The 230,686-nt window shown below is 32.2% G+C and carries 206 protein-coding genes (1 of these 206 cut by a window edge); 92 read left to right on the forward strand and 114 right to left on the reverse strand.

The annotated features are described in order from the left end of the window. Positions 1-184: 184 nt before the first annotated feature. The 9 genes from HNP35_RS15095 to HNP35_RS15135 all read right to left on the reverse strand — a co-directional run bounded on the left by HNP35_RS15095 (position 185) and on the right by HNP35_RS15135 (position 9,722). The gene (locus tag HNP35_RS15095) at positions 185-973 is read right to left on the reverse strand and encodes a TrmH family RNA methyltransferase (protein ID WP_184163753.1); all 789 of its coding nucleotides are present in this window, start codon (positions 971-973) and stop codon (positions 185-187) included. Positions 974-1,136: 163 nt separating this feature from the next. Next, entirely contained in the window at positions 1,137-2,066 is a 930-nt protein-coding gene (locus HNP35_RS15100; protein ID WP_184163756.1) for a DUF2167 domain-containing protein, read from the reverse strand. A gap of 30 nt (positions 2,067-2,096) precedes the next feature. After that, positions 2,097-3,194: a phosphoglyceromutase gene (locus tag HNP35_RS15105; RefSeq protein ID WP_184163759.1), complete on the reverse strand. Its 1,098-nt coding sequence runs from the start codon at positions 3,192-3,194 to the stop codon at positions 2,097-2,099. A 116-nt stretch (positions 3,195-3,310) separates the two neighbouring features. Continuing rightward, entirely contained in the window at positions 3,311-4,261 is a 951-nt protein-coding gene (locus HNP35_RS15110; protein WP_184163761.1) for a hypothetical protein, read from the reverse strand. Positions 4,262-4,313: 52 nt separating this feature from the next. Beyond that, entirely contained in the window at positions 4,314-5,645 is a 1,332-nt protein-coding gene (locus HNP35_RS15115) for a DUF58 domain-containing protein (protein WP_184163764.1), read from the reverse strand. Between the two features lie 78 nt (positions 5,646-5,723). Continuing rightward, positions 5,724-6,737, reverse strand: a complete 1,014-nt coding sequence (locus HNP35_RS15120; RefSeq protein WP_184163767.1) for an AAA family ATPase — start codon at positions 6,735-6,737, stop codon at positions 5,724-5,726. A gap of 26 nt (positions 6,738-6,763) precedes the next feature. Continuing rightward, the gene (locus HNP35_RS15125) at positions 6,764-7,966 is read right to left on the reverse strand and encodes a DUF4350 domain-containing protein (protein WP_184163770.1); all 1,203 of its coding nucleotides are present in this window, start codon (positions 7,964-7,966) and stop codon (positions 6,764-6,766) included. After that, positions 7,959-8,732, reverse strand: a complete 774-nt coding sequence (locus HNP35_RS15130; protein ID WP_184163772.1) for a DUF4129 domain-containing protein — start codon at positions 8,730-8,732, stop codon at positions 7,959-7,961. Before HNP35_RS15130 ends, HNP35_RS15125 begins: the two co-directional genes overlap by 8 nt. A 9-nt stretch (positions 8,733-8,741) precedes the next feature. Continuing rightward, complete coding sequence (locus tag HNP35_RS15135; protein WP_184163775.1) at positions 8,742-9,722, reverse strand: stage II sporulation protein M; 981 nt, start codon at positions 9,720-9,722, stop codon at positions 8,742-8,744. 20 nt (positions 9,723-9,742) lie between these two features. Here HNP35_RS15135 and HNP35_RS15140 point away from each other — a divergent pair, with 20 nt between their 5' ends. From HNP35_RS15140 to HNP35_RS15170, 7 genes are all read left to right on the forward strand, one after another. After that, complete coding sequence (locus tag HNP35_RS15140) at positions 9,743-10,486, forward strand: RDD family protein (RefSeq protein WP_184163777.1); 744 nt, start codon at positions 9,743-9,745, stop codon at positions 10,484-10,486. Positions 10,487-10,563: 77 nt separating this feature from the next. After that, complete coding sequence (locus HNP35_RS15145; RefSeq protein ID WP_184163779.1) at positions 10,564-11,409, forward strand: hypothetical protein; 846 nt, start codon at positions 10,564-10,566, stop codon at positions 11,407-11,409. Continuing rightward, the gene (locus tag HNP35_RS15150) at positions 11,410-11,829 is read left to right on the forward strand and encodes a PH domain-containing protein (protein WP_184163782.1); all 420 of its coding nucleotides are present in this window, start codon (positions 11,410-11,412) and stop codon (positions 11,827-11,829) included. It begins immediately after the preceding gene. A 59-nt stretch (positions 11,830-11,888) separates the two neighbouring features. Continuing rightward, the gene (locus HNP35_RS15155; RefSeq protein WP_184163785.1) at positions 11,889-12,491 is read left to right on the forward strand and encodes a trimeric intracellular cation channel family protein; all 603 of its coding nucleotides are present in this window, start codon (positions 11,889-11,891) and stop codon (positions 12,489-12,491) included. A 7-nt stretch (positions 12,492-12,498) separates the two neighbouring features. Beyond that, on the forward strand, positions 12,499-13,437 hold the full coding sequence (locus HNP35_RS15160) for a FemAB family protein (protein WP_184163788.1): 939 nt from the start codon (positions 12,499-12,501) through the stop codon (positions 13,435-13,437). Between the two features lie 361 nt (positions 13,438-13,798). Continuing rightward, the gene (locus HNP35_RS15165) at positions 13,799-14,941 is read left to right on the forward strand and encodes a DegT/DnrJ/EryC1/StrS family aminotransferase (protein WP_184164916.1); all 1,143 of its coding nucleotides are present in this window, start codon (positions 13,799-13,801) and stop codon (positions 14,939-14,941) included. Next, a complete protein-coding gene (locus HNP35_RS15170; protein ID WP_246453551.1) occupies positions 14,942-16,216 on the forward strand; it encodes an O-antigen translocase in 1,275 nt (424 codons plus the stop codon). Here HNP35_RS15170 and HNP35_RS15175 read toward each other — a convergent pair. Continuing rightward, the gene (locus tag HNP35_RS15175; protein WP_184163794.1) at positions 16,213-17,349 is read right to left on the reverse strand and encodes a glycosyltransferase family protein; all 1,137 of its coding nucleotides are present in this window, start codon (positions 17,347-17,349) and stop codon (positions 16,213-16,215) included. The two genes, HNP35_RS15170 and HNP35_RS15175, sit on opposite strands and share 4 nt — an antisense overlap. 44 nt (positions 17,350-17,393) lie before the next feature. Between HNP35_RS15175 and HNP35_RS15180 the strand changes: the two genes are divergently transcribed. After that, a complete protein-coding gene (locus HNP35_RS15180; protein ID WP_184163797.1) occupies positions 17,394-18,476 on the forward strand; it encodes a glycosyltransferase in 1,083 nt (360 codons plus the stop codon). Further along, on the forward strand, positions 18,446-18,901 hold the full coding sequence (locus HNP35_RS15185; protein ID WP_184163800.1) for a sugar 3,4-ketoisomerase: 456 nt from the start codon (positions 18,446-18,448) through the stop codon (positions 18,899-18,901). The genes HNP35_RS15180 and HNP35_RS15185 overlap by 31 nt, the downstream gene beginning before the upstream one ends. On the opposite strand, the gene HNP35_RS15190 is transcribed toward HNP35_RS15185, so the two are convergent. From HNP35_RS15190 to HNP35_RS15200, 3 genes are read right to left on the reverse strand one after another with little or no spacing between them, the layout of a single operon-like run. Further along, positions 18,863-19,792, reverse strand: a complete 930-nt coding sequence (locus HNP35_RS15190) for a glycosyltransferase family 2 protein (RefSeq protein ID WP_184163803.1) — start codon at positions 19,790-19,792, stop codon at positions 18,863-18,865. The two genes, HNP35_RS15185 and HNP35_RS15190, sit on opposite strands and share 39 nt — an antisense overlap. Before the next feature lies 1 nt (position 19,793). Beyond that, positions 19,794-20,681 carry a glycosyltransferase family 2 protein gene (locus HNP35_RS15195; RefSeq protein ID WP_184163806.1) on the reverse strand — a complete coding sequence of 296 codons (888 nt, stop codon included), beginning with the start codon at positions 20,679-20,681 and terminating at the stop codon, positions 19,794-19,796. Next, a complete protein-coding gene (locus tag HNP35_RS15200) occupies positions 20,681-21,364 on the reverse strand; it encodes a cell division ATP-binding protein FtsE (RefSeq protein ID WP_184163809.1) in 684 nt (227 codons plus the stop codon). Before HNP35_RS15200 ends, HNP35_RS15195 begins: the two co-directional genes overlap by 1 nt. A 239-nt stretch (positions 21,365-21,603) precedes the next feature. On the opposite strand from HNP35_RS15200, the gene HNP35_RS15205 reads away from it, so the two are divergent. The 11 genes from HNP35_RS15205 to HNP35_RS15255 all read left to right on the forward strand — a co-directional run bounded on the left by HNP35_RS15205 (position 21,604) and on the right by HNP35_RS15255 (position 39,965). Beyond that, positions 21,604-24,618, forward strand: coding sequence for a tetratricopeptide repeat protein (locus HNP35_RS15205; RefSeq protein ID WP_184163812.1), 3,015 nt, complete (start codon positions 21,604-21,606; stop codon positions 24,616-24,618). An 86-nt stretch (positions 24,619-24,704) separates the two neighbouring features. Next, entirely contained in the window at positions 24,705-25,568 is an 864-nt protein-coding gene (locus tag HNP35_RS15210) for a PhzF family phenazine biosynthesis protein (RefSeq protein WP_184163815.1), read from the forward strand. 129 nt (positions 25,569-25,697) lie between these two features. Next, positions 25,698-27,452 (forward strand): TonB-dependent receptor, encoded by a 1,755-nt coding sequence (locus HNP35_RS15215; RefSeq protein ID WP_184163818.1) that lies wholly within the window; start codon positions 25,698-25,700, stop codon positions 27,450-27,452. A gap of 133 nt (positions 27,453-27,585) precedes the next feature. After that, positions 27,586-28,116 carry a GNAT family N-acetyltransferase gene (locus HNP35_RS15220; RefSeq protein ID WP_184163821.1) on the forward strand — a complete coding sequence of 177 codons (531 nt, stop codon included), beginning with the start codon at positions 27,586-27,588 and terminating at the stop codon, positions 28,114-28,116. Positions 28,117-28,181: 65 nt separating this feature from the next. Next, complete coding sequence (locus tag HNP35_RS15225; protein ID WP_184163823.1) at positions 28,182-28,631, forward strand: hypothetical protein; 450 nt, start codon at positions 28,182-28,184, stop codon at positions 28,629-28,631. A 550-nt stretch (positions 28,632-29,181) separates the two neighbouring features. Further along, positions 29,182-30,858 carry an asparagine synthase B gene (asnB, locus tag HNP35_RS15230; protein ID WP_184163826.1) on the forward strand — a complete coding sequence of 559 codons (1,677 nt, stop codon included), beginning with the start codon at positions 29,182-29,184 and terminating at the stop codon, positions 30,856-30,858. 316 nt (positions 30,859-31,174) lie between these two features. After that, positions 31,175-32,791 carry an asparagine synthase B gene (gene asnB, locus HNP35_RS15235; RefSeq protein WP_184163829.1) on the forward strand — a complete coding sequence of 539 codons (1,617 nt, stop codon included), beginning with the start codon at positions 31,175-31,177 and terminating at the stop codon, positions 32,789-32,791. Positions 32,792-33,070: 279 nt separating this feature from the next. Continuing rightward, the gene (gene gyrB, locus HNP35_RS15240; protein ID WP_184163832.1) at positions 33,071-35,011 is read left to right on the forward strand and encodes a DNA topoisomerase (ATP-hydrolyzing) subunit B; all 1,941 of its coding nucleotides are present in this window, start codon (positions 33,071-33,073) and stop codon (positions 35,009-35,011) included. 110 nt (positions 35,012-35,121) lie between these two features. Then, entirely contained in the window at positions 35,122-36,057 is a 936-nt protein-coding gene (gene mdh / locus HNP35_RS15245) for a malate dehydrogenase (RefSeq protein ID WP_184163835.1), read from the forward strand. A gap of 225 nt (positions 36,058-36,282) precedes the next feature. Next, complete coding sequence (gene secDF / locus HNP35_RS15250) at positions 36,283-39,273, forward strand: protein translocase subunit SecDF (RefSeq protein WP_184163838.1); 2,991 nt, start codon at positions 36,283-36,285, stop codon at positions 39,271-39,273. Between the two features lie 83 nt (positions 39,274-39,356). Then, positions 39,357-39,965 (forward strand): acyloxyacyl hydrolase, encoded by a 609-nt coding sequence (locus HNP35_RS15255; RefSeq protein ID WP_184163841.1) that lies wholly within the window; start codon positions 39,357-39,359, stop codon positions 39,963-39,965. A 57-nt stretch (positions 39,966-40,022) separates the two neighbouring features. On the opposite strand, the gene lgt is transcribed toward HNP35_RS15255, so the two are convergent. The 6 genes from lgt to HNP35_RS15285 all read right to left on the reverse strand — a co-directional run bounded on the left by lgt (position 40,023) and on the right by HNP35_RS15285 (position 45,423). Continuing rightward, positions 40,023-40,955: a prolipoprotein diacylglyceryl transferase gene (lgt, locus tag HNP35_RS15260; RefSeq protein WP_184163845.1), complete on the reverse strand. Its 933-nt coding sequence runs from the start codon at positions 40,953-40,955 to the stop codon at positions 40,023-40,025. A gap of 64 nt (positions 40,956-41,019) precedes the next feature. Then, entirely contained in the window at positions 41,020-41,268 is a 249-nt protein-coding gene (gene yidD / locus HNP35_RS15265; RefSeq protein WP_184163848.1) for a membrane protein insertion efficiency factor YidD, read from the reverse strand. Positions 41,269-41,356: 88 nt separating this feature from the next. Continuing rightward, a complete protein-coding gene (gene cysS, locus HNP35_RS15270) occupies positions 41,357-42,838 on the reverse strand; it encodes a cysteine--tRNA ligase (protein WP_184163851.1) in 1,482 nt (493 codons plus the stop codon). A gap of 63 nt (positions 42,839-42,901) precedes the next feature. Further along, entirely contained in the window at positions 42,902-43,267 is a 366-nt protein-coding gene (locus HNP35_RS15275) for a four helix bundle protein (protein ID WP_184163854.1), read from the reverse strand. An 85-nt stretch (positions 43,268-43,352) separates the two neighbouring features. Continuing rightward, positions 43,353-44,024, reverse strand: coding sequence for a GTP cyclohydrolase I FolE (gene folE, locus HNP35_RS15280; protein WP_184163857.1), 672 nt, complete (start codon positions 44,022-44,024; stop codon positions 43,353-43,355). Positions 44,025-44,226: 202 nt separating this feature from the next. Continuing rightward, entirely contained in the window at positions 44,227-45,423 is a 1,197-nt protein-coding gene (locus HNP35_RS15285) for a pyridoxal phosphate-dependent aminotransferase (RefSeq protein ID WP_184163860.1), read from the reverse strand. 123 nt (positions 45,424-45,546) lie between these two features. On the opposite strand from HNP35_RS15285, the gene HNP35_RS15290 reads away from it, so the two are divergent. From HNP35_RS15290 to HNP35_RS15310, 5 genes are all read left to right on the forward strand, one after another. Then, a complete protein-coding gene (locus HNP35_RS15290; protein ID WP_184163863.1) occupies positions 45,547-46,866 on the forward strand; it encodes a PDZ domain-containing protein in 1,320 nt (439 codons plus the stop codon). A 122-nt stretch (positions 46,867-46,988) separates the two neighbouring features. After that, positions 46,989-49,619: a gliding motility-associated C-terminal domain-containing protein gene (locus HNP35_RS15295; RefSeq protein WP_184163866.1), complete on the forward strand. Its 2,631-nt coding sequence runs from the start codon at positions 46,989-46,991 to the stop codon at positions 49,617-49,619. A 31-nt stretch (positions 49,620-49,650) separates the two neighbouring features. After that, complete coding sequence (locus tag HNP35_RS15300) at positions 49,651-50,577, forward strand: PorP/SprF family type IX secretion system membrane protein (protein WP_184163868.1); 927 nt, start codon at positions 49,651-49,653, stop codon at positions 50,575-50,577. Positions 50,578-50,587: 10 nt separating this feature from the next. Continuing rightward, positions 50,588-52,717, forward strand: a complete 2,130-nt coding sequence (locus HNP35_RS15305) for an OmpA family protein (protein WP_184163871.1) — start codon at positions 50,588-50,590, stop codon at positions 52,715-52,717. A gap of 143 nt (positions 52,718-52,860) precedes the next feature. Further along, complete coding sequence (locus HNP35_RS15310) at positions 52,861-53,343, forward strand: hypothetical protein (RefSeq protein ID WP_184163874.1); 483 nt, start codon at positions 52,861-52,863, stop codon at positions 53,341-53,343. 100 nt (positions 53,344-53,443) lie between these two features. On the opposite strand, the gene HNP35_RS15315 is transcribed toward HNP35_RS15310, so the two are convergent. Further along, entirely contained in the window at positions 53,444-53,824 is a 381-nt protein-coding gene (locus tag HNP35_RS15315) for a DUF1573 domain-containing protein (RefSeq protein ID WP_184163877.1), read from the reverse strand. A gap of 288 nt (positions 53,825-54,112) precedes the next feature. On the opposite strand from HNP35_RS15315, the gene HNP35_RS15320 reads away from it, so the two are divergent. The 3 genes from HNP35_RS15320 to HNP35_RS15330 all read left to right on the forward strand — a co-directional run bounded on the left by HNP35_RS15320 (position 54,113) and on the right by HNP35_RS15330 (position 60,254). Further along, on the forward strand, positions 54,113-56,746 hold the full coding sequence (locus HNP35_RS15320; RefSeq protein ID WP_184163891.1) for a valine--tRNA ligase: 2,634 nt from the start codon (positions 54,113-54,115) through the stop codon (positions 56,744-56,746). A 294-nt stretch (positions 56,747-57,040) separates the two neighbouring features. Further along, on the forward strand, positions 57,041-57,949 hold the full coding sequence (locus HNP35_RS15325; RefSeq protein ID WP_184710815.1) for a hypothetical protein: 909 nt from the start codon (positions 57,041-57,043) through the stop codon (positions 57,947-57,949). Continuing rightward, positions 57,909-60,254, forward strand: coding sequence for a hypothetical protein (locus tag HNP35_RS15330; protein WP_184163897.1), 2,346 nt, complete (start codon positions 57,909-57,911; stop codon positions 60,252-60,254). Before HNP35_RS15325 ends, HNP35_RS15330 begins: the two co-directional genes overlap by 41 nt. 118 nt (positions 60,255-60,372) lie before the next feature. Here the strand turns inward: HNP35_RS15330 and HNP35_RS15335 are convergent, their stop codons facing one another. The 6 genes from HNP35_RS15335 to HNP35_RS15360 all read right to left on the reverse strand — a co-directional run bounded on the left by HNP35_RS15335 (position 60,373) and on the right by HNP35_RS15360 (position 71,289). Next, entirely contained in the window at positions 60,373-61,686 is a 1,314-nt protein-coding gene (locus tag HNP35_RS15335) for an APC family permease (RefSeq protein WP_184163900.1), read from the reverse strand. A gap of 146 nt (positions 61,687-61,832) precedes the next feature. Further along, positions 61,833-64,061: a TonB-dependent siderophore receptor gene (locus HNP35_RS15340; RefSeq protein WP_184163902.1), complete on the reverse strand. Its 2,229-nt coding sequence runs from the start codon at positions 64,059-64,061 to the stop codon at positions 61,833-61,835. A 243-nt stretch (positions 64,062-64,304) separates the two neighbouring features. After that, the gene (locus HNP35_RS15345) at positions 64,305-65,030 is read right to left on the reverse strand and encodes a DUF4198 domain-containing protein (RefSeq protein WP_184163905.1); all 726 of its coding nucleotides are present in this window, start codon (positions 65,028-65,030) and stop codon (positions 64,305-64,307) included. A gap of 143 nt (positions 65,031-65,173) precedes the next feature. Continuing rightward, positions 65,174-67,603 carry a TonB-dependent receptor gene (locus HNP35_RS15350; RefSeq protein ID WP_184163908.1) on the reverse strand — a complete coding sequence of 810 codons (2,430 nt, stop codon included), beginning with the start codon at positions 67,601-67,603 and terminating at the stop codon, positions 65,174-65,176. 135 nt (positions 67,604-67,738) lie between these two features. Continuing rightward, the gene (locus HNP35_RS15355) at positions 67,739-68,902 is read right to left on the reverse strand and encodes a PepSY-associated TM helix domain-containing protein (protein WP_184163911.1); all 1,164 of its coding nucleotides are present in this window, start codon (positions 68,900-68,902) and stop codon (positions 67,739-67,741) included. Positions 68,903-68,982: 80 nt separating this feature from the next. Continuing rightward, the gene (locus HNP35_RS15360) at positions 68,983-71,289 is read right to left on the reverse strand and encodes a TonB-dependent receptor (protein ID WP_184163914.1); all 2,307 of its coding nucleotides are present in this window, start codon (positions 71,287-71,289) and stop codon (positions 68,983-68,985) included. Positions 71,290-71,544: 255 nt separating this feature from the next. Here HNP35_RS15360 and HNP35_RS15365 point away from each other — a divergent pair, with 255 nt between their 5' ends. Further along, positions 71,545-72,705 carry an MFS transporter gene (locus HNP35_RS15365; RefSeq protein WP_184163917.1) on the forward strand — a complete coding sequence of 387 codons (1,161 nt, stop codon included), beginning with the start codon at positions 71,545-71,547 and terminating at the stop codon, positions 72,703-72,705. A 157-nt stretch (positions 72,706-72,862) separates the two neighbouring features. On the opposite strand, the gene HNP35_RS15370 is transcribed toward HNP35_RS15365, so the two are convergent. The 18 genes from HNP35_RS15370 to HNP35_RS15455 all read right to left on the reverse strand — a co-directional run bounded on the left by HNP35_RS15370 (position 72,863) and on the right by HNP35_RS15455 (position 84,770). After that, positions 72,863-73,345, reverse strand: coding sequence for a hypothetical protein (locus HNP35_RS15370; protein ID WP_184163919.1), 483 nt, complete (start codon positions 73,343-73,345; stop codon positions 72,863-72,865). Continuing rightward, positions 73,332-73,631, reverse strand: a complete 300-nt coding sequence (locus HNP35_RS15375; RefSeq protein WP_184163922.1) for a hypothetical protein — start codon at positions 73,629-73,631, stop codon at positions 73,332-73,334. The genes HNP35_RS15370 and HNP35_RS15375 overlap by 14 nt, the downstream gene beginning before the upstream one ends. 10 nt (positions 73,632-73,641) lie before the next feature. Next, positions 73,642-74,154, reverse strand: coding sequence for a hypothetical protein (locus tag HNP35_RS15380; protein ID WP_184163926.1), 513 nt, complete (start codon positions 74,152-74,154; stop codon positions 73,642-73,644). A 5-nt stretch (positions 74,155-74,159) separates the two neighbouring features. After that, on the reverse strand, positions 74,160-74,636 hold the full coding sequence (locus HNP35_RS15385) for a DUF6265 family protein (RefSeq protein WP_184163929.1): 477 nt from the start codon (positions 74,634-74,636) through the stop codon (positions 74,160-74,162). Positions 74,637-74,918: 282 nt separating this feature from the next. Next, the gene (locus HNP35_RS15390) at positions 74,919-77,234 is read right to left on the reverse strand and encodes a DNA topoisomerase 3 (RefSeq protein ID WP_184163932.1); all 2,316 of its coding nucleotides are present in this window, start codon (positions 77,232-77,234) and stop codon (positions 74,919-74,921) included. A gap of 162 nt (positions 77,235-77,396) precedes the next feature. Then, the gene (locus tag HNP35_RS15395; RefSeq protein ID WP_184163935.1) at positions 77,397-77,879 is read right to left on the reverse strand and encodes a hypothetical protein; all 483 of its coding nucleotides are present in this window, start codon (positions 77,877-77,879) and stop codon (positions 77,397-77,399) included. A 64-nt stretch (positions 77,880-77,943) separates the two neighbouring features. After that, positions 77,944-78,375, reverse strand: coding sequence for a copper resistance protein NlpE N-terminal domain-containing protein (locus tag HNP35_RS15400; protein WP_184163937.1), 432 nt, complete (start codon positions 78,373-78,375; stop codon positions 77,944-77,946). 109 nt (positions 78,376-78,484) lie between these two features. Continuing rightward, a complete protein-coding gene (locus HNP35_RS15405) occupies positions 78,485-79,015 on the reverse strand; it encodes a DUF3592 domain-containing protein (RefSeq protein ID WP_184163940.1) in 531 nt (176 codons plus the stop codon). Between the two features lie 42 nt (positions 79,016-79,057). Further along, entirely contained in the window at positions 79,058-79,552 is a 495-nt protein-coding gene (locus HNP35_RS15410; protein ID WP_184163943.1) for an SRPBCC family protein, read from the reverse strand. A gap of 59 nt (positions 79,553-79,611) precedes the next feature. After that, the gene (locus HNP35_RS15415) at positions 79,612-79,977 is read right to left on the reverse strand and encodes a lysozyme inhibitor LprI family protein (protein WP_184163946.1); all 366 of its coding nucleotides are present in this window, start codon (positions 79,975-79,977) and stop codon (positions 79,612-79,614) included. 143 nt (positions 79,978-80,120) lie between these two features. Next, positions 80,121-80,342 carry a hypothetical protein gene (locus tag HNP35_RS15420; RefSeq protein WP_184163949.1) on the reverse strand — a complete coding sequence of 74 codons (222 nt, stop codon included), beginning with the start codon at positions 80,340-80,342 and terminating at the stop codon, positions 80,121-80,123. Continuing rightward, complete coding sequence (locus HNP35_RS15425) at positions 80,323-80,853, reverse strand: hypothetical protein (protein WP_184163952.1); 531 nt, start codon at positions 80,851-80,853, stop codon at positions 80,323-80,325. Before HNP35_RS15425 ends, HNP35_RS15420 begins: the two co-directional genes overlap by 20 nt. A 50-nt stretch (positions 80,854-80,903) precedes the next feature. Next, positions 80,904-81,404, reverse strand: a complete 501-nt coding sequence (locus HNP35_RS15430) for a DUF3859 domain-containing protein (protein ID WP_184163955.1) — start codon at positions 81,402-81,404, stop codon at positions 80,904-80,906. Positions 81,405-81,434: 30 nt separating this feature from the next. Next, positions 81,435-82,013 (reverse strand): tetratricopeptide repeat protein, encoded by a 579-nt coding sequence (locus HNP35_RS15435; RefSeq protein ID WP_184163958.1) that lies wholly within the window; start codon positions 82,011-82,013, stop codon positions 81,435-81,437. Between the two features lie 81 nt (positions 82,014-82,094). Then, positions 82,095-82,997, reverse strand: a complete 903-nt coding sequence (lepB, locus tag HNP35_RS15440; protein ID WP_184163961.1) for a signal peptidase I — start codon at positions 82,995-82,997, stop codon at positions 82,095-82,097. Positions 82,998-83,070: 73 nt separating this feature from the next. Next, on the reverse strand, positions 83,071-83,274 hold the full coding sequence (locus HNP35_RS15445; protein WP_221433464.1) for a YqaE/Pmp3 family membrane protein: 204 nt from the start codon (positions 83,272-83,274) through the stop codon (positions 83,071-83,073). Positions 83,275-83,920: 646 nt separating this feature from the next. Further along, entirely contained in the window at positions 83,921-84,448 is a 528-nt protein-coding gene (locus HNP35_RS15450; RefSeq protein ID WP_184163965.1) for a hypothetical protein, read from the reverse strand. A gap of 85 nt (positions 84,449-84,533) precedes the next feature. Next, positions 84,534-84,770, reverse strand: a complete 237-nt coding sequence (locus HNP35_RS15455; protein ID WP_184163968.1) for a helix-turn-helix domain-containing protein — start codon at positions 84,768-84,770, stop codon at positions 84,534-84,536. Between the two features lie 112 nt (positions 84,771-84,882). Here HNP35_RS15455 and HNP35_RS15460 point away from each other — a divergent pair, with 112 nt between their 5' ends. Then, complete coding sequence (locus HNP35_RS15460; protein ID WP_184163971.1) at positions 84,883-85,212, forward strand: hypothetical protein; 330 nt, start codon at positions 84,883-84,885, stop codon at positions 85,210-85,212. A 122-nt stretch (positions 85,213-85,334) separates the two neighbouring features. Here HNP35_RS15460 and HNP35_RS15465 read toward each other — a convergent pair whose 3' ends face one another. From HNP35_RS15465 to HNP35_RS15485, 5 genes are all read right to left on the reverse strand, one after another. Then, the gene (locus HNP35_RS15465; RefSeq protein WP_184163974.1) at positions 85,335-85,646 is read right to left on the reverse strand and encodes a hypothetical protein; all 312 of its coding nucleotides are present in this window, start codon (positions 85,644-85,646) and stop codon (positions 85,335-85,337) included. 211 nt (positions 85,647-85,857) lie between these two features. Beyond that, positions 85,858-86,049, reverse strand: a complete 192-nt coding sequence (locus tag HNP35_RS15470; protein ID WP_184163977.1) for a hypothetical protein — start codon at positions 86,047-86,049, stop codon at positions 85,858-85,860. Positions 86,050-86,129: 80 nt separating this feature from the next. Next, positions 86,130-86,678: an REP-associated tyrosine transposase gene (locus HNP35_RS15475; RefSeq protein ID WP_184163980.1), complete on the reverse strand. Its 549-nt coding sequence runs from the start codon at positions 86,676-86,678 to the stop codon at positions 86,130-86,132. Positions 86,679-87,075: 397 nt separating this feature from the next. Further along, positions 87,076-88,515: a P-loop ATPase, Sll1717 family gene (locus HNP35_RS15480; protein ID WP_184163983.1), complete on the reverse strand. Its 1,440-nt coding sequence runs from the start codon at positions 88,513-88,515 to the stop codon at positions 87,076-87,078. Between the two features lie 145 nt (positions 88,516-88,660). Next, positions 88,661-89,209: a hypothetical protein gene (locus HNP35_RS15485; protein ID WP_184163986.1), complete on the reverse strand. Its 549-nt coding sequence runs from the start codon at positions 89,207-89,209 to the stop codon at positions 88,661-88,663. Between the two features lie 315 nt (positions 89,210-89,524). Between HNP35_RS15485 and prfA the strand changes: the two genes are divergently transcribed. Next, entirely contained in the window at positions 89,525-90,601 is a 1,077-nt protein-coding gene (gene prfA / locus HNP35_RS15490; RefSeq protein ID WP_091495846.1) for a peptide chain release factor 1, read from the forward strand. Between the two features lie 574 nt (positions 90,602-91,175). Continuing rightward, the gene (locus tag HNP35_RS15495; protein ID WP_184163989.1) at positions 91,176-92,507 is read left to right on the forward strand and encodes a DUF5723 family protein; all 1,332 of its coding nucleotides are present in this window, start codon (positions 91,176-91,178) and stop codon (positions 92,505-92,507) included. Positions 92,508-92,912: 405 nt separating this feature from the next. Here the strand turns inward: HNP35_RS15495 and HNP35_RS15500 are convergent, their stop codons facing one another. From HNP35_RS15500 to HNP35_RS15550, 11 genes are all read right to left on the reverse strand, one after another. Next, entirely contained in the window at positions 92,913-93,287 is a 375-nt protein-coding gene (locus tag HNP35_RS15500) for a hypothetical protein (RefSeq protein ID WP_184163992.1), read from the reverse strand. 36 nt (positions 93,288-93,323) lie between these two features. Then, on the reverse strand, positions 93,324-93,683 hold the full coding sequence (locus HNP35_RS15505) for a hypothetical protein (RefSeq protein WP_184163995.1): 360 nt from the start codon (positions 93,681-93,683) through the stop codon (positions 93,324-93,326). 47 nt (positions 93,684-93,730) lie between these two features. Further along, entirely contained in the window at positions 93,731-94,015 is a 285-nt protein-coding gene (locus HNP35_RS15510) for a YtxH domain-containing protein (RefSeq protein ID WP_184163998.1), read from the reverse strand. A gap of 59 nt (positions 94,016-94,074) precedes the next feature. Beyond that, positions 94,075-94,227: a lmo0937 family membrane protein gene (locus tag HNP35_RS15515; RefSeq protein WP_143102046.1), complete on the reverse strand. Its 153-nt coding sequence runs from the start codon at positions 94,225-94,227 to the stop codon at positions 94,075-94,077. 34 nt (positions 94,228-94,261) lie between these two features. After that, positions 94,262-94,909: a porin family protein gene (locus HNP35_RS15520; RefSeq protein ID WP_184164001.1), complete on the reverse strand. Its 648-nt coding sequence runs from the start codon at positions 94,907-94,909 to the stop codon at positions 94,262-94,264. 37 nt (positions 94,910-94,946) lie between these two features. Beyond that, positions 94,947-95,516 carry a DUF4142 domain-containing protein gene (locus HNP35_RS15525; protein ID WP_184164004.1) on the reverse strand — a complete coding sequence of 190 codons (570 nt, stop codon included), beginning with the start codon at positions 95,514-95,516 and terminating at the stop codon, positions 94,947-94,949. 134 nt (positions 95,517-95,650) lie between these two features. Next, entirely contained in the window at positions 95,651-97,435 is a 1,785-nt protein-coding gene (locus HNP35_RS15530) for a sensor histidine kinase (protein WP_184164007.1), read from the reverse strand. Between the two features lie 10 nt (positions 97,436-97,445). Further along, a complete protein-coding gene (locus HNP35_RS15535; RefSeq protein ID WP_184164010.1) occupies positions 97,446-97,895 on the reverse strand; it encodes a response regulator in 450 nt (149 codons plus the stop codon). A gap of 21 nt (positions 97,896-97,916) precedes the next feature. Continuing rightward, the gene (locus HNP35_RS15540) at positions 97,917-98,468 is read right to left on the reverse strand and encodes a helix-turn-helix domain-containing protein (RefSeq protein WP_184164013.1); all 552 of its coding nucleotides are present in this window, start codon (positions 98,466-98,468) and stop codon (positions 97,917-97,919) included. Positions 98,469-98,632: 164 nt separating this feature from the next. Then, complete coding sequence (locus HNP35_RS15545; protein WP_184164016.1) at positions 98,633-98,818, reverse strand: CsbD family protein; 186 nt, start codon at positions 98,816-98,818, stop codon at positions 98,633-98,635. A gap of 145 nt (positions 98,819-98,963) precedes the next feature. After that, positions 98,964-99,437 (reverse strand): Dps family protein, encoded by a 474-nt coding sequence (locus HNP35_RS15550; protein ID WP_184164019.1) that lies wholly within the window; start codon positions 99,435-99,437, stop codon positions 98,964-98,966. A gap of 272 nt (positions 99,438-99,709) precedes the next feature. Here HNP35_RS15550 and pyrF point away from each other — a divergent pair, with 272 nt between their 5' ends. From pyrF to HNP35_RS15565, 3 genes are all read left to right on the forward strand, one after another. Next, positions 99,710-100,531 (forward strand): orotidine-5'-phosphate decarboxylase, encoded by an 822-nt coding sequence (pyrF, locus tag HNP35_RS15555; protein ID WP_184164021.1) that lies wholly within the window; start codon positions 99,710-99,712, stop codon positions 100,529-100,531. Positions 100,532-100,775: 244 nt separating this feature from the next. Continuing rightward, entirely contained in the window at positions 100,776-101,576 is an 801-nt protein-coding gene (locus HNP35_RS15560) for an ABC transporter substrate-binding protein (RefSeq protein ID WP_184164024.1), read from the forward strand. A gap of 930 nt (positions 101,577-102,506) precedes the next feature. Continuing rightward, positions 102,507-104,000, forward strand: coding sequence for a catalase (locus tag HNP35_RS15565; RefSeq protein WP_184164027.1), 1,494 nt, complete (start codon positions 102,507-102,509; stop codon positions 103,998-104,000). A gap of 137 nt (positions 104,001-104,137) precedes the next feature. Here the strand turns inward: HNP35_RS15565 and purU are convergent, their stop codons facing one another. The 5 genes from purU to HNP35_RS15590 all read right to left on the reverse strand — a co-directional run bounded on the left by purU (position 104,138) and on the right by HNP35_RS15590 (position 109,188). Beyond that, complete coding sequence (purU, locus tag HNP35_RS15570; RefSeq protein WP_184164030.1) at positions 104,138-104,992, reverse strand: formyltetrahydrofolate deformylase; 855 nt, start codon at positions 104,990-104,992, stop codon at positions 104,138-104,140. Positions 104,993-105,094: 102 nt separating this feature from the next. Next, positions 105,095-105,811: a DUF4197 domain-containing protein gene (locus HNP35_RS15575; protein ID WP_184164033.1), complete on the reverse strand. Its 717-nt coding sequence runs from the start codon at positions 105,809-105,811 to the stop codon at positions 105,095-105,097. A 278-nt stretch (positions 105,812-106,089) separates the two neighbouring features. Further along, entirely contained in the window at positions 106,090-106,965 is an 876-nt protein-coding gene (locus HNP35_RS15580; RefSeq protein ID WP_184164036.1) for a hypothetical protein, read from the reverse strand. Between the two features lie 117 nt (positions 106,966-107,082). Next, complete coding sequence (locus HNP35_RS15585) at positions 107,083-107,433, reverse strand: hypothetical protein (RefSeq protein ID WP_184164039.1); 351 nt, start codon at positions 107,431-107,433, stop codon at positions 107,083-107,085. A gap of 183 nt (positions 107,434-107,616) precedes the next feature. After that, positions 107,617-109,188: a L,D-transpeptidase family protein gene (locus HNP35_RS15590; RefSeq protein ID WP_184164042.1), complete on the reverse strand. Its 1,572-nt coding sequence runs from the start codon at positions 109,186-109,188 to the stop codon at positions 107,617-107,619. Between the two features lie 291 nt (positions 109,189-109,479). Here HNP35_RS15590 and HNP35_RS15595 point away from each other — a divergent pair, with 291 nt between their 5' ends. Together HNP35_RS15595 and HNP35_RS15600 are read left to right on the forward strand one after the other, a co-directional pair. Next, a complete protein-coding gene (locus tag HNP35_RS15595) occupies positions 109,480-112,920 on the forward strand; it encodes a methylmalonyl-CoA mutase family protein (RefSeq protein ID WP_184164045.1) in 3,441 nt (1,146 codons plus the stop codon). Positions 112,921-113,089: 169 nt separating this feature from the next. Continuing rightward, positions 113,090-114,664, forward strand: coding sequence for a T9SS type A sorting domain-containing protein (locus HNP35_RS15600; protein WP_184164048.1), 1,575 nt, complete (start codon positions 113,090-113,092; stop codon positions 114,662-114,664). An 88-nt stretch (positions 114,665-114,752) separates the two neighbouring features. Here HNP35_RS15600 and HNP35_RS15605 read toward each other — a convergent pair whose 3' ends face one another. The 4 genes from HNP35_RS15605 to HNP35_RS15620 form a co-directional block, all read right to left on the reverse strand. Continuing rightward, on the reverse strand, positions 114,753-115,139 hold the full coding sequence (locus HNP35_RS15605) for a secretion protein (protein WP_184164051.1): 387 nt from the start codon (positions 115,137-115,139) through the stop codon (positions 114,753-114,755). Between the two features lie 379 nt (positions 115,140-115,518). Further along, positions 115,519-115,923, reverse strand: coding sequence for a secretion protein (locus HNP35_RS15610; protein WP_184164054.1), 405 nt, complete (start codon positions 115,921-115,923; stop codon positions 115,519-115,521). Between the two features lie 516 nt (positions 115,924-116,439). Next, positions 116,440-116,844 carry a DUF3244 domain-containing protein gene (locus HNP35_RS15615; protein WP_184164056.1) on the reverse strand — a complete coding sequence of 135 codons (405 nt, stop codon included), beginning with the start codon at positions 116,842-116,844 and terminating at the stop codon, positions 116,440-116,442. A 615-nt stretch (positions 116,845-117,459) separates the two neighbouring features. Continuing rightward, positions 117,460-117,825 carry a DUF3244 domain-containing protein gene (locus tag HNP35_RS15620; RefSeq protein ID WP_184164059.1) on the reverse strand — a complete coding sequence of 122 codons (366 nt, stop codon included), beginning with the start codon at positions 117,823-117,825 and terminating at the stop codon, positions 117,460-117,462. A 450-nt stretch (positions 117,826-118,275) separates the two neighbouring features. Here HNP35_RS15620 and HNP35_RS15625 point away from each other — a divergent pair, with 450 nt between their 5' ends. From HNP35_RS15625 to HNP35_RS15635, 3 genes are all read left to right on the forward strand, one after another. Next, positions 118,276-119,148 carry an AraC family transcriptional regulator gene (locus tag HNP35_RS15625; RefSeq protein WP_184164062.1) on the forward strand — a complete coding sequence of 291 codons (873 nt, stop codon included), beginning with the start codon at positions 118,276-118,278 and terminating at the stop codon, positions 119,146-119,148. A gap of 163 nt (positions 119,149-119,311) precedes the next feature. Next, complete coding sequence (locus HNP35_RS15630; RefSeq protein WP_184164065.1) at positions 119,312-120,181, forward strand: alpha/beta hydrolase; 870 nt, start codon at positions 119,312-119,314, stop codon at positions 120,179-120,181. A gap of 91 nt (positions 120,182-120,272) precedes the next feature. Then, positions 120,273-120,788 (forward strand): hypothetical protein, encoded by a 516-nt coding sequence (locus HNP35_RS15635; protein ID WP_184710818.1) that lies wholly within the window; start codon positions 120,273-120,275, stop codon positions 120,786-120,788. A 70-nt stretch (positions 120,789-120,858) separates the two neighbouring features. Here HNP35_RS15635 and HNP35_RS15640 read toward each other — a convergent pair whose 3' ends face one another. Together HNP35_RS15640 and HNP35_RS15645 are read right to left on the reverse strand one after the other, a co-directional pair. Continuing rightward, positions 120,859-121,830 carry a TerC family protein gene (locus HNP35_RS15640; RefSeq protein WP_184164071.1) on the reverse strand — a complete coding sequence of 324 codons (972 nt, stop codon included), beginning with the start codon at positions 121,828-121,830 and terminating at the stop codon, positions 120,859-120,861. A gap of 252 nt (positions 121,831-122,082) precedes the next feature. After that, on the reverse strand, positions 122,083-123,099 hold the full coding sequence (locus tag HNP35_RS15645; protein WP_184164074.1) for a glutamine synthetase beta-grasp domain-containing protein: 1,017 nt from the start codon (positions 123,097-123,099) through the stop codon (positions 122,083-122,085). A 429-nt stretch (positions 123,100-123,528) separates the two neighbouring features. Between HNP35_RS15645 and HNP35_RS15650 the strand changes: the two genes are divergently transcribed. The 4 genes from HNP35_RS15650 (at position 123,529) to HNP35_RS15665 (ending at position 128,275) form a co-directional block, all read left to right on the forward strand. Then, complete coding sequence (locus HNP35_RS15650; protein ID WP_184164078.1) at positions 123,529-125,718, forward strand: glutamine synthetase III; 2,190 nt, start codon at positions 123,529-123,531, stop codon at positions 125,716-125,718. 386 nt (positions 125,719-126,104) lie between these two features. Beyond that, positions 126,105-127,283: an AIR synthase related protein gene (locus HNP35_RS15655; protein ID WP_184164081.1), complete on the forward strand. Its 1,179-nt coding sequence runs from the start codon at positions 126,105-126,107 to the stop codon at positions 127,281-127,283. Positions 127,284-127,377: 94 nt separating this feature from the next. Beyond that, a complete protein-coding gene (locus HNP35_RS15660) occupies positions 127,378-127,734 on the forward strand; it encodes a hypothetical protein (protein WP_184164084.1) in 357 nt (118 codons plus the stop codon). Positions 127,735-127,759: 25 nt separating this feature from the next. After that, complete coding sequence (locus HNP35_RS15665) at positions 127,760-128,275, forward strand: hypothetical protein (protein ID WP_184164087.1); 516 nt, start codon at positions 127,760-127,762, stop codon at positions 128,273-128,275. A gap of 74 nt (positions 128,276-128,349) precedes the next feature. Here the strand turns inward: HNP35_RS15665 and HNP35_RS15670 are convergent, their stop codons facing one another. Beyond that, complete coding sequence (locus HNP35_RS15670) at positions 128,350-128,973, reverse strand: M949_RS01915 family surface polysaccharide biosynthesis protein (protein ID WP_184164090.1); 624 nt, start codon at positions 128,971-128,973, stop codon at positions 128,350-128,352. A gap of 128 nt (positions 128,974-129,101) precedes the next feature. Here HNP35_RS15670 and HNP35_RS15675 point away from each other — a divergent pair, with 128 nt between their 5' ends. Next, entirely contained in the window at positions 129,102-131,435 is a 2,334-nt protein-coding gene (locus HNP35_RS15675) for a GH92 family glycosyl hydrolase (RefSeq protein WP_184164092.1), read from the forward strand. Positions 131,436-131,672: 237 nt separating this feature from the next. After that, complete coding sequence (locus HNP35_RS15680) at positions 131,673-132,116, forward strand: hypothetical protein (protein ID WP_184164095.1); 444 nt, start codon at positions 131,673-131,675, stop codon at positions 132,114-132,116. A gap of 158 nt (positions 132,117-132,274) precedes the next feature. On the opposite strand, the gene HNP35_RS15685 is transcribed toward HNP35_RS15680, so the two are convergent. From HNP35_RS15685 to HNP35_RS15755, 15 genes are all read right to left on the reverse strand, one after another. Beyond that, a complete protein-coding gene (locus HNP35_RS15685; RefSeq protein WP_184164097.1) occupies positions 132,275-134,131 on the reverse strand; it encodes a peptidase M61 in 1,857 nt (618 codons plus the stop codon). 109 nt (positions 134,132-134,240) lie between these two features. Further along, positions 134,241-134,519: a DUF2805 domain-containing protein gene (locus HNP35_RS15690; RefSeq protein WP_184164100.1), complete on the reverse strand. Its 279-nt coding sequence runs from the start codon at positions 134,517-134,519 to the stop codon at positions 134,241-134,243. 121 nt (positions 134,520-134,640) lie between these two features. Next, positions 134,641-135,468: a sterol desaturase family protein gene (locus tag HNP35_RS15695; RefSeq protein WP_184164103.1), complete on the reverse strand. Its 828-nt coding sequence runs from the start codon at positions 135,466-135,468 to the stop codon at positions 134,641-134,643. Between the two features lie 124 nt (positions 135,469-135,592). Next, entirely contained in the window at positions 135,593-135,832 is a 240-nt protein-coding gene (locus tag HNP35_RS15700) for a GlsB/YeaQ/YmgE family stress response membrane protein (protein WP_111286841.1), read from the reverse strand. A gap of 33 nt (positions 135,833-135,865) precedes the next feature. Continuing rightward, the gene (aqpZ, locus tag HNP35_RS15705; protein ID WP_184164106.1) at positions 135,866-136,573 is read right to left on the reverse strand and encodes an aquaporin Z; all 708 of its coding nucleotides are present in this window, start codon (positions 136,571-136,573) and stop codon (positions 135,866-135,868) included. 28 nt (positions 136,574-136,601) lie between these two features. Beyond that, complete coding sequence (locus HNP35_RS15710) at positions 136,602-136,958, reverse strand: DoxX family protein (protein WP_184164110.1); 357 nt, start codon at positions 136,956-136,958, stop codon at positions 136,602-136,604. Between the two features lie 87 nt (positions 136,959-137,045). After that, positions 137,046-137,942, reverse strand: a complete 897-nt coding sequence (locus HNP35_RS15715; RefSeq protein WP_184164922.1) for an EamA family transporter — start codon at positions 137,940-137,942, stop codon at positions 137,046-137,048. A gap of 219 nt (positions 137,943-138,161) precedes the next feature. Beyond that, complete coding sequence (locus HNP35_RS15720; protein ID WP_184164113.1) at positions 138,162-139,268, reverse strand: peptidylprolyl isomerase; 1,107 nt, start codon at positions 139,266-139,268, stop codon at positions 138,162-138,164. Between the two features lie 35 nt (positions 139,269-139,303). Next, entirely contained in the window at positions 139,304-140,380 is a 1,077-nt protein-coding gene (locus HNP35_RS15725) for a peptidylprolyl isomerase (protein WP_184164116.1), read from the reverse strand. 14 nt (positions 140,381-140,394) lie between these two features. Then, positions 140,395-141,045, reverse strand: coding sequence for a gliding motility-associated peptidyl-prolyl isomerase GldI (gene gldI, locus HNP35_RS15730; RefSeq protein WP_184164119.1), 651 nt, complete (start codon positions 141,043-141,045; stop codon positions 140,395-140,397). Positions 141,046-141,053: 8 nt separating this feature from the next. After that, entirely contained in the window at positions 141,054-142,058 is a 1,005-nt protein-coding gene (locus HNP35_RS15735; RefSeq protein WP_184164122.1) for a DHH family phosphoesterase, read from the reverse strand. A 131-nt stretch (positions 142,059-142,189) separates the two neighbouring features. Continuing rightward, a complete protein-coding gene (locus HNP35_RS15740; protein ID WP_184164124.1) occupies positions 142,190-143,425 on the reverse strand; it encodes a voltage-gated chloride channel family protein in 1,236 nt (411 codons plus the stop codon). 135 nt (positions 143,426-143,560) lie between these two features. Then, on the reverse strand, positions 143,561-143,944 hold the full coding sequence (locus HNP35_RS15745) for a RidA family protein (RefSeq protein ID WP_184164127.1): 384 nt from the start codon (positions 143,942-143,944) through the stop codon (positions 143,561-143,563). Positions 143,945-144,092: 148 nt separating this feature from the next. Continuing rightward, on the reverse strand, positions 144,093-144,398 hold the full coding sequence (locus HNP35_RS15750) for a chaperone modulator CbpM (protein ID WP_184164130.1): 306 nt from the start codon (positions 144,396-144,398) through the stop codon (positions 144,093-144,095). Continuing rightward, positions 144,388-145,314, reverse strand: coding sequence for a DnaJ C-terminal domain-containing protein (locus tag HNP35_RS15755; RefSeq protein WP_184164133.1), 927 nt, complete (start codon positions 145,312-145,314; stop codon positions 144,388-144,390). The genes HNP35_RS15750 and HNP35_RS15755 overlap by 11 nt, the downstream gene beginning before the upstream one ends. A gap of 307 nt (positions 145,315-145,621) precedes the next feature. Here HNP35_RS15755 and HNP35_RS15760 point away from each other — a divergent pair, with 307 nt between their 5' ends. Beyond that, positions 145,622-146,335 (forward strand): hypothetical protein, encoded by a 714-nt coding sequence (locus HNP35_RS15760; RefSeq protein ID WP_184164136.1) that lies wholly within the window; start codon positions 145,622-145,624, stop codon positions 146,333-146,335. A gap of 166 nt (positions 146,336-146,501) precedes the next feature. Here the strand turns inward: HNP35_RS15760 and HNP35_RS15765 are convergent, their stop codons facing one another. Beyond that, positions 146,502-147,029: a hypothetical protein gene (locus HNP35_RS15765; RefSeq protein WP_184164139.1), complete on the reverse strand. Its 528-nt coding sequence runs from the start codon at positions 147,027-147,029 to the stop codon at positions 146,502-146,504. 230 nt (positions 147,030-147,259) lie between these two features. Here HNP35_RS15765 and guaA point away from each other — a divergent pair, with 230 nt between their 5' ends. The 4 genes from guaA to HNP35_RS15785 all read left to right on the forward strand — a co-directional run bounded on the left by guaA (position 147,260) and on the right by HNP35_RS15785 (position 153,342). Next, positions 147,260-148,789 carry a glutamine-hydrolyzing GMP synthase gene (gene guaA / locus HNP35_RS15770; RefSeq protein WP_184164142.1) on the forward strand — a complete coding sequence of 510 codons (1,530 nt, stop codon included), beginning with the start codon at positions 147,260-147,262 and terminating at the stop codon, positions 148,787-148,789. A 63-nt stretch (positions 148,790-148,852) separates the two neighbouring features. Then, on the forward strand, positions 148,853-150,763 hold the full coding sequence (locus HNP35_RS15775; protein ID WP_184164145.1) for a lytic transglycosylase: 1,911 nt from the start codon (positions 148,853-148,855) through the stop codon (positions 150,761-150,763). 93 nt (positions 150,764-150,856) lie between these two features. Next, positions 150,857-152,941, forward strand: coding sequence for a PBP1 and LysM peptidoglycan-binding domain-containing protein (locus HNP35_RS15780; RefSeq protein ID WP_184164148.1), 2,085 nt, complete (start codon positions 150,857-150,859; stop codon positions 152,939-152,941). After that, on the forward strand, positions 152,941-153,342 hold the full coding sequence (locus tag HNP35_RS15785) for an OsmC family protein (RefSeq protein ID WP_184164151.1): 402 nt from the start codon (positions 152,941-152,943) through the stop codon (positions 153,340-153,342). Before HNP35_RS15780 ends, HNP35_RS15785 begins: the two co-directional genes overlap by 1 nt. Positions 153,343-153,683: 341 nt before the next feature. Here HNP35_RS15785 and HNP35_RS15790 read toward each other — a convergent pair whose 3' ends face one another. The 4 genes from HNP35_RS15790 to HNP35_RS15805 form a co-directional block, all read right to left on the reverse strand. Then, the gene (locus HNP35_RS15790; RefSeq protein WP_246453562.1) at positions 153,684-155,021 is read right to left on the reverse strand and encodes a Gfo/Idh/MocA family protein; all 1,338 of its coding nucleotides are present in this window, start codon (positions 155,019-155,021) and stop codon (positions 153,684-153,686) included. A 111-nt stretch (positions 155,022-155,132) separates the two neighbouring features. Next, positions 155,133-156,452, reverse strand: a complete 1,320-nt coding sequence (locus HNP35_RS15795) for a DUF3472 domain-containing protein (RefSeq protein WP_184164157.1) — start codon at positions 156,450-156,452, stop codon at positions 155,133-155,135. Positions 156,453-156,541: 89 nt separating this feature from the next. Next, the gene (locus HNP35_RS15800) at positions 156,542-158,239 is read right to left on the reverse strand and encodes a RagB/SusD family nutrient uptake outer membrane protein (protein WP_184164159.1); all 1,698 of its coding nucleotides are present in this window, start codon (positions 158,237-158,239) and stop codon (positions 156,542-156,544) included. Positions 158,240-158,249: 10 nt separating this feature from the next. Further along, positions 158,250-161,312, reverse strand: a complete 3,063-nt coding sequence (locus HNP35_RS15805; RefSeq protein WP_184164163.1) for a SusC/RagA family TonB-linked outer membrane protein — start codon at positions 161,310-161,312, stop codon at positions 158,250-158,252. Positions 161,313-161,956: 644 nt separating this feature from the next. Between HNP35_RS15805 and HNP35_RS15810 the strand changes: the two genes are divergently transcribed. Continuing rightward, positions 161,957-162,607: a sugar-binding protein gene (locus HNP35_RS15810; protein ID WP_184164166.1), complete on the forward strand. Its 651-nt coding sequence runs from the start codon at positions 161,957-161,959 to the stop codon at positions 162,605-162,607. 13 nt (positions 162,608-162,620) lie between these two features. Here the strand turns inward: HNP35_RS15810 and HNP35_RS15815 are convergent, their stop codons facing one another. Then, positions 162,621-163,661, reverse strand: coding sequence for a LacI family DNA-binding transcriptional regulator (locus HNP35_RS15815; protein ID WP_184164169.1), 1,041 nt, complete (start codon positions 163,659-163,661; stop codon positions 162,621-162,623). Positions 163,662-163,893: 232 nt separating this feature from the next. Between HNP35_RS15815 and HNP35_RS15820 the strand changes: the two genes are divergently transcribed. The 9 genes from HNP35_RS15820 to HNP35_RS15860 all read left to right on the forward strand — a co-directional run bounded on the left by HNP35_RS15820 (position 163,894) and on the right by HNP35_RS15860 (position 175,220). Then, positions 163,894-164,985 (forward strand): mevalonate kinase family protein, encoded by a 1,092-nt coding sequence (locus tag HNP35_RS15820; protein WP_184164172.1) that lies wholly within the window; start codon positions 163,894-163,896, stop codon positions 164,983-164,985. A gap of 7 nt (positions 164,986-164,992) precedes the next feature. After that, positions 164,993-165,874, forward strand: coding sequence for a sugar phosphate nucleotidyltransferase (locus HNP35_RS15825; protein ID WP_184164175.1), 882 nt, complete (start codon positions 164,993-164,995; stop codon positions 165,872-165,874). Positions 165,875-166,038: 164 nt separating this feature from the next. Further along, a complete protein-coding gene (locus HNP35_RS15830; protein WP_184164180.1) occupies positions 166,039-167,412 on the forward strand; it encodes a sugar MFS transporter in 1,374 nt (457 codons plus the stop codon). 33 nt (positions 167,413-167,445) lie between these two features. After that, positions 167,446-169,374 carry a glucosamine-6-phosphate deaminase gene (gene nagB / locus HNP35_RS15835; protein ID WP_184164183.1) on the forward strand — a complete coding sequence of 643 codons (1,929 nt, stop codon included), beginning with the start codon at positions 167,446-167,448 and terminating at the stop codon, positions 169,372-169,374. Between the two features lie 294 nt (positions 169,375-169,668). Beyond that, a complete protein-coding gene (locus HNP35_RS15840) occupies positions 169,669-169,902 on the forward strand; it encodes a DUF3820 family protein (RefSeq protein ID WP_184164186.1) in 234 nt (77 codons plus the stop codon). A gap of 241 nt (positions 169,903-170,143) precedes the next feature. Continuing rightward, entirely contained in the window at positions 170,144-171,760 is a 1,617-nt protein-coding gene (locus HNP35_RS15845) for a CTP synthase (protein WP_184164189.1), read from the forward strand. 79 nt (positions 171,761-171,839) lie between these two features. After that, positions 171,840-173,753 carry a membrane protein insertase YidC gene (yidC, locus tag HNP35_RS15850; RefSeq protein ID WP_184164192.1) on the forward strand — a complete coding sequence of 638 codons (1,914 nt, stop codon included), beginning with the start codon at positions 171,840-171,842 and terminating at the stop codon, positions 173,751-173,753. Positions 173,754-173,846: 93 nt separating this feature from the next. Further along, positions 173,847-174,575, forward strand: coding sequence for a toxin-antitoxin system YwqK family antitoxin (locus HNP35_RS15855; RefSeq protein WP_184164195.1), 729 nt, complete (start codon positions 173,847-173,849; stop codon positions 174,573-174,575). Positions 174,576-174,662: 87 nt separating this feature from the next. After that, on the forward strand, positions 174,663-175,220 hold the full coding sequence (locus HNP35_RS15860) for a DUF4956 domain-containing protein (protein WP_184164198.1): 558 nt from the start codon (positions 174,663-174,665) through the stop codon (positions 175,218-175,220). On the opposite strand, the gene HNP35_RS15865 is transcribed toward HNP35_RS15860, so the two are convergent. Next, positions 175,217-177,094 (reverse strand): PEP/pyruvate-binding domain-containing protein, encoded by a 1,878-nt coding sequence (locus HNP35_RS15865; RefSeq protein ID WP_184164201.1) that lies wholly within the window; start codon positions 177,092-177,094, stop codon positions 175,217-175,219. The two genes, HNP35_RS15860 and HNP35_RS15865, sit on opposite strands and share 4 nt — an antisense overlap. A 141-nt stretch (positions 177,095-177,235) precedes the next feature. Here HNP35_RS15865 and mnmA point away from each other — a divergent pair, with 141 nt between their 5' ends. Genes mnmA through HNP35_RS15885 form a run of 4 tightly spaced genes read left to right on the forward strand, consistent with a single transcriptional unit; the run spans position 177,236 to position 181,465 of the window. Further along, complete coding sequence (gene mnmA, locus HNP35_RS15870) at positions 177,236-178,423, forward strand: tRNA 2-thiouridine(34) synthase MnmA (RefSeq protein WP_184164204.1); 1,188 nt, start codon at positions 177,236-177,238, stop codon at positions 178,421-178,423. Positions 178,424-178,465: 42 nt separating this feature from the next. Continuing rightward, the gene (locus HNP35_RS15875) at positions 178,466-180,082 is read left to right on the forward strand and encodes a S8 family serine peptidase (RefSeq protein ID WP_184164206.1); all 1,617 of its coding nucleotides are present in this window, start codon (positions 178,466-178,468) and stop codon (positions 180,080-180,082) included. A 7-nt stretch (positions 180,083-180,089) separates the two neighbouring features. Continuing rightward, a complete protein-coding gene (locus HNP35_RS15880; protein WP_184164209.1) occupies positions 180,090-181,034 on the forward strand; it encodes an NAD(P)H-dependent flavin oxidoreductase in 945 nt (314 codons plus the stop codon). A gap of 20 nt (positions 181,035-181,054) precedes the next feature. Next, on the forward strand, positions 181,055-181,465 hold the full coding sequence (locus tag HNP35_RS15885; RefSeq protein WP_184164212.1) for a hypothetical protein: 411 nt from the start codon (positions 181,055-181,057) through the stop codon (positions 181,463-181,465). A gap of 140 nt (positions 181,466-181,605) precedes the next feature. On the opposite strand, the gene HNP35_RS15890 is transcribed toward HNP35_RS15885, so the two are convergent. After that, entirely contained in the window at positions 181,606-182,046 is a 441-nt protein-coding gene (locus tag HNP35_RS15890) for a DUF4268 domain-containing protein (RefSeq protein WP_184164215.1), read from the reverse strand. Positions 182,047-182,137: 91 nt separating this feature from the next. Here HNP35_RS15890 and HNP35_RS15895 point away from each other — a divergent pair, with 91 nt between their 5' ends. Both HNP35_RS15895 and HNP35_RS15900 read left to right on the forward strand, forming a co-directional pair. Further along, positions 182,138-182,794 (forward strand): NUDIX hydrolase, encoded by a 657-nt coding sequence (locus HNP35_RS15895; protein ID WP_184164218.1) that lies wholly within the window; start codon positions 182,138-182,140, stop codon positions 182,792-182,794. 120 nt (positions 182,795-182,914) lie between these two features. Further along, on the forward strand, positions 182,915-183,724 hold the full coding sequence (locus HNP35_RS15900; RefSeq protein ID WP_184164222.1) for a lysophospholipid acyltransferase family protein: 810 nt from the start codon (positions 182,915-182,917) through the stop codon (positions 183,722-183,724). 112 nt (positions 183,725-183,836) lie between these two features. Here the strand turns inward: HNP35_RS15900 and HNP35_RS15905 are convergent, their stop codons facing one another. From HNP35_RS15905 to HNP35_RS15915, 3 genes are all read right to left on the reverse strand, one after another. Then, a complete protein-coding gene (locus tag HNP35_RS15905; RefSeq protein WP_184164225.1) occupies positions 183,837-184,469 on the reverse strand; it encodes a hypothetical protein in 633 nt (210 codons plus the stop codon). Between the two features lie 8 nt (positions 184,470-184,477). Further along, a complete protein-coding gene (locus HNP35_RS15910) occupies positions 184,478-184,972 on the reverse strand; it encodes an RNA polymerase sigma factor (RefSeq protein WP_008462500.1) in 495 nt (164 codons plus the stop codon). A gap of 158 nt (positions 184,973-185,130) precedes the next feature. Further along, positions 185,131-186,192 carry a DUF3810 domain-containing protein gene (locus HNP35_RS15915; protein ID WP_184164226.1) on the reverse strand — a complete coding sequence of 354 codons (1,062 nt, stop codon included), beginning with the start codon at positions 186,190-186,192 and terminating at the stop codon, positions 185,131-185,133. An 85-nt stretch (positions 186,193-186,277) separates the two neighbouring features. Here HNP35_RS15915 and HNP35_RS15920 point away from each other — a divergent pair, with 85 nt between their 5' ends. The 3 genes from HNP35_RS15920 to HNP35_RS15930 all read left to right on the forward strand — a co-directional run bounded on the left by HNP35_RS15920 (position 186,278) and on the right by HNP35_RS15930 (position 188,404). Then, a complete protein-coding gene (locus HNP35_RS15920) occupies positions 186,278-186,490 on the forward strand; it encodes a hypothetical protein (RefSeq protein ID WP_184164229.1) in 213 nt (70 codons plus the stop codon). Then, positions 186,487-186,780, forward strand: a complete 294-nt coding sequence (locus tag HNP35_RS15925; RefSeq protein WP_184164232.1) for a type II toxin-antitoxin system RelE/ParE family toxin — start codon at positions 186,487-186,489, stop codon at positions 186,778-186,780. The genes HNP35_RS15920 and HNP35_RS15925 overlap by 4 nt, the downstream gene beginning before the upstream one ends. Before the next feature lie 163 nt (positions 186,781-186,943). Next, positions 186,944-188,404: an aminoacyl-histidine dipeptidase gene (locus HNP35_RS15930; protein ID WP_184164235.1), complete on the forward strand. Its 1,461-nt coding sequence runs from the start codon at positions 186,944-186,946 to the stop codon at positions 188,402-188,404. Between the two features lie 115 nt (positions 188,405-188,519). Here the strand turns inward: HNP35_RS15930 and HNP35_RS15935 are convergent, their stop codons facing one another. The 3 genes from HNP35_RS15935 to HNP35_RS15945 all read right to left on the reverse strand — a co-directional run bounded on the left by HNP35_RS15935 (position 188,520) and on the right by HNP35_RS15945 (position 192,234). Continuing rightward, positions 188,520-189,293 carry a carboxypeptidase-like regulatory domain-containing protein gene (locus HNP35_RS15935; RefSeq protein ID WP_184164238.1) on the reverse strand — a complete coding sequence of 258 codons (774 nt, stop codon included), beginning with the start codon at positions 189,291-189,293 and terminating at the stop codon, positions 188,520-188,522. A gap of 253 nt (positions 189,294-189,546) precedes the next feature. Beyond that, positions 189,547-191,451, reverse strand: a complete 1,905-nt coding sequence (locus HNP35_RS15940) for a DEAD/DEAH box helicase (RefSeq protein ID WP_184164242.1) — start codon at positions 191,449-191,451, stop codon at positions 189,547-189,549. A 204-nt stretch (positions 191,452-191,655) separates the two neighbouring features. After that, the gene (locus HNP35_RS15945; RefSeq protein ID WP_184164244.1) at positions 191,656-192,234 is read right to left on the reverse strand and encodes a non-canonical purine NTP diphosphatase; all 579 of its coding nucleotides are present in this window, start codon (positions 192,232-192,234) and stop codon (positions 191,656-191,658) included. 77 nt (positions 192,235-192,311) lie between these two features. Here HNP35_RS15945 and HNP35_RS15950 point away from each other — a divergent pair, with 77 nt between their 5' ends. After that, positions 192,312-194,090 carry an ABC transporter ATP-binding protein gene (locus HNP35_RS15950; RefSeq protein ID WP_184164247.1) on the forward strand — a complete coding sequence of 593 codons (1,779 nt, stop codon included), beginning with the start codon at positions 192,312-192,314 and terminating at the stop codon, positions 194,088-194,090. On the opposite strand, the gene HNP35_RS15955 is transcribed toward HNP35_RS15950, so the two are convergent. After that, complete coding sequence (locus HNP35_RS15955; protein WP_184164250.1) at positions 194,071-194,454, reverse strand: DUF2809 domain-containing protein; 384 nt, start codon at positions 194,452-194,454, stop codon at positions 194,071-194,073. The two genes, HNP35_RS15950 and HNP35_RS15955, sit on opposite strands and share 20 nt — an antisense overlap. 238 nt (positions 194,455-194,692) lie before the next feature. Between HNP35_RS15955 and HNP35_RS15960 the strand changes: the two genes are divergently transcribed. The 4 genes from HNP35_RS15960 to HNP35_RS15975 all read left to right on the forward strand — a co-directional run bounded on the left by HNP35_RS15960 (position 194,693) and on the right by HNP35_RS15975 (position 197,740). Continuing rightward, positions 194,693-195,295 carry a transposase gene (locus HNP35_RS15960; RefSeq protein WP_221433465.1) on the forward strand — a complete coding sequence of 201 codons (603 nt, stop codon included), beginning with the start codon at positions 194,693-194,695 and terminating at the stop codon, positions 195,293-195,295. A gap of 152 nt (positions 195,296-195,447) precedes the next feature. Beyond that, complete coding sequence (locus HNP35_RS15965) at positions 195,448-196,626, forward strand: glycoside hydrolase family 88 protein (protein WP_184164252.1); 1,179 nt, start codon at positions 195,448-195,450, stop codon at positions 196,624-196,626. 6 nt (positions 196,627-196,632) lie between these two features. Further along, positions 196,633-197,040 carry a hypothetical protein gene (locus tag HNP35_RS15970; protein ID WP_184164255.1) on the forward strand — a complete coding sequence of 136 codons (408 nt, stop codon included), beginning with the start codon at positions 196,633-196,635 and terminating at the stop codon, positions 197,038-197,040. Positions 197,041-197,305: 265 nt separating this feature from the next. Continuing rightward, positions 197,306-197,740, forward strand: coding sequence for a hypothetical protein (locus tag HNP35_RS15975; protein ID WP_184164257.1), 435 nt, complete (start codon positions 197,306-197,308; stop codon positions 197,738-197,740). Between the two features lie 55 nt (positions 197,741-197,795). On the opposite strand, the gene HNP35_RS15980 is transcribed toward HNP35_RS15975, so the two are convergent. Further along, positions 197,796-199,310: an FMN-binding glutamate synthase family protein gene (locus tag HNP35_RS15980; protein ID WP_184164260.1), complete on the reverse strand. Its 1,515-nt coding sequence runs from the start codon at positions 199,308-199,310 to the stop codon at positions 197,796-197,798. A gap of 35 nt (positions 199,311-199,345) precedes the next feature. Then, positions 199,346-200,125, reverse strand: coding sequence for an NYN domain-containing protein (locus tag HNP35_RS15985; protein ID WP_184164263.1), 780 nt, complete (start codon positions 200,123-200,125; stop codon positions 199,346-199,348). A gap of 273 nt (positions 200,126-200,398) precedes the next feature. Here HNP35_RS15985 and HNP35_RS15990 point away from each other — a divergent pair, with 273 nt between their 5' ends. From HNP35_RS15990 to HNP35_RS16000, 3 genes are all read left to right on the forward strand, one after another. Then, positions 200,399-200,923, forward strand: a complete 525-nt coding sequence (locus tag HNP35_RS15990; RefSeq protein ID WP_184164266.1) for a plastocyanin/azurin family copper-binding protein — start codon at positions 200,399-200,401, stop codon at positions 200,921-200,923. A 250-nt stretch (positions 200,924-201,173) separates the two neighbouring features. Continuing rightward, positions 201,174-202,433: an aminotransferase class I/II-fold pyridoxal phosphate-dependent enzyme gene (locus tag HNP35_RS15995; protein WP_184164269.1), complete on the forward strand. Its 1,260-nt coding sequence runs from the start codon at positions 201,174-201,176 to the stop codon at positions 202,431-202,433. A 123-nt stretch (positions 202,434-202,556) separates the two neighbouring features. Continuing rightward, positions 202,557-203,045, forward strand: a complete 489-nt coding sequence (locus tag HNP35_RS16000) for a hypothetical protein (RefSeq protein WP_184164272.1) — start codon at positions 202,557-202,559, stop codon at positions 203,043-203,045. A gap of 97 nt (positions 203,046-203,142) precedes the next feature. On the opposite strand, the gene HNP35_RS16005 is transcribed toward HNP35_RS16000, so the two are convergent. Next, positions 203,143-204,261, reverse strand: a complete 1,119-nt coding sequence (locus tag HNP35_RS16005) for a GTP cyclohydrolase (RefSeq protein ID WP_184164275.1) — start codon at positions 204,259-204,261, stop codon at positions 203,143-203,145. A gap of 44 nt (positions 204,262-204,305) precedes the next feature. Next, on the reverse strand, positions 204,306-205,271 hold the full coding sequence (locus tag HNP35_RS16010; protein ID WP_184164278.1) for a transporter: 966 nt from the start codon (positions 205,269-205,271) through the stop codon (positions 204,306-204,308). A 39-nt stretch (positions 205,272-205,310) separates the two neighbouring features. On the opposite strand from HNP35_RS16010, the gene HNP35_RS16015 reads away from it, so the two are divergent. The 6 genes from HNP35_RS16015 to HNP35_RS16040 all read left to right on the forward strand — a co-directional run bounded on the left by HNP35_RS16015 (position 205,311) and on the right by HNP35_RS16040 (position 213,295). Further along, entirely contained in the window at positions 205,311-205,688 is a 378-nt protein-coding gene (locus HNP35_RS16015) for a DUF4834 family protein (RefSeq protein ID WP_411268057.1), read from the forward strand. 49 nt (positions 205,689-205,737) lie between these two features. After that, entirely contained in the window at positions 205,738-208,179 is a 2,442-nt protein-coding gene (locus HNP35_RS16020; protein ID WP_184164281.1) for a YfhO family protein, read from the forward strand. Positions 208,180-208,227: 48 nt separating this feature from the next. Then, on the forward strand, positions 208,228-209,514 hold the full coding sequence (locus HNP35_RS16025; protein WP_184164284.1) for a glycosyltransferase family 4 protein: 1,287 nt from the start codon (positions 208,228-208,230) through the stop codon (positions 209,512-209,514). A 35-nt stretch (positions 209,515-209,549) separates the two neighbouring features. Beyond that, entirely contained in the window at positions 209,550-211,019 is a 1,470-nt protein-coding gene (locus tag HNP35_RS16030; RefSeq protein ID WP_184164287.1) for a lipopolysaccharide biosynthesis protein, read from the forward strand. A gap of 94 nt (positions 211,020-211,113) precedes the next feature. After that, entirely contained in the window at positions 211,114-212,736 is a 1,623-nt protein-coding gene (locus tag HNP35_RS16035) for a mechanosensitive ion channel family protein (protein WP_184164290.1), read from the forward strand. A 259-nt stretch (positions 212,737-212,995) separates the two neighbouring features. Then, the gene (locus HNP35_RS16040; RefSeq protein ID WP_184164293.1) at positions 212,996-213,295 is read left to right on the forward strand and encodes a hypothetical protein; all 300 of its coding nucleotides are present in this window, start codon (positions 212,996-212,998) and stop codon (positions 213,293-213,295) included. Positions 213,296-213,381: 86 nt separating this feature from the next. Here the strand turns inward: HNP35_RS16040 and uvrA are convergent, their stop codons facing one another. Next, on the reverse strand, positions 213,382-216,177 hold the full coding sequence (uvrA, locus tag HNP35_RS16045; RefSeq protein ID WP_184164296.1) for an excinuclease ABC subunit UvrA: 2,796 nt from the start codon (positions 216,175-216,177) through the stop codon (positions 213,382-213,384). Between the two features lie 421 nt (positions 216,178-216,598). Between uvrA and HNP35_RS16050 the strand changes: the two genes are divergently transcribed. The 3 genes from HNP35_RS16050 (at position 216,599) to HNP35_RS16060 (ending at position 219,006) form a co-directional block, all read left to right on the forward strand. Beyond that, a complete protein-coding gene (locus HNP35_RS16050) occupies positions 216,599-217,183 on the forward strand; it encodes an RNA polymerase sigma factor (protein WP_184164299.1) in 585 nt (194 codons plus the stop codon). Between the two features lie 50 nt (positions 217,184-217,233). Then, positions 217,234-217,377 (forward strand): hypothetical protein, encoded by a 144-nt coding sequence (locus HNP35_RS16055; RefSeq protein ID WP_184164303.1) that lies wholly within the window; start codon positions 217,234-217,236, stop codon positions 217,375-217,377. Positions 217,378-217,941: 564 nt separating this feature from the next. Beyond that, on the forward strand, positions 217,942-219,006 hold the full coding sequence (locus HNP35_RS16060) for a tetratricopeptide repeat protein (protein WP_184164306.1): 1,065 nt from the start codon (positions 217,942-217,944) through the stop codon (positions 219,004-219,006). 41 nt (positions 219,007-219,047) lie between these two features. On the opposite strand, the gene HNP35_RS16065 is transcribed toward HNP35_RS16060, so the two are convergent. After that, complete coding sequence (locus HNP35_RS16065; protein WP_184164309.1) at positions 219,048-219,728, reverse strand: endonuclease III domain-containing protein; 681 nt, start codon at positions 219,726-219,728, stop codon at positions 219,048-219,050. A 278-nt stretch (positions 219,729-220,006) separates the two neighbouring features. On the opposite strand from HNP35_RS16065, the gene bcp reads away from it, so the two are divergent. Further along, on the forward strand, positions 220,007-220,459 hold the full coding sequence (gene bcp / locus HNP35_RS16070; RefSeq protein ID WP_184164312.1) for a thioredoxin-dependent thiol peroxidase: 453 nt from the start codon (positions 220,007-220,009) through the stop codon (positions 220,457-220,459). Positions 220,460-220,775: 316 nt separating this feature from the next. Here the strand turns inward: bcp and HNP35_RS16075 are convergent, their stop codons facing one another. Beyond that, positions 220,776-222,236 carry a TonB-dependent receptor gene (locus HNP35_RS16075; RefSeq protein ID WP_184164315.1) on the reverse strand — a complete coding sequence of 487 codons (1,461 nt, stop codon included), beginning with the start codon at positions 222,234-222,236 and terminating at the stop codon, positions 220,776-220,778. Between the two features lie 89 nt (positions 222,237-222,325). Here HNP35_RS16075 and HNP35_RS16080 point away from each other — a divergent pair, with 89 nt between their 5' ends. From HNP35_RS16080 to HNP35_RS16090, 3 genes are read left to right on the forward strand one after another with little or no spacing between them, the layout of a single operon-like run. After that, positions 222,326-223,090 carry an MBL fold metallo-hydrolase gene (locus HNP35_RS16080; protein ID WP_184164318.1) on the forward strand — a complete coding sequence of 255 codons (765 nt, stop codon included), beginning with the start codon at positions 222,326-222,328 and terminating at the stop codon, positions 223,088-223,090. 12 nt (positions 223,091-223,102) lie between these two features. After that, positions 223,103-223,606 (forward strand): hypothetical protein, encoded by a 504-nt coding sequence (locus HNP35_RS16085; protein WP_184164321.1) that lies wholly within the window; start codon positions 223,103-223,105, stop codon positions 223,604-223,606. Positions 223,607-223,653: 47 nt separating this feature from the next. Beyond that, on the forward strand, positions 223,654-224,079 hold the full coding sequence (locus tag HNP35_RS16090) for a hypothetical protein (RefSeq protein ID WP_246453554.1): 426 nt from the start codon (positions 223,654-223,656) through the stop codon (positions 224,077-224,079). A 111-nt stretch (positions 224,080-224,190) separates the two neighbouring features. Here the strand turns inward: HNP35_RS16090 and HNP35_RS16095 are convergent, their stop codons facing one another. From HNP35_RS16095 to HNP35_RS16110, 4 genes are all read right to left on the reverse strand, one after another. Beyond that, the gene (locus HNP35_RS16095; RefSeq protein WP_184164324.1) at positions 224,191-224,835 is read right to left on the reverse strand and encodes an alpha/beta hydrolase; all 645 of its coding nucleotides are present in this window, start codon (positions 224,833-224,835) and stop codon (positions 224,191-224,193) included. A 39-nt stretch (positions 224,836-224,874) separates the two neighbouring features. Beyond that, positions 224,875-225,201 (reverse strand): hypothetical protein, encoded by a 327-nt coding sequence (locus HNP35_RS16100; protein WP_184164327.1) that lies wholly within the window; start codon positions 225,199-225,201, stop codon positions 224,875-224,877. Between the two features lie 4 nt (positions 225,202-225,205). Further along, complete coding sequence (locus HNP35_RS16105; protein WP_184164330.1) at positions 225,206-226,456, reverse strand: dihydroorotase; 1,251 nt, start codon at positions 226,454-226,456, stop codon at positions 225,206-225,208. 69 nt (positions 226,457-226,525) lie between these two features. Next, positions 226,526-228,454 carry a vWA domain-containing protein gene (locus tag HNP35_RS16110; RefSeq protein WP_184164333.1) on the reverse strand — a complete coding sequence of 643 codons (1,929 nt, stop codon included), beginning with the start codon at positions 228,452-228,454 and terminating at the stop codon, positions 226,526-226,528. A gap of 292 nt (positions 228,455-228,746) precedes the next feature. Between HNP35_RS16110 and HNP35_RS16115 the strand changes: the two genes are divergently transcribed. After that, entirely contained in the window at positions 228,747-229,859 is a 1,113-nt protein-coding gene (locus HNP35_RS16115) for a lactonase family protein (protein WP_184164336.1), read from the forward strand. 156 nt (positions 229,860-230,015) lie between these two features. On the opposite strand, the gene HNP35_RS16120 is transcribed toward HNP35_RS16115, so the two are convergent. Further along, on the reverse strand, positions 230,016-230,686 hold the 3' portion of the coding sequence (locus tag HNP35_RS16120) for a DEAD/DEAH box helicase (RefSeq protein ID WP_184164339.1). 676 nt of this gene lie beyond the right edge of the window; the window shows 671 of its 1,347 coding nt (coding positions 677-1,347); the start codon falls outside the window, past its right edge; the stop codon is at positions 230,016-230,018.

The raw sequence follows: 230,686 nt of genomic DNA on the forward strand, positions 1-230,686 counted from the left end.
AATCTAAAATCTAAAATCTAAAATCTAAAATCTAAAATCTAAAATCTAAAATCTAAAATCTAAAATCTAAAATCTAAAATCTAAAATCTAAAATCTAAAATCTAAAATCTAAAATCTAAAATCTAAAATCTAAAATCTAAAATCTAAAATCTAAAATCTAAAATCTAAAATCTAAAATCTAAAATCAAAACCCTCTCTGTCTTTTAGCTTCAAAAATCAAGATAGCTGCAGCGACAGAAACATTCATGCTGTCAATTTCGCCCTGCATTGGGATAATAATATTTTGAGTTGCTTCGTCACGCCATTGCTGCGTTAAACCTGTAGCTTCTGTACCTACAACTAGAGCGGTAGGAGTAGTGAAGTCTTGGGTATGATAAGAAGTTGAATTCTGCAAAGTAGCACTGTAGAAATTAATCCTTTTTTCTTTCAAAAAAGCAATAATTTCTTCTGATGTTCCTGTTGCGATTTGGTTGGTAAAAAGACAGCCAACACTAGAACGCACAATATTCGGATTATATAAATCGCTTTTCGGATTGGCAATTAAAACAGCATCTAAATTAGCAGCATCGGCAGTTCTTAAAACAGCGCCAATGTTTCCTGGTTTTTCTAAAGATTCGACTACCAGAATTAGAGGATTGTCAGATAATTTTAAATCTGATAATTGTAAAGATTTGGTTTTGGCTACAGCTAAAATACCTTCTGTAGTATCGCGATAAGCTAGTTTTTGATAAACTTCTTTATTTATTTCAATGAGTTGAAATGATTTCTGAATTAGTTTATTGATTTCATTTTCAGTCACTAATTCAGGTAAAAATAAAACCGTTTCTATTTCGTAACCGCCTTTTATAGCTAATGAAATTTCGCGTTGTCCTTCAATTAAAAATGTTCCGGTTTGTTTTCTGGCTTTGGCTTTTTCTTGAAGTAAAACCAAAGATTTTATATACGGATTTTGAACTGAAGTAATTTGTTTCATTTTTTTTAAGCGACTAAGATTCTAAGGCGCTAAGGTACTGAGTTTTTTTTCTTACTGCAAGGTTTTTAAACAGCCACGAATTTCACGAATTTGCACTAATTTCTCATCGTAGCAAGACAAAAAAGAATTCGTATAAATTCGTGAATTCGTGGCTAATAAACTTTTATTCTTCAGTAGAATTGTTTTCCTCTAAAAGAGCGGTTTCTTCAGCAGGTTTTGTAACTACTTGGTCTTTGTTTCCAAAAAGGAATTTCTTTATTGCGGCAAAAGCAGCTACAATTCCGATTACGATGAATTTTGCAAATTTGGCTAAGATGGCAAAGAATCCAACTTTTGCTAGAACTTTTCCAGCAACAAGACCACCAATTGTCCAAGCGGCAACTGTGTCAGTATCAGCGTCAAAATCTAGGTATTTATTTCCATCGTTAAATTCAACACTTTTAATAATTCCTGGAATACTTGCTTTTACTTCTTCCAGCTGATCAATACCAGCTACGGCAGAAATATTGTACATTCCTTTTCTTCCTAAAACTCTTAAATCGTAATTTAATGTATGGTTTTTATCTTGTCCGAACTCTAGTTCTTTTGCCCAATGCAATACTTTTAGAGTGTTGTCATAGTATGGTTTAGATGCCCATCCAATCAATTGAACTTCAGGGTAACCACCTTTTTTTCTTTCTTCATTTGCAGCTGCAACATCTTCTTTCATTGTTTTTAGAAGATCGTCGTAATCAATGTCATCTGCATCATCATCTTTTACGTATCCATCTCCTTGATAGCTAATTACAAACATCCAGCTATTATTGTGTGTTACACCTTTTCCGTCTGGAACTAATGAGCCAAGAACCGTTTTGTCTTCTGGATTTCCCCATAAATTGCTCAAGACATTTTGAGTTTGTTCAGCATTTAAAAACTTAAAGCCTTTAGGAACATTTAAAGTACCATCACCTTCAGGAAGGCTGATTTTTCCAGATTCATAATTAAAAGATTTTTCAATCTTGTCAAAATAAGCATTTAGCGTATCGGGTTTTTGCGCGCTGATTTTAGCAACCGAAATCAACGATAAAAAAAGAAAAAATAGTGTTTTTTTCATTTTGGGACTGGTTTTAAATTGGTTAATTATTTAGGGTTTTTGGTTACTTTGAAATAATTCCGAAATTTCTTTTTCAACAGGATGAGATGTTTTAAAATCATATCCTAATAATTTTGCCAATGTTTGAGCAAATTGTTTTTGATAGAATTGAGCTTCTGTTTTGATTTCTCCTTTTGGAGCAATTTCTGGGCCCATTGCAGCAAACCAAATTTGAGATGCGCCTGGAACATCAGCACCATGATCAGTCCATTGTGCTTTTACTTTGTCGCCACGTCCATGATCTACTGTGATAAATAAAGTGGTTTTGTTTTTGTATTGAGGATCATTTTGAATGAAATTCCAGATTTCTTGAATCCATTTGTCTACTTGATTGGCAGCATCTAGATAAGATCTGTAATCGCCATGATGCGCCCACTCGTCTGTTTCTCCGTAGGCGATATATAATATTTTTGGCTTTTTGGTTTTAAGTTCGTCTAACGCTTGATAGTGTGTAAATACATCTAAACATTCATCTTCGTGAAAAGGTTTAAATGAATTATCACGCATTTCGTTCAATAACTTTTGTGTGGCTGTTGGTTTATTTCCGCCAACTTTATCAAAAGCAGAAATGACTGGAAAACCGCTTCTTTCTTCATTTAAAATTCTATCGAATGCATCCCAAGCGCCAAAAGCGGCTACTTTCCCTTTAAATTTAGATTGCTGGTTTAGAAATTCTAAAACATTGACGTTCGGATTGGCTTTATAACCATTTGAATTGACTTTTAAGTCAACATTTCCTGTCATAATTTCGCTATATCCAGGATAACTAAACCAATACGGATTCGCTACATCAACTTTATTTCCTAAATCTCTATTGCCGTAAATTTGACCTTTTGAAGCGATTTCAGACCAGAAAAAAGGCATGAGTTTTTTTCGTGCTTCTTTGATATCGACATCGCCATATTTCTTGTAAATATACGCGCTGTCTCCTTGATTGAATTTTTTGTCGTTGGCAATTGCTGGATCAATTCCTTTAAAAACTTCTTGCCATCTAAAACCATCTGTAGTAATAATAATGATGTTTTCTGTTTTTTGAGCTAAAGATTTACAGCACAATAAAATGAAGAGAAGTACAACCGTTTTTTTCATCTCTATTAGTTTGAAATTACATGAATTAGATTTCAAATCTACTTAATTTATTCAAGCAATTTTTACGGGATAACGTAATGTAACTATAAATTAATAAAAGAAAAAAAGGAGTGTTTTTATTCTGTGTCATTAAAAGAATTAACTTTAAAAATGAGCTGTAGTTTGATAGGATTTTTTCTTGAATTTGGATAAACTTCAGCATTGATCTTCTGTTCAAATACTTTCATAATATCCAAATCTAAATCATCTTTAACGGCATAATGAATTTCGTTCTTCTTCTTTTTTAGTTCAATCTCCACCAATATTTTTCCTGATTTCTGAGAGTCTTTAAATAATTGTTCAAAGATTTTACTTGTCTTTTCAATAATCAAATTGATATCTTCTTCAGAACTATTTTCAACTATCTCCTGATCAGAATTTAAAAGAATTAGTTTTTCAAGTTTGGTTTCTTTTATTCCTTTTGATAGCGTGTCGATAACTTCGCCATTTTGATACATAACTACTGGCGAATTAGTAAGATTATGAACAGTTCCAGATCGTGGTGCTTCATCAAGCCACAATAATTTTAGATTTTTGTTTAGAAGATTTAAAATATAGTTATGTTCTTTTGTCTCCACAATAAGCAAAGGTTCTTCAATATCAAAAGAAATCACAGACCAATAATAGTTTAATTCTTCTGGAGTTGCTTTTCTTATTTTATAATCGTTTGCGACTTCATTTTTAAACTCATCCCAAATAATTTTAGATTCGTCAAGATTCTGACTTGTTTTTCCTTCTAATATCAAATTATCTACATGAAATTCTATTTTTCGGCCCTCTATTTTTTTAAGGCTTTCGTTATCCTTATATCTTTTCCATAATGCAGGTCCAATTATAAGATGATCTTGTACAATTTTATAATCAGGTTTATTTGATAAGTTATCGGCAAGTAACTTTTTAGCTTTTTCAAGAGTTTTAACGCTGGTATAATTATAAACCACCCCTTTTGGAATAGTTATTTTCTCAATTTCTTGAGCATGAGATAGGAAACTAAAAAAAGCGAATGCGAATAGTAGTGTTTTTTTCATTTAAAGTTTTTTAATTAACTATTTTTATTTCGTTACACCTTTATAGAAACCTTTATAAAATTCCTCTAGACTTAATTTCTAAGTATTTATTAATAGCATCTAAAGTCAGATTTTCGGGTTGCGTTAAAACGGAATGGATTCCATATTTTTTTAGCTCGTTTACAATTAATCGCTTTTCAAACATGAATTTCTCTGCGATTACTTTATCATAAACTTCCTGAATTGTATTTGTTTTTTTATTGATAATGCTGTTCAATTCGGTATTGCTGAAGAAAACGACAACTAACAAATGACTTTTCGCAATTCCTTTTAAATAAGGTAATTGTCTATTTAAGCCGTCCATTGTTTCAAAATTGGTATACAGAATTATTAAACTTCTTTGGTTGATATTTTTTTTAATGTCAACATAAAGTCTGCTATAATCACTTTCAAAAAAATCAGTTTTGATGTTGTATAAAGTTTCTAGGATTTTCTGCATTTGCGATCCTCTTCTTTCTGCAAAAACTCTGTTTTCTACTTTTTTAGAAAAAGAAAAAAGTCCCGCTTTATCTTGTTTTTTGAGAATGACATTCGATAAAACCAATGCCGAATTTATGGCATAATCCAATAAAGCTAATCCATCAAAAGGCATTTGCATCACGCGTCCTTTATCTATTGCCATATAAACAGATTGTGATTTTTCGTCCTGAAACTGATTTACCATTAAAGAATTTTTCTTAGCGGTAGCTTTCCAGTTCAGCGTTCTTAAATCATCGCCTTGAACATATTCTTTAATCTGTTCAAATTCCATTGTATGTCCAATTCTACGTATTTTCTTGATTCCGTATTGAAAAAGATTATTTGAAAAAGCAATTAAGTCATATTTTCTTAACTGAATATATGATGGATATGTTGGAACCATCTGATTTTTGTCAAAAATAAATCTTCTCGAAATCAGCTTTAAAGGCGAAGAAACATAAATATTTAAAGCACCAAAAAGATATTCCCCTCGTTCTGTTGGGCGAAGCTCGTAGCTAATTTCTTTTTGTGTCGCTGCATTTACTGTTTTTAAAATCTTAAAATCACGAACTTGAAACTGAAACGGAATTTCATCAATAATTTTAATCAAAATAGGAAAATTATAATGATTTCTTAAATTAATTTTAATCGTATTTAAATCCCCATTCGATAGTTTTTCAGGTGTAATCCTTTCTGCTTCAAGTCCCGTTCTAACTAAGTATAAAAGCAAAATATCAATTGCAAGAAAAGTTGCTAATCCTAATACCAAAAGCCAAACTGCATTGTACATATTTGGAAAAATAAAAGCGCAGACAAAAAGTCCTATAATGCCCAAGAGCACATAGAAAAAGAAATTATTTAGATATAGACTTTTTATGAATTTCATCTTTTTAGTTTTTAGTCTCGGTTTTCAGTCTCAGTTTTCAGTCTCAGTATAACTGTAAACTGAGACTGAGACTGCAAACTATCTAGGAATCTCAACTGCTTCAATAATCTGCTTAATGATTTCTGAACTTGTAATTCCTTCCATTTCTCGTTCTGGAGTTACAATAACACGGTGTTGCAAGACAGGAATTGCAGCTTCTTTAATGTCTTCTGGCGTAACAAAATCACGTCCTCGAATTGCTGCAAAACCTTTGGCAGCGTTTAAAATAGCAATTGAAGCACGAGGAGAGGCACCTAAGTATAAAAAGGCATTTTCGCGTGTGTTCACTACAATTCTCGCTATATATTCTAATAGATTTTGTTCAACCCTAATTTGTTTTACTAAAGCTTGATATTGCCTGATTTCTTCAGCAGAAAGAATGGTTTGTATAGCCTCTAATTTATCGTGATTTTGCAAAGAATGTTCTCTCTGAATAATTAAAATTTCTTCATTAAGTTTCGGATAATCAATGCTAATTTTGCAAAGAAAACGGTCTAATTGGGCTTCTGGCAAACGGTAAGTCCCTTCTTGTTCAATTGGATTTTGAGTGGCAATTACCAAAAAAGGTGCATCCAATTGATATGCAGATCCATCAATTGTAATTTGACGTTCTTCCATAACTTCAAAAAGTGCCGCTTGAGTTTTTGCAGGAGCACGATTGATTTCATCAATTAAAATCAAATTAGAGAAAATAGGGCCTTTTTTAAATTCAAATTCTGAACTTTTCAAATTATAGATAGAAGTTCCTAGGATATCAGACGGCATTAAATCTGGCGTAAACTGTATTCTGCTGAAACCTATATTTAAGGTTTTAGATAATAATTTGGCAGTAATTGTTTTAGCTACTCCAGGAACACCTTCTAAAAGAACATGTCCATTTGATAAAATTGCAACTAAAAGTTGATCAACCATTTTGTGCTGACCTACAATTACGCTTTCGATCTCTTTTTTAATCGTGTTCACATGATCTAAAAGAGGCCCTAAATTAATTCGGGTTTCAAAATTCACATTTTCGTTAGTGATTTCGTTTGCATTAGTATTAATATCGTCCATAATTTGGTCTATTTTCTTTTTAAAATTTAATGTAGAATTTTTTCAATTGCATTGTTTATTCGAAGCAAATCCTCTTCAAGACTTCCGTGATAACTATTTCTATGATTGTTAATTAGAGTAACAAGTTCTTGAATGTCTTTTTCGTCCTTTCCGGTTTTATAATGTAGTTTTTTTATAAAATCATCATCTAGTTTTGTGGTATCAATTAAAAAATCGGTTCTTATTTTTTCTAAGAAATAAATAATTTTTTTGTCAATGATATTAGTATGATCACCTTCTTGATAATATAAATTTCCGATTGTTTTGGTAAAATCGACAGTTAAATTTTCTAAGGGTTTAATAATGGGTACAATACGCTGTTTACGTTTTGCATTAAAAATCATAAAAATTAAAATTCCAAACAAACCTAAAAACCATGCAGATTTTAATGGAGGCTGACTCATTATGTAGCGTAGTGGTGAGCCAGAAATTCGCTCATCCTTAGGGCCTTTAGTGTACCAAATTATGTCTCCTTCTGAAAAATACGACAATATGTTTTCTGTGTATTGATATTGCTCTTTTTTTAGCAAAGTATAATTAGTAAAAGCTACTGGTTGTGTGTGTAAATAAACATATCCGTTTTTATATGGAACTTCAATAAAGTTTATCTGTTTATTATGTTTGTTGTTCTGATATCCTAAAACGGTCGTATTTAAGGTGTCAATTTTTGAAAAATAATCGTTTAAGCCAGAGTTTAAAGTATATTTTCTAGTGTTTATTTTTTTATTTGCCAACCATGTTACGACACTATCTGCCGGTGGAAAATCGGTCTGTATTTGAATTTTTAATGAATCAAGTAATAGAGTTGGAAATTCTTTCATGCTCAAAAAAGCATTATTTCCGTGTGAAACAAAATATAAAATCTCTTTCATCGATTGATCATCAATATTATTCACTTCAGAAATATTGATGAAATTTCCTTTTACTTTATAATTTTCTACGCCTTCCGAATCGTCATATTGTGAATCTAGATACTCGTAAGGAGTTTCGGTAGCAATTCGCTTTATTTTCTGATTCTTAAAAAAGGATTTCGCTTCTTGATCAAATACATACAGACCAAACGGAATTTTATCATTCACAGAATACGTTGGAGTCCAGTCAATTGGTTTTGGCTGTCCTTTATCTGCTAATAGAATTAAACCAAAAATTAAAACCAAAAGCGCAATGTATATTTTAATATTTCTATCCATTACCAAATGTTTTTAAAGCTTGTTTAAATCTATTTTCTGTGTTGATAAATCGAATGTCATCGATTTCAAATTCTCCGTACCAGATATAATTATATAAATAGGAAAGGTAGGTGAACTCTTCTTTATGAGCTGTTTGTTTTAATTCGTATAAATAATCTGAGTTTGTTTTTTCGATATCCCATTCTATAAAATGGTGTTGCGCCATAACTTTTAAAAGCCAAAGATAATAGTATCGAATTGCTGCTCTTTTTTCGCCACTTTCAATACTTTCCTTAATTAGTTTTTCGAAATCTAAAAGATGAATATTTTTTTCGGCATCAGAGTAAAACAATGTTTTTTTATCCGATTTGCCGAAAATCCAGCGCCCTTCTTGATTGGAGATGTTTTTTGCGATGAAATAAACAACAATTATAATTACCAGAATGGCAATAATCCTGAATAAAATCACGACAAAATTTAATGAAGTTTGCGGACTTTCAAAGCGGAATAGATTTGCAAATAATTTGGCAAGCCATTCTGTAAAAAGATCCCACCAGTTTTTTTCTGGTGTTTTATATTCATAAATAAATTCTGAATCGGTATATTTTTTCTTAAAGTTTGGATCAAAATGTTTTGATTTTATTTCAGTAGCATCAATTTGGATATCCTTTTCAGAAAACTTTATTCCAGAAACTTTTGGAGGCTCTTGGTATACAGCCGTGCTATCTTGAGCTGTCGAAATGACGCAGCAAAAAAGAAAAGATAAAATAAAAAAGAATCTTGTCATTACTTGGTCTTATAGATTTTTGGCTGTTAAGAAACGCATTTTTTTGTGCACAATAAAAGGATAAATCAAGTAATAAAATGAAATTAAACTTAAGGTAAACAAAATGATAAAAATACTTAACCAAGTAGGCATATCGATAGAATATCTTGTAATAAAACCTTCTAAAAAACCTGCACTTATGGTAAAAGGAAAAGTACTTAAGAATATTTTAAAACTGTTTTTAAATCCGATTTTGAAAGAATTCATTCGAGAAAAAGTTTTCGGAAAAAGAATGGAAGCTCCCAAAATAAATCCAGTTGCGGTTTCAATCACGATAGTAAATATTTCCATCGAACCGTGAATCCAGATGCCTCTTACACTTTTCCAAAATACGCCATGTTCGTAAAAAAAGTATTGAAAAGAACCCAACATAATACAGTTTTGCAAAAAAATATAAAAAGTGCCAAGTCCAGCAAAAATGCCATAGAAATAACATTTAGCACCAACAAATAGATTATTTGTTGTAATTCCGATAAAGCTTCCCCAATTACTGCCCGAACCATAAACAGCCATCGGGTTACCTTTTCTAATATTAGCTAATGACATATTTACATACTCATCGCCCATAATCAATCTAACAAAATCCTGATCGTAGCGGGCAGAAAGAACGCCAATTGCAACAATAATAAAGAATAAAGAAAAAGCGTATAATAAATACCTTTTGTATTCGAAAACTAATAAAGGAACTTCAGTTTTAAAAAATTCAATAAATTGATTCTTATCTGTGCGTTTGGTTTTGTAAATTTTCTGATAAATCTGAGAAGCAAGATGATTTAGATAAACAACTGTTTTACTTTTAGGGTAATAAGTTTGGGCATACGATAAGTCATTCATCATTTGAATGTACAAATTAGCTAATTCATCAGGATTTTTTTTAGCTTTACCAAAAATTGCTAGCTCAAATTCTAGCCATTTTTCTTTGTTTTGTTTTATAAAAGCAATTTCTCTCATTGTTGGCTAAAATATAAAATATGTCAGAATTATCTATTAATACGACACAAAATGTCAAAATAAATTTTATCGCTGCTTCTGTGGGTGAGCGATTGGGCGCATTCTTTCTAGATTTGTTCATTATGATTTCTTATGCAACGGTGCTTTCGATAGTTCTTTTCAGCTGGTTGAATCTTGGAGAATTGATGAGCGGCATAGATCAATGGTCTAGAGGCGCTATTTTGGTAATTCTGTATTCGCCTATAATTCTATATTCTCTGGTTCTCGAAAGTGTCTTTGAAGGGCAGTCATTAGGAAAAAAAGTAGTGAAAATTAAAGTAGTAAAAATTGATGGCTATCAGGCAGGTTTTGGAGATTACCTTGTAAGGTGGTTTTTTAGAGTTATAGATTTTTTCAGTCTTTTTGGGCTTCCTGGAATAATCGCTGTTATCACTAGTGAAAAAGCGCAGCGTTTAGGCGATATGGCAGCGGGAACTGCTGTAATAACATTGAAAAACAAAATTAATATCAGTCATACTATTTTAGAAGAAATAGACGATGCTTATGTTCCGACTTATCCTTTGGTTATTAAGCTTTCAGATAATGATATGCGTATTATCAAAGAGACTTTTCAAAAAGCTGAAGCCAAACACGATCATGAAATTATCTATAAATTAGTTGCCAAAATTGAAAGTTTTACAGGAATTAAAAACCAGTCAGGAAACAATAGCGATTTTATTCGAACTATTTTAAAAGACTATAATTTCTATACGCAGCATATGTAAGCTTTTTTTTAGTTTTTGAAGATAATTTTTTATATTTAACAGATTATAAATTAGTAAGTTAATTTAAAAATTGAAACATGAGAACTTCAAAAGCTTTGTTTACCGTATTAATGATTTTTACTACTCTTTTTAATTTCGCTCAAGGCGGAAAAAAATTGGATAAAATTATAAAAAGAGATTATCAGATTATTGAATGTACGATTTCAAAAATGTCTGATACTACTGTAGAATATTCACTTCCAGGAGAAACACTTCAAATTTCAATTGATGTTTCTAAAATTGCCAGAATTGATTTTGCAAGCGGAAGATCTCAAACTTTTGATGTTTCTCAAAATAATAATGTTCAAGCCTCAAATCAAAGCATAAGTGCGCAAGAAATTAAACCTAATACTATTGCTGTACTTCCGGTTCCTTACATCGATTCGGATAATCAAGAATCTTCTGAGGATATGGCAAAATTCGCTCAAAACGATTTGTATAACAAATTGTTAGATAAATCCTCAAATATACTTCCTTTGACTGTTCAAGATTTAAGAACTACCAATAGTTTGCTTCACAAAGCAGGAATTGATTATAAAAATATTGATGAAACACCAATTGAAGATCTTGAAAAAATCTTGGGCGTTGATAATATTGTTGCCGTAAAAGTTTCTTACAATATAACAATTAACTCAACTGCAACGACTTATAATAGTGGAAATGCAAAAGTGAGCGATAATAATAAAAAAGTAACCACAAATGATGTTTCGACCACAACAGCAAATAATCAGAGTTACTATTATTACACGGTTTATTTTGATATGTATAAAAACAAAGACAAAATCTATTCGCAAACTCGTAAGCCATTTTTAGCAGTAAAAGACAGTTGGATGGAATCGGTATCTTATTTATTGAAAAGAAGTCCAATTTACACTAAGAAATAAATGATTGTCGATCATAAATACAGAACTAAGATAGATTTATCCATCATACTTTTTTTAAGTGTAATACTTGGCGGCACACTTGTTAAACTTCTTATTGAGAACAATTGGAATGCAAGTACAATCCTTATTTTGCAAATTGCTTTTATTGTACACTTATTTTCTTCAACATTTTATACCATAAAAGGGAACAAATTATTGATAAAAAGCAGTTTCCTTGTTCATACTTCTTTTGATATTTCGAGTATTGCAAAAATTTCAGAAACAAACAATGTAATGAGTGCGCCAGCCTTTTCTTTTGATCGTTTGAAAATTTTAGACAATAAAAACAACTCCGTAATGATTTCTCCAAAAGATAAAAAAGGTTTTATAGATGCTATAAAAAAAATAAATCCTGAAGTAGAAATAGTATTAAAAAAATAGGAAGAATACTAAAATCTCTGCACCTTTGTAACTTTGCATCTTTGTAACTTAAAAAGAAAATGTTTCATTTACTAGATATTATTGGGACAATGGCTTTTGCTATGTCGGGCGCTTTAACTGCAATGCATAAAAAACTAGATCCGTTTGGGGTTTTTATCATTGCTTTTGTGACTGCAGTTGGAGGAGGAACGCTTCGTGATGTTCTTATCGGAAGAACGCCTGTTGGCTGGATGCGCGATATGCAATATGTCTACGTAATTATTTTAGGTTTTTTTCTAGCCATTATTTTTAGAAAAAGCTTTGATAAACTTCGAACTTCATTGTTCTTATTTGATACTATCGGACTTGGAGTTTTTACTTTAATAGGTCTTGAAAGAGGAATTTTAACTGGACTTCATCCTGCAATTTGCATTGCTTTAGGAACAATGACTGCTTGTTTTGGTGGAGTAATTCGCGATATTTTATGCAATGAGATTCCGAATGTTTTTAGAGAAGAAATTTATGCTACCATTTGTATTTTCGGCGGAATTGTATTTTTTGGTTTAAGACGTTTAAATTTAGACGATGATATTTTATATTTAGTCACTTCTTTAATTATTATTGTAATTAGATTAATGGCAGTTAAATATAAATGGCATTTAAAGGCATTTGATCATAAATAAGCAATAAATGTATACCATTAAGAAATACCAAAAAGAAGATTATTTAAAATGGAACGATTTTGTCGCCCAATCCAAAAATGCTACTTTTTTGTTTCATCGAGATTTTATGGAATATCATAAAGATCGTTTTGAAGATTTTTCTCTTTTGATTTTCGAAGAAGATAAATTGAAAGCGATTCTTCCAGCTAATAAAAGAGAGAATTCGGTTTATTCTCATCAAGGTTTGACTTATGGAGGTCTTGTGTTTTTATCTAAAATGAAAACAGAAAAAGTAGAATTAATTCTAGATGAAATTTTACTTTTTTTGAAACAAAATCAAATTGAAACCTTTTATTATAAGCCAATTCCCAATTTTTATTTTTTGGAAGGAAATGCGACAACGGATTTTTTTCTTCTAAAACGAGATGCTGTTTTAGAAAGAAAAGAAATGAATTTAGCCGTTAATTTAACTATACCTTTAAAGATTTCTAAAAGCAAAATGAAGCATTTTAGAAGGATCGAAAATCTAGATTTGGATATTGTAGAAGAAGAAAATTTTGATCCTTTTTGGGAAAAAGTCTTAGCACCAAGATTATTAGAAAAATTTGATGCCAAACCAGTGCATTCTAAAGAAGAAATAGCATTTTTAAAATCTAAATTTCCTCAAAACATAAAACAATATTCTGCCTACAGAAATGATGAGATTATTGCAGGAATTACAATTTTTGAAACCAAAAATGTAATCAAATCGCAATATGGTGCAACTTCTAAAATTGGAGAAGAATTCAGAGCCTTAGATTTTTTATTCGTTAATCTAATTCATAAATACAAAAGAAAAGGAAAGCATTTTTTTGATATGGGAATTGTTAATTCTGATTTTGAAGATTATAATGCTGGACTTTTGAAACAAAAAGAAGAATTAGGTTGTTCTGTTTACAGTCAGGATTTTTATAAATTGGATTTATAATAATAAAAATTATTTGCTGTCTATATAAATGTCAAACGTTCCTATGGAACGTGAACTCACAATTCCATTTAGGTCTACCGACGATATGTTCCTACGGAACGAAATTTTAGAAATGAGATAATTGTCTAAGCGTAGATATTGTTCCGTAGGAACATTTTGTTAGTGTTTTGTCGACGAAACGTTTCTACAGAATGAAATTTAAAAATGAAATAATTGTTTATGCTTGCCTATTGTTCAGTAGGAACATTTCGCCGTAGAAAAAATTTATAGGCATGTTAAATTACGTCCCGTAGGGACGTGTGATAATTAACGAAATGTTCAATACATTTATGTCGTTAAAAAAATGAAACAAAAAACAATGATAATACCATTTCTAGACCTAAAAAAAATTAACGAACCTTATGAAAATGCTTTTCAGGAAAAACTGAAATCGGTTTTGCATAACGGCTGGTATATTTTAGGAAAAGAAGTGGAAACATTTGAAAAAGCTTTCGCCGAATATTCTAAGACAAAATACTGTATTGGAGTCGGAAATGGTTTTGATGCTTTGGTTTTGATTTTTAAAGGTTATATCGAACTCGGAATATTGCAAAAAGGAGACGAAGTAATAGTTCCTGCAAATACTTACATTGCAAGTATTTTAGCCGTTCTGCAAGCCGATTTGGTTCCAGTTTTGGTCGAACCAAGATTAGAAACTTATAACATAAATCCTGATTTAATTCAGGAAAAAATTACTTCAAAAACTAAGGCTATTTTAGCTGTTCATTTATACGGAAAATTGGCCGAAATGGATAAAATAAATGAGATCGCGCAAAACCATAATTTGATTGTTGTAGAAGACTGTGCACAATCTCATGGGGCTAAAATAGATAAATCTCAAAACCAAAATTCCAAATTCCAATTTGAAAATAATCTGCAATCTAAAGTCTACAATCTAAAATCTGCAAGTGCTTACAGCTTTTATCCTGGTAAAAATTTGGGCTGTTTAGGAGATGGCGGAGCAGTGACAACAAATGATGAAGAATTGGCAAAAGTGATTTTGTCACTTCGCAATTATGGTTCCGAGAAAAAATATCTTAATGATTATATTGGCGTAAATTCTCGATTAGACGAATTGCAAGCAGGATTTTTAAACCTAAAATTAGTTAATTTAGATTCTGATAATCAGAAAAGAAGAGAAATTGCAAAACGTTATCTTACAGAGATTAAAAATGATAAAATAGAATTGCCTTTTTGGGATTTTTCAAACAATCATGTTTTTCATTTATTTGTCATTAGAACCTTAAAAAGAGAACAATTACAGGAACATTTAGCTCAAAATAATGTTCAGACCGTAATTCATTATCCGATTCCGCCACACAAACAAAAGGCTTTTTCAGATTGGAATAATTTGTCGTTTCCAATAACAGAAAAGATTCATGAAGAAGTTTTAAGTTTGCCGATAAGTCCAGTTTTAGCAGAAGAAGATGTTGATTTTATTATCGAAATTTTAAATCAATACTAATTGAATTTCTATAGAAAAATAATTCAAACGAGCTTGTTTAAGATTACTTCTTTAAACAGTTTTAGTGTTGTTTTAAAAATCGGAATTGGTTTGATAACTTCAAAAATATTGGCGGTTTTTGTTGGTCCAAGCGGAATGGCGTTGGTTGGAAATCTTCGCAACTTTTTAACTTCATTAGAAAATATCTCAACTTTAGGCTTTCAAAACGGAATTGTAAAATACGCAGCAGAAAATGAGAAAAATAAAAATGAACTTCAGAAAATAGTTTCGACCGTTTTGATAAGTTTAATTTTTCTTGCGCTCCTTTTAAGCGGGGTTTTATTTTTTACCGCGTCTTTCTGGAACGAAAAAATCTTTGGAAATAACTCTGAATATCTCATCGTTTTTAAAGTTCTAGCTCTCGTTTTACCAACTTACGGACTTTCCATTTTTTTGATTGCTGTAATTAATGGTTTAGGGAAATTTCAAAAAGTAATTTGGATCAATATTTTTGGTAACATTATCGGTTTATTGACTTCTATAGTTCTTATTTTACAGTTTAAAACCACCGGAGCTTTGTTAGCGATAGTAATTGCGCCCGCCTTGTTGTTTGTAATCACGCTTTATTTGGTTCAAAAAGAAATTCAATTTCTTCAATTCATTAAAGTCAGTTTATTTGATTTTAAGGTCGTAAAAAATCTTTCGTCTTATTCCTTGATGGCTTTGGTTTCATCTGTTTTTGGACCTTTTGTTTTTCTAGCAATTCGAAACCATATTATTCAAAATTTAGGAGTCGAACAAGCCGGATATTGGGAAACTATAACACGAATTTCGTCTTATTATTTATTGTTTGTAAGCACCATTTTAAGTGTTTATTTTCTGCCAAGATTATCAAAAGCTCAAGATGATTTGGAAGCAAAAAGTGTTGTTTGGCAGTTTTATAAATTCATTCTTCCTATTTTTATTTTAGGATTAACAATCCTTTATTTTGGAAGATTTTTTGTTGTTAAGTTGCTTTTTACACAAGAATTTCTACCCGTAACCGATTTGTTTTTCTGGCAGCTTTTAGGAGATGTTTTCAAAGTCTGCTCGTTAATTTTAGGACTTCAGTTTTTTGCAAAAAAGAGAACTGCCGCTTTTATAATTACCGAATTATTTTCGTTTTCTGTATTGTATTTTGCAAGTTTATATATTACAAAAATATTTCAGATTGAAGGCATTGTGATAGCTTACGCTTTTCAAAATTTTATTTATTTGCTAGTTCTTTCCATTTATTTTAGAAAAAGTCTGTTTTAGTTTTTAGTCCATTTCTGGATATAATTTTGAGCAATTTTTATATGATTATGATGCTCTTCAATAAAGGCTCTCGCACGTTTTGCTATCAAGCTAATTTCTTCTGGATTTTCTATTAAAAAAGATAATTCTTTAACCAAATAATCTACATCTGGAATGGCATTTATACAGACTTTTTCAGCTAAATTATAATATTGAATAAATTCAGTTTCGGCCCCTGTAAAAACTACTTTCCCTTTTGCCATTGCTTCCAGCGCATTATAACCTTGATCGTAAGCATAAATTTGGTCTAATAAAATATGACAGCTGTTGTACAAATTAATGTATTCGGCATAAGGAACACTGCGAACTGTAATAATTTCGATTCTTGAAGCATATTTTTGCTCTATTATTTGCAAAGCTTTCTCAAAATAATCATTTCCTTTTTTTAAATAATTATCATTGTTAATGCCATGAAAAATGACAATTTTGTCCTTAATTGGTGTCGGTAAAAAAGGTAGTTTTTCAGTATTAATTGGATTCGGAATCAATCCTAAATATTTCTCGTTTCCTCGAAGTGGAAGATCATAATCTAAATCTGAGGCAATAATGCCGCGACAGTTTTGATAAATAAATTGATGCAGTTTGAAAAATCCTCTTTTGCGGAATTTCAAAACATTTCCAAAAGATTTGGAATCAATTTTTTTATCAAGATATAAAGGAATAACAGATTTAAAGTCAAGATTTTCAAAGCAATACTTCACATTGAGATAATCGTAGCCGCAACTCAACAAAAATAATTTTTGATTGTTTTTCAATAAATAAGAAATAATCTTTTCTTCAAAATATGGTGTGCAGTAAAAACTATTTTCGTTAATCAGCTGTACAATGTCAAAGTCTGAGCATTGTTTTTTAAATTTTACGAATTGACGATATGTTAAATAAGAACTGATATCAAAACCAGAAATTTTAAAGATTGCAATTTTGATTTTTTTCAATAAACCCGAATCCCATTTTTTTTGAATAGGAAAATCAACAGGAAAATTTTTAAAACCGTCGTTCTGACCAATGATAAAAACTTCATGTCCTAAAGCCTTTAGACCTTCTTTTAAAGAATTGTGCAAATGGCTGAATTCGCCTACCAATAAAACTTTCATTTATGTGTATATTTGACAAATATATTTACTTTTTCGGTCAAAACATGAATAAAAAGAAAGTTGCTATTGTTTCAAATTCTTTAGGAAAAGGAGGAGCAGAACGTTTTGCAGCTTTGCTGACTTTTATGTTAGAAGATTCTGATTTTGAAGTTCATTCAATTATAGTAAATGATGACGTAGATTATTCGTTTACAGGACAGTTATTCAATCTAGAAAAAGAAAGTTCCAATTCGTTTTCTTTCTATAGAAAAATCAAAAAAGGTATTTTATTACGTCGTTATTTGGTTCAAAATAATATTGAAATAATAATTGACAGCAGAACGAGAAACGTTTTACTGAGAGAATTAATAACGAAATTTATTTATAGAAATTCAAAAATCTGCTATATTGTTCATAGTTATAACTTTAAGAATTATTTTCCAGATTCAAAATTTTGGTCCAAAATACTCTATAAAAATGTTTCGGCATTAATTTGCGTATCAAAGGCAATTGAAGAAAAATTAAATCTTTTGTTTGATTTGAAAAATTGCATAACAATCTACAATCCGTATTTTATTGCTGATGAAGAGTTTGAAAAAAAATCGGAAACAAAAAAGGTGATTTTGTTTTTTGGAAGATTTGACGAAAAAGTGAAAAATTTTTCACTTTTGTTAGAAGCTTTTTCTCAATCTGAAGTTTTTTTTGAAGGATATAAACTTCATTTAATGGGCGAAGGGAATGATTTGAATTTTATTAAACAAAAAATAAAGAGTTTAAATCTAGAGCATTACGTTGAAATTTTTCCCTTTAAAAATAATCCATACCCAAAAGTGCGAGAAGCTAGATTTACCATTTTAACAAGCAATTACGAAGGATTTCCGATGTCAATTGTGGAATCATTAGCTTTAGGAACGCCAGTTCTTGCAGTTGATTGCAATTCCGGACCAAAAGAAATTATTCAAAATGAATATAATGGATTGCTAGTTGAAAATCATAATGTAAAAGAATTATCAAAAGCAATCCGTCGATTTGCAGAAGATGACAATTTATATGATTTTTGTAAAGAGAATGCTCCTAAAAGCGTTGAACATTTAACTTTAAATACGATTGCTAACCAATGGAAAAATCTTCTAAACAATCTAAAATGACAAACATTTCGGATGTTCAATTAATTGAAATTCCTAAAATTCAGGATCGAAGAGGAAATCTTTCTGTTATTGAAGGAGATATCATTCCGTTTGTTTCTAAGAGAGTTTATTATTTATATGATGTTCCTAGCGGAAGCAAAAGGGGAGGACATGCGCATATTGAGCAGCAAGAATTTTTGATTCCACTTAGCGGTAGTTTTGATGTAGTTTTAAAGGATGGAAAATCGATTAAAATAGTAACATTAAATAAACCAAATGTTGGTTTACTAATTGTTTCAGGAATTTGGCGTGAACTTAAGAATTTTTCTTCGGGAAGTGTTTGTCTGGTTTTGTCTTCGGATGAATTTAGCGAAGAAGATTATATTCGAGAATACAAAAACTTTAGATTATTTAAAAACGGAGGAACCAATTCCGAGATTGGCTAAAAAAGTTTTAAGCGAAATTAAAAAACGTAATAAAGATGAAGGCAAAGTCAGTAAGAATCTTTTCTTAAAGCCTAATTTTTTCAAATCAATCGGATTGTAATATTTTTTAAAAAGAACTTTTTCTCCAGCTAATTTACTTTTTATAGCAAGAGAAAAACGATTTAAATCGAGAAATTTTTTCAGGTCAGGATTTGTTTTTTCAGCTTCTTCAAATTTCGAAAAATCCATTTTTTCTTTAATGAATTTAGCATTTTTAGAAAGACTTTTTGAATCGTAAACATAACGTGCCAAGATTTTCCAAGAAAAAACTACGGGATAAATTAATCCAATTCTAATCCATAAATCGGTGTCTTGTCCGCTTTTTATTTTTGTGTCAAAATTTCCAACTTCGGTAAAAACAGATTTATGAAAAGCGGCACAAGAAGTGCAGAGAACGGTTTCTTTTAAACTGGCTTTAAAATAATTTACAATTTCAAACTCTTCATTTGTTTTTGAAATCGAATATTGGACTGGAATTGTTTTTTTTGAAGTATCAAATTCAATGGCCGCAGAAAAAACCTTCTGATTCGGTACTTTTGAAATATTCTCAAACATCGTTTCTAAAAACGTTGGATACCAATAATCGTCTGCATCAAGAAATGTTATGAAATCGGAATTTGCTTTTTCAATTCCGTAATTTCTGGCCGTTGAAGCACCTTCATTTTGTTTGCTGAAATAAAAGATTCGAGAATCTTTAAACTGCAATATTTTTTCTTCACTTTTATCTGTAGAACCATCATTTACAATAATAATTTCATAATCCTGAAAAGTCTGATCTAAAATACTTTGTATCGTATTTTGGATGAAATTTTCTTTGTTGAAAAGCGGAATTATGATAGAAAAAAATGCCATTTTATTTTCTTTTTAAGAAACTATAATAACCTAATTTGTAAATGTCAAATAGGAAAAGCGAAGGTGTTTCTGAAACTAAATTTCGTTCAATTTTCGATTCTATTTTTCGAAAAATAAAGCGAAAAATACCCAACAGTTTTGATGTTTTCAAAAGTTCAAATGAAGCGATAATTTTACTTTCATTTACAGAAACTTTATTTGTGTCGTTTAGAAAAGCCAAGTTTTCTAAAGCTGTTTTAGTTTTGCTTAAAAATACAGTTGAAGTCTCTAGATTTAAGTGAAAAACAGCATTTTCTATATGTTTAATTCCAATTTGATTTTCCTTTAAAACAGAAAAAAAAACTAAATCTTCGTAGCCGTATTGTGTTATAGTTTCATCAAAAGGGAACCGATTTACAATTTCTTTTTTGATTAATAAATTAGAAACCAAAGCAAAATCTGAAGGTTTTTTGTTTCTCTCAGATAAACTTAATGCTTCTCTATTTCTTCCATAAATCCAGCGTAAAAGAACTTCTTTTGCAGGTTTTTTATTTTCATACAAAAGACCTCCAAAAACTACTTTTTGATTGTTTTTTATTTCAGAAACATAATTAGAAATAAAATCATCATGAACAGGAATCGTGTCAGCATCTAAAAAGAGAAGATTTTCAAAAGTTGCTTTTCTGGCCAATAAATTTCTTATAGCGCTTCTGCCAATATTCTTTTCTAGAGAAACAATAGAACAACCTGAAAACTGATTAATTTCTTGATTTTCTTTTATAAAAATATTAGAAGCATCATCGAAGCAAAGAATCTCAAATTTAATTCCGCAAGAAATGCACTGTTTTTGGAGTTTGCTTACAAGCGGTAAAACAGCATAATTATAAACCGGAATTAAAATGGAAAGCATTACACGCTTTTTTGCACAACTTCGAAGATTCTTTCATCTTCACATTTTAATGTTTTAGAAGGGAATTTCATTAACAAAGCATAATCATGCGTTGCCATGATAATAGTTTTACCAGCAGCGTTGATTGCTTTTAATACTTCTAAAACTTCAGAGCTTGTCTGCGGATCAAGATTTCCTGTAGGTTCATCAGCTAAAATAAATTCTGGATCGTTCAGAAGCGCTCTCGCAATGGCAACACGTTGCTGTTCTCCTCCAGAAAGCTGGTGAGGCATTTTGTTTAAGAAGTCTTTCATGCCAACTTTATCCAAAACTTCATCAATTTTGTGTTGCATGGCATCTTTTTCGTGCCAGCCAGTAGCTCTTAAAACAAAAAGCATATTGTCTTTGATAGAACGGTCTGGAAGTAATTTGAAATCTTGGAAAACGATTCCGATTTTGCGTCTTAAAAACGGAATATCATTTTCTTTTATCGTTGCTAAATCAAATTCAACAATATGTCCTTCTCCTTCAACTAATGGTAAATCAGCGTATAAAGTTTTTAAGAAACTACTTTTTCCAGAACCAGTTTTTCCGATGATGTAAATAAATTCACCATGATTAACATCTAAATTAATATGAGATATAATTTTTCTTCCTTCTTGATATATAGTTACTTCTTTAAGAGACAGTACGGTTTGTGACATAATAAATTGATTTGAATGGTAAAAGTAATAAGATAACGTATGTATTCAAAATAAATTTGAATCATTTCTTACGAAAAAGTTAAAAAGGCGAAATGTTTTGGAAAGTTTGAGAACCAATAAATTGAAGTTTACTAAACCGAAAAATCACAGCTATTTCATAATTTGTTCATAATAAAACTGCGAAACGTTTCGTTATAAAGCGTATAAAATGATACATTTGAATACTAAATATTTTGAAAATGCGTAAACTTTCCTGGTTCTTTTTATTCCAAATTATCCTTATTTCGACCACAGTTTCGGCACAAAAATCAGCTATATATACTTACGAATTAAAGGATTTTGACAAAGCACTGGCTTTATATAATGATAAACAATATGCTTCGGCACAGCTTATTTTTGAACATGTTAAAAATAGTGGCGTTACCGAAGAAGTACAGTCAGACTGTGCATTTTATATTGCCAATTGTGCGATTAGAACCAACAAAGCAAATGCAGATGCATTGGTAGAAAAATTCGTTAACGATTATCCAACCAGCACTAAACAAAATCAAGCTTACATAGAAGCAGCTCAGTTCTTTTTTGAACAGGGAAATTACCCAAAAGCATTGCAATGGTTTGATAAAGTAGATGAAAGTTATATGAGTAAAGCGGAATCTGATAAGTTCAACTTTATGAAAGGCTACAGCTATTTTAATGCTAAAAAGAAAAAAGAAGCCACTAACTACTTTAATAAAGTGGTAAATTCTAAAGAATATGGTTCTCAAGCCAAATATTATTTAGGATTTATGGCTTATGAAGGTGACGATTACAAAGAAGCTACAAAATATTTTGATGAAGTTTCGGGCGAAGAAAAGTACAAAGAAAAGCTTTCGTACTATCAAGCTGATATGAACTTTAAGCTTGGTAATTTCCAAAAAGCAATTGATTTAGGGCAGACAGCAATGGCTAAATCGAATGAAATAGAAAAATCAGAATTGAATAAAATTATTGGAGAAAGCTATTTCAATTTAAAACAATACGATAAAGCGGTTCCTTATTTAGAAAAATATGCAGGTAAAAAAGGAAAATGGAATAATACCGATTTTTATCAGTTAGGATATGCTTATTATGAGCAGAAAAACTATGAAAAAGCGATTTCTCAATTCAATAAAATTATCGAAGGAAAAGACTTCGTTGCACAGAATGCTTACTATCATTTAGGTTTAAGTTATTTAAATATCGGTAAAAAACAAGAAGCTTTAAATGCTTTTAAAAATGCCTCTGAAATGGATTTTAATGCGCAAATTCAAGAAGATGCAGCTTTAAATTATGCTAAATTGAGTTACGATATTGGAAATGCTTATCAGGCTGTTCCTGGAATTCTATTAGATTTCTTGAAAAAATATCCAAATAACTCAAGCCGTTCAGAAGTAGAGAAGTTGTTGGTTGATTCTTATATTTCTTCTAAAAACTACAAAGAAGCTTTAGCATTATTAGAAAAAAACAGAACTGGAGAAAATAAAGCGGCGTATCAAAAAGTACTTTTTTATCGTGGAGTAGAATTGTACAATGAATCGAATTATCAGGAAGCAGGAAAAATGTTTAAAAGCGCTATTAGCGAACAAAAAACACCTGAATTTACAGCACGTGCAACTTTTTGGAAAGCAGAAACAGAATATTTAAACGATGATATGCAGAATACTTTATTAACGTACAAGCAATTTGCGGGAATGGCTGCTGCAAAAGCTACAGACGAATATAAAAACATCAATTACAATATTGGTTACACTTACTTTAAGTTGAAAGAATACGATCAGGCGGCAAACTCTTTTCAGGCTCAGATTGATAATTCTCCTTCGGATAAAGTACGTTTAAATGATTCTTATTTACGCTTAGGTGATTGTCGTTTTGTAACTTCAAAATACAGCGCTGCAAATGAAGCATACGGAAAAGCAATTGCAGCAAAAGGCGTTGATGCTGATTATGCACAATTCCAAAAAGCACTTTCTTATGGATTTATGTCTAACAATGGAAAGAAAGTTGATGAATTGAATAACTTCCTTCAGATGTATAAAAAGTCATCTTATCGTGATGATGCTTTGTTCGAATTAGGAAATACTTACGTTGCTGAAAAGAAAAACGATCAGGCTTTAAAAACATACGATCAGTTAATTTCTGAATACCAAAACGGATCTTTTACTTCAAAAGCAATCTTAAAACAAGGTTTGATTTATTACAACTCAGATCGTGATCAGCAGGCTTTAACGAAATTCAAAAAAGTGGCTGCGGAGTTTCCAAAAACTCCAGAAGCTTTAGAAGCAGTTTCAACAGCAAGATTAATTTATGTTGATTCTGGAAAAGTAGATGAATATGCGACGTGGGTTCGTACGTTAGATTTCGTTGAAGTTTCAGATGCTGAATTGGATAACGATACTTATGATGCGGCTTTCAAACAATATAGTCAAAACAATAGTAAAGCTGCGATTACAGGATTTACGGGTTATGTGAACAAATTTCCAACCGGTATACATGCTTTAGAAGCTAATTTCTATTTAGGACAGCTGTATTATGCAGAAGGTTCAGAGACGAAATCAACAGCAAATTATCAATATGTTGCAGATCAGCCAAGAAGTGAATTTACAGAGCAAGCTTTAAACAGATTGGCTCAAATTTACTTAAAAGCAAAAGACTGCGACAAATCAATTCCAGTTTTAAAACGTTTAGAAAGCGAAGCGGATTATCCGCAGAATAAAACTTTCGCGCAGGCAAACTTGATGAAATGTTATTATGACAAAAAAGATTATGATAACTCAGTTATTGCCGCTGAAAAAGTTTTAGAAAATCCAAAATCGGATGCGGGAGTAAAAGCCGATGCCCAAATTATTGTAGCGCGTGCTGCAATTCAAACCGGAAATGAAGATAAAGCAAAAACTGCTTACGCTAAATTAATGACAACTTCTAAAGGAGAATTAGCAGCCGAAGCTTTGTATTATGATGCATACTTTAAAACCAAAGAAGGAAAATATGATGCTTCGAATACTGCGGTTCAGAAATTGGCAAAAAGTTATTCGGCTTACAAATATTACGGAGCGAAAGGTTTGGTGTTGATGGCGAAAAACTTCTACGGATTAAAAGACAGTTATCAAGCAACTTATATTTTGGATAACGTAATCAATAATTTTACAGATTACCCAGATGTCGTAGAAGAAGCGAAAAAAGAATTAAGTGCTATTAAAGCGGAAGAGTCAAAAACAAATTCGTCGATTAATAGATAGAGAAAAAAAAGAAGAAAGAAGCAAGAACCAAGAAAGAAAAGGTCTTTTCTCTTTGCTTTTGACTCTTAAAGAAAAAAAGAAAAAAAATGAGTTTACCCTTTTATATAGTTGATGTTTTTGCCGATAAAAAATATGCCGGAAATCAATTGGCGGTTTTTATGGATGCAGAGAATTTGAGTTCACAGGAAATGCAGCAGATTGCTCGTGAAATTAATTTTGCGGAAAGCACGTTCGTCACAAAATTAGACAAAGAAAATAATAAAGCAGAGATTAGAATATTTACACCAGCGCATGAAATGCAATTTGCAGGACATCCGATAATTGGAACTTCATGGGTTTTGATGAATAAGATATTCGAAAATGCTCCATCTGAAATAAAATTAGAAGTTCCGATTGGACCAATTGCGATAAATAAAACTGAGGATTTGATTTGGTTAAAAGCAGCACAGCCTAAGTTTTGGGATGTTTTCGCAAAAGAAGATTTTCCATCATTCAGCAACTTGACAATTGATGATTTTGATAATCAATATTTGATACAAGAAGTGACTACGGGAAGTGCATTTGTAATTGTTCCATTAAACAGCAAAAGAGCCTTAGAAAATTTAGTTTTAGATAAAGATAAAACCGATAAATGGCTGAAACAGCATTGTAAAACAGATCATAGAGGACTGTATTTTTATAGTTTCGAAGATTCAAAGCTGGCAACCAGAATGTTATGTGTAGAAAACAATCAATTGGTTGAAGATGCCGCAACGGGAAGTGCCAGTACATGTTTGCAGGCGTATCTTTTAAAATATCATTCTCCTCAAATTGAAGTGACAAACCATCAGGGAGATTACATTGGTCGTCCGTCTGAAATTTATTTTAAAGGGAAATTAGAAAATGATCAGTTCGATATTAAAATCGGAGGAAAAGCTCAGTTTGTGGCTAAAGGAGAGTGGGAAGCTTAGAAATTAGATAATTAAGATAATTAGAAAATTAGATAATGTAAAAAGTGAGATGTAAAAAGTAAAAAAGCAAATGAGGTTGAAAGACGCATTTCACATTTTACAAACAACATTTCACAAAATGATATAAATATGAAATTAAATTGCCAGTATAAAATTATCGTTTTACTAGTATTATTTGTAGGTCAGTTTTCGATTGCGCAAGTTAAGAAAAATGAAAGCATTGGTACTGAAACTGTAAACGTTGTAAAACCGTATTCGCCTACTATATCAGATGCTTTTAAAGTAAAAGAAAATCCTTCGCTTGACGATAGTGGAAATCAGCCGAAAGAAGTAATTAAATACAGTATTTTGTCTGTTCCAGTGGCTTCAACTTTTACGCCTTCTAAAGGAAAAGCGGAAGGTGTGGAAAAAGCAAAAAAAGAAAGATTGTTTAATAATTATGCGACTTTAGGTGTTGGAAATTACAGTACTTTAAATGCTGAGTTATTTGTTAATCAGGATTTAGGCAATAATGATTATGTGGCAGGAATGTTTCGTCATCATTCTTCGCAGGGAGGAATTAAAGATTTGGAATTGAATGATGAATTTTACGATACGGCAATTAATATAGGTTACGGTCAAAATAACAGAGATAATAACTGGAATGTCGATTTAGGCTATCAAAATCAAATCTACAATTGGTACGGACTTCCTTCTGATTTTGGTTCAACAATTCCGGATCAGCGTTATGCTTTAGTGAATAGTATCAATCCAGATCATTCTTATAATACGATTTGGCTTGGTGGAAATGCAGAATTTACAGAAAGTATTTTTAGTGATCTTGCGGCAAAATTTACTCGTTTTTCAGATAGTTATTCTTCATCAGAAAATAGATTTTATGTAAAACCTACTTTTACAGTTGATGTAATGGATCAGGCAATTAAAACCAATGTAATTGTAGATCATGTAAGTGGCTCTTTTGAAAATAATTATTTGCACGATAATATTGAACCAATAAAATATAGTTTAACAAATGTTGGAATCGAGCCAAGTTTTGTAATCAACGAAAATGATTGGACATTAGAATTAGGAGCTGGAATTTTCTACAGTGGAGATTCTGAAAATAGTGGAAACAGATTTTATTTTTATCCAAAAGTAAATGCATCTTATAAATTAGTGGGCGATTTAATGATTTTTTATACGGGAGTAAATGGAGGTTTAAAACAGAATTCTTATGCTGATTTTGTGACAGAAAATCCTTTTTTATCACCAACTTTAAATATGCGTCCGTCTAGTACTCAATACAATGTATTTGCTGGTTTAAAAGGAAAATTAGCTAATAATGTAAACTATAATGTGACAGGTTCATATTTGAATGAAAAAAGCAAAGCATTATTTAAGGCTAATGATTATACAGAAGTAATTACAAATGAAGACTATGCTTTCGGAAATTCTTTTGGAGTCGTTTATGAAAATATTAGAACATTAAGATTTTATGCAGAATTAAAAGCTGATTTCTCTCAAAATGTAACATTCGGAATAAACGGAACTTTTAATAGTTATAATACAGATAATGCAGTTGAAGCATGGAATTTGCCTTCAATGAAATTAAGTTCAACTTTAGACGTTAATATAACTAAGCAGTGGTATGCAGGATTGAATGTGTTTTATGTTGGAGAAAGAAAAGATATGCAGTCAAACATGGCTCTTACAACAGATCCGCAGGTTATAACTTTGAAAAGTTATTTTGATGCCAATGCACATTTAGGATATAAATTCAGCGAGCGTTTGACATTTTTCTTAAAACTAAATAATATTGGAAATCAAGCTTATGAAAAATGGCTGAATTATCCAGTGCAAGGTTTCCAGGTTTTAGGAGGAGCAAATTATAAGTTTGATTTTTAGGCTTATTGCCACAAAGACACTAAGGCACTAAGATTTTATAAAAAAATAAAGTGCCTTTTTTTTTCAGCCATGAACTCATGATTTTTTTGGAGTAGAATCGTGAATTCGTGGCTGTTTTTTTTAATTTTATGACATGGAAGTTAAATTACGTCAAGAAAATGAAAATGATTTTCAAAGTGTCTTTCAATTAATAGAAAAAGCTTTTGAAAAGGAAGAATACAGCGATCATAAAGAACATTTTTTGGTAGAAAGGTTAAGAAAATCTGAAGCTTTTATTTCAGAATTATCGATTGTTGCTGAAATTGAAAGCAAAATCGTTGGACATATTTTATTTACCAAATTGAAAGTTGTAAATGATTCTGATTCGTTTGAATCTTTAGCTCTTGCTCCAGTTTCAGTTCTGCCTGAATTTCAAGGAAAAGGAATTGGTTCAAAACTCATTTTGTACGGACATGAAGTTGCAAAAAAGTTAGGATATAAATCAGTTATTTTACTTGGACATCAAGATTACTACCCAAGATTTGGATATGAACTCTGTGAAAAATACAATATCAAAATGCCGTTCGATGTGCCATCTGAAAATTGTATGGTAATCTCATTGATAGAAAATGGTTTAAAAGGAGTAAGCGGAGAAGTAGTTTATCCAAAAGAATTTTTCGAATAAAAATTGAGACAAAGAAAAAAAACCTTTGCACCTTTGTATCTCAGAACCTCAGTACCTTTTAAAAAATGACTTTCAAAGAAAAAATATATACACATTATACTCAAATGGTTCAGGACAGAATTGATGTTTTTAGAGACATGATTTCGAACTTGACCGAAGATTCAAAAAACGATGCAAAAGGTTCTGCTGGCGACAAACACGAAACGGCCTTATCGATGATGCATATCGAGCAGGAAAAATTGACGAATAAACTGAAAGAAGCAATCAGTCAAATTGCCATTTTAGATAAAATTGATCCGCTTAAAACAACAGAGAATATTGTCTTAGGAAGTTTAGTAAAAGCAAACGGAATTTATCTTTATGTAAGTGTTGCTCTTCCTAAAATTGCAATAGACGGAATTAATGTTATCGCACTTTCTCCTCAATCCCCTTTAGGAAATCATTTAATGGGAAATAAAGTTGGGTTTCAATTTGAAATTAATAAGACACATTATACGATTCAAAGTGTTGAATAATCTTAGTTACTAAGTCTGGAACTTTGTCAAAGTTTTAAACTTTGACAAAGCTTTCTAAAGATAGACATAAAGTAATTCCATGCAGTTTGTCATTTCGAGGAACGAGAAATCTTCGCAAGTAACTCCGCGAAGTATGTTGTTAATTTTTGTCTTTTGTTAAACATAACTCATGGTTTCAACCATGGGACACGTGTAATGTATTGCGTCCGATGGTTGAAACCACGGGTTATATTTGATAAACTATTGTTGAATTTATAATTTCAAAACGGTTTAATATCTCCTCTTTACGAATCTTTCATTGATATTAAAATAACTCAAAAATTAATTCAAAAACCACTCTATACTTTCAATTTTAAAGCAGTTTTTGACTCCAAATTAAAATTTTCAAGTTTCAAGGTTATTTTTACTTCTAAATTTTACATTTTATATGTAAATTGGTTATTTTGGTTTGTATTTGTAATTGAAATTGATATTTGTGTTTTTCAATTGTAACTAATATTACATCTTTGCCTTATCAAATTAAAAACTTAAAATTAAAATATAGAATATTATGTGTGGAATTGTATGTGCCTTTGATCTTAAACAAAAAGCCGAAGCGTTAAGACCTCAAGTATTAGAAATGTCAAAAATCATTCGTCACCGTGGACCAGATTGGAGCGGTATTTTCAGTAATGATAAAGCGATTCTTTCTCACGAGCGTTTGGCAATTGTAGATCCAGCTTCAGGAAAACAACCTTTATTTACAGAAGATAAAAAATTGGTTTTGGCTGCAAATGGTGAGATTTACAACCACAGAGATTTACGTAAACAATTTGCTGGAAAATATAACTTTCAAACAGAAAGTGACTGTGAAGTGATTTTGGCTCTTTACAGAGAAAAAGGAGTTGATTTTGTGGATGAACTAAATGGAATCTTCGGATTTGCCATTTATGATGTAGATAAAGATGAATATTTCGTAGCTCGTGACCATATGGGAATTATTCCATTGTATATCGGTTGGGATCAACACGGAACTTTCTATGTAGCTTCTGAATTAAAAGCATTAGAAGGATACTGTACAAAAATTGAATTATTCCCTCCAGGGCATTATTTATCAAGTAAAGACGGCGAATTTGTACAATGGTACAAAAGAGACTGGACAGAATACGATGCAGTTAAAGACAACGAAACCAGCATTCCAGAAATCAGAAAAGCGCTTGAAGCAGCGGTTCACAGACAATTAATGAGTGACGTTCCTTATGGAGTTTTACTTTCAGGAGGTTTAGATTCTTCTATTACTTCGGCTGTAGCCAAAAAATTTGCGCAAAAAAGAATTGAGTCAGATGATACTACAGATGCTTGGTATCCACAATTACACTCTTTCTCAGTTGGTTTAGAAGGTTCGCCAGATTTAGCTGCGGCAAGAAAAGTAGCAGATCATATTGGAACAATTCACCACGAAATTAAATTTACAATTCAGGAAGGATTGGATGCAGTTCGTGATGTGATTTACAACTTAGAAACGTATGACGTAACTACAGTAAGAGCTTCAACTCCAATGTGGTTAATGGCTAGAGTGATCAAATCTATGGGAATCAAAATGGTTCTTTCAGGAGAAGGAGCAGATGAGTTATTTGGAGGGTATTTATATTTCCACAAAGCTCCAAACGCTAAAGAGTTCCACGAAGAAAACGTTCGTAAATTAGGAAAACTTCATATGTACGATTGCTTACGTGCAAACAAAAGTTTAGCAGCATGGGGGATCGAAGGACGTGTACCATTCTTAGATAAAGAATTTATGGATGTGGCAATGCGCATCAACCCACAAGATAAAATGATCAACAAAGAGCATCCAATGGAAAAATGGGTGGTTCGTAAAGCTTTTGAAGATATGCTTCCAGAAAGTGTTGCCTGGAGACAAAAAGAGCAATTCTCAGACGGAGTTGGATACAGCTGGATTGATACTTTGAAAGAAGTGGTAGCTAGAGAAGTTTCAGATGAACAATTAGCAAATGCGAGATTCAAATTCCCATTGCAGACACCAACTTCAAAAGAAGAATACTACTATCGTTCAATCTTCTCAGAACATTTCCCAAGTGATGCTGCGGCATTATGTGTGCCTCAGGAAGCAAGCGTAGCTTGTAGTACAAAAATTGCTTTAGAGTGGGATGAAGCTTTCAAAAACTTAAACGATCCATCAGGAAGAGCGGTAGCAAACGTTCACGATGATGCTTACGTTAAAGCATAACAGCGAGTTTAATTTTTAGAATTAGTATATATATTGCCGAAAGACGTTCTTGAAAAAGAACGTCTTTCTTGTCTAAAATTGTTAAATTCTAGATTTCAGCTCTTTATAAATATTTTTTGGTAATTAGTAAGCTTACTTTTTTTATATTTGGCATTCTCCGAAATAAAATTAAGTCTCCAAAGATTTTAATGTGGAAAGTATTAGGAAAGCAAAAAATAATATTTAGTTTTGCTTTTAGTGAAAATTTTTAATGATTTTTTAATGTACAGTTTAACTTTAGTTTTGTACAATACAATATAATAATAAAAAGAATACTATGTCTGGATTGTTAGCCGTAATTGGTAAAGGAAAAGACCCCAAACTTGTAAAAGAACTTTCGGAAAGAATGTCTTATCGCGGACCTGATGAAAGTGATATTCATATTATGGAAAATGGCAGCATACTTTGCCATGAAAGTCTATCAATCATTGACCTTAATTCGGGAAAACAACCAATTCAAGGAACAAGTAAAGCCTGGATGGTTCATGATGGCGAAATTTACAATTATAAAGAACTTAAAGAAACAGTTTTAAAAAATCATACTTTTAGAACAAATTCAGATTCTGAGGTAATAGTGCACCTTTATGAAGAATTTGGATATGATTTTTGTAATAAATTAGATGGAGATTTTGCATTTGTTGTAATCGATGGAGATAAGTACATTGCAGGTCGTGATCCGATTGGGGTAAAACCATTATATTATGGTTTGGATGAAAGAGGGCGTATTTATTTTTCGTCAGAAATGAAATCAATTGCAGATCAGTGTAAGTCTTTTTCAACTTTTCCTCCAGGACATTATTATACGGCAAAAACTGGTTTTGTAAAATATTATCATCCAGAATATGAGGATCATAAAAAGGCAACTCAAGGTTTAAATTTGGAGGTTATTCGTCAAAGTTTAATAGAGTCAACACGCAAACGATTGTTGGCTGAAGTTCCTTTGGGAGTGGTGCTGTCTGGAGGTTTGGATACATCTTTAATTTCTGCAGTCACATCAAGATTGTTAAAAGAAAAAGGAGAGAAACTGCATTCTTTTTCTATCGGATTAGGTGCTGATGCTCCAGATAATATTGCAGCTAGAAAAGTAGCTCAATTTTTAGGAACAGAACACCATGAAATTCATTTTTCTGTTGAAGAAGGTGTTGAGATTTTAGAAAAAGTCATCTATCATCTTGAAACTTATGATATTATTTCTGTAAGATCTGGAGTTCCAATGTATTTGTTGTCTAAGGCAATAGCGGATCAAGGGGTAAAAGTGGTTTTATCAGGAGAAGGCGCAGATGAAGTTTTTGGCGGACATTTATATTTTAGAAATGCACCATCTGAAGAAGAATTTCAAGATGAAACAATAGAAAGGGTTCAGAAGTTGTTTACGGCAGATTTGCTTCGTGCAGACAAAACGACAATGGCGCATGGTTTAGAAGTTAGATTTCCATTTTTGGATACCGATTTTTTAGATACTACAATTCGAATTAAAACAGAAGAAAAACAGCCTAAAACCTACGATGGAATTGAAAAATATATTTTGAGAAAAGCTTTTGATATTGCTGAAGATCAATACTTGCCTTCAGAAGTGTTATGGCGTCAAAAAGAACAATTTTCAGATGGAGTTGGATATAATTGGGTTGATGAATTGATTGAATATTGTGCTTCTAAAGTTACAGACGAGCAACTAGCGGGAGCAAACGTAGAATTTCCGTACAATTCGCCTACAACAAAAGAAGCTTACTTATACCGTTCAATTTTCCATAAGTATTATCCACAAGTTAGTGCAGCACAAACGGTTCGTAAATGGATTCCGAAATGGCAAGAAAATCTTGATCCAAGTGGAAGAGCAAATGCTGCGCACTTAAACGGAAATTTTGAAACGGTAAAAAATGGAGTAACTGTTTAATAGGTAAATTTCAAAATAGAACAAATTCCAATTTAGGAATGAAATATTGTAAAAGCCGAAATGCATTAAAAATGTAGTTTCGGTTTTTTTATGCGGTATAATCATTTTGGAATTTTAAAAAAATGGAATTTAAAAATTAACTTTTAGTTTTATTTTTGGGTTTTTCAGAGGATTCTGTTAATAACTTAAGTGCTTTATGTCGTATTTTACTGGATATATAGCTTGCATTTTTATATATTTGCCTGTTAGACAATAATTACATTTTTTACAATAAATTATATGAGCGAAGAAATCAAGAAGAACAATTATTCAGCAGATAGTATTCAGGCATTAGAAGGGATGGAGCACGTAAGAATGCGTCCATCGATGTATATTGGTGATGTAGGGGTTCGAGGACTACACCATCTGGTTTACGAGGTTGTTGATAACTCTATTGATGAGGCGATGGGAGGACATTGTGATACAATTAGTGTTGCAATAAACGAAGATGGTTCGGTTACAGTTGAAGATAATGGTCGTGGTATTCCAGTTGATTTACATAAAAAAGAAGGAGTTTCTGCACTTGAGGTTGTAATGACTAAGATTGGTGCTGGAGGTAAATTCGATAAAGACTCTTATAAAGTGTCTGGAGGTCTTCACGGTGTGGGGGTTTCTGTAGTAAATGCCCTTTCTGTTCACATGAAATCTACCGTTTTTAGAGAAGGGAAAATCTACGAGCAAGAATACGAAAGAGGAAAATCTTTATATCCAGTTAAACAAATCGGAGAGACTGAGAAAAGAGGAACTCGCCAGACTTTCTATCCAGATAATACAATTTTTACTCAGACAACTGAGTTCTCATACGATACGCTTTCAGCACGTATGCGTGAGCTTTCTTTCTTGAATAAAGGAATTACGATTACGTTTACAGATAAGAGAGAGGTTGATGATAAAGGTGAATTTAGAAGTGAAGTATTTCATTCTGATGAAGGACTAAAAGAATATATCCGTTATTTAGATGGTAATCGTGAGCCAATTGTTTCTCATGTTATCAGCATGGATAATGATAAAGGAGAAATTCCAGTTGAGGTTGCTTTAATCTACAATACAAGTTATACAGAGAATATTTTTTCTTATGTAAATAACATCAACACACACGAAGGAGGAACGCACTTACAAGGTTTTAGAAGTGGTTTGACAAGAACACTTAAAAAATATGCAGATGCTTCTGGAATGTTGGATAAGTTGAAATTTGAAATTTCTGGAGATGATTTCCGTGAAGGTTTGACAGCTATTATTTCGGTAAAAGTTTCAGAACCTCAGTTCGAAGGTCAGACCAAAACTAAACTTGGAAACAGAGAAGTAGTTTCTCCAGTTTCTCAGGCGGTTGGAGAAATGCTAGAGAATTATTTGGAAGAAAATCCAAATGATGCTAAAGTGATTATTCAAAAAGTAATCTTGGCAGCTCAAGCACGTCACGCGGCGAAAAAAGCTCGTGAAATGGTGCAGCGTAAAACCGTTATGGGCGGTGGCGGATTGCCAGGAAAATTATCTGACTGTTCAGAGCAAGATCCAGCAAGATGTGAGGTTTACCTTGTCGAGGGAGATTCGGCTGGTGGAACAGCAAAACAAGGACGTGATCGTAACTTTCAAGCAATTCTTCCATTACGTGGTAAGATTTTGAATGTTGAAAAAGCAATGCACCACAAAGTATTCGAAAACGAAGAGATTAGAAATATTTTTACAGCTTTAGGAGTAACAGTAGGAACTGCAGAAGATAGTAAAGCCTTAAACCTTGAAAAACTAAGATATCATAAGGTAATCATCATGTGTGATGCCGACGTCGATGGTAGTCACATTTCTACCTTAATATTAACGTTCTTCTTCCGTTTCATGAAAGAACTAATTGAAGAAGGTCACGTATATATCGCAGCACCACCTTTATATTTGGTTAAGAAAGGAAATAAAAAAGAATATGCTTGGAATGATGTTCAGCGTGACCAAGCTAACGAAAGAATGGGAGGAAGTGCTAATATTCAACGTTATAAAGGTCTTGGAGAGATGAACGCGGAGCAATTATGGGAAACTACAATGGATCCGAATTTCAGAACTTTACGCCAAGTAAATATTGATAGTTTGGCAGAAGCTGACCAAGTTTTCTCTATGTTGATGGGTGACGAAGTACCGCCTCGTAGAGAGTTTATCGAGAAAAATGCAGTTTATGCAAATATTGATGCATAAAATGAAAAATTAATAATTTCAATTCGTTTAATTGTTTAAATTTACTAGACAATTAAACGAATTGTCTTTTTAAAGAATAGGCAATATTAATAACCGATAAAGTATAAAATATGAAAGTTACCATTGTAGGAGCAGGAAATGTTGGAGCTACGTGTGCAGATGTTATTTCTTATAGAGGAATTGCAAGCGAAGTAGTATTGTTGGATATTAAAGAAGGTTTTGCTGAAGGTAAAGCGCTGGATATAACACAATGTGCTACAAACACAGGTTTTAATACAAAAGTATCTGGCGTTACCAATGATTATTCTAAAACTGCTGGAAGTGATGTTGTTGTAATAACATCTGGAATTCCAAGAAAACCAGGAATGACGAGAGAAGAATTAATAGGTATAAATGCAGGAATCGTAAAAGGTGTTGCTGAAAATGTACTAAAATATTCTCCTAATACTATTATTGTTGTTGTATCTAATCCAATGGATACGATGACTTATTTGGCTTTAAAAGCTACAGGTCTTCCTAAAAATAGAATAATAGGTATGGGCGGTGCTCTTGATAGTTCTCGTTTTAGAACTTATCTATCTCTTGCTTTAGATAAACCTGCGAATGATATTTCGGCGATGGTAATAGGAGGTCATGGTGATACAACTATGATTCCGTTAACACGTCTGGCATCTTATAATGGAATTCCAGTTTCTCAATTCCTTTCTGAAGAAGTATTGCAGAAAGTAGCGGCAGATACAATGGTAGGAGGAGCAACTCTTACAGGTTTACTAGGTACTTCGGCTTGGTATGCTCCTGGAGCTTCTGTGGCTTATTTAGTGGATAGTATTTTGAATGATCAAAAGAAAATGATTGCGTGTTCTGTTTTTGTAGAAGGAGAATATGGTCAAAATGATATATGTATAGGAGTTCCTTGTATAATTGGTAAAAACGGAGTAGAAGAAATCATAGATATTAACTTAAATGATCAGGAAAAAGCATTATTCGTGAAAAGTGCAGATGCAGTTCGTAGTATGAATGATGCCTTAAAAACGATTTTAGTATAATAAAAACCGCAAAAAAGAGAAAAGGCTGCACTTTTGCAGCTTTTTTTTTGAGATTAATTAATAAATAAATTGGTTAATATTTTCGTTAATTATATATTTGCTCGGTTTAAAAAAAAATTGGTAATTCGTGATCTCGTATTTTTGTTTTAAAAAATCATGTCAGGGCTTATTTTATGGGACTTTAAAACAAAAACAAAAATAAAACATAATTAATTTTTAGTAATAATGCAGAATAAAGGACTTATTAAATTTTTCGCAATTCTATTTGCATTGGTAAGTATTTACCAACTATCATTCACTTTTGTGGCAAATGGCGTCAAAAGTGAAGCTAAAGCTTTCGCAGGAGACAATCCTGATAAAGAGCTGAAATATTTAGATTCTATTGGTAAAGAAAAAGTATTAAATCTTGGTTTTACTGATTTCACTTATAACGAAGTGAAAAACAAGCAACTTAACAAAGGTCTTGACTTAGAAGGAGGAATCAACGTTATTCTTCAAATTTCTATTAAAGATGTATTAAAAGGTTTGGCTAATAATTCTAAAAATCCAGTTTTTAATAAATCATTAGCTGATGCATCTGCAAATTTAGAAGGAAATAAAACATATTTAAGTAAGTTTTTTGAAGCTTTTGAAGCTAATTCAAAAGGTTCTGTGAAATTAGCATCTCCAGATATTTTTGCAAACAGAAGTCTTCAAGGAGAAGGTGGTGTTGATTTTCAAATGTCTGATGCTCAGGTTCAGAAGGTTATCAAAAGAAAAGTTGATGAGTCTGTAGAAAGTGCTTTTAAAGTATTAAGAGAGCGTATCGATAAATTTGGTGTTACACAACCAAACATCCAGAAATTAGGAGAAACAGGAAGGATCTTAGTAGAGCTTCCAGGTGCTAAGGATGTTGATAGAATTAAAAAATTATTAGGTGGAAAAGCTCAATTAGAGTTCTGGGAAACCTATAAAATGGAAGAAATTGGAAACTTCTTAGTTGCTGCTAACGAAGCTTTAAAGAAAACAGAAGTAGCTAAAGTAGAAACTAAAACTGTTGCTAAAGATTCATTAAATGCTTTATTAACAGATTCTAAAGATTCTGCTGATGTTAAAAAAGGTAACAATCCTTTATTTGATAAAATCGTAGGTCAAGGTGGTGGACCAGTTTTAGGTTATTTCGCGACAAAAGATACTGCTGCAATCAATGGTTATTTAAAAAGACCAGAAATTAGAGTTTTATTAGCTGCTGATCAGCATTATGCTAAATTTGTTTGGAGTAAACCAACTACTATTAAAGATCAAAAAGCAAAAGATTTAGCATCGGCAAAAGATCTTGAAGTTGTTGAATTATATGCATTAAAAGGAAACAGAGACAATAACCCAGCTATGAGTGGTGGTGTTGTTACTGATGCAAAAGATACTTTTGACCAAATGGGTAAACCTGCAGTTTCTATGCAGATGAATAGTCAAGGTGCTAAAGTTTGGGAAGAATTAACAGGTAGAGCATTTGCTCAAAAAAGCTATATCGCTATTGTTCTTGATGACATCGTATATTCTGCTCCTGGTGTTACAAGTGGTCCTATTGCTGGAGGAAGATCTGAAATTACAGGTTCTTTTGATGTTGCTGAAACTAAAGATTTAGCTAACGTATTAAATGCAGGTAAATTACCAGCTTCTGCAGATATTATTCAATCAACAGTTGTTGGTCCATCTTTAGGGCAAGCGGCTATTGATGCAGGTACAATTTCTTCTGTATTAGGATTCTTATTAGTTTGCGTTTGGATGGTATTCTATTATGGTAAAGCTGGTTGGTATGCAAATCTTGCTTTATTATTAAACTTACTATTCTTATTCGGAATTATGGCAAGTTTTGGTTTCGTATTAACATTGCCAGGTATTGCAGGTATCGTATTAACACTTGGTACAGCGGTAGATGCGAACATTATTATCTACGAGAGAGCAAAAGAAGAATTGCGTGAAGGTAAATCACTTTCAGAGGCTGTAACAGCTTCTTACGGATGGCATGGTGCAATGCGTTCTATTATTGATGCTAACGTTACTCACGTTTTAACTGGAGCTATCTTGTTTATTTTCGGAACAGGACCAATTAAAGGTTTCGCGTTAACATTATTAATTGGTATCGTAACTTCATTGTTTACTTCTATCTTTATTGCTAGAATTTTCATTGACAGAAATATTGCAGGAAAAGCAGATTTAACTTTCTCTACAAACATTACTAAAAACTGGTTTACAAACTTCCACTTTGACTTTATTAAAGTTAAAAAGTTCACTTATATCTTCTCTTCTATTGTAACAGTAGTAAGTTTAGTTTCTATCTTCTTCGTTAACGGATTAGATGAAGGTGTTGACTTTGTTGGAGGTAGAACTTTCCAAGTGAAATTTGAAAAAGCTGTAGACGCTACTGTAGTTTCAGATGAATTATCTGCTGCTTTTGGTACTCCAGTTGAAGCTAAAATTTTAGGTGATGATGATCAATTGAAAATCACAACTAAATATAAAATTAAAGAAGATGGTGTTGCTATCGATGAAGAAGTAAACCAAAAATTATACGCTGCTTTACAGAAATATTTCCCAAATACTACTTATGATAAATTCATCAATTCATTTGATGGAAAAAGAGTAGGTGTATTACAAGCTTCTAAAGTTGGTGCTTCTATCTCTGAGGATATTAAAACTAACTCATACTGGGCAGTTCTTGGGGCAATGGCAGTTATTTTCTTATACTTAATGGTATCTTTCCGTAAATGGCAATATTCATTAGGTGCGATTGCAGCTGTTGCGCATGACGTAATCTTTGTATTAGGAATTTACTCTTTATGTTATAAATTCATGCCATTCCACATGGAAATGGATCAGCACTTTATTGCAGCGATTTTGACTGTAATTGGTTACTCTATGAATGATACTGTAATTGTATTTGACAGGGTAAGAGAGTTTATCATCGGAAACCGTAAAGGAAGTTTCGAAGATATCGTAAACGCTTCTATTAACACTACATTATCAAGAACGTTGAATACTTCATTAATGATGATCATTGTATTATTGACGATGTTTATCTTCGGTGGAGAGTCTATCAGAGGATTTATCTTTGCAATGTTAATCGGTATTATTGTAGGTACTTATTCTTCATTATTTATCGCAACACCAGTATTGGTTGATACGATTTCTAATGATGAGAAACATACAATTGAAGACAAACACAACAAAGCATAATTATACTTTGTTTTTAATCATAAAAAGATCCAGTGAAAACTGGATCTTTTTTTTATGTTTGTTTTAGGATATAAAAACTAAATATGATAAAAAAGATATTTTTATGTGCCGCTTTTTTCTTTGCGATGCTAAATGCAAATGCTCAAAAAAGTCGTTTTAGAATTGGGTTAGGTTATGGTTTCGGAAGTGAATTCAATAATAAGGATTATACCTTTACTAATAACTTTTACAAAGTACAAGTTTATTATGGCTTTAAAGAATCCCGAAATTTTAAATATGAAATTTTGATTCAGCCTGAAATCAATTTTGGAAAACATCAGTTGCTTAATTTGTACTTTGTAAAGCCTGAAACTCCCAATTTCGAAGAGAAAAGGATTGAGTATATGAAGTTAAAAGATGTTAGGGAATATGTATTGAATATCGGTTTTGTAATTAGAAAACCATTTGCTAAATATTATTCATTTTATCTTTTAGGAAGTGTTGGCCCAATGATTACCGATACGGAAACAGAACGAATGTCTAGTGGTTTTGCTTTTGCAGATGTTTTGGCTATAGGTATAACTGCTGATTGTAATCAATTTAGATTTGATATTCGTCCGAGCTTAAGGCATGTATCTAATGCGGGTTTAGGAAGTACAAATGCTGGTTATAATACGAAGAATATTGAATTTGGTATATCTTATCAGTTGTAAATAAAAAAAAGCCCAAGATCTTAGATATTGGGCTTTTTTTTTATTTATGAAATTTTATTATGATTCTGCAAGTGGATTTCTTTGAGCTCTAATGATAAAGAAAAGACCGATTATGATAAAAGGAATACTTAACCATTGTCCAGTTGAGAAATAACCTAATGTATCTTCTAAACCTCCTTGTTTTGATTTAACAAATTCTACAATAAAACGAACAACAAAAAGAAGAACTAAAAACATTCCAAATAATAGTCCAGTTTTAAGTCTTGCATTTGTTTTCCAATACAAAAAGTATAAAATTGCAAATACAAAAATGTAGCAAAAAGCCTCATATAATTGAGTTGGATGTTTTACAGGTACTTCTGCTAATATATTAGCAAATTTTGGGTTTGTTACAACTGCATTATAAGCTTCTTTAGGATCGGTAATTCCTGTTTTGCCTACAATTTGATATTTGTCAAATTTATCATGTAAAAAACGAACTCCAAAAGATGATGTGGTTTCATTTCCCACAATTTCAGAATTCATAAAATTACCAATACGAACAAATATAGCACCACTTGCTACAGGAATTACAACACGGTCTAATATCCATAGCATTGGTTTTTTTAAGATTTTTTTGCTGTAATAATACATAGCAACTATAATAGCAATTGCAGCACCATGACTTGCTAAACCTTGAAATCCTGTAAAGTGAAATTCTGGTTCAAATTTAACTGGCAGAATAATTTCTAATAAATGGTCTTTAAAATAATCCCAATCATAAAAGAAAACGTGTCCTAAACGTGCTCCAATCAAAGTAGCAAGAACAGTCCAAACAAATAAAGAGTCTAATTTTTCAAGCGATTCATTTTCTCTTTCGAAAATCTTTTTCATTATGAACCATCCTAATCCAAATGCAATTACAAACATTAAGCTGTAATAACGAATCATAAAAAATCCTAAATCAATTCCTTCAGAAGGATTCCATATTAAATGTAGGGCGTGTGTCATATAGTATGTTTTTTATAGAAATATAAAGATAAATGTTTAATGTAAAGTACCAATTGGCAAAAAGTTAATGTTTGTGTTTGCATTTCTTTTCTGGTACAGGGTCGTAGCCCGTTCTGCCCCAAGGATGACAGCTTAAAATACGTTTTATTCCTAAAAAACCTCCGTAGAAAAGACCATGAATCTGTAATGCCTGAATCATATAACTGGAACAAGTTGGTTCAAATCTGCAAGTTGCTGGTGTAAATGGCGAAATTGCAGTTTGGTAAAAACGAACCAATAATACAAAAGGATATATAAGGATTTTGGAAAACATATTTTTAGTTTAGTATTTAGATTTTTAGTGTTCAGTTTGCTTAAAGTGCGATTTAAACACTAAAAATCTAAATACTGAATACTTATTTTTATTGAATGCTAAACGATGTACCTTCTTTTCCGTCTTTTAGCTGTATTCCTAAAGCTATTAATTGATCGCGAATTTGATCAGAAAGAGCGAAATTTTTGTCTGCTCTAGCTTGATTTCGCATTCCGATAAGCATATTAACTACACCTTCTAATTTGTCGTTATCTGCGTCAGCACTTTTTTCATCGCTAAGACCTAATACATCAAAAACAAAAGCATTTACAGCAGTTTTGAAACTTTCTAAATCTTCAGCCGAAATAGTTTCTTTTCCATCTTTTAATAGATTGATAAAACGAACAGCTTCAAATAATTGCGCGATTAAAATAGGCGTATTGAAGTCGTCATTCATAGCATCATAACAAAGCTGTTTCCACGCTTCAAAATCTATTGAACTGGTTTTTCCTGCAACAATATTTGGTAATGCTTCAACAGCTTCCATTAATCTTTTATATCCTTTTTCAGCTGCAACAATGGCATCATCAGAAAAGTCTAAAATGCTTCTATAATGTGCTTGTAACATGAAAAAACGAGTTACAGAAGCAGAAAATGGTTTGCTTAAGATATGGTTATCTCCGCTAAGAATTTCGCCTGGTAAAATATTATTTCCAGTCGATTTTGCCATTTTCTTTCCGTTTAAAGTCAGCATATTAGCATGCATCCAGTAATTTACTGGAGATTGACCTGTACAAGCTTCATTCTGTGCAATTTCGCATTCATGATGTGGGAATTTTAAATCCATTCCACCTCCGTGAATATCAAAATGATTTCCAAGATATTTGGTGCTCATGGCAGTACATTCAAGGTGCCATCCAGGGAATCCATCGCTCCAAGGTGAAGGCCATCTCATAATATGTTCTGGTTCGGCTTTTTTCCAAAGTGCAAAATCCTGCGGATTTCTTTTGTCCGATTGTCCATCCAAATCACGAGTATTAGCTAGCATATCTTCGATATTTCTGCCGCTTAAAATTCCGTAATTGTTGGTTTCGTTATATTTCACAACATCAAAATATACGGAACCGTTGGCTTCATAACCAATTCCAGTTGCCATAATTTTTTTGATGATTTCAATCTGTTCGATAATATGTCCAGTCGCAGTTGGTTCAATACTTGGCGGTAAGAAATTGAAAGATTTTAAGATATCGTGAAAATCTACCGTATAGCGCTGTACAACCTCCATCGGTTCTAGTTGCTCTAAACGTGCTTTTTTAGCAATTTTATCTTCACCTTCATCTACATCATCTACTATATGTCCAACGTCGGTAATATTTCTAACATAGCGAACTTTATAATCTAAATGCAGAAAATATCTAAAGATTACGTCAAAAGACATAAAGGTTCTTACGTTTCCTAAGTGAACATTACTATATACTGTAGGTCCACAAACATACATTCCAACATTTCCTTCATGGATTGGTTTGAAATCTTCTTTTTCACCCGAAAGCGAATTGTATATTTTTAATGGCTGCGATGTATATAAAGGCATAGTATTTTTGTTTAATCGTTTAATCGTTTAATCGTTAATTTTGTTTAATTCGGATTATCGGATTTATTGTTGTGAAAGATAATATTTTTTTAGATTATTTATCTGATTACAAATTTTTTCAAGTTTTTCCCTTGATGCTATATATTCTATTTCTGATAAGTAATTTAAATCTTTTGAAATTATTAAATGATTTAAAGTTTCCATTGCAGAAGAATATGAGATTGTTAAGAAATGTGCTTTATCCTTATTAGTGCTTCTTGATGTCCCTTCTGCAATATTTGTAGCAATTGATGATGAGCTTCTTTTTATTTGAGATGTTATCCCGAACAATTCATTTGATGGAAATTTACTAGTCAATTTATAAATATCTAAAATAAACATCCTTGCATTTTGCCACACTTCAAGCTTTTCAAAGGAAAAAATGTACATGCTTTTTTGTTTAATCTTTTAATCGTTTATTTGTTTAACTTTTTTCGATTAAACGATTAAACAAATAAACGATTAAACAAAATATTTAAAACTGAGTATTTAATTTGATGTAATCTAAAAATTCTCTTTTCGTTTGAGGATCTTTGAATTTTCCACCGAATTCAGAAGTTACAGTACTGCTTTCGATATCTTTAATTCCTCGAGAATTAACGCAAAGGTGTTTTGCATCGATAACACAAGCTACATCTTCTGTTCCTAAAGCTTTTTGAAGTTCTTGAACAATCTGCATCGTTAAACGCTCTTGAACCTGAGGTCTTTTTGCGTAATATTCTACAATTCTATTCATTTTAGATAAACCGATAACACGTCCGCTTGAGATATAAGCTACGTGAGCACGTCCAATGATTGGCAGTAAATGGTGTTCGCAAGTAGAATAAACGGTAATGTTTTTTTCTACAAGCATTTCGCCATATTTGTAATTGTTGTCGAAAGTAGAAGCTTTTGGTTGTTTTGCTGGGTTAAGACCACCAAAAATTTCTTTTACAAACATTTTAGCAACTCGGTTTGGAGTACCTTTAATGCTATCGTCTGTTAAATCCATTCCAAGAGTTTGTAGAATGTTTTCAACATCTTTTTTAATTTTTTCTATTTTTTCTTCGTCAGTTATGTCAAAAGCATCCGCTCTTAAAGGGTTCTTTGCATTACTGCTGAAATGATTATCTCCTATTTCGTCTAAAAATTCTTCGTTGTTTATCATTAAAAACTACTATTAGTATGTGTATTCCTTTTTAAGGCGGTAAAGATAATTAATAAATAGGAAACCTTTTCTATGGTTTTTAGGATTTAATTGCTCCTTTTTGAAGATAATTTAATTTCGAGATTTATATCTTGCTAATTAAAAGCAAAAAAGACAATAACGAATTGGTTATTGCCTTTTTTAATTCTATTTAATCAATTGATTATCTGTTGTTATAAACCAATAAAGCTTCTTTTAAAATGTTTACTGCTGTAATTAGGTCTTTTTTATTTAGAACATAAGCAATACGAACTTGATTCAATCCCATTCCAGGAGTTGAGTAAAAACCTTTTGCAGGAGCAATCATTACAGTTTCTCCATTTAAATCGTAGCTTTCTAATAACCATTGAGCAAAATCATCAGAATTTTTTATCGGTAATTCGGCGATACAATAAAAAGCTCCTTTTGGTTTTGTTACAATAACTCCATCTATCTTGTTTAATTCAGCAATCAAAGTATCACGACGTTCTTTATATTCTGAAATTACTTCGTCAAAATAACTTTGAGGCGTATCTATTGCAGCTTCGCAAGCAATTTGTTCAATTGTGGGCGGACTTAAACGCGCCTGAGCAAATTTCATAACTGTCGCTAAAACTTCTTTGTTTTTAGTGACTAAACATCCGATTCTTGCTCCGCACATACTGTAACGTTTAGAGACAGAATCTACCATGATTACGTTTTGTTGTACATCTTCTAGATTCATTACAGAAAAATGAACATCATTTCCATCATACAAAAATTCGCGATAAACTTCATCAGCAATTAAGTATAAGTCGTGTTTTTTGATTAAACTCGCCAATTGCTTAATTTCTGCTTCTGTATATAAGTATCCAGTCGGATTTCCAGGATTGCAAATCAGAATGGCCTTTGTTTTAGGTGTAATCAGTTTTTCTACATCTTCAATGCTAGGCAAAGCAAAAGCAGTTTCAATAGTAGAAACAAGAGGAACTACAGTTGCGCTCGTTGATGATGCAAATGCATGATAATTAGCATAAAAAGGTTCCGGAATAATGATTTCATCTCCTGGATCTGTAATTGTGGCCAGCGCAAAAAGTAAGGCTTCAGAACCACCAGTTGTAACAATGATGTCTTCTGTGTTAACGTTTACGTTTTGACGCTGGTAAAAATGAGCTAATTTTTTTCTATAGCTTTCATATCCGGCAGACGGACTGTATTCTATAAGAGTTAAATCAATATTTTTTACCGCCTCGATGGCCACTTCGGGTGTCTTGATATCCGGTTGACCAATGTTTAAGTGATACACTTTGTGTCCTTTTTTCTTTGCTAAATCTGCAAAAGGAGCCAGCTTGCGTATCGGAGATTCAGGCATGTTTTTGCCTTTGAGTGAAATTGTTGGCATGAGTACAAATTATTGAAGTGCAAATTTGCATTTTTTTTTCGAATTTAACGTAAACAATATGGGTACTTGCAAAAATGTAACAATAATAAATATATTTACTAATTTTATAATAAAATATTGCCAATGAAAAAATATGTAGTATTGTTTTTTGGGTTATTCGTACCTTTTATGCTTTTTGGGCAGGGAGATTTTGTAATGGAGAACAATGCAACAAAGGTTACAATTCCTTTCAAACTAATTAATAATCTTATTTTTATTCCCATAAAAGTAAATGGAGTAGAACTTAATTTCCTTTTAGATTCTGGAGTCGAAGAAACGATTTTGTTTAGTATGGAGGAGAAGCAAGAGGTAAGTTTTAATAATGTTGAAAAAATTAAACTTCGCGGTTTAGGAAGCGAAGAAGAGATTGAAGGGCTCAAATCGACTAAAAATATTTTAGAAACTCATGGTCTGAAGTCAAATGACCATATGGTTTATATTATTCTGGATCAAAGTTTTAATTTGTCTTCACATATTGGGATTCCGGTGAACGGAATTATCGGTCATAAATTTTTTAAAAATAATTTGGTCGAAATCAATTATCAAAAAAAGAAAATTGTTGTTCATACCAACAATCCGAAATTTCAAGAAAAACTCAATAAGAAATTTAAATTGATTCCGATAACTATAGAAAGATCAAAACCTTATATAGTAACAACTGCAACGGTTAACAATGAAAAGATTGATGCGAAACTTTTAATTGATATTGGAAATAGCGATGCTTTTTGGATTTTTGAAAATGATAAAATCAAACTTCCAGCTAAAAATTTTCCTGATTTTTTAGGAAAAGGATTTAGCGGTGATATCGAAGGTCATCGTGCCAAAATTGACCAATTTTCTATTGATGATTTTGATTTTAAAAAGCCTATTGTTTCGTTTCCAGATTCGCTTTCAATTAGAAATGTAAAGATGGTTCCAGGACGCATAGGTTCTGTAGGTGGAGAAATACTCAAAAGGTTTACTGTAGTTTTAGATTATAAGGATAGAGAACTCTACTTAAAAAAGAATACAAAATACGGAGAGCCTTTTACCTACAATAAAAGCGGAATTTCCATTCAGCATAATGGTTTGCAATGGGTTCAAGAAACTGTTCATTTGGAAACCGTTAGAGTGGCTAATACACTCGACGAATTTCAGGATAAAAACAATAATAATTTTAAATATAAATTTGCTCTCAAGCCAGTTTATGAGATTGTAAATGTCCGTAAAAATTCTACTGCCGAAAAATGCGGATTACGAAAAGGAGATATTATTGTGAGTATCAATAGAATTCAGCCCTACAAATACAGCTTACAGCAAATAAACAATCTTTTGAAATCAGAAGAAGATGTGTGGGTTAGTATGGAGGTGGAAAGAAATAGTGTAGTGCTCAAATTTAGATTTAAACTTGAAGATGAGCTTTAAAGCTTTGTGCTAGATACATATATTGTATTGTTATGTTATAAAAATATACTTTTGTGAAAAAATGTTTGTTAAAATTATTTGTCTTTTTAGATATTTTAGTATGTTTAACAAAAATTTAATCTATGGCAAAAAACTACATTAATTTATTAAGGTTTATAATACTTTTTATTTTTTTAAACTTTTTTTCTTCAAAAATTAATGCTCAGTGTGCGGGTACAGACGGACAAAAAGTAATTTGTGATATTGAGAATCCGGTTAATGAATCATTGTCTTTATTTTCATTATTGGGAGGTTCTCCAGTTCCAGGCGGGACATGGTCTGATAATAATAACTTAAAAGGTTTAGATCCAGCCACAGGTATTTTACATCCTCAACTTATTACTAAAGGAGGTGTTTACCAATATACTTATACAGCTCCAAGTACTGCTGGATGTACAAATAATAAAGCTGTAGTGACTATTACTATTGGTGCATTTCCAGGAGTTGGATCGCAAGCTACTGTTTGTAATGACAGCAATTACTTTAATCTTTTTACAGCATTTGATAGTAATTCGATGGGACCACATTCAAATGGTCAATGGAGAAATAGCGAGGGAAAAGTTATTGAGCCTTCTCTGTATATAGGCGATATAGATAAAAAAACAACACTTCAGTTTACATATACGGTGCCACCAGTATTGGAATGCTCTCCAGCATCAAAATCGACTACAGTGACAGTAACAGTTTTAAGAGCTCCTAAACCTGGTGATACGCAAAATTTGATATTATGCGGAACTACTGGTCTGGCTGCATATACTAATTTAGATTTGAATGATCAACTTACTGGAGAGGATAGCGGAACTTGGACTGGTCCTGGTATTACCTCAGAAACAGATCATAATGTTAATCTCCAAGAATTGTTTGATACTTCTGGACCAGGAATATATAGTTTTAGATATGATGTTTTGGCAGTTCCTGATAACTTTATATGTAGTAATAAATATTCAATTGTTTTTATTACATTAGAAAAAAGACTTGATTTTACAGGTGCCAAAATTGAAGTTGCTAAAGATATTTGCGAATCAGAAATTTCTACAGCAACCTATTCTGCAAAAATAACGCAAGGCCCCGATAAAATTCCTGACGGAACATACGATGTAACTTATACTGTTGCAGGCTCAATTTCTGGATCTGAAAGTATAAGGGGCTTTTTTATAAATGGAGAAATGAATTTTCCTATTAGCTCTTCTTATTTTCAGCAGGTCGGAAAATTTACCATAAATGTGACAAACATTGTATCAGCGTATAGTCAGAATTCATGCGTAGATATCTTTAATCCATTCTCAACAACTTTGACTATTTATCCGTTGCCACGTTTAAACGGCGCGGTGCTGACATCAACACCAACTTGTCAGAATAAAGCAGGATTGATGCAGTTAGATGCGCCTCAATTACTTGATGGAGATTACCGTATTACCTATAATATAAATGGTGACAATATAGCAACGGGACAAACTGCAGTCATAAAAGCGGTAGGAGGAAAAGCAACATTTGAAGTTCCTGGCAATTTGAATGTAAAAAGTGGTTTGTCGGTTATTATAATTTTAAATATTGTAAATATTACGAATCCAACTCCACAGTGCGCGAGCCCTGCTAATGTAGGTGGAAATTTAACAATTAATCCGCTTCCAAATGCTACGACTGTTAATGTTGCGGTTAATAATTATTGTTTGAATGATCCAGTTTCTGTTGCTATTTCTGGCTTAGGAAATTTGACTAATGCTAAAATTTCTTATCAACTTTCAGATAGTAATACTTCTACTGTTCAGACTATTACCCAAGCAGTAACAAACGGCAGAATAGATTTTGTAATTCCAGCGGCGTTGCTTTCGAATATTGGAAGTACTAAGATTACACTTTTAAATCTAACGAATACTGTAACAAGTTGTGATGTTAATTTGACCAACGTAACAGATGATTTTATTCTGTATCCGCTTCCAGCTGCACCAAATGTAGAAAATCAGCAATTCTGTAAAGTAGATGAGGCAACAATTGCTAATTTGGCACCAATTGGAACTCAATTTAAATGGTATAATTCTCCAACAGCAACAACACCACTTGCAAATACATTGTTATTACAATCGGGTAATTATTATGTAAGGGAGACTTCTGCGAATGGTTGTGTATCAGGAGCTTCTATGGTGATTGTTACTGTATCAGATTCACCACTTCCAGTCCTAAATTCTGATGGACAAAATTTCTGCGGATTGAAAAACCCAACTATTGCTGATTTATCTAATAATACCAATGTTCCTTCAACAGTAGTTTGGTATGATGCGCCAAATGCTGGAAATTTATTAGCTTCATCAACACTTTTAACAGAACAAGGAAGATATTATGGATTTAATTTTCCTGATACTGGATGTTTTTCTTCATCATACATTGAAGTTACGGTTACATTAACATCTTGTGATGATGTGCCAAATGACTTTTTTGTGCCTGATGGTTTTTCTCCGAACGGAGACGGTACAAATGATTCATTTGTAATTAAAGATATTGAATTTTTATACCCAGATTATAATCTTGAAATTTATAACAGATACGGAATCGAAATGTATAGAGGAGATAAAAATAAACCAGCGTGGGATGGTAAAAATTATGAAAAGAGTGGCATAGCTGGCGGAATAGCACCCAACGGAGTTTATTTTTATGTACTGCATTTTAATAAAGGCAACAAAAAGCCACAACAAGGTCGTCTTTATTTAAATAGATAAATCTCTTTTATATTTATAATATAATTTTCAAATGAAAAAAATACTACTCTTTATAAATTTCCTTTTCTGTTTGTCGGTTTCTGCACAGCAAGATCCAGAATATACGCACTATATGTACAATATGAGCGTTGTCAATCCTGCGTATGCAACAGGAGTGCCTGCCATGATGAATTTTGGAGGACTCTACAGAACACAATGGGTTGGAGCTTATGGTGCTCCAAAAACTTTTACATTTTTCGCTCACAGTGCAATTACAGATAAAATAGAAGCTGGAATTTCGTTTATTTCAGATGATATTGGAGACGGAGCTAAAAAAGAAAATAATGTTTATGCTGATTTTGCCTATGTTTTAAAGTTAAGTCAAAAAGATAAACTTTCATTAGGAATAAAAGCTGGTTTTTCTTCTATGCAAAGCAATTTTAATGGATTTCGTTTTACAGATCCCCAGACTGATTTTGCTTTTTCAGAAAACATAAATGCTACAAAACCAAATATCGGAGTTGGAGCCTATTATTTTAGAGACAATCTTTATGTTGGATTATCCGTTCCAAATCTTTTAAAATCAAAATACATTGAAGAAAAATATGGAATGAATGCTTTTGGCTCAGAAGAAATACACACTTTCTTAACGGCAGGATATGTTTTTCAGTTAAACGATATGTTGAAATTGAAACCTGCTTTTATGTCCAAATTTGTCAAAGGGGCGCCAATTACTTTAGACGTTACGGCAAATGTATTGTATAATGAAAAGTTTGAATTCGGTGCAGCATACAGAATTGACGATTCTGTGAGCGCATTGTTTAACATCAATGTAACACCTACTTTGAGAGTTGGTTATGCTTACGATTATACGCTTACCAACTTCGGGCAGTTTAATTCTGGAACACATGAGATTATGCTGTTATTCGATTTAGACTTGTTAGGAAAAGGATTTGATAAATCACCAAGATTCTTCTAAGATGAAAAATATGAAAAAACTACTCGTTATTATATTCGTATTTTCAATACAGTTTATAAATGCTCAAGATCAAGAATTGGCAAGAGCAAAACGTTTTTTTGATAAAACGTATTACAGTGAAGCGATTACTTTATATCAAAAATTAGCAGACGAAAGACCTTCGCAAGAAGTAATAAAAAATTTAGCAGATTCTTATTTTTATACTAATGATTTAGTTAAAGCACAGCGCTACTATAGATTATTGGTAAAGAATTATAGAAAAGATTTGGATAGAGAATATTATTTCAGATATGCTCAGACTTTAAAAGCAACCAATAGTGTTGACGAAGCTAATCAATATTTAAAAGAATATTATGCTTTATCTGCAAATACTGAAGATGTTATCAATTTTGAAAAGGATCTAAAAACCTTAGAAAATGTTTCTGCAATTGGAAAGCGTTTCGAGATTAAAAACCTTGCTATCAATACACCAAATTCTGAATTTGGTGCTGTAAAATATAATGATAATTTAGTTTTTGCAGGCGTAAAACTAAAACCTGGATTGTTAGATAAAAAGTTTAAATGGGACAACGAAACCTATTTAAATTTAGTTTCAATTCCATTAAAAAACATTAATTCGGCAGATTCTACGGTACATTATTTTGCTAAAGAATTAAAAACAGGAATGCACGAATCGAATGCCGTTTTCACTAAAGATGGCAAAACAATTTATTTTACCCGAAATAATTCTAAAAACGGAAAGAAAAAGAAAGACGAAAAGAAAATTTCAAATCTTCAGATTTTCAAAGCCGAATTGGTAAACGGAAAATGGACCAATATTACGTCACTTCCATTTAATAGTCCAAATTATTCTGTCGAGCATCCTGCTTTAAGTGCAGATGAAAAAGTATTATATTTCGCATCAGATATGCCGGGTTCGTTGGGCTCTTTTGATATTTATTCTGTTAATATCAATAAAGGTGCATTTGACACTCCGAAGAATTTAGGTCCAGAAATTAATACTAATAAAAGAGAGCAATTTCCTTTCGCTTCCGCAGATAATAAACTTTATTTTTCTTCGGACGGTCATTTAGGATACGGATCTTTAGATGTTTTTGTTTCCGAAATCAATGGTTCTGAATATGGAAAAGCAGTAAATATTGGATTGCCTTTAAATTCAAATTTAGATGATTTTGCCTTCAATATTGATTCGAATACCAAAGAAGGATATTTTGCATCAAATAGAGAAGGAGGAAAAGGTAGCGACGATATTTATCAATTTAAAGAAATAAAAGATTTAGTAGTTGAAGATTGCAAGCAATTTATTGCGGGAACAATTACGGATATTGATACTAAATTGGTTTTAGAAAATGCAACAGTTTTATTGCAAGATTCGGAAAATAAGACATTAAATACTGTTACAACTGGAGTTGATGGAAAATTCAGTTTTACAGTGGCTTGTGAGACTTCGTATAAAATTTCAGCTTTTAAAGAAAATTATACAAATGCCTCTAAAATATTGACTTTAGATAAAACAAGAGATAAAGTTAATGATGGCTCTTTAGAATTGAGATCTTTAGAAGCCATTAAGCAGGAAGAAAAACAAATTGCTGAAAATAAGAGAAAACAAGAAATTATTATTGAAGAAAATAATAAGAAGAAAGAGGCTCTTGCGGCAATCGAACTAAAAGAAAAAGAAAAGAAAGCCAAAGAAGCAGCAATTGTTGCCGCTGAAGTGAAAAAAACTGAAAAAGTAAAAGAAATTTTAGCGCAGGAAAAAGATGTTGTAAAAGATAAAGACAGATTAATTATTAAAACAGATCCAATTTATTTTGATTACAATATGTGGTACATTCGTAAAGAATCGAAAGTAGTTTTAGGAAGAGTTGTCGAATTAATGAAGAAATATCCTGGAATGGTAATCGAAATAGGTTCGCATACCGATTCCAGAGGAAATGCAAAATTCAATGAAGATTTATCTCAAAAAAGAGCCAATTCAACACGAGAATTTATCATTCAATCGGGAATTGATGCAAAAAGAGTTACTGCAAAAGGCTATGGAGAATCGGTGCCAATTATAAAATGCAAAACTGATGATGCGTGTTCTGAAGAAGATCATGAATTGAACAGAAGATCTGAATTTGTTATTAAAAATTTATAAAATGTATTTCTAATACATTAAGCAAGCCTGAAGAGTTTTAAATTCTTCAGGCTTTTTTTACAGAAAATTTTGCCAAAATATTTTGGTTGAGTTCTTTTTTAATTAATTTTATATAATAACCCTGAAACATAAAAAATATAAATATGAAAAATCTAGTTTTACCTTGTCTTCTTGTAATCTGTATTGGATTTCAAAGCTGTAAAAATGAAGAAAAACAAAAAGCCGCTGAAGCCGCTAAAGCTGATGGCGAAAAAATTGTAAGTACTGCTTGCTATAAAGCAATTTATGAAAAAGACACATTAGATTTGAAATTGAATACTTTGAAAAACGGTAAACTTTCTGGAGATATGATCATGAAAGTTGCACCTTCAACTATTAGAACAGGAGAAGTTGCAGGTGAGTTTCATGGCGATACTTTATTTGTAGATTATACTTTTAAGGACAATGTAAATAAAGATAAAACATTCAAAAATCCGATGGCGCTTTTAAAACGTAATAATCAGCTTATTTTAGGAAATGGAACAATGCAGACTACAATGGGCGTTACGTATTTAGTAAAAGACAAACCAATTGATTTTGATAGCGTAAAATATAAATTTGATTCAGCTGAATGTGCTAGTAAATAGAAAAAAGATTTGAGAAGCAAGATTATCTGGTTTATCAATAAAATAAAAAGCCGTTTCTAAATCTAGAAACGGCTTTTGTTATTTAAAGATTTTTAAATCCTTATTGAACTTCTCCTTTAATTTTTAAGGCAACACGTCCGTCAGGATAGTTTACTGCGTTTGATTCAACAGTAATGGTTTTACGAATTGGTCCTGAAACCATATTATATTTTACATCTATTTTTCCTTTTTTCCCAGGCTGAATTGCTGCCGTTGGTTTTGTTACGATGATAGAACTTACTGTAGATTCTGCGCCTGTAATTAATAAAGGAGCGTCTCCTGTGTTAGTAAATTCAAAGGAACGAAGTCCATTGTCACCTTTAGAAATCTTTCCATAATCAATTGTATTGTCTGGGGCTGCAAATTCAATTTTTGGGCCATTTTGTGCATAACCTATCGCGCTAAACAATAAGACTGCAATAAAAGAGGCTGCATTTTTCATATGAAATTAGTTTTTAATTGTAAGTAAATATACATTCTTTTAATTAACACACAAATTAATAATTCGCTTTTTATAGTCTACTTAATTATTTACTTTTGCTCTCAGTTATAAATACAAAAATTGAACCAGTTTTTTGTTTAACTGTTTAATCGTTTATTTGTTTAATCTTTGAGATTGATTTATAAATTATTTTTTTAAACAGCGAACAATAAAGCAAATCAATTTGAAATTCGATGATCAAAACCGATTAAACGGTTAAACAAATTAACGATTAAACAACCCTAGTAAATGACAATTCCAGCACAATTTGACGCTAAAGCGATTGAGAACAAATGGTATGATTACTGGATGAAAAACAATTATTTTCATTCAGAACCTGATCATAGAACACCTTATACAATTGTAATCCCGCCGCCAAACGTCACTGGAGTCCTTCACATGGGACATATGTTGAATAATACGATTCAAGATGTTTTAATTCGTAGAGCGCGTCTTAAAGGATTCAACGCTTGTTGGGTTCCGGGAACAGATCACGCTTCTATTGCTACTGAAGCAAAAGTGGTAGCAAAATTAAAAGCAGAAGGAATCAATAAAAATGATTTAACTCGCGAAGAATTCCTAAAACACGCTTGGGAATGGACAGATAAATACGGCGGAACAATCTTGGAGCAACTTAAGAAATTAGGAGCTTCTTGCGATTGGGAACGCACTAAATTTACAATGGATCCAGATATGTCTGCATCTGTAATAAAATCGTTTGTTGATTTATACAACAAAGGATTAATCTACAGAGGATACCGAATGGTAAACTGGGATCCAGAAGCAAAAACGACTTTATCTGACGAAGAAGTAATTTACGAAGAACAACAAGGAAAATTATTTTTCTTAAAATATAAAATTGAAGGTTCAGAAGATTTCTTAACGATTGCTACGACACGTCCGGAAACTATTTTTGGAGATACTGCAATTTGTATTAATCCGAATGATGAGCGTTTTACACATTTAAAAGGTAAAAAAGCGATCGTTCCAATTTGCGGAAGAGTTATTCCAATTATTGAAGATGAATATGTAGACGTTGAATTCGGAACAGGATGTTTGAAAGTAACGCCTGCACACGATATGAACGATAAGACGCTTGGCGAAAAACACGATCTTGAAATCGTTGATATTTTTAATGAAGATGCTACATTAAACAGCTTTGGATTACACTATCAAGGAAAAGACCGTTTTGTAGTTCGTAAAGAGATCGAAAAAGAATTGGAAGAAATCGGAGCTTTAGCAAAAACAGAAATCCACTTAAATAAAGTTGGAACTTCTGAAAGAACTAAAGCCGTAATCGAGCCAAGATTATCTGACCAATGGTTCTTGAAAATGGACGATTTGGTAAAACCAGCTATTAAATCGGTTTTAGAAACGGGAGATATCAAATTACATCCAAAACGTTTCGAAAATACGTATGCGCATTGGTTAAACAATATTCGCGATTGGAATATTTCTCGCCAATTATGGTGGGGACAACAAATTCCAGCATACTATTACGGAGACGGAAAAGAAGATTTCGTAGTAGCAGAAAATATCGAAGATGCATTAAAATTAGCGAAAGACAAAACATCTAACAACTCACTTACAACATCTGACCTAAAACAAGATGTTGACGCCTTAGATACATGGTTTTCTTCTTGGTTATGGCCAATGTCAGTTTTTGGCGGAATTATGGATCCAGAAAGTCCAGATTTCAAATATTATTATCCAACAAATGACTTGGTAACAGGTCCGGATATTTTATTTTTCTGGGTGGCGAGAATGATTATCGCAGGTTACGAATATGCAGGTGAAAAACCATTTACAAATGTATATTTGACAGGTTTAGTTCGTGATAAACAACGTCGTAAAATGTCTAAATCATTAGGAAACTCTCCTGATCCTTTAGATTTGATCGATAAATTCAGTGCCGATGGAGTTCGTGTAGGATTACTTTTAAGTGCTTCTGCAGGAAACGATATTATGTTTGATGAAGAATTATGCAGTCAAGGAAAAGCATTTTCCAACAAAATTTGGAATGCCTTCAAATTGATTAAAGGTTGGGAAGTTTCAGAAACTATTCTACAGCCAGAATCATCAAAAGTAGCAATCGAATGGTACGAAGCGAAATTGCAACAAACTCTTGTCGACATTGAAGATAATTTTGAGAAATACAGAATTTCAGATTCATTAATGGCGATTTATAAATTGGTTTGGGACGATTTCTGTTCTTGGTTCTTAGAAATGATCAAGCCAGCTTACCAACAGCCAATTGACAGCGTAACTTTCGCGAAAGCGATCGAAATGTTAGAAAGCAACTTGAAGTTATTGCATCCATTTATGCCTTTCTTGACGGAAGAAATTTGGCAGTTAATTGCTGAAAGAACTCCAGAAGAAGCTTTAATTGTTTCGACTTGGCCAGAATTAAAATCATTTGATGCAAAATTAATTGCTGATTTTGAAAATTCTATCGAAGTAATTTCTGGAATCAGAACAATCAGAAAAGACAAAAATATTCCGTTTAAAGATGCAATCGAATTAAAAGGAATCAACAGCGAAAATGTTTCTACTTATTTCGATTCAATTATCACGAAATTAGGAAACGTTTCTGCTTTCGAATATGTTTCTGAAAAAGTAGACGGAGCATTGTCTTTCCGTGTAAAATCGAATGAATATTTCATTCCGATTACAGGAAATATTGATGTTGAAGCTGAAATTGCAAAACTGACAGAAGAATTGAATTATACTAAAGGATTCTTGAAATCTGTAGAAGCAAAACTTTCTAACGAGAAATTCGTAAACGGAGCTCCAGAGAAAGTCCTTAATTTAGAAAAACAAAAACAAGCTGATGCTTTGGCAAAAATTGCTACAATCGAGCAGAGTTTGGCTGGTTTGAAGTAAGAAATCAAACTTAGTTTATAATACAAAACCCGACAGATTTTTGGAATTTGTCGGGTTTTATTTTGGTGTAAATATTACTGAATTTTTCACAAAAAATAAATTAGACTTTTATGATTTCGTGTTTCAAAAAGATATAAATTTAATACGATTTTACGCTATTTAAATTTTTCTCTTCTAATGAAAAAACACCTCTTTTTTGTCTTTATTATTGGCCTATTTTTATCTTGTTCGAATAAGATTGAAAAGGTTGAAAAATCCATCTATTATTGGAAAAGTAACGGTTGGGAGTTGAATATGAAAGAAACTTCCCTTATCAGAGATTTAAAAATAAGGAAGCTTTATATTAAGTTTTTTGAGATAGATCATAACGAAGAATATGGCGATTTTCCAGTTTCGAAAACTTCTTTGCATTTTTATCAATTGGACAGCCTAGATATTGTTCCAACGGTTTATATCAAGAACGAAGTTTTTAAAAATACCAATCGACAAAGATTAGACACACTGGCAAGCAATGTTACTTTTTTGATTAATAAATACACTGAAGATAGATTTAAAAGGGCCAATCCAGTCAAAGAATTTCAAATGGATTGCGATTGGACCTTGTCTACAAGGGAAAATTATTTTTATTTTTTAAAGAGATTAAAATTTATTTCAGCAAAAAAAATCAGCTGTACTTTAAGGCTTTATCCCTATAAATATCCAGAAAAAATGGGCATTCCTCCGGTCGATAAAGCAACTTTGATGTGTTATAATCTGATAAATCCTTTAGAGAATCATTCTAAAAATTCCATTTTAGATATTGAAGAATTAAAGCTTTATCTCAATAAGAAAAGAAAATATCCACTGCATTTGGATATTGCGCTGCCCACTTATTCTTGGATGCAGGTGTATAAAAACGATCATTTTTATAAAGTGATTTATGATGGACAGAAAGAGGTTTTAAAATCTTTAAAAGAAATTAAGCCTTTATGGTATGAGGTCACAAGAGATACGGTAGTTGATAATTTTTACTTAAGAATTGGAGATAAAATTAAATACGAAAATTTGACGGCAAAGAAAATTAATGAAGCCATTGAAGTGATCAAAGAAAATGTAGACTTTGATGCCGAAACAACAGTAACCTTATTTCATTTAGACGAAAAACAACTTAGCAATTACAGCAATGAAGAACTTTCTGGTTTTTATAGCAATTTTAGTAAGTAATAGCATTTTTGCCTGCGGATTTTATCCGTTTGGAGAAGAAATCAGGTTTTCTTTCTTCAACCCAGCAAACTTTAATTATTATTCTTATTCAGAATTTAATTATTCTTATAATTCATTTTATCCAAATGAAAATGGCGTTTACCCAAAAGGATCAATTGATGAAAATGAAAAGCTTTGGTTAAAATACTGCCACGATAAAGTTTCTGTCGAAGCGATAAGAAGTGTTTTGTATGATTTTAAAGAAGAAGATATTGCCGAAAAATCTGCAAATGAAATGCTTCAGTATTTATATAAAACTAAAAATATTGAAGCTATAAATTATTTGAAGTTTGCTAAAACCTGTGAATTTTTTAATGGCATATACGAAGATCCTTGGGAAAGGAAAGAAGGCGCAACAATGCCAAAAAGACAAAATCTGCTTAATAAAGCGATTGCCATTTCGAACAAAACTAAAGATAAAGAAATCAAGCTGCGATATACTTTCTTGGCTATCAGATTAGCATATTATAATTATGATTTTGAACAAATTAAATTATTGTATGATACTGTTTTTAAAACTCAAAAAAAGAAAGATATACTGAATTATTGGAGTTTGTATTTTAGAACATTTGCAGAAACAGATAAAGCTTTGGCTAATTTTTATGCAGCACAGGTTTTTGTAAAAGCCCCAGATAAGCGTTTTATGATTTCGCAATCTTTCGATTCTAAAATTCCATTAGAGGCTGTTTTAAAATATGCTGCAACTAATGAAGAACGAGCAAATGTCTATTTTTTGGCAGGTATCAAAAAAAGCGATCAAGCATTGTTTTGTTTGGAGCAAGTTTACAAATACGATCCGAAGTTTGAAGGGCTCTCGTTTTTGTTGTTGAGAGAAATCAATAAAATTGAAGATTGGGTTTTTACGCCTTATTATTCGTTATTTAATCCGGCAATTTCAAAATATAATAGTTGGGATAATGAAGATGATAATTCAATAAAAGGTATTTTGGGTCGAGTAGAAAATGACAGAAAGTATGCAGACAAAGTATTGCAGTTTGTATCTAAAGTAAATTTAAAAAAGATAAATGATCCTGTTTTATGGAGATTAGGAAAATCTTATTTGTCATTTGTAATCCGAAATAATCAAAAATGTTTAAATGAAATTGCTTCTTTAGAAAAAAATATCACTAAGAAAGATTCTCTTTATAATCAAATACAAATCATAAAAGCTTTGGCTTTAACGGCAAACCAAGAAAAAGGAAAAGCTGTGATTTTGGAAGAAGTAAAACCTATTCTCCTTAAAAATAAAAATAACAGAAAGTTTTTATTTACTATTGGAAGAGAATTGGAATACAAACAAAATTGGACAGACGCCGCTTTTTTATATTCAAAACTTGATGATAGTGCAACAAAATATGGAGATTACTATGATTATAATGTTGTGACTTGGAAAAATAAAAAAAGCAAAAGCAGTTACAGAGATTTTTATTCGGATTATTTCGATTACATCGACGCTAATTATTCGCCTGAATATGTTGTAGATTTAGTAGAAGAAGTTAAAAGTAAAAGAGAGAATTTAGATGCTTTTTCTAAATGGAAACAAAGTAATATTTTGGCTCAAATTCCGAAATTGTATGATTTGATCGGAACCAAATATATTCGCCAAAATAAGCTAGAACTTGCCGCATTATATTTTGGTAAATTGGATAGTGATGAATTGGCTAGTTATAATGACTGTCTTTGGGAAAAGCCAAATTGTAAAGGAACAGATAAGTATAATGAAAATCCATTTTTTGTTTTGAAGTATACGCCAAACTTTATTAAACAAGAAAAGCTTTTTAAATTAAACAAAAGAAGTATTACGGAACATTTGATACTGTATCTAAAAAAAGCTTCTAATCCGAAAGAAGAAAATAAAGACTATTATTATTTTTTGGTAGCGAATGCCTATTATAATATGACGCAATACGGAAATTCATGGATGATGCGCCGTAACAGTTGGAGTTATATTGATGATGATCCGTTTGAAGATGAGAAAGAATATTATGAAGGCAATCTCGCACAAAAATATTATTTATTATCATTGAAAAATGCAAAAACGGATCAATTTAAAGCTTTGTGTTTAAGAATGATTGGTCGATGTGAGAAAAATAAACTAGAATATCAGTTTCCAAATAGTTACGATAACAGAATCGAAAACTATGATAATTTTCTTTTAAGTAAAAATAAATACTATCAAGATTTAAAATCAAAATATAAAGATGATTATGAAAATCTAATGTCTGATTGCAGTTCTTTTGAAGAATATTTTAAAGCTAGGAGATAATGTTTATTTGCCACCAATTCACGAATTTTATTTTTACAATCTATTAGTGAAATAATTCGTAACTATTTTTCAAAGATTTTAGAAATAAAATTCGTGAATTCGTGGCTATCAAAAAATGTTATTTTTTCTTCTTCAAAACCAAAAACAAAGGATAAGAAACAATTGCAATTCCAACAATAATGATAAAGCTTTTAGGATCGCTGTAAACAAATCCTGCAAGTAATGCGATAGAAAAAATGATCGCTATAATAGTTGTCCACGGATACCAAAAAGAACGATAAGGTCTTGGTAAATCAGGTTCGGAAGTTCTTAGTTTTAAAAGTGAATAATACGCCAGTCCCCAAACGATTATGGAGATAAAAGCGGCGAAAGAAAACAAGACTTCAAACGAACCAATACAGATTAAAAACAAGCTGAAAAATGATGAAACCAAAAGTGCTACAATTGGAGTTCCTCCTTTATTTACGATTGTTCCTTTTTGAATAAAAAATCCGTCACGGCTTAATCCGTAAAGAATTCTTGGCGGTATCATCATAAAAGCATTCAAAATACTGATTAAAGAAAAGATAGAAATTACTGTTACGATTTTAGCACCATTTTCTCCGAAAAGAATTTTAGCAACATCTGCAGCGGCAAGATTTGATTTGGCTAATGTCTCAATTGGCAGAACGTGAAAAAATGCAGCATTTACTAAAATGTAAATCGCCACAACAAGTAAAACTCCACTATATAAAGATTTCGGAATATTTTTGCTCGGATCATCATTTTCTTCAGCAAAAAAGCAAACGGCGTTCCAGCCATTATAAGTTCCAATAATAAGCTGTAATGATTTGAAAAATCCAAAAATTAAACCAATTTGAAAGATAGAATTGTCGGTTTGAATTTTGGGAACATTTACTCCAGAATACAGAAAACAAGCTACAACCAGCGCCACGAAACAGATTACTTTCAACAAACTTGTGATTTGCTGGATTACGCTTCCATTTTTTACTCCGCTTAAGTGCAGTAAAACAAAAGCGACTAAAATGGAAATAGAAATTACTGTAGAGTAGGGAGCAAGTTCAGGAAATAAAATAATAGTGTATTCGCTAATTACAATACAATAAAATGCAGGCGGAATGGCATTGACGATATAATCGTACCAACCAGAAAGAAATCCAGCATATTCGCCTAAAGCTCTTTTGATATAATTATAAGATCCGCCGGCTTTTGGTAACATTGTAGCGAGTTCAGAATAAGAATTCGCACCCAATAAAACATATAAACCTCCAAATAACCAACAGGCAAGAATAAGCCAATAATTATTGAGCATTTCTGCAATTGTTCCAGGTGTTCTTAAAATTCCAACTCCGATTGTTCCGCCAATTAATACAGCGATATTAAAACTAAGGCCTAAGGTTTTCTTTAATTGGTTTTTCTTAGAATCGGACATGTTTGGGTTTATTTGAGAGAATAATTTTTTAAAGCAAAAATAGTATTAATTGAATTATAATTAGCTTTAAAATAAAAATCCCAAGACATTCTGTTTTCGAAAATGAAACTAGAATATCTTGGGAAAAACCAACCTAATTCAATGTTTTAGAATTTGTAGCGAAGACTTGTCATAACTTGACGAGGCGCTATCGGGTTCACGCTATAATTTTCGTGAACTGTATAATTCAATTCGTTTGTAATGTTTGATAATTTACAAAGGATAGAGAACTTGTTCCAAGTATATCCTGCCGAAACATCTATTGTTGTGTAGCCTTTTAATGGAATTTCTCTATGGTAGATTCCATCAGGATATTTAGTAAGATCGGTGCTGTATTGGTCATTCCATCCACCTAAACGGTCACCAATGTAATTTCCAATTGCTCCAATTGATATTCCCTTAAAGAAACCATCTTGAACTAAATAATAGAAACTTAAGTTTGCAGTATTTGCAGGAGTTCTAACCAAACGATCACCCTCAATAAAACTACCATTTAAACCAGACGTTTTAGTATAACGCATATCATTATAACTGTAACCCGCAACAATGCTTAAACCTTCTACAGGTTTTGCAGTAACATCAATTTCGATACCTTTACTTTTAGTTTCTCCACTTAACACTTTTACGTTTGTATCGGTATTTAAGCTTCCGTCGGCTTTAAATTCGGCTGTTTGTGCTAAATTGCTGTTTACGATTTGATAAACAGTAACGTTTGTACTTAATAATCCTTCTAAGAAATCAGTTTTAATACCAGCTTCATATTGATCTATAATTGATGGTTCAATTGGTTTTAAATCTGCTGTAGTTCCTGTGTTTGGAGTAAACGAAGTAGAATAACTTGCGAATAATGAAACGTCTGTTCTTGGCTGGTATATTAATCCGAATTTTGGAGAAAAAGCATTATCTAATTTTTTAGCACCAACAGTAGGAACAGAATTTTCAGGTTTTACAGTTTGTACTCCAGAAGCAAAAGTTTCTTTGTAAGTTGTAACTTCAGCTTCCTGCCAAGACCAGCGTATACCTGCCAATACTTTTAATTTTTCTGTAATTGAGATTAAATCTTGGAAATAAACCCCAAAACGATTCGTTTCTGTTTTTGCAATTTGTGTCGCTCTCGCATTTGGAATGTCATTTCTTTGCGTTGACGGATCAAAATTGAAAAGATTGATTGTGTCATAATTTGCAGGGTTAAATGCAAAAGTATAAGCTGTTGCGAAAGAGTTTTCCCAATCGGCACCAGTAAAAACTTGATGTTTTACAGAACCAGTATTGAAATTTCCTTGAAGACTGATCTGATCTCCTAATATTTGTTCTAAGTTTTCATTTTGAACCAATGGTCTTGTCCAATCTCCATTATCTTTTACTGAAGATAATTGCGCAGTAGATTTTGAAGCTCTATCATAAGTTTGGTATGAACTATTGAAATTCAGTTTCCAGTTTTTATTAAAGTCATGATTTAATAAAACAGAAGCACTAGCAGATTTTGTATTTCCGTTTGACCAAAGTGATCCGTAAAAAGTATTGCGAGGTAAATCGAGAATTTGAGTTCCGATAATTCCTGTTCCAAAATCCGGAGTCCAATCGGCAGATAAATAATCTCCTTGAACTGTAATCTGTGTTTTTGGATTGATGACAAAAAGTAACGAAGGATTTACATAAATACGTTCATTTTTTACAACATCTCTAAAGCTTTCTGAGTTTTCATAAGAACCATTAATTCTAAAAGCAATTGATTTGCTAAGTCCGCCGTAGAAATCAAAAGCAGGCTTGTAATAAGAGAAGCTTCCGATTTGCATCGATACTTCGCCGCCAGTTTTAAATTGAGGAGTTTTGGTTACAAGGTTCAAAATTCCACCTGGAGCCACATTTCCAAATAATAAAGCGGAACCACCTTTTAAGAATTCAACTTTATCTAAACCAGATACATCTGGAATGGAACCTGCATTGTAACGAAATCCGTTTTTGAACATATTGTTGGCAGACATATCATAACCTCTAGAGAAAAAAGATTCTTGTGCGCCACCACGTGCAGAACCAACATAAACCCCGTTGGCATTTTTTAAAACCTCGCTTAATCTAATAGCTTGTTGCTGTTCTATAACTTCAGCACCGATCACTTGGATACTTTGAGGGTTGTCCATTGGTTTTAAACCAGAACGAACCGCTGTTACTGGTTTTGGTTCTTTGTTTTTAGTAACAACGACTTCATTTAAGATTTCACCTTTTTTATTTTTCACAGTATCATTTACTGTAGAAGTGCTTTCATTGTTTGAATAATCTTGTCCGTAAGAAGCAAGACTTAATAATCCAAGTGCAAATAGTAAATTATATTTCATGGTATTTATTTAGATTCAATAAAAATTATCGAGTGCAAATATAAATACAGGAGTACTTTAACATGAAATTATGAGGTGGTTTTCTTACTTAAACCTTGCTTATTGTTGTCTTAAGATTTGCTTAAGAATTTTCTAATGATATTTTAATTTTGTATTAATTTAAGTTGCCATAAATAAAAAAACCTCGCCGTATAGCGAGGTTTTTCTAATTGAAATTAAATCTAAGAATGAAATTTTCTAAAATTATTTTACTGCAATTTGGTAAGTAGCCATTTTCCAGATTTCATCGTATTTTTTACCATTGTGGTCGCCAGATGCTTTTTCTGTGTGAGCATATTCTACCATATAGTTTCCAGACCAGATTGGAGTAAAAGTGAATTCACCTTTATCGTTAGTCCATAATTCTTTTTCCCATCCGTTTGGAGCAATTACTTTAATTTTTGCTTCTTTAGCTATAGCGCCATCGTAAGAAGCAACACCTGTAATTTTTGTGTCTTTCTTTGCAATATCAGCGCTTTCTGAAAAAACAGCAATTTTATTCGTGTTTGATGCAATATTGTTTCCAGCCGCTTTGTTTCCAACTACTACAGTTGCACTTGAGTTATAATCTAAAACCATAGTTCCGTAAACGTCTTTTACTTTATGGTGCATTACAACTGTGTAAACTCCGTCTTCATCTGGTGTAAAGAATGCTTGGTATTTATTTTCTAAAGCTTTAGAAGTCAATTTTGTTTCTTTTTTTGAAGGAGAGATTAATACTAATGAAAAATCTTTTAAATCAGAAAACCATTTATCAGCTTTTGTGATGTCATTATCTGAGAATTCTCCAAAATAGATTGAGATTTCTTGAGCTTTTCCTTTTGTTCCAGTTGCTTTAGTTTCAATCCAAAGTGCGTGAGCAAAGATTTTTGGAGCAGCAAAAAGCATTAGGAATAAAAAAGTTATTGTTTTTAAAGTATTTGATTTCATAAGATCAAGTTTAAATTATTAGAATGAAATTTTCTACAAACATAAGTCTTATTTAGAATAATTAAAAATTATAAATCACAAAAAAACCTCGAAACCATTTAAATTTAATGGACTTCGAGGTTTTTTTGTGATTTAAAATCTATCTAGAATTTATAAGCAAAACTTGCTACAACATTTCTAGGTTTTTGCGGGTTTACTGTAGACCAGCCTCCGTTAAAATAATCTTTGTTTGTAATGTTGTTTACATTTAAGCTTACACGGAATTTATTTGAATTGTAAAATACAGAACCATTAATTACAGTGTAAGAAGGAAGAATAAATTTACCAGTAACTTCACTATCTAAAATCGCATTGTCGCTGGCATAATTTCCTCCAAAACCAAGTCCGAAGTTTTCTAAAGTTCCTTCTTCAAATTTATAAGTAGCCCAAAGGTTCACTAAATTTTTTGGACCAGCCCAGAAAGGTCTTTTTCCTTGGTCTAACCAAACATTATTTTCGTCACCTTTTGTGATTTTGCTATCATTATAACTATATCCAGCAATAATGCTTAGACCTTTTATTGGTGCCGCATTCAAATCAAATTCAAAACCTTTGCTTCTTGATTCACCACCTTGAGCGCTGTACATTGGGTTACTTGTAACTAAATTGGCAACATTAATGTCATAATAACTCATAGTTGCAGTTAATTTATTTGAAAATAAATCGGCTTTAATTCCAGCTTCTAATTGATTTGCATGTTCAGGTTCAAAAGTTTGTGAACCAATAAAATTTCCATCATTATCATAGATCGCACTTGGCGCTATATTTCTAAAACCATTCATATAGTTAGCAAATACAGATAATTGGTCTTTAATTGGCTGATAAACTAATCCAAATTTTGGAGAAAATGCCGTTTGATTATAATCGTCTGTATCGGTTTTGATATTTCCTTCAGTGTCAAAATAATCCACTCTTAAACTTGCCATTGCCAATAATGAAGGTGTAATGTTTAGGACATCAGATATATAAGCACTATAGGTTGCATCTTTAGAATTATAATTTGGTCCCGCTTCTGAAGCTAATAATTGATCCACAGAAGTCTGACTTAGATTGTAAGGGTTTGCAGGATCGATTTGTCTTACTTCGCCTTGAGCGGTAACATTGTATAATTTTCCGTAACCAGAACCAGCAAACATCAAATTACGATCAAAATAATCTAGACCGAAAACAAGACGATTTCTCATGCTACCAATTTTAAAATCACCAATAAAATTCTGTTGAATATCGGTTGTTGCAGTTTGAGAATTCTCTTTAGTTATCCAAAAACCAAAATCACGGTTACCATCTTCGTTATCGTAAATGTAAGAATAGTATCCTCTTGATTTAGAGGATGTTCTTGATAAAACCGTCTGAGATGTCCATTGCTCAGAAATTTTATAGTTCATTTGTCCTTGCAAATTAAATCTCGGATTTTTCATCGGAAGATCGTTGCTGTAGAAAGACAAATCGGTATTATAATTTAAATCGGCTAAGTCTTTAAACTGCAATTGTGCATCTCTTCCTAAAAACAACATTGAAGGCGTTGTTTTTTCTTCAGACATAAATTCGGTATTAATTAAGAAAGATAATTTATCATTTACTTTATAAGAAAGGGAAGGAGCTACAAAAATAGAAGTACGGAATCCTGCATCCTGAAAGCTGTTTTCGGTTTGGTAAGCCGCATTAATTCTAAAAAGAACATCATTATTATCGTCAAGCGGAGTATTAACATCTACAGTCACTCTGTTTAAACCAAAACTTCCCGCAAGATAAGAAACTTCACCTCCAAAACCACTGTAAGGCTTTTTGGTAACAGTATTGATAAGTCCGCCGTAGCTTACTAAACTGCTTCCAAATAAAGTTCCAGAAGGCCCTTTGATAACTTCGATTCTTTCAATATTAGCGGGATCTAATGTTCCGCTAGTAATACCTGGCAAACCGTTTACGATATTGGCCTGAACTTCAAATCCGCGAAGCGAATAGTAAGAACCTCCATCGCCGCCACGACCTGTAGATTCCCATAATTTCTGAATTCCAGGAACATTTTTCAAGGCATCTTCATAATTGGTAATCGCTTGTTCTTTCATCAATTCAGAAGAAACGATGTTATAAACCTGTGGGTTTTCAACATTTTTTAAAGGCATTTTTGAAACATAAGTACTTTGTTTCGGAAATGCTTTTCCTCTTTCATTAGTAATAACAACTTCTTTTAGCTGTTTATTAGAAACTGTCAATTTTAAATCAAGTGACGTCGTTTCATTAGCAGTAACTGTAACTTGTTGCTCTAGCGTTTCGTAACCCGTTAAAGAAACCTGTAAAGTGTAGGTATTAGGTTTAACGCGATTAAATTCGAAAGTTCCGTCTTCGTCACTAACAGTGCCATATTTTGAATTTTTAAGGATAATATTTACTCCAACCGCATTTTCTCCGTCAGAGGTTGTAATTGTTCCTTTAATTTTTCCCAAATTTTGCTGGGCGAAAATAGTGTTGCAAAAGAAGAAGAACAGGCAGAATATGGTACTTATCTGCTTGATACTACGATTTGAATAATTCATGGTATTTTTTTTTGGATTAATTTCTGTCTCAATTATTTAGAATAATTAAAAACAAGGCAAAAATATACATTATAATTTCTTTAACAAAAAAAATAGGCTAATTGAAGGTTAATAAATTAAAAAAAGAAACCAGTTTTATTGCACTGGCTTCGTAGCTGTTTTTTTCTTCTTATTTCGTCCCCACCAAATTAGAAAACCTGTTATGGGTAAACTTGCGCAGACAAGACTGGCAAAGAAAGCCAAGACTTTTCCTGGAAATCCAAGAATGCTTCCAACATGCAAATCATAATTGATGAATCGAAATTTTTCGCCATTATTTTTGTCTTTGTAAGTAGTTACTTTGAGATTCTTGCCTGTGTATTGATCAAATTCCATAGATACATCATCAAAACGATTCTCATAGCGAATAAATGTTTGAAAAGTCGCTAAAGAATCATTTGCTTCTGGCGTAAACAAAAAGTAGCTTTTTGCTTTAGGATGTGCTTTTAAAGTAGTAAGATATATTTTATCTGTAGCATTAATTTTAGTGTATTTAGTAGTATCAGAAACGATTCTTTTTTCTTCAGGAAAAGTTTTTCCACCGTTAAATAACCATTGAACTCCTTGATCATAACATCTGAAAGCCCAGACTAATCCAGTTAATGCAATTATTAAAGCGAAAATCATCATGTAAAAACCGAGAATATTATGCAGATCGTAGTTTTTACGTTTCCATTTTGTGGTGTTTTTCCATTGAAACCAAAAGCGCTGTTTTGCAGCGCTTTTATTTTTTGGCCACCAAAGAATCAAACCAGTAATTAGCGAAATAATAAATATAATGGTTGCCGTTCCCACAATTGGATCGCCGATTTCGCTATTTAAGCAAAGTGTTTGATGCAGCATTCGAACAAACACGAAAAACTCAAAATTATAATCTTCAATTTTTTTTACAGTTCCTGTGTATGGATCTACATAAACGTAAGTGGTATGATATTGATTCCAATACCAAATTGCATTTTTGTCTATCTCTTCATAAAACCAAGTTTCAATAGTGCGTTTGTTATCATTAAATGTTTTACATCCAGAAAATGTTTCTTTTGGATGAACCTTTTTATTGGCCTCTTTTGCAATTTCTAATAAATGGCTAAGTGGCAGTTTTTTGTCTTTTACTTGATCAACAAAATAGTGGCTATGAATTACTGGGCGTAATTCTTCTTCAAAAGCATACAAACAGCCTGTAATTCCAAGAATGACAACGATTAAGCCAGAAGATAATCCTAACCACAAGTGTATTTTTAATATTAGTTTTTTGAAAGTCATTTTATAAATTTTAAAAAAAATGGTATTAAACAGAAACACCTCTGCGGTTAAACAGAGGTGTTTCTTTTAAGAAAATGACTTTAGAATTTCAATGTCAAATTAACCAAGAAGTTTGTTGGAGCTTGAGAGTTTCCGTAGAAATCCCAATATTTTTCATTCGAAAGATTATTGAATTTAAGTCCAATTCTCCAAGTCGGCTGATCGTAAAATACTGTCGCATTTGCTGTAGTGTAAGATGGAATGTAGAAAACATTGTCATCGAACATATAGCTTTTTCCAACATAATTAATTCCGAATCCAGCTCCTAAACCTTTTATAGTATTTTGTAAAGTGTACGTTGTCCAGAAGTTAGCCACATTTTCTGGAGCGCCAACAGCTTTTTTGCCAGTTGCGGGAATAGTGTTGTCATTAAAAGCGTATCCAGCGATAATATTAAAACCATTTATTGGATTTGCAATTAATTCAAAATCAAATCCTTTACTCACTTGTTCTCCATTTTGATAGGCAAAACCTTCATTGTCATATTGTACAGCATTATCAATTTTGATATTGTAATAACTCAAAGTCGTGCTTAATTTTTTATTGAATGCCTCAACTTTTACCCCAAATTCATATTGCGCAGCATAAACAGGATCTAAAATCAATCTTGTAGCGTCGGGCTGTGTAGTTGGAGGCGAATTTTGGAATCCGTTCATGTAGTTTCCAAAAACCGAAACCTGATCTTGAACAACTTGATACACTAAACCTAATTTTGGAGATAAAGCTGTTTGATCGTAACCTTCTGTACTTTCGTCTGTGTCCAATTTATAATTGTCTACACGTAAGCTCAACATAGCAGATAATCTATCTGTAAAATTGATAACATCCGAAGCGTAAACACTAAAAGTTTTACTAGTAGTAACAGGATATGCAGTCTGAGTTAATGTAGCATCAACCGTTTTTCTTCTCATCGGATTATATGGGGTTCTCACATCAATAGTATCAAGATATCTTGTGATACCAGAAGAGAAACCGCTTTTGTTAAAGCTATAGTTTGCACCAAGTAAAAGCTTGTGTTTGATGCTTCCAGTTTTAAATTGACCATTAAAGTTTTGCTGGATATTAGTGTAATTATCATAAATAGGTCCCCAGTTTCCAACTCTTCTTGCTGCTTCATAAGGGGTTAACCAAAGCGTGTACGTTTGATAACTGCGTTCTACATTTTCTCCCATAAAAGAGAATAGGGTAGTAGATTTCCAATTGTCTGAGATTTGATATTCTGCCTGAGCAAAAACTTTATTTGCAGAAGTTTTAGCATCATTATCATCATAGAATAATGATTTTCTGTAACCAATTTTCAAATCACCAGGATTTGTAATTCCAGAAGCTGCATCATATCTATGGTAAGTACGTCTTGTATTGTTTGAGCTAATATATTCAGCATCGATATTAAAAGTAAGTTTTTCACTTGCTTTAAAAGTTAAACTTGGAGTAAAAGCAACAGTATTGTTGAAACCGTAATCTAAAAAGCTTTTCTCTCTGTTAACGGCAGCGTTCACTCTAAATAATACCGTTTTATCTTTGTTCAGCGGAGTATTTACATCGGCAGTAAAACGGTTTAAATTGAAACTTCCTGCTGTATAAGATACTTCTGTAGCAGTCGTTTCAAAAGGTTTTTTAGTAACAAGGTTTACTACACCACCAAAAGATGAAATAGTTGAACCAAATAAAGTTCCAGATGGCCCTTTTAAAACCTCAATTCTTTCAACATTGGCAAGGTCTGTAGAAGAACGGTTGGTAGACATTTCCATACCATTTCTAGCATTAATTCCAGTTGTAAAACCTCTAAAAGTAACTCCAACTCCTCCCGAAGGATATGTAACAGGCACAGATCCAGGAGAGTTTTGTACCGCACTTTTAACATCAATTGAAACTTGTTCTAATAAAAGTTCTTTATGGATTACATTATAAACCTGAGGATTCTCAAGGTTTTTAAGTGGCATTCTGGCAACATAATCGGTTTTTTTAGAGGCAATGCTCTTTTTACCGCTTACTACAACTTCTTGCAGTTCTTTATTCGAAACTTTAAGCTGTAGATTAAGAGAAGTTGTTTCATTTTCAGTTACAGTAACTTGAGTTTCTAAAGTTTCGTAACCAGTTAAAGAGATTTGAAGCGTATAAGAATTAGCTCTTACTCTGTTAAAATCGAAAGTACCGTCGTCATTTGAAACCGTACCGTATTTAGTATTTTTAAGAATAATATTTACTCCAGCCGCAGCGTCGCCGTCAGAAGTAGTAATGGTTCCTTTAATTTTTCCGTTGTTTTGTTGTGCAAAAATGGATAAGAACGAAAATAAAAAGCTGATTGAAAATAGAAAACGTAAGGTTTTCTGATTGTGGTAATTCATTGCTATTTTTTAATTGGTTTATAAATAGTTTTTATTTAGAATGAATAAAAACAGTGCAAATGTAGCTATAAAAATTTCTTTAGCAAATATTATTTTTAAGGATTTCATAAGCATTTGTTAAGATTATTTTAAGAAAGTAAGAGATGTTTTATGTTTTTAATTTTAAAAAATAAAATCAAGTTTTTGTGAAAAAAGAAAAAAGTAGGACGCTCACCCTAAAAAAAGCCTTAATTTTGCAGTCTGAAAAACAATTTCATGATTTTATCTTTCTTCAAAAAAATACAAAATACGCCTCGCGGATACCGTATAGCTAATACAGTCTTTTTCTTTCTTTCAGGTTTTGGATATTCTTCGTGGGTTTCTAGAATTCCGCATATACAAGCACAATTACATTTATCTGAAGCGCAGTTTGGAGCTGTTTTATTTGCATTTCCAATTGGTTTAATGCTAACAATGCCTTTTACTGGGAAATTATTAAATAAATATAGTAGCCGTTATATTATGCTTTTAGGAGCCATAATGTTTAATATCGTGCTGTCTTTACCAGGTTTGGTAGCTTTTGTTTGGCAGCTGGTTATTGTACTTTTAATTTTTGGTGCTTCTCGAAATATTTTCAACTTATCAATTAATGCACAATCTTTAGAAGTGCAAAAATTATATCCGAAATCTATTATTACTAGATTTCATGCGGTTTGGAGTATTGCTGTTTTTTCTGGGGCAGGTTTAGGATATGTTATGGTAACGCAGAAAATTGCACCATCACACCATTTATTGGGAGTTAGTGTTTTTATGTTGGCACTTACGGCGTGTTTTTATCCAATGAGTATTCATAACGAACCGGTTCCTGTAAAGAAGAAATTTTTCTCAATGCCAGAAAAAAATCTGGTAAAATTTGCTCTGATTTGCTTTGTTTCAATGGCTTGTGAAAATACGATGTACGACTGGAGCGGAATTTATTTTGAAAACATCTTAAAAGCTTCACCAAAATTAACCAGTGCTGCCTTTGTGTTTTTTGCTTCTGCAGTAACTTTAGGACGTATTTTTGGTGATTATGGCGTAACGAAATTTGGAACAAAAAAAATCCTCCTTTATAGCGGAATTTTAATCACTTTAGGTTTCGGAATTTGCTTTATTCTTCCGTACGCGTATCCAACTATTTTTGGTTATGTTTTAATTGGTTTTGGAGTTTCTTGTGTTGTTCCTTTAGTATTTAGTATTGCTGGAAGATCTTCGAAATTGAGTAGTGGATCTGCATTAACTTCTATTTCTACAATTGGTTATCTCGGATTTTTATTGGTTCCACCAATGGTTGGTTTTATCTCTGAATATTTAAGTATGAAATGGGCGTTTCTTATTATGGCGCTTTTAGGAATACTGATGATTTTTATGGTGAATAAAATCGGGGAGAATGAGTGATTTTTAAGTTGCTAAGTTTCTGAGATGCTAAGATTCTGAGGTTTTTTGTTTTTGTGAAAAAACTGTGTAGATAATCTTTATGTGAACTGGACTGAAGTCCAGCCCTACAAAATGGGGAGAACCGATGGTTCTTTTTTTATATTGCTTTAGAAACAGTCTATTTTTTGTCTATTTCTTTCAAATAATGCAACCATTTTTGTTTTTCAATAATGTACGAATATTGAAAACTACCTTCATAAACTCTAACTTTATCTTTAAATTGGAGTGTATCAACGTAAAATAAAGCAAGCATTTCTTTTTGATTAAAGAAATGAAGAGAATAGGAACTTGTTGGACAACAGCAATAACTTGTTTTTTCAGCATTTTCAAAAATACTTTCAAAGTCTTTTACTTGCTGTTTGTTATGAGTTTTAAATTCTTTTATAGGATTAAAAGATTCAATGCTACCAGATCTTCTGTAAGTTACAGTTGAATCGTAAGCTTTTACAATGATTTGTGTACTATTGGAAAGAGTAGTGTTAAATGAAAAATTATCCAAAAGATTCTCAATAGTACTTTGGGATTTATAATCGCAACTGAAAATAAAAACTGAAGCAAGAATTAAAAAGACGTATATTTTTACTCGACTAAGATTGTCCAATTTCTGATAATTTGTTTTCTTCTTCTTTTGCTATTTTTTCTCTCAGTTTAAATGCAAGATTCATCAAAATAATGGCAATGATATTAATACTAAATGCAGTAATATTGGTATCCGAATTCCATTTTAGATTGAATGCTGTTAAAAAAACTAAAAGAGTGATTCCTAAAATGGTAGCATTAAAAAAGTTTGTTTTTATAGGAAAATATATACTTAGGGCAATTCCTAAAATTCCACCCATAATCTGATAAATACCAAAAATACTAATTTGCTTCTTTATTTTTTCCATTTTAGTTTTTCTAATTCTCTTGAGTTTTAAGCTCAATTTGTCTTTTTTCAATTATTCTATTTGTCCATTTCGAAAAGAAAATAACAAGTCCGATAATTAAGAAAAATGATCCTGTTATAATAAAATTTAAGTGATAATCGTCTATAAAGCTACCTATTGCCAAAATTTTAAAATAATTCCAACCCAGAGTATTATATCGGTATAAAAGATAAATGATTATAAGTACGATAAAGCTATTTAAAATGGACCATTTTTTAATTTTTGAAATTGTAATTGATATAATAAATGAAAAAACAATTCCTACCAAACTGATAATATTTGGCCAAAAATTAAAATAAGCGATTTCTACGGTAGTTATTTGAAGCTTTTCAAGATTTTCCATAACATATTTAGGACCATGAATTGCAGCTGCTTCAATCACTTTAATATAGTTGAGCCACGAAAATGTTTTAAAAGAAAACATTATAAAGTAAGTCGCAACGAAATGAAAAATTATCTGAATATAATTTATTTTCTGTTTCATTGCTTTTACTTCTTCGTCATAACAAATTTCTCCGAACTAGGTTTTCCGTTCAAATTTCCAGAAATCTCAGCTGTCAAAGAATTATTTGCGCCTTTTGTATACGTAATTTTTTGTGGATAATCGTGTTTCGGATTTTCGAAAACCAATTTTTGATCCGTTTCAGAAGTTGATGGAAAAAATACAGGTTTGTCGTCATTTTGACCTTTTACGGTTGCTTTATACGTCAATGTTTCTCCTAACTGCGCTAGAATAATACTTTCAGAATGAATGGTGTCATTTCCTTTTATAAAATAAGAAACAGCACTAAAAGTACTATCGTTTAGTTTTTGCCAGTTTTCAGATAAAACTCCGTCTGGCGTTGTATTTTCCCAGTTTCCAATTAACCAGTCGGCTTTTTTGATTTTATCTTTTTCAACAGTTTCTTTTTTCTGGCAGGAAACTGCGGCTAATACAAGAGCTAAAAGAGTAATTTTCTGAAACATATTTTTGAGTTTTGATTGTACTAATTTATAAAAAAAAAGTTAGCCACTAATTACACAAATTTCCACGAATTAATTTTAAAAATTTTAATGTAATTTTTTGCCACTCCCGATCGCTATCGGGATAAAAGAATTATAAAGATTTTTTTCACGCAGATTCGGCAGATTTGAGCAGATTTAATTTTGATTCTGAATAATATAAATCTCCAATTATCTGCTTAAATCTTTTTAAATCTGCGTGAAAAATAAATTCGTGAAAATTCGTGAAATTCGTGGCGAAAAAATTTACACGCCTTCACACAAAATAGAATAAACCAATTCTTTAGTCGGTTTTTGATCTCCGAGTTTTGCTCGAACGTCATCAAAAGTTACTTTAAAATCGCAACCCGATTTGTATTCTGCACAGCCGTAAGCTGTTTTTCCTTTTAAGATTGTTCCTTTTTTACATTTTGGGCAAACGAGAGCATCAGAACTTTCTTGGGCTGTAGCTTTCTTTTCTGTCTTTTTTTCTGTTTTCTTTGGCTCTAATTTCAGTTTATAATTTTCCTCAAAACGAATTAATCCCTCAACAGTTCCAGAATCAGTTTTAAAGCCTTTTATATTTACGGTAGAACCTTTTTGAACCAATCGTAAATATTGGCTTTCTGTGATTTTTTTATCATAAAAAACAAAAGGCAGTACAAAATCACAACCCGATTTGTATTCGCTACATCCAAAAGCCGATTTTCCTTGTATTAAATTTCCTTTTTGACATTTCGGACACGTTTCTGCCGAAATTCCAGAAGCTTTCTTTTTTTCTGCTTTTACTACAGGTTTCTGAATCGTTGCTGCGTGCGAAATATTAGCGTGTTTGGTTTCGCTTCGAACTTCATAAACCAAGGCTTCAACCATGCTTTTCATATTTCGAATGAATGCAGCGGCAGTAAAAGTTCCTTTTTCAATATCTTTCAACTGTTTTTCCCAAGTTCCTGTAAGTTCAGCCGATTTGACTAATTCATTCTGAATCGTATCAATCAATTGAATTCCGGTTAAAGTAGGTAAAACTTGTTTTTTATTTCGAACAATATATTGACGTTTAAAAAGTGTTTCGATAATATTGGCACGCGTAGACGGACGACCGATTCCGTTCTCTTTCATAAGTTCGCGTAAATCTTCGTCGTCAACTTGTTTTCCTGCGGTTTCCATCGCACGCAATAAAGTCGCTTCTGTAAACTGATTGGGAGGTTTGGTTTCTTTTTGAAGGAAAGAAGGTTCGTGCGGACCTTTTTCGCCCACTACAAAACTTGGCAATAAATCGGGTTCTTTTTCTTTAGCATTTGGGTCTTCAAAAACTACTCTAAAACCCTTTTTAAGAATTTCTTTTCCAGTCGCTTTAAACGTGACTTCAGCTGCTTTTCCGATTACTGTAGTATTCGCAACCAAACAATCATCATAAAAAACGGCGATAAAACGTCTCGTAATAATATCATAAACCTGCTGCTGATTATAAGGCAAATTATTTTGAATTCCCGTTGGAATAATCGCATGGTGATCGGTAACTTTTTTATCGTTGAAAACCTTTGGCGATTTCTTGATTTTTTTCTCTAAAATGGGTTGTGTCAATTCTGCATAATTGGTTAATTTCTGCAGAATTCCTGGCACTTTCGGATAAATATCTCCTGGTAAAAAAGTCGTATCGACTCTGGGATATGTAATTACTTTTTGTTCGTATAAAGTCTGTGCAATTTTTAGCGTTTCTTCTGCCGAAAAGCCAAATTTTTGATTACAATAAACCTGCAAACCAGTTAAGTCAAAAAGTTTTGGTGCATATTCGTTTCCGTTTTTTTTGTCGACAGAAACAATCTCAAAATCACTTTCTTTGACTTTTTCAGCCAAGATTTCTCCGTCTTCTTTGTTTAAAAAACGACCTTCTTCATAACTAAAAAGCGTTTCTCTATATAAAGTTTGCAACTCCCAATATGGCTGAGGTTTAAAATTTTCGATTTCTCTAAAACGATCTACAACCATCGCCAATGTTGGAGTTTGCACGCGTCCGATAGACAAAACTTGTTTGTAGCCACCATGTTTTACGGTATACAAACGGGTAGCATTCATTCCTAAAAGCCAATCGCCAATTGCTCTCGAAAATCCGGCGTAAAATAAATTATCGTAATTCGTTGAAGGCTTTAAGTTTTCAAAACCTTCTTTTATGGCTTCAGTTGTAAGAGACGAAATCCATAAACGCTGAATTTCCCCTTTATAATTCGCTTCGTTCATCACCCAGCGTTGGATCAATTCTCCTTCTTGTCCAGCATCCCCGCAGTTTATGACTACTTCTGCTTTGTCAAAAAGGCTTTTTATGATTTTAAACTGCTTCTGAATTCCAGAATTCTGAACTACTTTGGTCTCAAACTTTTCAGGAAGCATCGGAAGATTATTCAAATCCCAGCTTTTCCAGTGCGGTTTGTAATCGTTAGGTTCTTTTAAGGTGCATAAATGCCCGAAAGTGTAAGTTACCGCATAACCGTTACCTTCGTAATAGCCATCGTGTTTGGTATTGGCACCCAAAACAGATGCGATTTCACGTGCTACACTTGGTTTCTCGGCAATACAGACCTTCATTTTTTCTTTCCTTAATAATAAGCGAAAATAGTTATTTTATGGTAAAGAGGCAAAAGGTTATTGTAATGAAAGACAAATGTTCATGGGAGCAAAGGAGCAAAGGTTGCTATAGATTTTACTTTTTTTAATAATTTCATACTATTTAATTCAATTGTGCGGATTTTAAAAAATATCATTGTAACCTAAAAGATTTCCTATTGATATACCAAGAAGGATTAAACCAACAATAGTAACTAAGATTACTGAACAACCGTTAGAATTATCTTTAATAATAAAATTTTCGGGTTCTTTAAAATTGTACTGAATTTTAATATTCTTGTTTATATTTTCTGCATATGTTCTAAATCTATCTAAATCTGATGACGCATGGATAAAAGGTTTTCCTTTATAGGTTTTTCTATCAGAAGTTTCAAATTCAATAATAGGAATTTTAAAACCTTCACTATCGGTTTCGTAAGAAACAATTTTACCAAAACTCTCAATTTTATTTTTGTTTAACTTGTTTAAAGTTAGAAGAATATGAATTGAATAATATAGACATACAATACCAAGAAATAAAAAGCAAAGGACAGGTTTAAAAAACATGCAAATAACGAAAAGAATAAAAAAAGGTAAAGGAATTTGATTTTTCGGATCAAGTGTCATTTTGAGAAATGCTTATTTGTAAATTATTTTTTGACTGTAATAATTTGATTTAGACACAAATTTGCTAAACTTTAAAAATATCAATTCTCTTCATCCAAGGAATTTCAGATTCTAAAAATTGAAGTTTTGTCTTTACTACTTTATCGCTTTTATCTCGTGGGTTTTTAGTAACAAATCTAGCTTTCGAATTCGTAAAATCTAAAGTGTTTTTTGCATCAAAATCATCTTTTTTGTCGGAAGAAAAAGTAATGACGTTATCTTTTACGCTCCATTTTCCTTTTCCGTATTTATTTTCTTCAGGAGGAGTTCCGCCTTGCAGTTTTCTATAATAATGAAATACAAATGTTCCGTCTTGGTTTAGCGTCAATTTGTATTCAATTATATTTTTTTCTTCATCAGCAGAAAGTGTACGAGAATAATCTCCCGCAAACTGATTAGATTGTGCCGTTAAACTTAAGCCAGAAATTAAAAGCAAAGTAATGATAAAGTGTTTCATCTGATTATTGTTTTGTATTTAAGTTTTGTGGTTTTAAAGTAAAATGGTTAGTTTTTATTACTGTATTTGTTGCAATTAAAAGGAACAAAATACTGTTTACAAGATTTTTTTAGTTTTCAAATGCTTTTTTAATACTGTTTAGCGCAACTTCAAAGACATCATCACAACCCAAAAGACCAACTACAGCATAGACAATAAGAGCCAAACCAATAATGATCAAAATACTAAGGGCCAAGCTGCTTGTTTTTACTTCTTTTACAATAAATTTTTCTGGGCTTTTGGCGCTGTAAAGTATTGCAATTTTAGTATTGATATTTTTCTGATAAGAATTGAATTTACTTAAATGGAATGTTCCATGTACAAAAGGCTGTCCTACAAAATTCCTTCCATCTGCGGTTTGATATTCGATATTAGGAGTTTTATGTCCTTCATCATCAGAGGTGTAAGATACAATTTTTCCTGTACTTTCAATTCCATTTTTACTTATGTCATCTAAAAAGTTATGAGCAGCAATCGATAAAATCACAAAAAGAAGCCCAACTAATAATAAACTAATTAAGATATTGTAAAATGAAAAAGCTACAAAAACAATAAAGAAAAAGGGAAAGAAAAAAGTTGCGTATTTTTTATCAAATAACATGAAATGGAGTTTTTTTTATTTTTAACGAAGAATGAAGAAATTCTAATTATTAATCATCGGATTCAAATTAAGGTCTTTGTTTCTCAAATCCAATCCGCCTTCGTAAACCGATTTAAGATTGGTCAAATAAAAATGCCATCCGTTTGAACAACCTAATCTAATATATTGTTTAGAAAAATCATCTGTCGGAATATTATGATGACGAAGTTCTACCAAAGTATAGCCATTATTTTCACTCAAATTAATGTCGACCAGACAAGTTCCTTCAAAAGTAAATTGCAAATGATTTTTTCCGTTTGCAGCAGTGATTTTTCCTAACATCGGATCTTTATACAAATACCAAAACCATTCATAAGTATTGTTTTCTAGAGCATTTTGATTTTTATCGATTGGTTCTTCACTGGCATCAAAAAAAGATACTTTCTCCAGAAACCATTTTTCTAATTCGTTGGCTTTTGTCCAGGCATTATAAATATCAGAAAGTTTAGCTTTTACAGCTATTTTTTTGGTGAAAGAAGTCCAATCGAAGTTTTCCATGGTTTGAGTTTTTATTATTTATGAAACCTAAACAGGATATTATTAATAGCTAAAAATTACTAATTGTATCTGTTATTCCGATCGTCTAAATTTTTCTTTAAGTCTTTAGTTCGATCATTCGTACATTCGGTAAGACAAGTATAGTAAATCAACGGCTGAATACTTCCTCCATTATATTCTTCTTTTTCAAATGCACATTTTGAATCTCTAAATTTAATCCAGTTTTTCTGTGCTGTAACCAGCAAGTTTTTTTCTTTTTCAGTTAATTTTTTTAATAGCTTTTTATAAACCAGATTAAGTTCGTTGTCTGCTTTATTAAAATTATTAATAGCGGTTTGATTCATTTCGGCTTGCGTTTGCGCCAGTAGAGTAGTGCTAAACGTAAAAAGAAAGAATGCTGAAAAAGAGAGTAGGATATTTTTCATTCGGTTGTTTTATCTGGAATTTAAAGATATTGATTTTTATTTAAAAGAGTTTTAGTGTTTTGATAATTAGTTTTTTAAATAAAAAAATGCGTAAAATAAGTTACGCATTTGTATAAGGTCACTTTTAAGAACAGTAAGCTTTTTTAAATCTTTTTCTGAATCATTAAAATTATCCACATTGCAATTCCAAAAAGCACTGGCAAAACAATATTGCTTTCATCAAAATTTTTATAGTTGAATAAATAGCTGATAATTAACGCAGCAATACAGCCAATAAAAAGCTTTAAAATCCTGTTTGTCCAAGTTTTGTCGTGATAATTCCATTGCTGTTTTTCAAGCCTATTTTTAGAATTTTTGATTTCCATGGTACAGATTTTTTGGTACATCAGATACAATTAAAAAGCCAAAATCTTTGTTTTCAATTTTATATTTTTTTGATAATTCTTCTTTGCTTATCAATTTTATTGATTTGAAAATCTTGTCGTCAATCATCGATAAATTACCTGGTTGATCTTTCAAAACACGATCATTTATGATGTACTGCACATTTTTATCATCATCAGGATTTACCATTTTTTTGTATTCTGCAGATTTTGATGCAAAATATTTCCAATATCTCTTTTTGCAAAAAGCTATAGTTTCAACATATACCGCACCATCTTTTCCATCTTCTCCAAGCAATTCAATAGCTTCTTTTCCTTTAAAAACAGTTACTGCGCTAATCTCTTCTGCACTGTATTTCATTAAATCGTCTTTATCGACGTTTACGCTATCTATAAAAAATACCGGATTATCGCCTAATTTTTTCACTGCTCTTTTAGGAGATTGTGCAAATGAAACGGAAAAAGCAAAAAATAGAATGATTAGATATTTCATGTTTTTTATTTTGGTTCTTGTATTGTTTTGATTATCAGTTAATTTTATGTCTAATATAAGATAAAAGTCTTACTGTAGATGCGTTTATTTTCGAAATAAAGATTCATTTCCCATTTTCCTTTCACTAGTTCGTATGGTTCGTCTAAACTGTATGAAGAGGCAGACGCAATATTCGTTGGTCTTTTTGTGGTGTATCTTATATTTTTAAATTTTTCTCCTTTGCTGTTGGTTACTTTTTCTGGATAAATCCATTCAATTTCAATTGGAATATCAACCGTGTCTTTGGCTTTTACAATATAAACCACTCCAAAATTAGCTTTTTTGACAGCCTTGATCGAATCAGAATTTTTAACGATAGCAAAATCCTTTAACCAGCCGTGAGTGCCAGTTGGAGAGTTTTTAAGCTGGTCTGTTGTGCCACTTTCCACTTGAGCCAATCCGTATTCTAGTTCTTTAAATTCTAAAGTTCCAAAATTTTTAGATTTTATAGTAGTTTGCGAAAAAATAGTGTGTAAAACAAAGAGCGAAACAAAAGTGTAAAAAATTTTCATTGGTTTTGGATTGGTTATGGTTAATAGATTTTATTTAAATAATTGACAATAATCGTCGTAAGTCCTTAATTCGTGATCTGTTTTCGATTGGGCTAATTTCAAATCTTTTGCTGCATTTGCAAAATCTCCAAGCAAATATCTCATAGCACCTCTTCTGTAAATGGCATCTTTTATATAATCCTCGTTTTTTGTCTCACCAAGCTTTACACATTTGTCATAATCTAAAAATGCTTTTTTATAATTTTTCAATTCCTTCTCGCAATTTCCTCTGTCAAAATAAAATTCTGCATCATTAGGATAAATCTCAATTGCTTTATTCAGTGTTCTTTTTGCGTTCCGGTCATCTCGATTAAAAAAAAGATAGCTCGTAACGAGGTTACTAAAAACAGCTCTTTTTGTTATTCCTTTATCAATTGCTTTTTCATAATTGTCAATAGCATCTTCAAATATCGAATCATCTACTACATCTGTTGAAATACCAATTTTAAAGCTTTTTTCTCCTCTTTCAAAATAAGTTTGTCCACTGAGCGGCGGAGTTGAGTTATAGATAAATACTACTGCAATTACAATTAAAATTGATGCTAGTATTTTTAGTTTGTTTTTAGGCATGTTAGGATTTTTGTTCGAAGGTAGAAAGATTATAAATTTATCTGTGACTATGATAAGTTTTTAGAAAAAACACGAAAAATCTTATTGATCTCTAAAATCAATATGTATTCTATCGTTTGTTTTTCCTAAAAAGCTAAAAACTAATTTTCCCATAAGTTCATCTTTGTAGATAACTCCAATATATCTAGAATCAACAGCATTATCTCGATTATCGCCAAGCAAGAAATAACCGTTTGACGGAACAGTTACTTTGTTTATAGCGCTTTTATCTTCTTCAAAAGGGGTTTTAAAAGTATAAATTTTATGTTTATGCCCATTTGGAAGTTCTTCTTCGTGTTCATAAACATCAAATTCTTCGCTTTTTGTTTCTTTTATAAACCTTGTTTTACACTTTCTACCGTTTATGATTAAGGAACCATGCCGAATTTCGACATTATCATTCGGTAAAGCCACAATTCTATAAATCCACGGGTTTAGACTGTCTTTTTTCTTAAAAATGACAATATCTCCATAATCAGGTTCAGTATTATTGAAGGCTCTTAAATCTGCAACAACTCTGTCGCCTAATTTTACAGTTGGTTCATTTCCTGCTGATGGAATCAAATAGCTTTGAACACCAACAATTTTATTATAATCATAATACCAAAACAGTACACTTGTCGTAACAATATAAATAGCATAATAATACCAAGTGTTATAAGGTTTAAGAGTATATGTTTTAAGTTTTCTCGCATTTTTTACGGCATCATAAATCACATAAAAACGAAAAGCAAAATCGATAATTACAATTGCAAAGAAACCGGTAAAGGAAACACCAATTCTTGTAAAACCGTAGAGAATAGGGTAGATAAAAGATATTAATAGAAATACAATTCCTTTTTTTAATTGACCATTATACATTTGCCCAAAGCCAGAGAAAAAAATAGAAAGAAAAAATACTAATATTGGGTTTCTAGAATTGGTTTTGGTAGTTGTATCATTCATGTTTTTTGACTTATTCTGATTGCATGCAGGAGGGAAACGCGCACGCAAATGGCCGAATACTTTTGTTATGAGTTTATGATCTAGATTTTATAGCCTTTATTAATTTTCGATTTCGTTTATCTGCTCTCGCATTTTGTAAAGAAATAACAGCCCAAATTGCGGCAGGAACCCAACCAATGAGAGTGATTTGCAAGATGAGACAAATAATAGAAGTCAGTATTTTTCCTCTCAAAAAGAAAGAAACGCACGGAAAGAAAATGGCAATTAAGGTCATCATCTGGAGTTGTTTTTGGTTTAACTAAAGTAAAGCCTATTTTCGAATTTGCCAAAATCATTTCTAATTCAAAATTTTTTAGTTTCAATACTTTACAAATTCCAACATTGCTTATTTAAGAAAGAAAACGTCGCAGAGCAGAGAAACTATTTTGTTGAAAAAGTAAATACCGTCACGCCCAGAAACACAAAAAAACAAATTATATCGAGTATTGTAACTTTTCGTTCATCGTAAAGATCAATTCCATTTTTTGCTGGCATAATTAATTCTTTGTTCTGAATTTGTAAACTCACAAATCTTAAAAATTGGAAAAGTAACAATGTTACAAGAGTATTTCTTAAGATAAGAGCAGCACGAAAATTATTTCGATCAAATACTAGACTTGGTAAATCTTTAAGAAAAAGAAAAAAGCAATAATGAATAACTCCAATTACTGTCCAGACTAAAAAATAATTGAAATTACGAAGTGCACGATATTGAAAGCTATAGAGAAATAATTGGGTAAAAATCCCATAAAACAAAAGTATATCTTTCTGATTACTTTTGTTTAATGCGCCATAACTAAACAGGAAAAAAGATAGAAGTACGTAACAGCTAATGGTAATAATATTCCATTTGTTTAATTTCGATCTGCGGATAAATTTGTTTTTCATTTAGACTCTATTTTTCCTTTTTCATTCATAATCTTATTGGTTTTTTCCAGAATGCTTTTTGCTTGTTCAATATCTAACCAATCTATAATTCTTATGCTCTTAGAACCTTTTACAATAATAACCGAATAATTAGATTTTGAAAATAAATAGTTTAAGCGCACATTAAATTTAGTTCTTTCGATTCCCAGATCTAAAATGCTTAATTTTTCAATTTCAGAAACTTGATATTCTTTTGGTTTATTAAAAAGACAGTTTTTATTCGTGACTTTTATTTTTTCTGATGAGATTTCCAAAATGACTTTTCCAAAAGTATTCCACAACCAAATCTTAAGAAATACAATAAAGAATCCTAAAAAAGGAATTAATAACGTAATGTAACGTAAAATTGAAAACAGATAAGTATTTTGAGCAGACGCAATAGGCAGAAAAACAAACATTATAAGAATCAAAATTAAAAGACCAAAAGGAAGAAAGATTGCAAGGAACCAGTTTGGCTTATTTTTAATTGTTATTATTTCTGCCATTTAGTTTTAGGAGTTTTGATTTTTTTGTTTGCGTTCACGAGCGAGACGCTCGCGCTGGCGGGGAGAAAATTGGCAATCGAATAACTTACAAATCCTTAATCAATTCACTTGGATGAATTTTTAAGGCTTGTGCGATTTTAAACATAGTACTTATTTTCATTTCCTGTGAGCCTTTTATATATTTTCTTAGACTTTCAACATCCATTTCTGCATCATGAGCAACCTCTCGTCGCTTGAATTTCTTTTCTTCAATTATATCTTTAATCTTGATTCCAAGGTCTTTTACAACTTCTGGAATTTCACTTTTTCTTTCTCTTTTCATAGAAATGAAATTACAAGTAAACGATTGTTTTTAAGTGAATGTAAGAAAGGGGGTGTATGTTGCTGATTTTTTGATATATTTGTTTTGAATTGTAAATTAAATCTTACTTAAAATGAAACTGCAAAATATAGAAAGAGCCGAAGAATTGTTAGAATTAATAAATAAGGGAAAATATTTTACCAAACTAAAACCAGAGCCAAAAGAAACCAACTCGTATACAATCCCGCTAAAAGTATCTTCTTATAACGAATTAAATCTAATGATTTCAGATTTGCTAAAAGCAAGTATTATTTTGCTTAATCCTGATGCAAATGGTTTATCGAGTTTTACAAAAGACAATAATGTCAATGTAATGACTTTGCTTGAAATTGCTTTGCAGTTATTGCCAGAGGAAGAAATGGAATTGTTGGATGATTTGTGTAAATTAATTTTAGAAGTTTAATGCAATTTATTATTTGGCGGTAGCGCGAGCGTCTCGCTCGTGACTAATTCTTAATTTGGTTTTATTTGGATTGTGTGTAAGAGCGGGACGCTCGCGCTCGCAGGAGGATATTGAGTATATTTTTAACTTTCATCAAATGAAAAAGTATTCCAATAACTGTTTTTAAAATTCTTCATGTTTCCAGACTTATGCTCTAGTGATAAAATTTTTTTCAGTTCCGGCAAATCTTTTTTGCTTAATTGACAGTGAATTAGTTGTTTTTGATTATAAGAAAGAATAATTAATTGTATTGTTTTGCTCTCGTTTTCCCATTGATCTTGAAATTTTTCAAAACACCTGGCAAGCTTAAAAAATACACTGATTAATGTATTGGATCCTGTATTTTCTAGCAAATGTATAAATGCTCCATCCTGTTTTTCTGTTATCAATTTCAAAATATCCTTTCCACTTTTTGCTTCTCCGCAGTTACTAAATTTAAATTCTATGTTTATAATGCGTTCGTATTTTGTATCATTTTTTTGAAGACAGTCATGTCGTGAGAAGCTGACTGGCCTTTATTATCAACTTTACACTCGTCTAAAATTTTACTAAATTTATATTTTGCAGCTGTCGGTGTTTCAATTGAATAGTATAAATGAGGATATTTTATTTTAAATTCTTCGTAAATAATAGACGCATTTCTTGTTCAGATATTCTAAGACATTCTTTATTTCCATTACTAACTTCTCTCTTTTTTGGAAAAATTAGCTGTTTACTGGAATTGGTGCTTTGTGCTTCATTATCTAAAGAAACAAGGTTAGCAAGCACTTTTTTGCTTAATTCAAAAGTGTCAATCATATTTTTTTTATTACTTATGATGTTAGAAAAATAAATCCTCACAGCTAGCGCGAGCGTCTCGCTCGTGCACGCACAGAATATCAATTAATGTCTATTTGCAAAACGGTTTGATCGTTATCTCCATAGTTTCTTGCGGAACTATATTTCCAATCTACAGGATTAGTAACAAAGCCAGTTTCGAGCGGATTATTATGAATATAATTTAACTTTTGTTCGAAAACTTTAAAAGACCAAATTTCAATAGGTTGGTTGTTTTGTTGCCAAAATTGTCTAAATTTAACATTGCTGTTTTTCTTTCCAGCTCTTTCAAACATCCAAAGCATCCACTCTTTTCTGCTTTCTTGCGGATTTTCTTCAATTGATTTAAGCAATTTTCTGGATGTAAAACCTTTGAAATCTCTTATGAGTCCTGAAGGATCTCCATTTTCAGATCTAAAAATTAAATGAATATGACTTGGCATAATGCAATAACCATATATCTCCATTCCTTTGTTCTTTCTGCAGTAATTTAAAGATTCTATAATGTTTCCAAAATATTCCTCTCTTATAAAAACATCAATCCAGTAAACAGTAGCAAAACTTATAAAATAGGCTCCAGTTTTTTCTCCAAACTTGTATTTTCTACTCATTATTTTTTTTGAATAAAAATAAGAAAAAACTTATTTTTTTTGTATTTACTGTCCTGAGCATCACTCGTGACTATTTTATGATTAGCTTTTACTTTGATTGCGGGCACGAGCGGGACGCTCGCGCTAGCGGGGGTGTTATGTTTTTTATTGTATTCATCTAATGATTTTGATTTGTTTGTATAAAATTCAATTTCAAATAGAAAATCAGACAATAAAAGATCGCTTATTGAGGTATATACGTTATATATAATGTTCATTAGTTTTGATTTAGTTTACTTTTTTAATAGAAATAACATTACGTTCATACTCATTGCTATATTCTTTTTGATTGTGTTCACGAGCATTTATCGTATGCTAGCGATTAGAACATTTCGGACGGTGGAGTTTTAGGTGTTGTTTACATTTGTAATGCTTTAAATAGTCCACGATGTATAACTATATTTTCAGTCCTATTAAACGTCATATTTGTATGCATGTATTTAAAATATAGTAGCTCTTTTTTATGTTTATGTTGATTACCAATAATACTAAAATTATATAATGTGTCTAAGACATAATCAATATTTTTTTCTGAAATAGTACCAGCATTTAGGTATTTATCATATTCTTTTGTAAACTCTGATAAGCTAAAGTTCCATTTTCGGATATTCGCAAAGATTTGAAAATACTGCACAATTTCAGGTAGAACAGGGAATACTTCATCTATTATCTCATCTCGTAAATAGTTAGAAAAAGCTCTATCGACAAATTTGATATTTGCTTCCTTAATGTAAGGATAATTTTTGCTATAAGTCTCTTCTGCACAAGCTTGAATATATTGTATAAAATCTCTAGGTCTTAAATGAGTACTCCTTGCTATAAAATCAAATGAATCTATTTTTTTTTCTTGTTTGTTCCCAAAACCTATCTGTTCGCGGAAGAATATTTTTTCCCAAGCTTTTGAAAAAGGTAATGGGGCAGAAAAATAATCAAAATCTTTGGTTATTCTAAATGCAAGTAAATCTTTTAATTTTTTTTCATTCCATTCGACCTCAATTTTATAATCACGCCATTTGTTCTTGTCAGAATCTTTGACCAAAGAGTAGATATCATCTCTTAAAAAGACGACGGGTTTAATTTTTTTATCACTCTCATTAAATATAGATTTAATATCTTGAACCGCTTTGAATAAACTTGTAACCAAAAAAATATATTGGTCCGAAGTTTCGTCATCACTAATTACACGGTAATCTTCGTCAAGTTCATCAAATACTACATAGTATTCAGATTGATCACAATGTTCAAATATTATATCTTCTAAAATATTTACTTTTTCTATCCATGGAATAAAATTTGCTTTTTGTTCTTTTGAAACTTTTAATGAACCGCCATTCCCTAAAACTGTCGCACCGAATTCTGCGGAAGTCCAATTACTAATTGTCCTAGCTAATGATTTGATACTACTTTTAGGATAGATTTTTTCTAACTCAGCTCTTACTGTGGAATCAATATTTTCATTTGAAACCATAAGTTTGCATATGTTAGAATAAATGAGATATTTCCAAAGTGTTATGTATTGATTTGGCGCGGTGTATTTTTGATTGTCAAGATGATACAATTCATTAAATGGGAAGTTTTTAAAACTAAGTTTAGTTGAGAAAATATTATGTTCTTTTCTCTTAATAAGATATTCACAAATTGCAGATTTTCCTGAACCTTTGCGACCGATAACGTAACATTTATTGTTTTTGATAATATTGTCAACTTCTGATGAGTAATAAAAATATTTCTCGGTATCTTCTAATTTAGCCTCTAATTTCCAATTATTAGAGATGCTTTTCAATGTATTATTTGTCATTTATTATATAATAAAGTGTAATTTAAAGGTGAATTTTTAGGTAAATAATAAAAAAGGGTAATAGGATTCATAAAAAGCAAACATCAGCATTTAATTTAAATTCATTACTAAGTAAAAATACCTGATTTTGACACGAGAGGTTTATTCATTTAATTTGTTTTAACATTGTAAGCAATTCGGGAATTTTCCCTACTTGTGTCTCTGTCCAGAAATAATGTTCATAATCTGTAATACCATTATCTTTTAGATAAATTGATATTCTTCTGGAAGTTTTTTCAATGTTAAAACGAAACATTATTTCTTTTGAATTAAAGATGTATGTTGTTGATTGATTTTTTTCGGTTTTATCTTTTAGATTTGGAATTACATATTGTTCAATAAACAATATAAATTCGTCAACTTCATTTAAATCAATCCATGAAGATTTGAAATTATTATTTCCGTGATATTTTAGAGTCATATCCACTTGTAATGATTTTATTTTTCTATTAGATTTTAAATCAATTACTTCAATTGGAAAGAAAGAAACTATCTCATCAAGTCCGGACTTAAATTCTGCTCTTACATTCCAATTTTTATTTATTTGAGTGATTTCTGCATTTTCAATAAACTGACGGGCTTGAGAATTTTTATCTTGAGAATAATTTTGCGTTATTGAAAAGAGTAATAATAATATGGTAAATAGTTTTTTCATTTTTTAAGTTTTGCTTGTTAGTTGGTTCTCAAAACTAAGAACATAAAAGCTAAATACATTACGGAAAACCGTAAACATAATTCTGAAAACCAAAGCCCTAGCCCTGATAGAAGCGGTATCCTTTTTAGGCAAACGAAAAAGATCTTATTAAAACCGTAAACAATCTGCCTAAAAAGATATAGCGGATAGCAGGAAACAGCTCCAAATAAATAGTATAATTCCACTAAATACGCTCATTAACAACCAAAAAAATAACCACTAGAATAATCCACAAATATTTCGTAATTTTGCCGTCCAAATAAAAGGAATTAGAAAATGTTAGATAGACTTCAATATGTAAAGCAGCGTTTTGATGAGATTTCGGATTTGATTATTCAGCCGGATGTTATTTCTGATCAAAAACGTTACAAACAGCTTAACCAGGAATATAAAGGGATAAAAGCGCTGGTTGAAAAGCGAGAAGAATACATCATAGTTTTAGCAAACATCGACGAAGCAAACGAAATTATTGCTGACGGAAGCGATGCTGAAATGGTCGAAATGGCCAAAATGCAGTTGGATGAAGCAAAAGAACGCTTGCCGGAATTGGAGGAAGAAATCAAATTCATGCTGATTCCTAAAGATCCTGAAGATGCGAAAAACGTTATGGTGGAGATCCGCGCGGGAACGGGTGGAGACGAAGCGAGTATTTTTGCAGGAGATTTGTTCAGAATGTATACTAAATACTGTGAAACGCAAGGATGGAGAACTTCTGTTGTAGATATGAACGAAGGTACTTCTGGAGGTTTCAAAGAGATCATTTTTGAAGTTACAGGAGAAGATGTTTACGGAACTTTGAAGTTTGAAGCAGGTGTTCACCGTGTACAACGTGTTCCTCAGACAGAAACGCAAGGACGTGTACATACATCGGCAGCAACGGTTATGGTTTTACCAGAAGCTGAGGAGTTTGATGTTCAGGTAGATATGAACGATGTTCGTGTAGATTTCTTCTGTTCGTCTGGACCTGGAGGTCAGTCGGTAAATACTACGAAATCGGCTGTACGTTTAACGCACATTCCAACTGGATTGGTAGCGCAATGTCAGGATGAGAAATCACAGCACAAGAATAAAGATAAAGCTTTAATGGTATTACGTTCTCGTTTGTACGAAATGGAATTGGCTAAAAAGCAAGAAGAAGATGCTAAAAAACGTAGTTCTCAAGTAAGTTCTGGAGACCGTTCGGCTAAAATCCGTACGTACAACTATGCGCAAGGTCGTGTAACCGATCACCGTGTTGGTTTAACGCTTTACGATTTAGGAAATATCATGAATGGTGATATTCAGAAAATCGTTTCTGAGCTTCAGTTGGTAAACAATATGGAGAAATTGAAAGAAGCTTCGGAAGTTTACTAATCTGAGATTCTGAGATTCTGAGATTCTGAGATACTAAGATGCTAAGGTTCTGAGTTTTTTTCTTTGAACTTAAATTATATTAAGCCGAACTTTTGTTCGGCTTTTTTTATGCTAAATAACTTCTTCGGCAATCCAAACATAGCCCGTGGTTTTAACCACGGTAGACGTACAGATTGAACGTAATTATATATAGCGTTCCTGTGGTTGAAACCACGGGCTATTTTTCAAATTATTGTTATTCATTGCAAAAAGAAAAACTTAGAACCTTAGCATCTAAGCCCCTTAGCACCTCCAAAAAAAGTTATTTTTTCAAAAAAGAATTGTAAAGTTTTTAGATTTTAAAAATGACTGAAAAATATATTTGGAATATATTCTTGATATAATTTAAGAACAATATTACAGCATTTAGAGATGCGGTAAGATTTATAAGATTTATTAAATAAAACTTAGTATCTCAGAGTCTTAGAGTCTCAGAACCTCAAAAAAAACTTCACGAATCTATTGATTTGTGAAGTTTTTTTTTAACATTTTTTACACCATATTTGCCGAACCAACCAAACATTAAATTTAATCTATGAAGAAAACTTTACTTTTATTATGCTTCTTTGGAAGCTTTTTTTATGCGCGATCGCAATCGTATTTCGGATTTAGAGATGACAATTATGCCGGAATCCAATCGGCTATTTTTAATCCGTCTGCTATTGTAGCTTCAAAGTACAGCGCCGATGTAACTCTTTTTTCTGCGAGTGGAACAGGTCAGAATGATTTGTACGGCGTTAATTTTTCGAGCATTTTTGACGGTAATTACGATTTTGACTCAGAAGCGAATAAAAACTTTAAATCGAACAACAGAGGAAACTTTAATATTGATGTTTTAGGACCGTCTGTTATGTTCAACATTACGCCTGAGCATAGTATGGCGATTTTTACTCGTGTGAGAAGCGTAACCAATCTTGTAGATGTAAACGGACAGCTTGTAGATGAGGTAAACAAGGATACGGATTTCTCTAACAGCTTTTTGATACAAGGCGGGAATCCGAATGGGGTTACCAATTCTTGGGCAGAAATCGGGGCTAGTTATGCTACTATTTTATTAGATCGTGATGATAATTTTATACGAGGAGGAATTACCGTAAAATACTTAATGGCAGGAGTAAACGGTTATCTTAACGGAAATGATATCAGCGTAGCATTCAATAGAAATAACGCCAATCCAGAATTGAGCGAATATTATTCGACAGGAACTTTGAGAACCGCTGCAAGTTACGATTACGATAACGGCGAAGATCCAAAATTTGATGCTGGTTCTGCTGGTGTTGGAGTTGATTTGGGTTTTACTTACGAGTATCAAACCAATTGCCATACTTGTATCGGAAATCGATATAAGTTTAAAATCGCGGCTTCTATTACCGATATCGGAAAATTGAATTATAAAAACGTTGTAGAGAACACTTATAATTTAAACGGAAGAGTAACGCAAGATGATATCGAAAGTGCCGATAATATTTTTGAATTCTTTAATTCGAATTATACTAAAGTTTCTTCAAGAAAAGGAATTAAGGCCAATCTTCCAACGGCTTTACATACTAACTTTGATTGGAACATCAACCAAAAATTCTATCTGAATTTAAGTACCGATTTTAGTTTAGTAGACGCCAAGAAAGTAAACGGAACTGCAATTGCGAATTCGGTATCTTTTACGCCTAGATATGAAACTAGACAATTTAGTTTTTATGTTCCTGTAACGTACATGCAATACAGCGGAACGCAAATTGGTGCTGGTTTTAGAGCCGGACCTTTATTTGTGGGTTCTGGAACTCTTTTTACTAATTTGTTTTCAAACAATTCAAAAGGCTGTAATATTTATGCGGGTTTGAAAATTCCGATTTATCAAAATTATAATTAAGGTTCTGAGATTCTAAGATGCTAAGGTTCTGAGGTTTTTTAGTTCTGCGGGCTTTTATATAGAAAAACAGGCTGTTTCACTTTTATGAAACAGCCTGTTTTATTTAAGGTTGAGATTAAATTTTAATTATCAAGGCTTTTAATTTATTTCGATTTATCGAAATAAAAAACTTAGAACCTTAGCATCTTAGAATCTCAGCACCTTAAAAAAATATAGTGAAGGTCTTATCTTCATTAACCGCTTTCCCCAATAAGCGTATAATGAAAGTTAGATACCTAGAAATACTCTCGTATATTCAAAACATTTATATAGATTAGAGTAAACGTATACACCATTTTTTAATACTATTTCGCTTAACTTTTCCATAATACGTAATATTAAGTTTGACAATTACTCTTTAGACGTTTAATATTGTGATTCTTCGTCTTCTTCTTCAGAAGATTCGTGTGAAGATTCATTTTGTGGTTTAGAAACTAGATTGGTTACAATTAGCTGAACAATCGATCCTAAGATGCCTTTAAACATGGTGTCGCCTTTTCCGACGATAAATCTTTTTGCGATATATCCGATTCCGATGCTAATGGCAGATTGAGCTAAATGACTTTTAAAACCTACTGTTTCATTGATTTCTTCAACCGTATTTCGAATGAGATTAATAGGTTTTAGATTTTCCTTAATATCTTCGATATGATCTTTAACAGCGCACCATTCTGTGTCTTGGCGGGCTTCTAATTCTTGAATTTTTTGATTTAATTGATCAATATTGTAAATGGCCTCCATAAATTAGTCTTTTAAAATTATCAATAAATTAAACCTTTAGTTTTTAGTTTCTTTTAGTATACTAGAAATGATAGTATTACCAATTGGAGTTTTAATTATTTTATGATGTGATTTCACAACTATTATTACCATTAATAGATAAAAAAGTGCCATAATAAAAAATCCATAATAATATTCTCCAAGTTCTTTTCCGATCCACAAACTGATTCCGATATTTAGAAACAAGGTAAAAAATGCAACAACAATACCGATTGCAATCTTTGATGCCAATGATCCAACACCATCGGCCACTGAACATACAGTTTTCAGTTTTAATAATTCTAAACTTGTTTTTGCGTAGTTTTCAGCTTTTTCGTAAAGATTTAAATCTTCGTTTGTTGTTGCATTTGGTTCCATGATATAGGGTTTTATGGTTTGAAAATTTCACTAATTAATACTTCCGATTAATAGTTTGATTTTACTGCTTTTACATCGTCTTTCAAGGTGTTGTAATCATCTTTCACTTGATTAAGTTTAGATTTTCCTTCTGCGATAATTTCTTTACCGTTTGAAGTAATTGTGTTTACAACGTTATCAAATTTCGTTTTAAGATTATCTCCGTAATCTTTCGATTTATCTTTGATTTTTTTTCTTGTGTTTGAACCTTTATCTGGTGCAAATAAAATTCCTATAGCTGCTCCTGCCGCTGCGGCTCCTAAAATTCCTAAAATTGTGGTACTTGCTTTCATAATAATTGATTTAGCGATTAATATTTAATAATTTGTTGATTTAATATGTATTGTGATTTTTAAATTTCTCGACCTTTAATAAGTCTAAGAAGTATAGCGATAATGGCAATAACTAACAGTATGTGGATAATACTTCCGAAACTGTAAACAAAGAATCCTAAAGCCCAAAGTATTACCAAAATCACTGCGATTGTATATAATAAGTTTGACATGATTTTTATTTTACTGGTTAATAATTAATTGTTTTTAATTAAGTTTATACGAAAGGTATAATGTCAAGTTGCTGTTTTTTGCGTCTGGAAATGTATACGTTGTTCCAGCAACTGTTCTTTCTTTACCAACTGTTGTAAGACCGTAATTGTAACGTAAACCAATGCTGATCGGATTAAAATCGACACCTAAACCTGCAGAAACACCTGCGTCAAATTTGGCAAGGTCATCGGTATCAATATCTTGGTTGAAATCAAAATCTCCGCTTCCAGTTACTTTAGAACTCACTAAATACGATGCATAACCACCGGCATGAATATTAAAGTTTTTCGTTACGTTTACTCTAACTAACAAAGGAACTTCGATATAATTTAGTCTGAATTTTGCGTCACCAGTAGCAAAAGCATTGTTGTATTCTAACTCGGCTCCTTTTGTAGTGAATAAAATCTCTGGTTGAATGGCTACAAAATCTGAAATTGGAAGAGTAGCGTAAACTCCAGCATTAAAACCGTATAAGATATTATTATCATCAGGATCATCACCACTATTGACTAAATTAGACATGTTGAATCCTCCTTTTACACCGAATTCGGTAGTTACATTAGTGTCTTGTGCGTGCAGCATTCCAAACGAAGCTGATAAAAAAAGTGTTAAGGCGCATAAAAAATTGGCTTGTAATTTCATAGTTAAAAATTTAGTTAATTAAGATAGATAAAGGCGTTTATACATTTTGTTTTGTAATTCTTTCGGTTTCCCTTAAGAGTTTGTATTGTTCAGGCAGATATCGCAGAACTAATTCGAGAATTTTTTTATCGTTTGTTTCTCTGGAAATCGATTCAAATAACTCGATTTGGTCTTTTAAAGCTTCTTTCGTGGCGTTTAAATAAATTTCGTCAAATTCATCTCCTTTTGCATCAGCGAGGTTGTACAGGTCTCTTTTGTGCATGGTGTTGATTTCGTTAATTACAATGAGCTTTAAAGTCGATAATCTTGTTATTTCATCCAGTAATTGATTTTCTTTAAATTCAATTCTCTGACTTAATTGTTTTACGACTACATCTGAACTTTTTTGTTGTGCAATTTGACTTTTTGAAATAATTCCTTTACTCACATTTGCCACCGTAATGAAAAAATCGACTTCTATTTCTTCTCTTTCATTTTTTGCAAAAGACTGCGATTTCAAAGTATTTTCTATTGGATTAATTCGCTTGCAAGACGAGATGCATAATACGATTGCCAATATGAAAAAGACTTTAAAAATAGAAGCCTTTAAGGGTGAAATTGTTTTCATTATTCCTTCATAAAGTATTACATTACAAAGATGCTAACGAATGCAAGAAATTGCTTTACAGCATAAAAAAGAAACGTTATATAATTCCCATAACGGATTTATATAACGTCTTTTATGTGTTTTTTTAATGAAGTTTAATCGGGTAGAAACACCGTAAATACTGAGCCTTTGCCCAAAGTACTATCGGCGGTAATATGGCCTTTGTGGTTCTCTACAATTTTTTTACAAATCGCTAAACCAATTCCGGTTCCAGGATAATCTGTCTTAGAATGAAGACGCTGAAAAAGAATAAAAATAGTTTCTTTAAATTGCGGATCAAATCCCATTCCGTTATCTGTGAAAGTTATTTTGTGAAATTTCTTTACAGATTGATCTACAATTTCTGGGTAATCACAAGCATTTACTTTTTCACTAGAAATTGAAATTTCGGGTTCAATGTCGGGGCGGCTGTATTTTAATGAATTTCCAATTAAATTGATAAACAGCTGTTCGATCTGATACGGAATTACCGATAATTTCGGAAGCTTATTCGATTTGATTACGGCTCTTTTTTCTTCAATTACTTCAGCCAATTCAGATTCAGCATTATCAAGAAGTTCGTTGAGGTTTATTTTTATGAATTCCTTTTTAGTTGTATTAGTTCTCGAAAATAAAAGCAAATCATCAATTAAGACACGCATTCTTTTAGCAGAACTTTCAATTTTTGTGATGTAATTTTTACCGCTTTCAGACATTACTTCTTTATCAGCATCTGAAACTCTAGAAATAAAAGTCTGAATTTTTCGAAGCGGTTCCTGCAAATCGTGACTGGCAACATGGTTGAAAGAAGCCAATTCTTTATTGCTTTTTTCCAATTCTTTGTTTCGTTCCTGAAGCTCTATATTTAGTAAATGTTCATCGGTAATATCAAAATTGATTCCTAATAGAATCTTGCTGCCTTGTTGGTCTGTAACCAATTTTCCGGTAGTCTTAAAATAGCGAACTTCAAAATCTGGTCGTATAATTTTGTAATATATAAACGGAACTTGTTTGTTCTCGATAATTCCATCGATAGATTTGGCTACAGCATCTTTGTCATCGGGATGAACAAATTTTAGAAGAGTTTCCTTGCTAGGTACAAAAGCATTAGGTTCAAAACCTAATAATCTAAATTGATTGTCTGAATAATCAATTTTGTCGGCATCCAAATCCCATTGCCAAGTACTGAAATTACCAATGCTTTCAGATTCGGCAATTAAACCAGAAGAAATTAGAAGTCTTTTGTTGAATACTTTTAAACGTTCAAAATCACGACTAATTTGTCTGTAAGCTAATAAGATGAAACTTAAGGCAACTAAAAAAAGTGAAATTGAAAAAAGCGGACTCAAAGAGATTTCCGCATCATAAATTTTAAGTCTTTTTTTAAGATAGGTTTTTTCAATATCATTCATTTCGTCAACCTTAAAACGAATATTTTCCATCAAAATTCGACCGCCAAACATATGGTTGTCTAGTTTGCGTTTGTCGTATGTTTTTGGATCGCTGTATTTTAAGCAGTTTTCGAAAGAAACAAAACGAAGTGTAATGAGTTTGAAAAGTTTTTGAAGATTTTCCTGCTGTTGCGGATTATCGGCAGTGAGTTTTTTTAAGGTAATAAAAGACGTATTTACTTTGTCGCGAGAATAAATATACGGAGTCAAAAAACGGGCATTGCGAGTAATGATATAGCCTCGCTGGCCCGTTTCTGCATCTTTTATAGCCGACATTAAGCGTTCGAGCTGAATGTTTATTTCGTAAGTGTGCATAACCAGTTTGCTCGATTCATTCAAGTCCTGATTATGTTTGTAAGCAATTGAAGATAGAAATAACAGAATGAAAACTGCGATTACAAAAATAACTCTCAAAGAGTTTGAAGAATTAAAATTTGGTATCCATTTCATTGGTATGCTCTTATTTTAGTCGCAGCAAGAAATTATCACGGTTTAAACCTGATGTATGATAGTGCCAGTTTACGGTCACGACTTCATTAATAATTTTTTTAAGCGTATTGAAATCGCTTGGCTTTTTAATGTAAATATTTGCACCCTGGATAAAGGTATCTTCAATGTCCTCTTCAGAAGAAGAAGTAGAATAAATGGCGATGATTACATCTTTTAAACGGTCCGTTTTTTTGATTTCAATTAAACATTCTTTACCTGTTTTTTTAGGCATATTTAAATCTAGAAACAAAATATCTGGAAGTTTGTTGTCTTCATTATGCAGATGATCCATCAATTGCATCCCATCGTGGACGAAATTTACATTAGTTTGTATTTTTATTTCTTCAAATGCATCTTTAAAGAAAAGACGGTCATCTTCATCATCATCGGCAAGTAAAATGTGTAATGCGTTTTTTTGCATTTTGATCGCGGTATTTGGGTTTTATTTTAAATTTTCTCTTCGTTTCTTAATAATTCTCTGAAAAGCAGACGGAGTAATTCCGGTTGTGTTTTTAAACTGCGTACTCAAATGGGCAACACTCGAGTAATTTAGTAAAAAAGCAATTTCGGTCAAACTCATTTCATTGATAATAATCAATTGTTTTGCTCTTTCAATTTTCTGTAAAATAATAAAGTTTTCTATGGAAGAATAGGTTACTTCTGAGAAAACATTCGATAAATAACCATAACTGTGATTTAGCTTTTCGGCCAAAAACACAGAACTTTTATAATTGTTGCTGTCGTCCATAAAGACCAATTCGATAATCGCGTCTTTTATTTTTTGGACCAATACACTTTTTTGATTTTCAACAACTTCGAATCCGCATGGAGCCAATTTAGTTTTTAAATTTTCAAGTGCTTCCGCATCAATATTGTCCTCGATTTCGATTTCGCCAAAACCCAGCGTTGTAAAATTCACATTGTTCTGCTCCAAATTCAGTTTTAGATATTGAGAGCAAATCGTGTTAATGTCGAACTTTATAAATAGTTTCATTTTATAGAAATTTGGTTAAAGATACTTATTTTATTTTTGGTTACCGCTTTAAAACAGTGTAGAATTGTCAGATTGTTTAGTTTTTTTTAAAATAAATTCGTCAAAAAAATACCGTCTAGTACATAAAATAGTAGACGGTATTTCCCTGATTGAGTTGTAAAGATTTACAAATCAGCAATAATTTTTCGAACTTCATCTTTTGTTTTACCTAATTTTTGTTGAAGTTTTCCGTACATTTCGTCTTCTTTTCCTTCATCATAAAGTAAATCATCATCTGTAATTTCGGCATATTTTTGCTTTAATTTTCCTTTCAACTCATTCCAGTTTCCTTTTATCTCTGTAGTATTCATGATGTTTTTTATTTGAAATTATTGTATTGTAAAATTGCAAATTAAAAATTGGGTTGTCGTTACATTTATTTTAATGACTGTTGCATAATTTTCATTTCAGCCAAATTTTCGCAATCATTATCAATTATCAATTATCAATTATCAATTAAACCTGGTATCTTCTCAAAACCCAAGCCATTTTTTCGTGTTCTTGTAATAATCCTGTAACAAAATCAGCAGAACCGACATCTTTTGTTTCTTCTTCAAAAATCGGAATGTAGCTTCTAAATTCTGTTACTAATTGTTCATGGTTTTCTAGAAGTTCAGAAAGCATATGTTTTTGCGAAGCGTATTCTTTTGGTGATTCTTTCAAAGTAGAGTTGTCGATAAACTCTTTCATCGTCCCAATTGTTTTTTCTCCCAATTGATTGATGCGCTCTGCAACTTCGTCAATTTGAGCTTCTAGAATTCTATATTGTTCTTCAAATAATTTATGAAGCTCCATAAAGCTATTTCCAGAAATATTCCAGTGAAATTTTCTTGTTTTTACATACAAAGTCATTTCGTTAGATAATATTGTTCCTAAGATAGAAGCACTCTTTTTTAGATTTGCAGGGGTAATTCCGATATGTGGGCTCATGATTGTCTTTTTTATGTGTTTTTTCAAAGATAGCAGAGCGCTTCTTGTTTTTTCTTATATAATTTTAGAAGTAAGTTATAGAAATTCAATGTTGTAATAAATAATTAATATGCTAAATGTCATCCTGAGCGAAGTCGAAGGGGACAAAGGGCTTCTCCCGAAGATTGGGGATCGCTCAGCTGACAAACCTGAAACCTGAAACTTGAAACAAATTAAACCATTTACAATTCACAATTATAATTTGTAATTTTGCCGCACAAGCAAAACACAATATGACAACACAACAATTACACGAACAAATTCTTCAGAAAAAATCATTTTTATGTGTAGGTTTAGATCCAGATTTGGACAAAATGCCACAACATTTATTAGAAACCGAAGATCCTATTTTCGAATTTAATAAAGCAATAATCGATGCAACACATGATTTAACTGTAGGTTATAAACCCAATACGGCTTTTTTTGAAGCATACGGAATTAAAGGATGGATGTCACTCCAAAAAACAATCAATTATATCAACGAAAATTATCCTGATATTTTTACCATTGCCGATGCAAAACGTGGTGATATCGGAAATACTTCAAGCATGTATGCAAAAGCTTTTTTTGAAGATTTGAATTTTGATAGTGTAACTGTTGCTCCATATATGGGAAAAGATTCTGTAGAACCTTTCTTAGCTTTTGAAAACAAACATACCATAATGTTGGCTTTAACTTCAAACGAAGGCGCTTTTGATTTTCAAACATTAAATACAGATGGAAAAGAATTGTACAAAAAAGTTTTAGAAACTTCTAAAACATGGAAAAATAGCGAGAACCTAATGTATGTTGTTGGTGCTACAAAAGCAGAATATTTTACCGAAATTAGAAAAATTGTTCCAGACAGTTTTTTATTGGTTCCTGGAATCGGCGCTCAAGGCGGAAGCTTATCTGAAGTGTGCAAATACGGAATGAATGATAAAGTTGGTCTTTTAGTAAATTCTGCAAGGGCAATTATTTACGCATCAAAAGGAACTGATTTTGCTGAAAAGGCTAGAGAAGAGGCTTTGAAAGTTCAGAGGGAAATGGAAGAGATTATTAGTTTAAAGTTTTAGTTTTAAGCTTGACTTTGAACATAATTTTAACGCAAAGTGCGCTAAGTTTTTTCGCAAAGCACACAAAGAAATTATCGGCAGTCTTGTAAAAGTTTTTTAAAAGTTCTCGAAGTAAGTGCTTAAGTTTTGCTTTATCAAAGCTTTGAGAACTTTTAAAAAACTTTAATTCAAAAAGATAAATCTCTGCGAACTTTGCGAAAAAACTTAGCGCACTTTGCGTTAAAAAACACATATTCCAATAAACATGAAACAAATCAAAGACCAGCTTGGTAATTTACATTCTTTTGAAATAGCTCCAAAACGTATAATTTCATTAGTTCCGTCTCAAACCGAATTGTTATATGATTTAGGTTTAGAAGAAAAAATTATCGGAATTACGAAATTTTGTGTGCATCCATTTCATTTTAAGTCTACCAAAAAGATTGTTGGCGGAACCAAGAAAATTCATTTCGAAAAAATAAAATTACTTCAGCCGGATATTATTATTTGCAATAAAGAAGAAAACACTGAAGAAATCGTCAAACAATTACAAGAAATCTGTCCTGTTTGGGTAACTAATATTGTTTCTATAGAAGATAATTTCCAAATGATTTCAGATTTTGGACAATTGTTTAATTGCAGAACCGAAGCTCAAAAGTGGAATGACAAATTGGCTTTCGCTTTAAGCGATTTCAAAAATTATATGCAAAATATAAAAGAAAAGAAAGCGGCTTATTTTATTTGGAAAGATCCTTATATGGTTGCTGGAAATGATACTTATATAAATGAATTATTAAAACTAAATCATTTTAAAAATATTTACGAGGACAAAGGCCGTTATCCTGAAATCGAATTAAAAAAAATGCGTTTAGAAGGAGATCCCGATTTGGTTTTCCTTTCCTCCGAACCTTATCCGTTTAAAGAAGAAGATGCTTTTGAAATTGGAAGATTTACGCATCATGCTAAAACTATCTTCGTTGACGGCGAAATGTTCTCTTGGCATGGAAGTAGGTTATTAAAGGCATTTCAGTATTTTAAATTACTACATGAGAGATTGAAAAGTTAGTTTCAAGTTTTCTTTAGAATGTGTTGATTTAACCGCAAAGAGCGCAAAGATTTTGCGCAAAGTTCGCAAAGTTTTTTACACAAAGCTTTGCGAACTTTGCGTTTTATATAAAACTCTTAAGAAGAACAACTTAGCGCTCTTTGCGTTAAAATATATACTCAATTAAGGCAAACTTGAAACCTGAAACTTGAAACAAAAGAAACAAATTAGTACAAAAAAAAGAATGCCGACATCTCGAAGACGCCGGCATTATTTAACTAACCAAAACCAAAATAATAAATAACCAGTTTATTACATTACAAAGATCCGACATAAATCAATGTAATGCTGTTAAGATCTTGTTATTACTTTGTTGGATATAAGTTAATGTCTAAATTTTTTGTTTCAGGTTTCAGGTTTGAAGTTTCAAGTTTTTTGGATGGCGTGATTAACCATAAAGTGCGCAAAGGTTTTTCGCAAAATACACAAAGGCTATTTACACAAAGCTTTGCGAACTTTAAAACTTCTTTAATTTTTTAAAAAAAACTCTTTGCGTTCTTTGCGTCAAAATTAAGCGTATCGCATGTCAACTTGAAACAAAGAAAACCTGAAACTTGACCCGAGGCTGAAAGCCGAATCGGCGAAGCAAACAAAATAATATAAAAAAGAATGCCGGCATCTCGAAGACGCCGGCATCATTTAACTAACCAAAACCAAAATAATAAATAACCAGTTTATTACATTACAAAGGTCAGACATAAATCGATGTATTGCTGTTAAGGTTTTGTTATTACTTTGTTGGTCATAAGTTAAGATTTGTCAATTAGCTGTTTTGAGCTTTTCTCAGCATTGAATAATTTTTTATTATTAAAATATAATAACAATCAATTTTGTTTATTAATATGACAGGAATTTGTTTGTATATTTGGTAAAACATTAAAAATCAGCAAAATGGAAGAACAAAAAAAAATAACAACTGCAACAGGAACTCCCGTTCCAGACAATCAAAACATTCAAACAGCTGGGCCTCGCGGACCCGTTTTATTACAAGATTTTTGGTTCTTAGAAAAAATGGCGCATTTTGATCGCGAAGTAATTCCCGAGAGAAGAATGCATGCTAAAGGATCTGGTGCGTACGGAACTTTTACCGTTACACACGACATTACCAAATATTCAAAAGCAGATTTATTTTCTGAAATTGGAAAAAAAACAGAGATGTTTGTACGTTTCTCAACTGTTGCAGGAGAAAGAGGTGCTGCTGATGCCGAAAGAGACATTCGTGGTTTTGCCATGAAATTTTACACAAACGAAGGAAATTGGGATTTGGTAGGAAATAACACTCCAGTATTCTTCTTTCGTGATCCAATGAAATTTCCAGACCTAAACCACGCGGTTAAACGTGATCCAAAAACCAACTTGAGAAGTGCTGATAACAATTGGGATTTTTGGACATTATTACCGGAAGCTTTGCATCAAGTTACCATTGTAATGAGCGATAGAGGAATTCCGAGATCGTACAGAGAAATGCACGGTTTTGGAAGCCATACTTTTAGTTTTATTAATGCGCAAAACGAAAGACATTGGGTTAAATTCCATTTAGTTTCGCAACAAGGAATCGAAAATCTTTCTGATGAGGAAGCGGCTTCATTAGTTGGGCGAGACAGAGAAAGCCATCAAAGAGATTTATTTGATGCGATTGAGGAAGGAAATTTTCCAAAATGGAAAATGTTTGTTCAAATTATGTCGGAAGAACAAGCAAAAACGTATCGTTTTCATCCGTTTGATTTAACGAAAGTTTGGTTAAAAGGAGATTTTCCATTAATTCCTGTTGGAGAATTCGAACTCAATAAAAATCCAGAAAATTATTTTGCAGAAGTAGAGCAAGCTGCCTTTAATCCAGCTCACGTAGTTCCGGGAATTGGATTTTCGCCAGATAAAATGCTTCAGGGGCGTTTGTTCTCTTATGGAGATGCACATCGTTACCGTTTAGGAGTAAATAATTATCAGATTCCTGTAAATGCATCTAGATGCCCATACAACAGTTTTCACAGAGATGGAGCTATGCGTGTTGACGGAAATTTTGGAGGAAGAAAACATTATGAGCCGAACAGCTTTGGCGAATGGCAAGAACAGCCAGAAGCAAAAGAACCGCCATTAGCAATCTACGGCGATGCATATGCGCATAACTTTAGAGAAGATGATAGCGATTATTTTACACAGCCTGGATTATTGTTCAATTTATTGACACCAGAGAAGAAACAGCTTCTGTTTAAAAATACCGCAGGACAAGTAGGTGGGGCGCAGAAATTTATTCAAGTACGTCATATTAGAAACTGTTTTAAAGCCGATCCTGCTTACGGAGAAGGCGTAGCGAACGCGCTAGGAATGACTATGGCAGAAGTAGATGCTTTTGATGATCCGAGATTGAAGATTGTGGTTCGTTAAAGAGGTTCTGAGATGCTAAGATTCTAAGGAACTAAGTTTTTAGAATATTTAAAAAGCAAACCCGACAGGTTTTAAAAACCTGTCGGGTTTGCTATATAAAAAAACTTAGTTCCTTAGAATCTTAGCCCCTTAGAACCTTAAGAAAAAACCACAGTCTTATTGCTATAAACCATCGTTTTTCTTTCTGCGTGAAGTTTGATTGCTCTTGCTAAAACAATTCTTTCCAGATCTCGTCCTTTCATGATGAAATCTTCTACAGAATGTATGTGAGAAACTCTAGCAATATCCTGCTCGATAATCGGACCTTCATCTAATTCTTCTGTTACATAATGGCTTGTTGCGCCAATAATTTTTACCCCGCGTTTAAAAGCTGAATGATACGGTTTTGCTCCAGGGAAAGCTGGTAAAAAAGAGTGATGAATATTGATGATTTTATTTTCGTAAAGCGAAATCAATTTTGGTGTTATAATCTGCATATAACGAGCCAAAACGATAAAATTGATTTCGTATTTTTTTAATAATTCAATTTGTTTTGCTTCACCTTCTTCTTTATTGTCTTTGGTGAAAGGAACAAGATGAAAAGGAATATCAAAACGTTCTGCAATCGATCTCAAATCATTATGGTTGCTAATGATGACAGGAATTTCGACATTTAATTCGCCAGCGCTGTAACGACCCAAAATATCAAAAAGACAGTGATCATATTTAGAGATAAACAATGCCATTTTTGGTTTTTGATCTTGGTTGTACAAATCCCAAGACATTTCGAATTTGGAAGCAAGTGCTTGTTCAAAATCTTCTTTAAAGCTGTCAATCGTTATTTCAGAATTGGTGAATTCACATTCCAATCTCATAAAAAACACGTTTTGTTCAATATCAACATGCTGGTCGATATATGTAATATTTCCGCCCACTTTAGCAATAAAAGTAGTCACTGACGCGATAATATTCTTTTGGTCTTTACAGTGAATTAGAATGGTAATTTTCTGCATTTGGTTGTTTTTTTTGGTTTAGTGACAAAGTTGCAAAGGTTCAGAGTTACAAAGGTTTCTTTGAGCCTTTGTAACTTTTTCTCTTTGAGTCTTTTTCAAAATCTATTTTCCGTCCTGCAATGCAAATACGCTTTTTAATAAAGGCGTTGTTCTCGCAGAGATGTTGTTACGTATTTCTTTTTCTTCAACAGCAATCATTTTGAAAACCCCAGACAAGGCTTGATTTGTTGTATAATCAGTCAAATCTGGATTTACTTTTTTTACTAACGGAATAGTGTTGTATTTTGTAATAATGTTTTTCCAAACCACATCTGCACCTACTTTTTCAAAAGAACTTTTAATAACTGGATTAAATTTTCCATACAAAGCGGTTGTCGTACTTCCTTGTAAATAAGTTGTCGCAGCGCTGTCATTTCCTAATAGGATATTTTTAGCATCAGTAAAAGACATATTTTTTACAGCCGAAACAAAAATTGGAGTAGCTTCTTTTACTGCATCTTCGGCAGCACGATTAAGCATTTTGATTCCTTCATCGGCAAGAGAGCTTAAGCCTACTTTTCTTAATGTGGCATCTACTTTTTGTAATTCTTCGGGCATTAAGATTTTTACAGCTTCATTTTTATAAAACCCATCCACAGCGGTCAATTTACTTACTTGTTGTGTGATTCCTTTGTTTAAAGCTTCTTTTAATCCTGACGCAATATCTACATTGCTAGTCGGAAGCTGTGACGCTAGCTGTGGCAATTGATTTAGAGTCTGTTGTACTTGTGCACAAGAAGTAAGCGAAAACGCGAAGGCTAATAGGATAATCTTTTTCATTATGGAGTTTTATTTAAGTTTCAAAAATACTACTTATTCAAAAATAAAGCCACAAATTTATTGATGTAGAACAAAGATTTTGTTTGATAAATAACACAAATTTCAATTGTTCAAAAACGTATGTAAAATGTACGCTACAAATACATTTTAATTATTTTTTCAATTCTTTTTTATTAAATAAGTAAATCCTGAAAACCTGATTTGTTTGAAATTTTTATGGTAGAAAAAAAAAATCATCTTATTATTTTATAAGATGATTTTTAAATTTTGATTTCTTTTTATCGATTATCAAAAGCAATTTCTTCTAAAGCTTTTGGATTGCTAATAGCTTTGCTGACCTCCTGCTTTTTCATGTCGTCGTTGTCTCCAGTTCCTGTACTTAGAGTAAGTTCTTTAGGCATTACCGGTTTCTTGCCAAAGATTGTTGCAAATAAAAGTGCTCCTTGCATATAAGCTCCATCGTTTAAAAGGTGTAATGTATTCTCGCCATAACGAAGATTGTCTTTATTTGCTACTAAATATTCATAATCGTGTTTTCCGTTATAAGCATCATTAACAGCATCTCCAACTCTTAATAAATCTGCATTTTTTGTTGATTTTACAATTTCAACTGCATTTTTTCGAATTTCTTCATAATATTCTTTATACTCAGAATCTGTAAAAGGAATTGGCGACATTCCTTCATAAATATAAATCGCAACATCAGGACTATTTTTATGAATTTTATCTACAATCATTTTTACATTTTCTTTGTATTTGTCTAGTTCTGATAAGGCAACAGGTGTAGATTCCTGCAAAACTACATAATCATAATAATTGCCATCTTTATCTTTTTTTGCAAAATTTGCTTCTGCTTCTGATACGTGATCATCGTAAATTTTTTCAATAGAAACTCCCATTGTAACCAATTTATCAATATTCATTTCTTGATTATTTGCTTTGCAGATTTCACCAAATATAATTGGAGAACTAACAAAGAACTCAGTGTGGCTGTTTCCTATAAATAAGATTCGAGGTGATCCTTCGGCTTTTGGAGCTTTTGGTTTTGAATTGCTTTCTTCTGTTATAGATGTGCTTTCATCTGTAGTTTGTTTGTCTTTGCAAGAAATAAATAGAATTGCAACAAGACCAAATAATAAAATGCTTTTTTTCATTGTGTGTTTATTTAAAAATTTTGGCAAATCTCTTTTTAAACAGTCACAATTTGAGCCACAAAAAGACTTATAACTAATAGTTTAGGATATAAATTTGAAAATCAGTTTTGAAAAATATTATTGGTTTAAATATTGAAGATCAGGAGTATATGAGGGTTTGTTGTTTCGTAGTTCATTCAGGATGTCCTGCGTGTAATCTTTTCCTCCTTTAATTAAATAATAAAAAGATTTAAGCACATAAATTGGTCCATATGGAATGATACGCCAGCTTAAAGATAAATTCAAAAAGAAGTGTTTTAGGGCGTATTTAAAAGTAGGCTCGTTTGGGCGAACAAAGTAGATATTCGAAAGTTTAAATTTTTTATAAAGCTTAGAAATGGTATTGGGGAAAATTACAAATTTACCTCCCTGTTGTACTAATACATTTATTTCGAACATTGTTAGACCTTCTGTATTATTTGTTTTCATAATAGTTAGTTTTTAAATATTACAAAATTTATTGTGCAAAATTGGCGAAGTTTACCAAATGTTTTTACCTGTAAAGGGTTTAAAAATAATAAGTTAGGATTGTTTTTTGATTCTAAAATAGATTAAAAAAGAGAGAAATTATCTAAGATTGATAACTTCTCTCTAAAATTTATTAAAATTATATTATTGAGCAACAACTGCATTTTCAGTAGTAACTTCTTTATCTTTTTCGTAGACATCTTGGAAGAAACCAATTTCACCATTTTCATTTACTAATGAAGTAAAATAAACTATATAGATTGGCACTTTTTTAGCAAGTTTAAAACTGTTTTCTGTTTTACCAGCCATTGCCTTATCAATTTTTTCTTGAGTCCATTCTGGATAATCTTTCAGCATGGCAACAGCCAATTCTTTGGCCAATTTTACATTTATACAACCATGGCTGAAAGTTCTTTTTTCAAAGTCGAATAAAGTTTTAGATGGCGTGTCGTGCATGTAAATATCATCTGGATTTGGAAACATAAACTTCACTAGTCCTAGAGAGTTGTCTGGACCAGGTTTTTGTCTTACTTGACCGTTGACCATTTCCATATTTTTCTCTGCAAGATAATTTGGATCAGAAGCGATTTTAGATCTTAATTCGTTTTGTACAATACTTTGTGGTACTGTCCAATAAGGGCTGAAAACAATTCTGTCAATTTCGCCGTTAAAAATGGTAGTTTTGGTTAAAGGCGCACCAACAAAAACTGGCGAGGTTAACTGCACTTTCCCGTTTTTAACATAGACCATTTCATAAGAAGGAACATTTACCAATACATATTCATCACTAGTCGCAATTTGACCAGAAATGGCGCGGCATCTTTCCATATTAAGCATTAAAGTCTCCATTTTTTCAGAAAGTGGAATATTCATTTCTTTAATGTGTTCTTCTGCCAAAATATAGTTTGGTTTAAATCCGTTACGAACTTTATATTTCATTACGGCATCCATTAATTCTCTATCGTAAACATCGCTTTTAGAATCCTGTTTTAAATCCCCCAATAAATATAAACGGGTTCTAACTTGAGCAATAGTACTAGATACAGCATCTGGACGTAATTCTTTATAAGGAGTTTCGGCTGGAACAATAGGTTGCCATTTGCGTGAACGGTCTAATTTTTTATATTTTTTTAGAACATCTTGTAACTTATAATATTGATCAAACTGCACTTTCTCATCTGTTGCTGCAGTTGCCGATGTTGAAGCTTCTTCAATTGTACTGTAATTCAAGAAATCTTTTAACATGGCATCATATGATAATTTTTTCTTGTCGGCATTATTTTTTTTGGTGTAAAGTACATACATAGAGCTTAAAAGCATATCTGCGTCAGTTTGACTAAGTGTACTTTTATCTGATGAAGCGCTAAAAAGCTGATCAATTTCTTTTTGGTAAGGAATAATAAGATCGTTTGTTTTTTTTGCTTTTTCATACAAAACAGAACCAAATTCGCTTATTTCATTTTCATCAAACCAAATTGTTCCCAGAGTTCTGGTTTTATATAATGACATGACATCAGATTTATATTTTTTTAAATCAGAATATCTTCTGAAGAAGTCATTCGAAACTTCACTGTTCTCATCTTCATTGTTGTTAACAGTTTTATAGGTTTCATTTAAATTTCTGTTCTCTTTAGTTTTTTTGTCTTCATATTTATTAAAGGAAACAATACTAAAGCTAAGAGCAATAATTAGGCTTAGTGGATATAAAGTTTTCATTTTCATTTAATTTTTACGTTATACTTAGATTTGAAAGTTTTGGTAAAAATTTGGGGTCGTTTCTACATTGTAAAATTACTTTAGGTTGTTGAGAATGAGTTGTTTTATTTAAATTAGATTTTTCAAAATTGCCACATAGTAGGTTTATATAATATAAATCAGTTAGTTATAAAATTTGTTACCCTTTAATAACGAAAACGATATATTTTTTTTGTTAACATAAAGCTATTGCGAACACCAAATATTAAAATAATTTGTAAATTGCCCTCATAAAATTATCATATTCATAAAATGGAACAACAAATACCATATATTCCTAAAAATAAAGTAAGAATTGTTACTGCAGCTTCACTTTTTGACGGACACGACGCCGCGATCAATATTATGCGCCGTATTATTCAGTCAACGGGAGTCGAAGTAATTCACCTTGGACATGACAGAAGTGTAGAAGAAGTGGTAAATACCGCAATTCAGGAAGATGCTAATGCCATTGCGATGACTTCTTATCAAGGCGGACACAATGAATACTTTAAATATATGTATGATTTGCTTCGCGAAAAAGGAGCAGGACACATTAAAATCTTCGGAGGCGGAGGCGGCGTAATTCTGCCAAGTGAGATTTCAGAATTGCATGAATATGGTATTACAAGAATTTATTCTCCAGATGATGGGCGTTCTTTAGGACTTCAAGGAATGATTAATGATTTAGTGCAGCAATCTGATTTTCCAATTGGAGATAAATTAAATGGAGAAATCAATCATATTGAAGATAAGACGCCAACTGCAATTGCACGTTTGATTTCTTCGGCAGAAAATTTCCCAGAAATTGCAAAAGAATCTTTTGATAAAATTCACGAAATAAATGCTACTTCAAAAATTCCAGTTTTAGGAATCACAGGAACGGGTGGAGCAGGAAAATCTTCTTTGGTTGATGAATTGGTTCGTCGTTTTTTAATTGATTTCCCAGAAAAAACAATCGGATTAATTTCTGTTGATCCTTCAAAAAGAAAAACAGGAGGAGCGCTTTTAGGAGATAGAATCCGTATGAATGCGATTAATAATCCGAGAGTTTATATGCGTTCGCTGGCAACACGTCAATCGAATTTGGCTTTGTCTAAATATGTAGCCGAAGCAATTCAGGTTTTGAAAGCGGCAAAATACGATTTGATTATTTTGGAAACTTCAGGGATCGGACAGTCTGATACGGAGATTATGGATCATTCGGATGTTTCTTTATATGTAATGACACCAGAATTTGGAGCTGCAACGCAATTAGAAAAAATCGACATGCTTGATTTTGCCGATTTAGTGGCTTTAAACAAATTTGATAAACGTGGTGCATTGGATGCTTTACGCGATGTAAAAAAACAGTATCAGCGCAATCACGGTCTTTGGGATAAAAGCCCAGACGAAATGCCAGTTTTCGGAACAATTGCTTCACAGTTTAACGATCCTGGAATGAACACGCTTTACAAAGCGATTATGGATAAAGTGGTAGAAAAAACCGATTCTGACTTGAAATCGACTTTTGAAATCACTAAAGAAATGAGCGAGAAAATATTCGTAATTCCGCCAGGAAGAACACGTTATTTATCTGAAATCGCTGAGAATAACAGATCTTATGATGAAACAGCAATTGCACAACAAAAAGTCGCTCAGAAATTATACGGAATTTTTAAAACTATAGAATCAGTTTCTGGAAAAGTTCCTCAAATTACAAAAGCAGGAATCGACGATTCGACTGTTTTGCCAAGCGGCATTGCAGAACACGACGAAAACAGAATCTTTTTAAATCTTTTACTAAATCAATTCGATAAAGTAAAAATGGATTTAGATCCGTACAACTGGGAAATTATTCTGAATTGGGCTGATAAAGTAGCGAAATACAAAAATCCAGTTTACTCGTTTAAAGTTCGCGATAAAGAAATCAAAATCGCAACACATTCTGAAAGTTTATCGCATTTACAGATTCCTAAAATTGCTTTACCGAAATACGAAGGCTGGGGCGATATTTTACGTTGGAATTTACAAGAAAATGTTCCTGGAGAATTTCCGTTTGCTTCGGGATTATATCCGTTTAAACGTGAAGGCGAAGATCCGTCAAGAATGTTTGCGGGCGAGGGCGGACCAGAAAGAACCAACAAACGTTTTCATTATGTAAGTGCGGGAATGCCTGCAAAACGCCTTTCTACGGCTTTTGACAGTGTGACTTTATACGGAAACGATCCAGATTTACGTCCAGATATTTATGGAAAAATAGGAAATGCTGGAGTTTCAATCTGCTGTTTAGACGATGCCAAAAAACTATATTCAGGTTTCGATTTGGTTCATGCATTGACTTCGGTAAGTATGACGATTAACGGACCTGCGCCAATGCTGTTAGGTTTCTTCATGAATGCGGCAATCGATCAGCAATGTGAGATTTATATTAAAGCCAACGAATTAGAAAAAGAAGTTGAAGCCAAAATCAACAAATTATATAAGGAAAAAGGAATCGAAAGACCTAAATACCAAGGCGATCTTCCAGACGGAAATAACGGTTTGGGATTAATGCTTTTAGGAGTTACGGGAGATCAGGTTTTGCCTTTGGAAGTTTATAATGATATAAAAGCTAAAACATTATCGCAAGTTCGTGGAACAGTTCAGGCCGATATTTTAAAAGAAGATCAGGCGCAGAATACTTGTATTTTCTCTACTGAATTTGCCTTGCGATTAATGGGCGACGTTCAGGAATATTTTATCACTAAAAACGTTCGTAATTTCTATTCGGTTTCGATTTCAGGATATCATATTGCCGAAGCGGGAGCAAACCCAATTACGCAATTGGCCTTTACGCTTTCTAATGGTTTCACTTACGTGGAATATTATTTGAGCCGCGGAATGAACATCAACGATTTTGGGCCAAATTTATCGTTCTTCTTCTCGAATGGAGTAGATCCAGAATATTCGGTAATTGGTCGTGTGGCACGTAAAATTTGGGCAAAAGCCATGAAAAACAAATACGGAGCCAACGAAAGAGCCCAAATGCTGAAATACCATATTCAAACTTCTGGACGTTCGTTACACGCACAGGAAATTGATTTCAATGATATTAGAACGACTTTACAAGCTTTATATGCGATTTACGACAACTGTAATTCATTGCACACCAACGCTTACGACGAAGCGATTACAACGCCAACAGAAGAATCTGTACGTCGTGCAATGGCGATTCAGCTAATTATCAATAAAGAATTAGGTTTAGCGAAAAACGAAAACCCAATTCAAGGTTCCTTCATCATCGAAGAATTAACAGATTTGGTTGAAGAAGCCGTTTTACAAGAATTCGACAGAATTACAGAAAGAGGAGGAGTTCTAGGTGCAATGGAAACCATGTACCAACGTTCTAAAATTCAGGAAGAAAGTTTGTATTACGAAACCTTAAAACACAACGGAGATTTCCCAATTGTGGGTGTAAATACTTTCCTGAGTTCAAAAGGTTCGCCAACGGTAATTCCGGCTGAGGTTATTCGCGCAACAGAAGAAGAAAAACAATACCAGATTACAATGCTGGATAACCTGCATAATTTCCACGAAGCAAAAGTAAACGAACATTTAAATGCTTTACAGCAAGCGGCTATTAAAAACGAAAACTTATTCGATTATTTAATGGAAGCGACAAAGGTGTGTTCTTTAGGGCAGATTACTTCGGCTTTGTTTGAAGTTGGGGGGCAGTATAGAAGGAATATGTAGAAAAAACTTCTTTGTAAAATTTAAAAGAAACCTTTCACAAATGAGAGGTTTTTTTATTTTTATGAACAAGTAATTTGTCTTTAAGATTAAATATTTTTGTATGATAAATCGTATATTTGTTTTTTTATGATTACATTTTTTTTTTTAAATAATTAAACTCAATTACTGAATGAAAACAAAATTACTTTTATTTTTTTTACTCTTTTTAACAATACAATCAAATGCTCAACAACTAATTTATAATTTTATAAGTAGCCCATCGACTTTTAAAATATTTAATGATAAAATCATATTTTATGGCAATCAAGAGGATACTGGTCGAGAATTATGGCTTAGCGATGGGACACCTTCAAATACAAAGATTTTAAAAGATATATATCTTGGTACAGAACCATCGGTAAAGTCAGGTTCGACAATTTTAAATAATAAGTTTTACTTTATAGCTAGAGATGAAAGTTCTGAAGGCGAAATATGGGAAACAGATGGAACCGATTCTGGAACTAAAAAAGTGACAAATTTTATTAATGGAAGAACTTTTAAACTTACAACAGTAGGAGATAAAATATTTTTTCTAGTCCGTTTGGAAACAAATAAATTTCAAGTTTGGAAAACAGACGGTACAACAAACGGAACAGTATTTATTAAGGAAATTTCAGATTATTCAAATAATTCAACATTTGAAGGTAATTGCAATAATACTTTTATATTTACAATACAAGTAGCTTCAACTATGAACTCGCGAGTATGGAGAAGTGATGGGACTGCTGATGGGACTTATCCTATAACGCAACAAATGGATGGAAATGGTTCCGATTCTGGAGGAACAGCTGGTTTTACTCAGTATATAGTACATAATAATAAGCTATATTTTGTAACAAGATATTTTTTGTATGAAACGGACGGAACTCTTGAAAATACTAAAAATATTGGTAATGTATGGAATGCACAAAATAATATCGTGGGACACAGTAGTGTTATTGAAGCAAATAATAAGCTTTATTTTATGTTTTATTCTTCCGAGCTAAACAAATTATCAATATGGAAGTTTGATGATATTACTAAGAATTTAACCGAAATTTATGTTAATACTAGCAACAAGTATTTTACTCCCTCTAATTTTTCGAAAACGGATGATTCTTTACTTTTCTTAGGATCAAATTCAAATGGAAATACGTCATTGTTATCCTTAAATCTTAATGATTATTCTGTAAAAGATTTGAAAGAAATCGTAAATAATGATGTGCAAAGATCTGATTTCTTTTTTGTATCATTTTATGATTCAGCAACGATTTATAAAGTTACAAAGGATGAATATTTTATTTCTTCTGGTATTGATGAAAAATTTTTAAGAAAAGGATGGATTTTTAATAAAACTTTAAATACAGCCGAAAATGTAAATGAACTTGATAATATAACACAAGCTGTTGTCTTTAAAGAAAATTTGTATTATGGAAAGGAAATGAAACTCTGGAAGTACGGCAATAATTTGAGTACACCAATAGTCGGGAAGAAATCATCTTTATTGTTTTTTCCGAATCCTACAACTAACGTTATAAATGTTAAAGCTGGAAATGATAATCAAGTTGAGAGCGTTCAAATTTTTGATTTAAATGGTAGAATAGTTATTAATTCATCTGATTTTTTGGATGATAAAATTGATGTTTCTAGATTAAGTGCTGGAGCGTATGTATTAAAGGTTAAAGTGAATGGAACTGAAATATCAAAGAAAATCATAAAAAACTAAAAAAAGATTATAAAATAAAAAATAGACATAAAAAAAGCAGCTCCTGGTACGAGCTGCTTTCATCTTTTTTTAGGGCAAAAAAAGTGATTTAACGACGAAATCCTGGACTATGATTAGCAGAATTGTCTAATTTCACAGTTTTTACCTTTTTAGCAGCAACTTTAATTTCGTGTTTCGCAATTTTGTCGTTTGCTTTCAATTCAAGAACATAAGTTCCTGCTGGAAAGTTTTCTAAACTAATTGTTTTTGAAACCTCTAACTTATCTGCTAAAGCGTCTCCTGCATAAAGTAAGTTGTGATTCTCATCATAAATAGAGAAAGATGAACTCTCAACAGTGTCTAAAGTAAAGCTAACTACTTTTCCGTTTCCTGTTTTAATGTTTAAAATATAGTCACCTTTTCCATCAATGGCATAGGTAAACACAGTCGCTAAAAAAAAGGCAGCAACTAAACCAGCTTTGGTAAATTTTGTCATGTTTTTTTAAATTGTTAATTACTAAATGTGGAACGCGTAAAACTACAAATACAAATTTAATTTTTAGCAAAAAAATAGCATTTTTAAACACTTAAGTTGCTGAATTAAAACTATTTCTGTACTTTGTTTGAGCTATGTACGTAAATACTGGGCTCGCGGATTTATTTTTTTTAAAATTTTTTCGATTTTTTTTAGCGCTTAGAAATCAAAGAGTTGAATTAATAAGAATATCTTTTCAGAAAAAGATTTAGTGTAAAAAACACCTTTAATTTTAAGCACAAAAAAACAGCTCATTAACCAACAAAGAGCTGTTCTTTTGACATTAAAAGTTTACTTTTTAATTTTTTCTAACCTCATTTTATACCATTAGTATAAAACCTTAACGAGCTGCGACATTTGTATTTTTAGCAAAACCAGATTTGTAAACTGATGAAACTGCATTTCTAGATAAAACAGAGGTATCTTCAGTTATCTTAATTTCATATTTTGCTCTTTTTACATTGTCTTCTACTTCTAAGAAGTAAGTTCCTTCTGGAAATTCTTCTAAACTGAAAGTTCTCAAAATTCCTTCTTTACCAGAAGCATTTTCAGAATAAATTAGCGTTCCGTCTTTGTCATAAATTGCTAAGCTGGCTTTCTGTACTTTGTTAAGAGCGAAAGTGATCAGTTTTCCATTAGCTTTCAATACGTGAAGGTTAAACTCCGACGTTCCGTCAATTGCGTAAGTGCTAATTCCTGTGAAAAGCAACGCTGCTACTAAACTCATTTTTGCAATCTTTTTCATGGGACTTGATTTTTAAATTATTAGTTCTAATTCTCTGATGCTAAATTAGTTATCATATACATGAAAAAGTGCAACTGTATTTTCCTATTTCTATGCTATATTCTCATTTACGAAACCGTTATAGGTTAAAACTTGAATTATATTTAACGTTTTTGTTAATTAAGTTATTATTTTTTAATGTTTTGCTTGATTTTGAATTTACTTTACGTTAAGAATTTATTTACATAAAAGATTGTGTAGTTTAACCGCAAAGCTCGCAAAGATTTACGCAAAGAACGCTAGGAATTATTATATACATGAGGTTTATACAAACGACAAAGTCCGCAAAGCTTTGTGTAAAAAACTTTGCGGACTTTGCGCTTTTTCTTCGCGAACTTTGCGTTAAAACCTTTAAATAAAAAGCAAAAAAAAACAGCTCAGTAACCACAAAGAGCTGTTTTTAAAACTTTTGAAAGTTTTTTAACTTACTAACTATCTAACCTCACTTTTTATACTGTATGAGAGTATAAAACTTTTTTAGCGTGTTGCCACACTAGTATTTTTGGCAAAATCTGATTTGTAAACTGAAGAAACTGCATCTTTCGATAAAACAGTTGCTTCGTCAGTTACTTTAATTTCGTATTTTGCTTTTTTAGTATTGTCTTCAACTTCTAAGAAGTAAGTTCCTTCTGGAAATTCTTCTAGACTGAAAGTTCTTAAAATTCCATCTTTGCCAGAAGCAGTTTCAGAATAAATTAAAGTTCCTTCTTTGTCATATATTGCTAAGTTGGCTTTCTGTGTTTGGTTAAGACCGAACGTGATCAATTTACCATTAGCTTTTAATACGTGAAGATTAAACTCCGACGTTCCATCAATTGCGTAAGTGCTAATTCCTGTGAAAAGCAACGCTGCTACTAAACTAATTTTTGCAATCTTTTTCATGGGACTTAATTTTTAAATTAATAGTTCTAATTCTCTGATGCTAAATTACTTCTGTTGTAAGTATAAAAACGCAACTATATTTTCCGATTTATATGCTATATTTTCATTTACGAAACCGTTATATGTTAAAATTTGAGTTTATTTTTATCGTTTTAGCTAATTTGGTTATTTTCTTTCAACGTTTTTCTTGATTTTAACTTTGCAATAATTTAAAGGTTTCTTTACTAAATGTAGGAATGCTTTAAAGATGCTAAGGTTCTAAGTTGCTAAGATTCTAAGTTATTGAGATTCTAAGATGCTAAGATTCTAAGTTTTTAATTGGATTGTGTATTTAACCGCAAAGAACGCAAGGTTTTTTTGCCTGGAATTGTGAATATAAACGCAAAGTTCGCAAAGCTTTATGGAAAAAACTTTGCGAACTTTGCGTAAACCTTAGCGCCTTTGCGGTTAAATAAAAAAGTATAAAGCAAAAAAAAACGGCTCAGTAACCACAAAGAGCCGTTTTTAAAACTTTTGAAAGTTTTTAACTTACTAACTATCTAACCTCACTTTTTATACTTTATTAGAGTATAAAATTTTAAGTGCCGTGAAGTAACACTTAACTTTAATATTTTCTTAGTAAACTGAAGAAACTCCTTTTGAAGACAAAACTGAGTTTTTAGCATCTACTGTAATATCGTATTTTACTTTTTTGTAGCTATCTGCAACTTCTAAAGTATATTTTCCTTCTGGAAACTCTTCTAAACTGAAAGTTCTTAAAATTCCTTCTTTACCAGAAGCGTTTTCAGTATATAGTACATTACCATTTGTATCATAAATGCTAATAGTAGCTCTTTGAAGTTGGTTAATTCCAAATGCAATAACCTTGCCATTTCCTTTTAATACATGAAGATTTAATGCTTCATTTCCATCAATTGCATAAGTACTCATTCCTGTTAGAAGTACTGCACATACTAAACTTAATTTCATAATCTTTTTCATATTCTGTAGTATTAATTTTTTTAGTTCTTTTCTCTGAGGCAAAGTTATAGCAGCAGTTGTGTTATTTTATCCACTGTATTTTCCAATTTATATGCTATATTCTCATTTACGAAACCGTTATAGGTTAAAATTTGCGTTTAATGTTATGTTTCTGTTAATTTGGTTGTTATTTTTCAAAGTTTCTTCAAAATTTGATTCTTCTTAAAATTTCCATCTTTCTTACAAAAAATACTATATTGGTATAAAATCGCGCTTTAAAATATGATTTATCAAAAAAAAAGCGGAGAAAAAAACGAGACCCTAAAAAAAAGTCTATTTTGATGAAAAATCATCAGTATAAAATAGCTGTTTTTTATGCAAAATCCGCATTTACGAAACCGTTATAGGTTAAAATTTAAATTATTTTAGGTGTTTTTGTTAAATTTGCTATTATTTTTTAAAGAAATTATCATGAAGACTATTGCCCCAGCTCTTGAAGTGATAACTAACTCATACGGAAGTTCTTTTACTTACGCTAAACACGCCGAAAAGACCAATAGCAAAGCTCATTTATGGCATTATCATCCAGAGATTGAGTTGGTTTATATTAATGGTGGGGCGGGGAAGAGACAAATAGGAAGTCACGTTTCTTATTATACCAATGGTAGTTTACTTTTAATAGGAGCTAATTTGCCGCACTGCGGCTTTACAAATGAACAGACAGGAAATACAACAGAAACTGTTATTCATATAAAACCTGAATTTTTAGGAAGCGATTTTTTTGTTGCTCCAGAAATGAGAAAAGTTCAGAATATTTTAAAACAAGCTAAAGGCGGAATCGCTTTTGGTGGTGAAACAAAAAAAAGAATAGGAAAGAAAATCGAAATGATGGAAAATGAACCGCCATTTCAAAGACTGCTTACTCTTTTAGGAATTTTAGATGAATTAGATTCTTCGACTGAATCTACTATATTAAATGCCGACGGTTTTTCACTAGAGTTGCAAACTCAAGATAATGATCGTATGAATGTGGTTTTTAATTTTGTAAAAGATCATTTTCAAGAATCTATTTCGATAGATGAGGTTTCAAGTTTGGTAAGTATGACTACGCCTTCATTCTGTCGTTATTTCAAAAAGATTTCTAATAAAACATTTACAGAATTTGTAAATGAATATAGGTTGGTGCATGCTTCTAAGCTTTTAGCAGAACAGCCAATTAGTATTAATGAGGTTTGTTATGAAAGCGGTTTTAATAATTTTAGCCATTTCAGTAAATCGTTCAAACAATATACAGGTAAAAGCGCTTCGCAATATCGACATGAACATAAGATTATAATTAGCTGATATTTTAGCTTAATTGATTTTTGTAGCCACGAATTCACGAATTTAGATTAATAAAATTCTTGAATTCGTGGCTATCTTTTTTGTAGACATGTAGGTCAGATTTTTCATATATGCATTCTGAAAAAAGTTATATTTACATTCCCTAATCAGAAAAAAACATAAAATGAAAAAAATTAAAATGCTCTTGTCTGCATTTTTGCTTTGTCTTACCACCATGACATATGCTGCAAAAGTAGACACTTTACAAGTTCCTAGCGTTGCTATGGGTAAAACCTACAAAGCTGCGGTAGTTTTGCCAAATTCTTATGCTAAAAGTAAAACCACTTTTCCGGTAATGTATTTATTGCATGGAGCTTACGGACATTTTAGCGACTGGCTTAAAAATACTCCGAATAAAAAACTAGTTCACAATCTTGCGGATCAGTATAATATGATTATTGTAATGCCAGAAGGTGAGACTTTTAGTTTTTATATTGATAGTCCAGTAAATAAAGAAAGTCAGTTTGAAACTTTTATTACACAAGAAGTTATTCAAAAAGTGGATAAGACTTATAAAACAATCGCAAATAAAAACGGAAGAGTAATTACTGGTCTTTCTATGGGAGGTCACGGTGCGTTATATTTATCTGCCCGACATCCTGATTTGTTCTGCGCTGCAGGAAGTATGAGCGGTGCAGTAGATATGAGTACGATGTTGAATAGAGATTCTTCTGCTCAAATTGTAAAATTAATGCAGCCCGTTTTTGGAGATAAAAGCGGAAACACAGAATTATACGAGCAAAATTCTGTTTTAAGAATGGCTGATAAATTGAAAACAAATAAATTGCCGCTAATTATAGACTGTGGTGTTGATGATTTTTTAATTGAACCAAATCGCGAATTGCACAGAAGATTGGTTTATAATAAAGTTGATCACGATTATACCGAACGTCCAGGAGCACATACTTGGGATTATTGGGAAAATTCACTTCCGTATCACGTATTATTTTTCAGTAAAATACTCCTTAAAAATCAGGTGACTGCGAAAAAATAAAGTTCTTTTTGACTTAAATTAAGCTGAATCGCTTTTTTTGGTTTAATTTTTGGAATACCTTTATAGTATAATCCTTAAAAAAAACAAGTTTATGAAAAAGATACTTACACTATTCGCTGTGGCTGGGCTAATGGCGTTTTCGAGTTGCTCAAGCAATGATGATGATAATGATACAATTTCTGAAGTTTTTCAAGTTAGAGGTGTGTCATTTACTCCTCAAAATGATTATAATCCAATAATTGATTTGAATCCTTCAATTTTTCCAGGTGATATGGTATTAGTTTATCGTCAAGATGGGTCTGACGGTGGAGCGCCTGTTTGGAAAATGGCTCCTGAATTATATTATTTTGCTGATGGTACACTAGATTTTGGTTATAATTTTAATTTTACAGTAAATGACGTTAGCATTTATATGGATGGAAATGATCTAGCATCGGTTTCTGATCAATATAGATTAAATCAAACATTTAGAATTGTAATTATTCCAGGATACGTAACTGGAGCAGCTAAATCTGTTAATAAAGCTGATTATTCTGATTATAATGCTGTAATTGCTAGATATGGCATTGATGATAGTAAAGTTAAAGAAGTCAAAGTAAAAAATTAACTTTAAATTTCAATATAAAAAAAAGGAAATCGAAAGATTTCCTTTTTTTATGATTATATGTTTGAGAGAATTATTCTTCTCTATCAGAATCAGAAAGTACTTTTTCTTCTCCAAATTTTAGTGAAACCAAAACTCCAACTAAAAGAGATAAAGCGATAAAACCTAAAGAAGCCCATTCTGGTACTTGAATCCAATCGTGAAGTAGCATTTTTAATCCAACGAAAGCTAAAATCGCTACTAAGCTGTATTCTAAATAACTGAATTTTGCCAACATATTTGCTAAGAAGAAATACATAGAACGTAGTCCTAAAATGGCAAAAATATTAGAGCTAAATACTAAAAATGGATCTTTAGTAATCGCCAAAATCGCAGGAACACTATCTACGGCAAACAGAACATCCATAACTTCAATAACTATTAAAGCTACGAATAAAGGAGTTGCTGCTTTTTTTGCTGTTTTGGTTGGAATGAAAAATTTCTCACCATCCATTTCAGAGGTAATCGGAATAACTTTTCCTAATGTTTTGTATACGAAAGAATCCTTCGGGTGAAAATCTTCGTCTTCGCCGGAGAACAACATTTTTGCTGCAGTAAAAAGTAAAAACAATCCGAAGATATAAGTTGTCCAAGCAAATTTATTGATTAGCATTACCCCGAAGAAAATCATTAATCCACGGAAAACGATCGCACCTAAAATTCCCCAAAACAAAACACGGTGTTGGTATTTTTGCGGAATTTTAAACGATGCAAAAATAATGGCAATCACAAAAATGTTATCTACACTTAAAGAAAGCTCGATTAAGTAACCTGTTATAAACTTCATAGAAGCAACTGCAGGTTTTAAGTTGTCTGGATTGGCAATATAATCTGTGGTGTAAAGCCAATAAATTACTCCAGAAAAAAGGAAAGATAAAGTAACCCAAATTAGAGTCCACTTACTGGCTTCTTTTGTGCTAATGATGTGTGGCGTTTTGTTAAATACACCAAGATCTAAAGCAAGAATAAAAACTACAGCAAGTAAAAATAGGGACCAGACTATCATAATGATTTTTTTAAATGATATACAAAGATAAGTTTTGAACTTTAACTTAAAAATTAAATTTAACTTTAAAATTAAGTAATATTTGTTAACTGTGAAGTGTTGATTGTTATATAGTTATAAGGTTTTTTGTTGCTTTTTGCTTGATGTGTCTTTATTTAAACTGGACTTCAGCCCAGTTTAAATATGTTGGAGTTTAAAAAAAAATGCCAACAAATAATGTTGGCATTTTTAGAATATAATTTAAGCTTTGAATTATAGCGCTGAGTTAACAGTTTTGATAATTCTAGCAGCAATTTTGTATGGGTCTCCGTTAGAAGCTGGTCTTCTGTCTTCCAACCATCCTTTCCATCCTTTTTGAACAGTCATTAAAGGAATTCTGATAGAACATCCTCTATCTGAAACTCCATAAGAGAAATCGTGGATAGAAGCAGTTTCGTGTTTACCAGTTAAACGTTGGTCATTGTAAGCTCCGTAAACTGCGATGTGCTCAGCAGTAACAGGACGGAAAGCTTCACAGATTCTTTCGTAAGTTGCTTGATCTCCACATGTTCTTAATACAGTGTTAGAGAAGTTAGCGTGCATTCCAGAACCATTCCAGTCTGTATCTCCTAGAGGTTTTGGGTGATATTCAATATAGTAACCATATTTCTCAGTCAAACGGTCTAATAGGTAACGAGCAACCCAGATTTCGTCTCCAGCTTTTTTAGCACCTTTAGCGAATAATTGGAATTCCCATTGTCCACAAGCAACCTCTTGGTTGATTCCTTCGAAGTTGATTCCAGCAGCGATACATAAATCAGCGTGCTCTTCAACTAATTTTCTTCCGTGTGTATTTTTTCCACCTACTGAACAGTAGTACATCCCTTGTGGAGCAGGGTATCCTCCAACTGGGAAACCAAGTGGAAGTTGAGTTTTAGTATCCATGATGAAATACTCTTGTTCGAAACCAAACCAAAAATCATCATTATCATCATCAATTGTAGCTCTACCGTTAGAAGGGTGCGGAGTACCGTCAGCATACATAACTTCAGACATTACTAACCATCCGTTGATACGAGTTGGATCTGGATAAATTGCAACAGGTACTAAAAGACAGTCAGAAGAACCACCTTCAGCTTGTTTAGTTGACGAACCATCAAATGACCAGTTTCCAAGTTCTTCTAATGTTCCTTTGAAGTTTTCGTGCTCTTCAACTTTAGTTTTACTTCTAAGATTTTGAGTTGGTTCATATCCATCTAACCAAATGTACTCTAACTTAATTTTAGCCATAATAATATAAATTAATTTTTTTGTTTTTTTTCGTTGGGTCAAATATAGATTTATTTTTTTAGTCCTAAAAATTAGGGGGCTATTTTGTTTAGCGAAGTATTATTTTTTGGATAAGCGCAATTTTGGTAGGGGTATATTTTAAAAAAAGCAATTTTAGTTAGGTTAAAAAAATAAATTCGTAATAATTACGGCACTTTTTTGAGTTTCTGAGTTAAGGAATTATGAAAAAATGTTTATTTAATCAATATTACCGCACAGTTTTGTTATATTTCTTTGCTTTGAATTCATTATTCTTCGAAAAAAGCATTTTCTGTTGAAAAATCATTGACTAATTTTCTATAATTTATATTCAGTTCAGGCGGTTTTATTGTTTATATTTGTTCCTCATTTTTTTTAATGAAAATTATTACGAATTTAAAATATATAACCATGTCAACATTACGTTTCCAAGCTTTACAAGAAGCTTCTAACAGAAAGCCGGTTCACTTTGAAGAAATTGATAGAAAATCGAATCTTTTTGGCTCAAATGTATTTAATGAAAAAGCAATGAAGCAATATTTAACTTCAGATGCTTTAAAAGGAGTAAGAGATGCCATTCAACACGGAACTAAAATAGACAGAAAGCTGGCAGATTATATCGCCATGGGAATGAAAGAATGGGCTCTTGCAAAAGGAGTGACGCATTATACACACTGGTTTCAGCCACTTACAGGAACAACAGCAGAAAAACACGACGCTTTTTTTGACACTTCTTATGACGGAAGCGATCCTGTAGAAAAATTCGGTGGAGCGCAATTGGTACAGCAAGAACCAGATGCATCGAGTTTTCCAAACGGTGGAATCAGAAATACATTTGAAGCAAGAGGTTATACTGCTTGGGACCCGACTTCGCCAGCCTTCATATATGGTACAACTTTATGTATTCCGACAGTTTTTATTGCTTACACTGGTGAAGCTTTAGATAATAAAATACCTTTATTAAGAGCATTATCTGCAATTGATGAAGCAGCGACAGAAGTTTGTAAATATTTTGATAAAAATGTAAAAAAGGTAACGGCAACTTTAGGATGGGAGCAAGAATATTTCTTGATTGATAAAGCCTTGGCAAATTCACGTCCTGATTTAATGATGACGGGAAGAACATTATTAGGACATACTTCTGCAAAAGGTCAGCAATTAGACGATCACTATTTCGGATCTATCCCAACTCGTGCTCTTACTTATATGAGAGATTTAGAGCAAGAATGTATGTTGTTAGGAATTCCGGTAAAAACACGTCATAATGAAGTTGCACCAAATCAGTTTGAGTTGGCTCCGATTTTTGAAGAAACCAATTTAGCGGTGGATCATAACTCTTTATTAATGGATGTAATGCAGAGAGTTGCAGAACGCCATGACTTTAAAGTATTATTTCACGAAAAACCATTTAAAGGAGTAAACGGTTCAGGAAAACACAACAACTGGTCATTGGCAACAGATACGGGAGTTAATTTGCTAAGTCCAAGTAAAACGCCAATGAGCAATTTACAGTTTTTGACTTTCTTTATTAATACTATAAAAGCAGTTAACGATTATGAAACTTTATTAAGAGCTTCTATCGCGACTGCAAGTAACGATCATAGGTTAGGAGCAAATGAAGCGCCGCCAGCGATTATTTCTGTTTTCATCGGAGCACAATTATCAAAAGTTTTATTAGAATTAGAAAGTGTAACAACTGGAAAACTTTCTCCAGAAGAAAAAACAGATTTGAAATTAAATGTTGTTGGTAAAATTCCAGACGTATTATTAGATAATACAGACAGAAACAGAACTTCTCCATTTGCTTTTACAGGAAATAAATTTGAGTTTAGAGCAGTTGGATCAAATTCAAACTGTTCAAACGCGATGACAACTCTAAATGCGATCGTTGCAAAACAATTAATTGACTTTAAAAATGAAGTTGAGAATTTGATTGAGAATAAAGACATGAAAAAAGATGACGCAATCTTTAATGTCTTAAGAGAATACATCAAACAATCTAAAAAGATTCTTTTTGAAGGTGACGGTTATAGCGATGCTTGGGAAAAAGAAGCAGCAAAAAGAGGTTTGAGTAATTTCAAAACAACTCCAGAAGCGATAAAAGCGAAAGTTTCAAAACAAGCTTTGGATTTATTTGCTGAATTAGGAATCTTTAATCACGTTGAGGCCGAAGCGCGTTACGAAATTGAATTAGAAGAATACACGAAAAAAATCCAGATTGAAGGCAGAGTTTTAGGAGATATTGCGAGAAATCATGTTATTCCGACTGCAATTCGTTATCAAAATACTTTAATTGAGAACGTAAAAGGATTAAAAGAAATTTTCGGAAAAGAATTTGAAACCATTGCAAAAGAACAAATTACTTTGATAAAAGAAATTTCTGGTCATATTGAAGGAATCAATACAAAAGTGTTGGCGATGACGAATGAAAGAAAAAAAGCCAATCAATTGACAGACGCCCAAAAAATGGCAGAAGCATATTGCAATAAAGTAAAACCTTATTTTGAAGATATCCGTAATCATTGTGATAAATTAGAATTATTGGTTGATGATGAAAGCTGGACATTAACGAAATACAGAGAATTATTGTTTACTAAATAATGCTAATAAATTTTCTAAAACCTGTCTTAATTGGACAGGTTTTTTTATGAATTAAAATTTAGAAGAAACAAAATAAGTAGTTTTATTCCTGTGAAATTATTTGAGAATAACTGTAATTTATCGAATTAATTTACACTTTATCGGAAAGAAGTAATTTTTTCTAAAAATATGTACTCTTAGTATATCTGATTTTAAGGAAGTTTTATAATTTTAATCATCGAATTAAGAAAATAAATAAGAAATACCACAATAACCAACATAATTTAATCTGTGAAAAATCGGCGATATTCCAATCTGCCGATTTTTTTATGAATCAAATATTCGAATAAGCCAAAGAATTAAAAAAAGGGATTATCTTTGCACCACATCAACACAAACTAATTTTCATGAGTTCAGATTCTAGCAAAAGGTACGCACAAAGAGGTGTTTCGGCATCAAAAGAAGACGTACACAACGCCATTAAAAACATTGACAAAGGTTTATTTCCACAGGCATTCTGTAAAATTGTTCCAGATTATTTGACACAAGATGCAGATCATTGCCTTATTATGCATGCCGATGGAGCAGGTACAAAGTCGTCTTTGGCTTATATGTATTGGAAAGAAACAGGAGATTTGTCTGTTTGGAAAGGAATTGCTCAAGATGCCTTAATCATGAACATTGACGATTTATTATGTGTTGGAGCAACAGATAATATTCTGCTTTCTTCGACTATTGGAAGAAATAAAAACCTAATTCCAGCTGAAGTTATTTCTGCAATTATCAATGGCACAGAAGAATTAATCAACGAATTAAAATCATTCGGAGTAACGATTCATTCAACTGGAGGTGAAACAGCAGACGTTGGAGATGTTGTTCGTACTATTATAGTAGATTCGACTGTTACAGCTCGTATGAAACGTTCTGATGTTGTAGACAATGCAAACATCAAAGCTGGCGACGTGATTGTAGGTTTAGCGTCTTTCGGACAAGCAACTTACGAGAAAGGTTATAACGGAGGAATGGGAAGTAACGGATTAACTTCTGCTCGTCATGATGTTTTCGGAAAATATTTGGCTAAAAAATACCCAGAAAGTTACGATGCAGCAGTTCCAGAAGAATTAATTTATTCAGGACAAGTCAATTTAACTGATGAAGTAGAAAATAGTCCAATTAATGCAGGACAATTAGTGCTTTCTCCAACAAGAACTTATGCGCCAATTATCAAGAAAATTTTAGATAAATATAGTCCAGAAGATATTCACGGAATGGTGCATTGCAGTGGTGGTGCACAGACTAAAATTTTACATTTCGTAAAAGATTTGCATGTTATAAAAGATAATTTATTTCCAGTTCCGCCATTGTTCAAGTTAATTCAAGAACAATCGAAAACAGATTGGAAAGAAATGTATCAAGTTTTCAACTGTGGACACAGAATGGAGCTTTATGTTCCTGAAAACATTGCGCAAGATATTATTGAAATTTCAAAATCATTCAATGTAGATGCTCAAATCGTAGGTAGAGTAGAAGCTTCAGATTCTAAAAAACTTACTATTAATAGCGAATACGGAACATTCAACTATTAAAAAATTAACCATATAAGTGATATAAGTTCAGTTTAGTTTTTCTACACTTTTAATATGAACTTATATCACTTATATGGTTTAAAAATATTTCACTATGTACGAATTACTTTTTTGGAAATATCTAGACGAAATTTACTTGAACAATCAAGAAGTTTATGAAGCGCTTGTTGAAAAACAAGAAGTTGAAGGTTTGGCTATTCTTCAAATAGAAGTAATCGTAAATAGAATTAATTCTGTTTTTTCTGACTGGGAAAGAGTCGATGAAAACAGCTGGAAAAATCCAAAAGGAAAAGGCGCATTCCAAGTTATTACAACGCCACAAAGCGTAAAAATCGACTGCTACGGAACAGAAGGAAAAACCATGAACAAATTAGTTGATGTTATGGAAGAATTCAAATGTCCGCTTTACGATCCTCAAGTTCCTGAGCGTTATGATGAAATGAGTGAGTAGTTTTCATTTATAGTAAAAATATAAAATGAAAAAAACTCTTGTCTTTGTTTGCAGTATCTTCTTAAGTATTCTTATCGCCACACTTTTCGGCGTTTTACACAATCAATTCACTTATACCATTTCTGATGAATTTTTTACAGAATACCTGTTTGAAAAATTTGGTTTTATTGAATACGGAAGAAATACTCCAAGATTAACAGCTTCAATTATTGGTGTATGGTCTGGTTGGTGGATCGGTCTTTGTGCTGGTTTTATTTTTGCCCTTATAGGTTTCTTTAGTCCTAATATAAAAGAGATGAAAAAAAGTATTAGTGGAGCAATTCTAATAATGCTAAGTACAACTGTAATAATAGGTTTATTAGGATTATGTTATGGATTTCTAGGTTTTTCAAATTTAGAGTCAACTTGTTGTTTTCCTCTTCAAATTAAAAACATGCAAAATTTAATTGCAGTTTCAGAAATGCATAGTTTTAGTTATGCAGGAGGTGCAATCGGATTATTATTAGGCGCTTTATTTCAGATAAAAAAACTAAAAAAGTAAATTACGCTTCATAATTATAATTTTATAAAGTTTCAAGTTATTGGAATTTGGAATTTTTAAATTTGGAATTTAATCTACCCGTCTTTCAAAAGTAAATTCTGTTCTTTTCTAAGTTTTACCACTAATTGATCAACATAAGTTTTGATTTTCTGCGGAAGCATATTCCAATTCTGATCTTTTTTAAAACTTCTGCAATCGTCTAAATCGCATTCAACGGCACGAATTGCATATTTTTTGTTTTTATAAACAGTTATAATTTTTACACGTCTTATTTCGTCATATTCTGTTCGAGTTCCGTAAACTATAATTGGATCAATATAACCATCGCCATCAAGATCTTTTGTACTGCAATATTTTGTCCAAAACCAAATATTTGTTTCTTTCGGATTGTAATCTTCCAATAAATCATTAATTCTCCATTTTTCTAAAAACCCGCCGTGATCATTCATTACGCAAATGGCTTGAATTTTGGTGTTTAATGTATCTTTTTTAGAAATTGTTTTTTGATTTTCGCCTAAAACTAATTCATAAACTCCGCCTTTATCCTGAAATTCAAATGCTTTGTAAATTGGAAAATCGGTTACATTTTCCAGCTCTCTATCTTTGATTTCTTGTTTGGTAAGTTTACGGCTTTCCGATTTCTGTGAAAAAATAAGGGTTGAATAAAAAGAAAGTAGAAGTAAAGTATATTTTTTCATATTGGCTTTATACGATTAATAAATTCAAAGATATTTAAAACCTTTAGAGTTGCATTAAAATTATGTTTTTTAAAAACAGTTTTTGTTGTACTTTTCTAAATTCAAATAAAAAATAAGAAAACTATAAAATGATTACAATAAACCGCCGAAATTTTCTCTTTGGAATATCACTTTTGATGCTTGGTTTTACGCCAAATATAAATGCTCAGAAGAAAATTAATGAAAAACGAAATTTAATCCAATATGTTGATCCAATGATTGGAACAGCAAAAATGGGACATACTTATCCCGGTGCAACCGTGCCTTTTGGAAGTGTACAATTAAGTCCAGAAACAGACACAATCGCTTACGGATTAAATGGAAAATATAATGGCGAAGTTTATAAATATTGTGCAGGATATCAATATGAAGACAAAACAATTGTAGGTTTCAGCCACACCCATTTCAGCGGAACAGGACATTCAGATTTGGGAGATTTCTTAATTATGCCGACAACAGGAAAGTTGCAATTAAATCCTGGTGTTGCCTCAAAACCTCTATCGGGTTATAGATCGGCATTTTTGCATTCAACAGAAAAAGCAGAACCAGCTTATTACAGCGTTTTTCTTGAAGATCATAAAATTAAAGCAGAATTGACGGCAACAACTCGTGTCGGAATGCATCAATATACTTTTCCAAAGTCAGACGAAGCGCATATTATTTTAGATCTCACTTCTGGAATTTACAATTATGATAAAAAGAACGTTTGGACTTTTGTGCGAGTAGAAAACGATACATTGATAACAGGATATCGCCAAACAAATGGTTGGGCAAGAACAAGAACGGTTTATTTTGCAATGTCTTTTAGCAAGCCAATTAAAAGTTACGGACAAGCAGCTCAGGAAAAAAGTGTTTACAGAGGTTTTTGGGGGAAATTTGATCAAACCAAAAATTTCCCTGAAATGGCAGGACAAAACTTAAAATTGTTTTTTGATTTTAATACTAATGAAGGAGAAAAAATCAAAATTAAAATGGCTTTGTCTCCTGTAAGTTCTGCGGCGGCTTTAGAAAACATGAAAAAAGAAACGCCTGATTGGGATTTTGAAAAAGTAAAAAAACAAAGCCAGGAAGTTTGGAATAAAGAATTGAATAAAGTTCAGGTTGAAACCATACAGAAAGAAGATTTAGTGAATTTCTATACTGCAATGTATCACGCCTTTTTAGGCCCAACTGAATACATGGATTTAGATCGAAACTATAAAGGTTTGGATATGAATGTTCATAAAGCAGAAAATTTTACCAATTATACTAGTTATTCGCTTTGGGATACTTATCGTGCTTTACATCCATTATTTAATATTGTACAGCCGAAAAGAAATGCCGATATGGTGAGTTCAATGCTGGCGCATTCGGATCAAAGTGTGCATAAAATGCTTCCGATTTGGTCACATTATGCCAATGAAAACTGGTGCATGATTGGCTATCATTCGGTTTCTGTTGTGGCAGATGCAATCGTAAAAGGGAATGTTAGTTTTGATGCCGAAAAAGCGCTTCAAGCTTGTGTCAATACAGCGAAAGTTCCTTATTACGATGGACTAGAATATTACATGAAACAAGGTTATGTTCCAGAAGATAAAAACGGATCTTCGGTTTCTAAAACTTTAGAATATGCTTATGATGACTGGGCAATTGCACAGGCAGCTAAAAAGTTAGGTAAAACGGATGTTTATAATGAATTCATAGAAAGATCGAAAAATTATAAAAATGTTTACGACGAAAAAACTGGTTTTATGCGTCCGAAATTGAATGACGGAACATTCAAAAAAGAATTCGATCCGCTAGACACGCACGGGCAAGGTTTTATTGAAGGGAATTCATGGAATTACAGTTTATATGTTCCGCAAGATCCTGCAGACATGATTAAAATGATGGGCGGAAACGATAAATTTAAAGTTCGTTTAGATTCATTGTTTAATATGCATCTTCCAGATAAATATTTCGAAAACACGGAAGATATTACAAGAGATGGAATTATTGGAAACTATGTTCACGGAAACGAGCCTTCTCATCACGTTGTTTATTTGTACAATTGGACAGATTCTCCTTGGAAATCGCAAGATAAGATTCGAATGATTTTGAAAAAAATGTACAGAAACGGTGCTGATGGGTTAGGAGGGAATGACGATTTCGGACAAATGAGTGCTTGGTACATTTTCAGTAGTTTAGGATTCTATCCAGTTGCGCCAGGTTCTGATGAATATGCTTTGGGAAGTCCGCTAATGAAAAATGCTATTTTGAATTTAGAAAACGGAAAAACTTTTGAAGTTGCAACTGTTAATCAATCGGATAAAAATGTATTTGTTTCAAAAGTACTTTTAAATGGAAAAGAGTTTTCAAGACCTTTCTTAAAACATGAAGATGTTATGAATGGTGGGAAAATTACGTTTTATATGAGTAGTAAACCGAATAAGAAGAATTATTAAAGATACTGAGATTCTAAGATGCTAAGGAACTAAGTTTTTTTCTTTTAGTAATTGTCAGGCTGAGTGAAGTCGAAGCCTAATCTAGTTGTATTTGACTTGCGAGGGCTTCGACTTCGCTCAGCCTGACAAACAAGACATTTATTCATGATAAATTAAAATTCGCGAAAATTTGTGCAATTCGTGGCGAAACAAGAAAAAACTTCACGAAATTTGCACTTCAAATAAAGAAAACGAAATATGAAGATAAATTTAAAATCAGGAATTGATAAACTGCTTTTCGGAATGAAGCAGAATGATGTAACAGCTGCTTTAGGAAAACCTGATAAAAACTATAAAGATGAAGATGATAATGTGATTTTTGTGTACAATGCACTTAAAGCGCGCTTGACATTTTATCAAGAAGAAGATTTTAAATTAGGTTATATTGTAGCTTCAAGTAATAATCTGGAAGTTTTCGGTTTCAAATTGATTGGAAGAAAAATTGCAGATGTAAAGAAAGATGTAGCAACAAAAGGCATTACAAAATACAATCAGGAAACTTTTGATACTTTCGAAAACTACTTCAATGAAGATAACTGGTTCATTCTTCAGACAGAATTTGATGAAGTGGTAAAATTCGAAATTGGTGCTATTATCAATGATAAAGACGAATTTGACTGGAAATTTCCTGTGAAGAAATAACTGTATTTTCGGTTGTCAGGCTGAGCGAAGTCGAAGTCTAATCTAGTTGTGTTTGACTTGTGAGGGCTTCGACTTCGCTCAGCCTGACAAACGGAAAAATAATTATATAAAAAAACCGACAAGTGATTGTCGGTTTTTTTTATGTTTTTTAAAAGAAATTATCCTTTTAACCATGCATTTTTAAGTTTCTCTTTTGAGGCATCTGTTGCTTTAAAAGTTTCTGCTTCTTCGTATGGTAATTTCACAGTTCCTTTAATAGTTTCTTCCTTAGTACCACGTTTTGTTTTTAGTGTAATTGGATCGTTTTCTTTCCAGTTTTCACTTTCTGTAATTAAATCATAAATGTTATCTAAGTTGTATGATTTGTTGTTTACAGTCAAAATTTTATCACCACCTTTTAAATTCAAGCTTTTGAAGAATTCAATTGATTCTGACTCAGGACGAACAGCTATTTCTTTTGTAGCTTTATCAATTGTAATATTTGGAGTTTGTCCTTTAATGAATGGATTTCCTGGTTTTTTCTCAGTAGCTTTTGTAACTCCAACTTTAGCTAAATAAAAATCGTAAGGAATTGGAGTTGTTCCTGCTACATATTTGTTTAAGAATTCTCCAACTTCTGGATAGGTCAATGAAGTGATTTTAGCAAACAATTCATCATCGTTAAATGGTTTTTCAACACCATATTCGTCAGATAATTTGTGCATTAAATCTAAAATACCTCTTTCTCCGTTGCTTTTCTCTCTAATGATAATATCGATGCACATTCCGATTAAAGCTCCTTTTTGATACACATTTAAATATTGATCTTTATAAGGCTGCTCTAATACATTTTTACTCATTAAAGTAAATGACATGGTATCGTCTAAACTTTTAGCCTGATCAATTTTATCTGCAATTCTAGTGTAGAATTCTGCTTCATCAATCAAACCTTGGTTGATTTGGAAAAGGTTAGCAAAATATTCTGTAACTCCTTCATACATCCATAAATGCTCAGACATTTTTGGCGCATTGTAGTCAAAAAACTGAATTTCTTTTGAGTGAATAGTCAATGGCGTAACAATGTGGAAAAATTCATGCGAAACGACATCTTTCATAGCTTCAACCAACTTTTCTTTTGACATTGATTCTGGCAAAACTACTGTTGTTGCAGTTGGATGCTCTAAAGCTCCAAAACCATGAGCGTCGTCTTTTGCCGCGCTTGATAAATACAATAAAACGGTATATTTTTTAGTAGAATTTACTTTTCCTAAAAAGTTTTTCTGCGCCGTCATCATCGTTTTCATTTCTGGCGTAATGCTTTCTGCTGTATATTTTCCAGTAGGAGAGTAAACTGCAATTAAGATATCCATTCCGTTTACATTAAATGTAGTGTAATCTGGTTTAGAATACATAATTGGATTTTCTACCAAAATAGCATAACGAGAAGTTGTAAATATATCTGAAGTATTGCTAGCATCTTGGTCTGTCATAGAAGTTGCTCCCCAAAGTGTTTCAGGATGTGTAACAGTAACTTTGTATGGAACATCTAATTTATCTTGAAAATATCCAACAAAACCATGAGTATTTAACATGAAGTTTTTACCAGCATCGATGTTAGTTCCTGCTGGAGAGAAAACGTCATCGTTACCAAACCCTGTTCCTTTTTCAGTGTCGAAAGTATCGTTTACTAAATAAGTAATTTTCTTTAAAGTTTTTGCATTTGAGATTGACCAAGAGTTGTCGTCAATTCTTTTTACAGTAAGCGGATTTCCTTTAGCATCAAATGCTTTGAAATCTTCTGAATATTTTCCGTAATTATCTGTAGAATAAGTTCCAGGAACTGTTTTCGGAATACTATAAACAATTTCATCAGTTTTAATTGCTGGAGGAGTTACTGTTACCAGTACTTTATCGTCTTTAACGTCGGTTAGATTGATATTAACTTCTACCGTATTGCTTTTTGCGGTACCAGTGCTACCTGTCTTACAGCTCCAAAATGTAACCGCTAGAGCTAAGGAGTAAAGTATTTTTTTCATTTGAATATATTTAGTTATAGTATTTGTCACAAAAAGTGTCAAAAAGTTACTTAAAAATAACAATAAATTTAAAATAAAAAAAACTCCTGAAAAACAGGAGCTCAAAAGTTTAGTCTAGTTTATTTTTTATATAATATTTTCCATCCAAATCTTCATCAAAATCATCTATTTTTACTGGTTTTGGTTTTGGTTTGTTTGCGATTGCCTTCTTTTTCCACATCTCAAATTTTTCAAGAGGCATCTTCTTTTTCATGATTTCCAGAACTTCTTTTTCTGCTAATCCAAATTCTTTTTTTATAATTTCAAATGGATTTTTTTCTTCTAAAGCTAACGAAACAAGTCTTTCGGTTTGCTCCCAAGTCAATTCTTTGCGGCTACTCTTTTTCATCTCGTGAAAATTAATTCAAAATAGGGTGTTAATTATTAATAGATTGATTCTCAATTTATGTATCAATATTAAAAAAAAAAATAATAAGTTGTTTCGGTAGAGTATATTTTTTTTAATGTTTTTAGCTGTTTTTAAAGGATCGTGATTTTTCAAATGGTATTTTTAACAGATTCTTTAGTCTGTTGTTTTCTTCCAGCTTCATGTGCGTATCCACTCCATAAATCAATTGATCTTTATGAAGGTAGGTAAAAGTCCCAAAAAGACGATCCCAGACTGAAAATATATTTCCATAATTACTATCTGTATACGGCAGCACATAATGATGATGTACTTTATGCATGTTTGGAGAAACAATAAAATAACTCAGAAAAGTGTCCAGTTTTTCTGGTAATGAAATATTTGCATGATTAAACTGTGAAGCGACCACAGATAAAGATTGGTAGAGAAAAACCATCCACATTGGTGAACCAACAATCAAAACACCCAAAGTGGTAAAGATAAAACGAATCACACTTTCGCCAGGATGATGTCTATTAGCGGTTGTAGTGTCAATCCAAATATCTGTGTGATGTACTAAATGAAATTGCCACAGATATTTAAATTTATGTTGAACAAAATGGGCTAAATAAGCGCCAATTAAATCTAACAGCAATAAGCCAATTATGGTATAAAGCCAAACAGGTATTTCGGGTAGCCATTGCAAAATTCCAAAATGATTTTCTATTGTCCAGCTCGCAGTTCTGATTAGAATGAAAGCCAAAATAAAATTGACAACAATAGTGGTGAAGGTAAAAAAGAAATTTATTCCGGCGTGTGGCCACTTTTTGTATTGCATTCTGAATAATGGAAATGAATTTTCTATTAACCAGAAAATAGTAATTCCGCCAACAAGAATAAGGCTTCTGTGTGAAGATGGAATCGTGCTGAAGTAAGAAATAATTTCGTTCATAATAATAAATATTTGAGTTGAAATAGTGTTTTCTTGTCGATTTTATCCAAAGAAAAAGAGAAAACCAAATATAAATATATCTGATTTTCTCTTTCGAAATAAATTATGGGCTAATTTATAATTATTATTTTTTGATGAGGCTTATAATAAACAGCAAAACCCAAGCTCCACCTACAGCAATCAAAATTTGCCAAAGAAGTCCGCCGCCACCAATACCAAGTTTACCAGCAATCCATCCACCTATAAATCCGCCGATGATTCCAACAATGATATTGCCAATTAAGCCAAAGCCTGCGCCTTTCCAAATTTGTCCGGCCAACCAGCCAGAAATTGCGCCAATAAGCAGAAAATATAAAAATTCCATATAATTTTGATTTTAATGATTTATTTTATTGAATTACTTTTCGTTATGATTTTGAAGTAAGTTTTTGTAAATGAGACCCGCAACTATAGCTCCGAGAATTGGCGCTACCCAAAATAACCACACTTGCGATAAAGGTTCACCTCCAGTAAAAACTGCCTGAGACAATGATCTTGCTGGGTTTACTGAAGTATTGGTAATCGGAATACTGATTAAGTGAATTAAAGTTAACCCTAAACCAATTGCTACCCCACAGAAAGGTGTACTTGCAAATTTGTCTGTAGCACCTAAAATAATTATTAAGAAAAATAATGTCAGAACAAACTCGGCGATAAAACACGCTTGAAGAGAATATCCATCAGGAGAAAAAGCTCCAAAACCATTTGAGGCAAATGCTCCAGCTTTAGTATTATCAATTACAAAACCTGCTTTTCCTGAGGCGATTGTATACAAAGTTCCCGCCGCAGCAATCGCTCCAACGCATTGTGCAATGATGTAAGGAATAAGATCTTTAGCAGAAAATCTTCCACCAGCCCACAATCCAATAGAAACTGCAGGATTAAAATGACCGCCAGAAATATGACCAACTGCATATGCCATAGTCAAAACTGTTAAACCAAATGCTAGGGCCACACCTGCAAAACCAATTCCTAATTCCGGAACTCCTGCTGCAAAAATAGCGCTTCCGCAACCTCCAAAAACAAGCCAATAAGTTCCGAAGAACTCAGCAAATAATTTTTTCATAATAAAATAATTTAATTAATGGTTAATGTTAGAATATATATTGGTAAGCCCAATAAATTAAAACAATTTGTAAGGGCAAACGTACAAATAAAATCCATCTTGGTAAACCAAAACCTGCTTTTTTATTTTGAAACATGTATAAATTTGCAGGAAAAACAGCGATAAGTAAAGCTATAATTCCCCAGGCGGCGAAGAGTGTAGTCGCAGGTATAGTGAGCAGAATGCCTAATATTATTTCGGCAGCACCACTTAAAATATTTATTAATTTTGGATTCTGAAAAATAGGAGGAATGATTTTGATGTACATTCCGGGTTTCCTAAAATGATTAATTCCAGCACCTATATAAAGTAAAGCCATTAAATATAAATGCCAAGGTAAAATCATGATAGCTAGTTGTTTATCACGAATTTATAAAAAAATTAACAATTATTGCATTACAGAAGGTCTTTTTTTAAGAATGTTTATTCTGAGTTATTTTTTGGACTTAAAATTTACATTCATAATAATTATGGCAAGAATAATTAGTACAATTCCAACCCATTGAGAAAAGATTACTTTTTCGTTCAATAAAACATAAGCCATCATTACAGAAACTGGCAATTCGAGTGCAGATACGATACTTCCAAGTCCAATACCAGTTAAAGGAAAACCAGCATTCATTAGCATTGGTGGAATTATAGTTCCGAAAAGAGACAAAACAATTCCCCATTTTAAGAAAATTTCAAGATTAAAAGGAGTAACTTGAGTAAAAAATGCAAAAGAGAAAACAATAATCGATCCGCCTAAAAGCATATAAAGACTTCTTTGGGCTGATGAAATTTCAATTGCTACACGATTTGCGGTAAACATAGTAGTTGTAAAAGAAGCCGCAGCCATTATTCCCCATGCTAAACCTCTCCAATCGAGTGTGATATCATTATTAATAATATTTGTTGCTAAAACAGTCCCAAAAAGTACAATCAATACAGCAATAACTTTTTGTTTTGAAGGTAATTTTTTTTCTAAAATCATTTCAAGTAAAACCCCCATCCAAACCGTTTGCATTAATAAAACGATTCCGATAGAAACGGGAATATATTTTACAGCTAGATAGTAAAATAAACTGGTCATTCCTAAAGAAGTTCCAGCAAGCATTAAACTAAAAATGTTTTTAGGAGTAGCTTTAACTGCTTGATTTTTGTTTTTTATTCTCTGAAAAAGATTGATTAGAAGAATACCTGTAATTCCATAAATAAATTGTGAACTCGTAACTTCTGCAGTCGTGTATCCTTCAGAATAGGCTATTTTTACAAAAGTAGCCAGCATTCCGTATGTTGTTGCACCTAAAGCAACCAAAAAAACACCTTTTAATACATTGTTTTGAGACATCATAATTTATCTATTTTTAAAAATTCAAGCCGGCAAAGGTAGGTTATTTTATTTATGATTTTATCGTACTATGTTGAGAAAATTGATTTAATGCTAATAAAATTGAATTTTAAACTCTTGAATTGTGAATTGTTTAAAAATGTAAATATTTAGTATAAAAAAAAGCCATCAAAAATAGTTCTGATGGCTTTCTATAATAAAGAATAATTATTCTACGTCTTAATTAGGCTGATTTTGATAGGTTTCAATTTCAAAAATCAAAGTAGCATTTGGTGGAATAACTCCGCCTGCACCTTTTTCTCCATAAGCTAAATTAGAAGGAAGGAAGAAAATTGCTTTTTCTCCATCTGTCATCATGTCAAGAGCCTCAAGAAAACCTGGAATCATACCGTCTTTTTTACCAACTGTAAAAGGAAAAGCTTTGTAACCGCCTTGTGCATCTCGGTTTGCGTCGTATTTTCCGTAAGTTTTAGCTACACTTGCCATACTGCTGTCAAATAGGTTGCCATCTTCAAAATATCCTGCATAATGAAAGTAAATATTTGATCCTTCTGCACCTTTAACTCCAGTTCCTTTTTTTGTAATAAAATACTTTAGACCAGATGCAGTTGTCGTTGCTTTTGCTTTTGTTTCAGTAAAATAAGCAGCTTTAATTTGAGCTTTTTTCATTTCATCGCTGAAAATTTTTACTGCATCAAATTTTTTAGCGGCAGTTCCTTTGCGAGTAATTGTAATTTTTGTCATTACATCGTCTTGAACAATTTTATTTACATTGTCCATTCCAGAAACTACATGTCCGAAAATAGTATGTTTTCCGTTTAACCAAGGAGTGTCTTTATGTGTAATAAAAAATTGGCTTCCGTTTGTAGCAGGACCAGAATTTGCCATTGCTAAAACACCACCTTTTTCAAATTTTAAATCTGTAACAAATTCGTCTTTAAAAGAATATCCAGGGCCTCCAGATCCATTTCCATCTGGATCACCACCTTGAATCATAAAATCGTTTATAACTCTATGAAATTTTAAGCCATCATAAAATGGTTTTCCTTTCAATTTATCAGCTTTAACAAAAGGATTTTTCCCTTCAGCTAAAGTGATGAAATTTGCTACTGTTACAGGAGCTTTTACGTATTCTAAAGAAACAACAATATCTCCTTTTGTAGTAGAAATTGTTGCAAAAATTCCGTCTTCTGGATTTGGCGTTGCAGCTGGTTTTGCTGCTGTTGCCGTTTTTGGTTTTGCAGCAGGCTTCGCTGCAGGTTTTTTAGTTTGTGCTTGAATGTTTATTATTGCTAAGCAAAATAAAAATAAAAATCTATACTTCATTACTTTAGTATTTAAGTCTGTCTGTGATTAACTTTTTATGGTTTATCTGTTATTTGAATTTCGAAAATAATATTGGCATTTGGTGGAATTACTCCTCCAGCTCCAGTTGCTCCGTAAGCTAAATGTGATGGAATGAAAATAACTGCTTTATCTCCCAATGAAAGCTGTTCAACTCCCTCAATAAAACCAGGAATTAAACCTTCTTTTTTACCTACTTGAAACTGAATTGGCTGATATGCTTTTGCTTCAGCTCTAGCTGGATCAAATTTTCCGAATTGTTTTGCAACACTTTCAATACTTGTATCAAATAAAGTTCCGTCTTCAAGGAAACCAGCATAGTGAATAAAAATTTGGCTTCCTGCAGCAGGTTTTTTACCGTTTCCTTTTTCAGTAATTGTATATTCTAAACCGCTTGCAGTTTTAGTTGCTTTTGCTTTTATAGCTGCATAAGAAGCTACTTTTTCTTTTTGAACAGCTGCCGCTTTGATTTGTTCTTTCGAAATATCAGCAAAATAGTCATGGAATACTTTTACAGCGTCAAATTTCTTAGCCGCTTCACCATTTCTAATGATTGTTACAGAAACAATATTGTCACCTTGAACTACTTTATTTACAACTTCTTGTGTTTTTGCATCTACCACATGGCCAAAGATAGTGTGTTTGTTGTCTAACCAAGGAGTTTCAACATGCGTGATAAAAAATTGACTGCTGTTTGTTCCAGGTCCGTTGTTTGCCATTGCTAAAACGCCGGCTTTGTCAAATTTTAAATCTGAGAATTCATCTTTAAATTTATAACCTGTATCACCAGAACCAGTTCCTAGAGGATCTCCAGACTGAATCATGAAATTTTCAATAACTCTATGGAATTTTAAACCATCAAAAAAAGGTTTCTTTTTTAGGTTTTCGTGTACGACAAATTCGTTTTTACCTTCAGCTAAAGTCACAAAATTAGCAACAGTAATTGGTGCTTTCTTATAGTCAAGTTCTACAATGATATGTCCTTTGTTTGTTTCTATATCGGCATATAAACCATCAGGTAGATTGCTATGGTCGTCTTTACAAGAATAAAATGAGCTAACGGCAATTAGTAATAATAAAATAATCTTTTTCATTTAAGATATGTTTTTTATGGAGTTAATGTATCTTTTTTAGCTGGTGCCACAGGTTTTGCAGCTGTAGGTTTTGGAGTTGTTGTTTTTGGGGCTTGTGCTGTAGCGGTTTGAGCAGCTGGATCTGGAACAAAATTTCTTAAAGTAACAGTGACCATTAAAGGTTCGTTTGTTCCAATTTTTTTATTGTCGCCATGATAGCCATAAGCCATATGTGAAGGAAATAAAAAAGTCACGGTTTCATTTTTATGCATTCGCTTGATTCCGTCACGCAAACCCATCATAATATCTTGTTTGTCTACATAATAGGTTTGAGGTCCAAGGTCTGATTCAGAGTAAATGATTTTGCCTTCAAGATCTTTTACTTCCATGTTGAAATAGGCAATATCGCCTTTTCTTGGCGCAGCAGTTTCGGCAGAATTTTTTTCTTCATAATTAAACCAATAACCTTTTGGAGTAGCATAATACTTAACTTTCGGATTGTTTTTAATTATTTTTTTAATGACATCTTCTTCGCTCGCCACTAATTTTTTATTTCGATCTGCTGATGTTTTCATGAAAGTTCCCGAAGCACTAGAAATAGGTCTTCTGGCTTCTTCATGATGCTTACAGCTGACTAAAAAAGCAGCAAAAAGCAAACTGTAAATACTCAATTTTAGGTTATTCATCGATTGGGCTATAAGGTTAGTTTTTTTACTAAATCTTCAAATTTTTGAACCGTTTCTTCCATCGAAACTTCCGATCTTCCGCCAGCTGCGTTGCTATGTCCGCCTCCGTTAAAATGATCTCGGGCAAATTGATTCACATCAAAACCGCCTTGCGAACGGAAAGAAATCTTGATAATTCCTTCGTCTTTATTTTCGATAAAAATAGCAGTAAAAACAATATCTTTTATACTTAAACCATAATTAACAATTCCTTCTGTATCACCTTTAACATAATGAAAAGAATCTAGCTCTTCTTGTGTTAACGTCATATATGAAGTTTTATGTTCTTCAAATATCTTCATATTTTGCAAAGCACGCCCTAATAGCTGTAATCTGCTGAAGGAACTATTATCGAATAATAAAACAGGAATCTCAGTGTTTTCAACACCTAGGTCAATTAATTCGGCAATAATTCTGTGAGTGTTTCCAGTTGTTCCAGGAAAACGGAATGAACCAGAATCGGTTAAAATTCCTGTATAAATGCACGTTGCAATGGTTTTATCAATATCTTCTTTTTTGTTTAAAAAGTTAATGAAATTATAAACCATTTCACAAGTCGATCCGTATGAAGTGTCAGAATAAGTATATGCTGCATAATCATCAGGTTTTTGATGATGATCTATCATGATGAAAGTTGCATTTAACTTGTTTAAAGTATGCTCCATTTCACCAGTACGATGAAAAGCATTAAAATCAAGCGTAAAAATGATTTCTGCTTCTTGTAAAATTTTTGTACAGATTTCAGTTTCTTTCTCAAAGATTTTTACTGTTTCTGATCCAGGAAGCCACGCTAAAAAATTAGGAAAATCATTAGGAGCAATAACTGTCGCCTGATGATTGTTTTTGATTAAAAAATGGTACAAACCTAATGTCGATCCCATTGCGTCGCCATCTGGTCCTCTGTGTGGAATTATGGCAATTTTCTTTGGGCTTGCGAGTAATGATTGAATCGCTTGAATATCTTGTATTTTCATAGTGTGCGAATTTACATTTTTTTAATGTAATGCTGAAAATATTTTTAGTATTCGGTCGCAGTCGCAGTTTTCAGTTATTGTATGTTTTCATTTGAGAACTGCGACTGTGACTTTGACTGAAAACAAAGACTTTAAAGAAACCTTTGATACAATTTATATTTTGCTCCTTTTACGATTTGTGATTTATAAATTCCGATGGAACCAGAAGAAAAATAGGCAATTACGCAAGCAATGGCAATAAATATTCCGGGAGCAATTCCGAATAATTCCATTCCCATAATGGTGCAGGCGATAGGAGTGTGGGTCGCGCCTGAGAAAACGGCAACAAATCCTATTCCAGCTAAAAGAGCAATTGGCATCGGAATTACGGTCGATAGTGCGCTTCCTAAAGTAGCTCCAACAAAAAATAAAGGTGTTACTTCGCCACCTTTAAAACCAGCTCCCAAAGTAAATCCTGTGAATAATATCTTAAGCAGAAAGTCATACCGTTCATTTGGAGTCGAAAAAGCATCAACAATTACAGGAACTCCCAAACCTGAGAATTTTGTAAAACCGAAACCAGCAATAGCAATGGCTAAAACAACGCCACCAATAACGGGACGAAGTGGAGGATATTTAATGTTTTTTGAAAAAAGCGATCCCCAAAAATGAGTACTTCTTGCAAATAATAAAGCAGCAAATCCAGAAAGAACTCCAACAATTATGGTGAAAATAATATTGTTTAAACTGAGTTCAGGGATGACAGGAATACTATAATGAGTATGTTTTATTTCCCAGAATTCTACAGTGAAATAAGCTGCATAAGCGACTAGAAAAGAAAGAACAATACTTTTAAAATTAATTTTACTGAAATACAAAACTTCTAAAGCAAAAATAGCGCCTGCTAAAGGAGTTCCGAAGACGGAAGCAAAACCAGCACTTATTCCGAGAATAATCAAAATTTTGCGTTCAGAATTATCGAGTTTGAAAAGCTTAGTGAATTGATCAGCAATTGCGCCACCCATTTGCACTGCTGTTCCTTCTCGACCAGCAGAACCTCCAAATAAGTGTGTAAGTAAAGTTCCTAAAAGTACTAAAGGAGCCATTTTGAAAGGAATCACTTTTTTTGGAGTTTCATATTCTTCCAACAATAAATTATTTCCTTTTACAACAGATTCTCCCCAATAATAATAACTCAATCCAACCAAAAAACCACCTAAAGGCAAAAGCCAGATAATCCAATCGTGTTGAATTCTAAATTTTGTAACCCATTCTAAGGAAACTAAAAAGAATGCAGATGCAGATCCAGAAAGTATTCCGATTAATATACAGATAAGAATCCATTTCGGAATGTCAAGAAGTAATTGCTTAGGATTTTGGAAAGTCATTAAATGTAAAAGTTTGCCACGAATTTCGCCAATTTTCACGAATTAAAAGAAAAAATAATCATTTTAAATACATTAATCTGTGGCAAAATGAAAAATAAATTCGTGTAATTAGTAAAATTCGAGGCAATAAAAATATTACTGAACAACAGCTGTAAATTCAATTTCAACCAAATATTCAGGAGCAACCAATTGATTGATTCCATAAAAACCTGTTGTTGGTTTTACATCTTTAAAAAAAGCGGCATGCGCTCTCGCTACTTCTTCGAAAGTAGAAACATCAGTTGTGAAGATTCGAGTTCTAATTACATCTTTTATTCCAACATTTAAATCTTCCAGAACTTTTTCAACGCGCTCAATAATATTATAAGTTTGAGCGTAAGCATCATCGGCTTTTACTTTGTCGCCGTCAACGATAGCTACAGTTCCAGAAACTTCAATGATATTTCCAATTCTTACGGCACGACAATATCCCATTTTGTCTTCCCATGGAGATCCAGTTAAGATGTTTTCTCTTTTCATTTTTTATAATTTGTGAATTTGTTTGCTGTGTTTTAAAAGCAAATTCAGGTTGATTAATACGCCGCAATTTAAGAATTATGGTTCTGAATGAAACTAAAAAAAGCTTGAAATCAAGGTGGAAATCAAGCTTTTTTGTGATATTAAAATGTTATTCTGTTTCCTTTTCTTCGTAAAGGCGAAGCTTATTTTGAACAGTATTTAGGTTCTGTTGTAAAATTTCAATTTTGTTTAGGAGATTGGCTATAGCATCAATTCCTTCTAAGTTGATTTTGAGATCATAATGCATTCGAATCATTTTTTCTACCGTCGGAAGCTGTTCTGGCTCTAGGTATTCGTCATTTTCTTCCATTATAATATGAATAAGCCCATAATTTTGAAGTTCGGTAATAAAAGTGTTTTCAATTTCGTGATACAGACAAAACTGTTTTATATGGATTAGATTTTTATTTTTCATGACTTCTTAGTTTTGCTAGTTCTTCAAATAATTCTTTCTCTTTGTCGGACAATTTTGTTGGGAGTTTTAAGGTGTATGTAATGTATAAATCTCCAAATTGATTTTCCTGTTTATAAATCGGAAAACCTTTTCCTTTTAATTTTACCTTAGTTCCAGGTTGAGTTTCGGCAGGAACTTTAATTTTTACTTTTCCGTCGAAAGTGTTAATGTAAGTCTCGCCTCCTAAAATGGCTGTATATAAATCTAGAGGTGCTTCAGCATACAAGTTATTGCCTTCACGCTTAAAATCTGAAGTATTTGCGATAGAAAAAGTAATAAATAAATCTCCGTTTGGTCCTCCATTTACACCAGGTCCACCGTGATTTGGAATTTTTATGATTTGCCCATTTTCCACACCTGCAGGAATTGTAATTCGAATATTTTTTCCGTTAACAGTTAGGCTTTGTTTATGAGTTGTGTAAGCCGATGCAAGATCTAATTCGAGTTCAGCGTTAAAGTCCTGTCCTCTATATTTGGATTGAGATCTGCTTCTTCCGCCGCCGTACATCGAATTAAAAAAATCTGAAAAATCGCTTCCAGAAAAGTCGCCGCCTCCAAAACCAGAAAAATCTCCTCCTGAATATTGAGAACCGCTTTGCTGTCTGCTCTGCTGTTGATTCGGATCGTAACCCGCTTTTTCAAATTCTTCGGCATGTTTCCAGTCTTTTCCGTATTTATCGTATTTTTTTCGATTTTCAGGATTGCTTAAAACTTCATTAGCTTCGTTTATTTCTTTAAATTTTTTCTCGGCTTCTTTATCATTCGGATTCAAATCGGGATGGTATTTTCTAGCGAGTTTTCTATATGCTTTTTTGATTTCTGCTTCTGTTGCAGATTTTGTAACATCTAATACTTTATAATAATCGATATAATCCATTTCTATGAGATTTTATAAATGGTAAATTAAAGTATTGAAGTTAAGAATAAGTTGTTAATAATCAAAATTATGGGTTTAATCTAATGTTAAAAATAGAGCTTCATTTTTGGAATTTGAAATTTGGAATTTGAAAATTATTTTTTGCGAAGCAAATAAATTTTGGCAGGTTTTTTGATTCCAAAAATTAGCTTAATTTATTGTTATAAAACTCCTAAAGTTGCAGAGCATAATTAAATTATACTATTTTTGTGATGCTGGACTTTTGATTGTATTTTAATATAAAAGCCGATTCGATAAAACTATTTCAATGAAGCACATTTTATTATTCATATTGTTTTTTACTGCGATGTCAGTATCAGCCCAAGCCGAATTTAATTCTAAATTCAAGGCTATTCCAGCACCAAAGTTTAGTGCGAAGCCTAAAAAAACTCCAATTCCTGAAGTAAAAGATCCACAAGCGCAAACAAGTGATATTCCATCAATTAAAACTCCTAATGTTTTTGAAAATACGACGATAACACCAAAATCTAAATTTCAGATAGGAGAAGAGAAAAGTAAATTTACAATGTCTACAGAAACCGATTTTGCTAATCCTGGAGATCGTTATGTAGCAAAAATGGAAAAAGACTTAGACAAAGCTTTAAAAGATGCAGGTTTACGAGAAGGTCGAGGAACATTAGTAAAAAGAAATATTTCGCTTGGCGATTTTAAAACTAAATCAGAGTATTTTATTGTGAAATTTCGTGATTTTGGAGCAATTGATGGCGATTTAGTAAAAGTGTCTTCCAATGATGCTGTAATTCGTGACCGAATCTTACTGGATGCTAGTTTTCAGCAAGTAAAAATCGATCTTAAACCAGGTTTTAATAAATTAGATTTCGAAGCATTAAATATAGGTACATTGGGCGGAAATACTGCCGAAATTCAAGTTTACGACGATAAAGGAGCATTGGTTACCAATGATTATTGGGACAATCTTGCCGCAGGATTTAAGGCTTCTATTGTCGTAACGAAAGAGTGATTTTTGAGTGGCTAAGGTTCTAAGGAACTAAGATTCTGAGATTTTACTTTAAGAGAAAGCGTAAAAGATATTATACAAAAAGAGGTTCCATTTGGAACCTCTTTTTGTATCTAAAATTCTAAAAAAAACTTAGAATCTTAGTTCCTTAGAACCTTAGCATCTTAGATTAAAAAGGATCCGCAGTAACTCTAAATTTCATGTCAGCTTTTACCGTTACGTCTTTAGTCAAAGTCTCTTTTAATGTTACTTGAGTTCTTATTTTGTAACTGTCAGCTTTAATATATTGATCTAATTTTTTATCGGTACAAATCAAATCGATCGCATTTGTTGTAGCATTGATATTGTCTTGATACGCCAATTCTATTTCATCAGAATTGGTTGTTGAAATATATAAGTGAACCGATTTTAGAAAAGTAAAAGTCTTATCAGAAGGATCAGAAATGGTTAATTTCAGAGATCTGATTTTTACATCTTTCACTAAACTAGCCTTTGTTTTGTTGTTTTCAAATTCTGCTGAAGAATTAGTAGTTACTTCTGGAGTGATTATTTCCGAAGGCAGATTAATTGGCGAAGAACTTTTAATTTTGATAGAAGCTTCATTCGAAATATTGAAACTTAATAAATCATCAACCGCGTCGCAAGAGGTTAAGAAAACAGACATGATAAGTGTCAGGGCAATAAATTTTGATTTCATAGTTAAATTGTAATTGGGTTTTTCGTTAGATACGAAATAATTTGGGGTTTGGATTTTTTTGCGAAGATACTAAGATGCTAAGATTCTAAGGGACTAAGTTTTTTTATTTTCGATACTGAAAAAAACTCAGAACCTTAGCAACTTAGCTTCTCAGAACCTAAATTGAAAAAAAAATATTTTTTTTCAACGTTCCGATTTTTGAATTTCGAATATAAAAAGTACTTTTGCGCATGCAACACAACGTACTTATTTTAGATTTCGGATCGCAATATACTCAGCTTATTGCGCGTAGAGTTCGCGAATTAAATATATTCTGCGAAATTTTTCCTTACAATCACATTCCAAGTGATTTATCAAGTTATAAAGCCGTAATTTTAGGAGGAAGCCCTTTTTCTGTTAGAGGAGAAGATGCTCCACATCCTGATTTATCGCAAATTAGAGGTAAAATGCCTTTGCTTGCCGTTTGTTACGGAGCACAATATTTAGCGCATTTCAGTGGTGGAGAAGTAGCAGCTTCAAACACTAGAGAATACGGAAGAGCAAACTTGTCTTATATTAAAGAAGGCGAAACTTTTTTTGATGGAGTTTCAGAAAACAGCCAAGTTTGGATGAGCCATAGCGATAGTATCAAAGCGCTTCCAACAAATGCTGTAAAATTAGCAAGTACGCATGATGTAGAATACGCAGCTTACAAAATCGAAGGCGAAACTACTTATGCAATTCAATACCATCCAGAAGTTTATCACTCTACAGATGGGAAAAAAATGTTGGAAAACTTCTTAGTAAAAATTGCTGAAGTTCCTCAAAACTTTACTCCAAATGCTTTCGTTGACGAAATGGTAGCAGAATTGAAAGAAAAACTAGGAAACGATAAAGTAGTTCTTGGTTTATCTGGAGGAGTAGATTCTACTGTAGCTGCAGTTTTATTAAACAAAGCAATCGGACAAAACTTATATTGTATTTTCGTAAACAACGGACTTTTACGTAAAAACGAATTCCAAAATGTATTAGATCAATACAAAGGAATGGGATTAAATGTAAAAGGTGTAGATGCTGGAGATCGTTTCCTTGGCGAATTAGCAGGAATCAGTGATCCAGAAACGAAACGTAAAACAATTGGTCGTGTATTTATCGAAGTTTTTGATGATGAATCGCACTTATTAGAAGACGTAAAATGGTTAGCACAAGGAACAATTTACCCAGACGTTATCGAGTCTGTTTCGGTAAAAGGGCCATCTGCAACTATTAAATCTCACCATAACGTTGGTGGATTGCCAGATTATATGAAATTGAAAATTGTAGAACCACTTAGAATGCTTTTCAAAGACGAAGTGCGACGAGTAGGAGCTACATTAGGAATTGATCCTGAATTATTAGGAAGACACCCTTTCCCTGGACCAGGATTATCAATTAGAATTTTAGGAGATATTACGCCAGAAAAAGTTAGAATTTTACAAGATGTAGATTCTGTTTTCATTGAGGGATTAAAATCTTGGGGATTATATGATAAAGTTTGGCAGGCTGGAGCGATTTTGCTTCCTGTAAACAGTGTTGGTGTTATGGGTGATGAGCGTACTTACGAAAAAGTAGTAGCGCTTAGAGCCGTAGAATCAACAGACGGTATGACTGCTGACTGGGTTCACTTACCTTACGATTTCTTGATGAAAGTGTCTAATGACATTATCAATAAAGTAAAAGGTGTGAATCGTGTTGTTTACGATATTAGTTCAAAACCGCCAGCAACAATTGAGTGGGAATAGTAGTATATTTTAAAATTAAGGTCTTACATTTGTAAGGCCTTAATTTTTTATAACCTACTATTTATGAGAGAACTTTTAACAATTTCTCTTGTCTTTATTTTGTCTTTTAACAAAATAATTGCGCAAGATTCAATTATCGAGCACAAGATTCAAAAGGGTGAAACCGCTTATTTTATTGCCCAAAAGTATAAGGTTTCTCTAGATGAGATTTACAAACTCAACCCCGAATCACAAAATGGAATCAAGGATAATCAGATTATAAAGATTCCTGTTCATTTAGAAAAAACAAATTCAAAACAACAGATTCATGTTGTTGCTCCAAAAGAAACACTTTTCGGTTTGTCCAAACAATACCAAGTTTCTGTTGAAGACATTCAAAATGCTAATCAGCAAATTCTTGCTAGCGGACTTCAAGTTGGTCAAGAATTAATTATTCCACTAAATTCAAGTTATTCTTCAAAACAAGAAAGTAATGTTTCTTCAAAAACTGCACATCAGGTTGTAGCAAAAGAATCTTTGTTCAGCATTGCCAGACAATATAATGTTTCGGTTCAGGATTTAGAAAATTTAAATAAAGATATTTTGATTAATGGCTTACAGATTGGTCAAACCATTTCAATTCCAAACAAAAGAAAAACTTTAGATGGAAGAGTTCGCGTTATTAATCAGGAAACTATTTTTCATATTGTTGAAGCGAAAGAAACTAAATTTTCTATTGCCAAGAAATACGGAATTTCTATTGATCAATTAGAATCGCAAAATCCAGAAATTGTAAACGGATTGATTGTTGGAAATAAGCTTGCCATCAATACAAAAGAAATAAAACCTTCTAACGAAAGCGAAGAATTAATGTTGGCTTTGGCCGAAAAACAAGTTGTAGTTGAGAAAACTAAAGCTAAAACTATTGAAATTGACGATTTGAAAGATCGCTTGGTTGTTCAGAAAGAAATGAATCAGAAAATTATAAAAATCAATGATTTGAAAGTGAATCTGAATGATCTGAATGGTTCCAAAGAAAATTCTGTTGAAAAGTTGCGTTTGGTTTTAGAAGCAAATAAAAATGTTCAGGATATTTTAATGGCAAAACTGGATTCACTTGTCATTTCTATGAATAATGATCTGAAAGAATTAAAACGAATGGATGTTTTGAATATTGAAGAATCTAAAAGACTGGAAAAACAATCTTCAGAAGGAATCAATAAAACCAACGAATTATCCTCTCAACTGAAAAAAGAATTGGCAGAAAACAGAAAAGTGTATGCTGGCTTAATGAATAAGGTAGAAAAAATAGCTGTTGAAGAAAATCAGGAATACAAGAAGAAAATCCGCGAAAGCGAGAAAAACACAAATACAACTTCTTTGCAGCAGCGTTTGTCTTTAGAGGAAATTAAACGTTATAAAATAGAGCAGGAAAAAGGAGATGCACAAAATCAGCTTTTGATTGCAAAAATTGATTCGTTGGATATTCAGAAAAAAATTGAAGTGAAAAGACACATCAGTAAAGCTTCTTATTATAGTATGGAAGCCAGAAAATTTGATGATAGACTGGCTTTAATTAAATTGAAAAAATATCAGAATGAAGCAGTTAAAAAACAGCAAAAAAATAATGCAGGTGAAAATTCAAAAGTAATTTCTTTAGAAGAAATGAAACAAGAATTGAAAGACAATCCGTTACGAGCTGATAAAACAGTAAAAGTGGAAGTTTATGATAATCTTAGAGAAGTTTCGAATGGGTATTACTTAGTTTTGGGTATATTTACAGACGCAGTAGACCGAGATAAGTTTATTATGAAACTCATTGATTCTGGCGAGTTTAACGCTAGCTTCTTTTTCAATATTAACAGTCTTTCGTACTATGTTTACACAGATAGATTCGAAAACATGGAAGAAGTGCTTTATAAATGCAAGAAAAAAGAAGAAGATGAGTTATATAAAGATATTATGATTGCCAAAGTTGAAATCGATTTGAGATAGATTTTATCAAAAAAACAAACGGCGCGAATTTTGCTTTTAGTAAAAATTATAACTTATTTTAGAATTAGAAATTAAATTGTTTTAAGCCATATTATGAAATATTATTTAACATTGTTGTCTCTTGTATTTTTTATGACTTCGAATGCATTTTCGCAAGAAAAAGTAGTGAAGTATAAAGTGTCGAGTGGAGAAACTATTAATCAGATTGCACAGAAATTTAAGGTAACTCCTTATGATATCTACCAATTAAATCCAGACGCGAGAACGGGTTTAACGCCTAATTCTGTGCTTTTGATTCCGACTAAAAATGGGGAAGCAAAAAAAGAAGAAACTGCAAAACCTAAAACGGTTGTAGCTTCAGGTAAAGAAGTAATTCATGAAGTACAGCCAAAAGAAACGTTTTACAGTATCGAAAAAAAATACGGAATTACAGATGAAGCTTTAAAAGCTGCAAATCCTTTTTTGGAAAAAACTGGTGTTCAAATCGGACAAAAATTAGTTATTCCTGCTAAAGGAACCGCTCCGAAAACTGTTGCAACAACTCCTGTAAAAAAAGAAAAAGTTGCTGAAAAATACGTTTTCCACGATGTGCAGCCAAAAGAAACAAAATTTGGTATTGCAAAACAGTACAATATGACGGTTGAAGAATTAGAAAAACGCAATCCAGATATTGTATCTAATCTGCCTGTTGGTTATAGACTGACAATTAAAGGAACAGCTCCAAAAACAGATTCAGCTCCAGCTGAAACTGCAAAAGCTGTAGAAAGTAAAAAGCCAGCAGAAACTTCTAAAAAAGCAGTTTCTTATATGGAATATCAGGTAAAACCAAAAGAAACATTTTATAGTTTAGGAAGAGTTTTCCATTTATCTCAAGAAGAATTAGTGGCTTTAAATCCGTCACTTTCTGAAGGTGTAAAAGAAGGAATGGTTTTAAAAGTTCCTACTGGATATGTAGCTCCAGCTCCGATTGTAGCGGCTCAAGTGCCAGCTGAAAAAACAGCTGATTCTTCTATCAGTAAATCTGTAGAAACTACTGGTGGAGGAATTAAAATTGTAGATAAAGTAAAATCAACAGATAATAGCAATGCTGAAATTGTTGAATTAAGCAAAAAAAGAGGAGCAAATGAACGCAAAAAAGTAGTTTTATTGCTGCCATTTAATATGTCTAAAATTCAAAGTGATACAACGGGAACAGGCAACAGAATTAAAAATGATAAGTTCTTAAATATGACTTTAGATTTTTATGCTGGTGCGATGATGGCAATCGATTCTGCTAAAACATTAAAATTGCCAATTGATGTTGCGATTTATGATTCTCAAGAAACTAAAACGACATCTAATGTTTCTAGTTTGATTTCTAAACTTCAAGATGCGGATGCTGTAGTTGGTCCTTTTTATCAAAATAATGCTGAAGCAACTGCTAATACACTTAGAATGTACAACGTTCCAGTTATTTCTCCATTGTCAAAAGATATCGCTAATCCGATTGAGAATTTATATCAATCAATACCTGCAAATGATGTTATAAGAAATGCCGTTTTTGACTATATGCGTTCTAAAAATGGAAATATTGTAGCCGTAGTTGATAAGAAAAAAGAATCGGTGATTAATTATATTAAACAAAATCAAAGAGGAGTTGCATTTGCTTCTTTGACAGAAACAGGTGGCTTGGATGTAGCTAGTTTAAAAAGCTTATTGATACCAAATCGAATGAATTATGTGGTGATGGAAACCGGAAACACGGCGATGATCAAAGCGACAATAAAAGCAATGTTGGATTCTCAAAAAACCTGTCAAGTACAGTTAGTGATTTTAGAGCCAAATAGTACATTAGATACAGACGAAATAAGTTTTGATAATTTAGTGAAATTGAAATTAATGTATCCGTCTATAACACGCGAAAGCGACGAACAATCAGTTTTAATTTTTGAGAAACAATACCGTTTAAAAAACAAAGCAAATCCAACAACTTATGCAACAAGAGGATTTGATGTAACTTTCGACACTATGATGCGTTTGGTACAAGGAAAAACGTTTCAAGAAACGGCTGATATGATGACTACACAACAAGTAGATAATAAATTTCAATATTACAGAAAAGAAGATGGCGGACACGCAAACAAAGGTGTGTACATCTTATATTACGATAGTGACTTAACTTTAAAAGTAGCAAATTAATGACATCAAAAGTAACCTATTTAGGAGATTTAAGAACAAGTTCAATTCACGTGCAGTCTGGAAGCGAAATCATTTCAGATGCGCCATTAGATAATAACGGAAAAGGAGAGGCATTTTCTCCAACAGATACAGTTGCAAATGCTCTGGCAAGCTGTATGATGACAATTATGGGAATTAAAGCCCGTGATTTAGAGGTTGATTTTGTAGGCTCAACTGCAGAAGTAACAAAAATCATGAATGCAGAACCAAGAAGAATTGGCGCAATCGAAATTGTTTTTGATATGAAAAGCAATGCCGACGAAAAAAGCAGAACAATCTTAGAGCGTGCTGCAATGACTTGTCCAGTGTTTTTAAGTTTAAGCAGTGAAATCGAAAAGAAAATTAGTTTTAACTGGAACTAATTTTTAAATGAATATTAAAAAGTAAGCTGTCTCAAAAAGACAGCTTTTTTTATAAGCTTTAGAGAAGCGAAATATTTATAGCAATTTTATTTGCGACCTAGAATATAGCTCCAGCGGAGTGACATATTTTTATAAAGTTTTATGTATGTCGCTCCGCTGGAGCTTTATGTTGTAACGTCTTTTCTTTGTTATAAATATTTCGCTTCTCCGAAGCTGAATATTGAAAATAAAGCAGGTTGATCATACTTTTGGGTAACCTCTTTTTATTTCATAGAATAGCATAAAATAGACAAGAGAGCGAAATAAAAATCGCTCTCTCGTCTTCTTTAACTAACCAATATTTATTCTGAAAACTCTAATTTTTTCAATTTATTCCATCCTCCACGAGTGAAATCTGGTATTTCTACAGGTGCAGAATTATTGTCTAATGAGATTTCCGTTAACGGACCCAAACAAGACCATTCTGCCAAGTCGTAAACATCCATGTCTAAAGGAAGTCCTTTTTGTAAGCAATAAATTAATCTATAATCCATGATGAAATCCATACCGCCGTGACCACCAACTTTTTTAGCTTGTTCTTCAATTCCTTTTGCGATTGGATGTTTGTATTTTTCCATTAAAGCCTTTTTAACTTCTTCGGGAACAAAAGAATGCGCGTTTAGCTTTTCGTGATTTGGTTTCACGTCATCACTTAATTCTTTTCCGTTTAAAGCATATCCTTCTAGCGGATATTTATTAGCAAAACCTTTTGTACCGCTCAACTGATACATTCTGCTGTACGGACGAGGAGAAGTAACATCATGCTGAATGTGAATTGTTTTTCCATTTTCAGTACGAATCATTGTCATGGTATGATCTCCGTTTCTAAAATCTTTGATTTCTTTTCCTGATTTTTCTTTGATGTAAGCAGGATTTCCAACTGCTTTTGTATCCATAGAAACCAAGAAATTCATTTTATCTCCACGGTGAATGTTTAAAGCCTGACAAGCTGGCCCCATTCCGTGAGTTGCGTATACATCTCCACGATGTTTAATGTTATAATCCATTCTCCAATTGTTCCAATATTCTCCCCAGAAAGGTTGTAAACCATGAATGTAAGAACCTTCGGCATGAAGAATTTCTCCAAAAACACCTTGCTGTGCCATATTTAAAGTCGTCAATTCGAAGAAGTCGTAAACGCAGTTTTCTAATTGCATACAGTGTTTGCGAGTTTTTTCAGAAGTATCAATCAGTTCCCAGATTTCTTTCATTGTTAAAGCTCCTGGAACTTCGATAGCAACGTGTTTTCCGTCTTTCATTGCCTGAACTCCGATAGAAGCGTGATGAAGCCAGTCTGTAGCCACGTATACCAAATCTACGTTTGGTAATGCCGTAACTTTTCTCCACGCATTTTCGTCTCCGTAAAATTCTTGTGCTTTTGGAAAACCAGCTTTCGTTAGAATTTCATTTGACTTTGCAGTGTTTTCCTGTGTCATGTCGCAAAGTGCAACAATTTCTACACCTGGAATATGTGTCATACGTTCTACTGCTCCAGGACCACGCATTCCAAGTCCGATAAAAGCGACGCGAACAGTCGGAATCGCTGGCGCTGCCAAACGTAAAACATCGGTTTGACCTTTAGCTCTTGCAGGAGTTTTAGTTTTTATCATTTGAGCCGATGCAAAAGTTCCCCACAACATAATGCATGCGGCTAAAATGAATTTTAAATTACTGGTTTTCATAATTAATTTGTTTTAAATGTTTTGATAATCTTTTGATTATCGGAAATTCTAATGTTTTTGAGAGATAGTTTATGGTAAATTATTAAAATTTATTTCTGGCTTCTTATTGTTGAGTGGTCTGGTAAAGTTAGTTTTTGGTGCCGTATAATCATTAAAAAAGCCTCCGTTTTTTAAATAGAAAGAATTGTTTTCTGTTCCGCCTGCGAAATCCATTCGGTATTCTTTAGCTCCAGTATTATCATTCGTGAATCTAGCAGTATTAAGCTCTGTCCAATTGCCTTTTTCATCACAAATCCATTGATTGTTGAACAAAACTTTACGAGAATAATCGCCTTGTTCTGGAATAAAATTTTCTAAAAAAGAATGAAATCTTTTTAAATAAGTATTCGTTTCCGGACGGCTAAAGCTTGCAATAAGCATCCATTTGTTTACTTCGGGTGCAAAAAAATACGCTGTATAAGTGGTAGTGTTATTTCCATTTGGAGTTCCTTTAAGCAAGAATTTGTAAGTTGTGCCGGCTTTCCAATTGTATTTTAAATAGCTTTGACCGCCAGAACCTTCATTGCCAAATTCGCCTGTATGTACATTTTCTCCTTTTTTGAGCATTTTGATTTTATGCGAATCAGGAATACTGGCAGGATCATCGGTATTAAAAGGACTCCAAACTGAAAATAAAACTCTTCTTTCAGTTGCTGAATTGACCTGAATTCCGAAATAGCCTTCGCCAAAACCATTTGCCATAAAATAAGAACCAATTTTGTCTTCGTTTTCAGGAACGGTTATTTCGTTATAAAACCATTCTGCATTAATGTTTTCAGGAATAAAATAATTTAAATGAACCGATGGTCCTCGGCGTCCCCAATGATAAAAATTACCTTCGTTGTTTGGAACAAAAGAGATTTTTCCGTCGTAATCTGCGCTGGAAATTTTTAATCTATTGATGGATGGAAAACGATCACCATTTTTACTAATTCCTTTTATTTTTAAGGCAACATAACCTTCTTGATTGATTTTCCAGTTTCCAATTAAAATGGCTTTTTTAGAAGTATTAAAAGTTATTTTTTTTACTTCGTTATTAATTGAAAATTCAACTTCTGATTTTCCGAAAACTTCAACCGATTCTTCAACCGAAATTTGAAATGTTCCCGGTTTAAAAATTCTAAAATAAACAGTAAATGTTTCATTGGAATCTCGCCAGTTTTCAATTCCATTATCTGTAATGTTACTTTCGTCTAAATGTTTAGAACTATAAGCATTTCCAGCTAATGGTAAAGAAATTGATGTTTTAGGATTTTCTATTGTACTATTTTCTGATTCTATTTCGTTGTGATTTGCACAGGAAAATGAAACTAGAGAAAATGCTAAAATAAGAGTGAGTAAATTTTTCATTAGTAAGTTTTGAAAGATTAACTTTTTTAAACCTCTCTAATCTTTACAATTAGAGAGGCTGTTAAAAACAATAAACAAATCTAAAACGATTATGGGTTTTGGGTTAATGTTCCCGGATATGCATTAATTTCTGATTGCGGAATATATTGAACCACTCTTAAACTTGTTGCAGGCACATCGTTCATTGGCAAATGCGGACCTGGATAACGGCGTGTCATAGTTTGTCCGTTTCTGTACACATCATAGCCGCGGTGTGCTTCAAACGCCAATTCCAATTGACGCTCTTCGTCAATTCGCTGTACAGCATTTGAACTGTTTAAAGACGAGTAACTTCCACCAACAATTGCTCTTTCTCGTACGATATTTAAATTCGTTAATGCGTTGTTGTAATCACCTTTTTTAGCGTAAGCTTCGGCAAGATTCAAATACATTTCGGCCAATCTTGAAATGATTGGAGAATGTAAATGAGAATCGTTATCCTGAAGCGAACATTTCGTAATATAATACATTGGATAAACGCGATTTAAAAGCATCATATAATCTTTTTCGCCAGTATACGTTTTTCCTTCATATACAATAGAATATTGATTTTCGGCTGCATTTATGGTTGTTAAATTGTAATTTGTAGTTCCGATTGTGATAAAAAATGAACCATCAGGATTACGTTTTAAAGGTTGTTGCATATAATTGTACCCGGTCTGAGTTCCTCCAGCATTAAAAACATCATAGATAAAACGGAATGCTTCTGTCTTGTTTCCTGTGGCATCTGTAGCATATTGCGGATCGATAAAAGCCCAACGTGCATCATTTTTCCCTCCAGCTTTTCTAAGCAAATCTAAATACTTGGCACTTGCGTACATTTCTCCCCAACCTTGACCTTGAATATTAGCATACATACCACCAATTCCGTAATAATGATCATAACCAGAGAACTCAGAAGCAACTTGTTTTACAGCAAAAATAGTTTCTGTTTGTTCAGGAGCATCAGGAGCATACGTATTGTATTTCATGAAGCTTGCGCGGCTCAATAAATTGTAACGCCCGCTAGAAATAACTTTATTTGAATATTCAATAGATTGAGTTGCATATTCTTGATTTGGTGATTCATAAGTGCCACTCATATATAAATAAATTCTAGAAAGCATTGCCTGAGCAGCTTGTTTTGTAGCATAAGCAGCGCTTTTGTCAGCATTCATTAAAGCTTCTGCTTTTTTCAAATCATTTATTGCCTGTGCATAAGTGTCTTTAACTGTCGAACGATCTGGTAAAGTCAAATTGTTTAAATCTGCAGGCAAACCATTTACAATTGGAACTCCCAAATTGGTTTCAGGAGATTGGGCGTAAGGTCTTCCGTATGTTTTACCTAAGTAGAAGTAAATCATGCCTCGTAAATAATAAGCTTCTCCTAATTGCTGATCAACAGCATCGCTTTCACCTTCTTTAATAATTTTAATTAAATCACTTGACTGTGAAATAATTTTATAGCTATTGTTCCAAAAAACAGATAAACGACCGTTATTGGTTACGTGCTGATAAGAAATAAAAGAATAAAACGCATCGGTAGAAGTTCCTCTAATCATAATATTATCGCCTGGATATTCGCCAACTCTGTGCATAACGTCAGACCAGCCTTTAAGCTGTGCATAACATCCATTCAATAAAACTTCGATTGAAGCTTCTTTATCTTCCTGAATTTTATCTTGTGTATAGGAATCAAAAGGTTCTCTGTCTAACTCACATGAAGACAGGAAACTAATTGCTGTAAATAATAGAAATATCTTTTTCATGATTTTGTTTTTAAAGAGTTAAATTAAGTCCTAATACCACTTTTCTTGTTGAAGGATATACCTGTGTAGCAACACCAGAAATAGCGCCGTTAATTGGCGGAATTTCAGGATCAACTCCAGAATAATGTGTAATTGTGAATAAATTCTCTCCAGCGATATATAATCTTAAATTTGAAATGTAAAGACTTTCAATAGGCATATTATAACCCAAAGTCACACTTCTCATTTTAAGGTAAGTTCCAGTTTCTAAGAAACGAGAAGAAGCTTTGTTTGAATTGCTTGGATTGTTGTAAATCGCTTGTGGATGTGTAGCAATATCTCCAGGTTTTTCCCAACGGCTCCAGCCACTGTGCAAATTCATTTGATTACGATCTGTGTAAGCTCCATCTGAATCAAATTCTGCTCTTGCGTAGTTATAGATTTCTCCGCCAACAGAATAACTGAAAATAGCAGCAAAATCGAATTTTTTATAATTTAAATTGGTAGAAAAACCTCCGAAAAAGTCAGGAGTGTAAGCACCAATTACTTTTTGGTTTTTAGAAGCATCTGCGTAATTATATGTTTTAACACGTGCTCCACTTGCGTCTGTTGTAATCCATTGCGGTCTTCCGTTTTCTGGATCTACACCAGCCCATTCTGTCAAATACCAGCTGTCAACATCCATTCCCGGAGTAAGCAATTTTGATGCTGAACCAGCAATACCGCTTCCGTCACCAACAATAATTTGAGTTTTTCCGCCGTACAGACTTGTTACTTTATTTTTGTTTGTACCAATGTTGGCGTCAATAGACCATTTTAAATTATCATTTTTGATGATGTCTACATTTATTGAAGCTTCAAAACCTCTATTATTAACAGCTCCAACATTTCTCCAAATACTAGTTACTCCAATTACACCCGGAAGAGGCACTCTGTATAAAAGATCAGAAGTGTTTTTGTTGTAATAATCTAAAGTAATGTTGACACGATTAAACAATCCAATATCCAATCCGATGTCGCCAGTATATGTTTTTTCCCAGCTCAAATCTGCATTTGCCAACTGCGAAATTAAAGCGCCTGGATTTTCATTGTAACTTTGAGAGAACGAATACAACGGAAGGTGAGGGTATAAGCTGTTCGGTCTGTTTCCTACCGAACCATAGCTTGCTTTTAATTTTAAATTATGAATGAAGTCAGCGTGAAAAAAGCTTTCTTTATGAATGTTCCATCCACCGCTTACAGAAAAGAAATTTCCATATTGTGCATTTTTTCCAAAGTTTGAAGCACCGTCACGACGGAAAGATACTTGTGCCAAATAGCGGTCATCATAAGAATAGTTAATATTAGAAAGTAAAGACTGAACTGCCCATTGCGCTCTTCCGCCTCCTACTTTTTCTGGAACTGCAGCTGCATCGGCAACAATAATTCCAGGTGGAATTCCAGTTGCTATGCCATTACTGTATTTAGAGTTGTATTCATTCCACTCGTAACCCGCAACAGCATTAAAACTGTGTTTGTCAAAAGTTTTATTAAACCTTAAAAGCTGGTTACTGTAAACTCGATTGTAATTGCTGAAATAATCTTCAATTCTTCCTTTAACGGCTTCTCCAGAAGAAGATCTTGGATCTGAATAATAGGTTGAGGTATAGCTTCCAAAAATATAATTATTTACAGAAGCAAAAGTCAACCAGCTTGTAAGTTTGATATCAAAATCCATGTTGGCACGAACAGTGTAACTTTCAGATTCGCCATAATTCCATTGCAAATCATATAAATAATTAGAACCTGTTGTATTTACCCAAGTTGGGTTTGGAGCATTTCCAACCAAAGTTCCATCTTCCAAATAAGGGCTATCCCAAGGCATATTTCCGTACAAAGCACCTACAGAATGTTGTTGATCAAAAGTTGTCTCTTTGGTTAAGTTTATTTGAGGACGTATTGTAAGCCAATTATTTGCTTTATACTCAAATTTCATTAAACCATTATACTTTTTATAATCATAGCCTTTAATAGCTCCTGTTTCATCATAATAGCCAAGAGAAACATAACTTTTAAAGTTATCGCCACCTCCGCTAATAGATAAATTATAGTCGTTTGCTATTCCAGTTTTACTTCCGTTGTCCCACCAATCGTAGTTTTTGTTTCGTAATTCTGGAGTCCACCACCAAACATTTTGAAAATCTTCTTTGTTAGCAAAAGAATCATACAAATCATATAATTCTGCGCCATTCATAATATCAAAATTTCCGTTATTAATTGTAGTCATTGCAGTTCTTGCAGAAAAATTGATTGTAGATTTTCCTTTTTTACCACTTTTTGTAGTAACCACAATAACTCCGTTTGCACCTTGCGAACCGTAAACCGCTGTAGAAGCCGCATCTTTAAGAACAGTAAGAGTTTCGATATCGGCTGGGTTCATATTTCCAGAGCTATTTCCAACAATAACACCATCAATTACCCAAAGCGGATCTGTGCTTCCGTTTACGGTTGTTCTACCACGAATGATGATTTTTCCAACGGAACCAGGCTGACCGCCTCCCGTGTTTACAAAAACACCCGTAGCTTTTCCTGCCAGCATATTTTCAACAGCTGGAGTTGTAACGTCAACGATTTTTTTGTTGTCTAAAGTTTGAAGAGATCCTGTCAAGCTTTCCTTTTTAACTTTGCTGTATCCAACAACAACTACTTCGTCCATCTGTTGTCCAGATTCTTTCATTGTGATTTTTAATGAAGAGTTTCCAGCAGCTACTTCTTGTTCTTGCATTCCAAGAAATGAAAACACTAAAATTGTTGATGAACTTGGAACTTCTATTGCAAAACTTCCATCAATATCGGTTTGAACACCAGTTTTACTTCCTTTAATAACAACATTTACCCCAGGAATTGGAGTTCCTTTTTCGTCTACTACTTGCCCTTTTACTACTTTTTGAAATGCTAATAAACTGGTTTTGTTTAAAGCATTTTCACTAATCGGCGCTGCAGACGCTGCTTGAATACTTAAAGACAACAATGAAAACAAAGCAGTTTTTAAGCTTTTTTCAAGTACTGAGTGCATTCTAAAAGTGCTAGACTTTTTAGCGAATACTTTTTTCATACTCTGGTTAGGTTTTGGTTAATAATTGAGTTTTTGTTTAGTTGATTTTTTTCTTTTCTAGACCTTAAAATTTTGGTTTTGTTGATGTTTTTGAATTCCTTTTTTTAGCTAAAAATGATCGAAAATGAATGCAAATTTTATCCTCAAAATTCTAATTGTTCGACGAAACTAGAGATTAAAAAATTATAAAACAAGAAAAAACACAAAAAATGTGCTCGAACACACAAAATTTATGTTCTCGAGCACATAAAATTGTGCAATTGATTTTTTTGTGATAAAAAAGTTGAAGATTTTTTAAAATAAAATGTAAAATCGACAGTTGTTAGATTTAATCGGATTCTTAGCGGGTAGTTTTCTTTTTTAAAGAATATAAAACAGATTGGTTTTTTGATGAGAATTTCGCAATTGTTGAATTCTAAAGCTAAGAATTGATTAAGTATTTTTAAAAGTAAAATATGTGAGTTTTTTCTTTCTCATTTTTTTTGTTCGAAGAAGTGAAAAAAAATGACGTTTGATTTTTTGAGAAAGATTGCCTTATATTAGCTTTTTCAAAAGAGATAGAAAAATTGTATTTTCAACTTCTTGAAAATACAATTTGAAAAGCAAGATTTTTTATTTTAGAAAATCAAAATAAAACCGAAAAAATGAGTTCAGATTTAAAAGCCTACAAAGTCAATTTAGTTAAACAAAATGAAAAAGTTACAATTGAAAAATTGGACCCAGATTTTTGGGCAAAAGCAAACTGTTTAGCAGACTTTTGTTCGCCTTGGAAAGAAGATTCGTTTTCGAAAATTGAGTTTAGAGCAAGATGGAATTCAGATTATTTGTATTTTAATTTTCAGGTTTTTGACACAGAAGTATATATTGATCGAAAAGACGATTCTACAGACAGTATTTGTAATTCAGATAGAGTAGAGCTTTTTTTTAGAAAAGACGAAAAACTGAGTCCGTATTATTGTCTAGAAATGGATGTTGATACTCGAATTCTAGATTTTGAAGCTTACCCAAATTGGAATTTTGATTACGATTGGAAGTGGCCAAAAGGACATTTAGAAATCTATTCTTTTAAAAATCTAGATTCATTTATCGTTCAAGGAAAAATAAGCATGACTTCATTAAAAGAATTAGATTTAATTCGAGATAATGTTATTGAAACAGGCGTTTATCGAGCTAAATTTTCTCAAAATGAAAAGCAGGAATACGAGCCAACATGGATTTCCTGGGTAAATCCTAATACAGAAACCCCTAATTTTCATACCGCATCTTCATTCGGAAAATTTATTCTTGAGGAGTAATTTTTGAAAGAAATTAATAGATATAAAAATCAGCATTTTCGACATTAATAATGTCAATTGGCAATAAAATAGTTTCGGGAATTTCTTTACTATATAAGAAATGTTCTGCCAATGTGCTTACGCCTAAATAAGCCTGTCTTTTCTGATTTTGATGGATTAAAAAATGCAATAATCCCCGATTTAAGTAATTCACATTTTTTTCAATTAAATCGTAACCGATTAAGGCTATTTTTTTATGCTTTAATTCAGAAAGTGTTGTAGCAATTTGATAAGCTTTTGAGGTTGTGATAAAAATACCTTTTAGATGCGGATTTTCTTCAAGGAAATTTAAAAACTTGCTTTCAACATTTGGGTGTTTTAGTTTTAGTGTTGTCAGCGAAAAATTATTTAGTTTTTTTTCTTCAAAATAACTTCTAAAACCTTTTTCTTTTTCCTGCATGTGAACTGCATTTTTCAGGCTCTCATCAATATGAACAATAGCGATTTGTCCTTCAGATAAAATTAAATTCATTAGACTTGCAGCAACTCGACCGCTTTTGTAAAGATCCTGACCGACAAAACATTTCACAGTATTAGATTCAATCTGATTATTGAAAGTATTGACAATTATATTGGATTCTTCGTAAATTTTAACAGCCTCAATGGTTTCTTTATGAAAGACAGGAGCAATTAAAACTGCGTCTGGCTCAAGGCTTAAAACTGCATTATTGGCATTTACAAACGATTTTTTACTTTCGGGATTAAAATATTGAATAGAGATATTAACGCTGTAAGGCTTGAATTCTTTTACCGCATCTTGAATTCCATTTACACAAGGAAGCCAATACGAATCTATTTCAGGATCAGGAAGTAAGACACAGATTTTGTAAATCTTGGTGTTTTTTAAATTTCGTGCAATTAAATTAGGCTCGTAATCAATAACATTTAAGACCTCATTAATTTTTTCCAGCGCCGCAGGAGAAACCTTTCCTCTATTATGCAAAACTCTGTCGACAGTTCCTTTAGAAACTCCGGCCATTTGCGCAATGTCTTTAATAGTATATTTTTTATCCATATAAGCAAATATATAAATTACATTTAATTTTTTCGGAATATAATTTAGCTAATTTTCAAAATGTGCTCGAGAACATTTTTTAGTGTGTTCGAGCACATTTTTTCTGAATTTATTTGTTTTATCAAAATATAATCTATAGTTTCGTACAATCAAAACCCAAAATCAGAATAAATTTACTAATCAAAATATACTTTAAAACGCTGTTTTTTAGTATTTTAATATCTTGTTTTTAATGAAGAAAATTACCGCTTCAGCGCCAGGGAGAACCTGTCTTTTTGGAGATCATCAAGATTACTTAGGACTTCCTGTTATAGCTTGCGCCATAGATAGAAATATTAAGCTAATTGCCAAAGAAAATCAGACCGATACATTTGTGCTCAATATGATTGATATAGACGAAATTCGGACTATAGATATTCATGCCACATTTGAAAAATTAGAAGCACGAGATTATTTTGCTTCAGCATTACGTGTTCTGCGCAGATACGGCTGTAAACCGACTACAGGTTATACGATAACAATTACTGGAGATATTCCGATAAATTCGGGAACATCGAGTTCGTCTGCTTTATTAATGGCTTGGATTCGTTTTCTAATAGAAGCCTTTGGAATTGATCATGAAGTTACACCAGATTTCCTTTCAAAATTAGGATACGAATCTGAAGTTTTAGAACATGGAGAACCTGGCGGTATGATGGATCATTTCAGTATTGGTGTTGGAAATATCGTATACATCAATACTAAAAAACCTTTTTCTTTTGATGTTATAGGAACAGAATTAAAAGGTTTGATAACAGGAGTTTCTGGAGTTCCAAAAGAGACAATCGGATTAATTGGCGAATTAAAAGGAAATGCTTTAATGGCAATTGATGTTGTAAAACAAAACTATCCCGAATTTGATCTGAATGCTTCTGAGATAGAAGATTTGAATAAATATAGAAATTGTCTTCCAGATCGATTGATTCCTTATTTTGAAGCAGCCATCAAAAACTATCATTACACTAAAGAAGCATTAAAAGAATTTGAAAAACCTGTTTTAGACCTTAAAAAAATTGGCGCTTTGATGAATGGTCATCATGAAATTTTACGAGATCTTCTTAAAATAACGGTTCCGAGAATTGACGCAATGATTAACGCAGCTCTAAAAGCGGGCGCATACGGAGCAAAAATTGTGGGTTCCGGTGGAGGAGGAAGTATTGTTGTTATTGCTGATCCTCAAAAAGAAGATGCTGTGATAAAAGCAATTTTAGATGCTGGAGCCGAAGAAGCTTATGTGGTGAATGTAGATCCGGGAGTACGAATTATTGATAATATTGAAATTTAAAATAAAAATGCACAACAATTTAGTAATTCTAGCCGGCGGAGCTTCTTCTCGTATGAAAAAAGAAGCGGTTTTAGATAATTTATCTCCAGAAGAAATTGCTCAGGCAAACGAAAGAAGTAAAGGTTTAATTGGTGTTGGCGCTAGCGGAAGACCTCTTTTGGATTATCTTTTATGGAATGCAAAAAAAGCTGGATATAAAAACATCTATATTATTATAGGTGAACAAGGAGAATTGTTTAAAGAGTTTTATGGAAGCCAAATGAAAAATAATGACTTTCACGGACTTTCTATTTCTTTTGCGGTTCAATACATTCCAGAAGGAAGAATAAAACCTTTTGGCACTGCTGATGCTTTATTTCAGGCGGTAGAACAATATCCAGAATTAAATTCTCAGTTTTACTCGGTTTGCAATAGCGATAATTTGTATTCCGCAGAAGCCTTGCGTGCATTAAGAGAAACCGAAAGTCCAAACGCATTTATTAGTTACGATCGTGATGCTATGGATTTTCCGTTGGAACGTATTTCTCGTTTCGCAATTGCAAAATTAGATCAGAATAATCAACTGTTAGATATATTAGAAAAACCTTCAGAAGATATTTTAGAAGAATATAAAGACTCAGAGGGAAAAATAAGAGTGAGTATGAATGCTTTTAAGTTTAATGGCAAAACATTGTACACACATCTTAAGAATTGTCCGGTTCATCCAGAACGTGATGAAAAGGAATTGCCAACAGTACTTTTAAACTCCGTTAAGGAAAATCCGCAAACCACTGTCGGAATTCCGTTTTCTGAGCATGTTCCAGACTTAACTGCAAAAGAAGATATTGCCGATGTAAAAACATATTTGGCAAAATATTACCCTGATTTAAACTGGAATAGCAAAAATTAACAAAACTTTCATATCTAAATTAGAAATTAAGGAAATTTAATGTAGTACTTTTGTTTTGCAAAAAAAATGCAGATATTTGCATAAATTACGCAATCAATAATGTGAGAGTTGATTCTAATTTAGATTTTGAGTCTATTAAATCTATAACCAATCAACCAAAAATTATGACAAACATTCAAAGTACATTACAAGCAGAAAAAAAGAGTGCCATTGTTCCGATGGTCATTTTAACGTTATTGTTTTTTATTCTAGGATTTGTAACCTGGCTAAACGGACCGTTAATTCCGTTTTTTGAATTAGCTTGCGAATTGACATCTTCTCAGGCTTACTTCGTAACCTTCGCATTTTATATTGCTTATTTCGTAATGGCAATTCCATCTTCTTATATTATTGAAAAAGTGGGATATAAAAACGGAATATCACTTGGATTATTAATTATCGCCGCTGGTGCGTTTATGTTTTATCCAGCTGCTTCTAGCCGAACTTTTCTTTTGTTTTTAATTGCCTTATTTATAATGGGAACTGGTTTGGCTGTTTTGCAAACCGCTTCTAATCCGTATGTTGTAGTAATAGGACCAAGAGAAAGTGCTGCAGCGAGAATTAGTGTTTTAGGAATTGCAAATAAACTGGCTGGATTTGTAGCGCCAATTGTTTTGACAGTGTTGGTTTTGTCTAATATGCAGGACTTTACCGCAGAAAAAATTGCCTTAATGGACGAAGCTGCAAAAAATACGGCATTAAATTCTCTTGCTTTACAATTGCAAACACCGTATCTTTATATGGGGTTGATTATTACTGTTTTAGCTTTATTGGTGAAATTTTCTCCTTTACCAGAAATTGATTTGGATGAAGAAGGAAATGTGTCAAATCTAAGTGTTTTTAAACAGATTAAAAATGCTTTTAGATATCCGCAATTGGTTTTAGGAGTAATCACTTTAATGTTGTATTTATCTGCCGAAGTTTTAGCAGGAGATTCGATTGGGGCTTTTGGAAAACAGCTAGGTGTTTATGGTGAAGATGGAAATTTTTATCTAAAACTGACTTCGTTTACAATGTCGGCAATGGTAATTGGATATGTTCTTGGAATTGTTTTAATACCTAAATATGTTTCTCAGGTTAAAGCTTTAAAGGTTTCTGGAGTATTGGGAATAGTGCTGGTTTTGGCAATTGTTTTGATTTCTCCAAAAATTATGGTTGAAGTTCCGGGAACTCCAAATATTCCGTTAGTGGTGCTTTTAGTAGCGCTTTTAGGATTGGCAAATGCATTATGCTGGCCGGCAATTTGGCCAATGGCTTTGCAGGATTTAGGAGGATACACGAAAATAGGAAGTGCCATTTTGATTATGGGAATTATTGGTGGAGCTGTTTTTCCATTATTTTATGGAATGATCACCGAAACAATAAATGCAGATATTGTTGCAAAAAATATGCAAAACGTATCAAAAAGCGGAAATCAGATTGCTTATTTAATGTTACTGCCATCTTATATAATGATTTTGTTTTATGCTTTAAAAGGGCATAAATACAGAAAATGGTAATTTCAAAAGGAAAAAAATAAAAATTAATATATCATGTTAAAAAGTAAAATCGACAAGGCAACAGGTTTCGAAAAACGATTCGAAAACATTAATACAGTTGTTTTTGAAAATTCAACAGAAGCTTCAAAAGAAGTAGCACAAGAAATTGCAGCTTTAATTAAAGAAAAGCAAAGTGAAGGAAAACCTTGTATTTTAGGTTTGGCAACTGGTTCTTCTCCAAAAGGACTTTATGCCGAATTAGTGCGCTTGCATAAAGAAGAAGGTTTGAGTTTTAAAAACGTAATCAGTTTTAATTTGGATGAATATTATCCAATGGAACCAAATTCAATCAACAGTTATGTTCGTTTCATGAAAGAACTTTTGTTTGATCATGTCGATATTTTACCTGAAAACGCTCATGTGCCAGACGGACTTTTAACAAAAGAAGAAATTGCAGATTATTGCCACGAATATGAAGCTAAAATCGAAGCTTTAGGCGGAATCGATCTTCAGATTCTTGGAATTGGAGGTAATGGACATATCGGTTTTAACGAATCAGGTTCGCTTCAAAACTCTAAAACTCGTTTGGTAGCATTGGATCATATTACGAGAGTTGCAGCAAGTAAAGATTTCTTTGGTTTAAATAATACACCAAGAACAGCTATTACGCTTGGAGTTAAAAAAATCATGGAGGCAAAAAGAGTAATCTTATTGGCTTGGGGTGAAGGAAAAGCAAACATTGTTAAAAAATCGGTTGAGGATGAGGTTACAAACCGAGTTCCAGCTTCATTTTTGCAAGAGCATGATAATGCAGTTTTTATTTTAGATAAAGAAGCCTCTTCAAAATTAACGAGAGTAAACAAACCTTGGTTGGTTGAGAAAATTGTCTGGACAGATAAATTAACTCGCAAAGCAGTTTTAGGATTAGCATTAGATCTTAAAAAACCAATTTTAATGCTTACAGATGCGGATTATATCGAAAATGGTATGAGTGATTTGTTAGCAGATTCAGGTCCAGCTTATGATACTAACATTAAGATTTTTAATAAATTACAAAATACAATTACAGGTTGGCCAGGCGGAAAGCCAAATTCAGACGATACACATCGTCCTGAAAGAGCAGAACCTGCTAAAAAACGTGTATTAATCTTTAGTCCACACCCAGATGACGATATCATTAGTATGGGAGGAACTTTTATGCGCCTTCAAGAGCAAGGGCATGAAGTGCATGTGGCTTACCAAACTTCTGGAAATATTGCAGTTGCAGATGATGAAGCGCTACGTTTTGCAAGATTCGTAATTGATTACAACGAGAAATTCGGAATCAAAAGCGAAGAAGCAGATAATATCTACAAAAAAGCAGAAGCATTTTTACAGAATAAAAAGAACAGCGAAATCGACATTCCGGAAGTTCGTTACATTAAAGGTTTAATCAGAAAAGGAGAGGCTAGAGCTACAAGTTATTTTGTTGGTCTTCCAGATTCTCAAATTCACTTTATGGAATTGCCTTTCTACGAAACTGGAACAATCGAGAAAAAACCAATCGGACCAGAAGATGTTCAGTTAACAGTTGATTTAATTGAAAAAATTAAACCGCACCAAATTTATGCAGCTGGAGATTTAGCAGATCCACACGGAACGCATAAAGTTTGTTTGGATGCTATTTTTGAAGCAGTAAAAGTTTTAAAACCAAAAGAATTCATGAACGACTGTTGGTTATGGTTGTACCGTGGAGCATGGCAAGAATGGGGAATTGACGAAGTTGAAATGGCAGTTCCGATGAGTCCAGACCAAGTTTTAGCAAAACGTCACGGAATCTTCAAACACCAATCTCAAAAAGATGGAGTTGTTTTTCAAGGAACAGACGCAAGAGAGTTCTGGCAGAGAGCAGAAGACAGAAACCGTGAAACAGCTGAGTTATACCACCAATTAGGTTTGGCAACGTATGCTGCAATGGAGGCTTTCGTGAGATGGCATTACTAAAAGTCTCAGTTTGCAGTGTCAGTATTCAGTTTCAAACTGTGACTGAAATCTGCGATTGAAAACTTTAAAAATATTTTTGAAGCAGGAAGAGAGGGCGATAATTGGTTCTTTTTTCTTGCTTCTTTTTTTGTTAAGGATCTAAGGAGCTGAGGTTCTGAGATGCTAAGTTTTTTAATTTGTAATAATCAATTTAATCTGTTGCAAAAGAAAAAATAGTAATAGTTTTGCATACAATTGAAGCAAGAAAGAAGGGAACATCAGTCTTTCATCTTGCTTCTTTCCTCTTCTAAAACTATGGATCAAGACAAAAAACAACTCATAAAATTAGCCCACACTAAAATGCCTTTCGGGAAATACGAGGGGAAATATTTAATTGATTTACCTGAATATTATGTGGTTTGGTATCACAATAAAGGATTTCCTAAAGGAGAATTGGGTCAGCAATTGCAATTGGTTTATGAATTGAAGTTGAATGGTTTGGAAGAATTGATTCAGAATATAAAGAAGCAATATCCGAAGCCAATTTAAAGTGCTTTTTTAGATTGTAGGATTTTTAGTTTATTGGGTAAAATTTTAATTATTATATCTTAAAATCTTTCAAACAATAAATAAAGATTAATATACAAGAAGGTTTTCTTTTGATTTGAAAAATATAAAAAATCAACATTCTAAAATTCTAAAAATCTAAGAACTCTATTGTATAAATTGTCTAATTAAATTTGTACTTTTGCCAAGTTTTTTACACAACTACTTACAAACAAACAACAGAATGAATCAAACAAAATATATTTTTGTTACAGGAGGTGTGACCTCTTCATTAGGAAAAGGGATTATCGCGGCGTCTTTGGCAAAATTGTTACAAGGAAGAGGATACCGTACAACTATTCAGAAATTTGACCCATACATTAACGTTGACCCAGGAACTTTGAATCCTTATGAGCACGGAGAATGTTATGTGACAGATGATGGAGCAGAGACAGACTTAGACTTAGGACACTACGAGCGTTTCTTGAACGTTCCTACTTCTCAGGCTAATAACGTTACTACAGGAAGAGTTTATCTTTCGGTTATTGAAAAAGAAAGAAGAGGAGAATTTTTAGGAAAAACGGTTCAAGTTGTTCCTCATATCACAAACGAAATCAAAGACAGAATGCAATTGCTAGGTAAATCTGGCGATTATGATATTGTTATTACTGAAATTGGTGGAACTGTTGGTGATATCGAATCGCTACCTTATATAGAATCTGTTCGTCAATTAGTTTGGGAGTTAGGAGAAAATAACGGAATCGTTATTCATTTAACGTTAGTTCCTTTCTTGGCAGCTGCCGGTGAATTGAAAACAAAACCAACTCAGCACTCTGTTAAAACTTTAATGGAAAGTGGTATTAAAGCAGATATTTTGGTTTGTAGAACGGAGCATGAATTGTCTCAGGAATTACGCCAGAAATTAGCTTTATTCTGTAATGTTAAGAAAGAAGCAGTTATTCAGTCAATTGATGCTTCTACAATATATGAAGTTCCAAATTTAATGCTTGAAGAAGGATTAGATGTTGTGGCTTTAAAGAAATTAGATTTGCCTAAAAAAGCATCTCCAGATCTTAAAAACTGGAATACTTTCTTAAAAAGATTAAAAAGTCCAAAGCAAACTGTAAACATCGGTTTGGTTGGTAAATATGTAGAAATGCAGGATTGTTACAAATCTATTTTAGAGGCGTTCATTCATGCAGGTGCTGCAAATGAAACTAAAGTAAACGTAATTTCAATTCACTCTGAGCACATTAATGCAGAAAATCTGGAAGAGAAATTAGGAGCTCTTGATGGAGTTTTAGTTGCTCCAGGTTTTGGTGAAAGAGGTATCGAAGGAAAAATCGAAGCGGTTCGTTATGTACGTGAAAACAATATTCCTTTCTTCGGAATCTGTTTAGGAATGCAAATGTCTGTTATCGAATATTCTAGAAATATTTTAGGTTACGCTGAAGCGAATTCTACAGAGATGAACGATAAAACGCCTCATCCTGTTGTGAATTTGATGGAAGAGCAGAAAAATGTAACTGATAAAGGTGGAACAATGCGTTTAGGTGCTTGGAAATGTGATATTAAGCCAGACACTTTAGCATACAAAATTTACGGAGAAAAAACTATTTCGGAGCGTCACCGCCATCGTTATGAGTATAACAATAAGTATGCTGATGAATTGCAAAAAGCAGGTTTGAAAGCTTCTGGAGTTAATCCTGATACAGGTTTAGTAGAAATCGTAGAGCTCGAAAATCACCCATTTTTCATTGGTGTACAATACCACCCAGAATACAAAAGTACAGTTGCAAACCCGCATCCGATTTTTGTAAACTTTGTGGCAGCTGCAGTAAATGCACATAAAAAACAGTAATTAATATTTTGAGAAACTTGTAACTTTTGAGGTCAACTCATTACTAATAAGCTTCAATGAATAACTTTTTTAAATAATAATGGAAGAAAAAAAATTAGACTTTAATTCAATCATTGGTTTTGTATTGATATTTGGAATTTTGATTTGGATTATGTACCAAAATCAGCCTTCTGAAAAAGAAATTGCTGCTGAAAAAGCCAAGAAAGAATTAGTTGCTAAGCAAGAAGCACAAGCAAAAGCTGATAAAGCTAAAACTGCGTCATTACCAGCTGCGGCTGTAACTCCAGGAGATACGCTTCAATTGGCAAAATTGCAAAAAACTTTAGGAGGATTTGCTTATTCTGCAACACTTCCTTCTGCAAAAGAAGCTTTTACTACAATCGAAAACGAGAAAATCAAACTTAAAATCGCTAATAAAGGTGGTTATATTGTTGAAGCTACTTTAAAAGAATTCGAAAGATTTAAAAAAGGTTCTGGCCAATTAGTTGAGTTGATTAAAAACAATAACTCAAACTTAAATTTACAGCTTCTTACTACAGATAATAGAACATTAAATTCTAAAGATTTATACTTCGAACCAACATTGGAAAAAATTGGTGCAGACCAAGTTTTATCTATGCGTTTGAAAGCTGGAGCTAATGAATTTTTAGAATACAAATATATTTTAAAACCAAACGATTATTTAGTTGGTTTTGATATTCGTTCTCAAGGATTGAACAGAGTTTTAAATTCTGCTAAACCAATCGATTTGCAATGGGACTTAAAAACGTACAGAAACGAAAAAAGTGTTTCTTATGAAAACCGTTATGCGCAAATTGATTACAAATATGATGAATCAAAATACAATAACGTAAGTTCTCACGGACAAGGAAAAGAAGAAACTCCTGAAAAAGTAAGTTACGTAGCTTTCAAACAGCATTTCTTTGCAACAATTTTGTCTACAGAAAAGCCTTTTGAAACTTCAAAATTACAATCTGACGACTTAGTTAAAGATGAAAAAATCGATACTGTTTTTACTAAACAGTTTAGAGCAAATTTACCTTTAGCTTTTACAAATGGAGAGATCGATTACAAAATGAATTTGTATATGGGTCCTGCAGATTACAAGACATTAAAAGCTTACGATAAAAACTTCGAAAAAATTATTCCGCTTGGATGGGGAATTTTTGGATGGATCAATAAATGGATTTTCATTCCATTATTCGGATTCTTAAGCTCAACTATTGGTTTGGCTTTAGGAATTGCAATTATCATTTTCACGATTATCATCAAATTGGCAATGTCGCCAATTACCTATAAGTCATTCTTGTCTCAGGCTAAAATGAAAGTTTTAAGACCTGATATTGCTGAGTTGGGAGAGAAATTCAAAAAAGACCCAATGAAAAAACAGCAAGAAACAATGAAACTGTATAATAAAGCTGGTGTAAACCCAATGGCGGGTTGTATTCCTGCATTGATTCAGTTGCCATTTATGTATGCATCTTTCCAGTTTTTCCCTGCTGCATTCGAATTAAGACAAAAAAGTTTCCTTTGGGCAGACGATTTATCATCTTTTGACTCGGTTGTGAAATTACCATTCAATATTCCAATGTATGGAGATCATATCAGTTTGTTTCCGATTTTGGCAGCAATCGCAATTTTCTTCTACATGAAAATGACATCTGGAGATCAACAGATGGCAGCGCCTCAACAAGAAGGTATGCCGGATATGGCAAAAATGATGAAAATCATGATTTATGTTTCGCCATTAATGATGTTAATTTTCTTCAATAATTATGGTTCAGGTTTGAGTTTGTATAACTTCATTTCAAACTTAATTACTATCGGAATTATGTTTGTTATTAAGAATTATATCGTTGACAGTGAAAAAATTCACGCTCAGATTCAAGAAAACAAATTAAAAGAGCCTAAAAAGCCAAGTAAATTCCAGCAGCGTCTTAACGAAGTAATGGAACAACAAGAAGCGGCAAAAGCTCAGAATAAGAAAAAATAATTCTCAATAAAAAAATCTCGATTTATCGGGATTTTTTTATACCATTATACTTTATAATTAAGATTTTCGTTAAGCTTAAAAATAGAATTTACTATGATCTCAAAAAAAATCATATTCACATTATTATTCCTTACAGTATTAGTTTCAAATGCGCAGACAGACATTAATAAAGTTGATGCAGCTGGAAAAAAAGATGGTCTTTGGAAAGGTACTTATACCGAATCTAAACGCCCTCGCTATGAAGGAACTTTTAGTCATGGAAAAGAAACAGGGCTTTTTAAATTTTTTGATGACACAAAAAAAGGCGATGTAATTGCAACAAGAGATTTTAGTGCCAATGATGGCAGTTCGTATACTATTTTTTATGACCAGAATAAAAATAAAGTAAGCGAAGGAAAAGAAGTTGGAAAAGCAAGAGAAGGGGAATGGAAATATTACCATAAAGCTTCTAAAGTTTTAATGACAGTTGAAAATTACAAAAATGGTAAATTAGAAGGCTTAAGAACTATTTATTATCCTAATGCTCAAATTGCAGAGGAAATGATGTATAAAAATGGTTTAAAAGAAGGTGCTTACAAGAAAATAGGACAAGACGGAACGCTTTTGGAAGAGTCTAACTTTAGTAATAATGAATACAACGGAGATGCTGTTTTTTACGATTCAGACAAATCTGTGGCATCTAAAGGTAAATTTGTAAATGGTAAAAAAGCTGGAATGTGGCAATTTTATCAAAAAGGAAAACTGATGAAAGAAGTAAACATGAGTGATCCTAAAAATACCAATAAAGCTTCAGAAAAAGGAAATGCTCCTAAAAAACAATAAAGTTTGGAGCTTTTTTTCATGAATTAAAAATAATCTGATAGGTCTGAATAAATTGTTTACATTTGAGTAACCAATTTATTCAGACCTATGGATTTAAACGAACTTTTAGGAAGATTTCTGCTGTTGTTTTTTTCGATTTTGGTTTTGTATTTTTTCTCTAACAGAAAAGATAATGCTACCATAAATCCATTAATGGTTATTGTTGGACTTTGCACTTTTTCGCTTTGTTATCTTTTTACAAAAATTGAAATTGGAGTCGGAATTGGTTTTGGACTATTTGCTATTTTTTCGATACTTCGTTTTAGAACACAATCTTTTACTGTAAATGCTATTATTTTTCTTTTTGCGACGATTACATTGTCGATTTTAGATATTATGTATCCTTTTGAAAAGATTGAATTGTTGCTGTTTTTTCAAATTATTATAATCGGTTTTTATATTGTTGCATCGATTATTGTCAATAAAAAAGCTTCAAAGTATTTAAATGCTGTAGATGTGAAAATTCCGCTTGACGAGAACTTTTCTTTAAATGCAGAATTCATCAGAAAATCAATTCAGGAGAAAATTAAAATTGAAGAATTTGATTTTAGAATTATCTTAATCAATACCACAACAAACGAAATAGATCTTTTGGTTTTCTACTAATCGTTAAACGGGCGTACTTGTTTGATGTATAGATCTCTTTTTTCTCCAACAATTTTAAATTCAATATCTACTGGATTAAATTGGTTTTTACGCCAATAACGATACATTTTGGTTTCAATTTTTTTACTGACATTAAAAATATTGCTCATTTCTTTTCGGCTCAACAAAGGTTCGTTGTTATTCAAATTGGAGTTTGACGTATAATCAATATCAAAGTCGGTGTCGTCTTTTCCGTCATTAAAATGATAGGCTACAAATTGCTCGCAGATTTCGCCTTTTTCAGGTTTTACAACAGAATTTTCTCCTTTTTGAACATTCACTGTAATGCCTGGAAAATTTTCTCTAAATATATTTTTGGTTATGATTACGCCGTTTGCTAATTCGTCAGGAAAAGAGCGATGCACTAAAATCCCCATTGCGATATTTTGTTGGTCAATTCCGAAAAGCTCTCTTTCGTTAAACGATGCTTCATTCCAAACGCTTGCCCAGACTTGTTTGATTGCTTTTTCAAAAGTTTTAATAGAATCGCCCAGAATTCCAGTTTTAGAATCGTATAATCCGGCACCATTAAAATCATCTAAATCTTCGGCGTTGGTAGAAGATCTAAATCTGAAATTTTTGAATTTTGCATCTTTAAAAGCCAGATTTAATTTTGAAATTAATTCAGGATCAACGGGTTCTTTTTTAATAGCATCTCTGATTTTTTTTAGCTGATTATTAATCCAGATTGTAGAATCTTTTTTAGGGAATGCTAAAAGTTCGGCAATTAATGGAGAAATAGAGTTTTTCTGAATATGTTGTGTGTAAAAATAAAACGGAATCGCATACGCATTTTCTGGAACTTTGAAAGGAGTTTCTTTTGAAATAGCAATTAGATAAGCCATATTTTGAGCTTTCGAGCCAATATAATTTACACCCTTTTTAGGAATTTCGGATAGATTGACTAATTCTGTAACGCTATTGTCAATTATTAGTTTTTTCTTTTTTCCTGTTGATTTTAAAGTGATTTTTTTGGTTGTTTCTTTGATGTAAAAAGTATCTACTGCAATCTTTAGTTCTACTTTTTTTGAAAGCAGTTTTTTGATATTGCGGTCTTTTTCGATATCTGTATAGGCCATTATTGGAATCTTTCTGTTTTTTCCTAAAAGAACTAAATGGCTTAGAGGTGTTTGAAGTTCGTTTACAATAATTCCTCTAACATTTGGAAGAATATCCGGAGTTCCATTTAAAATAATGATTTCGTCAGGATTTGGTTTTATGGTTTCTAATTCTTTGATTGTGTATTGTTTTAAGATGCCGATATTGCTTCCGCGAACGACTTCCTGATATTTAATTTCTCCAAAAATATAATCTGATTTGACACAAGGAATTTTAAATTTCTTCTGCTGATACCATTCCATCATTTCTGGATTGTTTAAGTAGAATTTTAATTTTTCGCCGATAAAAGTCGAAGTTCGAACTAAATTAAAAAATCGTTCAATAAGAGGAATTGGCATATGATCGGAGGCAGCGAGTTCGAAAATCCATTTATCAGTGCCTTTAATATGATTTAGATTTCCAAGAAAATAATCTCTGTTTTTTTCTGTATCGCTGTAATTTTCGTTGTTAAAGACATCGAGATCTTTGCTGTAGCCTAAATAATTGGTAACAAAATCAAAATGCAATAAAATAAGACTGCTATTAAAATAATACATTTTTTGTTTTCGAATGTCATAAACCACTTTGACAGATTCGATATTAGAGAATTTATCAGATAAAGGTTTTCCTTTAAAAGCTTTGTAAGCTTCATAATTTGGTAGAGAGGCCATATATCGCTGCGCGCTTAAAGTGGTAAGCACGAAAACCAAAACAAAGCTGTAGAGATACTTTTTCATGTTCTGAAAGAAAGGAATAAATTTACTTAAAAAAGCAATAAGTTTTATCTACTGCTAGATTACTTAAAGTAATGAAAACCTTTGTGAAATTTTCTATTATTTGATGTACCTTTGCAACCTTAAAAAATTAAACATTTCAAAATGAAACGAGTAGTTGTTGGACTTTCCGGTGGAGTAGATTCTAGCGTTGCCGCTTATTTATTGCAGCAACAAGGATACGAAGTAATTGGCCTTTTTATGAAAAATTGGCATGATGACTCGGTTACTATTTCTAACGAATGTCCTTGGCTTGAGGATAGTAATGATGCTTTGCTTGTTGCCGAAAAACTGGGTATACCGTTTCAAACAGTTGATTTAAGCGAAGAATACAAAGAAAAAATCGTTGATTACATGTTCAACGAATACGAAAAAGGAAGAACTCCAAATCCTGACGTGCTTTGTAACCGTGAAATCAAATTTGATGTGTTTATGAAAATCGCTTTAAGTCTGGGTGCAGATTATGTAGCAACAGGACATTATTGCCAAAAAAGCGAAATTGAGGTTGATGGAAAGACAGTTTATCAATTAATTGCCGGAAATGACGTTAACAAAGATCAATCGTACTTTTTATGTCAATTATCGCAAGAACAATTGTCAAAAGCATTATTTCCTATTGGCGCTTTAACTAAACCAGAAGTACGCGAAATAGCTGCTGAAATGGAGTTGGTTACAGCCGAAAAGAAAGATTCTCAAGGTTTATGTTTTATTGGAAAAGTTCGTCTTCCAGAATTTCTACAACAAAAATTACAGCCTAAAGAAGGTAAAATTGTTCAGGTAGATAAAAATGATCCAATTTATGTTTCTGAAATACCAGCTGAAGTTTCTTTAGAAGAAAAATTAAAATTAGAATCTCAACAATTAGACTATCTTCCAACAATGGGGAAAGTTGTTGGAAAACATCAAGGTGCTCATTATTTTACAGTTGGACAAAGAAAAGGTCTAAACGTAGGAGGAACAACAGATCCTTTGTTTGTAATTGCTACAGATGTTGAAACCAATACTATTTATACTGGTTTGTCAAGCGCTCATCCTGGATTATTCAAAAAAGCACTTTTTGTTGGAAAATCTGAAGTACACTGGATTAGAGAAGATTTAACGCTTAAAGCAGGCGAAAAGATGGAAGTAATGGCTAGAATTCGTTACCGCCAACCTTTGCAAAAGGCAGTTTTACATCAATTTGAAGACGGAATGTACGTGGAGTTTGAAGAAGCACAATCTGCTATTACAGAAGGACAATTTGTGGCTTGGTATTTAGGAAATGAATTAGTTGGTTCAGGAGTAATTTCTTAAATTTATACCTTTGTTTGGAAGAAATTCCTAAAAAGGTATACTATGAAATATAACTTTACTTTTCTTTTAATACTTCTTTCGTTTACAGTTTTCGGACAAGAAGAGGCTTGGGTTTACTTTAATGCAAAACCCAATGCTCAGGCTTTCTTTGCTAATCCATTAACAGAGCTTTCTCAAAAAGCTTTAGATCGAAGAACCAATCAAAATATAGCATTAGATATTACCGATGCGCCTTTGGAAACTTCGTATGTTGATCAAATCAAGGCAAGTACTGGAATATCTGTTATGGCGCAATCTAAATGGCTAAATGCGCTTCATATTCGCGGTACGCAGGCTAATGTAAATGCTTTAAAAACATTTTCTTTTGTTCAGAAAGTAGAATTTGCGGATAAAACGTTAAATGCAACAACAGGGAAAAAAGTTTCTGAAACCACGACAAATAAAACGAAAAACAAATTAGAAACAGCAATTGATTACGCTTACGGTAATTCTGCCAATCAGATTCAAATGTTGAATGGACAAGTTTTACATCAGCAAAATTATACTGGAGAAGGAAAGATAATTGCAGTTTTTGATGCAGGTTTTCCAGGGGTGAATACAGCACAGCCGTTTGAAAATCTTCGAAATAACAATAAAATTTTGGGTGGTTACGATTATACCGAACGAAATGCTAATTTTTATACAGGCGGTACACACGGTACATTGGTACTTTCGACAATGGGTGGTTACAAAGAAAATGCTTTGATAGGAACTGCTCCAAATGCATCATATTATCTTTTTATTACAGAAATAGAAAAAGATAATATTGAGAATCCGTTAGAAGAATCACTTTGGGTAGAAGCGGCTGAGAAAGCAGATGCTTTGGGAGTTGATATTATTACCACTTCATTAGGTTATTTCGGAGATCGTAATGAATCCAGATATAATCATACTTACAGTGATATGAACGGAATTACGACTTTTATTTCTCGTGGTGCCGAAATAGCTTTTAGTAAAGGAATCTTAGTTTTAGCATCAGCAGGAAATGAAGGAAATCAAGTAGAAAAACATATTGGTTCGCCGGCAGATGCAGTTTCTGTTTTAGCAATTGGTTCGGTTACGGCAACTAAAACAAGATCTAGTTTTAGTTCGATCGGGCCAAGTTATGATGGCAGAATAAAACCAGATATTATGGCGCAGGGAACTGCTGCGGTAGTTTCTGATATAAATGGAAATATTGGCACGGCAAACGGAACTTCATTTTCATGTCCAATTATGGCCGGAATGTGCGCCTCTTTGTGGCAGGCTTTTCCAACGAAAACAAATAAAGAAATCAGACAGATGATTTTAGCTTCTGCCGACCGTTTTACGACGCCAGATAATAATTACGGTTACGGAATTCCGAATTTTGGATCAACTTTAAGCGTAGATAATTTTATTTCAGAAACGGCTTTTTCAGTTTATCCGAATCCAGTAAAAAATACAGTTACTTTTTCTTTTTTAAATGAAAATAATACAGCGTCTGTAAAAATTTATTCCGTTTTAGGGCAAAAATTAATGGAAGAAAGAATCAATAGTTCAAATCCTGTTCTTTCCCTTCAATCTTTACAAAGCGGATTGTATTTTTATACTTTTGATACTGAGAACCTTCATAAAACGGGAAAAATCATTAAGCAATAATTTTTTAATGAATAAAATCACTCAACTTTTTAATATAAAATATCCGATCATTCAAGGCGGAATGATTTGGAATAGCGGTTATAAATTGGCATCAGCAGTAAGTAATGCTGGAGGTTTAGGGCTTATTGGCGCAGGTTCAATGTATCCAGAAGTTTTAAGAGAGCATATTCAAAAATGCAAAAAAGCGACAGATAAACCTTTTGGTGTCAACATTCCGATGTTGTATCCGAATATTGAAGAAATCATGAATATCGTAGTTGAAGAAGGCGTAAAAATCGTTTTTACTTCGGCAGGAAATCCTAAAACTTGGACTTCATTTTTAAAAGAAAAGGGAATTACTGTTGTTCATGTTGTAAGCAGCAGTGTTTTTGCTTTAAAAGCGCAAGATGCTGGCGTTGATGCCGTTGTTGCAGAAGGTTTTGAAGCGGGCGGACACAACGGTCGCGAAGAAACAACGACATTGACTTTAATTCCAATGGTTAGAGAAAAGATTCAGATTCCATTAATCGCCGCTGGGGGAATAGCAACAGGAAGAGGAATGCTTGCCGCAATGATTCTTGGAGCCGATGGTGTTCAGGTTGGAAGCCGTTTTGCAGCTTCTGTAGAATCTTCGGCACACAATAATTTTAAAGAAACAATAGTTAATACTCAAGAAGGAGGAACTCAATTGACATTGAAAGAATTAGCTCCAGTTCGATTGGTGAAAAATAAATTCTATCAGGATGTTCAGGATTTGTATCAAAAATGCCCTTCTAAAGAAGAATTGGTTCAGCTTTTAGGTAGAGCGAGAGCTAAAAAAGGAATGTTTGAAGGAGATTTGGAAGAAGGAGAATTAGAAATTGGACAAATAGCGGGTCTAATTCATGATATTTTGCCAGTGGAACAAATTATTCAACAAATGATTGCCGAATTTGAAGCTGCAAAAAAAGAAAAGGTTACATTTGAGTTTTAATTGTCTGCAAGAAATATTTTATGAATTCCCTACGCACTTATATACTACTATTGTTTTTAGCTTTTGGATTGCAACAAGTTCAGAGTCAGTCTTATCATTTTAAAACTTCTGGTTTTAGCGTATTACAGAAGAATGAAAGAGGAAAATGGGGCGAATGGTCCAATTTGAATCTGGTAAATCTTTCTGTGGTTTTAGATACCAACAAACATAGAATTGTAGTGTATTCTCAAGAAATTCAGCTTTTTAATATTTTAGATTATATTGAAAGAGAAGAAAACGATACTGATATTACTTATTCATTTATGTGTAAAGATAATGACGGAAGAGAATGCAAACTTTCGATCATTACTCGTAAAAAGCAAGATTTTAGAAAACAGCTGTACATTAACTACGACGATCATATTATAGTTTATAATATTATTACAGTATAAAAAAGATGCTAAGCTTCTAAGTTTCTGAGATACTAAGTCTTTTTGGATTTAGATAAATAATAAACCCGACAGTTTTTTTTAATCTGTCGGGTTTTCTTGTATAAAAATCTTAGCATCTTAGTGTCTCAGAACCTTAGAACCTACAAAGAATCAACATCCTTAATAAATTCGTCATATTCTAAATAGAACATTTCCAAAGCATGCATTTTTTCATTGAAGAAATCAAAAATGGCATCCCAGTTATTTTTATTACTGAAACCAACTCCAAGTTTTTCAACCCAAATTCTGCTTATTGTTTTACCACTTTCAAGAGTGTAATTTTTCTCAAAAACTAAATCTTTGATGAATTCTTCTTCAAGAATGTTTTTTAAAGCTTCTAGTTTTTCAAAGTAAGCCAAACGTTTTTCATCACTTCTTTGTTCAATATCAATTAAAACTTGCGCTTTTTTATTATCTACAAAAAACTTAAATGAGAAGTCTTTAATTTTGGTATCATAAAGTACCCATTTACGAGGATATTTTTCGGCAAATGCTACCCAAAATTCTCTTTTTATTCTTTGTGATTCTTCTCTGCTGTACATTTTTTAGGCTTTAATTTTAGAAAACTTGCGGTACTGCGTTTTCTGGAGTATATTTATGTTTTATTTGAAAGTACAAAAATAAGCTTTGATTATGAATTTTCAAGACTTTTTAAAATATGTTCCCAATATAATTCCAGTTGAACTGCCAGCGGTGGCTTCACATTTAAAAATGGCTCCAAAAGAACGCGTAGAGGGATTAAAAAATCTTGATATTGAAGCATTAAATGCAAGAATGGCAGGAGTAATGATGCTGTTTTATCCTAAACAGGAAAAAACACATTTGGTTCTGATTGTCAGGAATACTTACAATGGAGTTCATTCGGCGCAGATTGCATTTCCAGGAGGAAAATATGAGAAAGCCGATTTAAATTTTGAAACTACTGCTCTCAGAGAAACACAGGAAGAAGTGGGTATACCAAGTGATAAAATTGAAATAATTAAAAAATTTTCTCCCATGTATATTCCGCCGAGTAATTTTTTAGTGCATCCTTTTTTAGGAATTGCTAAAGAAGAATTAGCTTTTTATCCAGATATTAGAGAAGTTGCTGGAATTATTGAATTGCCTTTGTCCGTTTTTCTTAATGAAGAAATTATGATCGAAGCCAGATTATCAACTTCTTATGGAGCAAATATTTTAGTTCCGGCATTTAATATTCAAAATCATGTAGTTTGGGGAGCGACAGCTATGATTTTGAGCGAATTGAGAGATGTGTTGATGTCGGTTTTTGAAGGAGATAATCGAAATTAATTATTTAACAATTTGATATTCATTTAGATAAATATGATTCTAAGAAAATGTTTATTAGTATTGCTAAAAGAATAATTTTTGTATGTTTGCGACCTAACATAAAAACAAGATAAATTAGTTATGGGATTGTTTAAACGAAATCCTTTTGGGCATATATTATTCATCAAGAAATGGTTAATCCGTATTTTGGGAGCCATGACGCATAGAAGATATAGAGGTTTTAATGAATTGCAGATTGAAGGATCTGAAATTATTAAAACGCTTCCAGATACTAATGTCTTATTTATATCAAATCATCAAACCTATTTTGCCGATGTTGTGGCAATGTTTCACGTGTTTAACGCAAGTTTATCTGGGCGTGAAGACAATATCAAGAATATTGGTTATTTGTGGCAACCCAAAATGAATATTTATTATGTTGCTGCAAAAGAAACGATGCAAGCAGGATTATTGCCAAGAATTTTATCTTACGTTGGTGCAATTACCGTTGAACGTACTTGGCGCGCAAAAGGTGTTGATGTGACAGAGAAAAGAGAAGTAAATCCAAACGATACAGAAAATATTAAAATTGCTCTTGCAGATGGTTGGGTAATTACTTTTCCTCAAGGCACTACCAAATCATTTAAGCCAGTTCGAAAAGGAACTGCACATATCATAAAACAACATAAACCAATTGTAATTCCAATTGTTATTGACGGATTCCGCCGTTCATTTGATAAAAAAGGACTTCGAATGAAGAAAAAAGGAATTCTGCAATCTTTCATTATAAAAGAACCTCTTGATATTGATTATGAAAACGATACAATTGATGAAATTGTAGAAAAAGTAGAATACGCAATCGAACAGCATCCCTCTTTCTTAAAAGTTATTCCTGCTGAAGAACTAAAAGCACAAGAAGAACTGAATAAAATGAGACAATGGGATTACTAGAAATTTTAGATTTCTGAGTTTAGATTTTAGATTTTTTCAAAATTGTCAGGCTGAGCGAAGTCGAAGCCTCGTTTGCAAGGATATATAAATTAAGCTAAAAAAACTTAGAATCTTAGAAATCTATTTTTTTCAACTCCTTATAATTAGCGTATAATCTGCGTAAAAGTGTTCCGTAAATAATTCTGTAAAAACACCAGAACAATCCGAAGAAACCTAATATTACTAAGATCAAAATACCGATTGTAGCAAACATTGCTTTCCCATTTACCGCCAGTTTTTCTCTTAGAAATTCCATGTCCGGATTGTAAACAAATGCAATAAAGAAGCTTAGGATTGATGTTATAACAATCATTCCTAAATTATACCAAACATAGTATTGAACGGTTTTTCTAGTTTTTAAAATCGCACTCATTAATGATTTTGTAGCAATTGTCGTCGAAATTGTTCTGTAATTTTTGTAGAAAATGTACACGAAAATTAAGACAACGAGATAATTAAAATAAGTTAAAAACTCTAAGATTGCAACAATTTCAGGATGATTCATTTTGCGTAGAACATCATCCGTATTGATAAATATGTTCGAAAAAGTCCAAAACGAAATCTCCAAAATACTGATAATTAAAATCCATTTTACAATGGAAGATGATTTTTTATGAATCATCTTATAGATTTCAGTTTCAGAAATTTGTTGAAAAGAACCTGAGTTCTTTTGCCAGTCTTTTTTTAGTAAATCCAGTTCTTTCATAATAATTTTTAAGGATTTAGTATTTTTTTAAGTTTCCCTTTGATTCTGTTCATTTTCACGCGCGCATTCACTTCGCTGATTCCTAAGGTTTCAGCTATTTCTTGATAATCTTTGTCTTCTAAATACATAAAAACTAATGCTTTTTCGATGTCATTTAATTGATAAACTGCTTTGTACATCAGTTTTATCTGTTCCTCTTCTTCATAATTATAATCAACATCTTTTACAAAATGCTGATGATTTTCATAATCTACGGTAGAAATAGTTCTTTTGGTTTTTCGATATAATGTAATTGCAGTATTTAACGCAACACGGTACGTCCAAGTCGAAAATTTACTATCACCTCTAAATTTTGGATAAGCTTTCCAAAGCTGAATTGTGATTTCCTGAAACAAATCCTTATGTGCATCTTCGCCAGCAGTATACAATCTACAAATCTTGTGGATTATATTCTGATTTGCTTGCAGCTGCGCAACAAATGACTGTTCTAGATTTTCGCTCATAAAAAGATTAGTAGTTATGAAATCATTTTTGTTACAGTTGTGTTTTATTTTTTTGCCACGAATTTCACAAATTTCGCAAATTGCTTTTCTAAGTAACAAAGCAAACAAGAATTTACACTTTTAAAATTAGTGTTAATTCGTGTAATTTGTGGCAACATTTACAATTCTCGTGTTTTATAATAATTAATCATCAAATCTATAAACTTGCTGTAACTTTCCATTCCGTCTTTTTGGTTATTCGATTTTAAGAAATTATCCCAAAGAAAATGAAAACCTTCGTCAATAAAAGTGTCGTATTTTTTCCAGAAATCTTGACTTTCCTGATAATTTTTTAAAATTCCAACATTTACTTTTTTCTTTAAATGTTTAAAAATGTCTTCGTTTTTATATTGCCAAATTCCTAAGCAATAACGTAGAGCAAAACTATAGCCTGAATATTGATAATATAGATTATCATTTTTAACCGATGCTAGAACCCCAATAAAATTGCATTCGTTCTCGCTGGCAAATCCAATTTGATGCGCCATTTCATGAGAGGTTGTCAATGGAAAATTATACATCGGCAATAAATCGTTAATCTGAGCTTCATTTGTAAACGGATTAAGATAACCACCAAATCCCATATAAGTTAAAGGAATACTAAACAGCGATTTCTTAACACTTAGAGTTTTGTATTTAAAATAGGGATGTTCTTTAGCTAAATTGTCATAACCGTTTAAAATCATCTCAAAAGATTCTTTTTGAGAATAAGGAAAAACGACTTTTGAGTTTTTATTTTTAGTGATTTGGTATTGAATTTCATTAGTTTTAACAATTAGTTTTTGGGTAAAAGCTAAAAGATCGGCATCGGTATATTCTCTTTTAATTTCCATTTTTTCAAAAAGAGGTTCGCGATAATAATTGAAAGCCCAAAGCACATGAAAGAAAAAGTAAAAAATTGAAATTTTGCCTAATATGGTTAAAATATGGTCTTTCCATTCGGTTCTCCAAGTTTTACGAATTTTCCAAAACCAACCAATTATCGCTAAAATAAGAAAGGCATAAATGCAATCTCCAAGAGAAAAAGGGATTTTGCCAAGACCAATTCTTAAGAAATGTGAAATTCTTAGAAATATATTATTGCTGTAAAAGCCTTCTACGTAATCTGGAAAATATCTCAAAAATCTTAAAAAGATGATTTGAACTAAAAGAAATAGGGGAAGAATATATTTTGATTTCACAGTTTAGGTTTTTTATAAAAATAATAATTTAAAAATGGTTTGAAATTATTTTTTGTAAATTTGTTTTTCAATAATTAAGAAAAAAATGACACAGATTACTTTAAATATTCCAGATAATGAATTGTCATTCTTTATGCAATTAATAGAAAAATTCAATTATGAAACCGTGATAAATGAATTTTCTATAACTGAAGAAATGAAAAATTTGTTGGATGAGAGAAGATCGACTTCAAAAGTGGACGATTTTCTTCCTTGGAATGAAGCAAAAAAACAATTGCGATTTAAATCTGGAGAATGATTTATAATGTTGTAATTGAGCCAAGAGCAATTCTTGATATTCAAGATGCAATTAATTATTATGACTCTAAACGAGTTGGGTTGGGTGAACATTTTTACGAAATAGTTGATGAATATTTAAATATATTAGCGAAGAATCCTTTTTTTGAAATTAGATATAAGGATTATCGCTCTCTTCCCATTAGAAAATTTCCATTTATTATCTTTTACTTTATTGATGAAGAAATTAAAACGGTATATATTATGACTGTTTTTAATACATCATTAAGTCCTTCTAAATATCCTCAGTAAAATCGTCTCGTTTTGTATTTAAATTTTTGGTTTAATTAGATATTTGTGTAAGATAACTTTAGAGCCATTATAATTTGTGCTTATTCGTGAAATTCGTATCTAAAAAAGCAATTAAACTTTGTAACTTTGAAGCTCTTAATTGTTAAACATCAAACAAAATATAATGAGTCAAGAAATAAGAAATCTGGAACCAAAAGCACTTTGGAATAAATTCGCGGATTTAAATGCTGTTCCGCGTCCTTCTAAAAAAGAAGAACGTGTAATCGAGTTTATGAAAAATTTTGGAAACAGCTTAGGTTTAGAAACTTTTGAAGATGAAATCAGAAATGTAATCATTAGAAAGCCAGCTACTCCAGGAATGGAAAATCGTAAACCAATTGTTATGCAAGGACATTTGGATATGGTGCACCAAAAAAATGCAGACACAGTTTTTGATTTCGATACGCAAGGAATTGATATGTATGTTGATGGTGATTGGGTACGTGCTCGCGGTACAACACTTGGAGCTGATAATGGGTTAGGAGTGGCGACTATTATGGCTATTTTAGAAAGCAAAGATATTCCGCATCCAGCAATTGAAGCTTTGTTTACAATTGATGAAGAAACAGGAATGACTGGTGCTTTAAATCTAAAAGGAGGTATTTTGCAAGGACAGATTTTATTAAATCTGGATACAGAAGAAGACGATGAAATAGATATCGGATGCGCTGGAGGAATAGACGTAACAGCAACAAGAACATATCATGAAGAAGAAGTTCCAGAAGGTTCTGTTGGATATACGATTATTGTAAAAGGTCTAAACGGAGGTCATTCAGGAATGGATATTCATAAAGGTTTAGGAAATGCTAACAAAATTATGAACCGTTTGTTGTTTGACGGATTTGAAAACTTTGGTTTGCAGATTGTTGAAGTTAACGGAGGAAGTCTTCGAAATGCAATTCCAAGAGAAAGTGTTGCGAAAGTAATCATTTCTCAAATGTTTGATGAAGCTTACGTATACGATATGCAGGAAATCATTTCTAATATCAAAGCGGAATATAAAACTACAGAACCAAACTTGTCGATTGAAATCGTAAAAGGCGATTTGCCTGAAAAAGTAATGGATTTAGGGGTTCAAGAGGGAATTATTAGAGCGATTTACGCTGCACATAACGGAGTTTACAAAATGAGTGCTGATATGGCCGATTTGGTTGAAACTTCTAATAACATTGCTCGTGTAATTATTAAAGATGGCGAAATCTCGATTGGTTGTTTAACGCGTTCTTCTGTTGAATCATCAAAATTTGATTTAGCCAATTCGTTACGTTCTGCTTTTGAACTAGTTGGATGTGAAGTTGAGCTTTCGGGATCTTATCCAGGATGGACACCAAATGTTAACTCTGAGATTTTAGAAGTTTTGAAAGAGATTTATGAAAAACAGAATGGAGAGCAACCAAAAGTTGTAGCTTGTCACGCTGGTTTAGAATGTGGAATTTTAGGAACGAATTATCCAGATATGGATATGATTTCTTTCGGGCCAACAATTCACGCTGCACATTCTCCAGATGAAAGAGCAAGTATTTCTTCTGCTCAGAAATATTGGAAATTTGTGCTTGAGATCTTAGAAAATATTCCAGTTAAATAAAATAGTTTTCAGTCGCAGTGACAGTTTTCAGTTCTAACGGACTGGAAACTGTGACCGAAAACTGTGACTATAAAAAAAATCCCCAATTTGTAAATTGGGGATTTTTTTTATAAAATTAATTTCTTTTTAAGACTTTGTATTGTTCGTAACAAGCGCTAATTGCGTCCATTATCTGTAAATCATTTGCTGTCTGTATGAAAGAATCAGAATAATTGCATCGATGCATAATTTCTGGAATTTCATCCTTGCTGATGCCTAATAATACAGCGACCGTTTCTCGGTCATATTTTGATTCTAGAAGATTTCGAACAGTATCGTCTTTCTTCATTTCTTTTAATTTCTTGAGCTCCTTTCCGTTTTTTCCGAAGAAATTATAAAGCATATCTGCCGGATTAAAAATGGACCCAAGAACTTTGCCAAAGGCATTTGGCGCATATTCTCCGGCTTCATAGCCTTGTGTAAGACCAGAAATGCTGTATCTGTAGTTTTCTTTTGTTGGAATTAATTTAGAATCAATTTCAAGATATCCAGTTAAAGTAAAAGGAGCGATAATAACTTCTTCTAATGCAATTGCTTTTTCAGTAAGCTGAATTCGAGTTACTTTGTTTTTTACCCAGTCATTTGTTACTCTAATTCTTAGCGATTGAAATCCTAAAATAGAGAAATGAAGTGTATCATTAACTTGTACATCAATTTCAAAATATCCTTTTTCATCAGATTTTGCACCACGCACTTTGTTGGTGTTAATAATGTTTACGCCGGCAAGGGGTTGTTTGCTATTGTCATTAATAATATAACCTGAAACTCTTTGTGGAACTGTTGGTTGCGTATCTTGCGCAAAACCAAAGTTGGCTAGTAATGTAAAAAAGAAAACTGCGAAATATTTCATATCCTGATTTAAAGCACTAAAAGTAGTAAATCGGGATTAAATATCTCGTAGTCTTGGAATTTAATTATAAGAAAATTAACAAAGGCTACGTTATTGCTTTTTTATATTAAATAAAAAGTGATATTGAAGACTGAATTACACTGTTTTGAATTGTAAAGCTCATTGATAAAGAATAAAACTCTTAGCATAAAAAAAATCCCAAGTTCCAGATATGTCTGGAATTTGGGATTTTATATTTTAAGAAATTAAATTATTAATCTCTTCTTGATCTTCTTGGTCGTGAATTATCGCCAAAGTTTTCTGAACGTCTTGGAGCTCTATCAGAACCACCATTTTCGCCTCTTGGAGCAGAGCTTCTAAAACCACCTTCTCTTCTTGAAGATGAATTTCTATCACCTCTGAAACCTCCTTCGCGAGAACCTCCGTCTCTTGAAGAGTTTCTGTCACTTCTGAAGCCTCCTTCACGTCTTGGAGCAAAGTTTCCTTCTCTTCTTCCAGAATCACGTCTTCCTCCACGGTTGTTGTGGTCACGTCTTCCTCCACCATCATTTTTAGAAATTTCAACATTGATACGACGACCTTCTAATTGTACGTTGTTCAAAACATCCATTACTTTATCAGTGTGCTGAGGATCAGTATTGAAGAAAGAGAATCCTTCTTTTACATCTACTTTAAAGATGTCATCACGACCTAAATCTAATGTTTCTTTTAAGTAATCTTTCAATGACATCCAGTCGAAGTTATCTCTAGAACCGATATTTACGAAATAACGAACAGCTCCATTATTACTGAATTCTCTTGGTTCAGAATCACCTCTTTCACGTCTTTCGCCACCAGATACAGAAATATCTCTGTTCTTTTTGTAGTAAGCGATGAAACGGTTAAATTCTACTGAAACCATTTTCTTAATCAATTCTTCTTTAGATAAATCTTCAAGAACATTATTGATTGCTGGTAAGTAGTTGTCAATTTCGTGATCAACTTCAGTATCTTTAATTTTGTTTGCTAAGTGTAATAACTGAATTTCGCAGATTTCAATTCCAGATGGAATAGATTTTTCTTCAAATTTCTGTTTGATGATTCTTTCGATAGAAGAAATTTTACGTAATTCACTTTTTGTAACAATTACAATAGAAGTACCTAATTTTCCTGCTCTACCTGTACGACCAGAACGGTGGTTGTAAGTTTCGATTTCATCAGGTAATTGGTAGTTAACAACGTGCGTTACGTTATCAACGTCAATTCCACGTGCAGCAACGTCAGTAGCAACAAGCATCTGAATTTGTCTTCCACGGAAAGATTTCATTACACCATCACGTTGTGCTTGAGATAAATCTCCGTGTAACGCAGCGGCGCTATATCCATCCTCAATTAACTTCTCAGCGATAGCTTGTGTGTCTCTTTTTGTACGACAGAAAACTACAGAAAAGATATCTGGATTAGCATCAGCTAAACGTTTCAAAGCTTCGTAACGGTCACGAGCGTTAACTAAATAAAATTCGTGAGAAACTGTAGAAGAACCTGAGTTTTTTGTTCCAACAGTAATTTCTAATGGATCGCTCATGAATTGTTTTGCAATTCTAGCAACCTCTTGCGGCATAGTTGCAGAAAACAACCATGTGCTTTTTTCGTCTGGAGTATCTGATAAAATAGATACGATATCATCATAGAATCCCATGTTTAACATTTCGTCAGCCTCATCAAGAACACAGTAATCTATGTTTTTAATGTTTACCAAACCTCTATTAATCATGTCTTGCATTCTTCCTGGAGTAGCCACAATAATTTGTGCTCCTCTTTTTACTTCTCTTGCTTGTTCTGTTATACTAGCTCCTCCGTAAACTGCTACCACATTAATACCTTTTTCGTATTTTGAGTAGTTTTTAAGTTCGTTAGTAATCTGTAAACATAACTCGCGTGTTGGCGATAAAACTAATGCCTGTGTATTTCTGTTGTCAGCATCAATTTTTTGAATTAGCGGAAAACCGAAAGCTGCCGTTTTCCCTGTCCCTGTTTGAGCCAACGCAACCATATCCGTGTCTTTTTCCAATAATAGGGGAATCGCCTTTTCCTGTACCTCTGACGGATTTTCAAATCCTAGATCTAAAATCGCCTTCAGTAACGATTCATTCAATCCTAATTGTTCAAATTTATTCATATGTGTTTTAAAAATAGGGTGCAAAATTACTGCTAATTATTCAGATAAACTAATGCAATTTTAAGAATTATATATTTGTTAAGATTTGATTGTCAAAAAGTTACGTTTTTATTAAAATAATTTTTTTACTAAAAATGAGAAAATGCTGAAAAAAAACGCTAGAAAATGTAAAATTTAGCGCTTAAAATGTTGTATTTTAAACAATTATTTCGTGTTATTCAGAAAATCAATTAGTTGCTTTACTGCTTTTCCGCGATGACCAATAGTATTTTTAGTCTCCAAAGGCAATTGGGCAAAGGTTTCGTTATAATTTTCTGGCTGGAAAATTGGATCATATCCAAAGCCATTTGTACCTATTTTTTCTAATGTAATATTTCCAGAGGCAATTCCTGTAAATAAATATTGTTTTCCGTTAAGGTTTAATGTAATAACAGTTTTGAATTGAGCTCTTCTATTTTCTTCGTTTTTTAATGCATCTAGAAGTTTGTTCATATTATCGTCTGCATTTTTTTGCTCTCCGGCATATCTCGCAGAATATACTCCTGGTTCGCCATTTAATGCAAAAACTTCTAAACCAGTGTCATCTGCAAAACAATCATAACCATATTTTTGAGTAACATAATCGGCTTTTAAAATCGCATTTCCTTCTATAGTGTCAGCAGTTTCAGGAATATCTTCAAAACAATTAATGTCTTCTAAACTTAATATTTTGATGCTTTCGGGAAGCATACTTTGAATTTCGGCTATTTTGTTTTTGTTGTTTGAAGCGAAAACGAGTTTCATAGAATTAATGTGTTTAAATGATTTTCAACACAAATTTAGAATTCTTATATTTGATATGTAGCCTAAAAGTGAAATAAATGCAATTATCGGTATTATATAAAAAAATCCTGCCTTTTGTAAAACCTTACAGAAAAATGGTAATTGCGACTTTACTGCTTACATTTTTAGGTTCGTTTGCAGCTCAGGTAAATGCAGTAATCTTAAAATATACTGTTGATACAATCAATAATTTAATGGTGGCGCATGAACCTTTATCAAAAGGATTTCATTTGTTAGGAATTATTAGTGTTGTATTGTTGACGAAGGAGTTGGTAAATTCGATTGTGCAATTTGGGCAAAAATTCTACGGAGAGAAACTTCGTATTTTTATCACTCGCGATATTTCTCAAACAATTGTCGAAAAAATTCTGAGCTACAGAATGGAATTTTATACTTCTGACGAAAATGAAAGTGGTAAACTTCAAACCAGAATTGATGCTGGAATTAGTAGCTTAACAAGATTGGTTCAAAACTTTTTTATCGACATTCTTCCGTTATTTGCCAATGCTTTTGTGGCTCTAGTAATTATGTTTTATGCTAATGTTTATGTCGGTTTGGTGAGTTTATGTATTATTCCGATCTATTTTTATATCAGTCAGTTACAGGCAACAAGATTAAGCGGGTTTAGACGAAGAATGCGTAATTATCGCGAAACGAAGAATAACGGAATTATCAGTCTAATCGAATCAATTACTGTCATTAAATCTTTTGTACGCGAATCTACAGAAGCCGATCGCCATGAAAAGATACAATATGAAATGACCGAAAATCAATTGGAAACACGAAAAACTAGTTTCATTTTTGAAAGTATTAAAAGTTTTGTTGAGCAGATTGGAGTTGTAATTATTATAATCTTGACGGCTTATTTTGTATTAAATAATCAGATGACAATTGGAGCCATTATGTTTCATATTATGTTGTTTAATAATGTTTCGTCCCCAATTCGACAATTGCATCGAATTTATGATGAAGTAAACGATGCGTTGATTTATTCTGAAGGTTTCTTTGATATTTTAGAAGCAGAAAAAGAAATAGAAACCAGCGGTAATTATATTCCAGAAAAAATTAAAGGTTTAATTGAAGTTAAAAATGTTGATTTTGTTTATCCAAACGGAACTCAAGCATTGTTTGATATTAATTTTACGGTTAAACCAAATGAAACATCTGCTTTGGTTGGATTAAGCGGTGCAGGAAAAAGTACGATTATCAATTTATTGGATAAATTTTATTTGCCGTCGTCAGGTCAGATTTTTTTAGATGGAGTAGATTTAGCCGATTATAACACCGATTTTCTTCGTAAAAATATCGGATTGGTGTTGCAGAAAAACCATATTTTCAAAGGAACAGTTGCTGAGAATATTTTATACGGAAATCCTGAAGCTTCTCAAGAAGAAATTATCGAAGCTGCCAAACAAGCTTATATTCACGAACAAGTTGTTCAATTGCCAAAAGGTTACGATTCTGATGCGCATTTGCTTTCAGGCGGACAGCAGCAACGAATTGCCATTGCAAGACTTTTTCTTAAAAATCCGCCAATTATTTTTCTGGATGAGCCAACGGCGAGTTTAGATGCTATTGCTACGGAGCAAATTAAAAAATCGCTGGATGCCATTAAAAAAGACAGAACCGTCATTATCATTTCGCATAGTATTTCTCAAATAATTGATTCCTCCAATATTATTGTTTTAGAAAAGGGAAGATGCGTTGAAAATGGAACTCATGATCAATTGTTTGATAATAAAGGAACCTATTATCAAATATTTATGGCAATGGCAAATAGTTTAAATATTGATAAAATCACTCAGACTTTTGATTGAGAAAACGCAAAGTAAATCTTTCTACAATAAAAGCAGTAATTATTCCAAAAGTATAAGCTATAATATCCGACCATAAAAATCCCTGACCTAAAACGTATCTTCCGAAAAGCGTTTTTCTGAGTTCAACCATCCATTCGCCTTGATACAATTGTAAAAATTCGATGCTATAACAAGTAATAAGAGATAGCAAAAAGATTATTGAAGCTTTTTTAAAAGGAAGAAAAATTCTAATCAAAAAATAAATCATTACAGCATATAAAAAATCGCCTATCCATAACGGAATGAAAGAGATTTTTCTTGAAAGGATTCCAAGGAAAATGATGGAGAAGAAAATTAAGGTGTAGTAGATTCTTGTTTTTTTCAAGTTTATGAAAGGTTTAGTTGGAGCAAATTTATATTAAAACAATGGTAATTTCTCTTTGTCAAAGTTTTAAACTTTGACAAAGATTCTGGTCTAACGCAAATCAAGTTTTCTAATAGCATATATGATAGTTTCTCTTTGTCAAAGTTTAAAACTTTGACAAAGACTTATTTGTATTTTTTTTAAGAAAAATCTTGTTTTTTTAATATTTTTGATTTGCAATTTTTAAAGAAACTAATCAGTGGATATCAGAATTCAAAATTTAGAACCAAATTGTTTCTATCACATTTATAATAGGGGAGTCAATGGAGATATAGTTTTTCAAAATAATGATAATTATATGTTTTTTATGGTGCAATTTCGTAAATACTTAAATGAGGTTTGTGATCTCTATGCTTACTGTTTAATGCCAAATCATTTTCATTTTGTAATTAAAATTAAATCTAAAAAAGAATTATTAGATTTCTTCGAGGAAAAAAATAAAAGACTAATTAAAAAAGGATTGCACGCAATGGAGAGTCTTGCAAGTAAGCAACTAAGTAAGTTTATAAGCTCTTATACACAGGCTTACAATAAAGTTTTTGATAGACATGGGCCATTGTTTGAATCTCCTTTTAAAAGAAAAAAAATAGATTCTGAAAAGTATTTGAGAAATTTAATTATTTATGTTCATCAAAATCCAAGCGATATTGGCAAGGATTTTAGAACTTACAGGTTTTCGTCATATATAACTGTCTTATCAACCTTAAAAACTAGTTTAAAGAGAGATGAAGTAATTGAGTGTTTTGAAGATTTAGAGAATTTTGTGTTTTGTCACAACAGTGTGATTGATTTTAAATTTTAGCATTCTAAGAATCTTTGTCAAAGTTTTAAACTTTGACAAAGAGAAATTCAAAGAAGTATTTCAATAATACATTTTTAGGTGTCAAAAAATACAAAACCCCATTAGATCTACTTTATTTCCTAAATTTATCGATTAAACAAACTATCGACCACATGAATACAAAATTTTTCTGCCTGATTGTTACTTTATTTATTTTAGGAAATCAAGGTTATTCTCAAAAAGACAATTCGTTTAATATCAAAAAGCAACTAGAATATTGTGCGGAACAAGCTTCAAAAACATTAAAAGTAATACCAAACGACGGAACATCGCCTCGAACAGTTCCAAATGGAAGCAGTGAATGGAAATTTGTTACTTATAAAGACTGGACAAGCGGATTCTGGCCTGGAGAATTATGGTTTTTATACGAAGCAACTAAAGATAAAAAATGGGAAAAAGAAGCCGATAAATTCAGCCGCTTTTTAACGCCTTTATCAGTTAGTAAAGCTGGAGATCACGATTTAGGTTTTCAGGTTTTCAATAGTTTTGGAAATGGATATAGACTGACTAAAAATCCAGAATACAAAGAAATAATTCTAAAAACTGCCGATACATTAGCAACACTTTTTAATCCAAAAGTAGGAACAATTCAGTCATGGCCTCATAATAAAATGGGCGGTCATAATACCATTATCGATAATATGATGAACTTGGAATTGCTATTTTGGGCTTCAAAAAATGGCGGAAATAAAAAGTTGTATGATATTGCCGTAAAACACGCTGAAACTACTATGGCGAATCACTTTAGACCAGATAACACTTCTTATCATGTTATTATTTACGATTTTGAAACCGGTAAAAAAATAAAAGGAAGAACGGCTCAAGGATATAGTGATGATAGTATGTGGGCGCGTGGACAAGCTTGGGCTATCTATGGATTTACAATGACTTACAGAGAGACAAAAGACGCTAAGTTTTTAGATTTTGCTCATAAATTGGCGAGAGTGTATTTAGATAAATTGACAACTGAAGATTTAATTCCGTATTGGGATTTTAATGCGCCTAATATTCCGAACGAACCAAGAGACGCTTCAGCTGCTGCAATTGTTTCTTCAGCACTTTTAGAGCTGAGTTCTTATACGAAAGACAAAAATCTGAAAGCAGAATATTTGACAAAAGCAAAAAAAATGATTGTTTCACTATCAGATAATTACCAAAGTCATGATGTAAATTCAGCATTTTTATTGCATTCTACAGGGCACAAACCTGCAGGAAGCGAAATAGATTGTTCTATAAATTACGCAGATTATTACTATCTTGAGGCATTATTAAGACTTCAAAAATTAAAATAAAAGATTATGATAAAGAAAATAAGTCAAATTGCCTGTTCATTATTAGTTGTGTTAATGCTAGTGAGCTGTAAAAACACCAAACAAAAACTGCAAGAATTTGTGGTAACTTATAATAAAACGATTGCTCCAAGTTTTAGAGCAGATAATATAACACTTACAACGGCAAGAGGTTATATTAATGATGGTAAAATTGAATTGCGTTTTGAGACAGATTTAGAACAAAATGAAGCTAATAAATCTGCAGCTGTTACTTCTTTTCCAAAATTGATAAAATTGATGATTGATAAAGATCAAATTCCAAGACAATTAATTGAAGAAGGAGTTCAGTTTGATGTTTATTTTCTCGCAGATGATAATACAGTTTTAGATAAAGAAGTTTTAACGGGAGAATCTCTAAAAGATTTTTTGAAATAAAATCAGAATAATTAGAAAAAAATAAATCTGTGTAATTCTTACATATTAAAATCTCTTTGAGTTTTAACTTAGAGAGATTTTTTCTATTTATAAGTAAAAGTTGAACCTAAAGATGTTTTCTTGATTCTTACAAAAATGTAGAGGGATTAGCTATAATTGATTTGTATTCAAATAATTATAAAGTGATTTTTTGTAATTCAATGTTGTTTTTATGTTATAAATTATTTATGTTTGAGTTAAAAAATAACTATAAAACCAATAATTTATGAAAAAAATTACCCAAATCGCATTTGCATTGGCTTTTGCCCTATTTTTAATTAGCTGTAAAAACACAAAGCAGAAAATTCAAGAACATGTAAGTAATTACAATAATTCTTCTTCAATAAAAGGGAATGGTATTACGAGCACAACCGCAAAAGCTTTTCTAAATGACAATAAAATTGAGATTAGAATTGAAACGAATTTAGAAGAAAATGATGCAAACAAATTAGCCTACAAAGAGTCATTTCCAGATTTGTTAAAAGAAATGATTAAAAATGATCAGATTTCGACTGCATTAATCTCAGAAGGAGTAAAGTTTGATGTTTACTTTTTAGCTTATAATAATGCTATTTTAGCACAGCAATTAGTAGACCAGCAAGAATTAGCCGTTTTAGAAGGAGGAGCTGCAGCACAAAATAAAGAAACAGCAAAATTGTAATATAAAAATAGATTTAAAAGAAAAAGCCTCTTTAGTTTTAAAGAGGCTTTTTTGTTTATGAGAATTGCGTAACGTTTTTGAGATTATCTGGGAAATACTGATCAGATAAATTGGCAAATTCATCGCCACGCATAAAAATGTTAATGTCAACATCTGCAAAACTGCTTTTTCCTGCGGCAGCTAAAAGTTCATTTGCTGAGTGAAGCGTGTTTTTATGAAAATGATAAACTCGATCTGATTTGTCTGTTACAACCAAACCTTTCATTAGCATTTTATTCTGTGTGGCAACTCCAGTTGGACATTCATTATTATGACAACGTAACGCCTGAATACAACCCAAAGAAAACATAAAACCTCTGGCGCTGTTACACATATCTGCGCCCAATGCAATTGCATGAAGAATAGAATAACCGGAAATGATTTTACCGCTTCCTATAATACGCATTTTGTCGCGTATGCCTAGTCGAACCAAAGTTTGATTTACGAATATTAATGCAGGTTCGAAAGGCATTCCTACGCCATCAGCAAATTCTAAAGGAGCAGCTCCAGTTCCGCCTTCTGCACCGTCAACGGTAATGAAATCTGGATAAATATCTTCATTTATCATTTCTTGGCAAATAGCTTCAAATTCGGTAGTGTTTCCAATACATAATTTAAAACCGATTGGTTTTCCGTTAGATAAATCACGTAGTTTTTTAATAAAATGAATTAATCCTTTTGCATCAGAAAAAGCATGATGACCAGGAGGAGAAAGAATCATTGTGTGTGGTTTTACACCTCTGATTTTAGCAATTTGTTCCGTGTTTTTTGCCGCAGGAAGAACACCTCCGTGACCAGGTTTTGCACCTTGAGAAAGTTTAATTTCAATCATTTTCACGTTTGGAAGATTGGCTTTTTCGGCAAAATTTTCTGGGCTGAAATTTCCTTCTGCATCACGGCATCCAAAATATCCTGTACCTATCTGCCAAGTGATGTCTCCACCTCCTGCTAAATGGAATTCGGTTAAACCACCTTCGCCAGTATTTTGGTAAAAATTTCCTTTTTTTGCACCAATATTGATAGCACGAACAGCATGTTCACTCAACGAACCAAAACTCATAGCCGAAACATTAAACAAAGAAGCTGAATAAGGCTGTTTGCAATCTTTTCCACCAACTAAAATTCGAGGTAATTCTTCATTAACTTTTGCTGGAAAAATAGAATGTTTTATCCCTTCGTAGTTTTCTGTATTTAAGTTTAATTGTGTACCAAAAGGAGTGCTGGAATCTATATTTTTAGCTCTTTGATAAACCAAAGAGCGCTGATTTCTAGAAAAAGGTTTTCCGTCTGTAGATCTTTCAATAAAATATTGCTGAATTTCGGGCGCTATCATTTCAAATAAGTATCTAAAATAACCCAAGACAGGAAAATTTCGTAAAATAGCATGTTTCTTTTGTGAAGCATTATATGCTCCAACAATCAACAAAATAGGGATGGCAAAAACGAGTAAATAACCTCGTCCGGTATAATAATAAATTGCAAGAACAATAAGAAACAATAAGAATCCGTAAATAAAGAATTTTTTTCTCATGTTTTAAAAATTAAATAGGTAATAAATGCGATAATCTAGTTGAATCGTAAACGTACATAAACGTGTTTGATTCCTTTTTTGTCCGACTCTCTTTCATCAATTTCTAAAATGTCGGTTAATGATTTTAACATTGGAGTCAATTTTGAATAACCATAATTTCGAGGGTCGAATTCAGGTTTTTTCTTTACAATTAAATTCCCGACATCTCCAAGAAATGCCCATCCATCATCATCTTCAATATCTTCAATCGTGGCTTCAATTAATTCGATGGTTTGTTTGTCAACTTTATGAAGTGCTTTTTCGGCTGGTTTTTCAACTGGTTTTTTGGTATCGGCGGCGACAGTTTTTGGCTTTTTCTTTTGAGTTGCTCCATCCAAAACTTCAATATAAATAAATCTGTCGCAGGCAACAATAAAAGAATTTGGTGTTTTCTTTTCTCCGATTCCGATTACTTTCATTCCAGATTCACGAAGTCTAACGGCGAGACGTGTAAAATCACTATCGCTAGAAACAATGCAGAATCCGTCCAATTTTCCAGAATAAAGCAAATCCATAGCATCAATAATAAGAGCAGAATCTGAAGAGTTTTTTCCAACCGTATAACTATATTGTTGAATAGGAGTAATGGCATGTTCTAATAAAACACCTTTCCATCCATTTGCATTTGGTTTTGTCCAGTCGGCGTAAATCCTTTTTGTAGTTGGCGTTCCAAGTTTTGCAATTTCTTCCATCATGCCTTTTACATTGCTGTATGGCACATTATCTGCATCAATGAGAACTGCCAGTTTTAAATCTTTTGAATTGCTTAAAGGCATTATTTTAATATTAAAAATTAAATACTCTCAAAGTTAAAATTAAAATTGGTTTTTATCAGAATTGAATGATGAATAAGTCTTTAGAATACTCTTAATTAGAATCTCTTTAAATAAGAAAAATGTTTTAAAATAGCAATAAATGATTCTCTAATATATTTTGATAGATTTGTTGAAAATTAAGCAATAGCTGTTGTTTCTGAGATTTGTAAACAAGAATTAAAGCTTTTGGTTTAATTGAAAAACAATGGATTTTTTAATTTTAATTATATAAAAATGAATAAAAAAGTGAAATTCTCGACAATACTCCTAATGGGATTTTTAGCAGTTACTTCTTGTGGTAAAAAAGAAACAGCTCCAGCTGATCAAACTGAAACAACAGAACCGTCTACAGAAGGAGAAGCAGCGCCAGTAACATCAACTGAAGAAAATGTATTAGTTATTGAAGGAAACGACCAAATGCAGTTTAATGTAAACGAATTGAGAGCTGTTGCTGGAAAACCAATCAAATTGACTTTGAAGCACGTTGGGCAAATTCCGAAAGAAGCAATGGGGCATAATTTGGTAATTTTAAAAGAAGGAACAGATCAGGCTGATTTTGCTTTGAAAGCGAATGATGCGAAAGCGACAGATTATATCCCTGAATCTGAAAAAGCTTCTATTATTGCTCATACTAAATTGTTAGGTGGAGGAGAAGAAGACACAATCGAATTTACAATTGATAAAAAAGGATCTTATCCGTTTGTTTGCTCTTTCCCAGGTCACGTGGCTATGATGAAAGGCGTGCTAATTGTTGAATAAATTAGAAAGAATAAATAATAAAACTCCAAATGCTTTAATTAGGTTTGGAGTTTTTTTATTGTAATAAATCATGTTTGTAGATGATCCTAATTAAGGTGAGAGTATGATTTTAGATTTATTTATAGGTTAAATATTACAATAAAAATCCTGTTGATTATTTTTAAATAAAAATAATTGAGGCTCTTCATTTTAAATTAATATTGATTATTTTTGCTCGCTGATAAAGTAAAAAAAATTACTACAATATATTATGGTAAAAGATTTATTCGAAAGAATTCAGGACAATAAAGGACCTTTAGGAAAATGGGCTTCTCAAGCAGAAGGTTATTATGTTTTCCCAAAGTTAGAAGGAGAGTTGGGTCCTAGAATGACTTTTCACGGAAAAAATATTTTAAACTGGAGTTTAAATGATTATTTAGGTTTAGCAAATCATCCAGAAGTTCGTCAGGCAGATACAGATGCAGCAATTCAATTTGGTGCAGCTTATCCGATGGGAGCTCGTATGATGTCTGGACACACTACGTATCACGAACAATTAGAAAATGAATTGGCTGATTTCGTAATGAAAGAATCTGCTTATTTATTGAATTTTGGTTACCAAGGAATGGTTTCTATCATTGATGCTTTGGTTACTAAAAATGATATTATTGTTTATGATGTAGATTCACATGCTTGTATCATTGATGGTGTTCGTTTACACATGGGTAAACGTTTCACATACAAACACAATGATTTGGAAAGTATGGAGAAAAACTTGCAGCGTGCTACTAAAATGGCAGAAGAAACAGGTGGAGGTATTTTATTTATTACTGAAGGTGTTTTCGGAATGCGTGGACAGCAAGGGAAATTAAAAGAAATTGCTGAATTAAAGAAAAAATACAATTTCCGTTTATTAGTAGATGATGCTCATGGTTTTGGTACATTAGGTAAAACTGGTGCTGGAGCAGGTGAGGAGCAAGGAGTTCAAGATCAGATTGATGTTTACTTCTCTACTTTTGCAAAATCAATGGCAAACATTGGGGCTTTCGTAGCAGCTGATAAAACAGTTATTGATTATTTAAAATATAACTTACGTTCTCAAATGTTTGCAAAAGCATTACCAATGATTCAAACAATTGGTTCTTTGAAACGTTTAGAGTTATTGCGTAAATCTTCTGAAATTAAAGATAAACTTTGGGAAAATGTAAATGCATTACAAAGTGGTCTTAAAGAAAAAGGATTTAATATTGGAGATACAAACACTTGTATTACACCAGTTTACTTAGAAGGAAGTATTCCAGAAGCAATGGTAATGGTGAACGATTTAAGAGAAAACTACGGTATTTTCCTTTCTATTGTTGTTTATCCAGTTATTCCAAAAGGAATTATCTTATTAAGAATGATTCCTACAGCTTCGCATACAATAGCTGATATTGAAGAAACGTTAACTGCTTTCGAAGCAATTCGTGAGAAATTAACAAACGGAACTTATAAAGAAATTGCAGAGCGTACAACTGTAGACGTGTCGTAATTGACTTTAAAAATAGAAATTCCATAGTGGGAATTATGTAAAAAAATCCATTCGTTATGCGAATGGATTTTTTTTATTTAGGGTAACTTTATGTAATAAATCACAAAATAAAAATAAAGAATTATGAAGAAAGTACTAACACTAACAGCTGTACTTGCTTTGTCTGTTTTTGCTTCTTGTAAAAAAGAAACAACAACGACAGAGCCAGTACAAATTACGCCAAGTCCGCCAAAAGAAGCTGAAATTGTTGAACCTGCTGGAGATCAATGTTATGCTTTGAGATTAAATGGAAGCGTTATTGAAATGAGTTTTAACGTAAACTCACATCAGGAAGTAAACGGAAAACTGAGTTATAACTTGGTTGGAAAAGATAAAAATGAAGGAAGCCTTATCGGAAATATGAAAGGTGATACTTTAATTGCCGATTATACATTTATGTCAGAAGGGGTTTCTTCTGTTAGAGAAGTAGCTTTTCTGCAAAAAGATGGAGCTTTTATTGAAGGTTACGGAGATGTAGTAGAAGCAAACGGTAAATTTTCTTTTAAAGATAAAAAAACGTTGAAATTTGATGCAAAAAATACATTATCAAAAGTAGATTGTAGAGTAGAGTAATATGTGTTTATAAAGTGAAAAATCCATTCGTTTTGGGGAACGAATGGATTTTTTTACGATTAATACTGATAACTGCAACTGAGACTGAAAACTAAAATTAAAGATTCTTCAAATAAGTCTTTCTTTGACAGTGAATAATCGGGTCAAAATTTTTCCACAATAAATGAATTGCATTATTTTCTAATAATTCTGGAGTTCTGATGCAGTTTTGAATACCTTTTTCTGAGAAAGTTTTATAATATTCATCAAAAATAATAGCTGTTACACCTTTATTTTGATATTCTGGATGAACTCCAATCAAGTAAAAAACAACATCTTTACTATGCTTTTTCGCTTTCAATAATTGAAGGAATCCAAAAGGAAATAATTTACCTTTTATTTTCTGTAAAGCTTCAACAAAACTTGGCATCACAATACTAAAAGCTACTAAGTTATCCTCTTTGTCGACAACAAACTTGATATATTCTGGATTAATAAAGCTGATATATTTCTTTTTAAAATACTCTTTTTGAACATCGGAAATCGCTACAAACGAAGCCAGATTCGCATACGTTTCATTAAACAAATCAAACATTTTGTCTACATGAGGCATAATGTCTTTTGTTTTAGTGAAATTTAGTGCTTTCAACTCATAACGCTTTTTAATTAAAGCTTGGGCTTTTTGGAAAAATTCTGGTTTTACATTCGAAAAAGGGAAAATACTTTCGATGTATTGTTTTTCGACCTGAAATCCTAATTGTTCTAAATGTGTTACATAATACGGATGGTTATACCATGTAATCATAGTTCCAACTTGATCGTAACCTTCTGTAAGAACACCAACTTTGTCTAAGTTCGAAAATCCCATCGGACCTTCGGCGTGCTCTAAATTGTGTTTTCTTCCTAATTCGAATACTTTTTCTAAAAGAGCTTTTGTAACCTCAATATCATCAATAACATCAAACCAGCCAAAACGAACTTTCCTTTTGTGCTGATTATTTACTTCAGTCCAATTGATGATCGCTGTAATACGCCCAACAATTTGATTGTCTCTGTAAGCCAAATAGAAATAAGCTTCAGCATTATCAAAAGCAGGATTTTTTGTTTTATCAAAAGATTCTAATTCATCTGCGATAATTGGCGGTACCCAATATGGGCTGTCTTTGTACAGTGAAAAAGGAAATTTAATATATTCGGTTAATTCTTTTTTGCTTTTGGCTTCTTTAATTGTAATCATTAAGGTGGTATTGAGTATCTCTTAAATAAGAGTGTTTGGTTATTTTATTCGTATTTAGCTTTTCGTCTTCTTTCTTTTTCTTGATAATCGATGCTTTTTTCGTTATCTGTATTCTTTTTGGCTTTTTCTTCTGCTTTATTTGCGGCTAGCCTGTTTTTATACCATCCATCATAACGCCATGACACTCCAACTCCTCCATACAGAATTGATGGCGTATTCTTAAAGTTCGTACTTATGGAAGCATCAACTTGCATATTTGGAGAAAGCAGATAAGCTGCTCCGCCACGAACGATTGCATCGCTGTAGAAATCGCTTTTATAGCCTTGATTTTCAAAAAAACCAGACCATTTTTCGTTAAATCCATGCGTCAAAGTTAAGATATATCCGTAACTTGGGTAATCTGTACTAATATAATCAGCAATAATATTGGTTACAAAAACCCATTTTCCTCCTCCAAATTGATTTTGAGTAATTAAGGAAATTTTAGGTGAAATAGCACCGTCTGGAGAAAAATAGTAAGGATTGTCTGCGCCAACAAAATTAGCACCAGCAAATACCGAAACAGCAGGAATTAATTCGCGCCAATTAAAACTATGATTGGCTTTATAACTGTAAATATTTACTTCTCTTTTATTTTTATAAGGATCGTAAATCAAATATTTAGCACCAAGAACCGTTTGTCTGAAATTGTTTTTCTTGTAGCTTGTATATGGCGTGTCGTAATTAGCCATTTGATATTGTACGTCTAGGATAAATTCAAGTTTTTCTAAGAAAGCACCATATCTAAGGGAGAAATCGGTTCCGAAACCACTACCGTCATAATCTAATAGATCATGTTTTTCTTTAATGCCGTAAACACCAAGTTCGGCCTGAATTACTGATTTTCCAACACCATAAGCAGACATGGTTTCGCCTGGACGGTTGGAATTAATAACGTCTGTATATTGCGCAAAAAACAGTTGTGGAATAAAAAAAAGTACCGGGGCAAGTAAGTTTTTAATTTTGAACATAATTTTCTTTTAGGATTAAAAAGTGATAACGCATTTCAAATGTACATATTTTATTATTTATTTAAGATTCATATTTTATTTTTAAGCAACGGATTTATTAATTTTGGAAAAAAATATATAGTTATGCAAGAAGCATCATTTTCAGGTTTGTTTAAAACCATCATGTGGGTTATAGCTTTTTATTACATTTTTAAATTTTTGGCTAGAATCTTTTTGCCGGTATTGGTTAAAAAGGCAGTAGAAAATGCTAGTGAAAATTTTCAAAGACAACAACAGCAATATAATCAAGGTAACACTTATCAAAATAATCGCAATAACAATAATAATGACGAAATAATCATTAATACTGCTAATGCTAAAAACCCGCGCGAAACCAAAAAAGTGGGAGAGTATGTTGATTACGAAGAAATAGATTAGATTTGTGTCCTGAAAATTTAGGATTCATTTTAACCCAAACCAGCCAAAATTGAAAATAGTAAATAAGTTCTACGTGCACGCCCTTGTTATCTTGGGCTTTATTCTTGTTTCATTAATTTATTTTTATCCTGTTCTGCAAGGAAAACAAATTTTCCAGTCAGATATTGCTCAATACACCGGAATGGCAAAAGAGCAAAATGACTTTAGAGCGGTAGAAAATGCAGAACCTTATTGGACGAATTCAGCTTTTGGCGGTATGCCTACCTATCAGCTTGGAGCAAATTATCCAAATGATTTTGTGGGTAAAATAGATGATGTACTGCGTTTTCTTCCAAGACCTGCAGATTACTTATTCCTATACTTCTTAGGATTTTACGGATTGTTATTGGTTTTAAAAACAGATCCATTAAAGGCTTTTATTGGCGCCATTGCTTTTGGTTTTTCAACTTATTTAATCATTATTTTAGGCGTTGGTCATAATGCCAAGGCACATGCAATTGCATATATGCCGTTAGTTGTTGCCGGATTTATACTTGTCTTTCAGAAAAAGTATGTTTGGGGAGGCTTGCTCACCATGTTTGCTGTGGCATTAGAAATTAGTGCCAATCACTTTCAGATGACCTATTATTTATTGATTTTCTTATTGATACTTTCAGGTTATTTTGCCTTCAACTTTATTAAAGAAAAAGATTTTAAAGGGCTCTTAATTTCAAGTGCAACTTTAATTGTGGCGGGAATTTTTGCAATTGGAGCTAATGCTGGAAATTTATTGGCAACAAGCGAATATGCTAAATTTAGTACACGAAGCAATAGCGAATTGACTTATAATCCTGATGGAACTAAAAAGACAAATGAAAATGCTTTAAGCCGCGAATATATTACCGAATACAGTTACGGAATTGCAGAAAGTTTTAACCTTATTGCGCCGAGACTTTTTGGAGGATCAAATCACGAAAATTTAGGTCCAGATAGCAGAATGTATTCTTTTTTTATTGAGAAAGGAGCTTCACCATCTCAGGCACAAGAATATGCTTCAGGAATGCCAACTTATTGGGGAGATCAGCCTATTGTCGCTGCTCCTGCATATATTGGTGCTGTAGTATTCTTTTTGGCAGTTTTAGCACTATTTATAGACGACAGAAAAATTAAGTATGTATTTTTAGGAGGAGCATTATTTTCACTAGTTCTTTCTTGGGGTAAAAACTTTTCGTTACTGACTGACTTTTTTATAGACTACGTGCCAATGTACGATAAGTTTAGAGCGGTATCTTCTATTCAGGTAATTTTAGAATTATGTTTTCCTGTTTTAGCAGTTATGGGAATCCAGTCCTTTTTTAAAGCTAAAGAAGAGCCTAAATTACAGCAGAAAGCACTTGTGCAGACAGGAGTTTTTGGAATTGGAGTAATTTTGATTTTAGCTATTGCTAAAGGTTTTTTCCATTTTTCTGGAAGCAGCGATCAATATTTCATGGAAACTTACGGACCTGATTTTGTTGATGCTCTTAAAGAAGACAGAATGACAATGTATTATGCTGATTTATTGCGTTCAGGTTTTCTAATTATAATCACTTTTGGAGTACTTTGGCTTTTCATTAAAAATAAATTTTCTCAAAGCACAACTCTAATAATCGTTGGACTTGTAATGATTTTTGATTTGTTCTTTGTAGACAAAAAATATGTATCGGCTAAAGATTTTGTAAGCCCAGTTCAGATTGCAGCCCCTTTTCAGGAAACACCTGCTGATGCCGAGATTTTGAAAGACACAACGCACTACAGAGTTTTTGAAGTAAACGGAAATATGTCTAGCGCAAGAGCTTCTTATTTCCATAGTTCTATAGGTGGATATCACGCTGCAAAACCTCGCAGAATGCAACAGCTTTTTGATTATCAAATCGCTAAGAATAATCTTGAGATACTTAATATGTTGAATGTTAAGTACGTGATTCAGACGGATAAAGAAGGAAAAGAAATTCCGACTATTAATCCAGATGCTAATGGAAATGCTTGGTTTGTAAGTTCTGTAAAATTGGTAAACAAACCAGATGATGTAATGAAAGCATTAAATACAATCGATACTAAAAATGTTGCTATTTTTAATGTTCATGAGCATGAAAGCAAGTTTCAAAATGCTAGATTAAAGAAAGCTTTTGATACAACAGGAACAATTAAAGTTGTGACATACAAACCAAATTATATCAAATACAAATCTGAAAATGAGAAAGATGGTTTAGCTGTTTTCTCTGAAATGTATTATAAAAATGGATGGAATGCATATGTTGATGGTAAATTAACCGATCATTTCCCAGTTGACTATGTTTTAAGAGCAATGGAAGTTCCTGCTGGAAAACATACAATTGAATTTAAATTTGAGCCTCAGGTTATTAAAACTGGTGGTACAATAACTTTAATGAGTTCAATCGGAATGCTGTTGCTTTTGGCCGGAGGAATCTTTTTTGAGAGTAGAAATTCTAAAAAGAAAAAAGAAGTCTAGAACTTCAAAATTCTAAATTTGCACTTTTAAATAGTAAACACATTTTCCTTGGAACAAAAAAAACTCTTAATAATCACTTATTATTTCCCACCCGCAGGTGGACCAGGTGTACAGCGTTGGTTGAAATTTGTAAAATATTTGCCAGATTTTGATGTACAGCCAATAGTTTATGTTCCGGAAAATCCAACTTATCCAATTGTTGATGAAGGTTTAGTAAGCGAAATATCGGATAAAGTAATTGTTCTGAAAAATAAAATTTGGGAGCCTTACCAATTGGCTTCTATTTTTTCAAAAAATAAAACAAAAAAAATCAGTTCTGGAATTTTTCCGCAAAAGAAAAAACAGACTTTTTTAGATAAAACATTTCTTTGGGTTCGTGGAAATCTTTTTATTCCAGATGCTCGTGTATTTTGGGTAAAACCTTCAGTTTCTTATCTCGAAAAATACATTAAAGAAAACAATATTGATACAATTGTAACTTCTGGACCTCCTCATAGTTTGCATTTAATTGGTTTAGAATTACAGCAAAAATTGAAAGTAAAATGGTTTGCCGATTTTCGCGATCCATGGACTACAATTGGTTATCATAAAGCACTTCGTTTGTCTTCTTATGCTGAAAAAAAACATAAAAACTTAGAATATAAAGTGCTTAATTCTGCAGATGAAATCATAGTAACGAGTAAAACTACAAAAGCAGAGTTTGAAGCAATTACTAATAAACCAATTGCTGTAATTACAAATGGTTATGATGTTGAAACTGTCGAGAAACAGACTTTAGACAGTAAATTTACATTAGCACATATTGGTTCGTTTTTATCCGATCGAAACCCGCCATTTTTTTGGGAAGTTTTAGTTGAATTATTACAAGAAGTTTCAGAGTTTAAAACTCATTTAGAAATTAAATTAATTGGCGCTGTAAGTCAAGAAGTTTTAGACGCAATACAAGAGCATAAACTCAATGAATATTTGAATTTAGTTGGTTATGTTTCTCATAAAGAAGCTGTTGCTCATCAGAGAAAATCTCAGGTTTTGCTTTTAATCGAAATTAATTCTGAAGATACAAAAAGTATTATTCCAGGTAAATTGTTTGAATATATGGTTTCAAACCGCCCAATAATTGCTATCGGACCACAAGGTTCTGATTTTGCAGATATTGTAACGCAAACAAATACTGGAGTATTTTTTGATTATTCTGAAAAAGCGAAACTAAAAAGTGTAATTTTGGACTTTTTTAATCAGTTTTTAGAAGGGAAATTGCAATCTCATGGAATTGGTTTGCAGCAATATTCTAGAAAAAATCTAACGCAACAATTAGCACAGCTGATTAAAAAATAATTCATTAAATCTAAATTACAATCTAAACTCAAGAAATGGGTGTTGTCTTAAATCAGTCTTTCAAAAATACAATTATTACTTACATTGGTTTTGCTATTGGTGCAATCAATACATTATACCTTTATCCTGTATTTCTTGGAGCAACTTATTATGCTTTAACTAATTACATTACTTCGGCAGCAAACGTTATTATGCCTTTGTTTGCAATTGGAATGCAAAATACGCTGGTTAAATTTTATTCGCAATACAAAACAGAAGAAGAGCGAGAACAGTTTTTATCGTTTACAGCGCTATTTCCTATTTTAATGTGTATTCCTTTAGGAATTATAGGGTTGCTGTTTTTTGATGATATTACAGCTTTCGTAACAAAGAAAAACCCTGTCGTAAAAGAATTTATGCTTTTAATTCCGTTTATCGGAATCTGTATGGCATATTTTGAGATTTTCTACGCATGGGCAAGAGTGCATATGCATTCGGTTTTTGGAAATTTTATTAAAGAAGTTGGGTTAAGACTCCTTTCTACAATTGCTTTAATAGGATTATATTTTAACTGGATCACTTTAGTTCAGTTTGTATACGTTACGGCCGCTATTTATTTCTTGGCTTTTATTGTTACGATGTTTTATGCGTTTTATATCAAAAGACCTAATTTTCAAATTACAATTCCAGAAAATGTAAAAAGTGTAATGGAATATACTTTCTATATTATTTTATCAGGAAGTGTTGCCAATTTATTATTAGACGGTGATAAGCTTATGCTGAATCAATATATGCAAATTGAAAATATTGCTTATTATTCGGTGGCAACTTATATTGCGTTAGTTATCTCGGTTCCAAGCCGTGCCATGCACCAAATTGTATACCCGATTACGGCCAAATTAATGCATGAAAACAAACATGATGAATTAAATCAGCTTTATAAAAAGACATCCATAAACTTGCAAATTGTGGGTGGATTTGTAATGCTTTGTATTTTTGTCAATATTAATCAATTGTACGAATTAGTTCCAAAAGAATACAGTGGAGGAATTTCCGTAGTATTTATGATTGGTCTTTCTAAATATTTTGATTTAATATTAGGAAACAACAACGCTATTATTTTTAATACCAAATATTACAGAATGGTATTGTATTTAGGTTTAATGCTTGTTGTGTTGACCATCATATTAAATATGATTTTCATTCCAATTTTTGGAATTTTTGGTTCTGCTTTTGCGACACTTTTGTCTATTACTTTGTATAGTTTGGCAAAACTGCTTTTTGTAGTGAAAAAACTTCATTTATACCCATTTACAAAACAGACAATTCATTCGATGGCACTTACTTTCGCTTTGTTTTTGTTGTTTTATTTTTGGGAATTTCCATTTTTTCAATTAATCAGCATTGCTTTAAAATCGATTTTGGTTACTATTCTTTATGTTTATTTGAATTATAAATTCAAAATTTCGCCAGACATTAATAAAGTAATTAATTCTATTTTTAAGAAGATTGGTATTAAAATATAATTTAAGAATTAGCAAAAGTCAAAGTAATTTAAAATTGTAACTTTTTTGTTTTTATATTTGTTAGAAAGGATAACTAATTTATTTCTAGCAGAATATGAAAATAAAATTACTTAGGTTATTAGCATTCTTTCTTATTTTGTTTTCTTCAATATTATTTGCTCAAACAAATAAAAAGCAGACTACAGATAAATCAATTCAAGCCGTAAAACTTAAAGGTTATCCTGTTAGTCCGTTTAAAGACACACTTTTCTATGTGTATAATAATGTCGGATCTTTTTCGGCTAGTGAACGGGCAAATTATATTTCCAGTAAAATAAAAAGGCTTTATGAAGAGTCTTTTTTTGAGAAAGATTCTCTAAATGTTATTCCTTCAGGAGTTTCTGAAGATATTGTTTATAAAAATGATTTGATAATAATGTCTGTTTTAGAAACCGATGCTAAAGCAGAGAATAAAACAATGTCTTTTATTGCCAAACGTAATCTGGCATCAATTAGGAAAGCTATAGTTTATCAGAATGAAAATTATTCCCAATTGCCCAAACGTGTTGGTTATACGGCACTTTTAGTCCTAATAATTAGTTTGGTTTTATTTTTGGCGGGTAAGCTCTTTAATTTGCTGAAAAAATATATCATTAGAAACAATTCAAAATATTTTAGAGGTGTTAGCTATAATTCTATAAAAATATTATCTCCCCAAAAACAAGAGTTTATATTTCTTCGCTTTTTTGGATTTGTAAAGACTGTAACTCTTATTTTTATTGTTTATCTATCTCTACCTGTTTTATTTAGCATTTTTCCTGCGACAAAAGAATATACTACAACGTTGCTTCAATGGATTTTAACTCCAGCGAAATCGGTCTTAATGGGGCTAATTGATTTTCTGCCGAGTTTAATTACGATTATCGTAATCATTATCATCTTTAAATATGCGCTAAAACTAATCAAGTTTTTCTTCTACGAAATAAAGTCTGAAAACATTAAAATTGAAGGATTTTACAGTGATTGGGCTTTGCCTACATTCAATATCATCAGATTATTAATGTATGCTTTTATGCTCGTAATTATTTTCCCTTATTTACCAGGTTCTGATTCTCCAATATTTAAAGGAGTTTCTGTATTTGTGGGAGTTCTATTCTCACTTGGTTCTTCTAATGCAATTGCAAATATGGTGGCAGGTTTGGTTATTACATATATGCGTCCATTTAAAATTGGAGATTATATAAAAATTGGAGATGTAAGTGGAGAAGTAATTGAAAAAACGGCTTTGGTAACTAGAATAAGAACACCAAAATTTGAAGATATTACAATTCCGAACGCAACAGTATTATCGAGTACATCAACAAATTATTCTGCAAATACACAACGTTCTACAAACGGATTATTGATTCATACTACCGTGTCAATTGGTTATGATGTTCCTTGGGCAGATATTCATAAAGCTTTGATAGATGCAGCGTTAAAAACAGAAATGATTGAAAAAGAGCCTAAACCATTTGTGCTTCAAACAAGTTTGGATGATTTTTACGTATCGTATCAAATTAATGTTTATACAAAAGAACCAACCAAACAGCCGAGAATCTATTCATCGCTTCATCAAAATATTCAAGACTCATTTAATGCAGCTGGTATCGAAATTATGTCTCCACATTATAGTGCTTTGAGAGATGGTAATGCTTCAACAGTTCAATTTGATAAAAAAAGTAACGATAAATTATAGTTTTTATAATTTGAAAAGCTTAAAGTTAATTAATTGAAAACGAGTGATTAAATTTAAAATTTTAACACATGAATATTTTGTAATTAATCGAATTAAAATTAACTTTAACATGAAAAGTTTTCAGTAGTTCGTTGTAATAGCCGTTTTTTTTCTAACAAAATCACTAAATGTAGGTATTTTTTTATTTTTTAGAATTTGGTATTTTTGCAAGAAATTACAAATGAAAGTGTAATTTAGAATTAATTGTAGAGTAATAATTATGAAGGACAATCATCTCAGCCATGAACAAAGCATGCAGGTATTTTCCAATATGATCTCCAAGAAAGTTCATAAAGGTTTTACGCTGGAAGAAAGAAACGATAAATTGCTTTTTGCAGTTTTATCTAAAGGAGGGAAAGTGGTTAACCACAGTTTAAATTTCATGATTTTTTGTTTAACTCTTGGTTTGTGGTCATTTGCATGGCTTTATCTTACTTTTGAGGCATCAAAACAGAAAAAGATTTTAGTAGCTATTGATGAAGACGGTTTTCCTTTTGAGGAAAGATGTTTAGTAGCTTAAATATTGAAAAAAGAAAAATTTAAAGCCATAAATACAAACTAATCAATTGTATTTATGGCTTAATTATTTTTGAAAGAAATTAAATTTTATAATTTATCCTTTAAATAGATTCCTGTAACCGATTCTTTAACTTTTACAATGTCTTCTGGAGTTCCAGAAGCCAATAAATAGCCTCCGTTTTCACCACCTTCTGGGCCAAGGTCTAGAATCCAATCTGCGCATTTTATCAGATCAAGATTATGCTCGATAACAATTATAGAATGTCCTTTTTCGATTAGAGCATCAAAAGAAGCTAAAAGTTTTTTGATATCATGAAAGTGAAGACCGGTTGTTGGTTCATCAAATACAAATAAAGCCTTTTCTTTTGTAGCACCTTTAACTAGAAAAGAAGCTAATTTAATACGTTGCGCTTCACCTCCAGAAAGGGTAGAAGAAGATTGTCCTAATTGTACATAACCCAAACCAACATCCTGTAGAGGCTGCAATTTTTGCGTGATTTTAGATTGTTTATTTTTCTCGAAAAATGCAATCGAATCATCAATAGTCATCGTCAGAATGTCATTGATGTTTTTGTTATCAAAAGTGACTTCTAGAATTTCTTTCTTAAAACGTTTTCCCCCACAAGTTTCGCAAGGCAATGAAACATCCGCCATAAACACCATTTCAACATTTATTGAGCCTTCTCCTTTACAAGTTTCGCATCGGCCGCCATCAACATTAAAAGAAAAATGTTTGGCTTGATAGCCTCTTATTTTTGATAATTTTTCTTTGGCATATAAATCACGAATATCATCGTAGGCTTTAATGTAAGTTACAGGATTCGATCGAGAACTTCTTCCAATTGGATTCTGATCTACATATTCGATGTGTTTGATCTGAGAAAATGAACCTTTTAGTTCTGTAAATTGCCCTGCTTTTTCAGATGCGCTTTCCAGTTTTTTCTGCATTGCAGGAAATAAAATTTTCTTAATAAGCGTACTTTTTCCACTTCCAGAAACGCCCGTAACAACAGTTAAAACGTCTAAAGGAAAAGTAACATCGATATTTTTCAAATTGTTTTCGCGTGCGCCAACAATATCAATATGGTTTTTAAATTTTCTTCTTTTCTTCGGAACAGAAATTTCTAAATCGCCATTTAAGTATTGAGCAGTAAGCGAATCCGATTTTAAAATTTCATCATAAGTTCCCTGAGCAACTAGTTTTCCTCCAAAAGTTCCAGCTTCGGGTCCGATATCGATAATCATATCAGCAGCTTTCATGATGTCTTCATCGTGTTCAACCACGATAACAGTGTTGCCCAAATCGCGAAGAGAAAGCAGTACTTTAATCAATCTTTCAGAATCTTTAGGATGCAAACCAATACTTGGCTCATCTAGAATATACATAGAGCCAACTAAACTACTTCCTAAAGAAGTAGCAAGGTTTATACGTTGAGATTCTCCTCCAGAAAGTGTCGCAGAATTTCTATTTAGAGTAAGATAATCTAAGCCGACTTCGGTTAAAAATGATAAACGGTTATTTATTTCAACCATCAAACGTTTTGCAATTTGCTGTTCGTAAACGTTCAATTCAATGTTTTTAAAGAAAGTTACCAAATGTTTAATCGGTAAATCGACTAAATCGGAAACAGTTTTGCCATTAATTTTTACATAAGATGCTTCTTCTCTCAGACGTTTTCCTTTACAAACATGACATTTTGTTTTTCCGCGATAGCGAGATAACATTACTCGATTTTGAATCTTATAATTTTTTTCTTCTAATTCTCTAAAGAAATCATTTAAACCTTGAAAATATTGATTTCCAGTCCAAATCAAATCTTTTTGTTCTTCGGTTAATTGAAAATAAGGTTTATGAATTGGGAAATCAAACTTATAAGCATGTTTTACAAACTCATCTTTATACCAACTCATGCTTTCGCCGCGCCACGGATAAATTGCACTTTCAAAAATAGATAAAGAAGTATTTGGAACTACTAAATCGGCATCAATACCAATTATATTTCCGTAACCTTCACAAACCGGACAAGCGCCATATGGATTGTTGAAACTAAATAAATGGACGTTTGGTTCTAAAAACGTAATTCCGTCCAATTCAAATTTATTAGAATATGAAAATCTTTTATCTGAATTTAATTCTTGTAAATAGCAAATTCCTTTCCCTTCAAAAAAAGCAGTTTGAACAGCATCAGAAAGACGATTGTAGAATTCCTCTTCTTCTTTTACAACAATACGGTCAATAATCAATAAAATGTCTTTATTGTCAAATTGATGCAAATCAGAAGCATTAAATTCATCTAAACGAACCATTTCATTTTCTACCAGAATACGTGCAAATCCTTGCTGTAAAAGCACTTTAAGTTTGTCTTCTAGTTGTCTTCCTTCTTCTAAGTGAATAGGAGCAAGTAACAGCCATTTACTGTCGATTTCTAGATTTTTTACATCTGAAATAACATCAGTTACAGTGTTTTTTTTAACCTCTTGTCCGGATACTGGAGAATAAGTTCTTCCAATTCTAGCAAACAAAAGTTTAATATAGTCGTAAATTTCTGTAGAAGTTCCAACTGTCGAACGCGCGTTAGTTGTATTTACTTTTTGCTCAATTGCAATTGCTGGGGCAATACCTTTTATATATTCTACTTTTGGTTTGTCTAGACGTCCTAAAAACTGTCGTGCATATGAAGATAAACTTTCTACATAACGGCGCTGTCCTTCAGCATATAAAGTATCAAAAGCTAAACTCGATTTTCCTGATCCAGAAAGACCTGTTATAACAACAAGTTTGTTTCTAGGAATGACCACATCTACATTTTTTAAATTATGTACTTGTGCTCCTTTTATTATAATATTTGATTTTGGGTCTATTGTAGAAAGGTCAATTTGCATAAAAAAGTCAATTTTTACAAAAGTAATCAATTTTGACTTGGATTTTGTTACAGATTTAGTTCCAAATAATAACTATTTGAACATGCTAAACAGTTGAATAAAGTGGTTTTGAAGTCGAGATTCAAGAAAAAATGGAATTATTAGTGATTTTGTTTTATTGTAATAAATATAAAGATCAAGTTAATTTTAAGATTTTTATGAATGTTTTTGGGCTTTTTGGTGTAAATTTTAGGTTTATTCTATATTATTAAATGTTTTTTCGATAATTATTACTGAATTAATTTGGTTTTTAAAATAAATATTTGTTAAATTTGGCCATAACATTATTCAAACTCTTAAAAAAAGAAAAGCCTATATAAAAAAACTACTTTTTAGAAAATTTACTCCAAATTTTAAAACAGAAACTAAAAAAGTAGTTATTATGGCTGATCTGCATACTCCAGACGCTCTATTGGTGAAAAATTATGTTGAAGGCAATGAGGCGGCCCTTGCAACATTAATTAGAAGGCATGAATCTAAGATATATGGTTTTATATATTCTAAGATTGCCGATAGAGATATTTCAAATGATATTTTTCAAGATACTTTCATTAAAGTAATTAAAACTTTAAAAGGTAATTCTTATAACGAAGAAGGTAAATTTTTACCTTGGGTTATGCGTATTTCCCATAACCTAATCGTAGATCATTTTAGAAAAACAAAAAAAATGCCTATGTATAGAGAAACAGAAGAATTTTCTATTTTCTCTATCATGTCAGACGATTCATTGACAATTGAAGGCAAAATGATTGTAGATCAGGTAGAACTTGATCTAAAAAAATTAGTTGAAGAACTTCCTGAAGATCAAAAAGAAGTTTTAGTAATGCGTATGTATCAGGATATGAGCTTTAAAGAAATATCTGAAATTACAGGCGTAAGCATCAATACAGCATTAGGAAGAATGCGCTATGCATTAATGAATTTGAGAAAAATAATTGACAAACATCAAATTATTTTAACCAACTAATACTATTTTGATAATAAGCTCGTTATACTAGTATAAATCATTTTGAAAGTATGGCGAAAATTTACTCAAAAAAAGCATTAGCTTCTAAAGATCTTAAACCAAATAAAGAAGTTGTTTCTTTTATTCTAAACTATTCTCAGGCCTTAACTGTAGTTAAAGTTCAAGAGAAAAGTTTCGAGATCATAGCTAATTAAACCCCTCACTCTTAAGTCGGAGGTTTATTAAAATATAGCCAAATGGTCGTTTTGGCTGACAGACTCACTATTTGTACGTTTTGTACTAATAGTGAGTTTTTTTATTTCCATTTGAGGATAGTTTTTTTCGATCCGATAAACCAAAAAGCTGATTTTTTAGAGAATAAATTTTTTATAAGTTTTTTATTCTATTTTTTCTAAGTTTTGTTAAAATTTAATAATTAGATTCGATTTTGTATGTTTATTTAGTTTTTAATTTTATTTTAGTTAAAAACTAATCTTTTATTCATTAAAAAAGCCTTTAATGAAATTTTTTCTTAATCTGATGTTTATTAAAGCAAAGAGTAAGAAAAATTAATGAATTAATAATTAAATACTTAACCAAAACCAAAACATTTATGAAGAAAAACTACCCTGCTTTGTTAAGTTGATGTTTATTTGATTTTGTGCAGAAAATATTTGAACCAGAAGATATTGATGCGCTAATTAATTTCAGTAACCAGATGGAATTAATGCCTCGAATAAAATAAAAAATCATTTAATCAACCAAAACTTAACCGCAAAATGAAAGAGAACATTAGAATGCTATCATGTCTGTTCATGATTAGTGTGGGTGCTTTTGCCCAAAAAGAACAAATTAAGGAAGCACAATCTTTGTATGATAAAGGAAAAAGCCAGGAATCTTTGGCGATTTTAAAAAAAGCAGAATACTTAATCCTTAACGCTTCCGATGAGGATAAATCAGATTATTATTTCTTAAAAGGAAATGTTTACAAAGATCTTGCTACAAAAGATATAGATGCTGTAAATAACTTCACATTAGCATCGCAAGCTTATCAAGATGTCTTTTTGTATGAAAACGAATCAGGGAAATATAAATCTACTGTTAAGGCAAATATGGCTTTAAAGGATATGAAAGGTAGTCTTGTAAATGGTGCCATGGCCGATTTTAAAGCTGGTAGATTTAAAGAAAGCGCTGAAAAAAGTTATAAAGTGTATTTATTTGACAAGAAAGATACTTTGAATTTATACAACGCCGCGTCTTCCTCTATAAATGCGAGAGATTATAATGCGGCGGTGATGTATTATGAAACTTTGAAGAAAATCAATTATTCTGGAAAAGGAGTTTTGTATTTTGCAACAAATAAAAAAACAAAAGAAGAAGATAATTTTATTTCTCCAAAAGCTAGAGAATCTGCTATTCAGCAAGGTTTGTACGAAAAGCCAAGAACAGAAACGGTTCCTTCAAAAAGAATTGAAGTTGTGAGCAATTTAGCATATGCCTATTTAGAGAAAAAAGATTACCCAAAAGCAGAAGCTACTTATAATTCTGTTTTAGAAATTAACCCAAATTATACAGATGCTTACATTAATCTTGCTTATTTGAAATTACAAATAAAGAAAGATTTAGCTGATGAAATTTCGACATTAGGAACGAGTCCTTCAGAAATGAAAAAATACGACAAACTGAATGCACAAAAAGATGATGTGACAAGAAGTGCTATTCCGTATCTGAAAAAAGTTTTAGCTCTTGAACCTAAAAATGAAGATGCAACAAAAACATTATTAGGTGTATACAGATCACTTGATATGACAAATGAATATAATGCTTTAAAAGCTGGAAGATAGTTTTCTTAAAGTATAAAAGAATAAAGAAAAGGCACAAAGATTTATTTTTGTGCCTTATTTTTTGAAATTACAGAAGCTTTTTCCATTTCCTCAATAATAGATTTTTTTCCAATTGTTTTGGTAATAATATCTTTTTCAAGACTCCAGCCACGCGCAGGAGAATATTCTCGTCCGTACCAAATAATTTGAAGATGTAAGTCATTCCATAAATCTCTCGGGAATAATCTTTTTGCATCTTTTTCAGTTTGTGCTACATTTTTTCCGTTCGATAAATTCCATCGATACATTAACCTATGAATATGAGTATCAACAGGAAATGCAGGAACGCCAAAAGCCTGAGACATGACAACGCTCGCTGTTTTATGTCCAACGGCTGGCAAAGCTTCCAATGCTTCAAAACTCTGTGGAACTTCTCCATTATGTTTTTCAATTAAAATTTCAGATAAGCCGTAAATTCCTTTAGATTTCATTGGCGACAAACCGCAAGGACGAATAATCTCTTTAATTTCTTCCACAGACATTTTTACCATGTCATACGGATTATCTGCTTTTGCAAACAACAAAGGGGTAATTTGGTTCACACGCACATCTGTACATTGTGCAGAAAGCAAAACCGCGATTAAAAGTGTGTAAGGGTCTTTGTGATCAAGAGGAACAGGTATAGTAGGGTAAAGTTCTTTTAAAGTATCAATAACAAATTGTACACGAGCTTCTTTATTCATTTCTGTAGTTTTATTGCTGTAAAAATAGTATAATTTTAATGATGTGCCTAATCCAGCTTTCCGTTTCAACTCCTCATTTTGTTTGCAACATTTTTAAGCAATAAAAAGAGCTTCCGTTGGTCGCTTTTTTATTGCAAAAAATGCAAGCAAACAAAATTCCGGGGTTTCCACTTCAATCTGGGGCAAAAAAGTAGTTTATGGTTTTAAAGTGTTCAGAAGAAATCATAATTTTGAAATAAATCTAAAATCCACAATCTAAAATCTAAAATTAAAAATATATGACAACATTAAAAGCAGGGGATAAAGCACCAAATTTTTCAGGAACAGATCAAGACGGAAAGACACATAAATTGGCAGATTATGCTGGAAAAAAATTAGTAGTTTTCTTTTACCCAAAAGCAAGTACGCCAGGTTGTACAGCCGAAGCTTGTGATTTGAGAGATAATTTTCACCGTTTCCAAGCTAATAATTATGAGCTTCTTGGAGTAAGTGCCGATAGCGCAAAAGCGCAAGTAAAATTCAAAGAAAAATACGAATTGCCATTTCCGTTAATTGCTGATGAAGATAAATCGGTAATCAATGCTTTTGGAGTTTGGGGACCAAAGAAATTTATGGGAAAAGAATACGACGGAATTCATAGAACAACTTTCGTAATCGATGAAAAAGGAATCATCGAAGAAGTAATCGAAAAAGTGAAAACAAAAGAACACGCTTCGCAGATTTTGAAATAACAGTTTTTTGTTTCAGGTTTTCTTTGTTTCAAGTTTCAAGTTTGATGTTGTCACCCTGAGCGAAGTCGAAGGGCGCTCCAATTGATGTGTTGGCTTCGACTTCGCTCAGCCTGACATATGATGATTCAATTAAAAACAAACAAAAAAGTTCGCAAAGCTTGATCAACTTAAAGCTTTGCGAACTTTGGTTTTTTATAAAGTTTGTCTTGTCAAAAATAACTTAGCGCACTTTGCATTAAAATAACAGGCGCAACTTGAAACTTGAAACAAAGAAAACCTGAAACAAAAAAAAGCCTCAATGAAGAGGCTTTTTATATTATACGTTTTGTTCTAATTCTTTTTGAGGGTGATATCCAAAAAGGTGGTGTTCTTTGATGATTTCTGCAATACCAGAAGGTAACATTGATTCCCATCCTTTTTTACCTTGATTAATCATTTTCAAGACTTCTCTAGAGAAAACATCAAGAATAGTTGGGTCATAATCTTCAATATCAACTACTTTTCCGTTGAATTTAAAGAACTTGTACAATTCTTTCATTCTAGGATGAACTTTTAAGTTGTTTGAATTCATTAATTCACCATTTTCATCCAACATCGGATATAAGAAAACTTTCATGTCGCGATAGAATAATTTTCCGAAAGCTTCTAAAATTCCACCACTTAAATGACGATAGTATTTCTCGTCAAAAATATCGACAAGGTTATTTACACCCATTGCCAATCCCATACGGGCTTTAGTATAATTAGCAAAGTATTCGACAACTTTGTAATATTCCTGGAAATTCGAAATCATTACCGTTTGTCCTAACGAACAAAGTAACTCAGCTCTATCCATAAAGTCACGTTCGTCAATTTCACCATCCGAACGCAAGTTTGAAAGCGTAATTTCAAAAACAACCAGTGTATTGTTTTTTTCAACCTTATTTTCTTTGAGAAACATTTCTAATGACTTCTCATACATGTCCATATTAACTTTTGTTACAGGACGGAAACTTCCTCTTAAAGCTAAAAGGTTCTTTTTGTATAAAATCGCCGCAGGTAAAATGTTTTTTCCTTCTGGATTAAACATTACGGCATCTGTCATTCCGTTTTTAACCAATTGCAAACTCATCAAACGATTGTCTACATCAGCAAAACGAGGACCAGAAAAGTTAATAGTGTCGATCTCTAATTGATCTTTGTCTAAGTGATCGTATAAATAACGAAGTAATCGTTTTGGATCGTTGTATTTGTAAAAAGCACCGTAAATTAAGTTTACACCTAAAATTCCCAGTGTTTCTTGTTGTAATCTTGCGTCGGTTTCTTTAAAACGAATGTGAAGAATAATTTCGTTATAAGCTTCGTCTGGTTCAATTTGGTATCGAATTCCAACCCAGCCGTGACCTTTAAATTGTTTTGCGAAATCTATTGTAGCTACCGTATTGGCATAACTGAAGAAAAGTTTTGTAGGGTGTTTTTCGCGGCTCAAACGTTCTTCAATAATTTGGCCTTCATGGGTAAGCATTTTTTTTAAACGCTCTTCGGTAACATATCTTCCGTCGTTTTCAGCTCCGTAAACGGCGTCACTAAAATCTTTATCGTAGGCAGACATTGCTTTTGCGATAGTTCCCGACGAACCTCCGGATCTGAAAAAGTGTCTAACAGTCTCTTGTCCAGCACCAATTTCAGCAAATGTTCCGTAAATATTTTCGTTTAAATTAATGCGTAACGCTTTGTCTTTTATAGAAGGAATCTGTTCGATGACCTTGTCACCCTTGAGTTTTATTTCTGTACCCATTTTGTTTTAAATAGATTTGTTACAAAGTTAGTAAATTAGCAGTCTAATGAAAGAGAAATAATCTATTTTTGTAAAAAAATTAAGTTCAATTGAAGGTTTATTTTTTAGGTACAGGTACTTCTCAAGGCATTCCGATTATCGGAATCGATCATCCAGTTTGTAAAAGCACTGATGCTAAGGACAAAAGGCTTCGTGTATCCATCTGGATTACATGGGATGAGCATTCATTTGTAATCGATTGTGGCCCTGATTTTAGACAGCAAATGCTTTCATGCGGATGCAGAAAATTAGATGCAATTCTATTTACTCATGAACACGCAGATCATACAGCAGGATTAGACGATATTCGCCCTTTTAATTTTAGACAAGGTGAAATTCCGATTTACGGACATAAACGAGTTTTGGATAATCTAAGACGTCGTTTCGATTATGTTTTTGAAACTGTAAATAAATATCCTGGTGCACCAAGCGTAAAAACAATCGAAGTTGAAAACAATGTTTCTTTTCCTGTTGGAGATAAAACTGCTATTCCAATAAATGTAATGCATGGCGAATTACAGGTTTTTGGTTATAGAATAGATGATTTTGCGTATTTAACGGATGTAAAAACAATAGACAAAGTTGAAACCGAAAAACTCAAAGGTCTAAAAGTTTTGGTTGTAAATGCTTTACGTGTAGAACCTCACGATACTCATTTTAACCTTCAAGAAGCACTTGATTTTATAAATCTGGTCAAGCCAGAAAAGGCTTATTTAACTCATATTAGCCACGTTTTAGGTTTTCATGAAGAAGTGCAAAAACAACTTCCAGAAAATGTTTTTCTGGCTTACGATAATTTAGAAATTACCATTTAATTATACCACACAATGAAAAAATCCTTAATGCTTTATCTTTTTATTTTAGCAATTTTAATGAATGTTTTTACTTACGCATTTTACAGCGGAGAGGTGAAATTTGCACAAAATAGATACGATAAAACTACTAAGAAGCTTAGAGACAGCATTAATCTAGTAAAAACGCAATTAGCAGAAGCAGATTATTTTTCTTTAGAACATAATGAAAATGCGCAAAACTATTTTGACAACAGTGCATCTGGAGGAAAAGTAATTTTATACGAAAAACTGATTCCGGTTGTAACAGAAAAGTTATTAGATTTTAATTCAGATCCAAAAGGGAATCCGTATACAGGTCAGGATCAAATTGGGCCAACAAAATTCGTTATAAATAAAGTAAAAATTTTAAACCACAGATGGATTATTGCAGATTATAGCAATGGTGAATTATGGGGAGAAGTCTTGTTAAAATACTTTGTTGATAACGATGATAATATTACCTTTGAAGTAAATCAAACTTGGTTATATCAAAAATAGGATTTTTTAAATCCTATTTTTTTTTGACCTTTAAATAAATTAGGATTATGAAAAAGATGTTTTTGTTTTTGATTATTGCAAGTATATTTTCTTGCGCTAAGAAAGTTTCTCAGGAAAAAGTCGTTACAAAAGAACCACAAAAAGAAAAAGTTGTAGTAGGAGGAGATTCTGATTCTCACGGTTGTAAAGCTTCTGCAGGATATACTTGGTCGATACTTAAAAAGGAGTGTATAAGAGTTTTTGAAAATAGCACCAGATTAAATCATGCTGAAGATGGTAAAACGTATTCTACAGTTTCTTACGTTATTTTTGACGGAGATAAAGCGGAACTTTTCTTAGATACTCAAAAAGAATCAATTATTTTAGAAAGAAAATCTGAAGGTGATTCCTGGAAAAAAGACGATTTGGAATTAATTCCTTGGAAAGGTTATGTTTTGAAGAAAGGTGGGAAGATAATTTATACAGGAGAATAGTTTTAGTTTTTAGTCTCAGTCACAGTTTTCAGTCTAGAACGAAAAAAAACTTTGTCAAAGTTTTAAACTTTGACAAAGTTCTAAATTGTAAACTGTGACTGAGACTGAAAACTACAAAGCCAGCCAGTTTTTAAAATCAAAGAAATTTTGCGGAGCAACACCATGTCCAACAGGATATTCTTTATAAGTAATCGGAATATTTAGTTTTTCTAAAATGTCAGGAGTTTTTCTCGCCCATTCAATTGGAATAACTTGATCTACAGTTCCATGAGAAGCGAAAAATTTTAAGTTTTTAAAGTCGTTATTTTTAAAGCCTTCTTTGATGATTTCTTCATTAAAATAACCGCTCATTGCTACAACTCGCTGAATTTTTTCTGGATAAGAAAGTGCTGTTGCATAACTTAAAATTGATCCTTGGCTGAATCCGATTAAAGTTACATTATTAGCATCAATTGGATAATTTGCTACTAATTCATCAATAAACTTTGCAATTAAATCTCTTGAAGTTTTTGCTTGTTCATTATCTGAAAATTTATTCTGATCTGCATCAAAGTTGATTGCATACCAAGCATAAGCTCCGTATTGCAAATCGTAAGGTGCTCTTGCTGAGATGATATAATAATTATCTGGAAGCTCAGAAGCAAAAGAGAATAAATCGGCTTCATTACTTCCGTATCCGTGTAACAACAATAAAAGCGGATTCTTGTCTAAAATTACTTTTGGTTCTCTTATTTTATATTCTAATGATAGATTCATTTTAATTGTGAATTGTAAGTGTTGAATTGTGAATTTTTACTATCCGATACTTTTTAATAGTTTTTGATATAGATTTCCAACTAATGGCATTGGTCTTGTTTGGCCTTGTATAGCGCTGAAAATTCCATAAGTCCATAAAACAGACATGAAAATCCACATTGGAAATGTGATGTAAAAACTATCAAAAGGGCTAATAATTAAAGCTAGAGAAATAAAAGTAACAGATAAACCTGCTGCCTGACGAATGTGAAAAGAAGCAAAACTATTTTTATTTTCAGAATTCATACTCATCGCGATTAAAACACCAACTATTAGAATGTAACTGGTAATTGCGATAGGTTTTCCTTCTTCGACTGAATTCTTCATTATATTATTTTGTAACAAGTTGATTTTGATTATATATTCCGTAAACAGAACCCTTTAATTCAGTTCCTAAGAAAGCTGAATTTTTAGATTTTGAAAGAATATTTTCTTTAGTAAAAGTTGAATGATGTTCTGGAGTAAAAAGTGTCAGATTAGCTTTTGCACCTTCTTGAATTGTATTGCTTTCTAATCCAAAAATTTTTCTTGCTGAAGTTAATTTTGCAACAATAGTTTCAACTGGTAAAACGGTCAATAAAGCTCCAAAAGCACTTTCTAATCCGATAGTTCCGTTTTTGGCTGTATCAAATTCCATTTTTTTGAATTCAATATCAATCGGATTGTGATCTGAAGTAATTGTGTCAATTGTTCCGTCGGCAACTCCGTTTAGAAGAGCTTGTCTGTCAACTTCTGTGCGTAACGGTGGTGTTACTTTAAAACGAGTGTCAAATCCGTCCAGTTTTTCATCTGTTAAAGCTAAATGATGAACAGAAGCGCTACAAGTTACATTCAAACCTTTAGCTTTAGCTTCTCTAATCAATTCAACCGATTTTGCTGTAGAAATAGTCGGAATATGAAGTTTACCGCCTGTATATTCCAATAAAAATAAGTTTCTTGAGATTTGAAGCTCTTCTGCAAGATTTGGAATTCCTTTTAATCCTAATCTTGTAGAAACAATTCCTTCGTTTGCCACACCATTTCCTTTGATATTCGGATCTTGTGAATATGCGATTACCAAACCGTCAAAATCTTGAACGTATTGTAGAGCGATTTTCAGGATATTAGCGTTATCAATACTTTTGTTATAATCTCCAAAAGCAATTGCTCCGGCATTTTTCATATCGTAAAGTTCTGCCATATCTTTTCCTTCACTCGCTTTAGTTAAAGCTCCAATTGGGAAAATTTCTGTTGCAAAACCATTTGCTTTGCTTTTTACAAAACTTACTTGAGATTGATTATCTATAATTGGTAAAGAGTTAGGTTGTAAGCCAATTGCAGTAAAACCGCTTTTTGCAGCCACATTTAATCCGTTTGCAATGGTTTCTCTGTCTTCGTAACCTGGCTCTCCAAGAGAAACACTGCTATCAAACCAGCCTTGAGAAACATGAAGGTTATCAAATCGAACAACTTCTGCATCGTCGTTTGGAAGAGAAATTCCTATTTTTTCTATTAAACCATCTGCAATTAAAAGATCAACGGTCTGATTGTGAAACGGACTTTTAGAGTCGATAATTTTGGCGCTTTTGATGATTATTTTCATATGTAGATATTTTTTTGTCGTAAAATGATTTTTGTAAAAAGTAAAATGCTTTTAAGTCAAACGCAAATTCTATTTCACAAATTTTATTATTGCCATTTCTAATGCTAAAAATAACAGTGCAAAGATAACAAACCATTTCCAAATTTGGCTGTCAGTTCGCTCAGTTTGTAGGGTATTAAAAATGGTGGATATGGTATCGGCGGTTTTGAAATCTGAAACTACATTTGTATTTACTTGGCTCAAATCGCTTTCGGTTCTGTTGTAATTAAAACTTATGTTTTCGACCCATTCTTTTTTATCGAAAATTCCGTAGTTGCCAGCCGTTTCAGGGAAATCGTTAAAAGTGAGTTTTACTTTATTGTTTAAAATCTGCTGAACCGGAATAAAAGAATCTTCATTTCCTTTTACTTCCAAAATTGCATCTTTCGTTAGTAAAACATCCACAAAATAAGGCTGATTGTTTCCAATTGTTAAAGCATTTACTCCAGTTTTTTGATTGTTCTGAGCTATTTTATAAAATAACGGAACAATTAAAGGAGATTGCTGAAAATTAGAATTTCCACTATTTATTGGTGCTGTAAAAATTGTTATTCCAGAAACCTGATTTTGAACAGCAGTTACAAAAGGAGTCTGATCTTCAAACGAAAGAACAGCTGGATAAGAGCTTGAAACAGCAAATGAACTGTTTACTTTAGGGTATTGAAAATTCGAAATTTTATTCTCAAAAACTCCCGAAAACAAAGGATGATCGAAGTTAATTTTAGTGATTAATTTGCTGTTACTTTCTAAATTTCCGAATTGAACTTTCCCAAAATTACTTAGTAAAGCATTCAAATTCGAAATAGAACTTTTTTCATTAGGAATTACAACCAGATTTCCTCCCTTAGAAACAAAAGCTTTTAAAGTAGTCTGTAGGGCTTGCGGAATTTCAGTTAATTCATTTAAAATAATCGTATTCTGTTTTTCTAAACTATTGTAATCCAGAGAATTTAGAGGGTAATTATGATAGCTGAATTCAGTAGGAGTATAAATTCTCGATAAGAAATTGCTTTTTTCAGGTTCTCCAATGCTGATTACATTTGTTTTTTTGCTTTTAGAAATGCTGAAAAACAATTTATTATCATAAGTCAAACCATTGTCTTCAATAGCTACATATCCGTGAAAAGCTTCTTTCGGAATCGTGAAATTGATTTTCTTTTTCTTCGTATCAAAATTGACAATAGTTTTGGCAATCAGTTTGTTTTGATTGTATAAGGCTGTTGAAACTGGTTTGAAATCTTCACCGTAAGCTGATAAGTTGATACCGATTTCATAGAAGTTTTCCAAAGTCTGATTGATGTAAACGCTGTCAATAGAAACGTTGTTTTTTTGTTCAGCTTCAGGAATTATAAAATATGGTTTTTCTTCAAAGTCGATGTTTTTAATATCTTTTTCCTTCAGACCAACCGCATCAGTAATAATGACAATATCTTTTTTGTGCGCCGATTTATGCGCTTTGATTTTAGCCGTAATAGCAGAAAGATCAAATGGAGAAGCGCTGTATTTTAAATTTTGTAAAGCGCTTTTAGAAGATTTAATATCGGTATTCCAGAAATTTTCGGTGTTGGTTAAAAGTGAAAATGGAGTGTTTTCTGGAGTGTTTTCCAATAATTCCTGAACGGCTCTTTTTAATAATTCTCCTTTTTTGCCTTTTGCCTGCATGCTGAAGGAATTATCCAAAACAATGTACATTTCGTTTGAAGCGTTTTTGCTGTCAACAGCTTCAAAAAAGGGTTGTGCAAAAGCTAAAATAATGCAGGTTAATAATAATAAACGAGTGGCTAATAAAAGTCTTTTTTTGATTTTAGAACTTTTACGAGTCTGAATAGCAAGTTCTTTTAAGAATCTAACGTTGGTAAAATAGGAAGTTTTAAAACGTCTTAATTGAAATAAGTGAACCAAAATTGGAACGATCAATAAAAACAGAAAGTATAGAATTTCGGGATGTTTAAAATGCATTCTGGCTTCGATTTACTTCACTACGTTTTGTTTTTCGCGAAGATGCTCGTCAAAAATACGAATTAAAAATATAATTGAAACCATATAAGTTCATATAAGAGATTATAAGTATTATGTGAATGAATTTAAAAGTAAAGTAATGAGCTTATATTAGCATTATAAAAGCTAAAATGGACTTATATAACTTATATGGTTAGTAAAAAAAATGTAACTTTTGTAATTTCTTTTGTAACAAAGATGCTGTTTCAAAACGATATTATTCCTTATTTTAGCTGATTCAAAAAAACAAACTATGAAAAAAATATATCTAGTCTTATTTTCAGCTTTATCATTGACCGCGGTAAAAGCTCAAAATAAATTCAATTTATTAGTTGGAACGTACACTAACACTTGCCAAAGCAACGGAATTTATGTTTATGAATTTGATTCTACCAATGGCAGTTTTAAATTGAAAAATTCTTCTGAAAATGTAATTAGTCCGAGTTATTTATCGGTTTCTGCGGACAATAAATTTGTATATGCAGTAAATGAAAACGGAAATCAAAGTGCTGTGAGTGCTTTTGGATACGATTCGGCTTCAGGAAAACTGAAGTTTTTAAATAGTAATGACGCTTTAGGAGCAGATCCTTGTCATTTGATTAATGATGATAAAAATGTAATTGTTGCTAATTATTCAGGTGGAAATATCGTTGTTTTTAAGAAAAAGGCAGATGGAAGCATTACAGAAGTACAGCAATTAATTCAGCACGAAGGAAAAGGGCCAAACGCAGCGCGTCAGGAAAAAGCACACGTTCATATGGTGATGTTTTCTCCAGATAAAAAATTCGTTTTATCTAATGATTTAGGTTTAGATAAAGTGTTTATTTATAAATATAATCCAGATTCTAAAAATGAAATGTTGACATTGAAAGGTTCTGTAGATGTAAAACCAGCAAGCGGACCTAGGCATTTGACTTTTAGCAAAGACGGTAAATTTGTTTATTTAGTTCAGGAACTAGATGGAACTTTGACGACTTTTAGCTACGACAAAACTGGAAATTTAAAAGTAATTGCAGAAACTAGCATTTTGCCAAAAGGTTTTACAGGTGGAACAGGAGCTGCAGCAATTAAAATTTCGCCAGACGGAAACTTTTTATATGTTTCTGACCGTGTAGACGCAAATGCAATTTCAGTTTACAAAATTCTTAAAGATGGAAAAATCGAATTGGTAGAACAGCAAAGTACATTAGGAAAAGGCCCAAGAGATTTTGCTATTGATCCAACAGGAAATTATCTTTTGGTTGGACATCAATATACTAATGATATAGTTATTTTTAAAAGAAATAAAACAACAGGTAAAATCGAAGATACCGGAAAAAGAATTGAATTATGTTCGCCAGTTGGGCTTGTGTTTACGAAAATTTAGGAAAAGGTACTAAGGTTCTGAGATACTAAGATTCTGAGAAATTGAGTATAAAAAAGTAAAAAGGGTAAAGATTCATATTGAATCTTTACCCTTTTTTATTTGCTGAAAAGAAACTTAGAACCTTAGTCCCTTAGAATCTTAGCATCTAAAAAAATATTATTTTTTTTTCTTCTTCTCATTTCGAGTTTTCAGCATATTTCTGTTAACAGAGCCATGCGTTTTCTTTTTGGTTTTAGATGGTCCTCCAAGATTAACTTTCTGATTCTTTTTTGATTTTTCGTGAAAAGCACCTTCACCTTCCAGTTTAGGTTTTTTCATTAAAAACTTTCTTGGAAGTCTGTCTTTTTCAGGTTCGATTAATTTTTCTGAAATTTCAACTTCTTCTGGGAAATCAGCAATTTCAAGTTCCTGATCCATTAAAAGTTCTGTTTCAATTTTATATTCTTCTTCTCTTGGAGTAACAAAACTAATTGCAGTTCCTGTTGCATCTGCACGACCAGTACGACCAATTCTGTGCATGTACAATTCTGGTTCTTCTGGAAGCTCAAAGTTAATTACGTGGGTAATATTGGAAATATCCAAACCTCTTGCCATAACGTCTGTTGTAATTAAACCGCGAAGATTTCCTTCCTGAAATTCAGCCATTGTGCTCAAACGATAATTTTGAGATTTGTTGGAGTGAATTACACCAAATTGTCCTTCAAAAAGCTCATCAATACGATTGAAAAGCATATCTGAAATCTTTTTATTGTTTACGAAAACCAAAATACGACTCATGCTTTCGTCATTTTCTAGTAAATGTTTTAAAAGATTTACTTTGGTATTGA

It is taken from the genome of Flavobacterium notoginsengisoli, from assembly GCF_014207905.1.
Classification (GTDB): Bacteria; Bacteroidota; Bacteroidia; order Flavobacteriales; family Flavobacteriaceae; genus Flavobacterium; species Flavobacterium notoginsengisoli_A.

Excerpts from the sequence above, each read along its gene's own strand:
- HNP35_RS15095 (WP_184163753.1), bottom strand. The coding sequence starts at position 973 with ATGAAACAAATTACTTCAGTTCAAAATCCGTATATAAAATCTTTGGTT.
- HNP35_RS15100 (WP_184163756.1), bottom strand. The coding sequence starts at position 2,066 with ATGAAAAAAACACTATTTTTTCTTTTTTTATCGTTGATTTCGGTTGCT.
- HNP35_RS15105 (WP_184163759.1), bottom strand. The coding sequence starts at position 3,194 with ATGAAAAAAACGGTTGTACTTCTCTTCATTTTATTGTGCTGTAAATCT.
- HNP35_RS15110 (WP_184163761.1), bottom strand. The coding sequence starts at position 4,261 with ATGAAAAAAACACTACTATTCGCATTCGCTTTTTTTAGTTTCCTATCT.
- HNP35_RS15115 (WP_184163764.1), bottom strand. The coding sequence starts at position 5,645 with ATGAAATTCATAAAAAGTCTATATCTAAATAATTTCTTTTTCTATGTG.
- HNP35_RS15120 (WP_184163767.1), bottom strand. The coding sequence starts at position 6,737 with ATGGACGATATTAATACTAATGCAAACGAAATCACTAACGAAAATGTG.
- HNP35_RS15125 (WP_184163770.1), bottom strand. The coding sequence starts at position 7,966 with ATGGATAGAAATATTAAAATATACATTGCGCTTTTGGTTTTAATTTTT.
- HNP35_RS15130 (WP_184163772.1), bottom strand. The coding sequence starts at position 8,732 with ATGACAAGATTCTTTTTTATTTTATCTTTTCTTTTTTGCTGCGTCATT.
- HNP35_RS15135 (WP_184163775.1), bottom strand. The coding sequence starts at position 9,722 with ATGAGAGAAATTGCTTTTATAAAACAAAACAAAGAAAAATGGCTAGAA.
- HNP35_RS15140 (WP_184163777.1), top strand. The coding sequence starts at position 9,743 with ATGTCAGAATTATCTATTAATACGACACAAAATGTCAAAATAAATTTT.
- HNP35_RS15145 (WP_184163779.1), top strand. The coding sequence starts at position 10,564 with ATGAGAACTTCAAAAGCTTTGTTTACCGTATTAATGATTTTTACTACT.
- HNP35_RS15150 (WP_184163782.1), top strand. The coding sequence starts at position 11,410 with ATGATTGTCGATCATAAATACAGAACTAAGATAGATTTATCCATCATA.
- HNP35_RS15155 (WP_184163785.1), top strand. The coding sequence starts at position 11,889 with ATGTTTCATTTACTAGATATTATTGGGACAATGGCTTTTGCTATGTCG.
- HNP35_RS15160 (WP_184163788.1), top strand. The coding sequence starts at position 12,499 with ATGTATACCATTAAGAAATACCAAAAAGAAGATTATTTAAAATGGAAC.
- HNP35_RS15175 (WP_184163794.1), bottom strand. The coding sequence starts at position 17,349 with ATGAAAGTTTTATTGGTAGGCGAATTCAGCCATTTGCACAATTCTTTA.
- HNP35_RS15180 (WP_184163797.1), top strand. The coding sequence starts at position 17,394 with ATGAATAAAAAGAAAGTTGCTATTGTTTCAAATTCTTTAGGAAAAGGA.
- HNP35_RS15185 (WP_184163800.1), top strand. The coding sequence starts at position 18,446 with ATGGAAAAATCTTCTAAACAATCTAAAATGACAAACATTTCGGATGTT.
- HNP35_RS15190 (WP_184163803.1), bottom strand. The coding sequence starts at position 19,792 with ATGGCATTTTTTTCTATCATAATTCCGCTTTTCAACAAAGAAAATTTC.
- HNP35_RS15195 (WP_184163806.1), bottom strand. The coding sequence starts at position 20,681 with ATGCTTTCCATTTTAATTCCGGTTTATAATTATGCTGTTTTACCGCTT.
- HNP35_RS15200 (WP_184163809.1), bottom strand. The coding sequence starts at position 21,364 with ATGTCACAAACCGTACTGTCTCTTAAAGAAGTAACTATATATCAAGAA.
- HNP35_RS15205 (WP_184163812.1), top strand. The coding sequence starts at position 21,604 with ATGCGTAAACTTTCCTGGTTCTTTTTATTCCAAATTATCCTTATTTCG.
- HNP35_RS15210 (WP_184163815.1), top strand. The coding sequence starts at position 24,705 with ATGAGTTTACCCTTTTATATAGTTGATGTTTTTGCCGATAAAAAATAT.
- HNP35_RS15215 (WP_184163818.1), top strand. The coding sequence starts at position 25,698 with ATGAAATTAAATTGCCAGTATAAAATTATCGTTTTACTAGTATTATTT.
- HNP35_RS15220 (WP_184163821.1), top strand. The coding sequence starts at position 27,586 with ATGGAAGTTAAATTACGTCAAGAAAATGAAAATGATTTTCAAAGTGTC.
- HNP35_RS15225 (WP_184163823.1), top strand. The coding sequence starts at position 28,182 with ATGACTTTCAAAGAAAAAATATATACACATTATACTCAAATGGTTCAG.
- asnB (WP_184163826.1), top strand. The coding sequence starts at position 29,182 with ATGTGTGGAATTGTATGTGCCTTTGATCTTAAACAAAAAGCCGAAGCG.
- asnB (WP_184163829.1), top strand. The coding sequence starts at position 31,175 with ATGTCTGGATTGTTAGCCGTAATTGGTAAAGGAAAAGACCCCAAACTT.
- gyrB (WP_184163832.1), top strand. The coding sequence starts at position 33,071 with ATGAGCGAAGAAATCAAGAAGAACAATTATTCAGCAGATAGTATTCAG.
- mdh (WP_184163835.1), top strand. The coding sequence starts at position 35,122 with ATGAAAGTTACCATTGTAGGAGCAGGAAATGTTGGAGCTACGTGTGCA.
- secDF (WP_184163838.1), top strand. The coding sequence starts at position 36,283 with ATGCAGAATAAAGGACTTATTAAATTTTTCGCAATTCTATTTGCATTG.
- HNP35_RS15255 (WP_184163841.1), top strand. The coding sequence starts at position 39,357 with ATGATAAAAAAGATATTTTTATGTGCCGCTTTTTTCTTTGCGATGCTA.
- lgt (WP_184163845.1), bottom strand. The coding sequence starts at position 40,955 with ATGACACACGCCCTACATTTAATATGGAATCCTTCTGAAGGAATTGAT.
- yidD (WP_184163848.1), bottom strand. The coding sequence starts at position 41,268 with ATGTTTTCCAAAATCCTTATATATCCTTTTGTATTATTGGTTCGTTTT.
- cysS (WP_184163851.1), bottom strand. The coding sequence starts at position 42,838 with ATGCCTTTATATACATCGCAGCCATTAAAAATATACAATTCGCTTTCG.
- HNP35_RS15275 (WP_184163854.1), bottom strand. The coding sequence starts at position 43,267 with ATGTACATTTTTTCCTTTGAAAAGCTTGAAGTGTGGCAAAATGCAAGG.
- folE (WP_184163857.1), bottom strand. The coding sequence starts at position 44,024 with ATGATAAACAACGAAGAATTTTTAGACGAAATAGGAGATAATCATTTC.
- HNP35_RS15285 (WP_184163860.1), bottom strand. The coding sequence starts at position 45,423 with ATGCCAACAATTTCACTCAAAGGCAAAAACATGCCTGAATCTCCGATA.
- HNP35_RS15290 (WP_184163863.1), top strand. The coding sequence starts at position 45,547 with ATGAAAAAATATGTAGTATTGTTTTTTGGGTTATTCGTACCTTTTATG.
- HNP35_RS15295 (WP_184163866.1), top strand. The coding sequence starts at position 46,989 with ATGGCAAAAAACTACATTAATTTATTAAGGTTTATAATACTTTTTATT.
- HNP35_RS15300 (WP_184163868.1), top strand. The coding sequence starts at position 49,651 with ATGAAAAAAATACTACTCTTTATAAATTTCCTTTTCTGTTTGTCGGTT.
- HNP35_RS15305 (WP_184163871.1), top strand. The coding sequence starts at position 50,588 with ATGAAAAAACTACTCGTTATTATATTCGTATTTTCAATACAGTTTATA.
- HNP35_RS15310 (WP_184163874.1), top strand. The coding sequence starts at position 52,861 with ATGAAAAATCTAGTTTTACCTTGTCTTCTTGTAATCTGTATTGGATTT.
- HNP35_RS15315 (WP_184163877.1), bottom strand. The coding sequence starts at position 53,824 with ATGAAAAATGCAGCCTCTTTTATTGCAGTCTTATTGTTTAGCGCGATA.
- HNP35_RS15320 (WP_184163891.1), top strand. The coding sequence starts at position 54,113 with ATGACAATTCCAGCACAATTTGACGCTAAAGCGATTGAGAACAAATGG.
- HNP35_RS15325 (WP_184710815.1), top strand. The coding sequence starts at position 57,041 with ATGAAAGAAACTTCCCTTATCAGAGATTTAAAAATAAGGAAGCTTTAT.
- HNP35_RS15330 (WP_184163897.1), top strand. The coding sequence starts at position 57,909 with ATGAAGAACTTTCTGGTTTTTATAGCAATTTTAGTAAGTAATAGCATT.
- HNP35_RS15335 (WP_184163900.1), bottom strand. The coding sequence starts at position 61,686 with ATGTCCGATTCTAAGAAAAACCAATTAAAGAAAACCTTAGGCCTTAGT.
- HNP35_RS15340 (WP_184163902.1), bottom strand. The coding sequence starts at position 64,061 with ATGAAATATAATTTACTATTTGCACTTGGATTATTAAGTCTTGCTTCT.
- HNP35_RS15345 (WP_184163905.1), bottom strand. The coding sequence starts at position 65,030 with ATGAAATCAAATACTTTAAAAACAATAACTTTTTTATTCCTAATGCTT.
- HNP35_RS15350 (WP_184163908.1), bottom strand. The coding sequence starts at position 67,603 with ATGAATTATTCAAATCGTAGTATCAAGCAGATAAGTACCATATTCTGC.
- HNP35_RS15355 (WP_184163911.1), bottom strand. The coding sequence starts at position 68,902 with ATGACTTTCAAAAAACTAATATTAAAAATACACTTGTGGTTAGGATTA.
- HNP35_RS15360 (WP_184163914.1), bottom strand. The coding sequence starts at position 71,289 with ATGAATTACCACAATCAGAAAACCTTACGTTTTCTATTTTCAATCAGC.
- HNP35_RS15365 (WP_184163917.1), top strand. The coding sequence starts at position 71,545 with ATGATTTTATCTTTCTTCAAAAAAATACAAAATACGCCTCGCGGATAC.
- HNP35_RS15375 (WP_184163922.1), bottom strand. The coding sequence starts at position 73,631 with ATGGAAAAAATAAAGAAGCAAATTAGTATTTTTGGTATTTATCAGATT.
- HNP35_RS15380 (WP_184163926.1), bottom strand. The coding sequence starts at position 74,154 with ATGAAACAGAAAATAAATTATATTCAGATAATTTTTCATTTCGTTGCG.
- HNP35_RS15385 (WP_184163929.1), bottom strand. The coding sequence starts at position 74,636 with ATGTTTCAGAAAATTACTCTTTTAGCTCTTGTATTAGCCGCAGTTTCC.
- HNP35_RS15390 (WP_184163932.1), bottom strand. The coding sequence starts at position 77,234 with ATGAAGGTCTGTATTGCCGAGAAACCAAGTGTAGCACGTGAAATCGCA.
- HNP35_RS15395 (WP_184163935.1), bottom strand. The coding sequence starts at position 77,879 with ATGACACTTGATCCGAAAAATCAAATTCCTTTACCTTTTTTTATTCTT.
- HNP35_RS15400 (WP_184163937.1), bottom strand. The coding sequence starts at position 78,375 with ATGAAACACTTTATCATTACTTTGCTTTTAATTTCTGGCTTAAGTTTA.
- HNP35_RS15405 (WP_184163940.1), bottom strand. The coding sequence starts at position 79,015 with ATGTTATTTGATAAAAAATACGCAACTTTTTTCTTTCCCTTTTTCTTT.
- HNP35_RS15410 (WP_184163943.1), bottom strand. The coding sequence starts at position 79,552 with ATGGAAAACTTCGATTGGACTTCTTTCACCAAAAAAATAGCTGTAAAA.
- HNP35_RS15415 (WP_184163946.1), bottom strand. The coding sequence starts at position 79,977 with ATGAAAAATATCCTACTCTCTTTTTCAGCATTCTTTCTTTTTACGTTT.
- HNP35_RS15420 (WP_184163949.1), bottom strand. The coding sequence starts at position 80,342 with ATGGAAATCAAAAATTCTAAAAATAGGCTTGAAAAACAGCAATGGAAT.
- HNP35_RS15425 (WP_184163952.1), bottom strand. The coding sequence starts at position 80,853 with ATGAAATATCTAATCATTCTATTTTTTGCTTTTTCCGTTTCATTTGCA.
- HNP35_RS15430 (WP_184163955.1), bottom strand. The coding sequence starts at position 81,404 with ATGAAAATTTTTTACACTTTTGTTTCGCTCTTTGTTTTACACACTATT.
- HNP35_RS15435 (WP_184163958.1), bottom strand. The coding sequence starts at position 82,013 with ATGCCTAAAAACAAACTAAAAATACTAGCATCAATTTTAATTGTAATT.
- lepB (WP_184163961.1), bottom strand. The coding sequence starts at position 82,997 with ATGAATGATACAACTACCAAAACCAATTCTAGAAACCCAATATTAGTA.
- HNP35_RS15445 (WP_221433464.1), bottom strand. The coding sequence starts at position 83,274 with ATGATGACCTTAATTGCCATTTTCTTTCCGTGCGTTTCTTTCTTTTTG.
- HNP35_RS15450 (WP_184163965.1), bottom strand. The coding sequence starts at position 84,448 with ATGGCAGAAATAATAACAATTAAAAATAAGCCAAACTGGTTCCTTGCA.
- HNP35_RS15455 (WP_184163968.1), bottom strand. The coding sequence starts at position 84,770 with ATGAAAAGAGAAAGAAAAAGTGAAATTCCAGAAGTTGTAAAAGACCTT.
- HNP35_RS15460 (WP_184163971.1), top strand. The coding sequence starts at position 84,883 with ATGAAACTGCAAAATATAGAAAGAGCCGAAGAATTGTTAGAATTAATA.
- HNP35_RS15470 (WP_184163977.1), bottom strand. The coding sequence starts at position 86,049 with ATGATTGACACTTTTGAATTAAGCAAAAAAGTGCTTGCTAACCTTGTT.
- HNP35_RS15475 (WP_184163980.1), bottom strand. The coding sequence starts at position 86,678 with ATGAGTAGAAAATACAAGTTTGGAGAAAAAACTGGAGCCTATTTTATA.
- HNP35_RS15480 (WP_184163983.1), bottom strand. The coding sequence starts at position 88,515 with ATGACAAATAATACATTGAAAAGCATCTCTAATAATTGGAAATTAGAG.
- HNP35_RS15485 (WP_184163986.1), bottom strand. The coding sequence starts at position 89,209 with ATGAAAAAACTATTTACCATATTATTATTACTCTTTTCAATAACGCAA.
- prfA (WP_091495846.1), top strand. The coding sequence starts at position 89,525 with ATGTTAGATAGACTTCAATATGTAAAGCAGCGTTTTGATGAGATTTCG.
- HNP35_RS15495 (WP_184163989.1), top strand. The coding sequence starts at position 91,176 with ATGAAGAAAACTTTACTTTTATTATGCTTCTTTGGAAGCTTTTTTTAT.
- HNP35_RS15500 (WP_184163992.1), bottom strand. The coding sequence starts at position 93,287 with ATGGAGGCCATTTACAATATTGATCAATTAAATCAAAAAATTCAAGAA.
- HNP35_RS15505 (WP_184163995.1), bottom strand. The coding sequence starts at position 93,683 with ATGGAACCAAATGCAACAACAAACGAAGATTTAAATCTTTACGAAAAA.
- HNP35_RS15510 (WP_184163998.1), bottom strand. The coding sequence starts at position 94,015 with ATGAAAGCAAGTACCACAATTTTAGGAATTTTAGGAGCCGCAGCGGCA.
- HNP35_RS15515 (WP_143102046.1), bottom strand. The coding sequence starts at position 94,227 with ATGTCAAACTTATTATATACAATCGCAGTGATTTTGGTAATACTTTGG.
- HNP35_RS15520 (WP_184164001.1), bottom strand. The coding sequence starts at position 94,909 with ATGAAATTACAAGCCAATTTTTTATGCGCCTTAACACTTTTTTTATCA.
- HNP35_RS15525 (WP_184164004.1), bottom strand. The coding sequence starts at position 95,516 with ATGAAAACAATTTCACCCTTAAAGGCTTCTATTTTTAAAGTCTTTTTC.
- HNP35_RS15530 (WP_184164007.1), bottom strand. The coding sequence starts at position 97,435 with ATGAAATGGATACCAAATTTTAATTCTTCAAACTCTTTGAGAGTTATT.
- HNP35_RS15535 (WP_184164010.1), bottom strand. The coding sequence starts at position 97,895 with ATGCAAAAAAACGCATTACACATTTTACTTGCCGATGATGATGAAGAT.
- HNP35_RS15540 (WP_184164013.1), bottom strand. The coding sequence starts at position 98,468 with ATGAAACTATTTATAAAGTTCGACATTAACACGATTTGCTCTCAATAT.
- HNP35_RS15545 (WP_184164016.1), bottom strand. The coding sequence starts at position 98,818 with ATGAATACTACAGAGATAAAAGGAAACTGGAATGAGTTGAAAGGAAAA.
- HNP35_RS15550 (WP_184164019.1), bottom strand. The coding sequence starts at position 99,437 with ATGAGCCCACATATCGGAATTACCCCTGCAAATCTAAAAAAGAGTGCT.
- pyrF (WP_184164021.1), top strand. The coding sequence starts at position 99,710 with ATGACAACACAACAATTACACGAACAAATTCTTCAGAAAAAATCATTT.
- HNP35_RS15560 (WP_184164024.1), top strand. The coding sequence starts at position 100,776 with ATGAAACAAATCAAAGACCAGCTTGGTAATTTACATTCTTTTGAAATA.
- HNP35_RS15565 (WP_184164027.1), top strand. The coding sequence starts at position 102,507 with ATGGAAGAACAAAAAAAAATAACAACTGCAACAGGAACTCCCGTTCCA.
- purU (WP_184164030.1), bottom strand. The coding sequence starts at position 104,992 with ATGCAGAAAATTACCATTCTAATTCACTGTAAAGACCAAAAGAATATT.
- HNP35_RS15575 (WP_184164033.1), bottom strand. The coding sequence starts at position 105,811 with ATGAAAAAGATTATCCTATTAGCCTTCGCGTTTTCGCTTACTTCTTGT.
- HNP35_RS15580 (WP_184164036.1), bottom strand. The coding sequence starts at position 106,965 with ATGAAAAAAAGCATTTTATTATTTGGTCTTGTTGCAATTCTATTTATT.
- HNP35_RS15585 (WP_184164039.1), bottom strand. The coding sequence starts at position 107,433 with ATGAAAACAAATAATACAGAAGGTCTAACAATGTTCGAAATAAATGTA.
- HNP35_RS15590 (WP_184164042.1), bottom strand. The coding sequence starts at position 109,188 with ATGAAAACTTTATATCCACTAAGCCTAATTATTGCTCTTAGCTTTAGT.
- HNP35_RS15595 (WP_184164045.1), top strand. The coding sequence starts at position 109,480 with ATGGAACAACAAATACCATATATTCCTAAAAATAAAGTAAGAATTGTT.
- HNP35_RS15600 (WP_184164048.1), top strand. The coding sequence starts at position 113,090 with ATGAAAACAAAATTACTTTTATTTTTTTTACTCTTTTTAACAATACAA.
- HNP35_RS15605 (WP_184164051.1), bottom strand. The coding sequence starts at position 115,139 with ATGACAAAATTTACCAAAGCTGGTTTAGTTGCTGCCTTTTTTTTAGCG.
- HNP35_RS15610 (WP_184164054.1), bottom strand. The coding sequence starts at position 115,923 with ATGAAAAAGATTGCAAAAATGAGTTTAGTAGCAGCGTTGCTTTTCACA.
- HNP35_RS15615 (WP_184164056.1), bottom strand. The coding sequence starts at position 116,844 with ATGAAAAAGATTGCAAAAATTAGTTTAGTAGCAGCGTTGCTTTTCACA.
- HNP35_RS15620 (WP_184164059.1), bottom strand. The coding sequence starts at position 117,825 with ATGAAAAAGATTATGAAATTAAGTTTAGTATGTGCAGTACTTCTAACA.
- HNP35_RS15625 (WP_184164062.1), top strand. The coding sequence starts at position 118,276 with ATGAAGACTATTGCCCCAGCTCTTGAAGTGATAACTAACTCATACGGA.
- HNP35_RS15630 (WP_184164065.1), top strand. The coding sequence starts at position 119,312 with ATGAAAAAAATTAAAATGCTCTTGTCTGCATTTTTGCTTTGTCTTACC.
- HNP35_RS15635 (WP_184710818.1), top strand. The coding sequence starts at position 120,273 with ATGAAAAAGATACTTACACTATTCGCTGTGGCTGGGCTAATGGCGTTT.
- HNP35_RS15640 (WP_184164071.1), bottom strand. The coding sequence starts at position 121,830 with ATGATAGTCTGGTCCCTATTTTTACTTGCTGTAGTTTTTATTCTTGCT.
- HNP35_RS15645 (WP_184164074.1), bottom strand. The coding sequence starts at position 123,099 with ATGGCTAAAATTAAGTTAGAGTACATTTGGTTAGATGGATATGAACCA.
- HNP35_RS15650 (WP_184164078.1), top strand. The coding sequence starts at position 123,529 with ATGTCAACATTACGTTTCCAAGCTTTACAAGAAGCTTCTAACAGAAAG.
- HNP35_RS15655 (WP_184164081.1), top strand. The coding sequence starts at position 126,105 with ATGAGTTCAGATTCTAGCAAAAGGTACGCACAAAGAGGTGTTTCGGCA.
- HNP35_RS15660 (WP_184164084.1), top strand. The coding sequence starts at position 127,378 with ATGTACGAATTACTTTTTTGGAAATATCTAGACGAAATTTACTTGAAC.
- HNP35_RS15665 (WP_184164087.1), top strand. The coding sequence starts at position 127,760 with ATGAAAAAAACTCTTGTCTTTGTTTGCAGTATCTTCTTAAGTATTCTT.
- HNP35_RS15670 (WP_184164090.1), bottom strand. The coding sequence starts at position 128,973 with ATGAAAAAATATACTTTACTTCTACTTTCTTTTTATTCAACCCTTATT.
- HNP35_RS15675 (WP_184164092.1), top strand. The coding sequence starts at position 129,102 with ATGATTACAATAAACCGCCGAAATTTTCTCTTTGGAATATCACTTTTG.
- HNP35_RS15680 (WP_184164095.1), top strand. The coding sequence starts at position 131,673 with ATGAAGATAAATTTAAAATCAGGAATTGATAAACTGCTTTTCGGAATG.
- HNP35_RS15685 (WP_184164097.1), bottom strand. The coding sequence starts at position 134,131 with ATGAAAAAAATACTTTACTCCTTAGCTCTAGCGGTTACATTTTGGAGC.
- HNP35_RS15690 (WP_184164100.1), bottom strand. The coding sequence starts at position 134,519 with ATGAAAAAGAGTAGCCGCAAAGAATTGACTTGGGAGCAAACCGAAAGA.
- HNP35_RS15695 (WP_184164103.1), bottom strand. The coding sequence starts at position 135,468 with ATGAACGAAATTATTTCTTACTTCAGCACGATTCCATCTTCACACAGA.
- HNP35_RS15700 (WP_111286841.1), bottom strand. The coding sequence starts at position 135,832 with ATGGAATTTTTATATTTTCTGCTTATTGGCGCAATTTCTGGCTGGTTG.
- aqpZ (WP_184164106.1), bottom strand. The coding sequence starts at position 136,573 with ATGAAAAAATTATTTGCTGAGTTCTTCGGAACTTATTGGCTTGTTTTT.
- HNP35_RS15710 (WP_184164110.1), bottom strand. The coding sequence starts at position 136,958 with ATGATTTTACCTTGGCATTTATATTTAATGGCTTTACTTTATATAGGT.
- HNP35_RS15715 (WP_184164922.1), bottom strand. The coding sequence starts at position 137,942 with ATGTCTCAAAACAATGTATTAAAAGGTGTTTTTTTGGTTGCTTTAGGT.
- HNP35_RS15720 (WP_184164113.1), bottom strand. The coding sequence starts at position 139,268 with ATGAAGTATAGATTTTTATTTTTATTTTGCTTAGCAATAATAAACATT.
- HNP35_RS15725 (WP_184164116.1), bottom strand. The coding sequence starts at position 140,380 with ATGAAAAAGATTATTTTATTATTACTAATTGCCGTTAGCTCATTTTAT.
- gldI (WP_184164119.1), bottom strand. The coding sequence starts at position 141,045 with ATGAATAACCTAAAATTGAGTATTTACAGTTTGCTTTTTGCTGCTTTT.
- HNP35_RS15735 (WP_184164122.1), bottom strand. The coding sequence starts at position 142,058 with ATGAAAATACAAGATATTCAAGCGATTCAATCATTACTCGCAAGCCCA.
- HNP35_RS15740 (WP_184164124.1), bottom strand. The coding sequence starts at position 143,425 with ATGACTTTCCAAAATCCTAAGCAATTACTTCTTGACATTCCGAAATGG.
- HNP35_RS15745 (WP_184164127.1), bottom strand. The coding sequence starts at position 143,944 with ATGAAAAGAGAAAACATCTTAACTGGATCTCCATGGGAAGACAAAATG.
- HNP35_RS15750 (WP_184164130.1), bottom strand. The coding sequence starts at position 144,398 with ATGAAAAATAAAAATCTAATCCATATAAAACAGTTTTGTCTGTATCAC.
- HNP35_RS15755 (WP_184164133.1), bottom strand. The coding sequence starts at position 145,314 with ATGGATTATATCGATTATTATAAAGTATTAGATGTTACAAAATCTGCA.
- HNP35_RS15760 (WP_184164136.1), top strand. The coding sequence starts at position 145,622 with ATGAAGCACATTTTATTATTCATATTGTTTTTTACTGCGATGTCAGTA.
- HNP35_RS15765 (WP_184164139.1), bottom strand. The coding sequence starts at position 147,029 with ATGAAATCAAAATTTATTGCCCTGACACTTATCATGTCTGTTTTCTTA.
- guaA (WP_184164142.1), top strand. The coding sequence starts at position 147,260 with ATGCAACACAACGTACTTATTTTAGATTTCGGATCGCAATATACTCAG.
- HNP35_RS15775 (WP_184164145.1), top strand. The coding sequence starts at position 148,853 with ATGAGAGAACTTTTAACAATTTCTCTTGTCTTTATTTTGTCTTTTAAC.
- HNP35_RS15780 (WP_184164148.1), top strand. The coding sequence starts at position 150,857 with ATGAAATATTATTTAACATTGTTGTCTCTTGTATTTTTTATGACTTCG.
- HNP35_RS15785 (WP_184164151.1), top strand. The coding sequence starts at position 152,941 with ATGACATCAAAAGTAACCTATTTAGGAGATTTAAGAACAAGTTCAATT.
- HNP35_RS15790 (WP_246453562.1), bottom strand. The coding sequence starts at position 155,021 with ATGTTGTGGGGAACTTTTGCATCGGCTCAAATGATAAAAACTAAAACT.
- HNP35_RS15795 (WP_184164157.1), bottom strand. The coding sequence starts at position 156,452 with ATGAAAAATTTACTCACTCTTATTTTAGCATTTTCTCTAGTTTCATTT.
- HNP35_RS15800 (WP_184164159.1), bottom strand. The coding sequence starts at position 158,239 with ATGAAAAAGATATTTCTATTATTTACAGCAATTAGTTTCCTGTCTTCA.
- HNP35_RS15805 (WP_184164163.1), bottom strand. The coding sequence starts at position 161,312 with ATGAAAAAAGTATTCGCTAAAAAGTCTAGCACTTTTAGAATGCACTCA.
- HNP35_RS15810 (WP_184164166.1), top strand. The coding sequence starts at position 161,957 with ATGAGTTCAGATTTAAAAGCCTACAAAGTCAATTTAGTTAAACAAAAT.
- HNP35_RS15815 (WP_184164169.1), bottom strand. The coding sequence starts at position 163,661 with ATGGATAAAAAATATACTATTAAAGACATTGCGCAAATGGCCGGAGTT.
- HNP35_RS15820 (WP_184164172.1), top strand. The coding sequence starts at position 163,894 with ATGAAGAAAATTACCGCTTCAGCGCCAGGGAGAACCTGTCTTTTTGGA.
- HNP35_RS15825 (WP_184164175.1), top strand. The coding sequence starts at position 164,993 with ATGCACAACAATTTAGTAATTCTAGCCGGCGGAGCTTCTTCTCGTATG.
- HNP35_RS15830 (WP_184164180.1), top strand. The coding sequence starts at position 166,039 with ATGACAAACATTCAAAGTACATTACAAGCAGAAAAAAAGAGTGCCATT.
- nagB (WP_184164183.1), top strand. The coding sequence starts at position 167,446 with ATGTTAAAAAGTAAAATCGACAAGGCAACAGGTTTCGAAAAACGATTC.
- HNP35_RS15840 (WP_184164186.1), top strand. The coding sequence starts at position 169,669 with ATGGATCAAGACAAAAAACAACTCATAAAATTAGCCCACACTAAAATG.
- HNP35_RS15845 (WP_184164189.1), top strand. The coding sequence starts at position 170,144 with ATGAATCAAACAAAATATATTTTTGTTACAGGAGGTGTGACCTCTTCA.
- yidC (WP_184164192.1), top strand. The coding sequence starts at position 171,840 with ATGGAAGAAAAAAAATTAGACTTTAATTCAATCATTGGTTTTGTATTG.
- HNP35_RS15855 (WP_184164195.1), top strand. The coding sequence starts at position 173,847 with ATGATCTCAAAAAAAATCATATTCACATTATTATTCCTTACAGTATTA.
- HNP35_RS15860 (WP_184164198.1), top strand. The coding sequence starts at position 174,663 with ATGGATTTAAACGAACTTTTAGGAAGATTTCTGCTGTTGTTTTTTTCG.
- HNP35_RS15865 (WP_184164201.1), bottom strand. The coding sequence starts at position 177,094 with ATGAAAAAGTATCTCTACAGCTTTGTTTTGGTTTTCGTGCTTACCACT.
- mnmA (WP_184164204.1), top strand. The coding sequence starts at position 177,236 with ATGAAACGAGTAGTTGTTGGACTTTCCGGTGGAGTAGATTCTAGCGTT.
- HNP35_RS15875 (WP_184164206.1), top strand. The coding sequence starts at position 178,466 with ATGAAATATAACTTTACTTTTCTTTTAATACTTCTTTCGTTTACAGTT.
- HNP35_RS15880 (WP_184164209.1), top strand. The coding sequence starts at position 180,090 with ATGAATAAAATCACTCAACTTTTTAATATAAAATATCCGATCATTCAA.
- HNP35_RS15885 (WP_184164212.1), top strand. The coding sequence starts at position 181,055 with ATGAATTCCCTACGCACTTATATACTACTATTGTTTTTAGCTTTTGGA.
- HNP35_RS15890 (WP_184164215.1), bottom strand. The coding sequence starts at position 182,046 with ATGTACAGCAGAGAAGAATCACAAAGAATAAAAAGAGAATTTTGGGTA.
- HNP35_RS15895 (WP_184164218.1), top strand. The coding sequence starts at position 182,138 with ATGAATTTTCAAGACTTTTTAAAATATGTTCCCAATATAATTCCAGTT.
- HNP35_RS15900 (WP_184164222.1), top strand. The coding sequence starts at position 182,915 with ATGGGATTGTTTAAACGAAATCCTTTTGGGCATATATTATTCATCAAG.
- HNP35_RS15905 (WP_184164225.1), bottom strand. The coding sequence starts at position 184,469 with ATGAAAGAACTGGATTTACTAAAAAAAGACTGGCAAAAGAACTCAGGT.
- HNP35_RS15910 (WP_008462500.1), bottom strand. The coding sequence starts at position 184,972 with ATGAGCGAAAATCTAGAACAGTCATTTGTTGCGCAGCTGCAAGCAAAT.
- HNP35_RS15920 (WP_184164229.1), top strand. The coding sequence starts at position 186,278 with ATGACACAGATTACTTTAAATATTCCAGATAATGAATTGTCATTCTTT.
- HNP35_RS15925 (WP_184164232.1), top strand. The coding sequence starts at position 186,487 with ATGATTTATAATGTTGTAATTGAGCCAAGAGCAATTCTTGATATTCAA.
- HNP35_RS15930 (WP_184164235.1), top strand. The coding sequence starts at position 186,944 with ATGAGTCAAGAAATAAGAAATCTGGAACCAAAAGCACTTTGGAATAAA.
- HNP35_RS15935 (WP_184164238.1), bottom strand. The coding sequence starts at position 189,293 with ATGAAATATTTCGCAGTTTTCTTTTTTACATTACTAGCCAACTTTGGT.
- HNP35_RS15940 (WP_184164242.1), bottom strand. The coding sequence starts at position 191,451 with ATGAATAAATTTGAACAATTAGGATTGAATGAATCGTTACTGAAGGCG.
- HNP35_RS15945 (WP_184164244.1), bottom strand. The coding sequence starts at position 192,234 with ATGAAACTCGTTTTCGCTTCAAACAACAAAAACAAAATAGCCGAAATT.
- HNP35_RS15950 (WP_184164247.1), top strand. The coding sequence starts at position 192,312 with ATGCAATTATCGGTATTATATAAAAAAATCCTGCCTTTTGTAAAACCT.
- HNP35_RS15965 (WP_184164252.1), top strand. The coding sequence starts at position 195,448 with ATGAATACAAAATTTTTCTGCCTGATTGTTACTTTATTTATTTTAGGA.
- HNP35_RS15970 (WP_184164255.1), top strand. The coding sequence starts at position 196,633 with ATGATAAAGAAAATAAGTCAAATTGCCTGTTCATTATTAGTTGTGTTA.
- HNP35_RS15975 (WP_184164257.1), top strand. The coding sequence starts at position 197,306 with ATGAAAAAAATTACCCAAATCGCATTTGCATTGGCTTTTGCCCTATTT.
- HNP35_RS15980 (WP_184164260.1), bottom strand. The coding sequence starts at position 199,310 with ATGAGAAAAAAATTCTTTATTTACGGATTCTTATTGTTTCTTATTGTT.
- HNP35_RS15985 (WP_184164263.1), bottom strand. The coding sequence starts at position 200,125 with ATGCCTTTAAGCAATTCAAAAGATTTAAAACTGGCAGTTCTCATTGAT.
- HNP35_RS15990 (WP_184164266.1), top strand. The coding sequence starts at position 200,399 with ATGAATAAAAAAGTGAAATTCTCGACAATACTCCTAATGGGATTTTTA.
- HNP35_RS15995 (WP_184164269.1), top strand. The coding sequence starts at position 201,174 with ATGGTAAAAGATTTATTCGAAAGAATTCAGGACAATAAAGGACCTTTA.
- HNP35_RS16000 (WP_184164272.1), top strand. The coding sequence starts at position 202,557 with ATGAAGAAAGTACTAACACTAACAGCTGTACTTGCTTTGTCTGTTTTT.
- HNP35_RS16005 (WP_184164275.1), bottom strand. The coding sequence starts at position 204,261 with ATGATTACAATTAAAGAAGCCAAAAGCAAAAAAGAATTAACCGAATAT.
- HNP35_RS16010 (WP_184164278.1), bottom strand. The coding sequence starts at position 205,271 with ATGTTCAAAATTAAAAACTTACTTGCCCCGGTACTTTTTTTTATTCCA.
- HNP35_RS16015 (WP_411268057.1), top strand. The coding sequence starts at position 205,311 with ATGTACATATTTTATTATTTATTTAAGATTCATATTTTATTTTTAAGC.
- HNP35_RS16030 (WP_184164287.1), top strand. The coding sequence starts at position 209,550 with ATGGGTGTTGTCTTAAATCAGTCTTTCAAAAATACAATTATTACTTAC.
- HNP35_RS16035 (WP_184164290.1), top strand. The coding sequence starts at position 211,114 with ATGAAAATAAAATTACTTAGGTTATTAGCATTCTTTCTTATTTTGTTT.
- HNP35_RS16040 (WP_184164293.1), top strand. The coding sequence starts at position 212,996 with ATGAAGGACAATCATCTCAGCCATGAACAAAGCATGCAGGTATTTTCC.
- uvrA (WP_184164296.1), bottom strand. The coding sequence starts at position 216,177 with ATGCAAATTGACCTTTCTACAATAGACCCAAAATCAAATATTATAATA.
- HNP35_RS16050 (WP_184164299.1), top strand. The coding sequence starts at position 216,599 with ATGGCTGATCTGCATACTCCAGACGCTCTATTGGTGAAAAATTATGTT.
- HNP35_RS16055 (WP_184164303.1), top strand. The coding sequence starts at position 217,234 with ATGGCGAAAATTTACTCAAAAAAAGCATTAGCTTCTAAAGATCTTAAA.
- HNP35_RS16060 (WP_184164306.1), top strand. The coding sequence starts at position 217,942 with ATGAAAGAGAACATTAGAATGCTATCATGTCTGTTCATGATTAGTGTG.
- HNP35_RS16065 (WP_184164309.1), bottom strand. The coding sequence starts at position 219,728 with ATGAATAAAGAAGCTCGTGTACAATTTGTTATTGATACTTTAAAAGAA.
- bcp (WP_184164312.1), top strand. The coding sequence starts at position 220,007 with ATGACAACATTAAAAGCAGGGGATAAAGCACCAAATTTTTCAGGAACA.
- HNP35_RS16075 (WP_184164315.1), bottom strand. The coding sequence starts at position 222,236 with ATGGGTACAGAAATAAAACTCAAGGGTGACAAGGTCATCGAACAGATT.
- HNP35_RS16085 (WP_184164321.1), top strand. The coding sequence starts at position 223,103 with ATGAAAAAATCCTTAATGCTTTATCTTTTTATTTTAGCAATTTTAATG.
- HNP35_RS16090 (WP_246453554.1), top strand. The coding sequence starts at position 223,654 with ATGAAAAAGATGTTTTTGTTTTTGATTATTGCAAGTATATTTTCTTGC.
- HNP35_RS16095 (WP_184164324.1), bottom strand. The coding sequence starts at position 224,835 with ATGAATCTATCATTAGAATATAAAATAAGAGAACCAAAAGTAATTTTA.
- HNP35_RS16100 (WP_184164327.1), bottom strand. The coding sequence starts at position 225,201 with ATGAAGAATTCAGTCGAAGAAGGAAAACCTATCGCAATTACCAGTTAC.
- HNP35_RS16105 (WP_184164330.1), bottom strand. The coding sequence starts at position 226,456 with ATGAAAATAATCATCAAAAGCGCCAAAATTATCGACTCTAAAAGTCCG.
- HNP35_RS16110 (WP_184164333.1), bottom strand. The coding sequence starts at position 228,454 with ATGCATTTTAAACATCCCGAAATTCTATACTTTCTGTTTTTATTGATC.
- HNP35_RS16115 (WP_184164336.1), top strand. The coding sequence starts at position 228,747 with ATGAAAAAAATATATCTAGTCTTATTTTCAGCTTTATCATTGACCGCG.